The sequence below is a fragment of the Pseudarcicella hirudinis genome, assembly GCF_900115665.1.
Taxonomy (GTDB): Bacteria; Bacteroidota; Bacteroidia; order Cytophagales; family Spirosomataceae; genus Pseudarcicella; species Pseudarcicella hirudinis.
On record NZ_FOXH01000003.1, the window covers coordinates 220,331 to 398,539 of the forward strand.

141 protein-coding genes and 1 riboswitch are annotated in these 178,209 nt (G+C 38.2%); of the genes, 52 read left to right on the forward strand and 89 right to left on the reverse strand.

What is annotated here, in order from left to right; translation table 11 throughout:
• Positions 1-251: 251 nt before the first annotated feature.
• The 7 genes from typA to BM179_RS06845 all read right to left on the reverse strand — a co-directional run bounded on the left by typA (position 252) and on the right by BM179_RS06845 (position 10,502).
• The gene (gene typA / locus BM179_RS06815) at positions 252-2,066 is read right to left on the reverse strand and encodes a translational GTPase TypA (RefSeq protein ID WP_092014222.1); all 1,815 of its coding nucleotides are present in this window, start codon (positions 2,064-2,066) and stop codon (positions 252-254) included.
• Positions 2,067-2,345: 279 nt separating this feature from the next.
• Positions 2,346-4,172, reverse strand: coding sequence for a sensor histidine kinase (locus BM179_RS06820; RefSeq protein ID WP_092014225.1), 1,827 nt, complete (start codon positions 4,170-4,172; stop codon positions 2,346-2,348).
• A gap of 206 nt (positions 4,173-4,378) precedes the next feature.
• Positions 4,379-6,346 (reverse strand): 1-deoxy-D-xylulose-5-phosphate synthase, encoded by a 1,968-nt coding sequence (dxs, locus tag BM179_RS06825; protein ID WP_092014228.1) that lies wholly within the window; start codon positions 6,344-6,346, stop codon positions 4,379-4,381.
• A gap of 320 nt (positions 6,347-6,666) precedes the next feature.
• Complete coding sequence (locus BM179_RS06830; RefSeq protein WP_092014231.1) at positions 6,667-7,566, reverse strand: rhomboid family intramembrane serine protease; 900 nt, start codon at positions 7,564-7,566, stop codon at positions 6,667-6,669.
• Between the two features lie 5 nt (positions 7,567-7,571).
• Complete coding sequence (locus BM179_RS06835; RefSeq protein WP_092014234.1) at positions 7,572-8,312, reverse strand: rhomboid family intramembrane serine protease; 741 nt, start codon at positions 8,310-8,312, stop codon at positions 7,572-7,574.
• Positions 8,313-8,405: 93 nt separating this feature from the next.
• A complete protein-coding gene (cysS, locus tag BM179_RS06840; RefSeq protein ID WP_092014237.1) occupies positions 8,406-9,896 on the reverse strand; it encodes a cysteine--tRNA ligase in 1,491 nt (496 codons plus the stop codon).
• Between the two features lie 225 nt (positions 9,897-10,121).
• Positions 10,122-10,502, reverse strand: a complete 381-nt coding sequence (locus BM179_RS06845) for a HEPN domain-containing protein (RefSeq protein WP_092014240.1) — start codon at positions 10,500-10,502, stop codon at positions 10,122-10,124.
• Between the two features lie 245 nt (positions 10,503-10,747).
• Between BM179_RS06845 and BM179_RS06850 the strand changes: the two genes are divergently transcribed.
• Positions 10,748-11,923, forward strand: coding sequence for a hypothetical protein (locus BM179_RS06850; protein WP_092014243.1), 1,176 nt, complete (start codon positions 10,748-10,750; stop codon positions 11,921-11,923).
• Between the two features lie 2 nt (positions 11,924-11,925).
• Here BM179_RS06850 and BM179_RS06855 read toward each other — a convergent pair whose 3' ends face one another.
• From BM179_RS06855 to BM179_RS06875, 6 genes are all read right to left on the reverse strand, one after another.
• Entirely contained in the window at positions 11,926-13,296 is a 1,371-nt protein-coding gene (locus BM179_RS06855; protein ID WP_092014246.1) for an HlyD family secretion protein, read from the reverse strand.
• A gap of 24 nt (positions 13,297-13,320) precedes the next feature.
• Entirely contained in the window at positions 13,321-15,546 is a 2,226-nt protein-coding gene (locus tag BM179_RS06860; protein ID WP_092014249.1) for a peptidase domain-containing ABC transporter, read from the reverse strand.
• A gap of 139 nt (positions 15,547-15,685) precedes the next feature.
• Positions 15,686-16,732, reverse strand: coding sequence for a DUF6625 family protein (locus BM179_RS06865; protein ID WP_177219317.1), 1,047 nt, complete (start codon positions 16,730-16,732; stop codon positions 15,686-15,688).
• 15 nt (positions 16,733-16,747) lie between these two features.
• Complete coding sequence (locus BM179_RS06870) at positions 16,748-18,292, reverse strand: TlpA family protein disulfide reductase (RefSeq protein ID WP_143095165.1); 1,545 nt, start codon at positions 18,290-18,292, stop codon at positions 16,748-16,750.
• Between the two features lie 74 nt (positions 18,293-18,366).
• On the reverse strand, positions 18,367-18,504 hold the full coding sequence (locus BM179_RS25040) for a bacteriocin (protein ID WP_218159174.1): 138 nt from the start codon (positions 18,502-18,504) through the stop codon (positions 18,367-18,369).
• A gap of 71 nt (positions 18,505-18,575) precedes the next feature.
• On the reverse strand, positions 18,576-20,147 hold the full coding sequence (locus BM179_RS06875; RefSeq protein WP_092014254.1) for a vitamin K epoxide reductase family protein: 1,572 nt from the start codon (positions 20,145-20,147) through the stop codon (positions 18,576-18,578).
• 225 nt (positions 20,148-20,372) lie between these two features.
• Here BM179_RS06875 and BM179_RS06880 point away from each other — a divergent pair, with 225 nt between their 5' ends.
• Together BM179_RS06880 and BM179_RS06885 are read left to right on the forward strand one after the other, a co-directional pair.
• Positions 20,373-20,585, forward strand: coding sequence for a helix-turn-helix transcriptional regulator (locus BM179_RS06880; protein WP_092014257.1), 213 nt, complete (start codon positions 20,373-20,375; stop codon positions 20,583-20,585).
• Between the two features lie 346 nt (positions 20,586-20,931).
• The gene (locus BM179_RS06885; protein ID WP_092014260.1) at positions 20,932-21,846 is read left to right on the forward strand and encodes a PfkB family carbohydrate kinase; all 915 of its coding nucleotides are present in this window, start codon (positions 20,932-20,934) and stop codon (positions 21,844-21,846) included.
• Between the two features lie 75 nt (positions 21,847-21,921).
• Here BM179_RS06885 and BM179_RS06890 read toward each other — a convergent pair whose 3' ends face one another.
• The 12 genes from BM179_RS06890 to BM179_RS06950 all read right to left on the reverse strand — a co-directional run bounded on the left by BM179_RS06890 (position 21,922) and on the right by BM179_RS06950 (position 36,869).
• Complete coding sequence (locus BM179_RS06890) at positions 21,922-22,356, reverse strand: CBS domain-containing protein (protein ID WP_092014263.1); 435 nt, start codon at positions 22,354-22,356, stop codon at positions 21,922-21,924.
• Positions 22,357-22,442: 86 nt separating this feature from the next.
• Positions 22,443-23,729 carry a M16 family metallopeptidase gene (locus tag BM179_RS06895; RefSeq protein ID WP_092014266.1) on the reverse strand — a complete coding sequence of 429 codons (1,287 nt, stop codon included), beginning with the start codon at positions 23,727-23,729 and terminating at the stop codon, positions 22,443-22,445.
• A gap of 94 nt (positions 23,730-23,823) precedes the next feature.
• The gene (gene porV, locus BM179_RS06900) at positions 23,824-25,032 is read right to left on the reverse strand and encodes a type IX secretion system outer membrane channel protein PorV (RefSeq protein ID WP_092014269.1); all 1,209 of its coding nucleotides are present in this window, start codon (positions 25,030-25,032) and stop codon (positions 23,824-23,826) included.
• 104 nt (positions 25,033-25,136) lie between these two features.
• Positions 25,137-28,529, reverse strand: coding sequence for a type IX secretion system sortase PorU (gene porU, locus BM179_RS06905; protein WP_092014272.1), 3,393 nt, complete (start codon positions 28,527-28,529; stop codon positions 25,137-25,139).
• Positions 28,530-28,659: 130 nt separating this feature from the next.
• Positions 28,660-29,265 carry a SprT-like domain-containing protein gene (locus BM179_RS06910; protein WP_092014275.1) on the reverse strand — a complete coding sequence of 202 codons (606 nt, stop codon included), beginning with the start codon at positions 29,263-29,265 and terminating at the stop codon, positions 28,660-28,662.
• Positions 29,266-29,403: 138 nt separating this feature from the next.
• On the reverse strand, positions 29,404-29,595 hold the full coding sequence (locus BM179_RS06915; RefSeq protein ID WP_092014282.1) for a PG1828 family lipoprotein: 192 nt from the start codon (positions 29,593-29,595) through the stop codon (positions 29,404-29,406).
• Between the two features lie 245 nt (positions 29,596-29,840).
• Positions 29,841-30,329, reverse strand: coding sequence for a GtrA family protein (locus BM179_RS06920; protein ID WP_092014285.1), 489 nt, complete (start codon positions 30,327-30,329; stop codon positions 29,841-29,843).
• A 62-nt stretch (positions 30,330-30,391) separates the two neighbouring features.
• Complete coding sequence (locus BM179_RS06925) at positions 30,392-31,792, reverse strand: NADH-quinone oxidoreductase subunit N (RefSeq protein WP_092014288.1); 1,401 nt, start codon at positions 31,790-31,792, stop codon at positions 30,392-30,394.
• A gap of 75 nt (positions 31,793-31,867) precedes the next feature.
• A complete protein-coding gene (locus tag BM179_RS06930) occupies positions 31,868-33,325 on the reverse strand; it encodes a complex I subunit 4 family protein (RefSeq protein ID WP_092014291.1) in 1,458 nt (485 codons plus the stop codon).
• 96 nt (positions 33,326-33,421) lie between these two features.
• The gene (gene nuoL, locus BM179_RS06935) at positions 33,422-35,320 is read right to left on the reverse strand and encodes an NADH-quinone oxidoreductase subunit L (protein WP_092014294.1); all 1,899 of its coding nucleotides are present in this window, start codon (positions 35,318-35,320) and stop codon (positions 33,422-33,424) included.
• Positions 35,321-35,470: 150 nt separating this feature from the next.
• Entirely contained in the window at positions 35,471-35,800 is a 330-nt protein-coding gene (gene nuoK, locus BM179_RS06940; RefSeq protein ID WP_092014987.1) for an NADH-quinone oxidoreductase subunit NuoK, read from the reverse strand.
• 256 nt (positions 35,801-36,056) lie between these two features.
• Positions 36,057-36,869, reverse strand: a complete 813-nt coding sequence (locus BM179_RS06950) for a 3'-5' exonuclease (RefSeq protein WP_092014300.1) — start codon at positions 36,867-36,869, stop codon at positions 36,057-36,059.
• A 238-nt stretch (positions 36,870-37,107) separates the two neighbouring features.
• Between BM179_RS06950 and BM179_RS06955 the strand changes: the two genes are divergently transcribed.
• Entirely contained in the window at positions 37,108-37,803 is a 696-nt protein-coding gene (locus BM179_RS06955) for a YjjG family noncanonical pyrimidine nucleotidase (protein WP_092014303.1), read from the forward strand.
• Here BM179_RS06955 and BM179_RS06960 read toward each other — a convergent pair.
• From BM179_RS06960 to BM179_RS06985, 6 genes are all read right to left on the reverse strand, one after another.
• Positions 37,800-38,417: a hypothetical protein gene (locus BM179_RS06960; RefSeq protein WP_092014306.1), complete on the reverse strand. Its 618-nt coding sequence runs from the start codon at positions 38,415-38,417 to the stop codon at positions 37,800-37,802. The two genes, BM179_RS06955 and BM179_RS06960, sit on opposite strands and share 4 nt — an antisense overlap.
• A 62-nt stretch (positions 38,418-38,479) precedes the next feature.
• Positions 38,480-38,785, reverse strand: a complete 306-nt coding sequence (locus BM179_RS06965; protein ID WP_092014309.1) for a (2Fe-2S) ferredoxin domain-containing protein — start codon at positions 38,783-38,785, stop codon at positions 38,480-38,482.
• 69 nt (positions 38,786-38,854) lie between these two features.
• Positions 38,855-39,616, reverse strand: a complete 762-nt coding sequence (locus BM179_RS06970; RefSeq protein ID WP_092014311.1) for an exodeoxyribonuclease III — start codon at positions 39,614-39,616, stop codon at positions 38,855-38,857.
• Between the two features lie 88 nt (positions 39,617-39,704).
• A complete protein-coding gene (locus BM179_RS06975) occupies positions 39,705-40,058 on the reverse strand; it encodes a hypothetical protein (protein WP_092014314.1) in 354 nt (117 codons plus the stop codon).
• 61 nt (positions 40,059-40,119) lie between these two features.
• Positions 40,120-40,470 carry a carboxymuconolactone decarboxylase family protein gene (locus BM179_RS06980; protein ID WP_092014317.1) on the reverse strand — a complete coding sequence of 117 codons (351 nt, stop codon included), beginning with the start codon at positions 40,468-40,470 and terminating at the stop codon, positions 40,120-40,122.
• Positions 40,471-40,661: 191 nt separating this feature from the next.
• Positions 40,662-41,198: a hypothetical protein gene (locus BM179_RS06985; protein ID WP_143095168.1), complete on the reverse strand. Its 537-nt coding sequence runs from the start codon at positions 41,196-41,198 to the stop codon at positions 40,662-40,664.
• Between the two features lie 709 nt (positions 41,199-41,907).
• Here BM179_RS06985 and BM179_RS06990 point away from each other — a divergent pair.
• Together BM179_RS06990 and BM179_RS06995 are read left to right on the forward strand one after the other, a co-directional pair.
• On the forward strand, positions 41,908-43,131 hold the full coding sequence (locus BM179_RS06990) for a 4-hydroxy-3-methylbut-2-enyl diphosphate reductase (RefSeq protein ID WP_092014990.1): 1,224 nt from the start codon (positions 41,908-41,910) through the stop codon (positions 43,129-43,131).
• Between the two features lie 225 nt (positions 43,132-43,356).
• Positions 43,357-46,470 carry a serine hydrolase domain-containing protein gene (locus BM179_RS06995; RefSeq protein WP_229632914.1) on the forward strand — a complete coding sequence of 1,038 codons (3,114 nt, stop codon included), beginning with the start codon at positions 43,357-43,359 and terminating at the stop codon, positions 46,468-46,470.
• Here the strand turns inward: BM179_RS06995 and BM179_RS07000 are convergent.
• From BM179_RS07000 to BM179_RS07020, 5 genes are all read right to left on the reverse strand, one after another.
• The gene (locus BM179_RS07000; protein ID WP_092014323.1) at positions 46,452-47,219 is read right to left on the reverse strand and encodes a phosphoglycerol geranylgeranyltransferase; all 768 of its coding nucleotides are present in this window, start codon (positions 47,217-47,219) and stop codon (positions 46,452-46,454) included. The genes BM179_RS06995 and BM179_RS07000 overlap by 19 nt on opposite strands.
• Positions 47,197-47,604, reverse strand: coding sequence for a hypothetical protein (locus tag BM179_RS07005; RefSeq protein ID WP_092014326.1), 408 nt, complete (start codon positions 47,602-47,604; stop codon positions 47,197-47,199). The genes BM179_RS07000 and BM179_RS07005 overlap by 23 nt, the downstream gene beginning before the upstream one ends.
• Positions 47,605-47,850: 246 nt before the next feature.
• Positions 47,851-48,204: a phage holin family protein gene (locus BM179_RS07010; RefSeq protein WP_092014329.1), complete on the reverse strand. Its 354-nt coding sequence runs from the start codon at positions 48,202-48,204 to the stop codon at positions 47,851-47,853.
• A 72-nt stretch (positions 48,205-48,276) separates the two neighbouring features.
• Positions 48,277-50,862, reverse strand: coding sequence for a M14 family metallopeptidase (locus BM179_RS07015; protein WP_092014332.1), 2,586 nt, complete (start codon positions 50,860-50,862; stop codon positions 48,277-48,279).
• A 213-nt stretch (positions 50,863-51,075) separates the two neighbouring features.
• Positions 51,076-51,468 carry a TraR/DksA family transcriptional regulator gene (locus tag BM179_RS07020; RefSeq protein ID WP_092014335.1) on the reverse strand — a complete coding sequence of 131 codons (393 nt, stop codon included), beginning with the start codon at positions 51,466-51,468 and terminating at the stop codon, positions 51,076-51,078.
• Positions 51,469-51,955: 487 nt separating this feature from the next.
• Here BM179_RS07020 and BM179_RS07025 point away from each other — a divergent pair, with 487 nt between their 5' ends.
• Entirely contained in the window at positions 51,956-53,233 is a 1,278-nt protein-coding gene (locus BM179_RS07025; RefSeq protein WP_177219318.1) for a Glu/Leu/Phe/Val family dehydrogenase, read from the forward strand.
• A gap of 65 nt (positions 53,234-53,298) precedes the next feature.
• Here BM179_RS07025 and BM179_RS07030 read toward each other — a convergent pair whose 3' ends face one another.
• The 6 genes from BM179_RS07030 to BM179_RS07055 all read right to left on the reverse strand — a co-directional run bounded on the left by BM179_RS07030 (position 53,299) and on the right by BM179_RS07055 (position 57,149).
• Positions 53,299-53,631, reverse strand: a complete 333-nt coding sequence (locus BM179_RS07030) for a DUF6984 family protein (protein WP_092014338.1) — start codon at positions 53,629-53,631, stop codon at positions 53,299-53,301.
• 104 nt (positions 53,632-53,735) lie between these two features.
• Entirely contained in the window at positions 53,736-54,728 is a 993-nt protein-coding gene (locus BM179_RS07035; RefSeq protein WP_092014341.1) for an aspartate-semialdehyde dehydrogenase, read from the reverse strand.
• A gap of 47 nt (positions 54,729-54,775) precedes the next feature.
• On the reverse strand, positions 54,776-55,273 hold the full coding sequence (locus BM179_RS07040) for a hypothetical protein (protein ID WP_092014343.1): 498 nt from the start codon (positions 55,271-55,273) through the stop codon (positions 54,776-54,778).
• A gap of 158 nt (positions 55,274-55,431) precedes the next feature.
• Positions 55,432-56,010: a 5-formyltetrahydrofolate cyclo-ligase gene (locus tag BM179_RS07045; RefSeq protein ID WP_092014346.1), complete on the reverse strand. Its 579-nt coding sequence runs from the start codon at positions 56,008-56,010 to the stop codon at positions 55,432-55,434.
• Between the two features lie 23 nt (positions 56,011-56,033).
• A complete protein-coding gene (gene idi, locus BM179_RS07050) occupies positions 56,034-56,540 on the reverse strand; it encodes an isopentenyl-diphosphate Delta-isomerase (RefSeq protein ID WP_092014349.1) in 507 nt (168 codons plus the stop codon).
• Between the two features lie 195 nt (positions 56,541-56,735).
• Positions 56,736-57,149 carry a hypothetical protein gene (locus tag BM179_RS07055; protein WP_092014352.1) on the reverse strand — a complete coding sequence of 138 codons (414 nt, stop codon included), beginning with the start codon at positions 57,147-57,149 and terminating at the stop codon, positions 56,736-56,738.
• Positions 57,150-57,374: 225 nt separating this feature from the next.
• On the opposite strand from BM179_RS07055, the gene ileS reads away from it, so the two are divergent.
• Positions 57,375-60,791, forward strand: coding sequence for an isoleucine--tRNA ligase (gene ileS, locus BM179_RS07060; protein ID WP_092015004.1), 3,417 nt, complete (start codon positions 57,375-57,377; stop codon positions 60,789-60,791).
• A 60-nt stretch (positions 60,792-60,851) separates the two neighbouring features.
• On the opposite strand, the gene BM179_RS07065 is transcribed toward ileS, so the two are convergent.
• Together BM179_RS07065 and BM179_RS07070 are read right to left on the reverse strand one after the other, a co-directional pair.
• Positions 60,852-61,841, reverse strand: coding sequence for a cytochrome c (locus tag BM179_RS07065; protein WP_092014355.1), 990 nt, complete (start codon positions 61,839-61,841; stop codon positions 60,852-60,854).
• A 111-nt stretch (positions 61,842-61,952) separates the two neighbouring features.
• Positions 61,953-62,720: an enoyl-CoA hydratase/isomerase family protein gene (locus BM179_RS07070; RefSeq protein WP_092014358.1), complete on the reverse strand. Its 768-nt coding sequence runs from the start codon at positions 62,718-62,720 to the stop codon at positions 61,953-61,955.
• A gap of 171 nt (positions 62,721-62,891) precedes the next feature.
• On the opposite strand from BM179_RS07070, the gene BM179_RS07075 reads away from it, so the two are divergent.
• From BM179_RS07075 to BM179_RS07085, 3 genes are all read left to right on the forward strand, one after another.
• On the forward strand, positions 62,892-64,031 hold the full coding sequence (locus tag BM179_RS07075) for an acyl-CoA dehydrogenase family protein (protein ID WP_092014361.1): 1,140 nt from the start codon (positions 62,892-62,894) through the stop codon (positions 64,029-64,031).
• A 63-nt stretch (positions 64,032-64,094) separates the two neighbouring features.
• Positions 64,095-65,705, forward strand: coding sequence for an acyl-CoA carboxylase subunit beta (locus tag BM179_RS07080; protein WP_092014364.1), 1,611 nt, complete (start codon positions 64,095-64,097; stop codon positions 65,703-65,705).
• A 156-nt stretch (positions 65,706-65,861) separates the two neighbouring features.
• Positions 65,862-67,238 carry an L-serine ammonia-lyase gene (locus BM179_RS07085; protein WP_092014367.1) on the forward strand — a complete coding sequence of 459 codons (1,377 nt, stop codon included), beginning with the start codon at positions 65,862-65,864 and terminating at the stop codon, positions 67,236-67,238.
• Positions 67,239-67,645: 407 nt separating this feature from the next.
• On the opposite strand, the gene BM179_RS07090 is transcribed toward BM179_RS07085, so the two are convergent.
• Together BM179_RS07090 and BM179_RS07095 are read right to left on the reverse strand one after the other, a co-directional pair.
• The gene (locus BM179_RS07090; RefSeq protein ID WP_092014370.1) at positions 67,646-68,254 is read right to left on the reverse strand and encodes a porin family protein; all 609 of its coding nucleotides are present in this window, start codon (positions 68,252-68,254) and stop codon (positions 67,646-67,648) included.
• Positions 68,255-68,515: 261 nt separating this feature from the next.
• Entirely contained in the window at positions 68,516-69,712 is a 1,197-nt protein-coding gene (locus BM179_RS07095; RefSeq protein WP_092014373.1) for an acyl-CoA dehydrogenase family protein, read from the reverse strand.
• 221 nt (positions 69,713-69,933) lie between these two features.
• On the opposite strand from BM179_RS07095, the gene BM179_RS07100 reads away from it, so the two are divergent.
• A complete protein-coding gene (locus tag BM179_RS07100; RefSeq protein WP_092014376.1) occupies positions 69,934-70,548 on the forward strand; it encodes a porin family protein in 615 nt (204 codons plus the stop codon).
• Between the two features lie 73 nt (positions 70,549-70,621).
• Here the strand turns inward: BM179_RS07100 and BM179_RS07105 are convergent, their stop codons facing one another.
• Positions 70,622-71,476 carry a hydroxymethylglutaryl-CoA lyase gene (locus tag BM179_RS07105; protein ID WP_092014379.1) on the reverse strand — a complete coding sequence of 285 codons (855 nt, stop codon included), beginning with the start codon at positions 71,474-71,476 and terminating at the stop codon, positions 70,622-70,624.
• Positions 71,477-71,868: 392 nt separating this feature from the next.
• On the opposite strand from BM179_RS07105, the gene fusA reads away from it, so the two are divergent.
• The 3 genes from fusA (at position 71,869) to rpsJ (ending at position 75,299) form a co-directional block, all read left to right on the forward strand.
• Complete coding sequence (gene fusA, locus BM179_RS07110) at positions 71,869-73,962, forward strand: elongation factor G (RefSeq protein WP_092014382.1); 2,094 nt, start codon at positions 71,869-71,871, stop codon at positions 73,960-73,962.
• 94 nt (positions 73,963-74,056) lie between these two features.
• The gene (locus BM179_RS07115) at positions 74,057-74,764 is read left to right on the forward strand and encodes a pseudouridine synthase (RefSeq protein ID WP_092015009.1); all 708 of its coding nucleotides are present in this window, start codon (positions 74,057-74,059) and stop codon (positions 74,762-74,764) included.
• A 229-nt stretch (positions 74,765-74,993) separates the two neighbouring features.
• On the forward strand, positions 74,994-75,299 hold the full coding sequence (gene rpsJ, locus BM179_RS07120) for a 30S ribosomal protein S10 (protein WP_092014386.1): 306 nt from the start codon (positions 74,994-74,996) through the stop codon (positions 75,297-75,299).
• 51 nt (positions 75,300-75,350) lie between these two features.
• Here the strand turns inward: rpsJ and BM179_RS07125 are convergent, their stop codons facing one another.
• The 4 genes from BM179_RS07125 to BM179_RS07140 form a co-directional block, all read right to left on the reverse strand.
• A complete protein-coding gene (locus BM179_RS07125; RefSeq protein ID WP_092014390.1) occupies positions 75,351-76,199 on the reverse strand; it encodes a polysaccharide deacetylase family protein in 849 nt (282 codons plus the stop codon).
• Positions 76,200-76,243: 44 nt separating this feature from the next.
• Complete coding sequence (locus BM179_RS07130) at positions 76,244-77,008, reverse strand: methionyl-tRNA formyltransferase (RefSeq protein ID WP_092014393.1); 765 nt, start codon at positions 77,006-77,008, stop codon at positions 76,244-76,246.
• Positions 77,009-77,074: 66 nt separating this feature from the next.
• Positions 77,075-77,830 (reverse strand): glycosyltransferase family 2 protein, encoded by a 756-nt coding sequence (locus BM179_RS07135; RefSeq protein WP_092015012.1) that lies wholly within the window; start codon positions 77,828-77,830, stop codon positions 77,075-77,077.
• A 120-nt stretch (positions 77,831-77,950) separates the two neighbouring features.
• Positions 77,951-83,527, reverse strand: a complete 5,577-nt coding sequence (locus BM179_RS07140; RefSeq protein WP_092014396.1) for an alpha-2-macroglobulin family protein — start codon at positions 83,525-83,527, stop codon at positions 77,951-77,953.
• Positions 83,528-83,940: 413 nt separating this feature from the next.
• Between BM179_RS07140 and rpmH the strand changes: the two genes are divergently transcribed.
• The 5 genes from rpmH to BM179_RS07165 all read left to right on the forward strand — a co-directional run bounded on the left by rpmH (position 83,941) and on the right by BM179_RS07165 (position 87,648).
• On the forward strand, positions 83,941-84,096 hold the full coding sequence (gene rpmH / locus BM179_RS07145; protein ID WP_092014399.1) for a 50S ribosomal protein L34: 156 nt from the start codon (positions 83,941-83,943) through the stop codon (positions 84,094-84,096).
• An 82-nt stretch (positions 84,097-84,178) separates the two neighbouring features.
• A complete protein-coding gene (rnpA, locus tag BM179_RS07150; protein WP_092014402.1) occupies positions 84,179-84,592 on the forward strand; it encodes a ribonuclease P protein component in 414 nt (137 codons plus the stop codon).
• A 111-nt stretch (positions 84,593-84,703) separates the two neighbouring features.
• Positions 84,704-86,368, forward strand: a complete 1,665-nt coding sequence (locus BM179_RS07155; RefSeq protein WP_092014404.1) for a S41 family peptidase — start codon at positions 84,704-84,706, stop codon at positions 86,366-86,368.
• A 77-nt stretch (positions 86,369-86,445) separates the two neighbouring features.
• Positions 86,446-87,126: a tRNA (adenosine(37)-N6)-threonylcarbamoyltransferase complex dimerization subunit type 1 TsaB gene (tsaB, locus tag BM179_RS07160; RefSeq protein WP_092014407.1), complete on the forward strand. Its 681-nt coding sequence runs from the start codon at positions 86,446-86,448 to the stop codon at positions 87,124-87,126.
• A 3-nt stretch (positions 87,127-87,129) separates the two neighbouring features.
• Positions 87,130-87,648, forward strand: coding sequence for a DUF2480 family protein (locus BM179_RS07165; RefSeq protein ID WP_092014411.1), 519 nt, complete (start codon positions 87,130-87,132; stop codon positions 87,646-87,648).
• Positions 87,649-87,691: 43 nt separating this feature from the next.
• Here the strand turns inward: BM179_RS07165 and BM179_RS07170 are convergent, their stop codons facing one another.
• Entirely contained in the window at positions 87,692-88,408 is a 717-nt protein-coding gene (locus tag BM179_RS07170; RefSeq protein WP_092014414.1) for an RDD family protein, read from the reverse strand.
• Between the two features lie 246 nt (positions 88,409-88,654).
• Between BM179_RS07170 and BM179_RS07175 the strand changes: the two genes are divergently transcribed.
• The 7 genes from BM179_RS07175 to BM179_RS07205 all read left to right on the forward strand — a co-directional run bounded on the left by BM179_RS07175 (position 88,655) and on the right by BM179_RS07205 (position 97,276).
• Positions 88,655-89,611 carry a stage II sporulation protein M gene (locus BM179_RS07175; RefSeq protein WP_092014417.1) on the forward strand — a complete coding sequence of 319 codons (957 nt, stop codon included), beginning with the start codon at positions 88,655-88,657 and terminating at the stop codon, positions 89,609-89,611.
• Complete coding sequence (locus BM179_RS07180) at positions 89,601-90,617, forward strand: hypothetical protein (RefSeq protein WP_092014420.1); 1,017 nt, start codon at positions 89,601-89,603, stop codon at positions 90,615-90,617. The genes BM179_RS07175 and BM179_RS07180 overlap by 11 nt, the downstream gene beginning before the upstream one ends.
• Positions 90,598-91,356, forward strand: coding sequence for a DUF4129 domain-containing protein (locus BM179_RS07185; protein WP_092014423.1), 759 nt, complete (start codon positions 90,598-90,600; stop codon positions 91,354-91,356). Before BM179_RS07180 ends, BM179_RS07185 begins: the two co-directional genes overlap by 20 nt.
• 68 nt (positions 91,357-91,424) lie before the next feature.
• Positions 91,425-91,976: a hypothetical protein gene (locus BM179_RS07190; protein WP_092014426.1), complete on the forward strand. Its 552-nt coding sequence runs from the start codon at positions 91,425-91,427 to the stop codon at positions 91,974-91,976.
• Between the two features lie 47 nt (positions 91,977-92,023).
• The gene (locus BM179_RS07195) at positions 92,024-93,253 is read left to right on the forward strand and encodes a DUF4350 domain-containing protein (protein WP_092014428.1); all 1,230 of its coding nucleotides are present in this window, start codon (positions 92,024-92,026) and stop codon (positions 93,251-93,253) included.
• Positions 93,254-93,280: 27 nt separating this feature from the next.
• Positions 93,281-94,255: an AAA family ATPase gene (locus tag BM179_RS07200; protein ID WP_092014431.1), complete on the forward strand. Its 975-nt coding sequence runs from the start codon at positions 93,281-93,283 to the stop codon at positions 94,253-94,255.
• 388 nt (positions 94,256-94,643) lie between these two features.
• Positions 94,644-94,740, forward strand: a riboswitch (TPP riboswitch).
• 115 nt (positions 94,741-94,855) lie between these two features.
• Positions 94,856-97,276 carry a TonB-dependent receptor gene (locus BM179_RS07205; protein ID WP_092014434.1) on the forward strand — a complete coding sequence of 807 codons (2,421 nt, stop codon included), beginning with the start codon at positions 94,856-94,858 and terminating at the stop codon, positions 97,274-97,276.
• Positions 97,277-97,317: 41 nt separating this feature from the next.
• Here BM179_RS07205 and BM179_RS07210 read toward each other — a convergent pair whose 3' ends face one another.
• Complete coding sequence (locus tag BM179_RS07210) at positions 97,318-98,010, reverse strand: sulfite oxidase-like oxidoreductase (protein WP_092014437.1); 693 nt, start codon at positions 98,008-98,010, stop codon at positions 97,318-97,320.
• A 100-nt stretch (positions 98,011-98,110) separates the two neighbouring features.
• Between BM179_RS07210 and BM179_RS07215 the strand changes: the two genes are divergently transcribed.
• From BM179_RS07215 to BM179_RS07225, 3 genes are read left to right on the forward strand one after another with little or no spacing between them, the layout of a single operon-like run.
• Positions 98,111-99,487 carry an ethanolamine ammonia-lyase subunit EutB gene (locus tag BM179_RS07215; protein ID WP_092014440.1) on the forward strand — a complete coding sequence of 459 codons (1,377 nt, stop codon included), beginning with the start codon at positions 98,111-98,113 and terminating at the stop codon, positions 99,485-99,487.
• A gap of 50 nt (positions 99,488-99,537) precedes the next feature.
• The gene (locus BM179_RS07220) at positions 99,538-100,311 is read left to right on the forward strand and encodes a hypothetical protein (protein ID WP_092014443.1); all 774 of its coding nucleotides are present in this window, start codon (positions 99,538-99,540) and stop codon (positions 100,309-100,311) included.
• Positions 100,308-100,790 (forward strand): PIN domain-containing protein, encoded by a 483-nt coding sequence (locus BM179_RS07225; RefSeq protein ID WP_092014445.1) that lies wholly within the window; start codon positions 100,308-100,310, stop codon positions 100,788-100,790. Before BM179_RS07220 ends, BM179_RS07225 begins: the two co-directional genes overlap by 4 nt.
• An 8-nt stretch (positions 100,791-100,798) precedes the next feature.
• Here BM179_RS07225 and BM179_RS07230 read toward each other — a convergent pair whose 3' ends face one another.
• Together BM179_RS07230 and BM179_RS07235 are read right to left on the reverse strand one after the other, a co-directional pair.
• Complete coding sequence (locus BM179_RS07230) at positions 100,799-102,049, reverse strand: metal-dependent hydrolase family protein (protein WP_092014448.1); 1,251 nt, start codon at positions 102,047-102,049, stop codon at positions 100,799-100,801.
• A gap of 376 nt (positions 102,050-102,425) precedes the next feature.
• On the reverse strand, positions 102,426-102,710 hold the full coding sequence (locus BM179_RS07235) for a putative quinol monooxygenase (RefSeq protein ID WP_092014451.1): 285 nt from the start codon (positions 102,708-102,710) through the stop codon (positions 102,426-102,428).
• A gap of 139 nt (positions 102,711-102,849) precedes the next feature.
• Between BM179_RS07235 and eutC the strand changes: the two genes are divergently transcribed.
• Positions 102,850-103,602, forward strand: coding sequence for an ethanolamine ammonia-lyase subunit EutC (gene eutC, locus BM179_RS07240; RefSeq protein ID WP_092014454.1), 753 nt, complete (start codon positions 102,850-102,852; stop codon positions 103,600-103,602).
• Between the two features lie 49 nt (positions 103,603-103,651).
• Here the strand turns inward: eutC and BM179_RS07245 are convergent, their stop codons facing one another.
• Positions 103,652-104,389, reverse strand: coding sequence for a glycosyltransferase family 2 protein (locus BM179_RS07245; RefSeq protein WP_092014457.1), 738 nt, complete (start codon positions 104,387-104,389; stop codon positions 103,652-103,654).
• 275 nt (positions 104,390-104,664) lie between these two features.
• Here BM179_RS07245 and BM179_RS07250 point away from each other — a divergent pair, with 275 nt between their 5' ends.
• Both BM179_RS07250 and BM179_RS07255 read left to right on the forward strand, forming a co-directional pair.
• The gene (locus BM179_RS07250; RefSeq protein ID WP_092014460.1) at positions 104,665-105,717 is read left to right on the forward strand and encodes a TerC/Alx family metal homeostasis membrane protein; all 1,053 of its coding nucleotides are present in this window, start codon (positions 104,665-104,667) and stop codon (positions 105,715-105,717) included.
• A 153-nt stretch (positions 105,718-105,870) separates the two neighbouring features.
• Complete coding sequence (locus tag BM179_RS07255) at positions 105,871-109,929, forward strand: AAA domain-containing protein (protein ID WP_092014463.1); 4,059 nt, start codon at positions 105,871-105,873, stop codon at positions 109,927-109,929.
• Here the strand turns inward: BM179_RS07255 and BM179_RS07260 are convergent.
• Complete coding sequence (locus BM179_RS07260) at positions 109,871-110,731, reverse strand: AraC family transcriptional regulator (protein ID WP_092014466.1); 861 nt, start codon at positions 110,729-110,731, stop codon at positions 109,871-109,873. The two genes, BM179_RS07255 and BM179_RS07260, sit on opposite strands and share 59 nt — an antisense overlap.
• A 240-nt stretch (positions 110,732-110,971) precedes the next feature.
• On the opposite strand from BM179_RS07260, the gene BM179_RS07265 reads away from it, so the two are divergent.
• Positions 110,972-111,787 carry a phytanoyl-CoA dioxygenase family protein gene (locus BM179_RS07265; protein ID WP_092014469.1) on the forward strand — a complete coding sequence of 272 codons (816 nt, stop codon included), beginning with the start codon at positions 110,972-110,974 and terminating at the stop codon, positions 111,785-111,787.
• A 240-nt stretch (positions 111,788-112,027) separates the two neighbouring features.
• Here BM179_RS07265 and BM179_RS25045 read toward each other — a convergent pair whose 3' ends face one another.
• The 3 genes from BM179_RS25045 to BM179_RS07275 all read right to left on the reverse strand — a co-directional run bounded on the left by BM179_RS25045 (position 112,028) and on the right by BM179_RS07275 (position 115,731).
• Positions 112,028-112,234: a hypothetical protein gene (locus tag BM179_RS25045; RefSeq protein WP_143095169.1), complete on the reverse strand. Its 207-nt coding sequence runs from the start codon at positions 112,232-112,234 to the stop codon at positions 112,028-112,030.
• Between the two features lie 218 nt (positions 112,235-112,452).
• Positions 112,453-113,289 carry a dienelactone hydrolase family protein gene (locus BM179_RS07270; protein ID WP_092014472.1) on the reverse strand — a complete coding sequence of 279 codons (837 nt, stop codon included), beginning with the start codon at positions 113,287-113,289 and terminating at the stop codon, positions 112,453-112,455.
• Between the two features lie 117 nt (positions 113,290-113,406).
• The gene (locus tag BM179_RS07275; protein ID WP_092014475.1) at positions 113,407-115,731 is read right to left on the reverse strand and encodes a glycosyl hydrolase family 95 catalytic domain-containing protein; all 2,325 of its coding nucleotides are present in this window, start codon (positions 115,729-115,731) and stop codon (positions 113,407-113,409) included.
• A 382-nt stretch (positions 115,732-116,113) separates the two neighbouring features.
• Between BM179_RS07275 and BM179_RS25775 the strand changes: the two genes are divergently transcribed.
• The 3 genes from BM179_RS25775 to BM179_RS07285 all read left to right on the forward strand — a co-directional run bounded on the left by BM179_RS25775 (position 116,114) and on the right by BM179_RS07285 (position 121,151).
• Positions 116,114-116,947, forward strand: coding sequence for a ThuA domain-containing protein (locus BM179_RS25775; RefSeq protein WP_310586927.1), 834 nt, complete (start codon positions 116,114-116,116; stop codon positions 116,945-116,947).
• A gap of 32 nt (positions 116,948-116,979) precedes the next feature.
• A complete protein-coding gene (locus BM179_RS07280; protein WP_310586928.1) occupies positions 116,980-119,505 on the forward strand; it encodes a PQQ-dependent sugar dehydrogenase in 2,526 nt (841 codons plus the stop codon).
• A gap of 395 nt (positions 119,506-119,900) precedes the next feature.
• The gene (locus BM179_RS07285) at positions 119,901-121,151 is read left to right on the forward strand and encodes a DEAD/DEAH box helicase (protein WP_092014478.1); all 1,251 of its coding nucleotides are present in this window, start codon (positions 119,901-119,903) and stop codon (positions 121,149-121,151) included.
• A 45-nt stretch (positions 121,152-121,196) separates the two neighbouring features.
• Here the strand turns inward: BM179_RS07285 and BM179_RS07290 are convergent, their stop codons facing one another.
• Complete coding sequence (locus BM179_RS07290; RefSeq protein ID WP_092015015.1) at positions 121,197-123,710, reverse strand: glycosyl hydrolase; 2,514 nt, start codon at positions 123,708-123,710, stop codon at positions 121,197-121,199.
• A gap of 187 nt (positions 123,711-123,897) precedes the next feature.
• Between BM179_RS07290 and BM179_RS07295 the strand changes: the two genes are divergently transcribed.
• Positions 123,898-124,728, forward strand: coding sequence for a LytTR family DNA-binding domain-containing protein (locus BM179_RS07295; protein WP_092014481.1), 831 nt, complete (start codon positions 123,898-123,900; stop codon positions 124,726-124,728).
• A 40-nt stretch (positions 124,729-124,768) separates the two neighbouring features.
• Here the strand turns inward: BM179_RS07295 and BM179_RS07300 are convergent, their stop codons facing one another.
• From BM179_RS07300 to glyA, 3 genes are all read right to left on the reverse strand, one after another.
• Positions 124,769-126,655: an ABC-F family ATP-binding cassette domain-containing protein gene (locus tag BM179_RS07300; RefSeq protein ID WP_092014484.1), complete on the reverse strand. Its 1,887-nt coding sequence runs from the start codon at positions 126,653-126,655 to the stop codon at positions 124,769-124,771.
• A gap of 268 nt (positions 126,656-126,923) precedes the next feature.
• Complete coding sequence (gene tatC / locus BM179_RS07305; protein WP_092014487.1) at positions 126,924-127,772, reverse strand: twin-arginine translocase subunit TatC; 849 nt, start codon at positions 127,770-127,772, stop codon at positions 126,924-126,926.
• A gap of 210 nt (positions 127,773-127,982) precedes the next feature.
• The gene (gene glyA / locus BM179_RS07310) at positions 127,983-129,290 is read right to left on the reverse strand and encodes a serine hydroxymethyltransferase (protein ID WP_092014490.1); all 1,308 of its coding nucleotides are present in this window, start codon (positions 129,288-129,290) and stop codon (positions 127,983-127,985) included.
• Positions 129,291-129,752: 462 nt separating this feature from the next.
• Between glyA and BM179_RS25685 the strand changes: the two genes are divergently transcribed.
• Positions 129,753-130,265: a protein-disulfide reductase DsbD domain-containing protein gene (locus tag BM179_RS25685; RefSeq protein WP_092014493.1), complete on the forward strand. Its 513-nt coding sequence runs from the start codon at positions 129,753-129,755 to the stop codon at positions 130,263-130,265.
• Positions 130,266-130,276: 11 nt separating this feature from the next.
• Entirely contained in the window at positions 130,277-131,815 is a 1,539-nt protein-coding gene (locus BM179_RS07320) for a protein-disulfide reductase DsbD family protein (RefSeq protein WP_229632915.1), read from the forward strand.
• A 58-nt stretch (positions 131,816-131,873) separates the two neighbouring features.
• Here BM179_RS07320 and BM179_RS07325 read toward each other — a convergent pair whose 3' ends face one another.
• Positions 131,874-133,583, reverse strand: a complete 1,710-nt coding sequence (locus BM179_RS07325) for a capsule assembly Wzi family protein (protein WP_092014499.1) — start codon at positions 133,581-133,583, stop codon at positions 131,874-131,876.
• A gap of 189 nt (positions 133,584-133,772) precedes the next feature.
• On the opposite strand from BM179_RS07325, the gene BM179_RS07330 reads away from it, so the two are divergent.
• Positions 133,773-134,216, forward strand: a complete 444-nt coding sequence (locus BM179_RS07330) for a hypothetical protein (RefSeq protein WP_092014502.1) — start codon at positions 133,773-133,775, stop codon at positions 134,214-134,216.
• 39 nt (positions 134,217-134,255) lie between these two features.
• Here the strand turns inward: BM179_RS07330 and BM179_RS07335 are convergent, their stop codons facing one another.
• The 11 genes from BM179_RS07335 to BM179_RS07380 all read right to left on the reverse strand — a co-directional run bounded on the left by BM179_RS07335 (position 134,256) and on the right by BM179_RS07380 (position 145,059).
• Entirely contained in the window at positions 134,256-134,993 is a 738-nt protein-coding gene (locus BM179_RS07335) for a glycosyltransferase family 2 protein (RefSeq protein ID WP_092014505.1), read from the reverse strand.
• Positions 134,994-135,059: 66 nt separating this feature from the next.
• Positions 135,060-136,004 carry a glycosyltransferase gene (locus BM179_RS07340; RefSeq protein WP_092014508.1) on the reverse strand — a complete coding sequence of 315 codons (945 nt, stop codon included), beginning with the start codon at positions 136,002-136,004 and terminating at the stop codon, positions 135,060-135,062.
• A gap of 59 nt (positions 136,005-136,063) precedes the next feature.
• Positions 136,064-136,423: an SxtJ family membrane protein gene (locus tag BM179_RS07345; RefSeq protein WP_092014511.1), complete on the reverse strand. Its 360-nt coding sequence runs from the start codon at positions 136,421-136,423 to the stop codon at positions 136,064-136,066.
• 76 nt (positions 136,424-136,499) lie between these two features.
• Positions 136,500-136,649 carry a DUF5989 family protein gene (locus tag BM179_RS25220; protein WP_177219320.1) on the reverse strand — a complete coding sequence of 50 codons (150 nt, stop codon included), beginning with the start codon at positions 136,647-136,649 and terminating at the stop codon, positions 136,500-136,502.
• 54 nt (positions 136,650-136,703) lie between these two features.
• On the reverse strand, positions 136,704-137,975 hold the full coding sequence (locus BM179_RS07350; RefSeq protein ID WP_143095170.1) for a hypothetical protein: 1,272 nt from the start codon (positions 137,973-137,975) through the stop codon (positions 136,704-136,706).
• Positions 137,935-139,800 carry a carbamoyltransferase family protein gene (locus BM179_RS07355; RefSeq protein ID WP_092014517.1) on the reverse strand — a complete coding sequence of 622 codons (1,866 nt, stop codon included), beginning with the start codon at positions 139,798-139,800 and terminating at the stop codon, positions 137,935-137,937. The genes BM179_RS07350 and BM179_RS07355 overlap by 41 nt, the downstream gene beginning before the upstream one ends.
• 371 nt (positions 139,801-140,171) lie before the next feature.
• Positions 140,172-141,239 (reverse strand): NAD-dependent epimerase/dehydratase family protein, encoded by a 1,068-nt coding sequence (locus BM179_RS07360; protein WP_092014520.1) that lies wholly within the window; start codon positions 141,237-141,239, stop codon positions 140,172-140,174.
• 141 nt (positions 141,240-141,380) lie between these two features.
• A complete protein-coding gene (locus BM179_RS07365; protein WP_092014523.1) occupies positions 141,381-143,273 on the reverse strand; it encodes a hypothetical protein in 1,893 nt (630 codons plus the stop codon).
• A gap of 159 nt (positions 143,274-143,432) precedes the next feature.
• Complete coding sequence (locus BM179_RS07370; RefSeq protein WP_092014527.1) at positions 143,433-143,666, reverse strand: hypothetical protein; 234 nt, start codon at positions 143,664-143,666, stop codon at positions 143,433-143,435.
• A gap of 185 nt (positions 143,667-143,851) precedes the next feature.
• Positions 143,852-144,397, reverse strand: a complete 546-nt coding sequence (locus BM179_RS07375; protein WP_092014530.1) for a DUF2911 domain-containing protein — start codon at positions 144,395-144,397, stop codon at positions 143,852-143,854.
• 98 nt (positions 144,398-144,495) lie between these two features.
• Positions 144,496-145,059 (reverse strand): acyl-CoA thioesterase, encoded by a 564-nt coding sequence (locus BM179_RS07380; RefSeq protein ID WP_092014533.1) that lies wholly within the window; start codon positions 145,057-145,059, stop codon positions 144,496-144,498.
• Positions 145,060-145,280: 221 nt separating this feature from the next.
• Between BM179_RS07380 and nuoL (BM179_RS07385) the strand changes: the two genes are divergently transcribed.
• Positions 145,281-147,197, forward strand: coding sequence for an NADH-quinone oxidoreductase subunit L (gene nuoL / locus BM179_RS07385; RefSeq protein WP_092014537.1), 1,917 nt, complete (start codon positions 145,281-145,283; stop codon positions 147,195-147,197).
• A gap of 117 nt (positions 147,198-147,314) precedes the next feature.
• Positions 147,315-148,976, forward strand: coding sequence for a complex I subunit 4 family protein (locus tag BM179_RS07390; protein WP_092014540.1), 1,662 nt, complete (start codon positions 147,315-147,317; stop codon positions 148,974-148,976).
• A gap of 149 nt (positions 148,977-149,125) precedes the next feature.
• On the opposite strand, the gene BM179_RS07395 is transcribed toward BM179_RS07390, so the two are convergent.
• The 3 genes from BM179_RS07395 to BM179_RS07405 form a co-directional block, all read right to left on the reverse strand.
• A complete protein-coding gene (locus tag BM179_RS07395) occupies positions 149,126-149,584 on the reverse strand; it encodes a DinB family protein (RefSeq protein WP_092014543.1) in 459 nt (152 codons plus the stop codon).
• Between the two features lie 68 nt (positions 149,585-149,652).
• Positions 149,653-150,537: a HEPN domain-containing protein gene (locus tag BM179_RS07400; RefSeq protein ID WP_092014545.1), complete on the reverse strand. Its 885-nt coding sequence runs from the start codon at positions 150,535-150,537 to the stop codon at positions 149,653-149,655.
• A 29-nt stretch (positions 150,538-150,566) separates the two neighbouring features.
• Positions 150,567-151,433, reverse strand: coding sequence for a HEPN domain-containing protein (locus tag BM179_RS07405; protein WP_092014547.1), 867 nt, complete (start codon positions 151,431-151,433; stop codon positions 150,567-150,569).
• 405 nt (positions 151,434-151,838) lie between these two features.
• On the opposite strand from BM179_RS07405, the gene BM179_RS07410 reads away from it, so the two are divergent.
• The 3 genes from BM179_RS07410 (at position 151,839) to BM179_RS07420 (ending at position 153,688) form a co-directional block, all read left to right on the forward strand.
• The gene (locus tag BM179_RS07410; protein ID WP_092014549.1) at positions 151,839-152,120 is read left to right on the forward strand and encodes a DUF2752 domain-containing protein; all 282 of its coding nucleotides are present in this window, start codon (positions 151,839-151,841) and stop codon (positions 152,118-152,120) included.
• A gap of 54 nt (positions 152,121-152,174) precedes the next feature.
• On the forward strand, positions 152,175-152,534 hold the full coding sequence (locus BM179_RS07415; protein WP_092014552.1) for a TM2 domain-containing protein: 360 nt from the start codon (positions 152,175-152,177) through the stop codon (positions 152,532-152,534).
• A gap of 248 nt (positions 152,535-152,782) precedes the next feature.
• A complete protein-coding gene (locus BM179_RS07420) occupies positions 152,783-153,688 on the forward strand; it encodes a hydroxypyruvate isomerase family protein (RefSeq protein WP_092014555.1) in 906 nt (301 codons plus the stop codon).
• A 43-nt stretch (positions 153,689-153,731) separates the two neighbouring features.
• On the opposite strand, the gene BM179_RS07425 is transcribed toward BM179_RS07420, so the two are convergent.
• From BM179_RS07425 to BM179_RS07450, 6 genes are all read right to left on the reverse strand, one after another.
• Positions 153,732-154,742, reverse strand: coding sequence for an SMP-30/gluconolactonase/LRE family protein (locus tag BM179_RS07425; RefSeq protein WP_092014558.1), 1,011 nt, complete (start codon positions 154,740-154,742; stop codon positions 153,732-153,734).
• 79 nt (positions 154,743-154,821) lie between these two features.
• Entirely contained in the window at positions 154,822-156,537 is a 1,716-nt protein-coding gene (locus BM179_RS07430) for a GMC oxidoreductase (protein ID WP_092014561.1), read from the reverse strand.
• A gap of 78 nt (positions 156,538-156,615) precedes the next feature.
• The gene (locus BM179_RS07435) at positions 156,616-157,224 is read right to left on the reverse strand and encodes a gluconate 2-dehydrogenase subunit 3 family protein (protein WP_092014564.1); all 609 of its coding nucleotides are present in this window, start codon (positions 157,222-157,224) and stop codon (positions 156,616-156,618) included.
• A 455-nt stretch (positions 157,225-157,679) separates the two neighbouring features.
• A complete protein-coding gene (locus BM179_RS07440) occupies positions 157,680-159,401 on the reverse strand; it encodes a GMC oxidoreductase (protein WP_092014566.1) in 1,722 nt (573 codons plus the stop codon).
• A gap of 46 nt (positions 159,402-159,447) precedes the next feature.
• Positions 159,448-159,978 (reverse strand): gluconate 2-dehydrogenase subunit 3 family protein, encoded by a 531-nt coding sequence (locus BM179_RS07445; RefSeq protein WP_092014569.1) that lies wholly within the window; start codon positions 159,976-159,978, stop codon positions 159,448-159,450.
• Positions 159,979-160,112: 134 nt separating this feature from the next.
• Complete coding sequence (locus BM179_RS07450; RefSeq protein WP_092014572.1) at positions 160,113-160,316, reverse strand: hypothetical protein; 204 nt, start codon at positions 160,314-160,316, stop codon at positions 160,113-160,115.
• Between BM179_RS07450 and prmC the strand changes: the two genes are divergently transcribed.
• Positions 160,315-161,172 carry a peptide chain release factor N(5)-glutamine methyltransferase gene (gene prmC, locus BM179_RS07455; protein WP_092014575.1) on the forward strand — a complete coding sequence of 286 codons (858 nt, stop codon included), beginning with the start codon at positions 160,315-160,317 and terminating at the stop codon, positions 161,170-161,172. The two genes, BM179_RS07450 and prmC, sit on opposite strands and share 2 nt — an antisense overlap.
• 61 nt (positions 161,173-161,233) lie before the next feature.
• Here the strand turns inward: prmC and BM179_RS07460 are convergent, their stop codons facing one another.
• Positions 161,234-163,156, reverse strand: a complete 1,923-nt coding sequence (locus BM179_RS07460) for an amidophosphoribosyltransferase (RefSeq protein ID WP_092014578.1) — start codon at positions 163,154-163,156, stop codon at positions 161,234-161,236.
• 268 nt (positions 163,157-163,424) lie between these two features.
• The gene (locus BM179_RS07465) at positions 163,425-164,894 is read right to left on the reverse strand and encodes an NADH-quinone oxidoreductase subunit N (RefSeq protein ID WP_092014580.1); all 1,470 of its coding nucleotides are present in this window, start codon (positions 164,892-164,894) and stop codon (positions 163,425-163,427) included.
• 332 nt (positions 164,895-165,226) lie between these two features.
• Here BM179_RS07465 and BM179_RS07470 point away from each other — a divergent pair, with 332 nt between their 5' ends.
• From BM179_RS07470 to BM179_RS07485, 4 genes are all read left to right on the forward strand, one after another.
• On the forward strand, positions 165,227-166,258 hold the full coding sequence (locus BM179_RS07470) for a sensor histidine kinase (protein ID WP_092014583.1): 1,032 nt from the start codon (positions 165,227-165,229) through the stop codon (positions 166,256-166,258).
• Between the two features lie 570 nt (positions 166,259-166,828).
• Positions 166,829-167,227: a T9SS type A sorting domain-containing protein gene (locus BM179_RS07475; RefSeq protein WP_143095171.1), complete on the forward strand. Its 399-nt coding sequence runs from the start codon at positions 166,829-166,831 to the stop codon at positions 167,225-167,227.
• Positions 167,228-167,295: 68 nt separating this feature from the next.
• Positions 167,296-167,700 (forward strand): T9SS type A sorting domain-containing protein, encoded by a 405-nt coding sequence (locus BM179_RS07480; protein ID WP_092014588.1) that lies wholly within the window; start codon positions 167,296-167,298, stop codon positions 167,698-167,700.
• Between the two features lie 191 nt (positions 167,701-167,891).
• The gene (locus BM179_RS07485; RefSeq protein ID WP_092014591.1) at positions 167,892-170,306 is read left to right on the forward strand and encodes a glutaminase domain-containing protein; all 2,415 of its coding nucleotides are present in this window, start codon (positions 167,892-167,894) and stop codon (positions 170,304-170,306) included.
• Between the two features lie 103 nt (positions 170,307-170,409).
• Here the strand turns inward: BM179_RS07485 and BM179_RS07490 are convergent, their stop codons facing one another.
• Both BM179_RS07490 and BM179_RS07495 read right to left on the reverse strand, forming a co-directional pair.
• Positions 170,410-171,852: an amino acid permease gene (locus tag BM179_RS07490; RefSeq protein WP_092015018.1), complete on the reverse strand. Its 1,443-nt coding sequence runs from the start codon at positions 171,850-171,852 to the stop codon at positions 170,410-170,412.
• 221 nt (positions 171,853-172,073) lie between these two features.
• Complete coding sequence (locus BM179_RS07495) at positions 172,074-174,566, reverse strand: TonB-dependent receptor (RefSeq protein ID WP_092014594.1); 2,493 nt, start codon at positions 174,564-174,566, stop codon at positions 172,074-172,076.
• Between the two features lie 282 nt (positions 174,567-174,848).
• On the opposite strand from BM179_RS07495, the gene BM179_RS07500 reads away from it, so the two are divergent.
• Complete coding sequence (locus BM179_RS07500; RefSeq protein ID WP_177219321.1) at positions 174,849-177,968, forward strand: serine hydrolase domain-containing protein; 3,120 nt, start codon at positions 174,849-174,851, stop codon at positions 177,966-177,968.
• The last annotated feature ends 241 nt before the right edge of the window (positions 177,969-178,209 follow it).

The window sequence follows — 178,209 nt, forward strand, 5'->3', positions numbered from 1 at the left end:
AGGGAAGAAATAACCCTATGTTTTCTATGTTCCTATGTGGTTGCATAAAGTGTTCCCTGAGTCACGGAGCACGGAAGGAGAAACAACCCTATGTTCTCTATATCCCTATGTGGTTGTATAAAGTGTTCCGAGAGCCGCGGACCACGAGGAGGGGAAAAAACTATGTTTCCTATATGCCTATGTGGTTGCAAAAAACAAAAAAGTCCTTAGAATTAACTCCTAAGGACTTTTTTATGTATTGAAACAGACAATTAAGCCATTTCCATTTTTTGTTCCATGCGTTTACGTTCACTTGGATCAAGATAAATCTTACGCATTCTCAATGATTTTGGAGTGATTTCCAAATACTCATCTTTTTGGATATATTCCATTGACTCTTCCAGAGAGAAGTTCAATTTAGGAGCAATCTTAGCATTATCATCAGTACCGGATGCACGCATGTTAGTCAGTTTTTTGGCATTTTGAAGGTTAACTTCAATGTCATTCTGACGGTTATGCTCACCAACTACCATTCCGCTGTAAACTTCTTCACTTGGATCGATGAAGAAAACACCACGATCCTGCAATTTGTCCAAAGCATAAGGAGTAACAACACCTGTATTCATTGAGATCAATGAACCGTTGATTCTTCCTGCGATTGGTCCTTTGAATGGCTCATAAGCGCTGAAACGGTGTGCCATGATCGCTTCTCCGAATGTTGAAGTCAATACTTTAGAACGCAAACCGATCAATCCACGTGAAGGGATTCTGAACTCAAGGTGTTGTAAATCACCTTTTGGTTCCATAATCAACAATTCACCTTTACCTTGAGTAGCTAATTCAATTACTTTTCCGGCAGTTTCTTCCGGCACATCAACTACAAGCGTTTCAATTGGCTCTAAACGTTCTCCGTTTTCACCTTCTTTATAAATAACCTGAGGCTGACCAACTTGTAATTCATAACCTTCACGACGCATTGTTTCAATCAAAACAGACAAGTGAAGAATACCACGGCCAAAAACAAGGAATTTATCTTCAGAGTCAGTCGGAAGAACTTTCAATGCAAGGTTTTTCTCAGTTTCTTTAAACAAACGGTCACGCAGGTGACGGGATGTTACAAATTTACCTTCTTTACCAAAGAACGGAGAGTTATTGATGGTAAACAACATGTTCATTGTTGGCTCATCAATAGAAATTCTTGGTAATGCTTCAGGGGTTTCAGCATCGGTTACTGTATCACCAATTTCAAAATCTTCCAAACCTGTAATTGCACAGATTTCACCGGAACTTACTTCAGAAACTTTAGCTTTACCTAGTCCTTCGAAAACGTGCAATTCTTTAATTCTCATTTTCTTGATAGAACCATCAGCTTTACAAAGAGCAACCTGAGTATTTTCTTTCAAAGTACCTCTGTGTACACGTCCGATAGCGATACGACCAACAAATGAAGAGTAATCTAATGAAGTAATCTGCATTTGAGGAAGACCTTCATTTTGCGGAGCAGCAGGAATGTGCTCGATGATAGCATCCAGTAAAGGAACAATATCAGTAGTAGGTTTCTGCCAGTCAGTACTCATCCAGCCTTGTTTTGACGAACCATAAAGGGTAGGGAAGTCTAACTGATCTTCAGTAGCCTCAAGGTTGAACATCAAGTCGAAAACAGCTTCATGAACTTCGTCAGGGCGGCAGTTTTCTTTATCAACTTTATTTACAACAACGATCGGTTTCAAACCTAACTGAATCGCTTTTGACAATACGAAACGAGTTTGAGGCATAGGACCTTCAAAAGCATCTACCAAAAGAATTACTCCGTCAGCCAGTTTCAATACACGTTCTACCTCACCTCCAAAGTCGGCGTGACCCGGAGTGTCAATAATATTAATTTTTACGCCGTTATAACGAACCGAAACGTTTTTTGACACAATGGTAATACCACGTTCACGCTCCAGATCATTATTATCCAAAATCAAATCTCCGAATTCCTGATTGTCACGGAAGAGCTTTGACGCATGAATGATCTTATCTACTAATGTTGTTTTGCCGTGGTCAACGTGGGCGATGATGGCGATGTTTCTAATGCTTTGCATGGGGTTTTTTGTTATCCATTATCCGTTATCTGCTACCAGACAATCAAATTCCCGAGTCGGAATTCAGATAATTGATAACAGACAAATCCTTAAAATTCAGGGTGCAAAGGTACGGAGAATTTCTTAGAAAAGTGCTATTCAATTTAATTTTAAAATAGATATAATATTGAAAAATAATTTGTTACCCCTGATTGGTCATAAATCATAGAGGAAAATTATAAAAAATTGACAGCTAGAAAGTTAAATAAAGTATTTTTACTCAGCCGGCTGAGCTAACTATCATAAAATCAAAGGAATTGAAAAGTTGATTGAGGTTCCGCAATCCGGCTTGCTTGTTACGGTGAGTTTGCCTGTCATTTGCTCTGCTCGTTTTTTCATATTGCCAAGCCCGTTTCCCTGCTTCACTGTTTTCTCATCAAAGCCTTTTCCATCATCACAAATCGTCATAAGAAGATGGTTGTCTTTTACGAAAAATTCTATTTTTACCTCCGAAGCGTCTGCATACTTTACAATGTTATTAATAGCCTCTTTGAAAATAAGATATAAATGGTATTGTTTGGTAGGAGATAATTTGATATCCGGAAGATCGTCTGCCTTGAAATCATAATGAATGTATTTCGGCTCAAATAATTCGGCAATAAATTCCCGCATTTTGACCAGCAATTCTGAGAAATTATCACTTGTATGGCGGGTAGTCCAGACAATATCACTCAGCGAACGCTGCACTTTCTGTGAACTGTCCGTAATTTTTTTCAAAAGATCTTTTACACTTACCGGACTATTTAATACCTGATTTTCAGCAACCTGACTTAAGATACCAATACTACTCAGTGTTGAACCGATATCATCATGCAGGTCTCTTGCAATTCTGTTTCTGATCTGTTCATTTTCCTGAAGCTGCTTGATGACTTCATTTTGGGCATTTTCTGTTTCCTGCCGATAAGCATTGATTCGGTAAGCAAGACCAAAGGACAGCAAAACAACCTCCAGTCCGGAACCAACCTGCAAGGCATTTCTGGTAAAGTAATCACTTGGCAGAGCATTCGAGAGTTGCAGAATGAAAATCATGGCACTGATCAGCATGGTGGACCAGGCAATGAGAAAGAATAAGGCATATAATGAACCTTCCAGCCAGATTAGAATGGCCACAACCAAAATGTAGAAAACAGCGAAAAATGAAGTGAGATTCAGGAATTTGGTACTTTCTGCTCCTAAGCCAATGATGTTGAAAAACAGAAATAAAGCAATTAAAATGATAAAGCCCCTGGTTATTCTGCGTGTTACAGGAATATACCGTGGCGCATTGAGGAAACTTTCCGCAAAAAGCAACCCGAATATCATAGTAAAAGCCAGAAACAGAGGTGAAAACCTGTTAACCCATACGGCCTGTCCCCAGATAAATTCCTGAGAAATCCCTTTATTATGGGCAAAAAAACCGGCAAAGGAAAGGACATACAATACATAATACAGGTATTCCCTGCTGCGGACTGTCCAGAAAATAAAGAAATTGAAAATCGCCATAACGATCATCAGACCAAGGTAAAATCCCTGTAAGAGATCTTTCGGATGATTATCTTCAAAGAATACCGGAAGTGCAGCTACTCTCAGCGGGAAAATAATCGGTTGAGAGTTCTGGAGACGCATGTAATACGTTGCGTATTCATTGGGTTGAAGTTTGAGATCAATCAGATAGAAATTTGTATGCAAATCTCTTTCGTTGGAAGGCAGATAAACCCCTGCTTTGGTAATGGATATTTTATTGGAGGAGTCAATTTTATATATCGTGATGCTATCCATTACGGGTTCCCCGATTTCGAGATAGAGCTTGTCAGAAGTATTATTTACCAGTTTAAATCTGGACCATACTACCGAATTGGTAACACCGAAATTTGGATTAATCTGAATACTTTGAGTAAACCGGGCATCATTGCCAGGTGCTTGTACTCCTTTTAAGTCAAGCAGCGCACTTTTGTCTTCAAAAACTTCTATTTGTCTCCCGATTACAAAAGGGTGATCTGAGCTGTTAATAACAATTTTCCTTTGGGCAAATACAGAACTATTGCCAAGAAGAATCATTAAAAAACACCTGAAAAGTAGTTTTTTCATAAAATACTCAAACTTGAAAGAGAAGAAATACTTATTAAATATCAACCAAGATAATTTTATTTTGTAATCAATCAAAATCAATTCAGAATTTGGCTGGAGGAAAGGCTTAGGATGGAAGATATATTTTAAAAAGAGCAGAGGATAATAAAAAGCCTTCAGACTCTTAGAGCCTGAAGACTGAATTTTAGTACTTATGGAAAGAGTATCTAGTTAAGAATCAGTGGATTTGACTTGTTCCCATCTTTGAACGCTTTCTTTTCTACACCAATCATTTTACGGACAGCTTTGGCAATACCTTCCACATCAAAACCACTTTCACGATGAAGTTCGATCTGTTCTCCATGTTCTACAATTGCATCCGGAATACCCAATCTCTTAACCTGTGCAGAATATCCGTGATCCAACATAAATTCAGCGATGGCCGAACCGAAACCACCTTGCAGACACCCGTCCTCTACAGTTACAATTTTATCGAAATTCCGGAATATTTCATGCAGCATTTCTTCATCAAGCGGCTTCACAAATCTCATATCATAATGTGCAGGATTTAATCCTTCCTCAGATAGATTTTCTGTCGCTTTTACTGCATAATTTCCAATATGTCCTATCGTGAGAATGGCAACATCTTCACCATCTTTTATTTTTCTTCCTTTTCCGATTTCGATTTTTTCCAGAGGAGTTCTCCAGTTTGGCATAACACCTTCTCCGCGGGGATATCGAATGGTAAAAGATTTTTTCAATTCTTTAAACTCGTCAAGAGAAGCCGTGTACATGAGATTCCTTAATTCCTGCTCATTCATAGGAGCCGAAACAATCATATTAGGAATACAACGCATAAATGCCATGTCATAAGCGCCATGATGTGTAGGGCCGTCTGCCCCTGCATATCCGGCACGATCCAGACAAAATACAACCGGCAATTCCTGAATACAAACGTCATGAATTACTTGATCGTATGCTCTTTGCATAAAAGTGGAATAGATATTGCAGAAAACGGTAAGTCCCTGAGTTGCCATTCCAGCTGAAAAAGTTACTGCATGCTGTTCGGCAATACCCACGTCAAATGCACGATCAGGCATCGCTTTCATCATGATATTCATAGAACTGCCTGATGGCATAGCGGGAGTAACTCCCATGATCTTAGGATTCTTTTCCGCTAATTCTACCAACGTATTGCCAAAAACATCCTGATATTTAGGAGGTTGGGGCGTATCAAATACCTTTTTCTTAATTTCTCCGGTAATTTTATCGAATTTGCCGGGAGAATGCCACAAAGTCTGATCTTTTTCAGCTAAAGCATATCCTTTGCCTTTTGTAGTGATGCAATGAAGGATTTTTGGTCCCGGAATGTTTTTTAAGTCATTCAGAACCGTAACCAGATATTCCACATCATGCCCGTCAATCGGTCCGAAATAGCGCAGATTGAGCGATTCGAAAAGATTACTCTGCTTTAATAAAGTGGCTTTCAGTCCATTTTCAATTTTGGAAACAATGTCTTGTGCAGATTTGCCGAATTTTGACATTTTTCCTAAAAGTGTCCAGACTTCGTCTTTAACCTTATTGTAGGTATGAGAAGTGGTAATATCTGTAAGATATTCTTTCAGAGCACCTACATTCGGGTCAATAGCCATGCAATTATCATTCAGAATGATAATCATATTGTTAGGGATATCTCCTGCATGATTCATGGCCTCAAAAGCCATTCCTGCCGTCATCGAACCATCTCCGATTACTGCAATATGCTGGCGAAGATTTTCTCCTTTATAACGGGAAGCAACAGCCATCCCCAACGCTGCAGATATGGAAGTGGAAGAATGCCCTACACCAAACGCATCGTATTCACTTTCCTTTCTTTTTGGAAAGCCTGAAATACCTTTATACAGTCGGTTGGTATGGAAATTATCTCTTCTTCCGGTAAGAATTTTATGACCATATGCCTGATGCCCTACATCCCAGATAACCTGGTCATCCGGAGTATTGAATACATAATGCAAAGCAACAGATAACTCTGTTACCCCTAATGAAGCACCAAAATGCCCGCCATATACAGAAACATTGTCAATGATGTATTGACGTAATTCCTGGCAGATTTGCAGCAACTCCGAGCGGTCGCGCTTACGCAGATCCGCAGGAGAGTTAATTTGGGCTAATATTTTTCCCGGGGTGATTAGCATGGACATCTAATTTTAAAATTAAACTTCACGTAAACTGAGAAACCATTAAAGTTTTGAATTGTTTAATTTATACAAAACTTTAATAGATTGTTTTCAAATCGGGTAAAGTTTCTTCTTTTTGTACAATAAAGAAGGGCACAAAATTAAGCAATAATTTCAGATAATGAAAAAGGTCAGCTTTCATACGAATTCTGACCTTCAAAATATTGTAAAAAAATGACTTTTTTCTTGAAATTAAAATTTGTAATTAAATGATTTTCAGTGATTTGCTTTGCATTTTTTGGGATGCTTCCAAATACTAACTTTCCAATATTAATTTTTTACTGCTTCTGACTTGCTCTGAATAGCTTTTGTTTCTCCTCTTTTGTTAAACTTTCGTATCCGGATTTCGAGATTTTATCCAAAATTTCATCTACTTCATCTTCATCAGGAAAACCTGCGGGAGAAGCATTGCTGTAAGACTTCTGATTTTGGGAACGATAGGTAACTTTGATAGGGGGTCTTTCTTTCTTTTTGAAAAGATTCTGGAAAAAATTAACAATAGCATCAATTGGAGCGCCTAAATCTCTTCCTTTCTGTAATTGTTTAATATAGATAAATCCGAGTAAGGCTCCACCCAAATGAGCAATATTGCCTCCGGCATTAGAGCCTATTGTTTCGATGAAAGAAAGTATGACATAAAATGCTGCAATATATTTTATCCTGACTGGTCCTAAAAGAAAAAGAAAGAAAGTGTATTCCGGCAATAACGTAGCAGCACCAACAACCACAGCATAAACGGCCCCTGAAGCACCATGAACCATGGAACCCAGCTGATTCTGAAAATATGGAATCGTATTGTAAATGATTAAAAATGCCAGCGCACCAGCCAGTCCTCCTAAAATATAGAGATTAATCAACCTCCGGTTTCCAAGATATTCATCAATGAGTTTTCCAAACCAGTAGAAAAACAGCATGTTGAAAAGAATGTGGAAAATATCTCTGTGCGTAAAGAAGTGCGTAATGAGCGTCCAGGGCTTCAGGAGCAATTCATGCAATGAAGACGGTAAACGAAGCTGGTCAAAAATAAGCAAAAATATCCCTGTCTTACCTGAAAGCGTGAGGATAACCTCGGCAAAGATAAGAAGCAGGAATACGATCACATTAATTAAAATGATCTGCACCAGGCCATTATTCCTTTTGGCGAAAGCATCGGTGAAATCATTAAATAAGCCACTCATATTTGTTAGTAAAAATTGTTTCGTTGAGAACCCCAGTAACGAATCAAAATAAAGGCAAAAAGCATGCCGCCAACATGAGCAAAATGTGCTACATTGTCACCATGAGAACGTTGAATACCTGCATATAACTCATAGAGTCCATATAAAGTTACAAAATATTTTGCTTTAATAGGAAACGGGATCAAAAACATGAATAATTCAGTATTAGGGAATAACATACCAAAAGCCATCAATATTCCAAAGATAGCACCTGATGCTCCCTCCAGTACACCTGAGCTCAAAACCTGCGAATAATATTGCTTTACGAGGTCAACAGTCATCGGTCTGCCACCCAGTAAATCCGAGAAACCCTGGTGCGATGCATAACTCGTCAGGTTCAATGGTGTTGGATCCTGAAGGCATACTTCGGTGATTCTGCGGAGTTCAGACAACTCGAAATAATGTATTACTGAATATAACAATCCGGCACCGATTCCACAAACAAAATAGAAAATAATGAAACGTTTTGCACCCCATAATCTTTCCAGTAAGGGCCCAAACATGAAAAGCGCAAACATATTTCCAAAAATATGACCTAAATCTGCATGAATGAACAAATAACTTACCAACTGGTAGATATGAAAATCCGGCGCTTCAAAATAATGTAACATCAGCCAGTCATCATTAAAGCCTTGTCTTTTTAAGATGAACAGGACAACGTTTACAATTAACAAATTACGTACAACAGGAGTGAGATTGTTTAGCATCTTTCAAATTACTTTGCCATTACAACCGGATTATTTAGTATCCGGTAAAAAAATTATACCCTTTCTATTTGAGAATGCTTTTATGAAAGCTATTTACTCTTCATAAGCCCAGTCAATACGCGTTTTCATATCTTTAATAACTAATCCGTTACTTTTGAAGTACGTTCTGATCTGATCAACTTTATCGTATTGTCTGGCTTCTTTATATTCACGGTAAAGCTCAAGCATTCCGGAAGCAAAAGCATCAATATTACTGTTTTTTTCCTCATGTAAGCCTAAAACCTCTTCAATGAGTCCGATGAAAGTATCCTTCAATAGTTTAAAGGTTTCTTCCCCGATCTGAGATGATTTTAGTTGCCCGGTGTATAGCTGATTGATTTTTTTGACCAGATTAAACAAACCGGCAATCGCAACAGCGGTGTTTAAATCGTCATTTAATCCATCATAACACCCCTGAACACCCTTTTGTATTTCGGCGACATGTTTTTCTTCAATGTCAACCCCTTCCTCAGATACATATTCAAGGCCTTTCATGATTCTTAGTCCGTTGATAAGACGAAGATATCCTTTCTGTGCAGCCTTGAGCGCATCATTAGAAAAATCAAGAGTGCTTCTGTATTGCGACTGAAGCATAAAGAAACGAACTGTCATCGGGCTATATGCCTGCTCTAATAACGGGTGGCTGCCTGCAAATAGTTCGGAAGGAAGGAAAGAATTACCTAAAGATTTAGACATTTTCTGACCATTTACTGTAAGCATGTTTGAATGCATCCAATAACGGACAGGGTCTATACCATAGGTTCCTTTTGCCTGTGCTATTTCACATTCATGATGCGGGAATTTCAGATCCATTCCACCGCCATGAAGATCAAAGGTTTCTCCTAAGTATTTGGTACTCATGCAGGTACATTCAAGATGCCATCCCGGGAAACCGTCTCCCCAGGGAGAAGGCCAGCGCATAATATGCTCCGGAGAGGCTTTTTTCCATAAGGCAAAATCCAAAGGATTTCTCTTTTCTCCGACACCATCCAGATCTCTGGTTTCTGTCAGGAGATCTTCAATGATTCTTCCCGAAAGTTTGCCGTATTCACCCCCCTGCTCATTGTATTTTGCTATATCAAAGTAAACAGATCCGTTAGATTCATAGGCCAATCCTTTTTCAATAAGTGTCTGAGTTGTTTGAATCTGTTCAACAATATGACCTGTGGCAGAAGGTTCGATACTTGGAGGAAGCAGGTTAAATTGTTCCAGAACTTTATGGAAATCATTGGTATAACGCTGCACAATTTCCATGGGCTCCAGCTTTTCCAGCTTGGCCATTTTCCCGACTTTATCTTCTCCTTCATCTCCATCACCTACCAGATGCCCGACATCGGTAATGTTTCTGACATAACGAACTTTATACCCGATATAAGTCAGGTAACGATAAAGTGTATCAAAAGTAGTAAAAGTACGTACATTGCCAAGGTGAACATAATTGTAAACAGTTGGTCCGCATACATACATTCCTACATGAGGGGCATTAATTGGTTGAAATAGTTCTTTTTCTCTGCTGAGTGTATTGTAAATTTTTAATGGTTGCATTTTCAGTTTTTCAGTAATCCGGCGTCAGTATTTCAAAGTTTAAAGCATTTCGCCCGATATTCTTTTGTTTTGATACTTTATAACAATTTTCGATGTCCGGACAGAGATTTTTCTGTCTTCGCAGACTTTAAATTTAATGGCAAACCGGATTGTACCGGTCTTTCTGATTAAAGACAACATCGGAAATAGGTCATATTACTCAGTATTTTCATAATTGATGGAAATTTAATTGTCACGGTCGGCTTTGAAAGCCAGTTCTTTTACAAAACTTAGAAATTCTTCCGTTTTCTCAATCACGTAGAGCGTCTCTTCGTACCAGAAATCTCCGGTTATATCAGTTTGTTTGACGTTATATTTTCTTACGATGTCGTAAATGAACTTGGTAAAAGTAAGAGGAAGAAGATCTTTTTTGATGAAATATTCCTCGAAAAATGCCAATGCTCCGTCAAGTATTTTGGTGAAAATGCCTCTTTCTGCCAGCATGCCCCTCATCAACCATATACAGGCATAATAACAATGATTGATGGTACCACGATAGAAGTCGTTTTGAAAAAGATACTTCGCACTTTCAAACTCGTCTTCTGCCCTTAAAATGTACGTTTTCATTGAATTTTTTATAATAATGGTACAACTTATCTTTTCGGATAATCTGATACAAATATAAAGCCTGAACCAGAAATTCAACACAAGTACTAACCTTAATACAAAACTAACAAAAGTATGCCGGAATTAGATAGTTTTCATTTTATTCCATTTCTGTTTCTGATACCTTATGACTCAAAATCAGCTATATTTGAGAAATTTTTGGGTAAAGCCCCCTGTCACCTACAAGAATTAAAGAGACATTTCAAATGACAATTACAGAAGTAAACGACAATAAAAAGTTACAACAGGAATTCCTTCTTCTACCTGTCCGGTTGTATGCAGACAATGCCAATTGGATCAGACCTTTAGACAACGATGTAGAAGATGTTTTTGATAAAAAGAAGAATAAATATTTTGCACACGGTGAGTGTATTCGCTGGATTTTGCAGAATAGTGAGGGTGAAACGATTGGGAGGGTTGCAGCTTTTATCAACTATGAAACTTCTGAGAAAGAAGAACAGCCAACCGGAGGAATGGGTTTTTTCGAATGTATAGAGGATGAAAAAGCTGCTTTCTTACTTTTTGATACCTGCCGGAACTGGTTGAAGAACAAAGGAATGGAAGCGATGGATGGTCCTGTCAATTTCGGAGAGAGAGATAGTTTTTGGGGACTTATGATAAAAGGCTGGGAGTTTGAACCTACCTACAAAATGCCCTGGACGAAAGAATATTATATTCCATTTTTTGAAAACTACGGGTTCAGAGATTATTTCCAGCAATATGTTTATGTCACCCCGATTCGGGCAGCGAATGTTACAAAAGCCGTTGAAGAAAAGGCAGAACGCATTTACAATAACCCTGAATATGAGTTCAGACATATTGAGAAACGTAATCTTGATAAATTCGGAGAAGATTTTCTGACTATTTACAATCTGGGATGGGCTAAATTTCCCGGAGTAAAGGAAATGACCTCAGAACAGGCAAAAAAGCTGGTAAAAACCATGAAGCCTATTATTGATGAGGAATTGACCTGGTTTGCTTATGCCGGAGATAAACCGATCGCTTTTTTCATTGTAATTCCTGATATCAACCAGATTGTGAAACATCTGAATGGCAAATTCGGAATATGGGAAAAAATTAAGTTCATGCTTTTAATGTGGAAAGGAGTTATCACCAGAACCTGCGGGGTTATTTTCGGAGTAATTCCGGAATATCAGGGAAAAGGTGTGGAGTCGGCTATTGCCTTGAGATTCAGACAGGCCGGAAGGGAGAATCCTCATTATCAATACGAAACGATTGACATGAATTGGGTCGGGGATTTCAATCCTAAAATGAATAGGTTTGTTTCACAATTAGGTACCACCAGAGACAAGGAGTATGTAACGTACCGTTTCCTGTTTGATCAGACCAAAGAATTTAAACGCGCACCGAGAGTTGGCTAATCCTATCGCTGATTAATCAATTTTCTGAAACCATAGAAAGCACGTTCCAGAAGTCTTAAGTCTTCAGTAATAATTTCAGCAGAACCCTGCATTTCGGTATTGAAAGGCAGGGTTTTTCCATATGCCGTTTTTAGTCCATGGGGTAACTGAATGAAAATCCGATAGTTTTTGCCGGAAGCGGAGGAGGCTATTTCCTGAATATTTCCATTAATACTTCCATATTCCTGATAGGGATAATTGATTAATTTGATAATTACCTGCTGACCTACATGAACTTTTCCGAAATTTTGTGCAGGAACATTTGCCATGGCTATAATCGGTTGATTTTCGGGTAAAATAGCAAACAATGTATCTCCTGTACGAACCACCTGGTTAATGGCCAGGTTTTTAAGGAAGTTCACCTTTCCGTCTGAAGGAGCCGTTAATAAGTAATTTTGTTTCCAGGCAGTAAGGAGGTTATCTATGTTTTGGACAGATTGCTGAATATTATCTTTAAAAGCTCGTGTTTTTTGCAGGAAATCGAAATCAAGTTCAGCTAATTGTCTTTGTTTTTCTGATAAAGTAAGACTATTCTCTATCAGCGTTTTATTGTAATTTTCATTATCCTTTTTCTTTTGTAAAAAAGTGTTTTCAAGGCTTAGAAACTCCAGTTTTCCATACACTTTTTCATTAAATAATTTCTTGTCGGAATTATACTTGGTTTCGGCATTTTTAAATTCTTCAGCATTAATCGCCACTTGCCTCTCATTGATTTTTACCAGTTTATGATAATCTTCAACCTGGGATATCAGGATTTTTTTCCTTTGGAGATAGATGGCATCATTCATCAAACGGCGGTATTCCTGATAGTTTTTCAGTATAACATTGTATTCTGTCTGTAAATCTCCGAAAGTGAGTGTATTGGATGGAAATGTAACTTCTGTATCCGGTTTTTCCAGAAAATGTTTTAGTCTGAGGCTTAAGGCTTTCAGAATAGAAGAGTTTTCGAGTGCTGTAGTATTCTCAATTTCAGCTAAAAAGGCTCCTTTTTTTACAACCTGATTAGGATTGATTAACAAAGCCTGCAATCTTCCGCTTGCTCTGGGAATGACATTGAGCGGAGGTTGTTGCGTGGTAATAGTAGCATTTCCCTGAATAATATCAGGATATTTGATTGTCCAGCTTATTCCAATGCCAAATATTCCGATAATGGCAATGATAGTCAGTCCCCAGCGAATAATCGGTGCCGGAGTTTTACTTAAAATCTCATGAACCTCTTCTGAACGTAATTCCAGCAGAGGTTTTATTTCGGATAGTACCTCTTCCTCTGCCAACGGTGCTGGTTGGGCAGTATATTGTTTTGAAGAACCATTTAAATGTGTTGTTACGGGCATTTCATGAAAATGTTTAAAACCTGCCTAATTCCCTAATTCCAATTGATTCCTGACCAGATTGAAATACTCGCCTCGTTTTTGTGTCAGCGTTTCATGTGTTCCGGATTCAATAATTCTCCCTTTATCAAGCACAACAATCTGATCTGCATTTTTAACTGTGCTTAAACGATGAGCCACCACAATTACGGTTCTTCCCAGAAAGAACTGCTCTAAATTTTCCAGAATTTTCTTTTCATTGTTGGCATCAAGTGCATTGGTTGCTTCATCAAAAAATAGATATTCCGGATTTTTATAAACGGCTCTGGCAATTAGCAGACGTTGTTTTTGCCCCTGACTTATACCGTTTCCTTCTGCTCCGATTTTGGTATTGAAACCTAAAGGAAGGCTTTCGACAAATTCCAGAATATTGGCTACTTTACAGGCATGGTATAAACGCCCGATATCTGGCACTTCTTCACTTACGGCAATATTTCTGGCGATAGTATCTGAGAAAATAAAACCATCCTGCATAACTACCCCACATTTACTACGCCATAATTTTGAACTGATATTTTTCAGTGAATTAGGACCAACCAGAATGTCTCCTTTGTTGAGGTCATAGAATTTTAGCAGCAATTTCAATAAGGTTGTTTTTCCGCTGCCACTCATTCCGACAATAGCGGTTACTTTCCCTGCCGGAAATGTGAGGTTCAGGTCTTTTAAAACTGCCTCATTTCCGGCTCCCGGGTAGGTATAATTTAATTGATGAAGCTGTAAACTTTTATTACCCGGAAGTGCCTGCATTTTGGGCTGATCTTTTGGCTCCTCATCCTGCATTTCGTGAATTTCATTAAGGCGTTCCAAACTGATTTTAGCACTTTGTGCTGTCTGAACAAATTGAATTAATGACTCAATAGGTGCATTTAGCTGTCCGATTATATATTGAATTGCCAGCATGGTACCAAGGCTTAGCTGGCCATCTATCACAGATTTTGCTGCAAAAAATGTAATGAGGATATTTTTCCCTTCATTGAGAAAAAAAGCACCCGTTTGCTGGTATTGGTTTAAGGCGAGTCCTTTGGTCTGGAATTGGAATTTCTTTGTTTGAATACGTTCCCATTCCCAGCGTTTCAGGTGTTCGGCATTATTTAGTTTTATTTCCTGCATCCCCTGAATTAAAGCAACCAGAGACCCCTGATTTTTAGCAGCAACGTCAAACATTTTGTAGTCAAGCTTTCTTCTCTCATTCAAAAACAGCATAACCCAGAAGGTGTAAAATACAGAGCCAATGAGAAAGATGATGAAGATTGCCGGACTGTAAATGATCAGAACGCCGCCAAAAATCAGCAGGCTGATCATTGAAAATAAGGTATTGAGTGTCTGCCCGGTTAAAAATTGCTCGATCCGGTGATGGTCATCAATTCGCTGCATAATGTCTCCGAACATTTTAGTATCGAAGAAAGACATAGGCAGTTTCATCAGTTTTATCAGAAAATCTGAAAGAATAGACAGGTTGATGCGGATGCTTATATGCAATAAAATCCAGGAACGGATGAATTCTACAACGGTTCTGCTGGCGAATAACATCAGTTGAGCTGCCAGAATTACATAGATAAACTGGAGATTATGAGTCTGAATACCTACGTCAACAATTGACTGGGTAAGAAACGGGAAAGCAAGCTGCAAGCCGCTGCCTAATAATAAACCGACGATGAGCTGAAAAAGCATCTTTTTGTATTGCCAGAGATAGCTGCTCAGATATTTTAAACTGAAGCTTTTGGGTGGCTCATCTTCCGTTTCATAGAAAGCCGGAGTGGGTTCCAGCAATAATGCAATACCTTCAGGAATGCCATCAGTTTGTGTAGTTGCCCAATGTTCACAAAAGGCAGATTTTGAGAGTATTCTTAATCCTTTGGCTGGATCGGCCAGATAAACCATTTCCTCTTTATTGCCCTTCAGAAGCTGTATCAGAGAAGGTTTTTTGATATGATAGATTATAATAAAGTGATTCTGCTGCCAGTGAATAATGCAGGGAAAAGGGGACTCATCCACCAGTTGTGAAAAGGAGAGGCGTACACCGAGGGATTTAAAACCAATACTTTCACAAGCTTCAGCAATGCCTAACATTGAAATACCATCACGACTAAAACCGGAAAGATCTCTTAATTTCTGAAGATTTAAATTTCGCCCGTAGTGTTTCGCAATCATGCGTAAGCATGTTGGTCCGCAATCCATTTGGTCGTGTTGCTGATAAAAAGTAAAATGCTTCAAGAAATGGGCTATTTTAAAGATAAATTATAGACAAACCCAATAATCAGTACTCTTTAAAGGATGTCTTGTGAAATCATAAATGATTAATTACCTGATATTTATGTTGATTTGGCATTTCCTTTTTTGATATAGTTGTTTATCAGGCGTCTGTTAGGGCCTTTTTCTTTTTCCGTATGATTTTTTTGTCATTGCTTACAATCATTACTTCGATTTCCTCAAAGGCTTCATTCTCGTCAAAGTCTTTTTGCGGTATATTTTTCTCAATTTGAGGAAGAGAAGGCCTTTTCATATTTTTCAGAGATAAATAGCCTTTTACAAACAGCTTTTCAATTTTTCCAGGTATTGAACCGGGAGAAAGCTTGGAAAAGTAATTTTCGTTGATGTAATAAGAAGAAGGTACCTCTTTTAAAGAAGCCGGGATATGACTAGGCAATTCTTTGAAAAGAATCAAATGATAGAGCATGATTTCGTATTCGTCATTGTAACTGAGTTGACCCTGATTCCAGAATAAATTACCGGGATTACTCTCTACGACAAACAGATCGAAATGGGCTCTGATAATGCCTTGCTGATCTAACCGTTTCACAACGTGTGTCATGCTCTCAACTTCAGAAGTTAATTCAAAAATTGATTGACCTGCCTGAAGCTGGGAAAATAGGTTGTTACATTCATCAAATGTGAAATTTTTCCCGTTCCGGAAAACAAGTTTGAAATCTTTACTTTGTTCGTAAAGCCTGTTGATAAGCGGAATATTACGAAATAAAGTAAAAAAGCCTGTCACATATTCTTCTCTGACGGCAATAACATCATGGTTATCAAGGATTTCATCGGTGATGAAATTCCTGATGTTTCCGAAAATCACATCAAGATCGCCATGGCCCCAGAAATCATAACCCTTTATGGTATTTTCGAAAATGACACCATAAGCGGGCTTAAAATCACAAAGTTTATAGGGTCTTGGTATATTTACCTGAAAACCAATGTTAATACTTGCTAATTGTTCAACTTCCTGTAAGGTCGTATAATTTACTTTCACATTTTCGGGAAGCTTTTCCCCGATTCTGTTATCTGTGAAAATAATAAAATCTATATCGGGGTTAAACTTGCATGAAGCCACGAAGAATTTGAAATACCAGGGCATTTTCCCGAAATACGGATAAATCAGGCAGATTTTATATTTAGACATTTGGCGGTTGATGTTTTAAGGATTGATTTTATTCAGAATTTGCTTGTAAAAGCGCTTCTTATCGCTGGGATTGCCTTCTAATCTGGTTAATTGCCCATCTTTTGTATAAATGAAATATCTTGGCACGTATTGAAATAAACTGATGACAGAATCCATTAAACCCGGCCCGGCAAAGAGATGGAAACCTTTGAGATTATAATCAGCGATAAGCTTTTTCCACAAGGAGACGCTTACTTCATTATCAATAGATACGTAGAGGGTTTGAACGGCATTTTTTCCTAAAAAATCCTGTAATTCCGGATTATGCTTAAACTCCTGAATGCATGGAGCACAATAAGTTGCCCAACCATCAATGAAGATGTTTTGATTGGCAAATTTTCTGTCCAGAATCTCCTTTAACGATTTCTCCTGAGGGATATTAGTATCATTTGACAGGGATAATCCTGTTACGGAATTATAAATGCTTATTTTCCCGAATATAGAGGTGTTGGTATTATTCTTCTGCGGGGTTGAAATTTCTTCAGGAACAATGTCAAAAAGCTTTTCAGCTAATGGTCCGATATAAACACTGTTCGGATATTTTTCTACAAAGCTTTTAAAAACTGGAGCTAATGATTTTGGTTCAACTGTCATAAATTTCAAGGCAGAGAAAATACCATCAGCAACAAAGATTTCCCGGTAATCATCCGATTCAATGAAGTCAATAACTCCGAAATTACCTATGGTGAGTTTGAAAATATCATCATACTTATTCCAGAACCTTTTAACAGTACGATGAGTATTTCTGGCTTTTTGCTCCATATTCCAGGCAGTCATGTAAATATTATCAGCCAGAAAAATGGACGCATAATTGTCCGGATTGGAAATATTATATTTAGTGTTTTGAATTTCTACCAGTTTTTGTGCTTCTGCCAGATCAAGTGTAATATTTTCCCTTGATCTGAAGTTTTCAATTCTGGCATTTTCTGCAAGATGTCCAAGCCAGTTATCAAGATTCTGATCAATTTCGTTGGTTAACACTTTAAAGCATTTTTCAGAAATGGCCTTTTCATTAAGCATTTCCCTGTATTTTTCAATAAACTCTTTACGCTTAGTCTGTACACTGGTAATCATTTCATTGGCAGAATCGGCATTTCTCAATAAATCATTTACTGAGAAGTCCGGGTCCCATGCGGTAAATATTTTTTTGTTGGCGTAAAGGTTGTTAAAAGCGGCATTTTTCCCGGAGAAAGTAATTTGATTATCAGTGTAAGAAAATCGGATTGTATCGCCTGGCTCGGCAAATAATTTCGCAAAAGGTTTGTAGAACGGCTTCTCGTACACATAAATAAATCCGCTGGTTGATAAAGGGATTGTCCTACTGAATGAATTATTGATAATCTGACAGTTATCTTTCTGATTCATATAAAATGATCTGGGATAATTGCCGATAGGTTTTTCGAAAGCAATAATTTCACCGTCATTTCTTTGAGGCATACGGCCAATAATGGTAACACCGGAAATTTGTGAAAATAAATTCAGGGATAATAGACTAAAGAGGAAGAAGGGAATAAATTTCATTGATTGGGCATTCGTTAATGAAAGTATTTTTAGAAGAAGAGGGCATTTTGTCCCTCTTCTCGGTAAATATAAATCTAGCAAGCATTCCAGCAAGCTGAGACAGAGCTCATTTCTCCAACATAACGGCCATTGCAATAACATGCAAAACCACCAGTAACTTTTCTTAATTCATCTTTGCTTAGGACTTTTCCAATTTTCTTTAAATCTTTCATTTTCATAATTATTTGTTTTGAAACCTATAAATTAAGGACTACAGGCTTATCCTTTTGCTGCAACAAATTCTTTATGTTATTTCAACAGTTTCCGGTTCTTCTAAAGCTGGTGTTTCCTCATATTTCAGGAAATTATATACATCCCCCAAATCGAAGGGTTTGGTCAGGAGTCTGCCATTTATAAAAATGGAAGGAGTATATTCTACATTTGCTGTTTCAGCCCATTGTTCATGTTCCTCCATCAAACGGGAAATAATAGATTCTTCGACGGAAATATTAAAGGAAGAATGCTCTTCTTTAAAGGCATGAAAATCCATTTTTCCGAACCATTCATTCAATAATATTCTCGTTTGTGCAACTCTCTTTTCGATCGGGAAAGAACAGGCAATACTTAAAAGATAATGCGCTGCCTGATATCTTTTATGCTCTTTATACTGAGTATTTACATTCCATCTGATAATAAGGCTGATCTGCTCGCCAAAACGATCAATTAACTGTTCTAATTTATGATGGACTTCGGCACAGGGCTTGCAAAAGGGATTACAGGCCACTATAATTTTTGTATGAGCCAAAGGATTGGCCAGTTCCAGTTCTGAACTCAAGGCCTCCTGAGGAACCTGTGGTCGATTTTCCTGATAGTTTCTAAATAATTCAGTATTGTTTCTGAATCGGTTTAAGCGATAATATTCCGCCTGGAAATGAAAATAATTCTTTATAAGTGGTTTAATAAGTGCCCAGGAAATGTATATAAATGCTGATACTGATATAAAGGATAATATTTGAGGGATTGATATTTGAAAGGTTTCCTGATACCAGACTGCATTTGCCAGCTGAACAGCAAGAATACTTAGAATTCCCAAACATAGCTTACACCATTTTTTTACGATTTTCCATTGATAAAACAATGAATAGGCGATAAAACCGAGACTGAAGAGTGACAAGAGGTTAAATAATGTACGCACTGAGGCATTTTCAGTTGCTGAAAAAGCTATGAAAACTATCTGAACGGAGAAATAAATTAAACCCAGCTCACCCCAGTTTATATCAGTGCTATCTTTTACCGTTTCACAGTCTTCTGTGCAAACTTCCTCCAGCATTTTATTGGAAAGCCCAAGTTCTTTCAGAACTATCAGAACGGAAATAAGTAATCCCGCTAATGCACTGATTGAAAAAATATATAGCCACCGGACTTCGCTGAATAAATTTAATCTTACGAAAAAGAATACGCTTAAAATGGCAATGAGAATGATAAGATATTTGCTTTCTCTTTCGTTTTTTAAATAATTATCAATCTCTGCATTTTTAAAATGTTTTGGTTTATCTGCTGCAATAACGATTCCTGTCCAGTTTTCGGAAAATGCAGATTCTTTAGTAGCATTAAGGTTTTCGATCAGTTCGAACCTTAAACCATCTGAAGATTTCATATTTGCCAGAAAGGGCAGGGGGACTTCGTCAAGGCTTTCGGCTTCGATTTCAACAGCGAGGCAGTCAATGCCCATTTTTTCAATAACATCAGTTATGCTGTAAATCGAAGGATAATCCGGATGTAATTGTAAAGAATGTTTGAGATAGTGCTCTGAAACAGGAATTCCGATCTTAATTAACCATTTGGTAAGTATTCTATAATCGAACGGTTGATGCATCTCAATCTCAGTTACATTGATAATTATTGTATATATTTGTGATAAAATTGTGATTTATTGTGAAGCAAATTTTGTTCTACCTTCCGGATTTTCCTATCAGTTAACTGATAATTTCTATCAGAAAACTGATAATTTTGAAAATATAAGTGATAATCGCAGATTTATTTGTTTTTTTACAATTTGTTGGCGTTATCATAAATTACCATGTTTTAACCTTTTTAATTTATGTTAAGTACTACATCCCTTTCTGAAGCTTTAATAAAAGCTCGTATTTCCAAACGCTTATCACAAACAGAAGTGGCGGAATTTGTTGGTGTGAGTCAAAGCAGTTATAATAACTGGGAATCCGGAAGGCATTGCCCAAGTCTCAGACATTTTTCAAAATTGTGTGAGATATTAGGTTTATCCTCACCGGACTTATTAAGAATCTCCGCCTGAGATTATCAGTCTTTGTGACAAAACCAATTCAACATTGGCTTTGCTTCTTTAATTTTTATTCAATCTATAGTAAGAGCTTTTAACCTGGTTTCGCTGTTATGAGCTCTTACTTTAAATCTACTTCTCCTTTTTTCTCATATTTGATTTTTGGGTAAGCAGTATGCTGTGTCTGAATATCTGCCATTAAGAAATTAATGACATTGGGGTTTTATATTGTATTATTTTACGGGTAGCAGCCAAAAGATATTCCCTTTCGCATCCTGTAAACTCTTATTTGCACACAGAGTCGTGTAAAACAGCTGTTTTTTTGTAAATTGCCATATATTTTCACAATAATTAATTATTAATGAGCTTATTAGCAATTGGATCAATGGCGTTTGATGCATTGGAAACGCCTTATGGAAAAACAGATAAAATTATCGGTGGTTCTTGTACTTATATCAGTCTTTCGGCTTGCTATTTCACACCGAATGTAAATGTAGTAGCTGTTGTCGGAGAGGATTTTCCACAGGAGTACATAGACATGCTTACGGCAAAAGGAGTAAATCTGGATGGCCTTCAGATTAAAGAAGGAGAGAAATCTTTCTTCTGGTCTGGCCGTTACCATAATAATATGAATTCCCGTGATACTTTGGTGACAGAGCTGAATGTGTTAGGGACCTTTGATCCGGTTATCCCTGAACTTTATCAGGATTGCCAATATCTGATGTTAGGTAATCTTACTCCGATGGTTCAGATTCAGGCGATAGAAAGACTTAGAAACCGCCCGAAATTGATTGTAATGGATACGATGAATTTCTGGATGGATGTTGCTTTGGAAGATTTGAAGCGTGTCATTAAAATGGTGGATGTTCTTTGCATTAATGACGAGGAGGCACGTCAGCTTTCAGGGGAATATTCTCTAAGAGTTGCTGCTAAGAAAATAGTTGAAATGGGTCCAAAAACACTCATTATCAAAAAAGGAGAACATGGTGCATTATTATTCCAGGAGGAAAAAATGTTCTATTGCCCGGCATTACCACTGGAAGATGTATTTGATCCGACGGGAGCAGGGGATACTTTCGTAGGAGGTTTTATCGGATATCTTGCCAAAACAGAAGATTTGTCATTTGACAATATGAAAAGAGCAATTGTTTATGGTTCTGCCATGGCATCATTCTGTGTTGAAAAATTCGGGACTGAAAGAATGCTTACTCTTACTGAAGCTGAAGTAACAGGCAGAGTTCAGGAATTTGCTGATCTGGCTCATTTCAAGATTTAGGAACCTGAATCACATAAAATTAAAAGCCGGATTCCTGGAAGAGTCCGGCTTTTAATTTTTATTAGGCTTTTACCATTAAACTGCCCCTGAAATATAATTCTGAAGATTTTCTATAGTATGTTTTTGATCTTCAATGATAAAACGAACAAGGTCACCCATTGAAACCAGGCCCTTTACTTCTTTTTCAGTTACTACCGGCAAATATCTGATGTGTTTATCAGACATAATTTCCATACATTTTTCAATGGTATCATTGAAAGTGACATTCGGAGGATTATTCTGCATAATATCTCCGACCAAAGTTTCCTGAGAATGTTTCCCTTTCAATATTACCTTTCTTGCATAATCCCGTTCTGTCAACAGGCCGATATACTCCCCCTCATGTAATACAATAATGGCACCAATATTATTTTCTACCATTACTTCCAAAGCTTCATATACTGTTTTGGTTGCTTCGATGGTAGTAACCGTACTTCCTTTACCTTGAATTAGATTTGAAACTTTTTTCATAATGATGTCTGGATTTAAAAAGTTTATGTTTGAAAATTTACAAAATAACTTACTTAAATCCAAATGAATATCACCTGAAAGTTTAACTATTTTCCTCCTACAACTACCTCTAACAGAGAACCTTCGGATAGATATTGATTCGCCATTTCCAAAATTTCGGGAGCGGAAACCTGTCTGATATTTGAGATATAATTTTGATAAAAATCCAAAGGTAAATCTTCACCCAAAATCACTTTATATCTGTCTATGATCTCAAACGGAGTATTCAGAGATCCGGCAAAGGCGCCAATCATGTAATTTTTGACAGTTTCCAATTCACTTTCTGAAACTAATTCTGTCTGTAATTTTTTAATTTCTTTGTAGATCTCATCAATAGTTTGCTGAGTAAATTCTTTTTTGACATCCGTTCCGATGATGAAATATCCATCTCTTGCAAAGGGTGCCACATTAGAAGAAATCCCATAAGTGAAGCCTTTTTCTTCCCTGATATTTTTCATGAGACGGGAACCGAAATAACCACCCAGCGTTTCATTCAGCAATAACATTTTGAAATAATCAGGATGACTTCTTTTAAAAAGTTTCCTGCCCATTCTGATAGAGGACTGCACTGCATTTTCTTTTTCTACTAAAATTTTATCCTGACTGTTATAATCTGTTTCAGGAAGAACTTTAGATGAAATATCTGATTTAGCAATCTGATGATTACCGAAGAACGTTTCGATTAATTTAATTTCTGCATCACTGATTTTTCCTGACAGGAAGATTCTGCAAGGTTGGTTTTTCCAGCGATTATTATAAAATTTAATAAGATCATCTCTGTTGATGCTTTGAATGTCTTCCGCTCTTAATGAATTACCATAAGGATGCTGAGCTCCGAAAACATCTTTTCTGAATACCTGGTTGGCTACAAAAGCATTCTTCTCGAGATTTACTTTTAATGTTTGAAGGGAAATATTTTTCAGGTTATCAAGCTCCCGCTGCGGGAATACAGACTCATTGATGATTTCCAAAATCATCGGGAGTAGAGAACTTAAATGTTTGGTAAGTCCGTACACTACTACATTCGCACGGTCTAATCCATGACCGAATTCTGTAAAGGCACCAAAAAGGTCAAAAAATTCACTGATTTTTGAAGATGAATGATTCGCCGTTCCCTCACTGAGCATTTTTGCAGTAAAATGAGAAACTCCATTATTCGGATAATCAAACCATCCGCCTGCCTCAAAACTTACTTCTAGTTTCATAACAGGTTGTTCTCCGACATTTACGATATGTAATGGAATGCCATTGGCTAAAACAATGGTTTGAATTGATGCGATATTAACCTCATCAATGGTTTTAAAATTCGGAGAGATGGTTCTGTCTAAAATCATATAAACAAATGGCTTTTACTGGTTTTCTTAAAAAGCAAATGACACTCCTGCTGGAATGTCATTTGATAAACAATAATTTCTAAAATAAAGTTTATTATTTCGACTCAGATGCCACTGACTTTGGAGCGCCATCAAATGTAGCTGCAAGGGAAATTCTTAAGGTATTAGCTAAAGGACTTCCGCTTCCTCCTGTCGGCAACAAATAAGCAAAGTCGAAGCTATATTTTTTCTCCAACTTGAAGCCTACACCAACGGTAGCATATTTTCTGTTACCTTTCATTTCGCTTTCGTTGAAATAACCAACTCTGGCTGCAAACATGTCATTGTAAACGTATTCACCACCCAGTGAAACCGTAACTTCTTTTAATTCTTCGCTAATTCCATCCGGAGCATCTCCGAATGATCCAAACATACCGCTAAGTGCTGATTTTGTATTTGGATCCGTACCTTTATCGATAACAGTAACTCCGTTTACAGTTTTGTAAGAAGGAGGAGTCGGAACCATCAACTTGTTTAAATCAAGGGTGAATGTGAATCTGTTATGCTGATCGATCGTTCTCGTTGCGGCCATACCAAGTTTGAAGTTGGTAGGAACGAAGTTATCCTGAGTTGATCCGTAATTGATTTTACCACTGATATTAGAAATCATTAAACCGTAGGTATAATTCCAGGGCTTATCTCTTTTTGTATCATAAAATAAACCAATATCCGCGGCTACTGTACTTGGTGACTTCGTGATAGCCTGGCTACCGCCTGTGGCATAATTACCAATCAGATTAGAGTTAAGGAACTTAAGATTTACCCCTAAAGAAAGGTGGGTTGAAAGAACTCTTGAGTAGCTACCTGTAATAGCATATTCTTTAGAGTTAAAATTTCCTTTGATTGTACCCTGGTCATCAGTTGCCTGAAAAAGACCCTGATCGAAGTAATTGACAGCAAGTCCGATAGTTTGACCTTTACCTATTTTTTTATACGCACTTAGATTATAAAGTGCCATATCGTTAATTAAGTTACGTAACCAGGGAGTATATGATAATGAAACACCGAATTCTCTGTCAGCAACAGCCAATTTTGCAGGGTTCCAGTAGATAGCATTTACATCAGATGAGATAGCAACCCCTGCATCACCCATTGCAGCAGAGCGGGCATCAGGAGAAATATTTAAAAATAACATGGCTGGCGTAGGAATTCTGCCTTCGTTAACTTGTCCCAAAACTGGTTTTTGCGCAAAACTTACTAATGAAGAACCTGTTAAGCTTAGCATCAATACCGCTTTGAGGGCGTAGGTAATTTTTCTGGTCATTGTCTTTAAGAGTTAAGAAATAGTTCTCTGGACGAGGTATGATTTCAAAAGTAATGAATAAAATCGTTTTTCAATAAATTTTTTATAAAATCCTTCCTTTAAATTTATCTAACGGAAATCAATCTTCCCGTCCCTGAAGATTGGTATCCACTTGTCAATGATTTTACAAAAATAGTATAAATGTACATTCCCGTAGGAATTTTTTGAGATTCACCGCCTAATGACCATTCTATTTGAGTGATTGGTTGATTTACTCTGTACTGGGTGTCCTGAAACTGTTTAATTAATTTGCCCTGGGAATTGTATAATGCAATACTTACTGTTAAATCATCCCCCTGGCGATTGTGTTCGAGGTTAAAAAACAATGAATTATCCGCGCCTGAAAGTGGATTGGGAAAGCAATATACGTTTTTTAACTGATTAGGTTGATCGGGGATTACCTTGAATCGTAACGTTTGCTGAGTTGAATTATTGTACGTATCCCATATTTTTATAGTAAGCTGATGATCACCTGCAGGAAGACCTTTAAAAGGCATCGTTATTATGCCACTTTGAAAGCTGTCTGCAGCAGGAATAAAGTAGGGTTTCAGCAGGTATTTAGCTGTGTCATTCAATACAGCGGTCATTTCATGTCCCAGGCCATTTGTCGCCAGATTTAAACCATTTTCATCAGAAATTTCCGCATATAGAATAGGATTTGAATCCGTGACAGAATTGTCTTTGAAATTTTTACTGTTTAAATAAGCGAGTAGTTTCGGAGGATTATTGTCCGGGTTAAAAACAGCAGCACCTCCGACTAAAGGTTCAACTTTACCACTTGCATCTAATGTCTGCTCATTGTTTTGGGCATAAAGATAAATTCTGCCGTTTCCTACCTGGTAATTGATGTCTTTGGGAACAACAAAAGAAAAACTGTATTTTCCGTTTGTGATAGTTGAAGTACCTTCAAACAATACATTATTAAAGGCCTGGTAGGCAAATGGAGAGCCTTTTCCTCCAAGCGTTGTGAGGTTGTTTTCTTTGTCAAATACCTTAACCTGAAGCTTACCGTTAAAATTTTTAACCTCGGTTTGAGTGGCTTCATCAAACACCATTCCTTCGAAAGTGACTTTACTTAACGCTTTTAGGGTATCTTTTCCTGTCAGAGGTTTACCATTGATTGTTGTGACCACCAGATTTTCTTTTGGATAAGCCAATTGCATAGACGGATCTCCCAGTAAGGTGAAATTTCGGTTGATTACTCCCGATACGCCGAGATTCTTGGTTTTTTGTATGATTTCGCCCAATCTTAGCATTACTCCGTTTCTGGATTTAAATGCTGTTTCATAGAAAGAAGAATTCAGAATATGATTGGTGCTTTGATAAACAGGTCTGGTGGTGGTAAGTAATCCGATTGCTCCTCCTTTGGCATTTAATATGGCCAGTTCTGCTCCTGAGACCTGATTCGGATCATCATATCTACCAAACTGACATGTTGCTGTTAACATCAGCGGCATGTTGTCGTAGTTAGTCCAGTTAGAAATATCGTTTGTTGTAAGAATCTGCTCTTCAGACCAGCCTGATTCGGCCCCATGCCCATTGTAATTCATAATCAGTACTCCCTGTGAAATGGCATTGTTTATAGCCTGATTTGCCAATGGTGAACGCTGTCCTGCCGGTAAGGAAATTAACGGATAAGCATCCAGGTATAATTTGTCAGTCTGATAGTTTTTATAATTGTTTTTAATGATCTGTGAAAAATAATCAGCATCTTCCTGGTGAATATTGTTATCACCATTATCAGCGACAAATGCGATTTTTGTTCTCCAGTCGCCCAAAACATTTTTGCTGGTTTCATAATGAAGCAATTTATCGACCATAGCCTTTGCCTCATCCGGAAACTTTACGGGTAATCTTCCGATACCGATATTCAATGTATGATCTCCGGAATCGTTCTCCGGCCATTCTCCTTCCAGATCGCTCAAAAAGCCATAATAATCATCAGAAGAATAACTTAGAATCGGATGTAATGACTCCCGGCTTTCATAAACAGGAATGTACATATCTGCAGTGGTTTTAGAAATTACCACAGACCTTTTTTTGTAATCTACCGAGGCATCACCAAAAAGTAAAAGATACTTGAGTTTAGCCGGATTTCTGTCATACAAAGACTTCATGAAATCCCTTATGGCAGAAATGTCCTGCTTTCCTGAAGAGTATTCGTTATAAATCTGTTCAGGACTTACTACCGCGACAGATAGGTTATTTTCTTTTCGTCGGTAATCTGCCAGCCTTTCAGCCTGATCCCGGATTAATTCTGAGCAGAGAATGACCAGGTCCGGGACGTCTATGTTTCTGATGTTCTGATTTGGAACAACTCTTATGGTTAGAGGAACAAGATAGTCGTTTGTTGAAAATATGATAAACTCCCGCTCTTCCTTAGACTGAAGTCCGAAAAGTACTTGCTGGCTATTTTGGTTAAAAAGTTGATTTTTTATCTGGAAAGGATTTGATATATCCCAGATTTTTACAGAAGGATTGGTAGTTTTTACGATGAAATTACCGGAATCATTACATCTGAATAAGGTCTGATTGCCGTACAAGGCAATATCTCGCTGCACTTCAGCCAGTAAATAATTCAGGTAACCTGCTCCGCTGAAACTACTGTTTTTATTAAAACTCACACCCACTTTGAATTCTCCGTTGCCAATATATGGAGTTGACTTGATTAGATAGGTTTTTGTAGAGTCTTGTCCTTTATAATCGTAAGTAGCTGTTCCTACCGGAGCTATACTCTGGCTTCCTACATCAAGTCCATTTAACCGTACTTTGAAAGAACTGTTGCCATTCACGCCGGCCATCATGGAAGCTGTAACACTGATAACGGAGTCCTTCATAAGCCCTGATAATTTCAGATCAAATGTCTTTTCCTGACTATCATAAAAATCTTCACCGTACCATTCACGACCAGACTGAATAAGGTTTATCAGGTCTTTTTCGTAATAAGCATAGTCGTAATAGGAAGTTACATACTTTGTGGCTTCTGCGGTATTCTGGTCTTTAATTCTCAATCCTTTGCTATCGGAAACAGTCAGGAAATAAAATGCTGTATCAGAATAAATATTGGTCTTTACAGAGAATTTCTTTTTGGTATAATCAAAATCTACCTGATGTGGACTTTTTGCTAAAAAGAGTACATAATCCTTATTATCAAATTTTGTATCTGCTTCACCTTCTACATAGATGCTATTTTCGACCAGGTCTGCTAACCTTGGGGCATTGTTTGCCTGAGGGAGCATTCCTTTGAAATCCCCATAAATTTTAATGTTTTGCGGATTAATTTCTGAAATGTTAAAACCAGCCTTCTGAAGATATGCAGCGTCGAGTTTATAGACGCCGGTTTGAGTAATTCCGATCTTTACCCATTTCCCTTTCGAAAGAACTGAGGCATTCTGTCCCTTGCAAAGGTTACAAATAAGTATAAAAACAAGTGAAATATAGATAGTTGAAGATTTCAAATCAGGTATTCTTTCAAGGGTTGTTATAAGTTAAGAATGTAAATCCTGCCGGATTATTTTATTCTCAGGATTTAATTGCATCACTTTCCTGAAAATCAATGCATTTGTCTGCAAAAATAAGGGATGAATGTTATAATTTTTTAACCAGGGCCGTGGCTGAAATAACATATCGTTTAGAGGTTTTGGCATCCGTGCATAAATAGCGGGTTCTCCTCAGCAAACCTTTCACAAAAGTCTGACCACGAATGATAAACTGATCTCCTTCTTTCAGGGAAGTGAGAGGTACCTCATCTGTTTGCAGGTCATATGTCTGAAGTATGCGTACCAACGGAGTATAACCCTGTGTGGAGGCAGAAGGATTTTGTAAATATGCGGTCAATACTTCAAGCAGGTCCGGGGGCAAAACTTCATTGCTGAGAACAGGAAGAAATGTTTTCAGAAAATTTTGCTTCCATTCCTTTCCGTGAGGGTCTTTCTTGTTGCCGTATTGCTTGTAAGTTACCAGGTGAGCCACTTCATGGATATAAGTGATCAGGAAAGAATAGGGATTAAGATTTGAATTGACGGTAATCTGATGTCCTTTATCTTTTCGGTAGCAATAATCTCCAAACTTGGATTGTCTCGGAGGAGTTACCTTAAAAGAGAATTTATGAAGAGCCCATAAATCGTAACAGTAATTTACGGAATTTTCGGGAAGATATTTTTTGAATATATAAAGATGCTTGTCTTGAGTCATATCTAAAGTTTTTCAAAACATCTTACTTATGCAAAAATTGAAGGTTCTTTTTATAAGCAAATATAAAAGAGGAATGGTATAGACATAAAAAAAGTCTTATTACGATAATAAGACTTTTTTATCTCAAGTGAGAGATGATTACTTCTTAGCAGCAGAATCAACTACAGCAGCAGCAGAATCAACAGTAGCAGCAGCAGAATCAACTACAGAAGCAGCAGAATCTACAGTAGCAGCAACTGAATCAGTAGTAGTTTCAGCAGCTTTTTTCTCACCGCAAGCAGCCAATGTTACCATACCAGCTACGAATGCTAAAGCGAACAATTTTTTCATTTCTTTGTGTGATGTTTTAAGGTTTGAGTTACAAAGTTAAATGCAATTTCTATTCCCTGCAAGCCAAGTGTTACTTTTTTTTAAGGAAATTCTAAGAAGTTGGGAAAAATCTTTAAAAAAGCCAAAAAAATAAACTATATGAACAATAAATAGTCCAATAATTAAATTTTTCTAAAGATTCTCTAAGAAATTTAAGGGGAAATACTCAGGACTTAATGCTTGAAATTTCTTGATTTTGTTCTATTTTAACGAATAAGAGCTTTCAGACGGTCGTAAAAACCTGTACTTTTAAAGGTAAAAGTTTTGTGAAGTATGTAATTTGAAATGAAACTGAAGCCCATTCCTATCACCTGAGAACCCAGCTCATTTACATTTACCGGTTTCTGAAGAAAAGGTAAAAGAATAGCGTTTTTACCAAAAGTTGCTTCTACCAATTTGAGAGATGCTAAGGCAAAAAACCACATAACAGCTCCTGAAAAACAGGCTACCATCACGAACTTTACCATTTCTCTTCTTGTCTGATTGGTGCTTCTTGCATCAAAGGCAAACATTTTAGTGAGGAAAAATCCTACGAAAAAGGCAATAATATATGAATATGCAATAGCCGATCCGTAAGATAAACCCAGGTAATTTCTCAATAAGCTGCCAGCAATAAATTGTACCAGAGCACCTGTACCTGCTACTAAGAAATAGGCAATCAGATCTTTTTTGTTGAGTAGTTTAGTATTCGACACTAAATTAAAGTTGATGGGTTGAAATCTCAGAATAGAAACATTTCTATTCTGAGTATATTTTTTTAGAAAATGCTTTTTACTAAATCCGGAGCAATACCAAGTACGATGGTTAAGAGCGTCGTTACAATCAGCGTGATTTTATAAATAGGCTTTAGTTCGATTGCCGGCACATCTCCTTCTTTGAAATAAGCAGAAATAATGGCTTTGAAATAATAATAAATACCTACAGCTGACATTAAAACTGCAACCACCAGCGGCACTACAATTCCTCTCTGGAAAGCATCTGAGAAAATAAAGAACTTACCCCAGAATCCTGCAGTCAGTGGAATTCCTGCTAATGACAACATCGAAACAGTTAATACGAAAGCAAGTAAAGGGTTGTTCTTCGCTAATCCGTTGAAAATATCGAAATTCTCATTTGTTTTCTCTGCATTACTTTCTTTGGTCTCAGCTACAACCATTAATACTGCAAATGCAGAGATCGTTGCAACAGAATAAGCTAATGAGTAAAACAGGATTGATGATTGTGTATGAGCCACTTTAGCAGTTGCTGTCAGCATTAAATATCCTGCATGAGAAATACTTGAATAAGCAAGCATTCTCTTGAAGCTCTGCTGATAAACGGCGGTAATATTTCCGATGATTAAGGTAAGCATCGTCAGGAAGTACAGAATATAGATCCAGGTACCATAAACCCCAGTGAATGCTCCTCCCAATAATCTGAATAATGCAGCAAAACCAGCTGTTTTAACAACTGTTGACATAAAAGCAGTGAAAATGGCAGGTGCTCCTTCATATACATCAGGCGTCCAGAAATGGAAAGGTGCTGCAGAAACTTTGAATAGCAGCCCGATAATTACCATAACAATACCGATATATAATAATGCCGGGGCAGAACCTCCGGCCGCAGTTAATACCAATGCTTCAATGCCGTGAATATTAAATGACCCCGTAGCTCCGTAAATCAGGGCAATCCCGAAAAGAAGAATCCCTGTAGCAAAAGCTCCCATCAGGAAGTACTTAAGCGCAGCTTCATTGGAACGAAGATTACGTTTGTCTGTTCCTGTAAGAATATACATTGAAACAGATAAAATTTCAAGCCCTACGAAAAGCATAATCAGGTTTTCGAAAGTGACCATCATAATCGCTCCGACTACTGAAAATAGCATAATAGCATAATATTCAGCAGGGTGAGTATGTTCCTCATCATCACCGAAACCTCTTGAAACAGCCACTACAAGGAACGTTGCTACTAAAATCACAGAAGCGAAATTAACAGACAGGTTGTTCGTGCGAAGCATGTTATTGAACCACAGATACTCCTGATTCCAGTCGGCGAGATTTAAGCCTAAAGCTACCAGAACAAAAGCCAGCGTGGCAGGTAGTAAGATTTTCCGGTTGTTGAGAAATCCTAAGAAAAGGTTGGCAATCCCGAAAAGTGATAAAGCTATAATTGAGTTCATATTTTTTCGACAGTAGCACAAACAGATGTCTGCGAATATGGTCACATGTCACAGGCAAATACCTGTGAATACTATTTATTTCGTAATAATTGTCAATAATTGAGAAACAGCAGGTTCCGTTATATGCAGGAATGCATTTGGCGCAATACCTAATGCAATTACTAAAAATGCAATGGGAAATAACACCGCTTTTTCACTGAAAGTCAGATCCTGGAACCCTTCAGTAATACGTGAAGTAATACCGAACATCGATTTCTGAACCAGTCTCAACATATAAACCGCACCGAGAATAATAGTAATTCCGGCTACAGCTCCGATCCAGACATTGTATTCGTAAACTCCTTTGAGAAGCAGGAACTCTCCGACAAAACCATTTGTAAGAGGTAACGCTACCGAACCAAGCATAATGATAATGAAATAAACGGTAAGATTAGGCGTCGTTTGAGTAATACCTCCAAGTCTTGCCAATTCTCTCGATTTAGTACGCTGCTGAATAATTTCTACGATAAAGAAAAGGCCGATGACATTGATACCATGCGCAAGCATCTGGATTAATGAACCTTGCAAACCATCAAGTGTTCTTGAAAAAATCCCGGCAGACATTAATCCTACGTGAGCAAATGAAGAATAGGCGATAAGGCGTTTCATGTCTTTTTGCTGGATAGCAATGATAGAGCCGTAAACAATTCCGATCACAGACAAAATGATAGCCGTAAGACCCCATGCCTGAACTCCGGCAGGAACAATTGGCAGTAAAATACGGATTAAACCATAGGTACCCATTTTCAACATAATTCCTGAAAGCAACATCGTAGCCGGAGCAGGAGCTTCAACATAAGTATCGGGTTGCCATGTGTGGAATGGGAATAATGGCATTTTGATAGCAAAAGCAATGAAAAATGCCCAGAAAATATATCCTTGCTGTGACGGGTTCAGATTTTGCCCCACTTCATATAATGCAGTAATATCAGAAGTGTGTATTTCGCCCGGTGTTTTCATGTAGAGGTACACAAGTGCCAGTAACATGAATAGCGAGCCAAACATGGTAAAAATAAAGAATTTTAAAGTGACCTTAATTTTGTTTTCACCACCCCAGATTGCTGCAATAAAATAAACCGGAATGAGAGCTGCTTCGAAAAAGAAATAGAATAAAAAGCCGTCTTTCGCTGTGAAAACCCCGACAAGAGCAGCCTGCATAAACAGAATCAAAGCATATAGATTATTTGCATTCGTATAATTACTGTTAAATGTAGAGACGATAATGAATGGAACCATTAAAGTAGTCAGACAAACTAAAATCAGGCTGATACCGTCTATTCCGATTGAAAATTTCACTCCGGCAGCATGGATCCAATCGTAACTCAGACCAAATTGTGTACTGGCATCCGGAACGAATGAGAAGTAAGTATAAGCTCCCAATGCAAGCTCTATGAAAGCAGCAGCAGAAGCAATTGTTTTGGCATTTTCACCTTTCGAGGCCAGGGTTAATAAACCTGCAATGATAGGGAAAAGTATGAGCGTTAGCGTAAGCATTAGTGTTACGTTTTGTTTTACTGTACTTGATTTTCCTCCGGTTTATCCAATAATCACGAAGGGTATAATGAATTTACTTGTTAATTCTTTAAGTTATCAGAACAAAAAAGCTCTTAAACTCCATGCCAGAATCACAGCGATAGAAATAACCATGGCAAAGATGTAATAACCTGTTGTTCCGTTTTGAAGAAGACGGGCTTCTCCGGAAAGTATTTTAACACCTTTCCCGATTCCTTCAACAATTAAATCAATTACCAGGAACTCTATAACAGAATGGAAAAAATTAGATAAAACCGTAATCGGGGTTACGAAGATTTTATCATATAATTCATCCACATAATATTTGTTGTAAATAACTTTCTTCAAACCGGATTCCTGTCCGTCAGCAGCAGGAACAGATTTTTTAATGATGTAAAGAAAGTAAGCAAAAGCAGCAGCAATTAAGGCCGCAGCTACGGAAATAACCATCAGCATTATTTCTGTTGAAGCATCTGCTTCGTGTGCGGTACTATGAGTATGTGCAAATAATGGCGACATAAATTCTGCCAGACTTGCATGACCATTAAAGATATGAGGCAAATTAAAGAATCCACCGATTGCAGAAAGTACAGCTAATAACATTAATGGTAATGTCATTGTAATCGGTGATTCATGTAAATGATGTTCCTGTTCATGTGTACCTCTGAACTCTCCGAAGAAAGTAAGAAATAATAAACGGAACATATAAAATGATGTCATCACAGAGCCTGCCAATGCCACAACCCACATCAGTTTATTGTGCTCGTAAACATGAGCTAAGATTTCATCTTTTGAGAAAAATCCGGCAAATGGAGGAATTCCGGAGATAGCAATGGTTGCAATAAGGAAAGTAATAAATGTAACAGGCAGTTTCTTTCTCAGTCCACCCATAAAACGGATATCCTGTTCGTCTGACATGGCATGAATTACTGATCCGGCTCCAAGGAAAAGTAATGCCTTGAAGAAAGCATGAGTCATAACATGGAAAAAGGACGAAGAATATGCCATTACGCCAAGCCCCATGAACATGTATCCGAGTTGTGATACAGTAGAATAGGCAAGTACTTTCTTGATATCATTCTGGAATAAACCGATTGAAGCGGCTAAAACAGCAGTTGCTGCACCTACCCAACCTACAATTTCCAGTGTTTCCGGAGATAGAGAATACATGATATTCGCACGGATAATCATGTAAATACCGGCAGTAACCATGGTAGCAGCGTGAATAAGGGCTGAAACCGGAGTAGGACCAGCCATTGCATCTGGTAACCAGGTATATAAAGGAATCTGAGCCGACTTACCCATTGCTCCTACAAAAAGAAGTAATGTGATATAAAGCAGTGTTTTATCACCTGATTCATAATCGCCTTCTGCGATTTTTCCAAAAACATCAGCGAATTCAACAGATCCGAAATGGTTGATTATGAGGAAAATACCTAAGAGAAAGCCTAAGTCACCAATACGGTTCATGATAAACGCTTTCCGGGCGGCATTTCCATAATTTGAGTTTTTATTCCAGAAACCGATAAGAAGGTAAGAACAAAGACCTACGCCTTCCCAACCGATAAACATTACTACGAAGTTTGAGCCTAAAACCAATAGCAGCATGAAGAAAAGGAAAAGATTCAGGAAGGCAAAAAACTTTCCGAAACCTTCATCATGGTGCATATATCCGACAGAGTAAATGTGAATAAGTGACCCTACACCGGTAATAATCAGCAACATTAAAAGAGAAAGCTGATCAATCTGGAATGACATCGAAATATTCAGTTTTCCTACAGTAATCCAGTCAAACAAATGGGTTACTTCAGGCTGACCTGAAAATCCGATGAAGAGACTTAATGCACAGGCAAAAGAAGCTAAAGCTGCTGCCGAACCAATAATACCTACCAATGATTTTGGAACATGACGGAATCCGATTCCGTTAATGAGGAAACCAATTAGTGGAAAAAGAGGAATGAGGGTCACAAGTGACATAATTTGAAAATTTGAAAATGCCTTAATTTATGCTCCGGCACTTTATTCTTTGGATATTATTTTCAACCTAAAACCGATAACAATGGCAAAAATCAGGAATCCGGGTATTTTCAGAATACTAATATTTAACCAAATGTTACTGAAAAGGTATTACCATTTCAACTTATTCAGAATACCAACATCAATGGTTTGGATATTGCGATAAATCATGACAATGATGGCCAGACCAACAGCTACCTCAGCGGCTGCTACTGCCATAATGAAAAAAACAAAAATTTGTCCGGATGGGTCAGCTCGATAAGAAGAGAAAGCTGCGAGCAGAAGATTTACAGCATTCAGCATCAATTCAACAGACATGAAGATGATAATGGCATTTCTGCGGGTAAGGACGCCCACAATACCGATACAAAATAATGCCGAACTGAACAGTACATAAAAGTTCAGGGGAATCAGTTTGATTACGTCAGGTATTTGTTGCATTTGTTGCATGGTTTTCTCAGATTTTCAGGCGCAATGGTTAATATTTCAATGTTTTCGCCCGAAACCTGTAAGTTCTTGTTTCTTTCAAACCCCAAAAATAGGAGCTTGTTTGAAATTTGATGTGGTTTTGAAAAAAAATATGGGCAAAATTAAGGAATTCTTAATAAAAATAGTCAAAAGCCGAGATACAAAAATAGAAAGATAACTTTTTTTAATATCGGTTTAAAATAAGCCTTGTCAAATACTCAGATTGAATTTACTTGTTATTGAAATTTCTTAATTTAATTTCTGTCAGTTTACGTTTGGTATCTAAGGGGAAATCACCCTTCATCATCCAGTCGTAATAAGACGGTTCATCTTTGAGTACCTGTGCCACAGGTTTTCCGGCGTGTTTTCCGAAATTAATGATTTCTACCCCTTCTTTATTATAAGCCAGTCTTTGTGCAAAGTCCACGATTTTTGAAGATGTTATTTCATGAAGAGCTTCCATGTCATTTTTTACAGGCTCGTATTCTTCTCCTTTATCGTTTTTGATAGTAACTCCCTCATAATGCTGTACCTGAGCATTCAGGACTTCCAATGTTGCTAAAGTATCCGCTTCCGCACCATGTGCTCCTTCAAGGACTTTACCACAATAGAATTTGTAAGCAGCCGTCAGATTACGGGGTTCCATCAGGTGAAATATTCTCTGAGCATCAATAAGTCTGCGGTTTTTCATGTCAAATTCCACATCATTTCTCAAAAATTCTTCGACCAGCATAGGGACGTCAAAGCGATTTGAATTGAAACCTGCCAGGTCACAACCTTCGATAAATTGCGCTAAAGATTTTGCGATTTGTTTGAAACTTGGTTCATCTTTTACATCTGCATCATAAATTCCATGGATGAGTGAAGATTCCAATGGGATAGGAATACCCGGATTTACCCTTCGGGTTTTTACAGAAACAGTACCATCAATATTAGCTTTCGCGATACAAATTTCCACAATACGATCTCTCTGAACATTGATACCCGTTGTTTCGAGATCAAAAAAAGCCAGAGGTTTTTTGAGTTTGAGCTGATGTTGCATTGACAAAACTTTGAAAAACCAATTATATCCATCAAGGAAAATTCCTTTTCAGATGAGTGCTACCAGATACAAAGGTAAGTTTTTTCATGTAAGGAAAATTTAGAAAAAATGATTTAACAGGCTTTTTCCGGAAATTTTGGAAAAAATGATGAATTTTATGATACAATTTACCAGTTGGTAGTTTTCTGACAGCACAAATAATGATTCTTACCGGAATAATCTTTTATTAATTTATCAAATGCCCCAATACAAACACATTTTTTTTGACCTTGACCATACCCTTTGGGATCATGATACCAATTGCAGGGAAGCTTTGTCTGAGGTGTATGAAATATTTAAATTAGAGACGATCGGTATAGAATCTCTTGCCGCTTTTCAGGAGAATTTTAATGAAATAAACTACAGATTATGGGGGCAGTATGAGAAAGGAGATATTTCCCAACATGAGCTGAGACATGACAGATTCAGACTGGTTTTCACGTCATTAGGGGTATCTGACCATGAAATTTGTGACGAACTATCAGATGTGTATCTCAGTATCTGCCCTAAAAAGTCAAATTTACTGCCTTTTTCAATAGAAACGCTGAAATACCTTTTCCCTAAGTACCCTTTGCATATTATTACAAACGGATTCAATGAAACCCAGGATACCAAAATGATTTCTTCTGAAATCAGGCATTATTTCAGAAACATTGTAACGTCTCAGGAATCAGGATTTAAGAAACCGGATCCGGAAATGTTCAGATATGCCTGTAAAATTGCTGAAACCAAACCGGAACAATGTCTGATGATAGGGGATAATTTTTATGCAGATGTACTCGGTGCAATGAATGTAGGTATGGACGCTGTGTTTTTTAACCCCAATGCTGTTAACGTAATCGAAAAGCCCACATTTGAGATTCAGAATATGAGGGAGTTAAGATATATACTTTAAAAAATACTCAATTGGTTATTGTCGGTTTTTGTATCAAAAATCTTTTTGTCGCGGATAGATTTCCGGTGACTGTTCAGAAAGTTAACAAATTCATCAATTTCCCTGTAAAGCGGGGCGAAATTATAAGAATCCAGCGAATACTTTTCCTGATAAACCGCATCAAAATCAGTAATGATATACTCCAGCGTTTTAATCCCCCATTTTTGCAGGCCTAAAAGGTAAAGATTCTGGTGATTATTCAGAAAACGATCAGGCTCGTAATAACGGGTACTTTTAAGGTCAAAGGCTTGATTACCTCCTACAATATCCACCATTCCATATAGAAGAACATCTTTATATCTGGCTTCAACATAAAACTGAGTTTTGTATCTGGTAGGGAGCAGCGCCCTGGTTTGTTCAATGATTCCTTCGTCAAAGAATTCTTCATTTTCTCCGGTAGTCACAGCCTTTTCAAAGTTAATACCTTTTTGCTGGGCCTCAGTAACGGGTTTCTTAACCCGGTTGATTCTGTCAAGCATTTCCTGCAAATCCACAATAATTTCACCTTGTGCATCACGGGTTTCATTTTGATACAAGGAGAAAGAGTTGAGTAAAGTAGGATAGACGCGGTACATATCTGTTAATAAGAAATCTGAATTTGGGAATTGTTTCAATCTGCAATCCCCAAATTTAATATTTAGAAATCTAATTTCAATCTTTCCACAACAGTATTGTTGACAAGATGGCTTTCTATAATTTCCTCAACGTCAGAAGGTTGAACATTGCCATAGAAAATGCCCTCAGGATATACCACCATGGCAGGTCCGAACGCACAGACATCAAGGCAGGCTGTTTTCTGAGCTCTTATTTTTACATTCAGGCCTTTTTGTTTCAGGGAATCTCTCATGGTATCAAGCAAGGCTAATCCATTTGCTTCCCCGCAGCATTTCTTCCCGGCATCTTTTTGATTGGCACAAATAAAAACGTGTTTTTCGTATTTCATTGATTTAACTTAAAATAGTAAGTGTTTTAATATGTATCTGAATTTTATATACTGAATTTTTCAGGACTTTTAATCAATTTCCAGTAATACCGGACAATGATCAGAATGTTTGGCTTCTGAAAGAATGGCTGATCTTGTAAGCCGGTCTTTCAATGAATTAGCAGCAAGATGGTAGTCAATACGCCAGCCTAAGTTCTTTTGTCTGGCAGCAGCTCTGAAACTCCACCAGGTATATTGATGAGGTTCTGCATTAAAATGTCTGAAAGTATCAATAAAACCTGTTCCCATAAATCCGTCAATCCACTCTCTTTCTTCGGGCAGGAAACCTGAGCTGTTCGCATTAGATTTAGGATTATGAATATCTATCGGCTTATGGCAGATATTGTAATCTCCTGAGATAATCAGATTCGGAATGTTGGTTTTCAGATCATCAATATAACCTTGAAAATCTCCCAGCCATTTCATTTTAAAATCCTGACGAATATCCCCGCTTGAACCTGAAGGCATATATACTGACATTAATGAAAAATCTTTAAAATCAGTTCTGAGAACTCTCCCTTCATCGTCATATACACCGATTCCACAGCCATATTCAATATGCAAAGGCTGGTGTTTCGTCAGAATTGCTACACCGGAATATCCTTTTTTCTGAGCCGGGTACCAGTAAATATGATAACCCATATCTTCGAAAATAGCAGAGTCAATCTGAGATAGGTCTGCTTTGACCTCCTGAAGACAAATCATATCAGCTTTTGTGGCATCAAGCCATTCTGCAAAACCTTTAGATAGTGCCGAACGAATTCCATTGACGTTGTAGGTTAAAATCTTCATTTTAAAATGATTTCTGAAAGTTGTTGATTAAACAAGGTTTTATGAATGCAATTTTGAACAAATAATTAGCATTTCAAAAATCCGTTTTTCAAATAAATACTTCTTTTTCAAAATATTCGATGACATGAAGTTTGAGAATTCTTTCCTGGTCAGCGGTATTTACGTAAGGTAATTTCTGAAGCATTTTCCAGTGGGGCCAGCCATCCTGATCCAAGCCTTCCAATTCATAAATGCCGCTGTAACTTAAAACTTTACAAATAGCGATATGCATTAAATCCTGTTTCTGTTCTTTTGTGAAAAACTGATGCCCCTTTCCTAACTCCTGTACACCCACAAGGAAAAGTACCGCATTAAGATCAGATGGACGTTTTTCTAATAAAGTTTCAATCTTGTTCAGGAGCTCTTCCCACTTTTCCTTTAATCTTTCCGGTTCTAATTCCATATAAATATAATGCCTTTAATCCTGAAGCTGGCATTTCAGCTGCCGGATCTCAATTCCGGACTTATTCTTTAGTTGTTGTTAATAATTCCTCCCAATATTCGTAAGCTCTGCGCAAATGCGGAACGACGATAGTGCCTCCAATGAGCGTAGCAATAGAAAAAACTTCCTGCATTTCAGCATCACTGACTCCTAATTCGGCACATTTACCTAAGTGATACTTCACGCAATCGTCACAACGGAGTACCATTGAGCAGGCTAAACCAATCATTTCTTTGGTTTTTTCCGGTAAGGCTCCTTCTGCGTATGCATTGGTATCTAAATTGAAAATTCTTTTTATAATTTTATTATCGGCCGACATGATTTTTTCATTCATGCGACTTCTGTAATCGTTAAATTCCTCGACAAGACTCATTTTCTACAGATAGTTTTTAGTTTTGAATGATACAAATTTAGTACATTCTTAACTATGAATTGAGCAGATTAGTTTGATATGCCTAAACAGGATAAATGATATAAAGAATCTGGTTTACCGGGGTACAGCATAAAAAAACGTCCGGTGGGTTACATCGGACGTCTCAACTTTATCGGAAAGGGAAAATTCTTTTAAAATCTGGCTTTAAATTTTGCTGATTCCAGAAGTGCCTGTCTGCCTTCATTGTTGTTGGCAATAATAATAAGCTCTCCTTCAATTTCATCCTGAGTTAATTTCGTAATATTTACTCTTCCAACACCATTCTGAACACCTTCACGATTAGGAAGTGTAGTCTGGAAGAAATTTCTCGGATCTCTGTAATTGTTTAAATTTTCAATCAGGTTTCCGATATTCGGGATTGGATTAGCGCCCGGAATAAAATGTGTTCCTGTACTTGAAGCATTATACAATTTAATGTAAACCGTCTCAGAAGAAGTACTGTTTGTTGCAGTTAAAATAATTACAGGTTTACCTCTGTCATTAATACGTTGAACATGCACATCTCTTGACAAAATTCTATGACCTGTTGAATCGTCAAAGCTTATTTTGCCGGAAAAGACACCTTTATTTTCATTCTTATTATTAGCATTTCTGCTATAGCTCATTATGCTTACTACCAAAACGATAAAAAGCGAAAGAAGAATGAGTGGATTACGAGAGATTTTCATAGGTTTATTCGTGTGATAGCTAAAATGTTAAAGCATATATATATTTGATGTTGTAAGAATTATTTGACATATATACTATTAACAGTGCTTAGGTATTTGCATTTCGCAATTCAGTATTTACTAATTTTATAATATTTATTCTTAGATAGAACGCCTTGATACAAAAATATTAACAATGAATGATTAAATCAATAAATTGTCCTAACTATTTATATCATAGTTATTAAACGGTCTTTTTGAATCAGGTCACTATAAATATAAACAGAAAAACTATTTAATTTCTAATATTTTTGCCTTAAAATGTTCGTTTACAGGTATTTTAATATGTCTTTACCAATACCGGCTGTTCATTCAGATTTTTCATAAACCCGGAGAGTAGTGAACTTGTAAGTTCAAGGAATAGTTCAATTTCTGTTTTTCAGAATCAGAGTAATACCCCGGTAGTTTAAAAAAAGTTAATTATTGGTATTGAAAACCGAAAACAGCCTAATCCGACGGGCAGATTATGCGCCTTCTTACATTTATTCATCAACTGAAAATGACCCCACAGACCTATACTTTGATAAGTTAAATATGATTTCTTAGTATCTTTGAAAACTGTTAACCTAGAAAATTGTTTTTAGAAATGGAGGGTAAGGATAGCTCAACCCAGATTGATAGTCACCGAGTTGATACGGCCACGCCGGAAGCTCGAAAAAAAATGAAGAAAATGAAGTCATTCGAAATACCAGAATTTTACAGAAGCCAGATTATCGGAGGAATCAAAGAAGCAAGGAGGTTAAAAGATAAACTCAAGAGGGATTTCACTCCGACGCTATTGGATTTTGGTCCTGTCAGATTCTTAGTTTCAAGACATTTCGGTTTTTGCTATGGGGTTGAAAATGCTGTTGAAATAGCTTACAGAACCATCAATCAAAATCCGGATAAAAGAATCTTTCTGTTGTCTGAAATGATTCATAACCCTGATGTGAATGCCGATCTTCTTAGCCGGGGTGTGAAATTTATTATGGAGACATCAGGGAAGCAGTTAATCCCCTGGGAAAGTCTTGTTCCGGAAGATATAGTAATCGTTCCTGCATTCGGAACAACACTCGAAGTGCAGCAGCAATTGTCTAAAATCGGTATTAATGCTTACCAATATGATACTACATGCCCTTTTGTGGAAAAGGTGTGGAACAGAGCTGCTTCGATCGGACAAAAAGACTATACAATTGTAGTGCACGGAAAGCCGGCTCATGAAGAAACCCGTGCTACTTTTTCCCATAGTAAACAAAATGCTCCGACTGTTGTGGTAAATGACATGAAGGAAACCATAGAACTGGCGAAGTACCTGACTGGCGAAAAGCCAGCGGCGCAATTTTATGAAGAATTTAAGGGACAGTATTCAGAAGGGTTTGAGGTAAGCCGTGATTTGCAAAGAATAGGTGTGGTAAATCAAACTACTATGCTTGCCTCTGATACTCAGGCAATCGCAGATTATCTGAAGGCAGTAATTATTAAGAAATATAATATTGAAGGAAGTGATGTAACGGCTTATTTCGCAGATACCCGTGATACACTTTGCTATGCAACCAACGACAATCAGACTGCCACTTATGCATTGCTGGAGGAATCAGCAGATTTAGTTGTTGTTGCCGGAGGCTATAATTCTTCCAACACTTCTCATCTGGTTGAACTTTGTGAAGAGAAATTGCCGACATATTTTATTGAATCAGTAGAAAAAATCCTGGATAAAAACCTGATTAGCCATTATGATTTGCATAGAAAAGTCGAGAAAGTAACTTCCGACTTCCTGCCTGAAAAAGAACTGACCACAATAATGCTTACCTGCGGAGCTTCTTGTCCGGATGCCGTAATTGAAGCTATTTTGTTGAGATTACTGTCTTTTTTCCCGAATACAAAAGATATAGATTCAGTAATGGCCACCATTTAATATCAGAGTCTGATTGCCTGGCAGTTCATAGATACTTCTGAAAATAGTTCCCTGAACAAAGCCGTTTAGCGGTTTTTGCTTTAGGGAATTATGTTTTTCAGCAGATAATAAATTTGTCCTGCGATAATTAATTGAAAATAACCCTATAGCACCTGAAAAAGGAGACGGGTTTTATGTTATTTTTGTTCCCCCTAACTTAAAAATGCTTAATTGTTTAAACTGCTGATGCTCAAGAGATTATTGTTAGTTTTGATTGCCCTGATTCTGATTTTTCCCGTTGCAGGTAATTTCAATGGCTTTTTTATGTCTTTGCAAAGGAAAAAAGGACATAAAATCAGTCGGAGTCATACAAGAAAATCCACTTCGAAAAGAGGATCAAAACGCAGTGGTAAAAGCCGGACTAAAACGAAGAAGGGGAAAAAAAGCAGAGTGGTCAGACGGGAGAATGTTACCGTTTATGCACCACCTGTAGTGCTGAATGATTCAACTTTTATCCCTTCGAATCTTCCGGAAAAACAATGGATTGACAGCGTTTTTGCCACAATGAATCTTGATCAGAAAATAGGGCAGTTTTTTATGGTAGCAGCTTATTCTAATCGGGGGGAAGATCATTTTAGAAAAATTGAATCTCTGATTCAAAATAATAATATCGGGGGCATTATCTTTTTCAAAGGTGAGCCGGCCACTCAGGTGAACCTGACCAATAATTTTCAGGCAATGGCTAAAATCCCGCTTCTGATAGGGATTGACGGAGAATGGGGACTGGGAATGAGATTGGATGCAGCTATGTCATTTCCGAAGCAAATGACCTTGGGCGCTGTTCAGAATAATCAGTTGATTTATCGCATGGGTGCCGAGATTGCCCGCCAGTGCAAAAGAGTAGGAATCCATCTTAATTTTGCTCCGGTAGTTGATATTAACAGCAATCCGAATAATCCTGTTATCGGCCACCGTTCTTTTGGCGAATTAAGAGATAATGTGGCTGAAAAGAGTGTAGCTTATATGAGAGGTATGCAGAATAATCAATTGCTTGCCTGTGCTAAACACTTTCCCGGGCACGGAGATACCCATGTAGATTCACATCATACCCTTCCGCAGGTTTCATATAATCTGGAAAGATTGAAAAGTGTTGAACTATACCCTTTTCAAAAATTAATTGAGGATTCTCTGCAAACACTGATTGTCGGCCATTTGCAGGTTCCATATCTCGACTGGAAACCGGCTACCCTTTCTCAGAATATCGTGACAAATCTGTTGAAAAACGAAATGGGATTTAAGGGGCTGGTTATTACAGATGCTTTAAATATGCGGGGAGTCAGTAATGGATTGAGTTCTGCAGAAGTAGATTTACAGGCTTTTCTTGCCGGAAATGATATTTTACTTTACTCTGAAGATATATCGGGAGGAATTCAGAAAATTAAACAGGCAGTAGAGCAGGGAACAATCCCTCAGTCAGAAATAGATGAAAGAGTCAGAAAAATATTAAGAGCAAAATTCTGGACAGGATTAAGCAGACAAAGTACGATCGATACAAGGAATTTATCTCAGGAATTAAATACTGATGAAGCCAGACAGATTAAACAGGAATTGTTTGAAAATGCTGTAACTATTGTTCGGAATGAAGGGAATATTCTGCCGTTAAAAAGCACAAAATCTGCTGATTATTTAGCTGTAAGCATTGATGCCGGAGTAAATAACAGTTTTCATCAGGCGCTGAACAAGTTTGTGAATTGTCAGCAGTTTACAAATATTTCCCGATCAGACGAAGCCTTTTTCAATGAAGTACTTGGTGCGGCTGATTCAACAAAAACAATTATCCTGAGTATTCATGATGCTAAAAACCGACCCGCCGGAAGGTTTGGAATCAGTGCCTCCATTCAGGATTTTGTAAAAAAACTGGAAAAAAAGACTAAAGTAATTTTATGTGTGTTCGGAAGCCCCTATAGCCTGAAATATTTCCCAGAATCCTCTATCGTGGTGTGCGGATATGAAGATGACGTATATGCTCAGGAGGCTGTAGCACAGGTGCTTTTCGGGGCTTTACCAGCTATTGGTAAACTACCGGTTTCTGTAGAAGGTCTTTATAAAGCGGGTGACGGAATCATGACTTCTTCATTAAACAGATTAGGTTTTGCTTTACCCGAAGCAACCGGAATGAGCAGTAAAGGTTTACTGAAAATAGATTTTCTGATTAACAATGCGATTGAAAACAGGGTTTTTCCTGGATGTCAGGTATTAATTGCCAGAAAAGGAAAGGTAATTTACCAAAAGAACTTCGGGCGGCTCAGCTACGATAATTATGACCGGGTACTTGATAATACCGTTTATGACCTGGCTTCTGTAACCAAAGTGACCGCAACACTTCAGGCAGTGATGGCTTTATATGACCAAAAGGCAATTGACCTTAATCAAAAAGCATCGTTTTATCTTCCTGAATTAAAAGGGACAAATAAAGAGGGATTAATTATAAAAGATATCCTTTTTCACCAGGCAGGCCTGGTTGCATATATTCCATTCTGGGAAAAAACGGTAGATCAGAATAATTGGAAAACTGAATATTATAATGCCTCCAAAACCGCTGAATATCCTTTGGAAGTAAGAGCGGGCATGTATGCTAAAGCTTCGATCAGAGATTCGGTCTGGAAATGGGTGATTAAATCTCCTTTAAGCACTAAGAAAGATCGTGATGGTAATTTTTCCTATGTTTACAGTGATTTAGGACTTATTATTCTTCACCATGTGGTAGAAAAATTGCTGGTTATGCCTTTGGATGAATTTGTGCAGAAAAGCTTTTATTCTGAAATCGGGATGAACTCAACGTATTTTAATCCTTTACAAAATGGCATTGCAAAAGTTAGAATTGCCCCGACTGAGAATGATGTTCTTTTCAGAAATGCGCAATTGCAGGGGACGGTGCAGGATCAGACTGCGGCTATGCTTGGGGGAGTTTCCGGGCATGCCGGTTTATTCAGTACAGCGCATGACCTTGCGAAATTAATGTTGATGAATCTGGGAAAAGGATCTTATGGAGCAACACAATTCCTGTCTGAAGAAACCCTGAATTATTTTACTAAAACGACTTCGGCGCGAAGTCACAGAGCTTTAGGCTGGGATAAACTTCCGGCAGATGAGGAAAGTAATTATGTGTCTTCAAAAGTTTCTGCTTCCTCATTCGGGCATTCCGGCTATACCGGAACACTGGTATGGGTTGATCCTCAAAAAGACCTGATTTTTGTATTTCTTGCCAATAGAGTGTATCCTTCCGCTTCTAATAACAGAATCAATCAGTTAAAGATCAGAAGAAGAATAATGGATTTGATTTATGAAGCGATGAAATGACGGGCATTAACAGAATGAACCGTTTGGGCAATTTCTACCAGAAGACCAGGGTTTTTCTCAATGCCATTCCCCACAACAATAATATCTGCACCTGCCAGTAAAGCATTTTTTGCCTTTTGTGCAGAATTAATACCGCCTCCTACTATAATCGGGACATCAACAGATTGTCTTACCGCAGCTATCATTTCCGGAGAAACTGCATTTAAGGCACCGCTTCCGGCATCCATATAAATTAGTTTAAGCCCTAACATTTCTCCCGCCATTGCGGTGCAGGCAGCTACACTTGGCTTGTCATGCGGAATAGGAGTGGTATTAGATATGTAGGAAACCGTAGTTTGACGCCCGCTGTCGATCAGCATATAACCGGTAGGTAATACTTCCAGCCCGCTTTTTTTCAAAACCGGGGCAGAAATTACATGCTGGCCTATTAAAAACTCAGGATTTCGCCCTGAAATCAGGGAAAGGAACAAAATGGCATCAGCAGAAGCCTCAATATGCAGACTATTTCCGGGAAACAGAATAGAAGGTATAGAGGTATGCATTCTGATAAGTGCGATTACTTCACTCATCACATTATTGGTAATCAAACTTCCTCCGACAAAAAAGAAATCTACGCCGTTTTGTACACTGGCACGAAGCAATTCAGGGAAAGTATCAAAATTCACCTTGTCCGGATCAATCAATACTGCGAATGCTTTTTTGTGAGAGGCTTTACGATCTTCAATATTATGTATTAACTTTTTCTGCATTGTCCTCGTTTAAATGAGTAAAAGCTTGCAAAATCTTCTCTTTGGCAATACTCATCAGAAAGGCCAGAATATAACCCTTAATTGAGCTTACGATCCAGGAATCATTTGCAGGTTCTTCCGATACCACAACCGGTAGATTAGAATTTTCATCAATGACAATTTTCTGTTTCTTAGACTTCTTGTCGTCTTTAACGAAAAGATTAAAAAGTAAATAAGCACCAGCAAGAACACCTCCGATAATGAGTGTTGTTTTTCCAACCTGAAAAGTTTCAGTTTTTAACTCATTTACCTGACTGTCTATGGCTTTTTTATATTCCTGAGCCTCTTTGAAAAGTTCAAGCTTACGATCAGAAGCTTTTTTCGGTGGCGTACTTTTAGGAGTCATAGGCTGTGAAATTTACTTTTATACTGGCAAAGAATTCAGGGAAAATTGTCGGAAGAAATGCCGGATTTTAAAGCTTGTGAAAGCTGCCGGGAGGAAATTTTTTCGTTGAAAGCATAAATTCTTCATTTCTTTCACCCAAAAATAGGAAAATTTGTGCTGTATCAGTGATAAAACCAGGGGTAATTTTTAAATAACAATGAGTAATTGGTCTTTTTCTTAGCTTTTTTGATAAATGGTAAGAGAAATTTATTCTTCCTCTGCTTCTAATTCCACAGGAGCAGATTCAACATCAAGTTCTGAATCTTTGGCTTCAGCATTTTTCCACCAAATAAAACTGGCAATACCGCCAACCAGCAGCAGCCCGGTTACTGTGAGAAAACCAAGGTACTGGCTATGGAATTTTTCATTCAGAAATAAAGCAAGTGTAAGCAAAAGGAAAATCGAAAACGCTGCAGCGATCAAAATAATGATAAGGACTACAATAATTTTCTGAATACCTTCTTCAATCCGTTCCTGAACTTCCAGTTTAGTGATTTCAATATTGGTTTGAACATATTTGTAAAGATTGTCCACCAGACCGTTTGTTTCTAGAATTTTCATGTTGAGAATGTTTTGGGAACATCGGATATGCCTTTAATTCAGATGCTAAAAGCATATCCGATATTTAATGAATTAATCTTCTTCACCTCCCCGGATACCACCCAGAATCTGGGAACCGAAGAAAAGAGCATTCAAAAATAGTTTATTTGTTCCATACCAGAAAGCCCTGAAGTTTGGATTGTCTGTCATAACAATAACTTTTCCGGCTCCCAAACTGGTTGCCACCACTGAAGGGCTGTTCTTTAATAATTTCAGATTCTGTGAGGTTATATATCCGCTGACCAAAGGATCACCGGTATAGATCAGTGGAGCATTATAAGGATCTTTGATTTTTTCCAGGAATATTCTGTTATCTCTGAATACACTCAGGGTATTTTCTTTATAGCCATATCCAAGAGGATGAGTTGGGTCAAGTTTTACCTGAAAAATGGCTCCTCCGATTTGCTGAGCGCCTTTGTATCTTTCAGCCAAAGCATAAGGTTTAGGGGATGAAGCTGTATCTCCGGGTAAGGCTTTTATTTTTGCAGGAGAAAGTCCTTTTGTAGTAACCCATTCTACGGCATCAGTCATGGCAATTAATACTCCACCTGCCTGTACCCAACGCCTGATTTTATCCTCATTTAATGCAGCATACTCACCACTTGAAAGAATCAATGTGGTGTATTTGTCAAGATTTATCCGGTTTACCTGTTGAATATCAGCCATTGTTACAGGAAGGTTAACACGGGTATCCAATAAGTGCCATATTTCACCGGCATCATTTGAGTTGACACCTGTTCCTGTCAGCATAAGTGCTTTCGGCATTTTCATAGTGCTGAAATAACTGCTTCCAAGGTCTATTCCATTTGGTGTAAGTCCTGTCTGCACAGCATAAAAGTCAACACCGTCTCTTTCTGCCAGGGTTTGCAGAAGGGTATGTAACTGATCAAAATTTACCTGCTGATTTGCTCCGAAAGCGATTTCTATTGTTCCATAGTCAAAATTATGTAATCCGTTTTCCACAACTCCGGTAAAAGGTTCTGTCGCAACTTTCAACCGATATCCTTTCTTTTGCAGCTCATATGCTGTTCTTGGAGCAAAATAGCTGTCCCATTCAAAAACATAGCCATAACTGCTTTTTCCTCCGATAATTTTACCTTTTGGAAAGTCATTTTTAGTAAGTTTATCTCCGGTAGTAAATGGGGTTTTTACTTCTGCATAGGGAACATTGAAGCAATGAGGCATAGACCAGGCAGAAATATCATAGAATAGAGAATCTTCAAAAACGGTTCTTTTTTCGAAAATACCTCTGATCAGACGATGCTGAGCCTGATTCAGCGGCACGATGAATGACATTCCTTTTTTAAAGCTTTTTCCATCATATGATTCATCCTTTGCCAAATCATATACGCTGATTTCATGCTGGCGGAGAATGTTGACCATCTCCCAGACTTTCACTTTATCATTACTATTTCCGAATACATAGGCTTTTACAGCGTCTGTTGACTTTTCCTGATAAAAATTACGTTGATAATCAAGTAATTCCTGACGCATTGATTTTGACGCTCTGAGGGTAGAAAGAGTGGCAACAAACTGATTCCGGATTGTAAAAGGAAATGTTATATTTCCATTGGCAGATTCCTGTAAATGTCCTCTTGAACTTGCCTGTTCAAACAGAATACCAATGGTTCCCTGAACATCAGGAAAGGTAGAACCTTTTCCGTAATAGAAGTCATCATAGCCTTCTTTTGTAAAATACAGAGAACCGATTTTATCCAGGCCTGCTGCCTGAAATTTGCCAAATTTTTCAGTAAGTTCGAAGTTCTTTTTAGGGGTAAGCGGGTGTGTGCGGGTAGGAATACCTGGTTGAAAGAAGAAAGAAGAACTGCTGCCCATTTCATGATGATCGGTCAGAATATTTGGCTTCCATTCATGATATTTTTTGATTCTTCCTTTACTTTCCGGATGTTGTGTATAAAGCCAGTCGCGGTTTAAGTCAAACCAATAATGGTTCGTTCTGCCACCCGGCCAAGCTTCGTTTAATTCACGGTTATTAGGATCTGAAACCAGATTCATTCCCCGGTTGGCATTTACCCAGCCTGAAAAACGTTCTCCTCCGTCAGGATTAATTCTCGGATCCACCAAAATGACAGTTTCATTTAAAATAGAATCAATTTCTGGTCCCTGAGCTGCGGCCAGGTAATAAACGGCTAATAAAGAAGCATTAGTGCCGCTTGGCTCATTACCATGTACAGAATATCCCATCCAGACTACAGAAGGCATATTTCTGGTATCCAGGCCGGCAGATTTATCAGGTTCGGTAAGTTGGTGATGCTGGGTTTTGATCTGTTCAATATTGGCCAGATTTTTTGGAGAAGAAATGGTTAATAACAGCAACTGGCGATTTTCATAAGTGCGGCCATATTCTTCGATCTTAACTCTATCTGACACTTCAGCCACTTTTTTCAGATAACCCAGAAGTTGTTCATGCTGTATATGCCATTCCCCTACCTGAAAACCAAGGTATTGCTGAGGCGTCGGAATTTTGCTATTGTAACTGATGTTTGATGGAAGATAGTAGCTGTCTGATACCTGGGCAAAAAGATTTGCCGAGAGCATAAAAAGCAAAAAAGCGGTCACCCGCTTTAAGCTATTCAATAAAGTAAAGTCTTTATTCATTGCTGATGAATTTATGATTAAGTGTCTGGTGAATCTAGGGGTGATTAATTTACTTGGCGGATACTTGCCAAGTGTCTGAATATTAGATGGTAAAAAGTAAATATTGTAGTAAAAAAGGTTTGCTTTTTTGATTTTACAGGGGGCAAAAATCCCCTCGTAAGATTAAAAACCTTACTTTATATTATTTTACAAAGAAACATTAGTACAGAAAAACTAACGTTGCTTCATTAATTTAGCCTCAATAGTTTGTTGTGTATGAGGTACCGCACGAAGACGCTCTTTTGGAATCAGCTTTCCGGTATCGATACACACCCCATAAGTTCCGTTTTTAATTCGGATCAGCGCATTTTCCAGTTGCGAAGCAAATTTTTGTAAGCGGGCAGCTAATTGACTTAAGTTTTCTTTTTCAGAAGTGTCAGCTCCGTCTTCCATTAATTTGGTATTACCGGCAGTATAGTCGGTACCCGAATCATTTTTCTTACTCAAGGTTTCTTTAATGTAATTCAATTCTGCACGGGTCTCATCCAGTTTTTTTGTAATAAGCACTTCGAACTCCTTGAGCTCTTCTTCTGAGTAGCGCTTTTTTTCTTCAACAAGTGTATTCATACTTTGTATCAATTAGGGGTTTTTAGTCGGCTGGTCTTAGGTTCATAACGGATTAAAATCCTAAGAACTTAGATAACAAACTCAATGGAAAATAAATATTAAACTTTAAAAATAAATGCTATCCGGTTAAAAATGCACAAATATAGCTTCAAAAAAATCAAATAGTAGTTTTTCAAGAAAAAATAAAATTTTTTTGAAATTTAACAATTTGGTAAAAATCTATTTTTTAAAACCTTATTTGGTGTTTGACCGCTGTAACAATAAAGTTAACAAGTGAACGCAAAAAAAGCTTAAATAATCTCTTTTTTAGTTAAAAATCAGGTATTTCTACTTAAAGCTGAGGAACTTGCTTTTTTCATTTTAGCTTTGCAAGTTTGCCGTCGCAAAGAGATTATGGGAATAAAGAAGCCATGAAGTTATCATTCAATATCATTAAAATATACCCATAATTTATCGCTTCAGGGCTTCGAAAACTTCATCAAAAACTATGACACATTACATAGAACCTGCTCCGATTAAGGACAAGGAGAATCCTTTAGAATCGATGATGCAACGATTTGACAAGGCAGTTGAGCTTTTAGGAATTTCTGAAGAAATGTATTATATCCTGAAAGTACCCGCCCGTCAGGTTACAGTTGGTCTTCCGATTACAATGGATGATGGCAGAATTAAAGTTTACGAAGGATATCGTGTAATTCACTCAAATATTTTAGGGCCTGCAAAAGGTGGTATTCGTTTTGACCCCGCCGTTAACCTGGATGAAGTACGTGCTCTTGCTGCCTGGATGACCTGGAAATGCGCTGTAGTTGATATTCCATATGGTGGAGCAAAAGGTGGAATCTCCTGTGATCCAAGACAAATGTCTGCCGGAGAAATTGAACGTCTGATGCGTGCTTACACAGTAGCAATGCTTGATGTTTTCGGACCAGACAGAGATATTCCTGCTCCGGATATGGGGACAGGTCCAAGAGAAATGGCCTGGCTGATGGATGAATATTCCAAAGCTAAAGGTATGACTATTAATGCTGTCGTAACCGGGAAACCGCTTGTTTTAGGGGGATCTTTGGGAAGAACGGAAGCTACAGGTCGTGGTGTGATGGTTTCAGCCTTGTCCGGAATGGATAAATTGAGACTCAATCCTTATAAAGCAACCGCTGCTGTGCAGGGATTTGGAAATGTGGGTTCTCATGCGGCCAGCCTGTTACATGAACGTGGTGTGACAGTTCAGGCGATTTCTGATATTTCCGGAGCTTATTATAACGACAGAGGGATTGATATTGAGGCTGCGATGCGTTATCGTGATGCAAACAAGGGAACTCTTCAGGGTTTTGACGGAGCTGAAAAAATTTCTAACGATGATTTACTGACTCTTGCAGTAGATGTTTTGGTTCCTGCTGCGAAAGAAGATGTAATCACACATGATAATGCCCATCTGATTCAGGCTAAGATGATTGTGGAAGGAGCAAATGGACCTACTTCCGCTTCCGCAGATGATATTATCAATGATAAAGGAATTCTGGTTGTGCCGGATATCCTGGCAAATGCAGGCGGGGTAACTGTTTCATATTTCGAATGGGTTCAGAACCGTATCGGTTACAAATGGACTTTAGATCGCATCAATCGCCGTTCAGACAGAATCATGAAAGATGCTTTTGATAAAGTATTTGCAACTTCTCAGGAATACAATGTGCCAATGCGTATTGCCGCTTACATGGTAGCGATTAAAAAAGTGTCAGATACTTATAAATTCAGAGGAGGATATTAAGATTTTGTCTTCCTGATATAAATAAAACGGGCTGTTTTCAACAAAAAACAGCCCGTTTTATTTAATTAATCTCTGAATGTAATATTTTCAGGTTTAGGATAAAGCAACAGCTTTGAGAAATCCACTTTCCAGAAATCTAAATCAAGTAATTGATTTTTATCGTCCCGGGTTAAGGTAATCAGGACTTCAGTATTATCGGAGTCTGTGTATTCAACCTGAATCAGATCGGAATGATAGACCGCTCCCGGTTCACCCAGACCAATACTTCCCATGATACCTCCTTCATATTCCTCGACATATTCACTGATCGGATAATCTGCTGCCTTTAAACTGAGGTGGTTCAATAAAAAAAGAATCAGTTCTTTTTCATTTTCCCGGATTGCACGTTTTTCTGTCATGTTTTAAATCGTTTTCCTTTGAGGTTTCGGTATAAAAAAAGCGAAAAGCAACCCGGAAAATTCCGGTGATTACCTTTCGCTAAATTATTTAATGCATTCTGAAATTACAAAAGTCCTTTTTTAGCAAGAAATTCAGCAATCTGAACGGCATTGGTAGCAGCACCTTTACGAAGGTTATCCGCAACAATCCACATATTCAAAGTTTTTGGCTGAGACTCATCACGACGGATACGGCCTACAAAAACTTCATCTTTTCCATGTGCATTAATCGGCATCGGATAAATTAAGTTTTTAGGATCATCCTGAATAATTACGCCTTCTTCCTGAGAAAGAATATCATAAACTTCCTGTAAATCAAATTCATTTTCAAACTCAATGTTTACTGCTTCTGAGTGCCCTCCGATTGTTGGAATACGAACGGTAGTGGCAGTTACAGCAATTGAGTCATCCATCATAATTTTCTTGGTCTCGTTTACCATTTTCATTTCTTCTTTGGTATAACCGTTGTCCAGAAATACATCGATATGAGGTAATACGTTTAAATCAATTTTATGTGGATATACATTTTCTACGTCAGTTCTGCCTTCACGCTCCGCAAACAACTGGTCAACAGCTGCTTTTCCTGTTCCGGTAACAGACTGATATGTTGAAACAACAACACGCTTGATTTTATATTTTTTGTGCAGAGGATTTAACACTACTACCATTTGAATGGTTGAGCAGTTTGGATTAGCAATGATTTTGTCTTCAGTGGTCAATGTATAAGCATTGATTTCAGGAACCACCAGTTTTTTAGTCGGATCCATTCTCCATGCTGAAGAGTTATCAATTACCGTAATTCCTGCTTCTGCGAATACAGGAGCTAATTTTGTTGAAGTACCACCGCCGGCAGAGAAAATAGCTACGTTAGGTTTCAACTTTATAGCATCTTCGAAGCTCACTACGGTGTACTGTTTACCCTTGAACTCAACCTGTTTACCTACTGAACGTTCTGAGGCTACCGGGATAAGTTCTGTTACGGGGAAGTTACGTTCCGCCAACACTTTCAGGATTTCGCCACCGACCAAACCTGTGGCTCCGACTACTGCTACTTTCATTTTAATTGACTGATTAATATATAGTTATGAAAAAAAATAAAAAATACTTAAAATTTATGGACAAATCCTAAACCCAATACTGGCTGATGGTTTGGTAATGTCTCAAAACTCACACCAACCTGATTGCTGACGATCTGATTATAACGCAAAATAGCTTTTCTCAGGTGTGCCGCTGACTTAAAATTCAGATAAGTTGAAACTAAAAAACTTCCACCGACTGTCGACCAGTAAAACCCGTCAGAAACCTTATCTCTGTTAAAAATAGCATATAAGGAAATTGCCGTCGGTAAAATCGTCAGATAAGCTAAAGATTGCTTCTGCGCCTTGTACATCAGAAATTCATAGCTGGCCTTCGGATCTCTTGCCTGCAAAATCGGAATTTGTAAAGCAAGTGGGTTATTAATGAGTTGTCGGTCATAAATAAACCGGGTTCCGAAAACCCTGGGTTGAATCTCAATCGGGTACAATTTATTCTCAACACTTTGTCCAAAAGCAATGTTGCCTGATATTATAATTAGTACAATGAGCAAATATCTGATTTTCACGACTTTGTGACTGTTGAAAAAGTGTGCAAAATTACTCTATAAAATCGGAAGAGAAAAGAGTTTTTTTTAATTCAGTTGTAATGAATGGTACTCTTGTTCAGTATTTTGTTGATTTTCAGTAATTTATTGTATTTTTTGAATACAGAAGAAAAGGAGAATCAGAAGCTGAAAACTTTTTCAGGCGTGATACAATACTCAAGTTTTATGTCAAACTGGTTTGGATCTTCTATTTCCAGGATCGGAGATTCAAGGCAAATCCCTACCTTTTTACAGTCTTTTGTACATCTTGCTAAAAATCTGTCATAGAAACCTTTACCATATCCGACTCTGTTACCCTGCTGATCAAAAATCAGTAAAGGCACTAAAACCATGGAAATTTCATGTTCAGGAATAAAGTGTTCCGGATGAGGGAACGGTTCAGGGATTTTCCAGCTATTTCTGACAAGTTTGTATTCGTCTTCAAACAGATAACTCTCCATTTCTGAAGTTTCTGGAATACTTTTAGGAACGGCTATCCTGATATGCGGAAATTCTGATTTTATCCGGTTGATTATTAAAAAAGTGTTGATTTCGTTTTTCTCAATAATCGGAAGAAAAATATGAATGACTGATATTTTATTAAGATCAAACCTTTCAAAAAAAAGATCGGCAATCTGCCGGCTTTTCTTTGAAAGTTCGGTTTCAGAAATTTGTTTTCTACGGGATAAATATGTTTTTCTTAAATCTGATTTTAGCATGTAAACAGGAGATGGTCAGGTATTTAGATGTATTCTTTAATCTTTGGATAAAGTATTTTAAACCATTCCGTGTAGATTTCAGGTTTATTCCGCATTTCTTCCTCCAGCCTTTCCAGACTAAGCCATTTAAATTCAGCTACTTCATCGGCATTGAATGGGATATCTCCTTCATAATTTCCTACAAAAACATGGTCAATTTCATGCTCGAAAAGACCATTGCCAAAATCTACAAAATATTGAAAGTTGAAGGTAGGTTGAATTTCCGTACAAATGCCCATTTCGAATTTAAGCCTTTGCCTGGCATCTTCAAGGGTATTTTCCGGATTAGTTGGATGTCCGCAGCAGGTATTGGTCCACAAACCACCGGAATGATATTTCTGTGAAGCGCGCTGCTGTAATAAAAGTTCTTTTTTAGAGTTGAAAATTAAAACCGAAAAGGCCCGGTGTAAAGCACCGTCATAATGTGCTTTCATCTTTTCTGCCGTTCCGATTACCTGGTCCTGCTCGTCAACTAATAATACTGATTGCATAAATTGAAATGGGTTTCTTCGTAAACGAATTGTTCGGAGAATTGTTTCCCGAAAACCGTACTTTTGAACAAAAGCAGGATAGTCGTATAGCGAAGCGTATTTTAAAAACCCAATTTACAACTAATTAAAAAGAATGAAAAACCGGTTACTGAATTGAGCAGAGCCTTTTCTCCAAAATTATCAATTGAAAAGAATTTATTTAATCCTTACATATTTAGCCCTGTTGTTGCAGGTTTCTAAAATCAAGGTGTCATTTTCTAATTTGTTAACAGACCAGTCTCCGCAGGAAAAGCAATCAACAGCCGGACAAGAAACCGGATTACTGAGTTTAATTTGCTTATTATTTAGTTGATAATTTCTGAAAGTGCAACAAGCTTCGCTTGGTTTTCCATCATACAAAATCCTTCCGTCTGCTGTAAATTCAATAGGAGGAATAGCCATAAAGGTATTGATTGTGTACCATTCACCCCAGGTTCCATCCTGATTTTTAGACTGAAGCTGATAGGTATGCGACCATTTTGCTACCAGGTCATTAGGCTTAACATCATTTGATTTACTGCAACCATTTAGCAGCAACGTAGTAATAAGCGCAAAAAATAAAGCTTTCATTTTGCATAAAATTTTATGGTTCTGTTCTAAAGAGTTGTTTTCGCCTGAATAGGTTGGAAATCAGAGTCAAATTTTTCTACTTTTTTCCGAAAACCACTCCTTTATTGTACTTTTGCAGGAATTTTATCAGAAGTGATTTGTTTAGGTTGAAACAGAAACTGAACTCCATTCAAAAAGGACTTCTGATATTGTATTTGATAATTGACAACTGATAACTGTTATATTGTGAACTTCAAAGAATATAAAAACCTTGATTATGCCCAGGTTGCAGACGATGTACTGAAATTTTGGCAAGAAAATAAAGTTTTTGAAAAATCGGTAGAAATCCGTGAGGGTAATCCGACTTTTACATTTTATGAAGGCCCTCCTTCAGCTAATGGTACACCTGGTATTCACCATGTGATGGCACGTGCCATTAAAGATATTTTCTGCCGTTACCAGACTCTGAAAGGAAAACAAGTAAAACGTAAAGGTGGTTGGGATACACATGGTCTGCCCGTTGAATTACAGGTTGAAAAGGAACTCGGTATCACAAAAGATGACATCGGTAAGAAAATTTCAGTTGAAGAGTATAATAAGAAATGCCGTGAAACGGTCATGAAATTTACTGATCAATGGAATGACCTTACTGAAAAAATGGGATATTGGGTTGATCTTGATGACCCGTATATCACCTATGAAAATAACTATATTGAGTCTGTATGGCATTTGTTGAAAACTTTGTATGACAAAGGTTTGCTTTACAAAGGTTATACAATTCAGCCATATTCTCCTGCTGCCGGAACCGGACTTTCTTCTCATGAGCTGAATCAGCCGGGAACGTATAAAGACGTAAAGGATACTTCGTTAACCGCTCAGTTTAAAGTAAAACTGACAGGCAAATCAGGCTTTTTGTTTGATGCCGCTGACAGTGATAATATTTACATATTAGCCTGGACAACTACACCCTGGACTTTGCCTGCCAACACAGCGTTGACAGTAGGCAAGAATATAGACTATGTACTGGTTAAAACACTGAATCCTTATACATATTTGCCTGTAAATGTAGTGCTGGCTAAGGACCTTGCTGGTAAATATTTTAATGAAAAAGGAAAAGACGGAGACTTTGCTGCTTACAATGATGGTGATAAAATCATTCCCTGGAAAGTGGTTATGGAATTCAAAGGGAATTTCCTGGAAAGTATTGAATATGAGCAGTTAATGCCATATGTTCAGCCGGAATCTGCAGCATTCAGAGTAATTACAGGGGATTTTGTAACTACTGAAGATGGTACGGGGGTTGTGCATACTTCCCCGACTTTTGGTGCAGATGACTTCAGGGTTGCACAACAAAACGGGATCCCTTCTATTATGGTGAAAGACGAAGCCGGTAAAGATGTGCCGATCGTCGATCGCCGTGGTCGTTTTGTGGCTGAAATTACTGATTTCGCTCATGAATTTGTGAAAGAAGCTTATCTGACAGAGGAGGAAAAAGAAATCGAACGTGAGAAACAGGGCAGAGATAAATATTTATCGGTTGATGAGAGAATAGCTATCAAATTAAAGACAGAGAATAAAGCATTCAACGTTCAGCGATTTGATCACCCTTATCCGCACTGCTGGAGAACTGATAAACCGGTTTTATATTATCCTCTGGATTCATGGTTTATCCGTACAACAGCTGCCAAGGATAAACTGATTGCCTTGAATAATACAATTAACTGGAAACCTGAATCAACCGGAACAGGTCGTTTTGGCAACTGGCTTGAAAACCTGGTTGACTGGAATTTATCCCGTTCACGCTATTGGGGAACTCCGCTTCCGATCTGGCGTTCAGAAGATAACGAGGAAGTTTGTATCGGATCATTGGCTGAATTGGAAAACGCTATTAAACATGCGTTAAAAGATGATGTTTTAACAGAAGAGCAACGTGCCGCCAATGAGAAGTTTTTAGGTTTATTGCTGGCCGGAACAGAAGATTTACACCGTCCGTTTGTAGATGAAGTGTATTTTGTTTCAGCATCCGGAAAAGTAATGACCCGTGAAACGGATCTGATAGATGTGTGGTTTGACTCCGGAGCTATGCCTTATGCACAATGGCATTACCCTTTTGAAAATCATGAGATTTTTGAAAAAGCTTATCCGGCAGATTTCATTTCAGAAGGTGTTGATCAGACGCGTGGATGGTTCTTTACGCTGCACGCCATTTCTTCACTGGTTTCTGATTCGGTAGCCTTTAAAAATGTGGTATCAACAGGTTTGGTTCTGGACAAAAACGGCAATAAAATGTCAAAACGTCTGGGCAATGCCGTGAATCCGTTTGATACCCTGAAGAAATATGGTGCTGACCCGACCCGTTGGTACATGATTACGAATGCTCAGCCCTGGGATAATCTTAAGTTTGACCAGGCAGGAATAACCGAAGTGAGAAATAAGTTTTTCGGAACCTTAACGAATACTTATAATTTCTTCGCACTTTATGCAAATCTGGATGAGTATAAAATAAATGAGTTTGAAAGAGTACCGTATGCAAGTCTTACAGAACTTGACCGCTGGATTCTTTCAAAATTACAGACGCTTGTCAAAGAAGTGGATGAGTCTTATGAGAATTATGAGCCAACCAAAGCCGGACGTGCTATTCAGGATTTTGTCTGCGATCATTTATCAAACTGGTATGTACGTTTGGGAAGAAGGCGTTTCTGGAAAGGTGAAATGACCGAAGATAAAAAAGCGGCATATGAGACCTTACAACAATGTCTGGTAGCTGTGGCTCAGTTGATGTCTCCGATCGCTCCCTTCTATGGCGATTGGCTGTACAGAAATATGACTGAACACATCAGAGAAGAAGCGAAGGAAAAAGGTACACCTTTACAGCATGAGTCGGTGCATTTAACCGACTATCATCCTTACGAGGTGGAATATGTGGATGAAGACCTGGAAACCTCTATGGATCTGGCTCAGCGGATTTGTTCTTTGGTTCACTCATTGCGTAAAACCAATAAAATTAAGGTTCGCCAGCCATTATCTAAGATTTTAATCCCTATTTTAAGTGAAACGACCCGTGAGCAAATTCGCCATGTGGTTGAATTAATTAAAACAGAGGTTAACATCAAAGCTGTAGAATACCTTGATGATGCTTCCGGTGTTTTATCTAAAAAAGTAAAACCAAATTTTAAAGCATTGGGACCTAAGTTCGGGAAAGACATGAAGGCAGTAGCAGCAGTTATCACAGAAATGTCAGCAGAGCAACTAAAAGCTTTGGAAGAAAAAGGAGGGCTGGAAATTAATGGCTACCAATTGTCACTGGAAGATGTAGAAATTCAGACCGAAGATTTGCCGGGTTACCTGACAGCTTCTGATGCCGGTATTACAGTAGCGCTTGACATCAATATTACTCCTGAATTAAAGCAGGAAGGTATTGCACGTGATTTTGTAAACCGTGTACAGAATTTCAGAAAAGATTCAGGATTTGAAGTGACTGACAAAATCAGTATCAGATTGCTTGATTCGGATGAAGAAGTTTCGGCAGGAGTTTTAGCTTTCAAAGACTATATTTCTCAGGAAGTACAGGCACTTTCTTTGGAAATCGTTCCGGAAATAGCAGAAGGACAGGAAGTTGAATTTGAAGAACTGACTTTAACGGTTAAAATTGAGGTGGTATAAAACTTTGATCATAATCAGTAAAAGAGAAAGCCCGAAAAATCATCTTCGGGCTTTCTCTTTTTATTTCATCGCCGTTTCAGACCTGAATTTTTCTACTGTATGATTAACAGGTTTTAAGGTCATCAGATAGGTATAAATAGCTTCGAGGTCTTTTGTCTTCATGCCGGCATACATAGTCCAGGGCATAACCGTCTGAAAATCTCCCTTTTGTACTTTTGGCGCTTTATAAGTGCTGTCTGAGTAAGCTTTAAACCGATTTACAAACGTTTCTTTTGACCAATTCCCTATTCCGGTGTCTTTATCGGGAGTAATATTGGCTGAAGAAACTATTCCATATCCTGGAAGCGGAAATTCAAAACCACCGGCATATTCCATTCCGGCTATCATTTCGCCTTTATCAGCTTTAGAATGGCATACAATGCAACCGGCAGCATTGGTCATGTATTTTCCATAAGCCAGTATATCAGTTTCTGCAGGACGTTTTTCCGGCGAGGCTTTTTGCGGAATGGTATTCAGGATAAAATTCATGGGAAAATCTGCCACAGATTCTTCAGGCTTGTTTTCGATGGGTTCAAGTGTCCTCAGATAAGAAATAATGCTTTTGACATCTTCCTCGTCCAGTTTCCTGTAATTCTGATAGGGCATAACCGGAAAGAAAGCGTGTCCGTCTTTGCTTACACCGCAGGTAATAGCACGGTAAATTTCTCCGTCTGTCCATTTTCCAATTCCATAAGGAGTGATATTTTTTGCAGTAAATCTTCCCGGAAAACCAAATTGCTGATCGAACACTTCTCCACCTTTTCCCTTTGAACCCGGTACTATAGGGCCTGAGAAAAGATTACCGTCCCGTTCACTGTGACAATCTATACAAACTGTCACATGATTAGCTAAATATTCGCCTCTTTGCACCATTTCAGGAGAAGCCAATATTTTCAGATCAGAAGCCTGACCTACATCCGGAAGTGCAAACTTGATGTAAGAAAGTACTCCTGCTATGGCAAGCACCAAAACCAGAAGAATTATGGCTGAATTTCGGAATAGTTTTTTCATAGTGCATTGTGTTAGTGAGTGTTATGAAATAAATCTCAAATTAAGCAATTACAAAATGATAGACTAGACGTATATTTATATAGTTATTTTCTGATAGTCCGAATGAAGTATTTAAGACCTGAACGTATTTAATGCGGTTTTGGTAAATTCACTTAAAATCAATCTCCCGCTGATTTTGGCCCGTTCAGAAAGTAAACTGTCCCAATGTTCAGTATTTTTCCAGAAGATTTGCTTCATTTCGAATAAGGCCTCAGGATTATAAGTTGCCAGTTGGTTTGAAAATACTGTTATTCTTTCGTCCATTTCCTGAGTGGTAGAAAATACTTCTGAAAACAATCCCTTTTGGTTTGCCCATTCTGCAGAATAAAATTCTGTAGGGTTGAGACACATAGCTGAAAATGCGGAAAATCCTATTTTCCGTTCTACAGCCGGAGCTATAACAAAAGGCCCGATACCAATACTTAACTCACTTAATTTGATAGAAGCCTGCTGAGTAGCAAAGCAATAATCAGCTGCCGCAGCAATACCCACACCTCCTCCGACCGCTTTACCCTGAACTCTTCCTATAATTATTTTCGGAGAATTTCTGCAGGCATTGATCACTTTTGCAAAACCAGAGAAGAAAGAATCTCCTCCTGCTTCATCCTTAATTGCCAGTAATTCATTAAAATCTGCCCCCGAACAAAAAGTTCTGTCTCCGCCACTTTGCAAAATAATAATTTTCACTTCGGAAGATTGCCCAATTTTTTCTATAGTATATGCCAATTCTGACAAAAGTACAATTGGCATTGAGTTGGCCGGAGGATTTGAAAAAGTAATCTTAATGATACCTTCATCTGTACTTTCAGTCTTAATAGAAGTGCTATTGTTATTTTGCATAATGAAAATATTTTGAGAAACTTAAGCATTATTCATAGAAATATGTGTTAGATTACTACATATTTGAATAGTTAAAATAGGAAAAAAGGAGGTAGAAAAGCAATTCTTAAATCGTCAATTCTGAAAACAAAACTATAAGAAAACACTTTATCAACAAATTAACTCTTGAAAATGTACAATACTGAAAGTTTAGAATTAGTTCGTCAGTCAGCCCGGGATTTCGCTCAGCGTTACATCCTTCCACATGTTATGGAGTGGGATGAATCTCAAGTATTTCCAATAGATTTAATGCATAAACTTGGAGAACATGGATTTTTAGGTGTTCTGGTCCCTGAAATTTACGGAGGTGCAGGTTTGGGTTATCAGGAATATGTAAGTGTTATTGAAGAGGTTGCAAAGGTATGTGGCTCTATCGGATTATCCGTAGCTGCCCATAATTCTTTGTGTACCAATCACATTCTTCAATTTGGTAATGAAGAACAAAAAATGAAATATCTGCCATTACTCGCAAGTGGTAAATGGATCGGAGCCTGGGCATTGACTGAAGCCAATTCCGGCTCAGATTCAGCAAGAATGAGTTGTGTTGCCAGAAGAGAAGGAGATGAATATGTAATCAACGGGGCAAAGAACTGGATTACGCACGGAAAATCGTCCAATGTGGTAGTAGTAATGACAAGAACAGGAGAATCCGGTACCAGAAATAACAGCACAGCTTTTATTGTAGAAAGAACTAATCCGGGTTTGAAATTTGGCAAAAAAGAGAATAAATTAGGTATGAGAGCTTCTGAAACAGCAGAGGTCATTCTGGAAGATTGTCGGGTTCCGCTTTCAGCACGCCTTGGAGAGGAAGGAGATGGATTTAAGCAGGCAATGAAAATTTTGGATGGAGGAAGGATTTCTATTGCAGCTTTATCACTCGGGATTGCCAAAGGGGCTTTGGCTGCTGCGGCACGTTATGCTCAGGAACGCCAGCAATTCGGACAACCTATTGCCAATTTTCAGGGAATAAGCTTCAAACTGGCAGAAATGGCGACTAAAGTACACGGAGCAGAATTAATGACGAGGCATGCCTCTGCACTTAAAATGGAAGGCACATCTATGACTAAAGAAGCTGCGATGGCTAAATATTATGCTTCGGAAGTGGCTGTTGAAGTGTCAACCGATGCCGTTCAGATTTTTGGAGGGTATGGTTATACCAAAGATTTTCCGGTTGAAAAGTTTTATCGTGACTCAAAACTTTGCACAATTGGCGAAGGGACGTCGGAAATACAGAAAATTGTGATTGCCAGAGAAATACTAAAAGAATACTAAACACCGAAACAAACCCCTGAAGCTGTAAAGCCTCAGGGGTTTTAAATAATAATTTGCAGAATTATGTCAGCAGAAGCAAACAAAGCCGCCCTTGCCGAAATGAGAAAACGCCAGGAAGTAATTAACCTGGGTGGAGGATTAAAAAATATACAGAAACATCGGGATAAAGGCAGACTGACTGCCAGAGAACGGGTTGCTTATCTGATTGATGAAGGAACCGAATTTATGGAAATAGGTTCTTTTGTCGGATATGAAATGTATCAGGAATATGGTGGCTGTCCGGCGGGAGGAACAGTTGGCGGAATCGGATATGTTTCCGGCCGTCAGTGTGTTATTGTGGCAAATGACCCTACTGTAAAAGCTGGGGCTTATTTTCCGATAACGGCTAAAAAGAACCTCCGTTTACAGGAAATAGCGATGCAAAATCATTTGCCGATTATTTATTTGGTGGATAGTGCAGGGGTTTTTCTACCTATGCAGGATGAAATTTTTCCTGATAAAGAGCATTTTGGAAGGGTTTTTTACAACAATTCTCAAATGAGTGCTATGGGAATTACCCAGATTTCTGCTGTTTTGGGAAGTTGTGTGGCAGGCGGAGCTTATTTACCGATTATGTCAGATGAGACTCTGATGGTTGAAGGACAAAGTTCTATTTTTCTGGCCGGCCCTTATCTTGTGAGAGCAGCAGTAGGAGAGGAGATTGATGCTGAAACCCTGGGAGGTGCAGTTACTCATACAGAGATTTCCGGGATTGCTGATTATAAATTCAAAACAGAGCAGGAGTGCCTGGATCAGGTAAAGAGAAATATTTCTAAGCTTGGTAAAAAAGAATCAGCCGGTTTTGACAGAACTGTTTCTAAAATGCCATTAAAGAATCCGGAAGAGATTTATGGAATTTTACCGGAAAGCCGTCAGAAAACGTATGATATGAGGGAGATTATAGAACGCCTGGTTGATGATTCTGAATTTGATGAATATAAACGGGATTATGGCAAAACGATACTTTGTGGTTATGCCAGAATTGATGGCTGGGCCGTTGGAATTGTAGCCAATCAGCGGGTTATAACCAAAACAGCCAAAGGGGAAGTACAGATTGGCGGGGTAATTTATAATGATTCGGCAGATAAGGCTTCGCGTTTTATCATGAACTGTAACCAAAAGCAGATTCCTTTAGTATTTTTACAGGATGTAACAGGTTTCATGGTCGGAAGCCGTTCTGAACATTCCGGAATAACAAAAGATGGTGCTAAAATGGTAAATGCTGTTGCCAATTCAATTGTACCTAAATTTACCATTGTCATTGGAAATTCCTACGGAGCGGGGAATTATGCCATGTGTGGAAAAGCATATGATCCAAGGTTGATCTTTGCATGGCCTTCAGCTAAAATTGCGGTAATGGGAGGAGAGCAGGCTGCGAAAACGCTGCTTCAGACCAATATTGCTTCTATGAAAGCGAAAGGAAAGGAACTTACTAAAGAAGAGGAAGAAAAGCAGCTGAATGAAATAACAGAGAGATATAATAAGCAGACTACTCCTTATTATGCAGCATCAAGGCTTTGGGTAGATGAAATTATTGATCCATTGGAAACCAGACAATTAATTTCGAAAGGAATTGAAGCTGCGAATCAGGCACCGATTGAAAAGGATTTTAAATTAGGTGTTTTGCAGGTGTAACCGCTGTTTTTATAAGGATAGAGCGAGAGAGTCAGAGGGTGGCAGAAAATCAGCAAATACATATTTCTGTCATCTTATAATTTTAATAATTGATATTGTCAGATATAGATTGAAAAGAATCTGTATCGAAAGATTTATACTCACTTCATCATACTAATGTTAAAAAATTCGATTACTACCTCAATTTTCGATTTATTCAAAGTCGGACCTGGCCCCTCCAGCTCTCATACAATCGGACCCATGAAGGCAGCGTATGATTTCCTGCGGGAAATTAATAAACTACCTGAAACAATTATCTCTGATGCCCTTTCAATACATATTCATTTGTACGGATCGCTAAGTGCTACCGGAAAAGGTCATGGAACTGACAGAGCAATTGTTGCGGGTTTATCAGGCTGGCAGCCAGATGCCTGTGATCCGGTGAAATTTACAGCGATTCTTAAAGATTCTTCTGAAAAATATCCGGTAAATGTGCTTGGAAATCAGGTTTTCATTAATGCTGAGAATTTCTTCTTCGAAAAAGGCCGTTATGATTCTCCACATGCCAATACAATGGTCCTCAGATTATTGAATGGTTCGGAAATAATCCTCGAACACGAATATTACTCAATAGGAGGAGGATTTATTTACCGGAAAGGAGAAAAACCGGATGCTGATGAAACCAGACAACCCCGTTATTCCTATGCGAGCATGAAGGAATTAAAAGCGCATCTTGAAAAAGAAAAGATTTCCCTGACTGATTTCATGATTGCCAATGAAATGGCATTAACGGGTGCTTCAAGAAAGGAAATAGAACGGAAAATAGATACGATTCTTGATTTCATGCATAAGGCAGTAAAACGTGGTCTGAAAGATAAGCATGTTTTGCCAGGTACAATTAAACTTCGCAGAAAAGCACCATTATTGTACCAAAAAGCTAAAAATCTGGCGTTGACAAGTGATAGCTTCCTGATTTTTCTGAATGCATATTGTTTAGCGGCTTCTGAGGAGAATGCCGCAGGAAATATTGTAGTTACGGCTCCGACCTCCGGCGCATCAGGTGTAATACCCGGGGTGACTTATCTGATCAAAAATCATTTTCATTATTCACCTCAACTGATGCGGGAGGGAATGCTTGCCGCTGCGGCAATTGGTTTTCTGGTAAAACATAATGCAAGTATTTCCGGAGCTGAGATGGGTTGTATGGGAGAAATTGGCTCTGCCTCAGCTATGGCTGCGGCAATGCTGACTTATTGTGCAACAAAAAATATAAATGCCATGGAAGCATCTGCTGAAATTGCAATAGAACATCATTTAGGTATGACCTGTGATCCGATTGGGGGCTATGTGCAAATTCCTTGTATTGAGCGTAACGCAATGGGTGCAGTAAAGGCGTACAATGCCTTTTTGCTGGCAACAGCAGGAGATAGCTCTTTGCAGAAGATTTCTCTGGATAGTGTGATTAAAGTAATGAAAGCAACCGGAAAAGATATGTCCAAAAAGTATAAAGAAACCTCTGAAGCAGGCCTGGCCTTAAGTGCCACAGAATGTTAAATATCGGAATGCCTGAAAATTTTGACAAACTTAGCGAACATGAAAAAGGATTGAGCGTTAAACCTCAATCCTTTTTGTGAAAATGTAAGTAATTAACAGCATAGTAAATACTTTATCTCCTATGTGCCCTATATTCCTATGTGGTTTCAGTCATAGCGAATACAACCCCAAACTTTATTTCCTATGTGTCCTATGTTCCTATGCGGTTTCAGTGATAGGAATAGAAAACCCCAGCTTTGTATTCTATGTGCCCTATATTCCTATGTGGTTTCAGTGATAGGAATAGAAAACCCCAGCTTTGTATTCTATGTGCCCTATATTCCTATGCGGTTTCAGTCATAGCGAATACAACCCCGAACTTTATATCCTATGTGTCCTATGTTTCTATGTGGTTGCAATGTTACCCTTTAAATACTACCAATAGGAAAACTAACTCCAAGATTAACGCTCAGCCCACGGTTAGTCATCGTTACATTTGGATCTTTGGAAATATCAATGAGTCCGATGCCATAACGAACATCAAAATTAATCCATGATTTACTACCTAAGTTGTAATTAAGCCCTCCTCCTAACGTTGCACCAAAATCTACAGCATTGAATCTGGTGCCATCAGGGTTGATATCATTTCCGGCTTTATTGCTGGAATTAAGAAGAAAATTCAAATGTGGCCCGACAAAAAGTTTCGGTCTGATAGAACCAGCCTCGTTTTTTGTACCAAAATAATAAGTAGCTAAAACAGGAACCTGAATATAATTAAGGTTAATCTGATCTGTATTTTCATTAATATTTGCTCCCATCTGACTATAAAGTATCTGAGCTCCTATTCCGAAGGAAGTTTTAATACTATAGTTGAAAAACCCTCCTGCTACCAGGCCAGGTTTTAAAGAAGTATTTTTTAGTCCGTGCAAATCGGCGAAATTGACACCAACTGTTGGTCCGAAAGAAAGGTTCTGTGCCATAGAAAGTTTACCTGCCAGGACAAGAACCGCTGTCATCATTACAATTTTTTTCAGCATAAGATTAAGATTTTGTGAATGGAAAAAACAGAAATGCAAGCGTTGAAAACAGATGCATTTTGTTTCTAAAACCCTTGAAATTGTGTTTTATTGAATAGAAATGAGTAAGCGGTAAGCTAAAAACAACAATAAATTAAGCTGTTTTGGAAAGAGTATTATTAATCAGGAAGTTATGAAAGCTGATTACGGGATGAAAAAAGTAAGAAAAGGCAGAGAAAACAACCGGGAATTTCTCTGCCTTTCATGAAAATGCCGAAGGTTTCAGACGAAGGCCTGAATACCTGTAATTTCTTTCCCTAAAATAAGTAAGTGAATATCCTGCGTACCTTCATAAGTTACAACCGACTCGAGGTTCATCATATGTCTCATGATCGGATACTCACCGGTAATGCCCATGCCCCCATGAATCTGCCGGGCCTCACGGGCAATGTTTAATGCAATTTCCACATTATTTCTTTTGGCAAGGGATATCTGAGCTGAGGAGGCTTTCCCAGCATTTTTCAACATTCCCAAACGCCAGCAGACCAATTGAGCTTTTGTAATTTCTGTCAGCATTTCTGCCAGTTTCTTTTGTATCAGTTGAAAAGACGCAATGGGTTTGTCAAACTGAATTCTTTCCAGAGCATATCTTCGGGCCGAATCATAGCAATCCATTGCGGCACCTAATGCTCCCCATGCGATACCATAACGGGCATTATCCAGACATTTCAGAGGGCCTTTTAAGCCATCAATATTGGGAAGAATATTCTCTTTGGGAATTTTAACGTTGTCAAAAACCAGTTCTCCTGTACAGCTCGCCCGAAGAGACCATTTTCCATGAATTTCCGGGGTGGAGAATCCTTCCATTCCACGTTCTGCGATAACGCCTTTCACCCTTCCTTGCTCATTTTTTGCCCAAACTACAGCAATATCTGCCTTAGGAGCATTGGAAATCCACATCTTTGAACCATTAAGCAGAAAGTGATCGCCCATATCTTTCAGATTAGTTTTCATTCCGGAAGGATTTGAACCAAAATCCGGTTCTGTTAATCCGAAACAGCCTAAGAAATCTCCGGAAGCTAATTTAGGCAAATATTTATGCCGCTGATCCTCTGAACCAAAAGCATAGATAGGAAACATAACCAATGAACCTTGCACTGATGCTGTAGAACGCATTCCGGAATCTCCCCGCTCAATTTCCTGCATCATAAGACCGTAGGAAATATAATCTAGCCCTCCAGCCCCGTATTCCTGAGGAATTGTAGGCCCGAAAATGCCCATTTCTCCCATTTTTTTAACTAAATGTTCTGGGAAAACGGCTCTTTGACAAGCATCTTCAATGATAGGCGAAATCTCCTTTTTGACAAAATCTCTTACAGATTGACGAATCAGTTTATGCTCATCCGTCAATAAGTCATCAATTTCATAAAAGTCTGGGGATTCAAATATATCGGTGCGGGAAGAATGATGGAAGTTCATAAGCTGAGTTTGTTGTTGAAAATCAATATTATCAAATAGTTTGATTTATTGCAAAAAATTGAGATATGATATTAATTGTCAGGTAAGCACTACCGTTAGATAAGAATCAGGTGTTTTTCTTAAGAAGTAATTTGTGCAGGAATGGAGATTGGATCAAATTTGTGGTTTAAAATCTATATGTAAACTATTAATTAATCTTTATTAAAACAATCAGAAAATTTATGAAAAAGGTATTGTTTATTGTTCTAACAATTATTGGATTCAGTGCAACAAGTTCTGCACAGGTTCGTTACGGGATCAAAGCCGGGGCTAACTTTGCAACCATTACAGCTTCATACGCAGGTTCAAGTTCCAGTTCTGGAACATTGATCGGATATCACGGAGGTATTGTTTTAGACGCACCTTTGTCTGAGAAATGGTCTCTTCAACCAAATTTATTATATTCTCTTAAAGGAGGAAAAAGTGATGCATCTTCTACTTCCAGCGGAGGCACAGGTAAACTTAGCTATATCGAATTGCCGGTTAATGCAGCTTATCATATAACAGATCAGTTCTTAATCGGAGCCGGACCTTATGTTGGTTACTTGTTGAGTGTATCCAATGATCAGGGATCATCGTCAACCGACGGAGTCAATAAGATTGATTATGGTGTAAATGCAATGGTAAGTTATGAAATTACGGAAGGATTGGTTTTGGGTGCAAACTATTCTTATGGTTTGGCAAACACTATAGATATGAACTATATTAATCAGCAATCCGGAGGTTTTGGATCTCTTTTGGGAGATATTTCTGCGAAAAACAGAGTAATTGGTGTTTCATTGACTAAGTTTTTTTAGAATAAAGCCTTTTAAGAAGCAAGGGTGTTTCATTGATTTGAAACACCCTTGCTTTTTTACGGAAGGTTGTTTTTTAGATAAATATATCTGTACTGGTTTTAACACAATCAATCAACCGGTCTTTATCAATCCCGGTATTTTCTCCCTTTTCTCTGAAAAACTGAAAAAGATTGGTCGTGTCAATATTTCCCACCAATTCATCTTCTGCCATCGGGCAACCACCAAATCCACCAATTGCTCCGTCAAATCGTCTGCAACCTGCTTCATAAGCGGCTTCAATTTTTGTGCGCCATCCATCAGGCGTCGCATGAAAATGTCCGCCAAATTCAATGGAAGGATACTTAGGAATTAATTCACTGAAAAGTTCTGAGATCGTTTTGGTTTCTGCTACACCTACCGTATCTGAAAGTGCAATGGTTTTAATACCAAGATTTGCCATTTTTTCTGCCCAGTTTGCCACAATTTCCACATCATAAGGATCTCTGTATGGATTTCCGAAACCCATAGAAAAATAAATAACCAGCTGTTTGTTAGCTTTTTGACATAAATTCTGAACTTTTTCAACCAATGAATAAGCCTCAGCTATAGAGGAATTGGTATTTCTTTGCTGAAAAGTCTCTGAAATAGAAAAGGGAAATCCCAGATACGTTATTTTTTCAAAAGAAAGCGCCGTTTCAGCACCACGGAGATTGGCAATAATAGCTAATAATTTAGTTGGAGTACCATCTAAATCCAGCTTCTCATATACCTGAGCAGTATCTGCCAGCTGAGGAATAGCTTTTGGAGAAACAAAGCTACCAAAGTCGAGGGTATCAAAACCAACTTTTAATAATTGATTGAGATAAGTAATTTTCTTTTCGGTAGGAATCTGGTTTTCCCAACCTTGCATGGCATCCCGGGGGCATTCGATAATTTTTACCTGATTCATAAATATCTGAGATTGTGATGAAGTATAGCAATTTTGAAAGAATTTCCCGAAAACAAAAATCCGGAAGCGGTTATGATTCCTGAAATGAAGAAATCCTATAAAAAGCGTAGTTTTAATATAAACAGAATTTAATCAAATCTTTAAACAAATGTAATTAGGGTATAATGATTTATTCTGAACTTGCTTTTTTGCATTTTGCCAAGTCTATAAAAACAAAACAGTGAAAATTTTTGTATTTCATTAAGATTCAGTAATTTTGCACCCCTAAAAGGAATTTCAAATTTGAAATAAGTGATTAGCCGGAAGGGTCTGCATTGAAGCTGTTGATCCTTAATAAAATAAGTAAAACCGACTAATAACAAAGCATAACTAAATAATCAACATTTTAAACAATGGCACGGGATTTAAAATTCACAAGAAACATTGGTATCGCTGCCCACATTGATGCCGGTAAAACCACCACTACTGAACGTATCCTTTACTACGCGGGTGTAAGCCACAAAATTGGTGAGGTACACGATGGAGCTGCAACCATGGACTGGATGGAGCAAGAGCAGGAAAGAGGGATTACTATTACATCTGCGGCAACTACAGTAGGTTGGAAATACAGAGACCAAGATTACCACATTAACATTATCGATACTCCTGGTCACGTGGACTTTACCGTAGAGGTAAACCGCTCACTTCGTGTATTGGATGGTCTTGTATTCTTGTTTAGTGCTGTTGATGGTGTTGAGCCTCAATCAGAAACTAACTGGCGTTTGGCCAACAACTATAACGTAGCACGTTTAGGTTTCGTTAACAAAATGGACCGTGCTGGTGCAGATTTCCTTAATGTTTGCCGTCAGGTAAAAGAAATGTTGGGAAGCTACGCTGTACCTCTTCAATTGCCTATCGGTGCTGAAGAAACATTTGAAGGTGTGGTTGACCTTGTTAACTTCCGTGGTATCAAATGGAATGAGCATGATAAAGGAATGACTTTCGAAGTTGTACCTATTCCTGAAGATATGATCGATGAAGCTACTGAATACCGTGAGAAATTATTGGAAGCAGTTGCTGAATTTGATGAGTCTTTGATGGAAAAATATTTCGAAGATCCGGAATCTATCACTGAAGACGAAATTTTGACAGCTCTTCGTGCTGCTACAATCAGCATGAAAATCGTTCCGATGCTTTGTGGTTCATCTTTCAAAAACAAAGGTGTTCAAACAATGCTTGACTATGTAATGGCGATTCTACCTTCTCCATTAGATAAAGAAAGTATCAAAGGAACTGACCCGCGTACTGACGCTGAAATCGCTCGTAAACCAAGTACAGAAGAGCCTTTTGCTGCTCTTGCATTCAAAATCGCTACTGACCCTTATGTTGGTCGTCTTTGTTTTGTTCGTGCATACTCAGGTGTTTTGGAAGCAGGTTCTTATATCCTGAACAACCGTTCCGGAAACAAAGAACGTATTTCCCGTATCTTCCAGATGCATGCTAACAAACAAAACTCAATTGAGCGTTTGGAAGCTGGTGATATTGCTGCGGTAGTAGGATTTAAAGATATTAAAACAGGAGATACACTTTCTGACGAAAAGAGCCCGATCGTTCTTGAATCAATGGTATTCCCTGATCCGGTTATCGGATATGCAATTGAACCGAAGAAATCTGCCGATCAGGATAACTTCTCGAAAGCTATCGGTAAATTAATCGAAGAAGACCCTACTTTGAAAGTTGAATCTAACGAGGAAACTGGTCAGACTATTATCAAAGGGATGGGTGAACTTCACCTTGAAATCATCATCGACCGTATGCGTCGTGAATTCAAAGTAGAAGTTAACCAGGGTGCTCCACAGGTTGCTTATAAAGAATCGTTGACCAAAACTACTGAACACCGTGAGGTTTACAAAAAACAATCAGGTGGTAAAGGTAAATTTGCGGATATCGTATTCGAAATGGGACCTCGTGAAGATGGAAAAGATGGTTTGGAATTTATCAACGGTATCGTTGGTGGGGTTATTCCAAAAGAATTTATTCCTTCAATTCAGAAAGGTTTTGATGCTGCAATGAAAAACGGAGCATTAGCTGGTTACCCAATGGATTCTATGCGTGTACGTGTATTCCACGGATCTTTCCACGATGTCGATTCAGATGCATTGTCATTTGAAATGGCTGCACGTTTAGGTTACAAAGAAGCTGCTAAAGCTGCCGGAGCTAAATTGATGGAACCAATCATGTCAGTAGAAGTTGTTACTCCTGAAGAATATACAGGACCAATTACAGGTGATATGAACCGTCGTAGAGGTATGATGAAAGGTATGGATTCTAAACAAGGAGCTCAGGTATTGAAAGCTGATATTCCATTGTCTGAATTGTTCGGTTATATTACTGACCTTCGTACAATGTCTTCAGGACGTGCTACAGCTAACTTGACTTTCTCTCACTATGAATTCGTTCCGCAGGCAATGGCTGACGAAATCGTGAAGAAAGCTAAAGGTTTGTAAGAACACCGGGCTTTAGCCCTTTAAAATATAAATCCCTCATAATTAAGTTTATGGGGGATTTTTTATGATTTTTGATCATTCTCCTGTAATTCTTATGACAAACGTTCCGCTACCCATTCTCTACCAGGATGAGCATTTGGTGGTCATTAATAAACCCCATAATTTACTGGTTCATCGCTCGCCTATTGCTGCCGAAGAAACAGTCTTTGCCTTACAGATATTAAGAGATCAGCTGAATTGCTGGGTAAGTCCTTGCCATCGGATTGACAGGAAGACTTCGGGAGTCCTTGTTTTTGCTTTATCGTCTGAGGTAGATAAGGAAGTCAAGAAACAATTTGAAACCCAGCAGGTAAAGAAGAAATATCTGGCATTAGTGCGGGGATATTTGCCCGAAACCGGAACGGCTGACAGACCTTTGGAAAAGGAAAACGGAGGTTTTCAGGATGCGGTTACGCACTTTCGCTGTTTACAGCAGATTGAATTGGAAATAGAAGTAAGCCGTTATCCGACCTCAAGGTATTCTTTAGCAGAAATTACGCCTGAAACGGGTAGAATGCACCAGATAAGAAGACATTTTGCTCAGATGAGACATTATTTAATCGGAGATAAAAAATATGGAGAATGTAAACATAACAAAATGTTTGAGGAACGTTTTGGCTTGAATACCATGCTTTTACATGCAGGTTCTCTGACATTTGAACATCCGGTTACCGGAAATACACTGGAAGTAGAAGCACCGGTGAGTTCTGAGTTTTTAAGGATACTCGACGCAATCGGGATGGAAACCGGTGGATTGTTCTGATTTCAGAAATAAAAACATTAATGATGCACTGATTTTCAGGACATTGCTTTTTAAATGTTGATGATTTGTGTCTTAGGTTGTAATAAGTGATTTTGAAAAGATTCAGTCTGGAAAAAACTTGAAGGGTATTCTTGCAGAATCCATTGAAAGTCAGTAATTTTGCACTCCCAAACCCGAAGCAAATGGTACTTTCGATTTGGGATAGCTTAACTTTAATGTACCAACTCAGATGAATCAAAAAATCAGAATCAAATTGAAGTCATTTGACCACACATTAGTGGACAAATCGGCTGAGAAAATTGTGAAAGCCGTGAAGGCTACAGGTGCAGTTGTTTCGGGTCCTATTCCGTTGCCAACTAAAATTGAAAAATTCACAGTTTTGCGTTCACCACACGTAAACAAAAAGGCTCGTGAGCAATTCCAATTGTGTACTTACAAGCGTCTGATTGACATCTTCTCTTCTTCAGCTAAAACTGTTGATGCGTTGATGAAATTAGAATTGCCTTCAGGTGTTGATGTTGAAATCAAAGTATAATTTTTGATTTTACGATAAAAAAACCTGCCAACTTCGGTTGACAGGTTTTTTTTATAGCTTTACGATTCTGGCATTCTGCCAGTCTATTTGATTTTCAGCGGCCTGTAAATCGATAAATTTGAAATCCTGTAATAGTCCTTCCAATTTTCCTAATGCTCCTTTTAACCCGTAATAAGATTTGAATTTTCTGACACGGCTCAATTCTTCAATCATAGGCTGGCCCGCATCAAAATCTCTGGGATGAAAGTAAGTCATCACATAATCAGACTGTTTCATTAGTTTTTCCAGTACCAGTGAAGGGAATAAGCGGAAATATCCTCCTCCTGAAAAGATTAAAGGCGTTCCGAAACTGTTAAATGTATTAATCGGAAATTCTTTCAGACGATGCCCGTCTATATCAATCCAGCAAGGTTCTGCTACGCCGAACTCTGCGAATCCGCCATGTGCTCTTTTGGCCGGAAAGACGGAACAATCTATTTCAATTCCATTTTCTACCAATACCTCAAAAGCCCATTTATTTTCCTGTTTGATGGAAAAACCAGGAGCGCGGTATGCTTTTACTTTTTTCCCTGAAACATCTTCAAGGGCTTTGATGGAGGTTTCCAGATCGGCTTTAAAAGCCTCCCGGCTTTGTTCATAAGCCAACTGATGCAAATCTGAATGCGTTGCTACCTCATAGCCTTTATTAACAATGGCTCTGATAATATCCGGATGTTTTCTGGCTACCCAGCCCAGACAGAAAAAAGTTGCTTTCTGATTGTTTTGGGCAAGTAATTCAAAAATCAATTCCATATTCTGATGAATCCGGCCTGGATATTTTGCCCAGTCAGCTTCATTTTTTGTAGAATCATTATCCAGAATATGAAACCACTCCTCAATGTCAAACGTAAGAATATTCATAAAAAACACAGAATCTGATCTGTAAAATCAAAGGATCTGAACGATTAATAAAACTTTTTCCCTGCTTTCAGGAAGGCAGCTACATCTTCTTTGGTTGGGAAGGTAAAGTAGGTCAGCTCTTCGTCAGGATTCGGAATCAATTCATAATTTCCTGAATGGATTTTTTCAACACATTCAATAATACATTCCATTCCGATCTGTTTGGTATGATTGATGAGTGCTTCCTGCGAACGATCTCCGATTTCAACTTTCTTTTGTACCAAAATCGGTCCTGAATCAATTCCCTCATCTACAAAGAAGACGGAAACACCTGTATATTTCTCATTATAACGCAAAACCCAGAAAGAAGGCATCAGCCCTCTGTATTTTGGCAAAAGCGCTGTATGCAGGTTTAAACAGCCTTTTGGCGCTAAATCAAGAAGGGGTCTTTTGAAGATTTGGTTTCCACCGATTGAAACCAGCAAATCCGGCTCATATTCTCTTATTCTGTCTAAATTTTCGGGCTTATTGATATTCCCTTCAATTTCTACCAAAGGAACGTTGTGTTTAGCCAGAATATTTTTAACCGATTTATTAGAATTAAGCTTAGACAAAATGAATTTTGTGCCATAATGCACAAAGAAAGAGGCCCCGAAAATGTCATAAGTCTTTTTCATTTTCTCTGAAAATGTTTCTCTTTTTCCAAAAGGAGAAACCTCGAATAGAACGGTGGCTACAACTTCCGAGTGTTCAGGCAGATTTTTAATTAAAAAATCAATGTTTTCAGCAAGGTAAAAAGGGTCGTCCTGGGTAAGAAGAATAATTCTCATTTGATATATAAATTTTGGCTGTTCTGATTTAGAAATAAATAAGCAGTGAAAGTAAAACCAATAAAATCAGTTTCTGGAATTTTTAAAGAGTTGTCCTATTTTGGAAAGAGGTTTCCACCAGAGTGTGTACCAGCGAGGTTTCAGATTATTGATGTTCCAGGCCCTCCGGTCTTCTTTATTGGCTCTGATCCGGTGTTTGAAAGAGGCATTGCTTGTTCCTCCCGTTCTCATAGTAATGACCAGTTCCGGCAAATAATGGGTAGAAATCTGGTATTTGTATAACATTCTCAGCATCAGTTCATAATCACCTGAGCATTTGAAATCGGTCAGATAATATCCGTTTTTGTCATAAACAGATTTTTTAAGATAAAAGGCTAAATGCGGAATCATCCAGCCATTAAGCCAGTTTTCTTTGTGGTATTCTCCTGTCTGCCAGTATCTTACGATTTTATTCTTGTCATGAAAATCAACATATTGCTTATCTCCATACACAGAGTCAGTACCGAATTCGGCAAATGCTTGCATGATATGGCTTAAAACATGGTTATTAGGGTAAAAGTCATCAGATCCGATGATTCCAATCACTTCACCTGTAGCCAGTTTCAGTCCTTTGTTCATTGCATCATAAATCCCTTTATCCGGCTCTGAAATCCATTTGATCTTGTCTCCGTAAGATTTTAAAATATCAACTGTACCATCTTTTGATGCACCATCTACCACGATATATTCTACGGAAGGATAATCCTGAGAGAGAACACTTTCTATCGTATCCTGAATAGTTTGTGCAGAGTTAAAAGAAACAGTAATAATGGAAATTTTCATCAACAAGGAGATTTTGAGCTTTTTGATTCCGCTGACTCATTAAATAGGGGAATCTGAAAGACAAAGATACGAAGATGAACTTTCCTAAAGCGTATCACTTTAGGAAAGTTTATCAAATGGTTATTCTACCGAAACAATTCCCGCACCATTATATGACCTGTATTCTCCGTTGTACATGGCATCAGCAGATAGCACCCCCCGATTAAATTTACCCTTTGAAACCACTCTGACGAGGTAATAAAAGTTTTGAGCTTTGTTAGATGCTTTCAGACTTGTAAAGAAATTAATCCGGTCATCTCTGATGTCAAAATACTCAGGAGATGCCTGATCCTTTATCCAGATAAAATCTCTGTCGGCAGTTAATCTCGGATTCTCAATCTCAAAGCCGGCCGGAAGCATATCCGTTACCACGATATTTTCGACAGGTAAGGAATTACTGCTTTGAAGAGTGATTTTTACCACAACCAATTGATTTTGCTTAAATGTATTCCCGTTAAGTATTTGTCCGGCGCGATCATAATATTGTCTTCTTACTTTCAGAACGTTATCAATTTCCTGTACTTTTCCATCGGAGCTTAAACCTTCCATTTGGGCAAAATAATAGAGATTACCTTTGTTTTGAACATTAATCAGGGTCTGGTTTCCTACGTTTTTAAGTAATAAGTCTGTTCCTGTGAAGTTGCCAATGGTTTTTCCATTGGCGGATATAATAGCAGTGGTCTGGCTGGCATTAGCTTTTCTGGCAAGTTTGCCCAGTGCAAGAAAGGTAAATGCCTGTTCCTGGGTAGAAAGCCATCTTTCAGTTTTTACTGCCTGAGACAGAAGTCTTGCCAGGGTAGGAATTTGCAGGTTATCTTTATCCACTTCTATTAAAGTATTCAGGCTTAACGCAGCATTTCTGATCGGGGAACTAAAACTACCTCCGGTAGCTTTCTGAGACCGGTCGGAACCCAGATTTTTAGGCAGAATTTCTGAATAACTTTTAACATCTCCGGTAAGATTAAAGGCTGCGGCAAGGAGATATTTTTCATCTTCCGTCAGTAATGGAAGATTTGATTTATAGTAATTCATAATAGAACGATTGGGTTTGCCTGCCAAGGCAAGAGTATAAAGGCTGTAAATGGTTTCCCGTTTAACAATCTGCCGTTTTTGAGCAACACCGCCTGCATCCCAGTAATATTCTTCCTCCATTTCCTGTTTGCTTACCTTGCTGTTGAGATAGTCAATCATTTTACCGACAATTCCGGTGTTAGTCTGGTAATCAGCTCTTTGAGCTTCAATTAAGAAGTGCAGCGCATAGGCAGTACCCCACCATGATTCTGTGCTGTTTCCCTGCCAGTAACTTAAGGCACCATTTGGTAACTGCATACTTTCCAGCTTATTTATAGCTGCTTCAACATTGTATTTTGGATTTAATTCATTTTCTCCGCTTTTCAGATATGGCTTTTTCCCTTTCTGAATTTGCTTGACAAAATCGCTGAAATACAATTGTGGAAATGCTTTGGAAACCGTCTGTTCCACACAGCCGTGTGGATAGCCAAGTAAATCCTCAAATTTATCAATGAATTGAGTCATGGGTGATCTGCTGATAAGAAGCTGAGATTTTATGGTTGAAGGAATAAAATCATTCTGAAGACTTACCGTTGTATTTTGTCCGCCATTTACTGAACCGGAATTAGAAATTTTCAGGAGAGAAGTGCCCGGTCTGATGGTTAACTCTGTTATATCTGAAAAATTTTCTTTTAAGCCATTAACCTTTACAACCACTTTACCATTTCCTGAAACAGCAGCTGCTTTTACCGCGAAATTAACACGTCCCTCTTTTTCAGGAGCGATATTAATTTTTTGGGTATTTCCTCCCACAATTGCTAAACCTCCTGTTGTGGAAATAGTGGCAGTAATAGCGGCAGCCTGTTTGGTTGTATTGGTAATGTTTACAGGTACCACAAGCTCATCATTCGGACTGGCGAAACGAGGCAGGGCAGAACTGATAACCAAAGGGTCTGCAACTTTCATGTTTACATTGGCAGAACCAAGTGCTTCGTCTTTATAAGCAACCGCCATAATTCTCAGATCTCCGGAAAACTGAGGAATATCAAATTCATAATCTACCTCGCCTTTCGAGTTGGTTTTTAAAACACCTGACCAGAATGCTACCAGATTTACTCTTCCATTTGTAAGAGGATTTACTCTTTTTTCAAGATCATATCCATCCCCGCCGATGCTTGAATGACTGCTGATTGATAATTCCGGAAAAAGGAATGGATACAAATCATAGTTATCAACTTCCAATGCCTTTTTCTGATAAAAATAAGCATAAGGATCTGGCGTTTTGAAGTTTTTCAATTGCAGAATCCCTTCATCTACTACGGCAACCGTAATTTCTGTATTTGCTTTTGCTCTTACCGTAATCCTTTGTTTGGTTTTTGACCTTGATTTCTCTACTGCCACAATAGAAACAGGTAATTGGTTTTCAGGATTTTCTACCATTACGGGCGCATAGCCATGTGCTACAGTGAGAGGCAGATTGGAATCATCCATTGGTCTGATCAGGGTAGCAGAAACGTAGACATTAGGAAGATGCTCATTCCCGATTTTAAAGGTTAATTCTGCTGATTTCTTATCAGTCTGGAGATAATGATATTCCATCACATGATTTCGTTCAATCGTCACAAGTAATTTTCCGGCGAAAGGGGTTTTGAAAAGTACCTTAGCTTTATCTCCCACCTCATACTTATCTTTATTGAACTCCATGGTCACCTGGCCTTCATTATTGACTTCGAAAGAAGAATTTTCGGTATTTCCCCATCCATAGGCATAAAACTCCTGAGCAGTCCATGACCTGGCTCCTTCACGATGTATCCTTAGTTCATATTCTCCGGAAACAGGTGGTGCATAACTTATAGACGCTTTTCCATTTACAAAGTCAACCGTTCTGGAATAAACTATCTTTGTTTGCTTTTTCGAAGAATATTTCAGGGAATTGTCTGTGTTTTTCTCTATAACGGTCTGGTAGTCAAATCGTATTATTTCGATTTTTCCTTTGGCGTTGACAGGTTTTCCTATTTGATTAAGTGCAACCAACGGGATTTGAACCGGGACATTGGTTCCTACATAAGTATCAGGCATCCCGATGCCATAGAAAACAGGCTGGGTGAAAATATCCAGGCGTTTTAAACGATTAACGGGCCGTCCGGTTTCATCAAAGACCGTAACATAGGTTTTTGATTCAAGCATTCCCATATCTGAGTAAGTAAGCGGAATCTGGAATTTTTCGGCAGCAATACCCTGGTCGTTTGTTACACCTTGTCTTACCACAGTTTCAAAATTGGTATTATCCTGAATGTCGAATCTGTAATTCCCGAAACCCTTTGGCTGAAAAAGTTTACGGGCCAGTTTGAACTCCATTTCATAATTACGATTTGAAGCAGGCGGCCCAAAGAGATTTAAAGCTGTGGCGGATATTCCAATCTGTTCTCCGTTCCGGTAAGATTCTTTATCTGATTTGAGATCAACCTTAATTCTGTCCGGCATAAATTCCTCAATAGAAATATTTCTTGAAGCCAGAAGAACATCATTTCCGTTTAAAATTTCAAAAACAAAGGTTCCCGTAGGGATAGATGTTTCTGTAGGAATGGAAAGTTCAACAGCTCCCTGTTCATTGGTTTCTTTTAAAAATGTTCTGAATTCCCTGCCATTTGGCATTAAAAGGCGGATTTTTACCGGAATTTTACCAACAGACTCCCAATTTTGAGTACGGACAATCGTATTAAAATGTACGGTTTCTCCCGGTCGGTAAATGTCACGATCGCCATAAATAAATGCCTGAAAACCGGAATTGTTATCTCTCAGACCTTCTACTTCAAATCTTGAGGTTTCAACTGCGGTATCCTCGAGTAATAAATAATTGAAATCTTCATCGATATTCGCTGTAATCATTCCGACTTTAAATCCTCCTGAATTCTTTTTCAGGTCTTTGAAAATAACCAGGCCTTTCGAATCAGTTTTTAAGGTTTGAATGGTCTGGTTATTACTTGAAATCATTTGGATTTCAACTCCGCTCATAGCTTCTGTGGTTTTAATAGAATTGGCAAAAACCACCAGTTCATCAGCAGATTGCTTTACAATCAGCCCAATGTCAGAAATTGAAACCAGTTTGGAAGCATTCAGGTAATATTCATCATTTGAATTAACTGTTACGAGATAAATCCCTTTCAGGTTATTCTGGTCAGGAAGAGAGAGGTTCATGGCACTGATGCCGTGAGTCTTTGGTAAATTTCCGGTTTCAATGGTTTTCTGAACAATAACATCTGAAAGTAATCCGGAATCATCATCGTAATAAGTATAAGTTTTAGCCTGAGTTGTTTCCAGCCCGTCTGAAGAATAGTTATAATCCTGATAGCGGTTATTCCGCATAAATTGCAGGATATTATTGGCATAGATTTTTGAAATTTTGACATTTACCTTCGGAACATTGACAATATTCAATCCTATATTTTTATTGCCTTTGGAAGAAAGGTAAATAGCTTTTTTATTCAGGAAGGAGATGGTAGGGGGCATTTCTCCGAAATAAACATCTTTTACAAAATCACTTTCCAGGCTTACACCCAGAGCGCTTCCTGTTTTTGTACTGAGTGTAAGGATATAATTATCTGTTTCATTGAAATCACCCCAAAAAATCACTCCATTTTCTGTAAACTCTACTTTTGTGCTGATTTGTGAATGATGTTTATCTTCTTTAGGATTGGCAGCAACTTTTACTTGAACCGGATTTCCCAAAGAATCATATTGAATCTGAACATTGTTTTCGTTAGCCTCTTCCTCTTTTTTATCTTTGTTTTCAACCTCAATTTTGAAAAATCCCTGTGGAAGTTCAGGATTCAGCTGCTGATTGGTAATAACCTTGATGAAACCTGTATTATTCTCAAAACCATGCTGAACGTCAAGTATTTCCAGTGTTTTCAGATCCGGAAGAGCGGTCTGGAGTGAAATTTCCTCTTTCGTTTTATAATTGAAATTGGCAATGCTTAATCCTTTGTCAAGTAAAATATTCAGGTTATCACTGGTAAATTTATCCGCACCTTTAATCTCAACGGCAATATTTGAGCTGATACCGGTTTGGGTAACATTAAAGGCTACGGGTGCATCCTTCTGATTAATCTTCAGCAGATTTGCAAGCTCACGACCATTTACAGGATAGTTGAATTTCAGCTTTATTCTGGCAGTAATATTGCCGTCCTGACGGGATTTTATCCAGTAACTTTCAGCTCCTTCCAGTTTCAGATAAGGAGTATGGAACTCAATCTCTTCTGTGGAAATCGAAGCATTTTTATCTTTGGAAATGCTTTGCAGAGCTTTTCTGTTTAGCTCAACCGTATATTCTGTAGCAGGATTAAAACTTGCATTGGGCGAGAAAACCAGCTCATTGGGGGCAACCCATTTGAAACGACCTTTAACCTCCGGCGTAATTTTCAGGAATTCGGTTGATACCCATTCATTTAAATCAGGTACAGAAAAGTCCTTGTTAAAAGTGAAACTCAGGTTCTGGCTAAGCTGAACTTCGTCATCAAAGTTTTTATTTTTTACTGAAATATCGCCGAATTTTGAACAGCCCGAAAAAATGAATACTGAAATAAAAAAGAAGAATAAGGATTTAATAATGAATAGGTTAGGTTTCTTGAGATGATAGAGTTTCATTGGGCAGGTTGTTTAAAATTTTTAATAATGAAGGTTAAAGAATTATTGCTATTTGGGGTAAAAGATGAGAAATGTTTGGGGGATTTTCAATTTTTTTTGAATGAATTTAGCGAAAGGACTTTTTAAACGGGTCTGAATGAAATAAAAGCCGGGTGATGATTCTAAATTGTTTTAAAGTATCAGGTTTTGCGGGAGATAATTCCAAAAAAAATGAAATAACTACCTAATTTATAAGAAGTAAGTTTGCAAATTGTAATTCTTTCATGTACTTTTGCAGTCCCAAATTAGGACAAGATATTTCAGATTTTGATGACATGCTCGTAAATCAAGGGATGTTTGAGCATTGGGAAGTCGAAATCTCTCTGAAAATCAGGGAAATATAGTTAATATAGATATTTCAATATTTTATAGCAATGAAAAGAACATTCCAACCATCGGTAAGAAAAAGAAAAAACAAGCACGGATTCCGTGATAGAATGACAACTGCAAACGGTCGTCGTGTATTGGCTGCTCGCCGTGCAAAAGGAAGACATAAATTGACAGTTTCTGACGAGAAGAGAGGTAAATAATTTGGTGAAAGGTTAGAAGTTAGAAGTTAAAAGTTATGCTTATTTTCAACTTTTCACTTTCGCTTTTAATTTTTAACAGATTGTGAAACAAACTTTTACAAAGTCCGAAAGACTTTCAAGTAAGAAAATAATTGACTCGCTCTTTGAAAAGGGTAGTGAAAAAACTAAAATGGTTTTTCACTACCCTTTTCGTGTTGTTTATCAGATAGCGAAAGAGCCTGAGTCAACCCCGGAACATACGGAAGAACCTTCCGGAAATTCTCCTTTGCCCCAAATACTGATTTCAGTTTCAAAACGTTATTTCAAAAAGGCGGTTGACAGAAACCTTATTAAGCGTCGTTTTAGAGAAGCTTACCGGAAAAATAAAGAAATTTTATTGGAAAAACCGCAACCTCTTCGTCCAGCCAATGTTGCTTTTGTTTACATTGCAAAAGAAATAGAGCCTTTTGAGGTTATTGAAAAGAAATTGAAAATTGTTTTGTCGAAAATCGGTTAATCTGCTTAGTTGTTAACAGGGAAATCTCACGACTGATGTCTGATTTTAGCCCATGGATTTACCCGGATTTTTAGAAAAAGATTGACAAAACTTCAAACATCACCTGTACTTATGAAACGAAGTGTATCTTTAAAATCATTGGTGGTTACCGGAATAGCAGTATTCAGTATCTCGCTTTTCTCGTTTACTGACCCGGGAGAGAGGTTTTTTGAGATTGCAAAAAACCTTGATATATATGCTACCTTGTTCAAAGAGCTTAACCGTTATTATGTGGATGAAATCAATCCTAATAAAACGATTAAGACTTCTATTGATGCCATGCTGAAATCATTTGATCCTTATACGGTTTATTATGCCGAGGATGATATTGAAGATTACATGACCATGACTACCGGAAAGTATAATGGAATCGGTGTAATAATCGGTAGCCTGAAAGGAAAAAATACGATTATGCTCATCGATGAAGGAACACCTGCTGAAAAATCAGGATTGAAAATCGGAGATGAAATCCTGAAAATTGACGGAGTCGATATTAAAAGCAGAAAAGGAATTGACCCGGGAAAACTGATAAAAGGTCAGACCGGAACAACTGTTAAGCTGACGATTAAAAGATACGGTTCAGATAAAGTTGAAGACATTATCGTAAGCAGGGACGTTGTTAAAATGAAAAACGTTACTTATTACGGCATGATTAACGATGAAGTAGGCTATATTGATTTAAAGGATTTCAATAGTACTGCCTCGAAAGAAGTTCGTACCGCTTTTCAGGAATTGAAAGCTAAGGGGATGAAGAAACTGGTACTTGATTTGAGAGAAAATCCGGGAGGTTTGCTGAACATGGCAGTTGATATTTGTAACGTGTTCCTGCAGAAAGATTCTGAAATTGTAAGTACAAAAGGAAAAGTACAGGATTGGAATAAAACTTATACCGCATTGAATCCTCCGATTGATACAGAGATTCCAATCTCTGTTCTGACTAATTCAAGAAGTGCTTCTGCCGCTGAAATTGTTGCCGGAGTAATTCAGGATTATGACAGAGGGGTTTTGATTGGTCAGAGGAGTTTCGGAAAAGGATTGGTTCAGATTACCAGAGATTTATCTTACAATACAAAATTAAAGGTTACTACTGCCAAGTATTATATTCCAAGCGGCCGTTGTATTCAGGCAATTGATTACAGCCATCGTAACCCCGACGGAAGTGCCGGAAAATTACCGGATTCTCTGAAAAAGGCTTTCAAAACAAAGAGCGGAAGAATAGTGTATGATGGCGGAGGAGTTTCACCGGATATTGAAGTAGAAAAACAGCCCGCACCAATGGTAGCGGTAGCTTTATCTAACAAAAATGTCTTGTTTGAATATGCCAATAAGTACCATTTCGAACATCCTACGATCAAACCGGCTAAGGAGTTTACTTTATCTGATGCTGATTATCAGGATTTCACGAAATGGGCTGTTTCTCAGGAGTATGATTATACAACTCAGGTAGAAAGAGATTTGGCGAGTTTAGAAGCTTCTGCCCGTAAGGAGAAATATTTTGATAATGTCTCAGAACAGTTGAATGCCCTGAAAACCAAAATTTCTCATACAAAAGAATCAGATTTGCTGAAATTCAAGGAAGAAATCAAAACATTACTTGAACAGGAGATTGTTGTACATTATTACCTGCAAAAAGGAACACGTGAACAGTCTTTTGCCAAAGATCCTGAAATTCAGGAAGCTTTGAAATTGTTCAGAGATATGAATCGTTATAAAACGATTTTGAAAGGAAATAAATAATTATTTTTGAAGGAGGATTGAGTGAAGGTTGCGGTAAAACGCCCTGAATTCTATCCTCTTTATTTTATTTTTAGAAAATGTCATTAATTATCAGTATCGATACGTCAACAAAGGTATGTTCTGTTGCTTTGCATCAGGAAGGGAAATTATTAGCACTCAATGAGCTTTTTGCAGAGAAATCTCACTCCGGAATGCTGACTACCCTGGTTGAAAACGTAGTAAAACATGCAGGCTTTTCTCTAAACGATTTAGATGCGATTGCGGTAGCAAAAGGCCCGGGCTCTTACACAGGTTTGAGAATAGGGGTATCAACTGCCAAAGGACTGTGTTTCGCCCTGGATAAACCATTGATCGGAATCAATACGCTTGAAGCGATGGCTTTGCAACTGAAAGATTTTTTCTCTGAAAAACACCTTTTTTGCCCTATGATTGATGCCCGGAGGATGGAGGTTTTTTGTGCAGTTTATGACAATCACCTGAATGTGATTCAGAAAACCGAAGCAAAAGTGATAGATGAAAATGCATATGCGGAACTTTTAACAGAGAATCCTGTTGTATTTCTGGGAGACGGAGCTGCTAAATGTAAAGAAAAATTAACCCATCCGAATTGTATTTTTCCTGAAACCGCTGTGTACCCTTCAGCAAAAACAATCGGCGTTTTAGCGAATAAGGCATTTAGGATGGGACAATTTGAAGATTTGGTAACTTTTGAGCCTTTTTATTTGAAAGACTTTGTGGGGACAGTCCCGAAAAAATAAGAGATGGAAGCAACTGAAGACATTATCATTAATAAAGTTGCCAATAGTGGTTTGGTGACACTGGATCTGGAGGAACTTTACGCAAAAGGTGAAAGGGTAATTTATGATCTTAAGGATAATCTTTTTATGGGAATGATTCTTAAAGAAAAGGATTTCCGGGAATTTCTTAAGACCCACGACTGGGAACAATACCGTAATAAGAATATTGCTATAATCTGCTCTGAAGATGCAATTGTACCTACCTGGGCATATATGCTTCTTACTCTTAAATTGCAGCCAGTGGCCAATACTATTGTTTTCGGAGATTTGAAAGAGCTGGAAAATAAGTTATTCTATGAAGCTATTGCGAAAATAAATCCTGAAGAATACCGGAATGCAAGAGTTGTAATAAAAGGCTGTTCTAAAGTACCTGTACCGACTTCTGCTTATGTAGAAATTACAAGAATTTTACAACCGGTTGCTCAAAGCCTGATGTTTGGAGAGCCTTGCAGCACGGTGCCATTGTACAAAAAGCCAAAATGAAATAATTGACTAACCTGACATTTATTTAGTTATGTCAGGTTAATTATTCTGCTGTCATAAGATGAGTATGATCCTGCAGGATTTTATTTAAAAAAGTAAGATCATCTAATTCAGTTGAAATATTGGTAACCGATTTTACCTTTAAAGCGGCCTGTTCAAGCAGATCCTCATTTCCTTCCCGCTCATATTTCCTGACTACAGCTCTTAAGGTTACAATATCTTTGTCGCTCAAAAGAGAGGCTTCCGGGAAAGTTAATACATAATTTATATCTGTTTTCTCTGTAACTAAGTCTTCGAGCGAAACAGGATTGCGTAGCTTTACCACCGTAGTTCCCGCCGCAATATCTCCGAGCCTTTGGCCTTTGTTATTAACCGCGATTGTTATCAAAGCAATAAGCCCCCTGTCAAATACTCTGAAAATCCATCTCATCAGATAAGCCCCGATTGTTGGATGAGAGCCATCCAGTTTCAGTACTTTTATCTTCATGGCTATTTTACCCACACTTTGTCCGTTCATGAAAATTTCGCAAAGCAGATCGTAAAATAATATCGGCAGAATCATGAAAAGAGTTATTGAAACCGGGCCAATGGTAGTATTAAAAAGATCTTTACCCAGTACGCCAAGCGTAAGAAGGAAAATCAGAAACCAGGCAAAGAAAATCAGGTAATCAATGATATGTGCTAATATACGATCACCTACACTCGCTGCGGTAAATTCAAGTGTTACGTTCTGTGAAGTCTGAATTTTAAGTTCACTCATGGGTTGGAGAGCATGTTAATATTTCAAAAAGTATAGAGACCTGAAAATACTGAATTATACAAATTAATTGCCCGGATAAAGTTCGGAGTTTCCGGATTTACGTGTTAACAGATTTTAACATAAATCGGATTATTCAAGTCCTGCTCTTTCCTTAAATTCTTTGCGAATTAGCTAAGTTTCAAATATATTGCTTAAAATTAAGGTTCTTATAGCAAACCTACAAACGTCAAACCCTGAAACCTTTAGATGCGGGAAGCTTTATTTAAAAAACAGAATCTTGAAAAGTGGAAGGAAATAGAAGAGGACAGCCGGACAGATAACCCGGATTTGTTGTCTCAAAGGTATATTGAATTAACGGATGACCTGGCCTATTCAAAAACATTCTATCCCGAATCTCCTACGACATCTTATCTGAACGGACTAACCAGCACTTTTTTCAACAGAATTTATGCTAATAAAAAGGAAAAAAGAAATCGGTTTGTTCTATTCTGGAAAGAAGAACTGCCTTATCTTTTCTATAATTCTCAGAAAGAATTAGCCTATTCTTTTATCATTTTTTTTGTCTCCTGTGTCATTGGAATCATCTCAACGCTGAATGACGATACTTTTGTAAGATTAATTTTAGGAGATGATTATGTTGATATGACCATGGAAAACATTGCGAAAGGAAATCCTACAGGGGTTTATAACAGCCAATCTGAGATTTCGATGTTTTTTGCCATTACTATCAATAATATTAAAGTAGCTTTTACTGAATTTGTGGGAGGAGTTACAGGATCTTTACTGACGATCTTTGCTTTATTCAGAAACGGAGTCATGTTAGGGACTTTTCAAACAATGTTCTTTCAGAAAAATGTAGGATTACCTTCGGTTCTGGCAATCTGGATTCATGGGACACTGGAAATTTCGGCTATTGTAATTGCCGGCTGCGCTGGTTTGGTAATGGGAAACAGCCTGCTTTTTCCTAAAACATTCTCCCGTTTGGAATCCTTTAAAAGAGGAGCCAGGCAAGGATTAAAAATAGCGATAGGCCTGGTCCCTGTTTTTATTGCGGCAGGTTTTCTGGAAAGTTTTATCACTAGAAAAACATTGCCCCCGGTGATGAGCTGCCTGATTATCGGAGGCTCAGCAATTTTTATGATTTGGTATTTTGTCCTTTATCCTATTCAATTACACAGGAAGTATTCAGAAAATGAGCAATAATAGTGAAATAGTTTTTGAGAAAGAGCGTGATTTTAGTGATAAAATCAATATAACCTTTGCGTTTGTAATTCAGAACTTTAAGTCTTTTTTCTGGGCATTGCTTTGTTTTACAGGCCCTTTGGTGCTGCTTTCGGGAATTTTTGCCGGAATTTATCAGACAAAGGTGTTTTCTAAAATTTCCACATCCAAAAATGAATCGGTTTCTGTAGAGACCTCTCAGAATGCCTGGGACCGTATTTTTAAAACCATTGGAAGGCAGGGTGCTGATTTCTTTTCTATTGAATATTTCCTGACGATTGTATTTTCAATAATAGCCGGCGCATTAATGATTGTAACCGTTCAATCTTATCTGTATGCGTACAAAACTCAAAACCGTCAGCCAGAAATAGGAGAAGTTTGGGAGGTAATTAAAGGCAGGTTCTGGCCAATATGCAGAGCTTTACTGATTGTTTCAGTCATTTATATAATCATGGTTACTTTATCAGGGGTAATCATCTGGGGATTTACCTTGATATTTGATAATAAGTTTCTGACTGGAATACTTAGTGGAGTAGTAGTGTTATTGATGGGGATATTCATGATGTATTGTTTAATTACGACTTCCTTAATTCCTTCTATCATGACGTTTGAGAATATCAGAGCCAGAGCTTCAATAAGAAGAGCTTTTGTGCTGATTAAGAATAAATGGTGGTCAACTTTCGGACTGATCTTTATCATGTCAGTTATAAGAATGATTACATCTTTAATTTTTGGTATTCCTGCGGTAATTATTCCCGTGATTCGTAGTTTGAAACTGATGGGAAGCGGAAAATCAGGAGATTTAATAATGATATTTTCTACGGTAGTTTCTGTTTTGGGGAGTACCTTACTTATAGCCCCGATTTACGTATCATTGGTTTTTCAGTATTTTAATCTGCTCGAACGGAAAGAGGGAAAAGGTTTATTGAAACAGGTGAGTGAAATCGGATTAAATAAGATTGATCGAAATGAAGAGGAAGAATATTAGTAAATTTATGGTCAAAACAGAAAATATTAAGTTACCTGTTAAATTTGTCTTATTTTCCGGACTAATGTTTAATGGTCTTGTTACTCCTGTTGAGGCCAAAGATTTAGCGATTGACACGTCTAAGGTATTGATAAGACAACCTTCAGAAGCGCGCCTGGAGGCATTCAGGAAACTAAAGGATTATAAGTATGGTACCGAAACAATTCAGTCCGAAACCTGGATTGATCGTCTTTTACTGAGGTTTTTCAAATGGCTTTCTCAATTTTTCGGAGAAGGATCCGGATCTGGTTTTGACTTTAGAATACTTGCCTACATTTTTATAGCTGCTGTGTTTGTTTTTGTAGTTTTAAAATTACTTGGCGTAGGTATAGAAGGATTCTGGCGGAAAAAGAATGCCTCTGCCGAAATTCCTTATGAAGCACTCGGTGAAGATATACATTTGATTGATTTTCAGGAAAATATTGAAAAAACAATAGCTCAGAAAAATTATCGCCTGGCAGTTCGGTTGTATTACCTGAAATCTTTAAAAGAATTGTCGGATTTGCAGATGATTGACTGGCGAATCAATAAAACAAACAGGAATTACGTTTATGAACTAAAGTCGCCGGTAATAAGGGCAGATTTTGAAGAGATTACCTCACAATTTGAATACGCCTGGTACGGTGATTTTCCTATTGATGAATTACTTTTCGGAGGAATCAGAGAGAGATTTATAACTTTTAGCAAACAACTGAAATAATTGCCGGAGTATATAGTTATCATAAAAGATTAACTGTAAATAATAGAAACTCCGAGATTTTAAACCCCATGAAATTAACACAATTAACAACATTTTGCCTTTTTGCCATTCTTACTATTCTGGGATATTGCGCATTTATTCCGGCAAAACATACTGCTGCTCCGGAGGAGTCTTTATACGATACACTTCAATTTAACACAGTTTCTGTTTCCGGTGTAAAATTAGGGTCAGATTATGGCAAAGTCCTTGAGAAATTCGGTTCACCGGATTCTGTCAGAAAACAGGAGAATGCTATTGAAGATCAGTCCGATTTTTATGAGGAATATGTGTATGATAAGGATATACTTTTCGTAGTAAATGAAACATTCAGCGGTTTTGAACTGAAAACAGCCAGATTTATGCTTGATAAACTTGATCTGAAAGTTGGAGACAATGCCAGTAAAGTGAAAAAACTTTTCCCGAAATCATTTAAAAACAGAGATATCGACGAATTTAATCCGGACTGGGTTACGGTAAGTGTTCAGTTTGGACAAAGTGACTCTTTTTTGGATATTTACATGGAAGAGGGTAAAATCAAATCTATGATTACCACTACCGAAGATGGAACGGAAGAAGACTAGACTTTTCCGTTTCTAAAACATCTTTCCAACTCTAAAGCGAATTACTATTGAAATCAACCAAAACTTACCTTATTATTCTGGTAGTGACTATTGTTGGTTTTGTTTTGGTAGAAATGTACAGACCTGAGCCTACCGACTGGTCACAGACATTTTCTGACAAGGACAAGATCCCATATGGTAGTGAATTGCTTTATAAGTTGCTGACTGATGTATTTCCGAATCAAAAAATAACGGATTCAAAAGTCCCGTTTTATAGCCGGGGAGTGGAGAAGCCTTACCCCGGAAAGAGTAATTATTTATATGTTTACCAGGTTTTCAGAACAGATTCAATAGGGTTGAACCGCCTTATGAATTATGTCAGTTCCGGAAATCAGGCTTTTATTGCGGCTGAAGGTTTTGAAAAACTGGGAGATAGTCTGCATATAGAGACAGATTACGCTATTATGAAAAAACTGACAGATTCGCTGAGTCTGTCGTTTTCAAATCCTCAATTGGGTAAAACTGCTTATCCAATGACATTACAGAGCGCCGCTGTTTCGTTCAGCCTGAAAGATTCCTCAAAAGTTACAGTTTTAGGTAGAAACAGTGCCGGAAATATCAACTTTATCAGAATCCCGTTTGGAAAAGGTTTTTTCTATCTGCATTCGGTACCTGCTGCATTTACCAATTATTATCTTGTGAAAGGGAAAAATGCCGAATACGCATTCAGAGCACTTTCTTACCTGCCCGTACAGGAAACTCATTGGGATGAGTTTGTGAATATCATACATCTGAATATGAAAATGCGGCAGATCGGAAAATCCAGGAGTTATGTTTCTTCTCCCGACTATGATGATTCTCCATTGCGTTTTATTGTAAGTCAGCCAGCATTAAGATGGGCTTATTATCTGAGTATTTTCGGTTTATTTTTGTATGTTGTTTTCGAAGCTAAACGACGTCAGCGTATCATTCCATTAATTGAAGCCCCTGCAAATGCCTCCCTGGAATTTGTGGAAACTATTGGACAGTTGTATTTTAAAAGCAATAATCATAAAAATATTGCCGGGAAGAAAATTTCACACTTTCTGGCATTTATAAGGACTAAGTTTTTTATCAGAACCATTGAACTGGATCAGGATTTCAGAAATGAGCTCTCTATTAAATCAGGAGTAGGTATTACAGAGATTGACGAAATATTTGATCAGATTGATAAGGTTTCAGTCAGTGAAAAACTTACTGAGAAAGAACTTTTGACGTTAAATGAAAGAATTGAAGGCTTTTATAAAAACAGCAAATAAAGCTAAGCCACTAAACACCCCCGACTAATGGAATTTGAATCAAGAATTGACCTGAGTGAGTTGCACGAAGCCGTTACTAATATCCGTGCTGAAGTTGCCAAAGTAATTGTAGGCCAGCAGCAACTGATTGATTTGCTTTTAACAGCCATTTTTGCTGACGGCCATGTTTTGATAGAAGGTGTTCCGGGAGTTGCTAAAACGCTTACAGCCAAATTACTTGCTAAAACGATTGAAGTAAATTTCAGCAGGATCCAGTTTACACCGGATTTAATGCCTGCAGATGTATTGGGAACTTCCGTTTTTAATCCTAAAACTTCCGAATTTGAATTTAGAAAAGGCCCGGTTTTCTCCAATCTGGTTCTGATTGATGAAATCAACCGTTCTCCTGCAAAAACACAATCAGCGTTGTTTGAGGTTATGGAAGAACGACAGATCACCAATGCGGGGATTTCTTATCAGATGTCTTTCCCGTTTATGATTCTTGCGACACAAAACCCTATCGAGCAGGAAGGAACATATCGTTTGCCGGAAGCCCAGCTAGATCGTTTTCTTTTTAAAATAGTGATTGCGTATCCTTCTTTTGAAGAAGAAATCAGTATTTTGAACGGAAGTCATGCAAGAGCAGCATTGAATGAAAATCCTTTGGATCGAATCAATAAAGTATTGAATGCCCAACAAATTGCCGGTTTAAGAGAAAAGGTTCGTCAGGTGAAAATTGAGCCGAAAATACTTGAATATATTGCTAAAATCATTCAGGAAACTCGCAATTCGAAGTTCTTATACCTGGGTGCCTCACCAAGAGCATCTGTAGCGCTGTTAAATGCCTCCAAAGCATTGGCTGCTATTCGCGGAAGAGATTTTGTTACCCCGGAAGATGTACAGGAATTAACACCTTCAGTACTTCGTCACAGAATCATCCTGACTCCTGAAAAAGAAATGGAAGGATCCAATGCAGATGATGTAATTTCGCAGATTTTACAAAAAATAGAAGTACCCAGGTAGTTGCTGCAACCGCATAGACATGTAGGGCACATAGAAGCATGGGACACATAGAAAATATTACATATGCATGACAAAAAACAGATGATAGCAAGCAAGATTAACTAGAGTGTGATATTTTGGATGAATAAAAATATTGATTCTATGCACCTGCGCTCATGCCAATGTGATGTGTGACATATGCTTCTATGTGTTACGTATCTTATATTCCCCTATGTGCCCTATATGTCTATGTGGTTACAAACATTTCTACCTATCTTATGTTCTGCCCTATGAGAACATGTGGTTACAAATATTTCTGCATGTCTTATATTCTTCTATGTGCCCTATGAGTCTATGTGGTTACAAGGTTTCTTGCATCGAATCTCTTTAGAACGTACCTTTGTCAAACAATCACAAAAAGGGGTGCCTAAAATTACAGGCTGAGATTATACCCATTGAACCTGATGCGGGTAATGCCGTCGAAGGGATTTTTGAATTTGAAGAATCCAATCCGGAATAAAAAACTTCAAATTAGAGAATTAATCAATGTATTAGGGATTATAAAAATTGTTAAATCGGACGGGATTTGACTCCTTTACCTGTCGTTGAAGCTTTCATCTCATGGAAAATTTTACGACCAATTTCTTATCATTACGGAATCCAATATTTGGAATTCGTACGTTTTTTTGCCTGATTTCGCTCTTCTTTCTTTCCTTCTCGGGATATTCCCAATTTCAAATTACCGGAAAAATCACAGATGCCGAAGATGGAAAACCACTTCCGGGAGCTACTGTTGTGCTGGAAAATTCCCTGAGAGGAACTGTTGGTAATACGCATGGTGAGTTCGTTTTGAAAGGCCTCAAAAAAGGTAATTATTCAATAAAAATCACCTTTTTAGGGTTTGAAAAATTCCAGAAAAATATAGACCTTAATCAGGATGTAAGGCTTGAAGTCGTTCTGAAAAGATCCACATTTGTAGCGGATGAGGTAGTCGTAAATGCTACGAGAGCCAATGAAAAATCAGGAATGGCTTATTCAAATGTTAGCAGGGAAGACCTCCAAAAACAAAATGTAGGACAGGATATTCCTCAATTGCTCAATTTCGCAACCTCATTGGTTACCACTTCAGATGCAGGAGCAGGAGTTGGCTATACTGGAATCAGAATACGTGGAACCGATGCTACCCGTATCAATGTAACAGTCAACGGTATTCCCATGAACGACTCAGAATCTCAGGGTTTATATTGGGTAAATATGCCGGATATTGCCAGTTCTACGAGTTCTGTGCAAATCCAAAGAGGTGTTGGAACGTCAACAAATGGTGCCGGAGCGTTCGGAGGGTCTGTCAATCTGCAAACCAACGACCTGAAAAAAGAGGCTTATGCGCAAATTAATTCTTCAATAGGATCATTTAAAACTATAAAAAATACCGTTTCAGTTGGTTCAGGTTTAATTAATGACAAATTTACATTTGATGCCCGTCTCTCAAAAATCACTTCGGATGGCTATGTAGATCGTGCTTCTTCTGACTTAAAATCATTTTACCTTTCAGGTGCGTATTTTGGTAAGAAATCATTTGTGAGACTGAATGTTTTCTCCGGAACAGAAAAAACATATCAATCATGGAATGGTGTGCCTGAATACCTGCTTGCTACTGACCGGACCTATAACTCTTTTACTTACAGTAACCAGACTGATAATTATCAACAGGATCATTATCAATTACTTACTTCACATACTCTTTCTCCTAATCTGACTTTCAATGTCAATTTACATTATACCAAAGGAAAAGGTTATTATGAAGAATATAAGGAAAATCAGAAATTCTCAGGTTACGGACTACCAGATATTCAAATTAAGGATTCAACGATAAAATCAACAGACCTGATTCGTAGAAAATGGCTGGATAATGATTTTTACGGAACAACTTTCTCGCTTGATTATCAGAGTTTCAGGAAGCTTTCTGCCACAATTGGAGGAGGCTGGAATAAATATAATGGAAATCATTACGGAGAGATTATCTGGGCGAAATATGCTTCTGCCAGTAATATCGGTTATCGCTGGTATGAGAGCAATTCTAAGAAAACGGACTTCAATATTTATGCAAAAATAAACTACCAGCTTGCGGAAGTATTGAATGCTTTTGTGGATTTGCAAGGTCGTTTTATCGCTTATGACATGAAGGGTACGGCAAAAGATCGACAGGATATAACACAAAGTTCAGAGTATCAGTTTTTTAATCCAAAATTTGGTCTGACATTAGATCTGGATGCTTTTAGCCATGTTTATGCTTCGTACAGCATTGGAAATAAGGAACCAAGTCGTCAGGATTTCATTGATAATACGCCAAAACGCCCTTTGGCTGAAAAGCTTGGGGATGTGGAATTAGGATATAAGCTGCAAAGAGGTAAATTCGCTTTCGGACTGAATGGTTATTACATGGATTATACCAATCAATTAGTATTAACCGGAAAAGTGAATGACGTAGGAGAGGCTATCAGATTGAATGTACCGGAAAGTTATCGTTTGGGTATTGAAGTTGAGGCTGGTGCTCAGCTGACCAGTACTTTGAAAATTAATGCCAATGCTACTTTCTCTAAAAATAAGATTAAAAACTTTACCGAAACGTTGCCGAATTATGATGATGGTGGTGTGGAAAAGGAGAATAAATATGCGGAAACAGATATCTCTTTTTCGCCAAATGTAATTTTGGGGTCACAGATTTTATATACTCCGTTAAAAGGGCTTGAGTTTGGATTACTTTCTAAATACGTTGGAAAACAATATCTTGATAATACGACCAATGAATCAAGAAAACTGAATTCATATTTTACCAATGACATTCGTGCGATTTATAGCCTGAAAGGAAAAGCGCTTAAAAACGTAACGCTGACGGCATTGGTAAATAATGTATTTAATACTCTATATGAGTCGAATGGTTACTCATACAGCTATATTTATGAAGGGAAAGTTGCTACAGAAAACTTCTATTTCCCTCAGGCCGGAACAAATGTACTATTTGGAATTAGCTTGAAGTTTTAAAATCTGACTGACAAACAGGCCATAAATTCATGGCCTGTTTGTCAGCTATATCTGTCATTTCTCCAGGGATAGGCTGTGTTGGAGTAACCTCTTTCTTCCCAGAAACCCAGTTTGTTTTGCGGGAGAAATTCAATTCTTTTAATCCATTTTGACCCCTTCCAGGCATATAACTGCGGCGTAATCATTCTTACAGGACCACCATGTTCTTTAGCCAGAGGTTTCCCGTCAAACGTATGAACTAATAGAACATCCGGTTTCAAAGCTTCTTCCATAGAAACATTGGTTGTATAGGTGTCATAACCGTAACACATGATATGCGAAGCAGTTTCTTTAGGTTGCACTAAGGCCGCAAGATCTAATAATCTTACACCCTTCCATTCCATATTCAGTTTTGACCAGGTGGTGACGCAATGAAAATCGGAAGTATCATCGGTTTGCGGCAAAGCCATAAATTCATCCCAGGTAAGTCTGACAGGATTTTCAACCTCTCCGTCTATAATCAAACGCCAGCGATCCAGTGATACATCCGGCTGATATCCTAAGTCCAGAACCGGCCATTTTTGAGTGATTGTCTGACCCGTCGGAGTATTTGGCATTCCATGTCTGTTTGTTTTACCAACGCCCATTGGTCTGTCATCAGAAACAGAAGGGGTCAGTTTGATCTTTTCCTCAAAGCGGGCTTTCAGCTTCATCCGTGCCTCAATAATCCTTTCTAATTTTTCTGATTCTTCCATAAGTCTGAAATTATTACATCCAAAGAACACCAAAATAGGCTAAAAGTTCATAAATTTTGTAAGGATTAAGAGCCGGATAAGATTAATTTAAGGACAATTTATGACTTTTCAACATACGGTACACAACAGAGTATATCATTTTCCCGACTTAAAAACGCTGATGGCTAAAGCAAGTCCGAAACGTTCGGGGGATGAATTGGCCGGAGTGGCAGCAGGCAGTGCTCAGGAAAGGGTGGCAGCCCAAATGGCTTTGTCTGATATTCCACTGAAGACTTTTCTGAATATAGCCCTGATACCCTATGAAAAAGATGAAGTTACCCGTTTGATATTTGATACGCATGACGAAAAGGCTTTCAGTGGGATCAGCCATCTTACAGTGGGAGACTTCAGAAATTTTTTGTTGCTCGAAACAACTGATTCCGCTAAAATTGCTTCTATCCGGAACGGATTAACTCCCGAAATGGTAGCCGCAGTCAGCAAAATTATGAGAAATCAGGATTTGATAACAGTCGGGTCTAAATGCGAAGTAATTACCAGATTCAGAAACACCATTGGAAAGAAAGGACATTTTTCCACACGACTTCAACCCAATCATCCCACAGATGATTTCCGGGGAATCGGAGCCAGTATTATTGATGGATTATTTTATGGAAACGGGGATGCCGTAATCGGAATAAATCCTGCAACAGATAATATACCGACTGTAATTAAGCTGCTGGAAATGATGGATTCTATCAGGGAAAAGTTTGATATTCCCACGCAGTCCTGCGTGCTTAGTCATATTACGACAACCATTCAGGCAATAGAGCAGAAAGCTCCGGTTGATCTGGTTTTTCAGTCAATAGGAGGAACTGAAGCTACAAATACCTCTTTTGGCGTAAATCTTGGAATTTTGAAAGAAGGATATGAGGCGGGTCTTTCGTTAAATCGTGGTAAAATAGGAAATAACCTTATGTATTTTGAGACAGGGCAAGGCTCCGCTTTGTCAGCAAATGCTCATCATGGACTCGACCAGCAAACCTGTGAGACCCGGGCTTACGCTATTGCAAGACAATTTAATCCTTTGTTAGTGAATACAGTAGTAGGGTTTATTGGTCCTGAATATCTTTATGACGGAAAGCAAATCATACGGGCAGGATTGGAAGACCACTTTTGTGGGAAACTGCTTGGTTTGCCCATGGGAGTAGATGTGTGTTATACCAATCATGCTGAAGCAGATCAGGATGATATGGATTCTTTATTGACATTACTCGCTGCTGCCGGGTGTACCTTTATCATGGGTGTACCCGGGGCTGATGATGTGATGTTGCATTATCAAAGTACTTCTTTTCATGATGCCTTGTATATTCGTCATCTGTTAGGACTAAGACCTTCACCTGAATTTGAAGAATGGCTGATGAGAATGAATATTTTTGATGAAAGTATGAAACTAAAACCTGTAAGCGTCAAACATTTATTGCTTGAGGGAATGTTATAGTGAAAGAATGATTTGTGATAGGCAAGGAAATTGTACTAATTTGCAACTGGATGGAAAATACTGGTTACATAGAAATAAGAGTTTTAGGTTCAAAAGGAAATATTGAACTTCATCCTGATATTTATGATATCAGAGATATTATTGCCGTTTTACAGAATGTTGAAAGTTTATTATTTCCGGAAAAGAAGGGTCGTCCGCTAATGAGCTATGAAATAAAACCAGGCTCAGTAAAACATATAATTAAAACTTCCACACAGGCTATTCTTGGATTTAATGCTTTATTGTTTCAGGTGAATATTACTAAGTCGATAGATTTTCTTGAAGCTCCTACAGCGAAAGCATTTGAATATTTTCAGGAAAGTGCATTAAAACAGAATATTTCTTTTGAAATATCGACTTCAGTAGCCGATTCCAGCAAACTTTATATCAGTAAAGATACCAGTTTCCAGAGAACACAGGATGTTTGGGTAGATGCTGAGTTATATTTTTATGGAATTATTATTGATCTTGGAGGAAAAAGAGATGTCAATGTCCATATAGATACCAAAGAATATGGTACCTTGAAAATTGAAGCAACAAAAGAGATGTTGTCAGATTATCAGTCTAATCCTTTGTACAAAAGCTTTGGAATAAGGGCAATTGGAAAACAGAATATAAAGTCAGGAGAAATTGATAAACAAAACCTGAAACTGCTTGAGATAATAGATTATAATCCTTCATTCAGGGAAGACTACATCAACAAACTAATCAAAAAAGCTACAAAAAGCTGGTCTGGGGTAAATGATGCAGATGCATGGTTAAATCAAATCAGGGGAGAGATATGAAGATAAATACAGTACTATTAGATACAAGCTTTTTTATCAGATTATTGAATGAGGACGATCTCCTGCATGAAAACGCATTGGATTATTACAGATACTTTCTGTCAAATAATTACATATTAAAGTGCTCTACAATCAGTATTGCAGAATATTGCATAAAAGGGACTATTGATGAATTACCACTGAATAATCTGCAGATTTTGCCTTTTAATATTAACCATGCCGAAAAAGCAGGATTGTTTGGCAGTTTGGCTTTTGAAGAGAAAAAGAGTGGTAATATCAATATTACTGACAGGCGGATTATTCCAAATGATATTAAACTATTTGCACAGGCCGATATTGATGAAACAATCTCATATTTTGTAACATCTGATTCAGCATGCGAAAATATGTATAAAGCGATCAGAAAAAACACCTCTGTGAATTTTGAAATTATGAATATCAGGAGACCTTATAATGAACAATTTGGTGTTTTATTTTAATAGTTAAATTACTTCTTAAAAATAATCCCGTCCTTCATCACAAATTTTACCTTTCTGAGGTCAGAAATATTAAGAACAGGGTTTCCTTCCACAGCAATTATATCTGCTAAATAACCGGACTTAATTTTTCCCAGGTTTTTTAGCCTGAAAAAATCAGCATTTACAGAGGTAGCTGATCGCAGCACTTCCTGAGGTTTCATGCCATACTCCGCCATCAATTCCATTTCCCGGACATTTTCTCCATGAGGAAATACGCCAACATCTCCACCCATACAAATCTGCACTCCTTCATCAAGAGCCATTTTAAAGCTTTTCCTTTTTTGCTGAATTCTTTCCGGCTCCGGTTCTGTTCCTTTTTTCCAGCCTTTATACTGAGAAGTGGCGTCACCTGCGGCAATAGTAGGACAATAACATACGTTTTTCTCTTTCATCAAACGAAATACTTCTGAAGTAGCCCCATCACCATGTTCAATGGTTTTGACGCCTGCCATAATGGCTCTTTTCATTCCTTCTGGCGTAGAGGAATGGGCAACCACGTCTCTTCCGCTGCTTTTCGCAATATCAACTACTAATTTGATTTCTGACTCAAGAAAAGTTGGTTGCGCTTCTTTCATTAATCCCCAGCGATAATCGGCATAAATTTTTATCACATCTGCCCCTTTTCCAATCTGGGTCCTGACAGCTTTACTGAGATTATCGATCCCGTCGGCTTCCTCCGCACCTTGTGGTACTGAGATTTCAGCATGAAATCCTTTAGGCCCGTAACTTCCGGTTGCTACCAGTGCTCTTCCGGCCACAATCATTCTCGGACCGGGAATGATTCCTTTTTCAATAGATTGTTTCAAGCCGACATCGTCATAACCGGAACCTTCTGTTCCCAGATCTCTGACTGTAGTAAATCCTGCCAATAACGTTTTTTGAGCATGTAAAGCTGCTCTGATAATCCGTTCAGCATGAGATTCTTTCAATACCTGGTCGTCCCAGCTAACCTCATTGTAAGGATGCAAAAGTAAATGAGAATGGCCTTCAATCAGACCCGGTAATAAAGTCGTATTGGGTAAACTGATAATTTCAGTATTTGCGGGGATATTAAGCTTTTCCCCGACAGCTTCTATTTTCTTATTGCGGACAAAAACCTGCCAGTTTTCATGCAGAATTTCCCCATCAAAAACTCTGGCAGGTTTAAGAAGCGTAAGTGTATCCTGAGCCGATAATTGAAAAGAGAAAACAATAATCAAAACGACGATAGAAATTCTCATAAGTTGATGAATAAATAACGGATAACATTTTCTCTATGTGCCCAATGTTCCTATGTGGTTGCAAATCCAGATATAACATTTCGTCTATGTGTCCAATGTTCCTATTGTGGTTACAAATCCAGATATAACATTTCGTCTATGTGCCCAATGTTCCTATGTGGTTACAAATCCAGATATAACATTTCGTCTATGTGCCCAATGTTCCTATGTGGTTACAAATCCAGATATAACATTTCGTCTATGTGTCCAATGTTTCTATTGTGGTTACAAATCCAGATATAACATTTCGTCTATGTGTCCAATGTTTCTATTGTGGTTACAAATCCAGATATAACATTTCCTCTATGTGTCCTATGTTCCTATGTGGTTGCAAAAATTAAACTTTTAACATCGGATATAATTCTGCCGGACCTTCCAGTAATTCTCCTGCTTTTTCTCCGAATGCAGTAATATGAGCACTTACAGAGTGTTTGGCTAAATGCTCTTTACTTTCCCAGTTTTCATAGAAGAAAAACAATTTAGGATCTTCTGCTGATTGGTGAAGCGTATATTCAATACAGCCTTCTTCTGCTAAAGTCGGAGCAACGATTTTTATTAATTCGGCTTTGGCTTCTTCTTCTTTTCCTGCTTTAGCTGTGATTTTTGCAATGAGTGTTAACATTTTTTCAAGGAGTTTATAAATGATATGCTGAAAATTTTAAAGGTAAATAAAAAGATGGAAATTATTAGCTAATTTAAGAAAGCAAAGCCAATCTAAGTGTCACTTTGGCAATTTTAGAAAGATAAATAGGAATTTCAGTATGCAGAACGACGAGTGGAGTTTTCTTCAGAACTATACCTCGGCCCGTATAGCCCGCGGACGAGCAGGACATAGTTTGCCAACAAATGAATTACTGAAATTTCAGGCAGATCATGCCCGTGCCCGTGACGCTGTATATTCCGAATTGGATACAGATTTATTAAAGAATACCCTCGAAACCCAATTGTTACTGGAAACCATCCTCCTGGAAAGTAAGGTACAAAATCGTCAGGAGTTTTTACAGAGACCAGACCGGGGAAGATTTCTAAATGAGGATTCGGGATCGTTTTTAAAAAACAGAGAAGCCGGCAAATCAGATATTTGTTTTGTGATTGCAGACGGACTTTCGGCTAAAGCGGTTAATACTCATGCCCTGCCTGTTTTGGAAAAGCTCATACCTCATCTGCAAAAATTAACATGGAAAATTGCTCCTGTTTGTCTGGTAAAACAGGGAAGAGTAGCCATTGGAGATGAAATCGCCTTTTTACTGAAAGCAGAAATAGTAGTTATTTTTATCGGAGAGCGGCCAGGGCTAAGTTCTCCTGATAGCATGGGAGCCTATTTAACCTTTAAGCCTCAGGCTGGCCTGACAGATGAAAGCAGAAATTGCATATCAAATATTCGGCCTGAGGGTCTTAATTATGATTTCGCAATGCAGAAACTTCTTTATTTACTTACCGAGATGAAAAGCAGGAAACTCAGCGGTGTTAATTTAAAAGATGGGATGGAAGAAGGACAGTATATAGAGGACTAACTGCACAAAATCATAATTTCATGCAGTTAATCTGATATTTGTATTTGGATTAAGAAAGCAGGTTCCAGCCGATACCTAATTTTGCTAAACGGTAACGAACGGAAACTCTTAGTACTCCCAAACCATATTTAGAACTGCGCGTAAAATTGATAGAAGAAGCTTCGTCAAAGTATTTAGTCGGGCAGGTAATTTCCGCAATTTCAAAACCTTTCCAGAAGATCTGAGCAATCATCTCATTATCAAAAACAAAATCATCGTCACATTTATGAAAAGGAGTTTTTTCCAGTACTTCTTTAGAAAATGCCCTGTAACCGGTATGGTATTCTGAAAGTTTCTGACCTAGCAATACATTCTGGAAAAAAGTAAGAAACCTGTTTGCAATGTATTTGTACATAGGCATTCCTCCTTTTAAGGCGCCTTTTCCTAAAATTCTGGAACCAAAAACTACCGGATACAGGCCGTTCCCGATAATAGAAATCATTGCTGTCAGCAGCAAAGGCGTATACTGGTAGTCGGGATGAAGCATAATCACAATATCTCCGCCAAGTTCAAGGGCTTTTGTATAACATGTTTTCTGGTTGCCTCCATACCCTTTATTTACATCATGTCTGATAACATGTTTGATACCAAGTGATTTTGCTACTTCAACCGTGTTGTCCGGGCTGTGATCATCCACCAGAATTACTTCATCAACTAAATCAAATGGAATTTCTTTATAGGTCTTTTCAAGGGTTAAAGCTGCTTTGTAAGCGGGCATTACAACAATTACTTTCTTATTATTATACATAAAGCTGTTTAAGGGAAATATTGATTCGGTATCGGCTTATTCTGATTTACTAAAATCTAATAAAATGTTATAATTTGAAAAGACTTTCCGTAATTTGTGTTAGCGGGGAGAAAAATATCCGGAATAAAATCTTCGAAAAGATTTGAACTATTTATTCCTCAAAAGTACAAAAAAAAATGAGTTTGTCCGGTAATTGAATAGCTGAGAACTGAAAATACATAGTTTCCGGCTTAATATTCCATAAAAAGTAAATAAAAAATTAGAAAAATTTAATTATGTTTTCAAACGAAACAATCTTTTTTGCAGGGTTTGCCTTATTTGTAATGCTGGTAATGTTGCTTGATTTAGGTGCTTTTTCCAGAAAAAAAAGCCACGAAGTCTCATTCAAAGAAGCTGGAATATGGAGTGGAATATGGGTTTTACTTTCAATCGCTTTTTACTTTTTTATCAGTAAATATGGTTATCTGGTACATGGAATAGAAACAACTGAACGCCTTACTGAAGTTAAAAACCTCTATGCCAGACATCTCAAACTAAATGGTGCATCGTTTGCAGAGAATTTGCAGATTTTTCAAAATAATATGTCGTTGGAATACATTACAGGTTATCTGGTTGAATATTCTCTTTCAGCAGATAATATTTTTGTATTTATTCTGATACTTAACTCCTTCGGTGTTCACCGGAAATTCTATAAAAAAATCCTTGTATGGGGGATTTTAGGAGCAATTATCCTTCGTTTTGTCTTTATTTTCGTAGGTTCTGCCTTACTTCAAAGGTTTGAATGGATTGTTTTCATATTCGGCGCATTTCTGGTTTATACAGGAATTAAACTCTTTTTCGGAGATGATGAAGATGAAAAAATTGAACCGGCCAGGCATCCGGTTGTAAAATTTGTATCAAAATACATGAATGTCTATAAAAGAAATGTCATTGACCATTTCTTTGTTAAAAATAAGGCCGGTAAATTATTTATTACCCCTTTATTTGTCGTGGTAATCGTAATTGCCTTTACAGACCTTGTTTTCGCAGTGGATTCTATTCCTGCTATTTTTTCTATTACCAAAGACCCTTACATCGTCTTCTTTTCCAATGTTTTCGCAGTAATGGGGTTACGTTCGATGTTTTTCTTCCTGAGCAGTATTATGGGGATGTTCCGCTTTTTAAAGATTGGCTTAGCAGTATTATTGACGTTTATCGGAATCAAAATGCTGGCTCACCATTATCTTGAAGCATTTGGATTTACAACTATTCATTCTTTATATGTCATTATCGGTATTTTAGGCGTTAGTATTGGGGCAAGTTTGTTGTTTCCCAAGAAAGAACTTTAGAAGCAGGACCTGAGAAGTTTCAGGCAAAAGAGCAAAGATTTTAAGAATAAAGACAAAAGGCTATTGGAATGAATAATGTCTTAATCCCTGCTTCTCAGATCTTGTTTTTCATTTCTTTCCTCTTTTGTCTGAAATTCTTTCATCCAGGATATTATGCTCAAAAAGATATTAAAATCATATCAGAAAAGACTAACCAATCTCAGTTCAAGGAATAAATCGCTATTGCTTTTGACATTGAGTTCAGAGCAGTTTTTAGATGTGCATGAACTTGATTTTTTGCAAAATACTCCTTCCTTTGAGCTCGTAGAACAATTACTTGCTCAGAAAAATACCATTCAGCTTTGCGACGTACTTGACCCTCGTTTTGAGAAAGTAAACGAGGTAAGCAAGCGACTGAGAAAGATTTCCAGAACCGAAAAATTTATTGAAGAAGAACGAGGTTCTGAGGATTTATATATAGGTTACCCATTCATTAAAGGCAAATTGCTTGATGGTACGCTGGTGCGCTGCCCATTGCTTTTCTTTCCTGTTACGCTGGCACAAAAGAGCCAGAAAACGAATCAGTGGATTCTGCAAAGACGTGATGAGCCGGTTTCTTTAAACAGAAGTTTTTTGCTGGCTTATTCACATTTCAATCAGGTCAAAATTTCTGATGCTTTTCTGGAACAGAGTTTTGAGGATTTTCCTAAAAATTCCCTCGAATTCAGAACTGCATTATACGAATTTCTTAAAGCTTCCCCGCTGGAAATTAATTTTAACCAGGAGCTTTTTACCAATCAGTTAACACATTTTGAGAAGTCTACCAGAGCCGATTTAGAGCTTTCGGAGAAAAACGGAGCGTTGAAGCTCTTTCCGCAGGCAGTTCTTGGTATTTTCCCCCAGGCAGGCTCATTTTTAGTGGATGATTATGAATTGCTGATTGAAAATCTTGATAATGCTCCTGATATTTCTGAAGAAGATTTATTTTCGAAATTCGGCATAGAAAAGGAAGAACTGAATCTTAGAGAAGAATCTTTAATCACTCCGTTTCAAATTGACGCTTCTCAGGAAAATGCACTGAAAAATGTAAAACAAGGCAACTCTCTTGTTATCCAGGGACCTCCGGGAACAGGGAAATCCCAATTGATCTGTAACCTTGTGGCTGATTTTACAGCCCGGGGAAAAAAAGTGCTGGTTGTATCCCAGAAAAGGGCTGCATTGGATGTTGTGTACGACAGGCTGGCTAAAACCGGTATGCAGGATTTTGTGGCAAATATTCATGATTTTAAAAATGACCGGAAAGCACTTTATGATAAGCTTTTCAATCAGATTGAAAAAATAGACGAATTTCAGCGACAGAACCAAAGCCTGGATGCTATCTTACTGGAACGCAATTTTACGCAGGAATCCAGGACAATCGACAGAGTTTCAACAGAACTTCAGGCTTTTAAGGAAGCTTTGTTTGATGAAAAAATTGCCGGAATTTCTGCAAAGGAGTTGTACCTTACGTCTTCTCCTGAAGAACCATCCCTGAATCTGAAGGAGCATTTCAAGTATTTTAAAATCAATGAAATACATGATTTTTTAAATCAATGTTCTTCCTATCTCGACTATCATAAAAAAATGAAATGTGAGGATGAAAAGACAGAGCATTTCTGGCAAAGCCGTTTGGATTTCAGACATTTTCAATTTCCGGATTTACAGCAGATTGAAAAAGCAATATCAGGAATGAGCCATTTTTCTGTGAAAATTGCTCAGAAGACCCGGGAGCTGCTGGGGGAATCCCTGAATTTTGAAGAATTGTTGGGGATATTTTATGAGAGAGTTGAACTGAATTCTATTGTACAAACACTTGAAAATGAACATATTTACAGGTTTTTTCAGAAAGGCCTGAATCAAAATTTCCAACCTGTATCTATTGATAAAATCAGTGCATTAAAAACAGAGGTATTTTGTTTTTTTGAAGGACAGGGAATAGAAGTAACTGCTTCTTCACAGGAGTTGAACATTATTTCCCAAAAACTCAGCGAGGCTGTTTCTTCTAAAGCTAACCCTTTGTCAGGATTAATCTGGCAGGTATTTTCGAAGGAAAAAGACGTTGTTCAGGCTTTGGCTGGCGCAAATGGTCTGGGAACCTCAAGGGAAGACCTGAACAAACTTTCTCAGCGGATTAATAACCGGATTAATCTGGAAAAATGGTGGAATCAATGGGGGGATCTGTTTGGAAACCAGCCAGATGAAAAGTCTGAACCTGTCTGGCTTAGAAAAGGATTGAGGTGGTTTGAAAGACATTTTTATAACCTGGAACAAGCAACTAAGGCCCATAAAATAGCTGATGATCTGGTTTTCTTTCCGGTTAAGAATGCAACTGGAAATGATTTACAGAATTTTCAAAAAATCATAACAGAACTCATTCAGCTTTCAACAGAAGGATTTGAAAATCAGCAGACCTGGTTGAAATACCTGACTGAGATACAGCTGGAACAGATTGACAGACAGGAAATTCTGATAGATTCAGTAGTGGCTGAACTGAAGAAGAAATTTGAACTGTTTTGTGAAGCCGATCAGCTGAAAGCGACTTTCAGCAGATTGGAATGGGATGTTATCATTCTGATTCTGGAAGAAAATCCTAAAGGCAAAACTGAAGTTGAAGAAGACATAAAATTGCTGTTAAATTCTTTGAAACTGTCATGGATTGAGCATCTGGAAGAGCTTTATCCAATTCTTCGGGCTGTTTCTTCTCTGAAGATTTCACAGCTGGAAAATCAGCTTCAAACTTCTGTTCAGGCCAAGCAACAGCTTAGCCAGGAAATATTGCTGCTGAAATTGCGTGAACAGACTTTTAGAGAACTTGAACTGAACCGCCTGCAAAATGTAGTTACTTACCGGGAATTAAAACATCAGGTTTCCAAGAAAAGAAATGTCTGGGCGATCCGGAAGCTGATTGCAGAATTTTCTGAAGAAATTTTTAAACTGATTCCATGCTGGCTGGCTTCTCCCGAAACAGTTTCGGCAGTATTTCCGCTACAGACTATTTCCGGAGAACAGATGAATAATGATTTCCTGTTTGATCTTGTGATTTTTGACGAAGCTTCACAATGTTTTGCCGAGCAGGGAATTCCTGCTTTATTCAGAGGCAGGCAGGTTGTTATTGCCGGAGATTCCAAACAGTTAAAACCTAATGATCTGTATGCTGTCCGTTTTGAGGAGGACTCTGAAGACCTGCCGGAATTGGAAGTAGATTCCTTGCTGGATCTGGCGGCTCAGTATTTGTCTCAGAACCAGCTGAAATCGCATTACAGAAGTAAATCCCTTGATCTGATTGATTTCTCAAATCAGTATTTTTACAAACGGACTTTACAGCTTCTGCCTGATTTCAAAGAAATAAATAAGAATGAACCTGCCATAAAATACCTGAAAGTTGACGGAATATGGGAAAATAATGCCAATGTGATAGAAGGGCAATCTGTCGTTGAACTGGTTCGTAATTTGAAGGAAACATCTCCCGAAAAATCTATAGGAATTGTTACTTTCAATACCCGTCAGCAGGCTTTGATACAGGATTTACTGGAGGAAATCCCGAATATCAGAACAAAAGAACATGAACCGCTTTTTATAAAGAATATCGAAAATGTTCAGGGGGATGAAAGAGACATCATTATTTTTTCTATCGGATATGCTTCAGATGTCCGGGGTAAATTTAGCATGCAATTCGGCTCTTTAAATGCAATGGGAGGAGAGAATCGCCTTAATGTTGCAGTTACCAGGGCAAGAGAGAAAATATTTATTGTAAGCAGTATTCTCCCGAATCAGTTAACGGTAGAAGATTTACAAAATGAAGGTCCGAAATTATTGAAAAAATACCTTGAATATGCCTGGCAGGTTTCTATCGGTCAATATCAGCCAAAACCATTTGAGGCCAGAAACTATAAAGCAGATTGGTTTTTAAAGGAACAATTACGCAGAACAAATGCCCGGTTTGTGAAGGAACTTCCTTTTGCGGACCTGACTGTAAAAAATACCTCCAATTATGAAAGCCTGATTCTGACGGACGATGATTTATACTTCGAAAGTATTTCTTCCAAAGAAGTACATGCCTATCATCCTTTATCTTTAAAACGAAAAGGCTGGGATTTCAGAAGAGTATATAGCCGGGAGTTTTGGTTAAATAATCTTACAGACTTGCAAAAATCTTCCGATAATTCAAAGGACTCATATTCATCAGCCCTTTAAATTGCTTGTTAAAGTGTGAAATATTCCCGAAACCACTTTCAAAACATATTTCGGAAACAGGTTTTTCTGTTGAAGTCAGGAGGTTGCAGGCGTGTTTTACCCTGAACTCTGTCACAAGGTCAAGAAAAGTCTTTTTAGTTACTTTTTTGAAATATCTGCAAAAAGCCGTTTCTGTCATATTGGCAAGATGTGCTGCTTCGTCAAGATGTACTTCCTGCGTATAGTGAGAAATGACATAGGCATAAACTTTATTGATACGCTTCAGGTCAATTTGTGACAAATTATATACACCTTGCTGTTTGTCAATCAGTTGGATATCATTGGAATTGGCAATGGTATTCAGCAGATCCAATAGCCCCAAAAGCCTTTGAAAAGGGCTGGCATGGAGGAGAAACTGGATTTCTTTGGCAATGCGATCACGGGTTTTTCCGGTAATCTGGATTCCGCATTTTGCATTTTGGAGCAAATCACGGATTGGTTTGGCTTCAGGTGACTGAAAGAATTTTTCTCCGATAAAATCTTCTTTGAACTGAATGACAATTGACTGTGCAGCCTCTTCGTCATTACTGAAATGATTATTCTGCCAGCAATGAGGCAAATCTGAACCTAAAAGTACCAGATCTCCTGCCTGAAAATCATTTACCTGATTTCCTACAAAACGTTTTCCATCGCTTTTTACAATTAAAGTCAGCTCAAATTCCGGATGAAAATGATAAGGTGCATCGAAATAAGGTTTTCGGAATTCTTTAAATAAAAAAGAAGTATCGTGGGCGTTGTCAATATGTTCTAATGAGGCTTTCATTTATCTAACTCGACTTTTACGGATTAATTGATAGTGTTTATTAAGCATTAACAACTAGAATCATAAGCTGGAGGGTTAGTCTTAACAAGAATCAACGCAAATTTACCAATTCAAGACTTTTTTTCAATTCTAAGCTAAATATGCACAAATTTCTGATAAAAACGATAAAGTTGCCCTTGAAAAATTACTATTCCTTTGCATAAAAAAATATAGTGTTTTTGAATTAAAAGCTAAACAATTATGGATAGTATCTTGAATTTACCTGAGCTTTCATCAGGTTATGCAGTTGGGCAGGACCAGCATGAAGAATTTCAAAAAAACGGACACATACTTTTGAGAGAAATTCTGAATAAGGATGAAATAAAAACTTATCGTGATGTAATTGTAAATGCTGCTGAAAAGTACAATACTGAAAATCGCAAAATGGAGGAAAGAGATACCTATGGTAAGGCCTTCCTTCAGATTATGAATTTGTGGGAGGTTGATGAGCAGGTAAGAAAATTTACTTTAGCAAAAAGATTTGCTAAAATTGCCGCCAGTCTGATGGGCGTTGAGAAAGTAAGAATTTATCATGATCAGGCTCTTTTTAAGGAAGCAGGCGGCGGTTTAACTCCCTGGCATCAGGATCAGTATTACTGGCCTTTAGATACCGATAATACAATTACGATGTGGATGCCGCTTGTTGATATTTCTGTTGAAATGGGAATGCTCACTTTTGCTACCGGTTCTCAGGAAGTAGGGTTTCTGGGAAATCTGGCTATTTCTGATGAATCTGAAGGGATGATCGGGCAATTGGTAGAGGAAAAAGGTTATCCTATTACCAGAGCTTCAACGATGAATGCAGGAGATGCAACCTGGCACGCAGGATGGACATTACATGCTGCCCCGGGAAATTCTTCAGACAAAATGCGTGAAGTTATGACGATTATTTATGTTGCTGATGGTGCAAAAATAACCGAACCTAAAAATCAGCATCAGGAAAATGACCGTAAAAGATGGCTTGCAGGAATGGAACCGGGGCAGTTTGTTGACTCAGTATTGAATCCCGTTGTTTAGGAGCAGGGTTTTGAAAATTCAGGCAGTCGGCTATCGGCTTTCGGCCGTCAGCTTTAATTTCACCTTTGTTTTATAGGGATTGTTTTTCGACATAATTGACTGATTTTCATTGTTTACCTTTCTTAATTTTTCAAGGAAAAACTAAGATTCTAATAAGAGATCCAAACAAAAAAAAGTTTGGTATAACTGCGTGAAAATCAAATAATTGTATATAACTGAAAAGCTAATGCCGACGGCTTATTAATGTTTAGGACAGCCACAATCTTTTTTCTTGAATAATCCCCAAAGGAACCCTTTTTTGCGGCGACGGCGCATGCTGGTATTGGAAGTAGAAGTTGCAGCAGAAACAGAAGTTTTATGATTGCTATTGTAGCTCAATAAGTCTGAAGCTTCACTTTCAGGTTGAAAGCAAATTAAAGTAATTATTAAGAGAATTAGCTTTTTCATATTTGGTATGTATATTTTGATTTCCTGAAACCTGATAAAAAATAAGTTTCCTGAAGGGATGATCGGGCTCAAATCTTTATATCAGGTCTCTGGAAACTAAATTAATACAATTTTCAAAAATTACTGTACTTGAAAAGTAAGGATTACTCTTTATACAACGAAACAGCCTTCCCGAAAAGTATCCGGAAAGGCTGTTTTTCAATTACTAAGGTCTCATGTTATTTAGAAAATTTCTTTTTCAAATATTCAGTAGATAGCTTCCAGGCATCTTCTGTAGCTGCTTTATCATAATCAGGATTTGAAGGATTGGCAAACGCATGTTCTGCCTCATAGCTTTTAACCGTGATTTTTTTACCGGCCAGTTTCATGCTTTCCTGAAACTCTGCTACAACTTTTGGCGAAATCCATTGCTCTTTTCCTGCGAAAAGTCCAAGCACATCCGTATGCAAAGCTTTCAGTTTTTCTACCTCTTTTACAGGCATACCGTAATACATTACACAGCCGACAGCCTGTTTCCCTTCCAAAAGTGCTGATTTTAACGACAATCCTCCTCCGAAGCACCAGCCTATTGAGGCAATTTTAGCTTTCGGACCTGCATAAGCAATGGCTCCTTTGATAATGGTTTCCAGTCTTTCAGGGTTAGCGCCACTCATAAATTTTCCGGCATCTTCTCTGGTTACAGCTACTTTACCGTCATACATATCGATAGCCAGTACGTTAACATTTCCCAGTTCTTCATAAAGATGTTCTGCCTCTCTTTTAATATGATCGTTCAGACCCCACCATTCCTGATAAACAAATAAGTAATTACTGGTAGGTTTAGCGGCTTTTATGAAAAATGCATTAGCTTTCTGGCCATCGGCTGTATTGAAAGTAATCATTTCGCCGCCTACCTTACTCACATGTGTATATGGAAGTGGTAAAGCATGAGCTTTCTGAAATTCTTTGGTAGAAGCCCATAATTGCATATCATCTTTCTTCAGTTCACAGCAACTCTGTGAAAATCCGAGATAACTTATCATTGCGAAAGTCAGAGTTAAGAATAGTTTTTTCATTTGGATAAAAGTAAAATGACGTTAGTTAAAATTAATGCCAGTGTATTTTTTATAACTCAATATCCTTTCAAAAAGTTACCTTCCCATATAAAATTTGCAATAAATATTCGTGTTTTGCTATTTCGATTTTAAAACAATCAATTCTCCGGGCTGGCACTCTTTTTCGAAAATTCTGCCTTTTTCAATCTTGCCATTTACCAGATATTCTTCTCCTAAGTTGTGTGCTAATTTCAAATGACCGCCGGCAAGACTTTTGATTTTTATCCCGGAAACCTTTCCGTTTTTAACTTTGGCACTCACCTGAAAAGCACCTTCTGCACCAATATTTTCAAAAGAAAAATCTTTCCAGTCGCGGTGAATAGCCGGAAGAACATAGATTACATCTTCCCTGTTTTGTACCAATAATTCATAAACAGCAGTAAGTGCGCCGAAGCCGGCATCCATTTGAATCACTTCTTTATTGGCTGCTTCTTTAGGAGCCTTAAACCAACCCTGGTCTGCTATCAGACTTACACCCTGATAAGCAGCATTATGAAGAGTTCCCCGGCCTTCATTGGTATAATTTTCTTTCCAGTAATGTAACCAATTGACAGCTGCTTCCGGGAGGTCATTTCTTGACCAGATGGCAGAAGCCCAGGGAACGCACCAGCCAGACCAGTTTCCTGCACCTTTAAATGTCCAGTTTCTCAGGCTGTTTGTAACAATCTGCTGATGTTCAGGAGATTTTGGATTTATCGTGCAAAATGGAAAAATGCTTCCCAGATGAGAATGATGTCTGTGTGAACCTACGAGATCCTGACCTTCCCACATGGCAATTCTGGTACCTTTTGCACTATTTTCTTCCATCCAGATATCGTCAACAGTGGTGTAAGGCGGTAGCTTCCGGCTCACTTCATCCCAGCGGGGATCCTGAGGTTTCCCCAGTATTTTAGCTGCCTGAGGCAAAATTTTTGCGATCCGATGTAAGGCTGCCAGTTGGAAAGAGGCATCTCTTCCCCAGGCATTCATTCTGTCTCCCCGGTATTCAGGACTTACAGAAACCGGGAGGGAAAATCTGGTTCCCCCTTTGCCGTCTGCAACCTCTTCCAACATGGCCCAATAACCTTCAAAAGCACCTTCCAATAAAGTCCAGGCTGTTTTTTCAAGGATTTTCTGATCCATGCTGTAACGATAATGCTGCCATGCCAGGTAGGCCATCCAGGCAGTACAGGCATGGTCAATGGTACCTGTCCAGAAAGTACCAACCACATGACAGCGGTCATCAACAGCATGTGGAAGCATCAAAGCACCTTTTCTGCCAAAAAACTTTTCTCCGTTTTCCTGTAAAGTAGGCGTCCAGTTTGCCATCATATTCCAAAGAGGCATCAGATTGTTTGCCCGGTTGGAAGCCAGTACAGGAGTATAAATCATTTGTACATTGATGTTGAAATGATAGTCATTGCTCCAGGGAGGCAATTGATACTCCTCGTTAAAAGAACCCTGAAGTCCTGCTGCCAAACCTTGCGGAGGAGTCATGCAGGCTTGTTTGTATAAACCATAATCTACAATTTCCTGTAAAGCCTGATCCGGAAGGTTGATTTTCGGCACATTTGTCCAATAATCCTTCCAAAAAGCATTTTTCTGCGTCAGCTGTGTTTTTAAATCAAAAGAAGATACCTTTCCGATTATCAAAGAATTATTGTCATCTTTTCCAAGATGAGTAGCGATGACAATCTGATTGGGTCTTTCACTGATTACCAGAGAAAGAGGATCATCCTCAGGCAGCGTTTGTACAAAACCCTTGTAAGGAAATGTTGTTTTTCCTTTTAATAACTGTGGTTCGCTGACTCCTGCTTTAGAAAGCAAATCTTTTACATAATTCCAGCTGGGGATAATTTCCGAACTCACCTTACAGTTTTGCGGTAAATCTACCCAGGCAAGCTCATCGGCACTTGCCTGTTTGATAAAAGCATATTCTTCCTTTCCTGAAGGATTTCGAAGCGTTATTTTAAGTTCTGCATTTTCCAGATTCAGATCAGCTTTTATTAGTTTCCAGCCTTTTGGAAAAGTAAGGTCCAATCTTCCCCCGCCAATCTGATGCGGCCGGCCAAGGTTAGGAGCACCTTCTTTTTTAGGAACAGCAAAAAGTTCACGTAATCCTTTTTCGTCTTTTGCTTCAAGAAGCCTTCGCACTTCCTGAAAGGTAGCTTTAGAAGCGAAGGGATTACCTCCCCGATGGTCCCAGAATCCGGCCCTGCCAACTGTAATTTTTAATACATTTTCTTCCCCCCAGATCATTAATCCCTGAGTTCCGTTGCCAATTAATGCTCCGGTATGAGTTCTTGGAAGGGGGAAATTCCAGGTCAGGCTTTTTTGTGAAAAAAGCGGAAAATGAATTGCCAGAATCAGCAGAAAAATTCCGGAACGAACATTTATTCCGGAGTATTTGGATAAGGTTTTCATAGCATAATAATGCTTTGGATTATTCCAAAGCGAAAGAGATAAGAAATACAATAAAATGAGCTTTATAAAACGCAGTATTTTTCTGATAAATTGATTAAAATCAAAAAATACAGACTGTATCTCTTGCAAAAGCAAAAAGAGGGAACAGAATACTCCGAATGGGATAAATATTTTTATAAGTATTTGTATATGAGATAGATATGTACGGATTGAAAAAGTATTTTTATTAGAATATTTTAAATTAATAACCCTACACAAAAGGACAGATAGTAAAATTCTTGCAAAAAATTAGCTTTTATTATGAGAAGGAATACTACCTTTACTGTTCTAATCAGGTTTAACTGTTTACGTCATTCAAATACCGTGTAAAAACATGAAAATTATGTCAAAAACTATCAAATCGTTTTACCATTATTTCTCACTAGCGATAGTGTTTATGATGGTTTGTACTACCTTGAGTTTTGCTCAAACATCAAACCCTCTGAAAGGGAAAAAAATCCTAGTTTTCTCTAAAACCAAAGGCTTTCGTCATGGTTCAATCCCATCTGGTATTGCAGCTTTCAAAGAACTTGGTAAAGAAAATGGTTTTGTCGTTGATACTACTGAAAATTCAGACCGTTTCAATGAAGAGAACCTGAAAAAGTATCGCCTTGTTGTTTTTCTAAGCACAACCGGAGACGTATTGGATGACCATCAGCAGGCCGCTTTTGAACGTTTTATTCAAGCAGGCGGAGGTTTTGTAGGAATCCATGCCGCAGCTGATACCGAATATGACTGGCCCTGGTATGGTAAATTAGTAGGTGGATATTTTGCTTCTCACCCGGGAAACCCGAATGTGCAGGTAGGGAAAATGCATGTTCACGATAAAAACCATCCTTCTACTTCATTTATGGAAGAAAGCTTTGACAGAAAGGATGAATTTTATGATTTCAAATCATTCAGTCCTGATGTAAAAGTATTGGTAACAGTTGATGAAAAGACCTATAAAGATGGTAAAATGGGAGATTTTCACCCGATGAGCTGGTATCAGGAATATGATGGCGGACGCGTTTTTTATACCAACTGGGGACATACAAATGAGACATTTTCAGAACCATTGGTTTTGAAACACCTTATTGAAGGTATGAAATGGGCAGCAAGTGGCAGTGATGTTGATTATCAAAAAAAAAAATCCGGACACAAATCCCACCAGAAGAAAACCGGTTCACAAGAGTAATTTTTGATCAGAAATTAGATGAGCCTACAGAATTGGCTGTAACCGATGAAGGAAAGATTTTCTTTACCGAAAGAAAAGGTAAACTGAAAATGTATGATCCTAAAAAAGGTAAAACCAAAATTGTGGCTGATCTGGATATATATACCAAGTTTGAATATGGTTTGATGGGACTTAATATTGATCCTAAGTACAATCAGAACCATTGGATATATTTATTTTATTCTCCCAAAGGCGGACAATCTGATACGGCTCAGCATTTATCACGTTTTACGTATGATAATGTGAGGGATACTTTGCTTATCAACTCAGAAAAGGTTTTGTTGAGAGTTCCTGTAAAACGTACAGATTGTTGCCATACCGGGGGCTCTATTGCCTGGGATAAAGCCGGAAATCTTTATCTTTCTACAGGAGATGACACCAATCCGTTTAAGTCTGATGGCTACGGACCTATCGACGAACGCCCGGGACGCAGCGGCTGGGATGCCCGCTATACTTCTTCAAATACCAATGATTTACGGGGTAAGATTTTAAGAATCAAACCAAAAGATGACGGAACCTATTCAATTCCGGAAGGGAATCTTTTTCCGGTAGGAACAGAAAAAGCCCGTCCTGAGATTTATGTTATGGGAAACAGAAACCCATATCGTATTGCAATTGACCAGCATAACGGATTCTTATATTGGGGTGAAGTAGGGCCGGATGCCGGAGGAAACTCTGAAAAATACGGTCCAAGAGGACATGATGAGGTAAATCAGGCAAGAAAAGCAGGATATTTTGGCTGGCCTTTATTTGTAGCTGATAATAAAGCCTATAATCAGAGGAATTTCGAAAAAGATAGTACCTGGGCTAAGTTTGATCCGATGAAACCGATCAATGATTCTCCCCATAATACCGGCCTGAGAGAATTACCTCCTGCCAATAAAGCTTTCATTTATTATCCTTACGACGAATCACCTGAGTTTGGCGCCGTTGTCGGCAAAGGTGGACGGAATGCTATGGCAGGACCAGTTTACTATTCGGAAGATTTTGATACTGATTCTAAGGTCAAATTTCCATCTTTCTATAACGGGAAATTCTTTGCTTATGACTGGATCCGTGATTTTATCAATGTCGTAACCATGAAGCCTAACGGAGATTTTGCCTCAATGGAACGATTTATGCCTAACATGAAATTCTCTCATCCGATTGATATGCAATTTGGTAAAGACGGAGCTTTGTATATTCTTGAATATGGACCTAACTGGTTTGCACAGAATGATGATGCACGTTTGTCGAAAATTGAATTTAATGCAGGAAATCGTAAACCTGTAGCAGTGGCAAGTTCAAATAAGAAAGCAGGAGGAGTTCCATTGAAGGTGGAGTTTTCATCTGAAGGTTCTTTAGATTATGATGGAGATGCCTTAAAATATGAATGGACATTTGCCAAAGGTGCTCCTAAAGGAAATACTGCAAAAGCCAGCTATACATTTACTAAACCAGGTGTTTATCAGGTTATTTTAAAAGTGACAGATTCTTATGGAAATTCGAATAAAGAGATCATTGAGATCAAAGCCGGAAACGAAATTCCAAAAGTTGAAATGGCCATTAAAGGCAATAAATCCTTCTATTGGAATGATGAAAAAGTTAATTACGAAGTAAAAGTTGCTGATAAAGAAGACGGCTCTCTGATTAATAAGAAAATCAATCCGGAAGATGTTCTGGTATCAATAGATTACCTCGAAGGATTTGATAAAACGCTGATTGCACAGGGACATCAGGCAAATACGAGTTTTTCTAACGGAAAACGTCTGATTGAACTATCTGACTGTAAATCCTGCCACTCGGTTGATAAAAAATCTATCGGGCCTGCTTATAAGGAAGTCGCCAAAAAATACAAAGGAGTAGCTATTTCGACAAAACTTGTGGATAAGGTAATCAAAGGTGGAGGCGGTGTATGGGGAGAACAGGCAATGGCTGCGCACCCTCAGCTATCTGCGGATGACGTGAAAGAAATGGTGAAATACATTCTTTCTTTGGCTGATGATAAGCAACAAAGCAAGCCGATCAAAGGTGATTTCGTTACGAAAGACAATGGTAAAGCCGGAACTTATATTTTCTCTGCCAGCTATACTGATAAAGGGTCAAACAGCATTCCTCCTCAAACAGGTCAGGAAACGTTTACGCTGAGAAATGCTACGATCAAAGCCTCTGATTTCGACAATCAGAATGAAACCATGAAATTCAAAGTAGAAGGACTGGGAGAAGTAGTAGTGGCAATGACCGATAAGAGTTTTACTGCATACAACAATATTGATTTCACAGGATTGGGCTCTGTTACTATTTTAGCGACAGCCTCTGACCAGAGAACTGCCGGAGGAAAACTGGAAGCCAGACTTGATTCCCCGACCGGACAACTAATCGGTTCAGGAGAAATTTCTGCTGGATCAACGAACCCGACTAAGATTCAGTTAAGTGGTATTTCAGGTTTCCACCGTTTATATCTGGTTTATCTGAATGCAGAGTCCAAAGGAAAACCTTTGTTTGCCGTAGTGAATCTTAAATTTGAAAAAGCAAAATAAGCGATTTTAGGGTTAGAATTTTCACATAAAAAAATCCCTCAATAAAACATTGAGGGATTTTTTATTGAGGATAAGGAAGACCGAATTGTGACGGAGAAATTGATTGAAATAAACAGAGGGGGCAATAGTGAAAAATTTGTTTGATAGCTATCAATAAATAAGAAAGCTTCATGTCTTTAAACAAAGTATATATCTCCTTTTTTGAGTAAATAAAACCCTTTTAAAGGAATTGTTAAGTGTTTTCGGAAGATAAACGACTATCGATAAGGCCTTATCGGAAAATTATGATGAACTTTGCCTGATTCTTCGTTTTGAAGAAATAAAGTCTGATTTTTCAGATTAACGTTCAAGCTGATAGCGTACTGCTTATTGCTGACAGCTATTTAAAGAAAAATATGTCATTTGAATCATTAAATTTAATTGAGCCTATCCAGAAGGCTTTACAAGCCGAAGGTTATACTCAGCCCACTCCAATCCAGGCCCAGGCGATTCCAATTATTTTACAAGGTACTGATTTACTGGGCTGTGCTCAGACCGGAACCGGAAAAACTGCGGCATTCGCTATCCCGATTATACAGCTGCTGGCTCAGAAAGAAGAAGATAGGAGAGGAAGGAGAAAAGTAAGAGCGCTTATTCTGACCCCAACCCGAGAACTGGCGATACAAATCGGAGAGAGTTTTGAGGCTTACGGAAAATATACTGACTTAAGGTCAACTGTTATTTTCGGTGGAGTAAAACAAGGAAAACAAAGTGATGCATTACACAATGGAGTTGATATTCTGATTGCCACACCGGGCCGTTTACTGGATCTGATGGCACAGAAGATTGTCACACTGGCATATATCGAAATGTTTGTACTTGATGAGGCCGATCGCATGCTTGACATGGGTTTTGTCCACGATGTAAACAGAGTGCTGAGTGCTCTGCCTAAGAAACGACAATCTTTGTTCTTTTCCGCAACGATGCCTCCGGAAATTCTGAAGCTGGCAGGTATGATTTTGCATAATCCTTCTAAGGTTGAAGTAACGCCTGTTTCTTCGACTGCCGATACGATTAATCAATTTGTATATTTTGTTGATAAAAAAGACAAAAGTGCATTACTGCTCGAAATTCTGACCAATAAAGCGATTGAAACGGTTTTGGTATTTACCCGGACAAAACATGGTGCTGATAAAGTGGTGAAGATTCTGAATAAAAAGGGGATTAAGGCGGAAGCTATTCACGGAGATAAGGCGCAGAATGCCAGACAGAGAGCTTTGTCAAATTTCAAATCGAAAGAAACAAGGGTTTTGGTTGCAACTGATATCGCTGCCCGGGGAATAGATGTGGATGATCTGGCTTATGTGATTAACTATGAAATTCCGAATATTTCCGAAACATATGTCCATAGAATCGGCAGAACAGGCAGGGCAGGAGCTAATGGAACAGCTTATTCATTCTGTGATGCGGAAGAAAGGGTTTTGTTGAAAGATATTCAGAAATTAATCGGAAAGACCATTCCCGTTATAGAAGATCATCCTTTCCCGCTTTCTGAAGAAGCTATTGCCCAGGCCGGAAATATTCCGAAATCGAAAATAAATGCTGGTCCTCAGAAACCGGCAAATTCTTCCAAAAATCAGAAAAGGAAGTGGTTTAAGAAGAAATAATATAAAAGGCTTAAGTTTTGTCATGAAACCTAAGCCTTTTTGTTTTTATTTAATCGTTACCGGCCCGAGTAAACCGGAAGGCATAGGCTGCCATTTTGAAGCATCAAAGGGCTTGTATTTTATGTCGACAATATTAATGTCATAAAACTTCTTCCATTGAGGAGCAACTTTATCAACCAGACGCATATGGTTTGCTGATAAATTGCTTACCTCGACCTCCAAAAGATTATTGGACGGTTTAAGCAGATTTAGGGGAATTTCTAATTGAAATGGCAGACACCACGCTGTTCCGATAACTTTTCCATTGATTTTCACCAGCGCCGACTCCTTCACATTACCTAAATCAAGGGTTAATTTTGATACTTTTTGAAGTTTTTCCGGCAAATTGAATGTTTTAGCATATCTGACAGTTCCCCAGAAATAATCAGTGGAATCAGCAAAGCCGACCCATGAGCTTAAATCGTGGATATTTTTTGAATATTTTATGGAAGGCATCCCTTCCAGGAATGTAACATTCCAGTCATTCGATAAGTCAAGAGCTGTGGTTCCGGCAATTATTGTTTCAGGAGGCCTTTTGTGTGAGGAACTTCTGATAAAGCAAGACTCTCCGGGTAATAATTTCAAATAAATCCGGGTCTTTCCATTGCTTTTTTGCGAGGGCAGTCCTTCGCTTTTTTGGGTTAACGGAGAATATTTTTCAGGATTTTCCGGAGAAAATGATAAATCTATCCAACCTTCATTAAATTCATTTGAAAGATTAGTAATAAAATAAACGGTTTGTGTTCCCTTCTTTTTACGGATAAATTTCAGACCTTTTTCCACCCACACTTCCTGAGAAAGACCCCAGGATGAAAGTATTTCCAAGGGATTATTGCTTACGGTAACATTTGAGGCTAACTGTGTTATTTCTTCTGCAAAAAGATTTTTACGACTTTCAAAGGAGTCGAATCCGGTGAATTTTTCCGGTAAAGCTCCTTCAAATACAATTTTAGCGCCTTCTTTGGAGAGCTTCAAAAGACTTTCCAGGGTTTTTTGGGGAAGAAAAGTACATTTTGGAATTAAAATGGCTTTATACATTTGTCCTTTTGTTTCCAGTGTTCCTTTTTTACCTAATCTGAGATGCTCGATTTGCAGATCAGAAATATAATCCAGAGAGAATCCTTTCCGCAAAAGGCTTCCGCAGGTTTTTCCAAAATTTTGTTGTAAAATCCAGCCATTAATGCTGTGAATATCAAGTTGATAAACACTTCCCAAAGGCTTTGTTGAGGTAGCCCATAAATCATTAATCGGGAAATAAACCAGTAAGTCATTATCAGTCTTACTGCTTTGGAGAATTTCCTGGCAATTTTTGATGTATCTGGTCAGCTCCGGCATCTGTTTCCAGAAATGAGAATAAGGCCCGAAATTGGTTGAAGCATAAAACAACCATCCCGGGAAAGTTTCTTCAGGGGCTGTGTAGGTAATTCCATGAAAAAAAACATGATTGATTCCGGCAGTAAAAAGCTCATCTATCTGTGGTTTCACCTGAGAAAGAGAAACTTTAAAATGATTCGCCAGCCAGGTGCAGGTTTCAGAGCTTACCAGATTCTTTCCCGATAAATTGGCCGCAGAAGAGGCAAATTTCATAGCCAGTGGATTCGGGATACCAAAACGTTCGATTTCATAATCTTCGTCGATTCTCAGAAAAGGTATTTTAAACCGGCTGGAACCGAATGATTCCGTTTCCGGAACATCGGCTACACTGTATAAATCAAGCAGGTTTCCCGGGGAACCATGAGCCTGATATCTTGTAATAAAATGATTTTTTTTGCTCCAGTTTACCCATTTTTCAGCAAAGTTTTCCAGAACTAAATCAGCTATCGTCTGATGATAATCCATTTTAATCAATCTGCTTCGTTCATTTTGGGTAGAATCAGTAAATTCTTTCAGAAAATCTGTCAGATCATATCCCCGTCTTTTCTTAAATTCTGCCGGAAATTCATCAGTCCAGTTTGCACCATATACTTCATATGAGTCGGAGTACATCGCTCTGGGGCGGGCTGTTGTGGTAGAGAAAGCTGTATCAAACCTCCCGACATATTTTGGGATAGCTTTTGAGCTAAAAGGATCCAGAGATAAACCTTCTCCGCCTGGTGCGGCTCTTTTAACAGCTTGTCCGGTTAAAACGGTTTCCATTTTATTTCCGGTTAATTTCCATTTTTTGGCGGCGATGTCTCCTGAAACATTGGCACCGCCAAAAGGCCAGCCTGTTCCGGTTGTCATATCAACGCCCAGTCCGAGTCGTCTGGCTTCTTTTGTAGTATGTTCGAAATAATGAATCCATTGTTTTCCCAGGAAAGGTGTAAATTGCTTTTCATAACCTTTTACTCCGTAAATCGGAATAATGTGTACACCGCCAATTCCTGCTTTGGCAAATTGTTCCAGTTGTCTGGTGATTCCCTTTTCTGAAACAGCACTACCCATCCACCACCAGTACGTCCACGGTTTTGCTATATTAAATTGCTGCGATCTTGCCTGAACCGAAAAGAAAAGCAGGCTTAAAAAAAGTAAATTCCGCATAGAAAATGAAGTCAACAATAGAAAAATTAAATTCAAAGTAAAATTAGTCCAAAAACTGTCTTGTTCCGTCATGGCTTTGGATAGCTTAACCGAAAAGTTTTCAGACCAGTGGCATGTATTTTCTTTTTAAGCATCTCCTGATTTATTAATTTTGGAGAGGTATCTGCTTCGGATAACCCCACAATTTATGTTTTCAATTTTACGGCAGCCTTATCCACATAGTGAATCTCCCCGAAAGAGACTGATTTTATCGGTGGCAGCAGGTATTTTCATTGCAGGTTTTCTTGATATTTTTCAGCCTTTTGGTTCTTCCGGGTGGAACAATCCTTATAAGTTGATTCTTCTGGCAAATTTTGGACTGGTGACAACCGCAATTATGCTGGGGAATTTCTTTATGCTTACCTGGCTTTTTCCCAGGTTCTTTAAGGAAGAAAACTGGACTGTAGGGCGGGAGATTTTCTTTACAGTTTTCAATGTGCTGAGTATAGCGCTTGGCAATATTTTATACGGACATTATATTGGGCTGTTTATTATTGCAGGAGTAGGAATGTTATCAATGGTTAGTTATACTTTTTTGATAGGCGTTTTTCCCTCGACAGGCATTGCGTTCATTAATTATATTTATCATCTCAAACAATACAACCACCCGCCTCAGCCTTCTGTGGAAAGAGTTGAGAAGGAAGATGTTTTGATAAAATTGATTGCCGAGAATGAGAAAGACAGTATTTCGCTTTTATCTTCTGAATTACTGTTCATTGAATCCAGTGATAATTATGCCACATTGGTTTATGAGAAAGACGGGCAGGTTTATAAAGAATTGATCAGGAGTAGCCTGAGCAGGCTGGAAGGGCAGATCGATAATCCGGAAATTGTTCGTTGTCACCGTTCGTTCATTGTAAATCTATCAAAAGTTGCTTCGGTTTCCGGAAATGCTCAGGGGTATAAATTAAAGCTGAAAGGCTATGAAATGTTGGTACCGGTTGCCAGAAAGAATTCAGACATTGTAAAAAGACTTTAGGAAAAAGGGTGTAAAGACGTTCTTTACACCCGGTGTTATTTTAAATCAGTTCTTCCAACTCGAGCCAGCGTAATTCCTTTTCGTCCAGGTTTTCATTGATTTGTTCAATTTCTTTTGCCCAGGCTTCGAGTTCCTCATAATTGCCTTCTCCTTTATTCAGCAAATCTGTCAGGTCTTTTTTGCGGTTTTCCAGTTTTTGAATGTCTGTGCCGAGGGTTTCATGCTCTTTTTGCTCTTTGAAAGAAAGCTTTCTTTTGGCCGCCGCCGGGGGCTGTTGAATTTTGCTGGTCTGGTCAAGATTTACTACTTCCTGTGTTTTTCCGGAAGATTTTTGATTCTGACCCGATTCATTTTCTTTAAGCCATTCTCTGTAATCAGTATAATTTCCATTGAAATTCCTGATATTTCCTTCACCTTCAAAAAGGAAAAGGTTTTCAACCAGTGTATCCATAAAATAACGGTCGTGGGAAACCAACAGAAGACAACCTCCAAAATTCAGCAGAAAATCTTCCAGAACATTCAGGGTAGTGATATCAAGATCGTTGGTAGGCTCATCCAGAATCAGGAAATTAGGGTTCCTGATAAGAACTTTCATAAGCTGAAGACGGCGTTTCTCTCCTCCTGAAAGTTTGGATACCAGGGTATATTGTTTCTTAGGATCAAAAAGGAAATGATTCAGAAACTGACTGGCTGAAATGGTTTCACCCGTTCCTACAGTTACTACTTCTGCGATTTCCTTGATGATGTCAATTACCCGCTGATCTTCTCTGAATTCAAGATCTGACTGCGTGTAATAACCAAAAACAATAGTTTCACCTTTTTCAACAATTCCTGAATCCGGTTTGATAACCTGCGTTAAAAGATTAAGAAAAGTAGATTTTCCCACTCCGTTTTTCCCGATGATACCAATTCTGTCTTTTTTCTTGAAAACATAACTGAAGTCTTTCACCAGCGTTTTTTCTCCATACGATTTATTCAGGCCTTCGATTTCTATGATTTTACTTCCCTGGCGGGACATTTTAACATTCAGTTCTAACGAAGATTTCTCTACAGCTGAATGGGCCTTTTTGTCAATTTCCTGAAAAGCATCAATTCTGTATTGGGCTTTTGTGCCGCGGGCCTTCGGCTGACGACGCATCCATTCCAGCTCTTTACGGTAAGTATTTTTTGCTTTGTCAATTTCTGAAGCTTCTATGGCTTCTCTTTCGGCTTTTTTCTCCAGGAAATAGGCATAATTGCCTTTGTAGGAAAATGCTTTTCCACGATCTAATTCAACAATTACATTACAAACTCTGTCCAGAAAATATCTGTCGTGAGAAACCAGCAATAAAGTGATATTTTGTGAAGAAAGTGTACCTTCCAGCCATTCAATTGTATCAAGGTCAAGGTGGTTGGTAGGCTCATCAAAAATAAGCAGATCAGGTTCTTCAATAAGGATTCTGGCCATAGCAACCCTTTTTCGCTGACCTCCTGAAAGTTGTGAGACAACTTTGTCAAGATCAACGATTCCTAATTTCCCTAGAATTTGCTGTACTTTGCTTTCATAATCCCAGGCTTGCAAGGCATCCATTTGTGTAATAGCATCTGTCTGGCGATCAACATCATGTGAAAGCATTGCTTCCTCATATTCCTTGAAAGCTTTCACCATTGGCAGGTCTCCGCTGAAAAGAGTGTCCAGTACAGTAAGCGTTTCATCAAACTCCGGATTTTGTGCCAGATATCCTACAGTGATACCTTTTCTGATACTTACAGATCCTGAATCTGCAGGAAATTTTCCTGCCAGAATATTTAGCAAAGAAGTCTTGCCTGAGCCATTCTGGCCAACCAGTGCAATTTTTTCACCTCTGGAAATCCCGAAATTCAGATCCTGAAACAGCCAGCGTTCTCCAAAGTTTTTAGATATATTTTCTGCTGATAAATAATTCATTTGCAAGTAATTATAAAGTTTTGAATATTGATCAAAGGATGAGACATCCTTCAGAAAGCAGGGTAAATGATTTTCAGTTTTTAGTCCCTGTTTTTAATTAGAGCTTCCGGAATTATGTTGTTAAAAGCGGAATGTCCGGAACAAAAATCCCACAGGAAATAACTTCCTGTGGGCTGAATGGTAGGGAGTTAACGGGAATAATTCATGGCATTTTTAACAATAAAATGTTTTAGAATGATTCAGTGTTTCTTATTAATCCCTTAAAATCTTATAACAATTCTTTTTCTTTTCTTCTGTTTACCGAAGCGGATACCCAGATGCTGATTTCATACAAGCCAAAAAGCGGAGTTGCTACCAGAAGCTGGGAAATAACATCCGGAGAAGGTGTAATGATAGCTGCTACAATCAAAATAACAATCAGCGCATGTTTTCTGTATTCTCTCATAAATCCGGGGGTTAAAATTCCCACCTGCGAGAGAACGAAGGAAATCATTGGCAACTGGAACGTCAGACCGCAAGCCAGCGTAAGCATTGAAAGCAGAGAAATATAGTCGTTAATGTCAAACTGATTCTGAATACTTTCATCAAGTTTGAAATTAGCAAGGAAATTAATTGCCATTGGTGCCACGACGAAGTATCCGAAGAAAACCCCCATGAAAAACAGGAGAGAAACCCAGAAAACGGCACCTCTTGCTGCTTTTTTCTCAGTAGTCTTCAAACCCGGTCTGATGAATCTCCATATTTCCCAGAAAAAGTAAGGAAATGCGAAGAGCAATCCGACAATGACAGACTGAGTCATTGCCATCATAAACTGTCCTGAAACTTCCCGGCTTTGTAAAATGAAGTTCGCCTGTGTAAAGCAAAGCCCGTCGATATGGGTCAGGTCTGCTACTTTACATAGAACCCGGTTAGTCCAGAAAGTGGATTTTGAGGGCCCCAGAACGATATCTCCGAAAATAAAATCCCTGTAAATCCATGCAGCGATGGTAAACACCAAAATTGCGGCCAGGGAACGAATAATATGCCACCGTAACTCTTCAAGATGATCAATGAAGGTCATTTCTTTACCTTCAGTTTCGCCTAATTCTTCTTCGTCAAATTCTTGGTCTAATGCCATAATCTTTTAAAATGTCGTCAAATACACAAACGCCTGTTTGTGTTACAGATCCAGTGAGTACAAAAGTACATCAAAAACGCAAAAAACCCTGACAGCATTTATACTTGTCAGGGCATTTTTTCAAAAGGTATAATCTAAAATCAAAAAAACAGAGAATACAGATGGATAAATTCACTGTATTTACACATGATTCTGATTTATTAATAGATTTTAAACGTAAAGAGGAAATTGCTCCATCCATTTGTTAACCTCAGTTCTTACTGAAGAAATAAATGTTTCATTATCGTTGTTCATCAACACGCTGTCAATAAGTTCAACGATATGCAGCATTTCGGATTCTTTCATTCCTCTGGTTGTCATTGCAGCAGTACCTACACGCATACCTGAAGTTACAAAAGGAGATTTCTCATCAAAAGGAACCATGTTTTTGTTGATTGTAATATCAGCTTTAACCAAAGTGTTTTCAGCTAATTTACCGGTCAGACCTTTAGGACGTAAATCAATCAGCATAAGGTGATTGTCTGTTCCGCCTGAAATGATGTTGTAACCTTTATCAACGAAAGCCTGAGCCATTACAGAAGCATTTTTCTTAACCTGTTCTGCATAAGCCTGGAAATCATCAGTAAGCGCCTCACCGAAAGCAATTGCTTTTGCGGCAATTACATGTTCAAGCGGACCTCCCTGTGTACCCGGGAATACTGCACCGTCAAGACAGGCTGACATTAACTTCAGATCTCCTTTCAGCGTAGTAAAGCCAAACGGATTTTCAAAGTCCTGACCCATCAGAATCAAACCACCGCGGGGGCCGCGAAGTGTTTTGTGAGTAGTAGTTGTTACGATATGGCAGTGTTGCATCGGGTTATTAAGCAAACCTTTCGCAATTAAAGCGGCAGGGTGCGAAATATCAGCTAATAAAATAGCACCAACCTGATCTGCAATCGCACGAAGACGGGCATAATCCCAGTCACGTGAATAAGCAGAAGCACCACAAATAATAAGTCTTGGTTTCTCACGAAGAGCAGTTTCTTCAACTTTATCCCAGTTGATTAAACCTGTTTCCTGTTCAACACCATAAAAGAAAGCCTGGAAATACTTTCCTGAGAAGTTCACCGGAGAACCATGAGAAAGGTGACCACCGTGAGCTAAATTAAACCCTAAAATTTTATCACCCGGATTTAAGAAAGATAAGAACACTGCAGCATTTGCCTGTGCACCGGAATGAGGCTGAACATTTGCCCAGGTTGCCCCGAATAATGCTTTTGCACGATCAATTGCCAGTTGCTCAATCTGATCTACCACCTCACATCCGCCATAATAACGTTTGCCCGGAAGACCTTCAGCATATTTGTTGGTAAGAACAGAACCCTGTGCTTCCATTACTTGCTTGGAAGTAAAGTTTTCAGAAGCAATTAATTCAATGCCGTATTCCTGACGGTGTGCCTCCTGATTGATGAGATCGAAAATTTGAGTGTCTCTTTCGAGGGTGAAAGCGGTATGTCGCCCAGTTGCTGTTGCCATTTTAAATTTCGGATTAACTTCAATAAATCTTTGATTCGTAGCTATCTGAAGATAAATCTTTACAAAAAATCCTCAAATCTTTATAAAACCAGAAAATAGTAGGGGAATTTTCAGTAAAAATAATCTATTAAAATGGATTGTAAAAACCTTTTTTCAATTGTCAGGTAAATTGCATTTCAGGATGTATAATATTCTGACATTTGTAATGTCTGGTGTATCTTTATGCAGGAACATTAAACAGAATCAAAACTTTAGCATGATTTTTACTGAAAACTATCTGAAACATAATCAGACTAAGCAGAAGTTGCAGGACATATTTTTTTTAAATCACAAGTAAAGTTAAATTTGCGAAGCTTTTTTCCGTTGACAGAATTATATCTCAGCCAATAGAAACTCAAACGCAGGAAAGTGCGTTACTAAACAATACCAGACTAATCAACTTACAAACTAATTACCGTTATAATGAAGAAAATCATTTTTAGCTTTTTTACAATACTGACCCTTTTGGTGTCAGTGGCTGTGAATGCTCAAAAATTAACTCCCGCAAAATGGTCATGGGCTTTATCTAAACCCAATCCTGCTGTCGGAGAGACTGTTGACATTGTTTTCACAGTAAAGATTGACAAAGACTGGTATCTATACTCTTCCGATTTTGATCCGGATTTAGGACCGATTGTAACGACTATCAAATTCAAAGCAAACGATTCTTACGCAACTGTCGGAGGGTTAAAAGCTATAAATCCTCATAAAAAATTCGACAAAGAGATTTGGAATGGTGAATATACTTATTTCAAGGAAAAAGGAGAATTCCGCCAGTCTGTAAAGATTCTGAAAACAGATATCGTTATAGAAGGTGTTTATGACAGTCAGACCTGTACCGATAAAACCGGGCAATGTGTGCCGATAAAAGGGCCTTTCAAACTGGAAGCAAAAGCTGGTGCGGATAACGTATCGGCAAAAAAAAAAGTGAAGTAGAAACTACTGCCTTGCCTTCAAAAGATTCTTCTGTTGAAGCAGCAAGTCCGGCCGTGGCTTCATCTGCTGCGGTGGCTACTGTTACCGCTTCAACAGAGAAGGAAGAGGTAAAAAATGAATCCCTCTGGACTTTCTTCTGGATTGCATTAGCCAGCGGATTCGTGGCTCTTCTTACACCATGTGTATATCCGCTTATCCCCATGACTGTAAGTTTTTTCACCAAGCAAAAAGGGGGAAAAAAACTGGCATTTCTCTATGGGTTCTCAATAATTGGAATTTATGTCCTCTTTGGTACGCTTATAGCTTCCCTGGCCGGAGCAAGTTTCGCTAACTTCCTTAGCACTCACTGGATACCTAACCTGCTTTTCTTTGTTATTTTCATCATTTTCGGAATCTCCTTTCTGGGATGGTTTGAAATTGTATTGCCATCCAGTCTGGTTAATAAAATGGATGCGCAGTCAGACAGAGGAGGTTTAATAGGAATCTTTTTTATGGCCTTTACCCTGGTGCTGGTTTCTTTCTCCTGTACAGGGCCGGTTGCAGGTTCAATTCTTATAGCTTCTGCTCAGGGCGAAGTAATTAAGCCGGTGATTGGGATGTTAGGGTTTTCACTGGCCTTTGCTATTCCTTTTACCTTATTTGCGATATTTCCACAATGGCTTCAGAATTTACCGAAATCAGGCGGATGGATGAATACCGTGAAAGTCGTTTTAGGTTTTCTGGAACTGGCTCTTGCTCTGAAATTCCTCAGTACAGCAGATCAGGTGTATCACTGGCATATCCTTGACAGAGAAATTTATCTGGCGCTTTGGATTGTAATTTTCTCATTAATAGGGTTTTATCTTTTAGGGAAAATCCAATTGCCTCATGATAGTAAAGTAGAAAAGGTAAATGTTCCGAGAATGCTGCTTTCTATTCTGGTATTTGCTTTTGTGGTGTATATGATTCCGGGAATGTTTGGTGCTCCGTTAAAAGGCTTATCTGGCTGGTTACCTCCATTGACATCACAGGATTTTATTGCGAACTCCGGAGGATCAGAAAAATCAGATTTTGCCGGTGATGCTGATTTTCCTAAAAATCCTAAATATTCCAATCTTTTTAAAGCTTCTAAAGAAATTCAGAAATTCTTTGATTACAAGGAGGCCGTTGAGTATGCAAAGAAGGTGAATAAACCCGTTTTCATAAACTTTACAGGCCATGGCTGTGTAAATTGCAGGAAAATGGAGGAAAATGTCTGGACTGATCCTGAGGTATTGAAACGCCTGCGAAAAGATTACATTGTAGTGGACTTGTATGTGGATGATAAGACTGAATTACCAAAAAATGAATGGTACGTTTCAAAAGATGACGGGCAGGAGAAAACCAGTATCGGTGATCAGAATCTTGATTTTGAGATTACCAAATTTAATGGTAACGCACAACCGTATTACTGTCTTATTGATCCTAAAAATGATCATAAAACCTTATTACCTCCCAAAGCATTTGACCTGAATGTAGCGAATTTTGTTAAATTTCTGGAAGATGGAAAAACAAAATTTGAAGGGAAATAAGGGACATAGTAATTACGAAAAAGGAGAATAGTTTTGGCTATTCTCCTTTTTTTATGATTTAAAAATTCATCTGCCGGTAAGCGACGTTCCATCGTAAACCAATTGATGTAATTGTATTTTTACTGTCCAGTTTATCATCACCGCTGTTATAATCCCGATTCAGGTAATGAAGGTCAACAAAAACATTGTGTCTTACCTGATATGAAGCTCTTAAATCTATCGTAGTAGTAACAGTACTTCTTCCTGCTCCGACAAAATAGTTATAGTCTCCCGCAGGTCTGAAAGTGTAATTTTTCAGAATATTACCTCCCCAGTTTTCTGAGCTATTGCGATCTTCTCCAAATTTTGCCCAGATATATTTTGCAGTAAGCTGTAATTTTGAACTCGGTTGAAATCTGAGAATATGACTCCATTCAAGAAAGTTTGCACCAAGCGGATGGGCAAGCGCCTGACTGTAATGTGAGTAAGTAGATGGATCATTATGACTGTATGTGAACGGTCTGGCAGTATTAAATTCACTCTGTAAGTCAAGATTATTAATACCGAATGCGTCGATATATTTTAGCCCGGCCTGAACACTGTATTTATTCAGCCATGAGCCTTTTCCTGCCAGAAACTCCTTCGCTACAAATTCATCAATCATCCATTGACCGTATAAAGAGAAGTGTTTTTTGAAATTATATTTAAAATCAAATCCTACAAAAGCATTATCAGAACTTCCCTGAAAACCCTCAAGATAGCGATAGAAAATAACCGGATTAAGGTAATTCAGGTCAAACCCTTTTTCTCCCTTGTCAAAAACTACTGCTTCAAATATTCCTAAGTTGAATCTCCTGGAAAGGTTCATACTCAGGTGGTGCATGGCAATGTATTTTTTAGGAAGGGCTTCCGCAACTGCTGCCAATGATGGATTTATAAGTTCCGCAAAGAGATTCTGATATTGGAAACGTCCCACCTGCGTAGTTATTTTCAGGAAAAGATATGGTGGTGCATTGTCTGAAAGAATCATTGAGCGGAAGCCATTTCCGATAAAATTACGGTCATGTCCGAATTGAATACCAATATTTTTGGTGGCCTGAAAAGTAATATAAGCACGGGCAGAAAAGAAATCTACACCATAAGGATCAGTTTTGAACTCCTTGGTGTATCCTTCGCCCGGCATGCCTGGCAACCTCTCTAATCTTACGGAATTCTGATTATAGAAATCCACATAATTTTTAACATAATCAGGAATTAACCCGACATTATCGGTCATAAAAGTATAAAACCCGATTTTTTTATTAATCATCCCCCTGATCTCAACACCTCTGGAATTGAGTGATACTGTTTTCTGAAGACCGCCGTCAGCAGCTCCGATTTCCAGATTAAGTACGGGATTTACATGGATATCAAAATCATTTGTATTGCTTGAATATGCATCAGCTTTTTTACGGTAAAAAATATCCCACAAATTGGTATCACTGTCTCCTGATTGATCAGAAGTCCACTCCCAGCTATCATTTCTTAAATATTCAAGGTTAAAGAAGTCCTGAGAAGAGAGCCTGCAACTTTTGTCGGCCAATACGCTGTCAGCCAGCTGAACAATCCCTTTCCGGGTATAAGGTTTTACAGTAGTATGGAAACCTTCTGCAAATTTTCCCCGTTTAATTTCATAGCGGTCAATCAAGTGATAATAATCCTGATTTAACGGGGCAAAAACACTCTGTGCTACCGAAGTAAATCCAATAAAAGAGATGGCAGATAGGGATAAGAGTAATTTTTTAAACATATTTTTGTAATGGGGTCATAAGTTATCCTCAGAGAAGAGATAACTTTGCAAGTTAGCATTTTTCTTTTATTTGAGGTTTTAATACCTCGTGAACGGAATAACAACCTCTTTAATAGCAGATATCACATTCAAAATTTTAAAAGTTCAGAGCAGGATTGTATCCTGTTCTGAAAAGCCTAAACACTTATCATGCCATTTGGAAAATATTTTGCAGTAATGGTGGCAACCGCTTTAAAGTTTATCGGTGGGCCACTGACAGGTGTAAGTCTGGGAATCAGTTTGATTGAAACAATCATAAGTACAATTGCAGGAATGATGGTTACCGTAACTATTGTTGCCTTTCTTGGAAAAAAAGTACGTGAAATTATAAATAAGTACAGAAAAGTTAAGCCAAAGTTATTTAATAAGCGAAGCAGAAGGGCTGTTAAAATCTGGGATAGATTTGGTTTAATCGGTATAGCCTGTCTTACTCCTCTGTTTTTTACGCCTATCGGCGGAACTTTACTGGCTGTTTCTTTTGGAGTTCCAATCCCCAAAATCTTATTCTGGATGTTAATCTTTGCTACCTTCTGGGGAATTGTTTTAACAACCCTGATTTATGAAATAGCCGATTTAAGGGCCTTTTTTATGTAATAAAATAGGGTTGATGAGACTACACCAACCCTATTTTAATCAGGCTTTCTTCCGATAATCTCCCCGGGAAAACGATTTCTCGATCATGCAATACAGCAGGATAAAGAAATAACGGCTGCCCATCTCTTTTATTTTTAGTTTCGACTCCCCATACTTTCTGTTGGTCCAGCTATTTGGAACTACCGCGAAGGAATATCCCCGGACATAAGCTTTTAATGGTAATTCTACCGTAAGGTTGAAGTGAGAAGACAAAAATGGTTTTACTCCTTCTATCGTTTCCCTTTTATAAAGTTTAAAAGCGTTTGTGGTATCATTGTATTTAATCCCTGTCATGAATCTGATGATGAGATTAGCCACTCTGTTGATATATAACTTCAGTTTCGGGTAATCCACTACTTTTCCACCTTTGCTGAAACGGCTCCCGAAAACAGCATCAACATTCTGTTCCTGCATAGTTCTGTAATATTTTACCAAATCTTCCGGATCATCTGAAAGATCGGCCATCATTACTGCCACACAATCACCTGAGAAGCGTTCAAGGCCATATCTTACGGCAAAGCCAAAGCCGTTAGGGCCTTTGTTCGTAAAATATACAAGCGTGGGGATTTCTTTCTGTAATTCCTGTAACACCTGCTCGGTTTTGTCTTTGGAATTATCGTTTGTTACACAAATTTCGTGGTCAATTTCATGCTTTACTAAAGTCTGATAAAGCGCTCTCAGTGTTTCGGGGATAGACTCTTCTTCGTTATAAGCAGGAATGACAACGCTTAATTTCATTGAATGATTTCTTTTGTTTGGAATTTGAGCCGAAGAATAAGGTTTCGACTGAAAATGAATGTTTTATTAAAAAGTTCTGTCCACTTTTTCTATAAAGTCTTTATAATCGATAGCCGGAATAAAATGTTTTTGAGTCCGGTAATTTAAAACTGTAAATAAAAGAAAGAGAGAGCTTAAAAAGGCCTGCAAGATAATGATTGTAGCTCCGGTAACCAAAGTAGTGGCCCAACCCGGAGAAGCCCAGTTAGTTGTAAGTCTGATTACTGTTACTACGATTGCCACTCCAATTGAAGCAACCATCAGAATCAACGATCCGATAAGCATTCTGGCGGCGGTAGTATCAAGATGTACAGAAATAGCACTTAATCCATGAAGAACCAATGAAATGAAATTCATTTTAGAGTTTCCGGCAAGTCGGGTACCTCTTTCTATTGGAATGGATGTATAGGGCAATTTGGAACGAATGATTCCTCCGGGGAAATGATTCCATATTTCGGAGACATAAGTTAATTTTCCTGCCAGGCGATTTGGAATAATGCTGAAATTACCAAATTCAATTACTTTGCCAGTCAGCAGCACAAAGATTGATTTATAAATGACATAAAAGAAACGGAAGGCGATACTTTCACTTCTTTTGGATCTTTTGGCAAAAATAATCTTGTCAGGGGTTTGTAAAGAAGCCTCATATAATCTTTGAATATCCTCGGGTTTATCTTCTCCGTCCGAATCCATTACAACTACTTTTGAGAATTCTGTTTCTTTGGTAATATAGGAAAGACCTAGTGCTATAGCTTTCTGATGGCTCACATTTCGGTGTAATCTGATGATTTCCAGCTTATAAGAACCAAAACGATTAACGTCACATTCGATAGATGAACAGTCGTCAACAATTACGAAATTTAGATGGGCAAATAATTCAGAAGTGACACTATGCTTTATTTTTGTTAATAACAGCTCCAGCGCATCCCAGTCATTATAAAGAGGTATTAGTATTTTGATGTTTTCTGTCATTTATTTAGCAATTTGGAGAAGCTTTAACCGCAGCACAGGAAAAAACTATACCCATCTTTCTACCACACATTCTCCAGATCTTCAGCTTTATAAAGGTGATTCCTTTCTTCGTAAACAGTTCCTTTCTGATTTTTAAGTTTTAAATTATCTTTTTTCGTTAATTTAAAAATAAATGCGATAGGCGTAAGGAAAATGAAAAATATAACTGACAAAAGAATATGGGCATTGATATTACCAAGAAAAGTAGCAAATTTCGTCCAGACCCATGTGATTTTATCACTCAGGAAATCGGAAAAAACGCCAACCAATCCTACTACCACAGAAGCTATCAGCAAGCCTTTAGTTTTAAAAACCAGGTGTAATACCAGAAGTCCCACTGTAATTACCAGCATGGTTTCCAGGTTCTTTTCTCTTTTCATATTTCAATAATAAAAATGTCTGATAAAATGAACAGACCTGAATCTGTTCATTTTATCGCAAAATAAATGTCAAAAATTAGAATAATGTATAGATAAATGGAGCAATAGCAGAACCTCCGCCAATTACAATTAGAACCCCGATTAACAGAAGAACAAAAATTACAGGCATTAGCCACCACTTTTTACGTTCTTTCAAAAAATTTAAAAGGTCAGATAAAAAATCCATTTTGGATAAAATTTAAGTTTGTGAAATGTTTTTGGAAATCAATATTTTGCCATTTTACTTTGACATAAAACCCGGCTTTACAATATCTTTTAATAACTGCTTAATCAGAATCTGATTTGCCAGGGCTGTAGGATGTTCATCATACGGAATAGCATATTTTGAATCAAGCGGGTTAAATAACTTCGAATAATCAATTACTTTAACACCTCTTTCTTTCAGAAGTCTGATAATCAGGCTGCTGTCATTTGTAGTCGGGTAAATGATAACATAAAAATTATCATTCCCGAATTGTTTTTTATACTCTCTGGCAGATTCGGCCATTACATCAGCTGTAAGGGCATAATCCTGTTCTCCGATTCTGAATGGGTATCCGATTTTGAATAGTTTAAGAATATTACTCTTAAGCATGATATTGAAAATCGTACTTCTCAGTCTTCTTCCTGAAAGAAATGTTCCGTCATGTTTCAGTTCATTCCCGACTTTATGGTAATATGGCGCATTTCCTCCGTTATAGCTATAATTGGTGAGTGTACCTATTACACGATTAACATGATCTCCGATATAGATATAAAAACCAATGCCACCTTTTTCCTTAACGATTCCTGGAACGGAATTAGACTGCAATCTTGCAAGCATTTGATGTGGACCATAACCGCTGTAAGCAAAATTGTAGGGTTTATAAGTGCTGTCAAATTTCGCAAAATAATAAGGCAGGGTTTCATTACTCTGAACACCTTCACCAAAAGTCATTGAACAGCCGAAAAACTGGGCATACCTGTTTCTGATTTTACTACTGTCTACAGGAGTAATTCTCAGACTGTTTGCATCTGTCTGATACGTAATTTTATAGATAATTTGTCCGTCTTTTGTCCTGACTCCCGTATGAGACTCATTAGGAGTAGGTTTATAGCCAAGAACATCATCCATAACCATAGAATGGGTGGGGCCTTCAATTTTTGGTGAATTTGCCGCCATTCTTTTTAATACAAAACCAGCAATCAGTTCCAATAGAAGAATGGTAATGAAAACCATAAAAACTGAAACCGACAGGTTTTGAATGAACTTCAGTTTAGATTTGAAACCTAAAACAAAAGCATAAACCAACAAAGCAAAAACCTGAAATTTAAAGCATGCAGAGACTACATCATAGCCGCCTACTATGCCATTGGCATCTCCTCTGAAAACATCCAGAAGAATTAAGCCAACAGATATAAGTACAGATCCTACAAGTAGAATAAAGAAAAATCTATGGATTTTTATGTCTTTTAATTGCATAGCTTTAGTATTAGTCCAGCTTGAATTCGTCTTTCCAGGTATCTTTTTCAAGCCATTCCGGCTGAGTTTTCTTGTCAAAAATAAAATTACCAACTACCAGATAGTCCATTTCTGTTCTCATTAAACACTTATAGGCGTCTTCAGGAGTACAAACAATAGGCTCTCCGCGAACATTGAAACTGGTATTTACCACAACACCATATCCTGTCTGTTTCTTAAACTCATTAATCAAAGTCCAGTAACGGGGATTGGTTTCTTTATGCACAGTCTGAATACGTGCTGAAAAGTCGATATGGGTAATTGATGGCAGGTCTGAACGTAAATAATACAGTTTCTCCATCAATGGCAAAGAACGATAGTTTTCCGGAAGAGCTTTTCTTCTTTTCTCCGTTACACCATGTACTAACAACATGTATGGAGAATTGCCTTCAAGTTCAAAATAATCTGCCGCATCTTCAGCCAGTACTGAGGGAGCAAAAGGGCGGAAACCTTCACGGTATTTAATTTTAAGATTAAGTTTCTTCTGCATTTCAGAGTTACGGGCATCTCCCAGAATACTTCTTCCTCCCAAAGCACGTGGTCCGAATTCCATTCTTCCCTGAAACCAGCCTACCACATTGCCTTCCGCAAGAATTGTGGCAGTCTTTTCAGCAAGCTGATCGAAATTATCAAAATATTCGTAAGCAGCATTATACTTTCTTGACATTAATCTCGTATCTACATCAGAAAACTCAGGGCCGAGATATGATCCTTTCATTTCATCCAATGCATTCGGTGTAACCTTACGCTCCTGGCTGAAATAGATATAATTTGCAGCTAATGCAGCACCTAACGCACCACCGGCATCACCTGCGGCAGGTTGTATGTATACATTCTCAAAAATATTGGCTTTTTGTAATTTACCATTTGCTACGCAGTTCAGCGCAACACCGCCGGCCATGCAGATATTTTTAGAACCTGTTAATCGTTTGGCCTCCTGTGCCATTTTGATTACGATCTCTTCAGTTACAATCTGAATTGCCAGTGCAAAATCACAATGATATGGCTCTAACTGAGATTCCGATTCACGGCGTGGAAAACCAAAGATTTTTTCCCATTCCTTGTCTTTAACCATTCTCAGACCGGTAGCATAATCAAAATATTCCTGATTGAGCCATATAGAGCCGTCAGACTGAATATCAATTAGTTTAGTTCTGATCAGATCTGCATATCTGTGAGTCGCTTCCGAATTGGGATCACCATACGGAGCAAGCCCCATTAGTTTATATTCTCCGGAGTTTACTTTAAATCCGGCATAATAAGTTACTGCAGAATATAAGAGCCCGAGGGAATGCGGAAATTTTAATTCTTTCAGGATTGAAAGATCCTTTCCTTTTCCATGACATATAGAAGCAGTTGCCCATTCACCAACCCCGTCAATTGTTAAGATCGCAGCATCTTCGAAGGGAGAAGGATAAAAAGCACTCGCTGCATGAGAAAGGTGATGTTCAGGAAACAGAAGTTTAACCTTCTTCTTATCAAAAGAATCAATTTTGAAAAGTTCCTGATAAAGCATACGTTTCAGAAACATTTTCTCCTTCAGCCAAACCGGAATGGCTGTCAGAAACGAACGCAGACCTCTTGGCGAAAAGGCATAATAAGTTTCCAGTAAACGCTCAAATTTCAATAAAGGCTTGTCATAAAAGACAATAGCGTCTAATTTGTCCAGACTTAATCCGGATTCTTTTAAACAATATTCAACTGCTTTGGTGGGGAAAGCAGGATCGTGTTTGATACGTGTAAATCTTTCTTCCTGGGCAGCAGCAATAATTTCACCATTTTGAGTGATCGCAGCAGCTGAGTCGTGATAGAATGCGGAAATTCCTAAAATATTCATTTACAGGGTTTTTAATTTCGGGTCTAGGGGTGTGTAGCCTTGGAAATATAAATGTTAAATTTACGATTTAGGCCTGATATAGCAAAATACCCAAATTCAAACATAATAATTATTTAGTAAATGGTGACCATTTTAACCGATCCTATTTATTAAATGGACTGAATTTCAAAAAAATAACAATTTTCCTTCAGATTTGACATTAGCAATCATTGAACTTCAGGCAGATGTTACCAAGAAATGTAAGAATTCAGAAGTCTTTACTTAACTAAACGAAAGCAGAAAAATCCTTTGGGTTTTTCTGCTTTAGAAGGGAGTTAAAAGCAATAGAACAGACAAATAATACTTCCGGTCGGTTAAAGATGCCGGAAATACTAATGACTTAAACGCTCAGCAATCCCATCATGAATTTGCTGTAATGTTTCAGTCAGACCAAATGTCCAGTTCCAGGTAGGATAGTGGCTTTTGAATTTGTTCAGATCTGAAATATACCAGATATGATCACCGATTCTGTTGGTTTCAGAATAGCTGTAATTCATTTTATTTCCGGTGATTTCCTCACATATTTGTATTCCTTCCAGCATTGAACAGTTAGAGAAACGTCCTCCTCCGGCATTGTAAACTTCACCGGCTCTTGGGTTTTGATAGAAATGCCAGAACATATTTACCAGATCATAAGAGTGGATATTGTCACGAACCTGTTTTCCTTTATAACCGAAAATAGTATAGTGATTTCCTGTAATTGCACATTTCATCAGGTAAGCCAGGAAGCCATGCAATTGTGTTCCCGAGTGATTCGGTCCTGTAAGACATCCTCCGCGGAATACACCTGTTTTCATACCGAAATAACGGCCATATTCCTGAACAAGGATATCTGCTGCTACTTTTGAGGCACCGAATAATGAATGTTTTGTATGGTCAATGCTATGATTTTCATCTATACCGTGTTCAAAATAAGGATGATTTGCATCAATTTCCCAACGGGTTTCTGTTTCAATCAATGGCAGATAATTTGGATTATCACCATACACCTTATTGGTAGAAGTGAAAATGAATACGGCTTCCGGACAATGCAGACGTGTCATTTCCAGCATATTCAATGTTCCGTTGGCATTTACTGTAAAATCAGTAAAAGGTTCTTTTGCTGCCCAGTCATGAGACGGCTGCGCTGCTGTATGAAGAATTAGTTTGATGTCAGAACCATATTCTTTGAAGATTACTTCCAACTGAGGCACTTCACGAATATCTGCGGTATAATGCTTATAATTCTGGAATTTTTCTTCCAAACGATTGCGGTTCCAGGCTGTGGAGGCTTCTTCTCCGAAGAAATATTGACGAAGGTTATTATCAACACCTATTACCAGATCAAATTTATCGGCAAAAAATGAAACGGCTTCCGAGCCAATTAAGCCCGCCGACCCAGTTACTAAAGCTATGTTCATTGTTAAAATGTATAAATGTTTAATGAATTTCTCCCCAAATACAGGAAGTTATCGATAAGTTAGAAGATTTATGGGTTTTTGATCTTCAAAAACGCTTTTGCGTTGTAAAGTTAGAACTAAGAGTTGACCTGTACTAATTTTTCATTGCTGAAACGTAATTTCTTGTAGCGTCAGTTTTATGTTTTGGTCGAAACCTAAACGATTTCCGATGAATTTTATTTCTGAGACGGACTTGTTCCCCTGGCCTTTCGTTCTGAAAAAAGTGCCTGCATCTGCATTTGTACGCACTCCTTTGAGAATTACTCCGGATTCTAATTCCGGAAGGATGGCTTTTATTTTCCGGTGACTCCCGTCTTCAAAAATTAATTCTGCTTCCAATACAGGTGGTTGAAAGAAAATACGTCTTAACTTTCCCCAAAAAGAGTACTCAATTTTTGCCTTCATCAATATCAGTTTACCTTTTTGAGAAAAATGGATAAACTCGTTCATTTTCACTTCCGATGAATCCGTTTCTGCAAGAATGAGTTTTCGGGGACGGAGACTCTTTTTCAGAATCTGTAAGGTATCATTACAAACTGAGGTAAACCGGATGTCATATTCCTGCAATAAAGCAAGATGCGTTTTGGAATCCGACCATAAATTATATCGGTTCTTGTCTGTAGAGAGCCCGATATTGTATAAAACATACTCAGGAGCAGTTTTTGAAGTATATTTCTGGTAATTCAGACTGGTCAGATAATCATTATAGGCCTGATAAGATTGTATAACCGGACGTGGGCAATAGTTCAGGTTGTTATAAAAAATATAGGCAACATCATAAGGAACAATGTCAACCGTTTGTCTGCTGATTTCCTTCAGAACCGATTCCGGAAGTTTATATTGATTTTGTAGTTTTTCGAAATCTTTGGTTCGGCTAAAGCTACTTTCGAAAATGAGGTTCTGATAAGGGAGAGTTATTTTATTAAACGAAAATCCTAAACCAGTGCTGACAAAAAATGAGAGAAACAGGCTGATTCCTAACAATAACCCCAGTTTTTTTCTGATCGGAATACTTTCAACAAACAGATAGGCTGATCCGATAAAAAAGGCTCCGTAAAAAAAGAAGTAAGGCATTCCGAAAAAATCAAATCTTGTAAAACCCTGCTTAAAGCCCAGATATAATGCCAGCAGCATTACTAAAATAATAAAGGCGTCAGACACATTCTTTTTAAGCTGGTTAAATGTACTTAGCACTGAATAAATGAGGAATGAAAGGAGTATAGCTGCCAGGATGAGATTGTAATAAGCGTATCTGGGTTGCTCCTTCATGTAGTCTGTTGAAAACATGGCATCATTATATCCGTCAATTATGCTTAATCCACCCAAAAGATATCCCGGCAAATCTACATGCAGAAAATAAGCGGTGATGATAATTGTAATGACATGCGTCAAAAGGAAAATACTTGAAGAAATGAGGTTTTTGCTATCTGTAATAGCATTGAAAAGCAGATAAAAATAGAAAATTACGACTGAGACAAGCCCCAGGTTGAATTTGATATAAAAAGTGAGCAGAGAAATAATTCCTGCTAAAACCAATGACAGAAGGCGTTTTTCTCTGAGATGATGAAAAATCAGAAATAAAAAGAGGGTGAAAAGAATGAAATTCGTTTCACGATGATGAGATAACATCACCAGAAAATAAGGAACAAAGAGGAATTTTAAAGGGTCTTTAAGGCGGTCAAAGGTATAATCGAGAATATAGATGAGAACACCTGCAGAAAAAAGATCCAGAAGAATAAGCGGGATTATTCCGGTATATAATGCCAGCCGGGTACTGAGAAAACCGAGCGGACCAAAAGTGAATATCCAGTCTTTACCGAAAGTAAGGCCCTGATGAACAGCCATGCTCAGACTTAGCTGCCAGGAGGGATCTAACCCTCCGCCAGTGACTTCAAACAGGTTTTTCGGGAGAAAAAGTAGAACTGACGCAATAATTATAATGCGCTTTGCTGAGAATAAATGCGTTGTATATGCTGTAGATTTAAGAGAAGTCATATAAAAAAAGCGCTACAATCTTTATTTGTAACGCTTTCAGACTGAAAGTATGATTTCGGGAAAGAATTTCCTGAATAACTTATCAGCATTTATCTTTTAAAAGTCTGAATTTCAAAAGAATGAATATTATAAGATCTTTGCTATATCCGGAACAGAGGATTAGTTGCTTTGCGAAACTAATTTTTCACGGATTTTGATTGTGCGTTGTTCCAATTCAGGTTTCGCAGTGTATTTAAGTTTAGTCTGACGGGCAGCACTGTCAGGATGAACACCGTAAACATAAGGGTCGTTTGAACGGAAGTCTTTTTGTTTGATAGTGTTGTTTTTCTGATAGTCGCAAGCGGTTGCTAACAAGGCTACTGCCACTACTGCTAAGATATTTTTGCGATTCATGATGTTTATTGTATCTGATATTTAAATAACTTCTTTAACGAAGTGCTATCGGATTTAACCGGGTGATGTACAAACATCACGATAGCGCTGATATTTAGGCTACAAAAATAGTAGCTGATTTTCAATTAAAAAAAGTTTATGGTAAAGTTCCACTCATTTTCTCCATAACTTTTTGATTTTTATGCTCAGGGCTGAACAGTTATCGGTACGACTACTTCTGTTGAATCCCAATGCATAATCAGATTTGCCCCGTCAGGTCTTTCTGTAAAATCTATCAGAAACATTTCCTGGACGTCATTTTTGAGAAAAGAAGGTACCTGTGTTTTTAAAACGTCTTTTGCAGGATCGTATGATAAACCCCACTGACCTACTTCATTGTTAATTATGATAGTCCAGTCGTTTGCCGTAGGAATGGTAAACAAGGTATAAGTTCCGGCTTTTAGGGGTTTGTCACCTATTATTACATTTTTATTAAATTTAATAACAGTTGCCTCATTTGCCCCGGTTCTCCACCATTTTCCGTAAGGAACAAGTGCTTTTTGTTGTTCAGTGCCGAATATTAATCTTCCTTTTTTGGAAGGCTGACAGTAATCTACAGCTACATCAAGACCGTTTTTACTGAAACTTGCAGTAGAAGACGGACTAAATGATTTGGTATAATAGAACCTGAAATAAATAAAAGCGGATGCTAATAGTGCAAGAGCAATAAAAACAAAGCGAAGGATTTTCATAATGAGTTAGATTGTTGAAATGATCTCTCTGTAAAACTACACAAGAAAACTCAGGCTACAAAGTATGAAGTCTTTATAGCTTTTATCCGGTAAGCAAACTAAGACCTTTTAAGAATGCAACGTTCTTTATCAAGCAGATGAATACTTTCTTCAATTTCCATGCGATTTTTTGCGTGGGTCAGTAATTCTTTATAAGAGTTTTTAAGCTCTTTTCTGTCAATGGATTCCAGAAACCGTCTTATATCTTCATCATTTTCAAGTATTAACAGTGGCACTTCTGTCGGGCGGTTGTCATCATCTTTGGCTACCATTGTGAAATAAGAGGTGTTGGTATGCTTCACGATGCCGTCTTTAATATTTTCCGCTACTACCTTAATTCCGATAACCAGAGAAGTCTTTCCTACGTAGTTAACAGAAGCATGCAGAGAGACTAATTCTCCTACTTCAACCGGCTGTCTGAATTCAACATTATCCACAGAAACCGTTACACAATAGGTTCCGGCATGTTTTGCAGCACAGGCATAGGCAACTTTATCCATTAATGACAACAAGATTCCTCCATGTATTTTTCCGCCGAAGTTGGCATAAGATGGAATCATCAGTTCTGTAATGGTAGTTCGGGAATGACTAACTGTTTTAGCCTGTAATTGATCCTGATTCATGAGCTTTAATAATGGTTATCATTTTTTGTTAGAACAAAAGTATATTAACCTGATAGATTTTGATGAAAATCTTTTGAGCTTAATTGAAATTTGCCCCGTATATTTGCACAAAAATTGAAATTTTCCAAGAAATAGAACTTAAGAAGAATCAAAAAGAGATATTTGCCTTAGTTTAAGCGCTTTTTTATCCTTTTATTTCTGATTTTTTGATTCCAGATTTTATGAACCTTGCGACACTTATTTGGCTGATTTTACTTACTCCGCTCTCAGGATTTATTCTGTCTGTTGTTTTGGGTAGGAATTATAACCAGTTAGTCGCAAACCTTACGACATTTCTCAGCTTACTGAATTTACTTTTTTCCTTCTGGCTTTGGAAAGAATCTCCTTCCGGCAGTACTTCTCTGATATTTAATTGGTTCAGCATTCAGCAACAGGCTGTGCAATTTGGATTTCTTATCAATCCTCTGACACAAATGATGTTGCTGCTCGTTAATTTCATTGCATTGCTTGTACAGCTTTTTTCAATGGAATATATGGCAGAGGAGCCTGCGAAATATCGTTATTTCGGTTTTCTAAGCCTTTTTGTGTTTTCCATGCTCGGTATTGTACTTACCAACAATCTGTTTGTAATGTATTGTTTCTGGGAACTGGTGGGCTTGAGTTCGTATTTACTGATCGGTTTCTGGTACCGGAAACCCGAAGCAGTGGAGGCTTCAAAAAAAGCTTTTCTGGTAAACAGAGTAGGAGATATCGGTTTCCTTTTGGGAATTTTTCTGTTTTTTTATCAGTTTGGAACTACTGATTTCACGATACTTAAAGATGCAGATAATGGCGTTTCAGCTCCGATGCTTACCCTGACAGGCTTATTGCTTTTTTGTGGTTGTATCGGAAAATCTGCACAATTTCCCCTGCATACATGGTTGCCGGATGCGATGGAAGGGCCTACTCCGGTTTCCGCTTTGATTCACGCTGCTACGATGGTGGCAGCCGGGATTTTTCTTTTAGCCAGAGTACAACCGATTTTTACCGCTGATGTTAATCTCACCATTGCTGTAATAGGAACCATAACGATGTTGCTGGGCGCTATTTATGCCATTTTTCAGACCGATATTAAAAAAGTTCTGGCATATTCTACCATTTCTCAGTTAGGACTGATGTTATTGGGATTGGGGACTGAGGCTTCCGTATTTCATTTATTAACACATGCTTTTTTTAAAGCAGGTTTATTCTTGTCGGCCGGATCAATTATTCATGCCTTACATCATGCCGGTCATGGTTTTGATGCCCAGGATATGAGATTGATGGGAGGACTGAGAAAACACCTTCCTTTTACATTTGTATGCTATCTGATTTGTTCGATGGCATTGGCAGGATTGCCGTTATTTTCAGGATTTCTTTCTAAAGATGCGATTCTGATGCATCTTTTGGAAAAAGCAGGAGAGAGCCGGATTTATTTTATCTTTCTTGGACTGGCATTTCTGGGAGTTGGTTTAACAGCATTTTACATGACCAGACAGATTTGGATGATTTTTGGCGGAACATTGAGAAATGACCATATTGCTTCAGAAAATATTCATGAATCTTCTCTTAAAGTAAAACTGCCTTTAGGGATTTTGTCAGTACTTTCAATTGGATTTGTCTTTTCTGTAAATCCTTTGAGTGCAGGGGATTCATGGTTCTGGCATTTTATCAGCCCGGAAACGGGATTGATGAAACATGAAGAAAATCATTGGATTGCTATTGGTTCGGTAACCTTAGCGACCATTGGAATTGCAGCAGGATATCTTTCCGGAAAAAGAGTGTTTTCTTATCAGATTCCGACATTTGATCCGATTTATAACCGGGTTCTGGTAATTCCTACTTTAGGTCTTTCTGTTTTACTGCAAAAATTTGACAAGGAAGTGTTTGACAAAGTCATCGATGTTTTTGTCAAGGGACATGTTGTGGCAGCTCATATGATTGCCTGGTTCGACCGCTTTTTTGTAGATGGACTGGCTAACCTTTCTGCGTTCATTGCCGGAAGAATCGGAAGTATAACCCGTTCTTTTCAGGGAGGTAAGCTTCAGATGTATGTAGTGTGGGCATTAGTAGGGCTGATGAGCCTAATATTTTTTGTGATTTCTCAAATTGAAGTATAGAATAGACAAATTACCATGAGATTCAGCGTGGTTTCCTGTGTTGATTTGTGACAAGATAATTGGAACTTAACCAAACTTTGTGTCATTGAGCTTTAGCCATTGGCGCTTATATAAAATATGCCGATACTTTCATTCCTCATATTTTTGCCTGTTCTGGCCTCGATACTTGTAGCAGTATTGCCTGATAGTTATAAAAGTCAGTTTCGCTGGATCGCATTAATTGTGACCGGCTTACAATTAGCCGGCTGTATCTGGGTGTTTACGAATTTTGACAGACAGTCAAGTGATATACAATTTCTGGAGCAACAGGATTGGATAACGCTTTCATTGGGAAGCCTGGGTACAGTTTCTATTGATTATCTGATAGGTTTGGATGGAGTGAGTATGCCTATGGCTTTACTTACCGGATTGGTGATGTTTATCGGATCAATCTCTTCTTTTGAAATCAAGCAGAAAGAAAAAGCTTATTTTTCCCTTTATCTGCTTTTGAGCGGATCGGTAATGGGATGTTTTCTGGCGCTGGATTTCTTCCTGTTTTACCTCTTTTTTGAGTTTATGCTGCTGCCGATGTATTTCCTTATCGGACTTTGGGGCGGCCCACGCAGAGAATATGCTTCATTAAAGTTTTTTATCTATACATTATTCGGATCGATTTTCATTCTGATTGTAATGATAGGACTTTATTTTTCTGTCATAGATCCTTATGAAACAGCAATTCATGCAGGTTTCATTGATGTAAAAAGCCAGATGACACCTGAAATTTTCGGACAGATTCAGGAGCTTATCAAAGAATTAAAGATTGCTCCGGAACATATGGTACATACATTTGATATGAGACTGATGACAGATTCCGGAAATTTCCTGCCACAATCTTTATTAAGCTATGTTTCAGGATCAACACTCTTTTCGGTACCGGCACGTTATCTTGCATTTATCTTTCTGATGATAGGTTTTGCTATCAAACTTCCCGCTGTACCTGTACATACCTGGTTACCGGATGCTCACGTAGAAGCACCAACTCCGGTTTCAGTAGTATTAGCAGGAATTTTGCTGAAAATAGGAGGTTATGGCTTTATCAGAATAGCCTATTCTATTTTCCCTGACGGAGCAGAAAATTTTGCGGTATGGATTGCAGCATTCGGGGTTCTTTCAATTATTTACGGAGCATATAATGCCCTGGCAATGAATGATTTGAAGAAGATGATTGCTTATTCTTCTGTTTCACACATGGGTTTTGTTATGCTGGGAATCGCTTCTCTGACCTCTGAGGGAATCAATGCGGCACTTTATCAGATGTTTTCTCACGGAATATTGTCATCTATGTTATTCCTTTTGGTGGGTGTTTTATATGATCGGGTGCATGACCGTCGTATTGACAGTTATCGGGGATTGGCTGTAAAAATGCCCGTTTTTACGGCTTTTGTGGCAATTGCCTTTTTTGCTTCTTTAGGTTTGCCGGCATTTTCTGGTTTTATAGGTGAATTCTTCTCTTTAATGGGAGCATTTAACAGTTCGTTCCTGCCAAAGATCTTTGCGGTGTTAGGAGCTTTTGGAATTGTACTGGGAGCAGGGTATTTTCTCTGGGCTTTACAAAAAATGTTCTTCGGGAAATTTTGGGTGCGTGAGCACGAAGAATTATTGACAGATTTGAATTTCAGAGAGAAAATCATGCTGACTCCTCTGGCAATTCTGGCCTTTGTTTTCGGGATTTTGCCCCACCTTCTTTTTGATATTACCTCTCCAACCATTTCAGAATTTATGAAATTGTGGATTAAATAAATGAGTCGTAATTATTTGATTTTCATTTATATAAAACAAAAATCCTGAGAATGCTCAATTCAAAATATTCTCAGGATTTTTGTTTTTACTTTTCGTCATACCTTAAAAAAAGGTCGGATTTTCCGATATGAGCCTCAGACGCTTTAACGTTATACAAATTTTCTTATACTCATCATAACACCCAAATGCATTCCTTCATGATAGTTATTGAAATCTAGGGCATCGTTTAATGTACTTAGCAGAAAGCCGGTTCCGGTCAGGCGTTCATTAAATGTAACGAATTTGCCTGCCTTATAATCCTCTTTTGTTTTTTCGATGAGGGAGATTAATAATGATTTTAATTCATCAGCTTCAACCTGACCCACAAATTGTGTTGGTTTTGAACCGGATTTATAGAGATTGAATAAATCTTCGGAGATATTCATTTCTAAATTAGAAAGTCGGTATATAAGCGATTGTTGTGCAACAACTATATGGCCGATATTCCATACTAAATTGTTATTAAATCCAGCCGGTATTTTGTTGAGTTGTTCCAATGAATATTTATCGAAATATTCGGCATATAATTTCCTGCTTGTTTCCCAAGTTTTTAATAAGGAGTCTGTCATCAATTTTTATATTAAATAGTGAATGTTAGTAATGTTTTCAACATTTTAGCACAAAACTATCGACCGCATTATGCGGGTAGTGTTTGATCGCCTTGACTTAATTGGTCAATCTTCTCTCTGCAAACAGATTCAGTAAGTTCCTTTAATATGGCTACTCTTCCCGACAAATATTCCAGATCTTCTTTTGTTACCGAATACCCCATTTTATATCTCGAATCTATATATGCCCGTTTCAGCAGTATGAACAATCTTAGTTCTTCAGGTGTCTTCCGGGGAAACACGATTTTGAATCTTACATCGGCCATTTCTGCACTTTTTCCTAACAGATCAATCTCGTGGAGCTTGGGTTTGTAATCATTGAAAACCAGCAGGATGGTCATGTAATAGCTTTCGGTGGCTTGGTGGAGCTGAAATATTGCCCGATTGAGAAGGTTATTGTTTACACAAAGATCAAATACTTTAAAAAACTCATTTGCGATATTAGCCCAGTTATTGAAATACATTTGTGCTTTTTTCGCCCGTTCTTTCGGTGACAACAGTTTCGCTTTGCTTAACTGAAATTGTCCGTCGTCGTAAAGCATGGTGCCTTCCTTTACAATATCAGCGAAAAAGTAGTTGCCTTCCTCCAATTCCTTGTTCAGGAAATCAATGCCATGAAAGATCAACCCGAGGGGAGTAAACCCATCTGCCCGTCTACCAATTTTATGTTTAATTCCTTTTGTCAGACTTGGCGGAATGCGTTTTTCTTCTTTAAGTACAATAAGAATGTCAAAGTCGCTTTTGTATTCGTATGTAATTCCATTTTCAACATAGCGATCTTCAACCCAGTCGCCCCGTGAATAGCTGCCGAAAAGAATCACCATAACAGGTTTGGCAACCTGCAAAATTGCGTCCAGCACAGCTGAAAGTTCCTGCTGTTTGTCGGTTGGAAGATGGGCAAAAGAAGTTTTCATTTATGGTATTATTTAGGTGAGAGTATCAATCATTCTGATGTTAGCTGGGCAATTCTTTCCTGACAAATTAATTGGGTAAGTTCCTTTAATTTGATTACTCTTTCCGACAAGTATTCCAGATCTTCTTTTGTTACCGAATATCCCATTTTATATCTCGAATCTATATATGCCCGTTTTAGGAGGGAAAACAACCTGGATTCTTCCAATGTTTTGCGTGGAAACACAACTTTAAATCTTACATCTGCCATTTCTGCACTTTTTCCTAACAGATCAATTTCATGTAATTTGGGTTTATAATCATTAAAGACCAGCAGAATAGCCATGTAATAGCTTTCAGTGGCTTGGTGAAGAAGGAAGATTGCCTGATTTGGCAAGTCGTCATTCAAACACAAGTTAAAGGCTCGAAGAAACTTATTAGCGCTATCAAACCATTTATCAAAATACATTTGTGCTTTTTTCGCCCGCTCTTTCGGTGACAGCAGTTTCGCTTTGCTTAACTGAAATTGTCCGTCGTCGTAAAGCATGGTGCCTTCCTTTACAATATCGGCGAAAAAGTAGTTGCCTTCCTCCAATTCCATGTTCAGGAAATCAATGCCATGAAAGATCAACCCGAGGGGAGTAAACCCATCTGCCCGTCTACCAATCTTATGTTTAATTCCTTTTGTCAGACTTGGCGGAATGCGTTTTTCTTCTTTAAGTACAATAAGAATATCGAAATCACTTTTGTATTCGTATGTAATTCCATTCTCAACATAGCGATCATCAACCCAATCGCCCCGTGAATAGCTGCCGAAAAGAATCACCATAACAGGTTTGGCAACCTGCAAAATTGCGTCCAGCACAGCTGAAAGTTCCTGCTGTTTGTCGGTTGGAAGATGGGCAAAAGAAGTTTTCATTTAAGATATTATTTAGGTGAGAATATTAAGTGACATATTTCAAGGATTCATGGTTCAATGAGACTACATTGCTTCTTTGATGATTATTTTCGAAGAAGAACATACCTTTAGATTCTATCATAATAACAAATATAGTGAATGCTGAAATATTTGGAAAAATGAGTTTCAAACAATTGTGAGTTTTCGTTTGCAAAGTGTTTGACTGAGCTGCCTGTATTAGGGTCACCTGTTTTTGTTAATTCCTTTTATCAAAAAATAAATTAAGTAATTGTGAGGAAATAATACAGGTCATTTACCTTGTGTCTGATCTCTTATTGGGCTTTTTTTACTGCTTATACTGATAAATAATCCGCTTATGTATAAAGAAGCGAGCCTTTCGGGAGAAGCATCTATCTTTGATTCACAATGATAAAGAAACTAAATATAGAGCTTCTTTTCTGGGTTACCGGACTTGCTTATTTAGCACTGATTAACCCTGCATCCGATGCTCATTTTAGTCTCTGTCCCATCAAAAACCTTGGTTTTTCATTTTGCCCGGGTTGTGGATTGGGACATTCGATCAGCTACATTTTTCATGGAGAGCTTAAAAAGTCATTTGAAAGTCATCCGCTCGGAATATTTGGTCTGATCGTAATTATTTCCAGAATTTATACCCTGGCAAAGAGGACAATAAAGACAAGTTTTTAAAGAAATCAGAGCCTTTATTTACATAATTTAAACAAAACTAGACCTTTTACGACCATGAACTCGAACATTTTAATGATGATTTCCAACCTTGAGACTGAAGAATCAATGTTTGTTCAAAACATGATAAAAGAGATGGATGAGGAGCAGCAAAAGACTTTTATCATGATGTACCAAAACAAACGAAGAGATTCTACGCTGATTTTGATTTGTACAATAATCGGCTTCTTCGGTTTTGCCGGAGTACAGAGATTTCTGACAAACCAGATTGGAATGGGATTATTGTACTTTTTTACCGGAGGCTTATGCATGATCGGTACAATTGTAGACCTCGTTAATCACAGAAGTATCGCCCTGGAGTATAACCAGAAAATGGCTCTTGAGACATTTCAGTTAATGAAAACCTGGGGTAAATAGATTATAACTCAAGAATAGATCATTCATCCTCTGAACCTGATACCTCCAGGTTTCAGATTTATAAAATTAATCCTGAAAAAATTATCTTTCAGAAGATAAAAGTCTTAACCTCAGAACCTTCTCTTTCCGCTGCAAATCCTTTTTATGGGGATTTGCAGCTTTTTTTTAAAATGTGTATAAATTACGCAAATCGATATTCGTTTTACGGAAATTTGTTGTAAATTTCCGTAAATTTCAATATTTAAACTATGGATAATTCACTTTCTCGTCGCTCTGTTTTGCAAAAAACGCTGGGAGTGGCGGCAGCAACTATGGTAACATCATCTCTCTCTAATCGTTTAGAAGCTGCCGATACACAGATGGGAGTTTCACTCAAAGGACGGGTTAACCACTCTGCTTGTCGTTGGTGCTATCAATCAATTCCTTTCGAGGATTTGTGTAAATCGGCTAAGGAAATAGGTATGCAAAGTCTTGAACTTACAGGCCCTTCTGAATGGGAGACCCTTAAGAAATACGGACTTACTGCTGCAATCGGATGGCCTGAGGCCAATCAATGGGGTGGAGGAATGGGCCTTACAAGCTGCTTTAATAACCTCAAAAACCATGATGCTTTAGTGGCATTGTATGAAGATCTGATTCCTAAGGCAGCGAAAGCCGGTGTTAAAAACCTGATTACTTTCTCCGGAAACAGAAACGGATTAAGTGATGAAGAAGGTTTGATTAACTGCAAGAAAGGACTTCAACGTATAATGAAGACAGCGGAAAAACATGATGTGACCATCACCATGGAATTGCTGAATTCTAAAGTGAATCATAAAGACTATCAATGTGATCATACCGAATGGGGAGCAGTACTTTGTGAAATGGTTGGTTCTGATAAATTTAAACTGCTTTACGATATTTACCATATGCAGATTATGGAAGGAGACGTAATTGCAACCATTAAGAAATATCACCAGTATATTTCTCATTATCATACAGGAGGAGTTCCGGGCCGTAATGAAATCGATGAAACCCAGGAGTTAAACTATCCCGCCATTATGAAAGCAATTGTGGACACTGGTTATAAAGGATTTGTAGGTCAGGAATTTATTCCGGCAAGACCAGACAAAATAGCTTCCTTAAAACAAGGGGTTACAATTTGTGATGTATAAAAACATTAAAAAGGCCTTCGATTAAGATTGAAGGCCTTTCTTCTTACCAACCGTTTCCTTTGGTTTTCGTTTTTATTCTGCATAAAAACATATTGGCAGTAATATAGAGCGTGCTGCCATCGTCTCCCCAGTTACAATTTGATGTGGGTTCCCCGGTATCAATTCTTCCTAACAGTCTCCCTTGGGGTGATAAAATCAGAATTCCACCGGGGCCTGTCGTGAAAATATTGCCGTTTTTGTCAATTTTAAGCCCGTCCGGAAGGCCTTTCAAGCCTTGTTTTACCATTGGGGTAGCATCAAAAAACACCTTTCCTTTTCCGATTTTCCCATTATCCAGAACAGGATAAGCCATAATTACAGCACTGTCAAAATCAGATTGGGCAACATACAGCGTTTTTTCATCAACAGAAAAAGCTAAACCGTTTGGTCTTACCAGGTTGTCTATCTCCAGTGAAACTACTCCGTCAGTACCGATTCTGTACACACCGAATACCGGAGTTTCACGTGTCGGATCTTTTTCGTGTTGTGGTAAACCATAAGGAGGATCTGTAAAATAATAAGCTCCGCCTGAATGCTGAACAATATCGTTGGGGCTATTGAAGCGTTTTCCCTGAAAATTATCCGCCAGTGTTTTCTTTCCTCCAACATTTAATGGCATGGCTGAAATTCTTCTGTCGCCGTGTTCACAGGCTACCAGTTCGCCTTTTTTGTTAATGATCAGTCCATTACTTCCCGGTTCGTTACTATAAGGCAAAATTCCGGTATATCCTGATGGATTCAGGAATGGAACAGCTTTGATATCACCTTCTTTCCACTTGAAAATTGTGTTTGCCGGGACATCTGAAAATAATAAATAGTTTCCGCCTTTTACCCAGACAGGTCCTTCAGACCAGTTGAAACCGGAGGCAAGAACTTCAATTTTTACATCTGATGCCAAAAGATTGTCGAGTGCAGCATCTGATTTGATTACCTGGCCAATTGTAGCGTAATTCGTTTGTGCCATACCGGAAAAACTCATGAGTAGAGCGGATATCAGTTTAAGGGTTCTTTTCATAGGGGTTCAGATAATTTTATAAAAAAAGTGCAAGTAAACTATTATATCTACCTGCACTTTTTCTAAAGGTAATTTAAAACTAAAGATTTCTCTTCTTCAATTCACTTACAGCAAAATCAGCTGCACGGGCAGTAAGCGCCATATAAGTAAGAGACGGGTTAACACATGAAGCCGAAGCCATTGCTGCGCCATCTGTAACAAATACGTTTTTCACGTTATGAATCTGATTGTGTTTGTTCAGAACAGAAGTCTTAGGATCACGTCCCATGCGGGCAGTTCCCATTTCATGGATACCTAAACCAATATGCGTTTTATCGCTGTTATATTGATTGATATTTTTGAAACCGGCAGCTTCTAACATTTCAGCGGCGTCATTCATCATATCAATACGCATTTTTTTCTCGTTGTCACTAAACTCAGCTTCAAAAGATAAAACAGGTAAACCCCATTTATCTTTTTGGTCGCTCAATGTGAAACGGTTATTTGGATTAGGAAGAATTTCACCAAAACCACCGAAACCAACAGACCATGCACCCGGGTGAGTAAGTTCTTCTTTGAAACTGGCTCCGAATCCATCCATTCCTACGCCTCTGCCCCAGCCGGCACGACTTGCACCGCCCTGGTATCCGAAACCGCGGGTATAATCTCTTTTATCTTTACCCCAGTTACGGAAACGTGGAATATAAAGACCGTTTGGACGGTTACCGAACATATAATCATCTTCAAAACCTTCTACAGAAGCACTTGCACCTACTCCAAGGTGGTGATCCATAATGTTACGGCCAAGCTGATCGCTGTCATTTCCTAAACCATTTTGGAAACGGTTAGATTTTGAGTTCATCAGAATAGAAGTAGATCCGATGGCTCCTGCATTTACAAAGATAATTTTTGCATAGTATTCTTTAACCGCAAGCGTATTCTGATCGATTACGCGAACCCCTTTTGCTTTTTGTGATTTTTCATCATAAATGATTTCCGCAACAATTGCGTTATGAATCATTGTAAGACGTTTTGTTCTTGCAGCAGCAGGTAATGTAGCAGATAATGAGCTAAAATAAGCACCGTATGGACAACCGCGCATACATTTATTACGAGACTGACACATTCCACGGCCAAGAGCTGTTTGAATAGCAGTCGGCTGAGTAAGGTGAGCGACACGTCCGATTGTAACAGGACGTCCTAATTTACTTGCAACTGCATTTTTGAAATGTCTTTCAGGAGCAGTCATTTCCATTGCAGGAAGGAATGTACTATCCGGTAAAACATCAAGGCCTTCTCTTTGTCCTGAGATTCCGGCAAATTTCTCAACATATGAGTACCATGGTGCCAGGTCTTCATAACGGATTGGCCAGTCAGTTCCTACACCTTCTTTTAAATTGGCTTCGAAATCTTCTTTATTCCAACGGTATGACTGACGTCCCCAAAGCAATGATTTACCTCCGGTATGATAAGCACGAATCCAGTCAAAACCACCTCTTTTTTCTAAATAAGGGTTTTGCTTGTCATTTTCGAACAGGTAACGATGTTCTTCATTGGCTGTGTATCCTGTACGCATACCTGCCCAATATTCCTCAGCGGCCATATTGGTAGGTCTGCCCCGGTGAGCAAATTCCCATGGATCTTTGTTTGCAGTTTCGTAACCTTCAACATGTTTGATTTCACGGCCACGTTCTAACACTGCTACATTTAATCCTTTTTCTGTTAATTCTTTGGCAGCCCAGCCTCCCGAAATACCTGAACCTACGACAATAGCGTCGAAAGTCTGGCCTTTAATTGCATCTATATTTAAATTCATGATTCTGATTTGAAAATATTTTCTTGATAAAAAGACGATATTCGCCCGGGTTAACGGACTAATCCGAGGTCTTGGAAATTAGTACTGATAAGCCTTTTGTCCTGGCTTCATTTTTATGGCTTTGAATTTACCGGGAACAGGCTCATAAATGAAAGAAGCTTTGATTCCTTCTTCAGAAGTATAATATCCTAAAAGTGTTAATTCTTTCATCAGGCGCCAGAAAGGCACGCCTTGTTTTTTGCCTTCAATGCTTTCTTTGTCTACGTTGTCACCAACCTTAACTTGTTTTACATTATAAGACTTCATTAATTCATTGGTATCTGCTTCTAATTTTTTCAGCGTAGCGATTTGCTCCTCTTTACTTTGAGATAAGAAGTTTTTCTTTTCTAAGCTGCTAACACCTTCCAGAAAGCTATTGTGTTCAGGTGCTTTATAGCAGTCATTCAACATCATTTCAATAAAGGCAGGAACTCCTGCATCTTTTGCTCCGGCTGTTGTTGTTTTCGGAATAATGTGCTCTGCTACTTCTGCTACTATTTTACGTTGAGTGTCGTTTAAACTAAAACCGGCAATCAGATTCATTTCGGTTTTAGTTTCACCTACTCTGCTCATTGCCATTAAGGTCGGTGCTGTTAGTGTCCCTCCGATTAATAAGGCAACTTTTGAGAGTGCGTCTCTTCTGTTCATTTTAGATAGGGATTTTTTAAGGGTATTAGAATAATTAAAATGGATAATTGCAATTCAGTCTTTATCGTGTTTTCCAAGGAAAAATGTGTCAAAAAAACACTCTTGGAATTTCACCCTCAAAACCAGTTTTTTGATTCAAAGCCAGATTCAGATAAAAAATATTGTATCATTTTGATAAAATAAGAATTGCTTACCTGATTTTCAACGTGAAAGTCAAAAATTTATTTGAAAAGTTTTATTTTCGGGCTTATAAAATTACATAATAATCCGTAATATTTTACATGGTTTTATGTAGTAAATCGGCAATATAAGGCATGAAATTCCTTATTTATAATCATTCAAAATATCGGTTTGCCGGAATACAGAGGGTTTTGTGTTATACAATTTGATTCTATATAACATAATAAAGCCCCTTTCATTTTCTGAAAGAGGCTTTAAGGTAAACAGGGTATTTTCTACAGATTTTGTTTCTTCAGTTCATTCACTGCAAAATCAGCAGCTCTTGCTGTCAGCGCCATATAAGTTAAAGAAGGGTTTACACAGGAAGCGGATGTCATACAGGCTCCGTCGGTCATAAACACGTTCTTACAGGCATGTACCTGGTTATGAGCATTCAGCACAGAAGTTTTAGGATCACGACCCATCCGGGCAGTTCCCATTTCATGAATTGCCATTCCAAGATATGAACCACGATCATAAGTAGTAACGTTTTTAACACCTGAAGATTCCAGCATTTCTTTGGCATCATTCAACATGTCGATACGCATTTTCTTCTCGTTTTCCTTCAATTCTGCATCAAAGACCACAACAGGCATTCCCCATTTATCTTTGGTGTTTTTATCAAGATACATCTTGTTTTCATAATATGGCAATGTTTCACCAAAACCACCGAAACCGATACTCCATGGACCAATTTCAGTAGCATGTTTTTTGAAGTCAGCACCGAAGCTCAATTCTGAAACATTGGCTGCCCAGCCTCCGCGGCCGCGACCGCCGCCACCCTGATAACCAAAACCTCTTACATAATCACGTTTATCAGAACCAATGTTACGATAACGTGGAATATAAAGACCATTGGCACGGCGACCATAGAAATATTTATCTTCGTCACCTTCCCAGGTACCAGAAGCACCAATGCGGAAATGGTGATCCATTAGGTTATGACCCAATTGCTCAGAATCATTACCGAAACCATTAGGGAAACGGTTTGAAGTAGAATGAAGCATGAGAGCCGTTGAACCGAGAGCCGAAGCGCAGACAAAAATAATTTTCGCAAAGTATTCAGTTGTTTGCATCGTTACCGAATCGATCACTCTTACCCCTGTTGCTCTTTTCTTGTTTTCGTCATAAATAACCTCACTTGCAATTGAGTCAGGACGTAAAGTAAGACGGCCTGTTTTCATACAAGCAGGAAGTGTTGCAGATTGCGTACTGAAATAGGCACCATAAGGGCAACCTAATGAGCATTTGTTTCTGAACTGGCAGCCAGATCTTCCCACACCTAATTGTGCTGCACCGGCTTTTGAAAGGTTCGCTACACGACCGATTGTCAGATTACGGCCGGGATAGTTTTTCTCAAGACGTTTACGCACTTCTTTCTCTACGCAGAACATGTCCATAGGAGGTAAAAATTCACCGTCAGGTAATTGAGCAAGCCCAAGTTTCTCTCCTGAAATTCCGGCAAATTTCTCAACATATGAATACCATGGAGCAATGTCTTTGTAACGGATCGGCCAATCTACACCATGACCGTCTTTGCTGTTTGCTTCAAAGTCAATATCACTAAGGCGATAAGACTGACGTCCCCACATGATTGATTTTCCTCCGACAATATTCGGTCTGTACCAGTCAAAACGTTTTTCTTCCTTGTAAAGAGAATCAGAGTCATTGAACCAATATTTCTCCGTCATCTCATTGTAAGGATAATCACGGGCTAATTTCGGGTGTGTTTCTTTTTGCTCTATGGTTAAGCGGCCATTGTATTTAGATTCCCAGGGATCTTTCATGGCATTTTCATAACCGGTTACGTGTTCAAGATTTTTACCACGCTCAAGCATCAGCACTTTTAAGCCTTTTTCAGTTAATTCTTTTGCAGCCCATCCTCCGCTGATTCCGGAGCCGATTACGATTGCATCGTATGTATTGCCTTTGATGGCATCTATATTTAAAAATGACATTATTTCAGAATTAAATTAAGTTGATAAGGAAATTTTGGATAAACAATTAAATAGCCCAGGCTTTTTGTCCGGGTTTCAACGGAACACAGCCTTCGAATCTGCCCGGAATTGGAAGATATTCAAGTGCTTTGGTAGCACCGATTTCCGAAGTAAAATACCCTGTAACTGTCAATTCTTTCATTCTCAAAAAGAATTCCTTATTGTCAACCGTTGTTTGCTTCAGCATTTCATTTTTCTGAGCAGTATCCAAACCGACGAAAGATTTGCCAAATTTAGCCTTACTGTCAGCGTCAAGTTTTGCCAGACCTGCATAAAACTTCTCCTGATCTTCTTTCTTGTAGCAATCGCGCATTACTCTCACGATAAATTTCTCTGTTCCTGCAGCTTTGGCACCCGGGGTGTCTGTTGTAGGAATAATAATGTCGGCCACTTCAGCAAGAAAAGCTTCCTGCTCAGCAGTAACATTTAAGCTAGGTCCTAAATTGGTTTTTTCACCCATTATTCCAGCCATTGCGGGGGCTGAAATTAATCCTCCCATCAGGATGGAAACTCGTTGAATGGCTTCTCTACGATTCATTTTATTTTATGAAATAAATTTTAGGAAAAAATAGTGAATGCTTGGACAAAACGTACTATATGTCAAGGAGGCAAAATAAAATAAAATTCCACAGGAATTGTCTTAAAAGACAAAATTTTATTGAATAAGTTTTATTAATTGCCAAATGTGAAACGAATGTACATCGCTTTTTTCTGCTTATTGGCAGGGTTTGGATGGTAGCATAAAACAGGAACATTATCCCTGATGGCATACCTTTCTCCTGAAGAAGAAATACGCCGTTTAAAAATCCTTTCGGTTTTGTTAAATTTGTAAATAATTCCAACAAAATAACAGGCGGAAGGCCTGGTTCTTCTCATGATATTATACTCTTCCAGGGATATTTTTGACCGGCTGGTTTCTGAAATAAGTACCGTTTATGATGATAATGAGGCTAAAAGTATTTCTTACTGGCTTCTTTCACATTTTCAGAACCTTTCAAAAACTGATATTTTCCTGGATAAAAAAACAGATAAACTGTTTGATTTTGAAGAGATTATTATTCGGTTAAAAAAGAATGAGCCTGTTCAGTATATTATCGGGGAAACAGAATTTTATGGCAGAAACTTTAAGGTGACAAAGGCAACATTGATTCCCCGTCCGGAAACGGAAGAACTGATTCAGCTTGTCTCTGACAGGTATAAAAATTTTACAGGCGAATCTCTGAAAATACTGGATATCGGAACCGGCTCGGGTTGTATAGCTGTTTCTCTGGCAAAGGAATTACCTGTACCTGAGGTTATGGCATTTGATATTTCGGAGGAGGCTTTAAAGGTTGCTGAGGAGAATGCCCGTATGAATGATGCAAAGGTTTCTTTCCTGAAAACGGATGTTTTGAACATCGATGTTGCTCAAATGTCTGAAAAGTTTGACATAATTGTGTCTAATCCTCCTTATGTAACCAACCGGGAAGCAGAAGATATGCAGAAGAATGTGTTAGATTTCGAACCCCATCTGGCTCTTTTTGTAGAAGATCATGATCCTTTAATCTTTTACAGGAGAATTGCAGAACTGGCCGGAAAATGTCTGAACAGAAATGGATTTTGTGCAGTTGAAATTAACCAGGCTTTTGGAAAAGAAACGGCAGAGGTATTCAAGGAAACCGGGTTTTCGAAAGTAGAAGTAATAAAGGATTTATCCGGAAGAGATCGATTTGTAAGTGCCGGATATATTTAAGAGAAAAGCCCCGGCCGGAAATTTCCGGCCGGGGCTTTTCTCTTAAATACATTTCAAAAACCTAGTAAGCTCTGATTTCTATTCCTTTCATGAAATTAACAAAAGCTTTGTTAACCACTTTATTTCCACCCGGAGTCGGATAATTTCCGGTAAAATACCAGTCACCCGGATTTTCAGGACAAGCTTTGTTCAGATTTTCTACGGTCTGATAAACAACAGACAATTCTGCTTTCAGATCTTTTGGACGAACAATTTCGGCAATTTTACCAGAGATTTCCTCATAAGTAAACGGCTCATAAATAGCTTTTACAAAGTTTTCTTCAGTTGCTGTTCCTTCTTCCAAAGCAGCAAGGCAACGTTCGTTCACTTCATCCAGCAAATCTTCCATATTCCGCTCTCTCAATAATTCAAGCACCGCTCGGAATGCCACAAAATCTTTCATTCTTGACATGTCAATTCCATAACAGTCGGGATAACGGATTTGCGGAGCAGAGGAAACAATTACAATTTTCTTGGGCTCTAATTTATCCAGAAGTTTAAGGATACTTTTCTCCAAAGTAGTGCCTCTCACAATGGAATCATCTATCAATACTACGTTATCAACATTCTTATTGATTACTTCATACGTAGTATCATAAACATGGGATACCATGTCATCACGCTGCGAGTCACTGGTAATAAATGTTCTTACTTTTACGTCCTTGGAGATTAGTTTTTCAACCCTTGGCCTGAAAGTAAGTAATTCTTCAAGATGTTCTTCAAACAGAACGCCTTCCATGATCGCTTTTTTACGTTCATGGGCAAGGTGGTCTTCCAAACCATCAATCATTCCTAAGAATGCCGTTTCTGCTGTATTGGGGATGTATGAAAAAACGGTGTTTTTAAGGTCATTGTCAACCTCTTTCAGAATCTGAGGAATCACAAGTGCTCCTAACTTTTTACGTTCTGCATAAATATCCGGATCTGATCCGCGTGAGAAGTAAATTCTTTCGAAGCTGCATGAAGATTTTTTCATCGGGGCGATAAACTGCTCCTGTGTGTAATCTCCATTTTTGGCGATAATGAGGGCATGGCCAGGGTTTACTTCCTGAATATCTTCGTATTTGCAGTTGAAACTGGTTTTGATCGCCTGTTTTTCTGAAGCAACTACTACAACTTCGTCATCGGCATACCAGTAAGCTGGGCGAATTCCTGAGGGGTCTCTGGCTACAAAAGCGGCTCCGTAACCTGTCATTCCTACCATTGCATAACCTCCATCAAAATCACGGCAGGAACGTTCTAATACTCTTCTTAAATCAATATTGTCGGCAATAATGTCGGAAAGTTCTGGATTATCATGGCTTCCTTTATGATACTCAAACTGGCGTTGATTTTCCTCATCCAGAAAATGTCCGATTTTTTCCATTACTGTCACAGTATCCACTTTTTCTTTAGGATGCTGTCCCAGTGAAATCAGTTTGTCAAATAGCTCATCAACATTTGTCATGTTGAAGTTACCTGCTACCACCAGGTTTCGGCTTCTCCAGTTACTCTGTCGTAACATCGGATGGCAGTTTTCAATCTCATTCTGCCCATGTGTACCGTAGCGTAAATGTCCGAGAAGAACTTCTCCCGTGAATGCTACATTTTCCTGCCACCATTCGGCATCGAGTACCCTGAGGTCTTCGTTTTCCTTTTCCTTGCGGCTTTTCTTTAACTCTTTGTATCCTTTCTGGAATTTTTTATTGATTTTCCCGAAAATATCAGCTACGGCCTGTTGTTCGACGGATCGGTAGCGGCTGATATATCTGCTTCCGGGCGGAACATTTATCTTGATATTGGCAACTCCGGCTCCATCTTGCCCGCGATTTACCTGCTTTTCCATTAACAAATAGAGTTTGTTAATGCCGTAAAGCGGATTTTTGTACTTATCAAGGTAATATTGATAAGGTTTTCGGAGACGAATGAGGGCAATACCGCACTCATGTTTAATAGCGTCTGACATGGAAATGTGTTATGTTTTGTGTCTTACTTCTCAGTTATTTAATTCAAAAAAATAAATAACTATTTGAAAACCAGTATTTTAATCTTCAGTGGTTTAGTTTATGTTGCGATAACGTTAAATGGATTTTCTGTTAAGGAGGTAGGCATTACAATTATTTAACAAAATTAGTGACTTAAAAGTGTGATTAGCAAGAAGAATTTTTAAAAATAGTACTTTTTCATTACCAACGTCCGAATATTATTGCTGAATGAAGAACGTTAGTGACTGACTATAAAAGCGCTATGAGATTCATTAGCAAATCAGCTTTGAAGAACAGCAACAGAATCGGGAGTACCAGAATGATGGCCAGAAATTGCTGTTCAAATGTTATTTTAAATGGATTATTTTCAGAAACCTCTCCTTTTTTGAAAAATAGTACAAATGGTATCTTCAGGTAAAAGAATAAAGAAACCACTGTATTGAATAGCCCGAATATAAACAGCCAGAGTAAAATCTGGTTTTGCGAGGTCTGGTAACTTTCCCAGAGGGCCGAGAAAATATTCAGCTTGGCAAAGAAACCTGCTGTTGGTGGCAGGCCTGTCAATGAAATCATTACAATTACGAGAAGAATTCCATAGAACGGATTTTTTAAGCCTAAGCCCCGGAATATTTTCAGGTTTCCGTTATTGCCGGTTGAGGCATCAGCAATGTCCAGCAGGAGAAATGCCGCGAAATTGGCAAATAGGTACGTTACCATATAGAAAACAATACTTTTTATGCCCAATTCTGAAAGGGTTACGAGCCCGATCAGCATAAAACCGGAGTGTGCAATTGTAGAATAAGCGAGCATTCTTTTAGCATTTTGCTGCCAAAGCGCTGAGAAATTTCCTATTGTGATGGTTGCCAGTGCAATTACGGCCATCAGTAGTTGAAATTTAGCAGGAAGTGCTTCCAGAAAGCGCATAGCTATTAAAAAAGAAGCTGCTTTCGGAGCAATTGAAAAGAATGCCACAATTGGCGTCGGAGCAGATTCATAGACATCCGGCGTCCAGATATGAAATGGTGTTGCCGAAAGTTTAAAAAGAAAACCACTCAGGGTAAGCGTTGCCGCAACCAGAAATGTTATATTGTCAACCTGAGCTAAGTTTCTTGAAAAATCGGGAGAAACAATGGAAAGCGTTCCTGTAATTCCATAAAGCAATGACATGCCATAGAGCATTATCGCGGAGGAAGCTGCTCCGAAAATAATGTATTTTAACCCGCCCTCAGAACCTGTTTTATCCCGGTTGATTGCCGTAAAAATATAAGAACCGATAGAAACAATTTCGATGGATAAGTAAATCATGATCAGGTTCACCGACATAGTCATGAGATAAAGCCCTATCAGGATTCCGGTTAATATGGGGAAAAATTCTCCCGGGAATGACTTTTTCAGAACCCAGCTGTGTGCCAGTAAAATAATGGCGGCCATTGAAACCAGGCATTTAAAGAAAATGGCTTTGGCATCAAGAAAAAGCATTTCATGGAATAAAAAGCCATCACTGGTATTATAAAACTGTTCCGTTACCTGATGAAAAGATAACGCAAGAATAGCCAGTGTAAGTCCGTATAACCAGAACTGTGAGATGTTTTTGGAGTGAAATTTGTATAAGATTAATTCAGCAATAATCAGTAAGATGAAGGCTGCAGATAAGAAGATCTCCGGAGTGAAACCTTCCAGGCTTTTGATAATTCCGAATAATTGTTCTTTTAACTCCAAAGTTTTAAAATTATTATTTATAAAGATATTGCAAAGTTAGTGTCAAATTCATTAAACTTAGAAAAATAATTAGGTCAAACTATCGGAAATGAGGTTAAAATATCTGAGAAATATCCGGGAATTGCCAAAGAATAACGGATGAATTAAGGCAATACGATATTATATTGATTTACAGAAGTCTGAAAACGAGGAACTACTGAGGAGAATAAGTACCGGATTTTTGATTCTGAAATAATATAAACATTAAACAGGTATAATCTAATAAGACTCCTGTAAATTTGAGGCCTTAAAAATTACAAACTTATCTGATTGCTGAAAACTAAATCTCAAGAATGAAATTTAAAAGTACTTATTGGCTGATGCAGCTCATTTCCTGGTTGTTTATTGCCACAATTGCTTTGAAATATAATGAATTGGAAAAAGATACATTCTGGCTGCACTGCCTGTATTTCTTTTCAGTGTTTCTTTGTGGAATAGGTACAACGCATATCTATAAGTTAATTCTTGATAAATACCAACCTCAAACCTCTTCAAAATCAGCTTTTATCCTTTCCCCACTGATCGGAAGCATTGTGGTTGGTTTTTTATTTTTTCTGCTTGATTCTCTTTTTACAACTCCTGAAAGAGTGATGACCAAATATGAGTCTTTTGGGAATTATTTCGGATTGTTTGTAGATGATATGTGGGTAATTATGCCCTGGTTTCTGTTTTTTCATGTAGTTCGTTATTCGACCTATAAACAGGAAATGCAGGATCGGCTTTACGCCATGGAAAATATGCTGAAAATCGCAGAACTTGATAACCTGAAAAAACAGCTTAATCCGCATTTTCTGTTCAATGCCCTGAATAGTATTAAGGCTTTGACAATTATAGACAGCAAGCAGGCCCGGGAAGCGATTAATCAGCTTTCCGAATTGCTGAGATTATCCCTTAATCTTGGCGAACAGCAAATGGCTTCATTGCAGCAGGAGATCAAACTGGCAAAGGATTACCTTTCCATAGAGAAAATCCGGTATGAGAACCGCCTGAATTATTGTTTTGAAGTAGATGAAGAGTTATCAGAAGAAGAAGTCATACCGATGTCTCTTAATACTTTGATTGAAAATGCGGTGAAACATGGCATAGAGAAGATAAAAGCCGGAGGAGATATTCTGATTAAAATTTATGCTGATCAGGATTTTATCATATTGAGGGTAGAAAATACCGGAAAATATGACCCCAAACCTAAAAACAGCGAAGGAGGTATAGGGTTATCCAATTTACGCAAAAGATTAAATTATCATTACGGAAACAAGGCTAAGCTGGAAATCCGTGAGGAATCCGGAAAAGTTGTGTCCATATTATTCTTTCCTAAGAACAAATAATTTCCCCGTTTGTCCGGTTCAAGGTAAAATTCTGAAAATCATTTCAGAATTTTTTTTTGATTTTTTTTCAGAGCACTTGCAACATTCTTCTACATTCTTACATCTTATGTTCGAGTGTTTTGAGAATGGATAAAAGAATTAAGGTTCGGTTTTCCACCAAAATACACTCAATTGCTTTCCTTGAACCAAACTCCAAAATGATCATCCTGTATAATTACCATTCACCCGATTAATGAACCTATTATGGTATATTGTATTGCAAGGTACTGGTTTTAACACTTAACTTTGAATCAAGAAATAAGGGAAAGAGGTAGAGAAAACAGAAAGATGGTCTGAAAAGCAGATTTGGCAGAATTGATAAAAGCATCTGAAAGGTTCTGTAAAAGAGATAAAAAACAAAAAGTTGTTCGGTCGCGGACGCAAATTGTATCAGAACCGAACAGTTAACAGCTTCTTAATTTTGTATTAATTGATTGATTATCAGTATTTTATAATTTTGGCATAGAAATTAAACCTATAGTTAGTATCGTAAATAAATCTAAAAACAATCTTTTCTAAATAGTTATAACAATGAAAACGTCCATCAAATCCCTCGCTTTAATTTTAGTAGCATGCGTGTTATCTGTAGTAAGTGTTAAGGCTCAAAGTATGGAGGATCAGACTTCTAAATCTTTTTCGGTTGGATTATATCAAACGGCTAACACATCAAAATTGAATCTTCTTATTGAGAAGACTGAAAAGAAGAGCCTTGAGATTATTCTGAGAAATAAAAAAGGAGAAATCGTTTCTCAGGAATATGTTGATCAGAAACCAAACACATACAGAGTCATTTTCGACTTGTCAGCTTTAGAAGACGGCCAGTATGTTTTTGAAATAAAAAACAAAAAAGAAAAAATAGTAAAAGAATTTAACCTCTCAACCAAAAAACAGGAACCTGTTGAATTTGACAGAGTTATTTCAATGAATTAGTACCGATTAACAATTAACTAAACTTATCATTTTAAAGGAAACACAAAAATTCTAAACAATCGTAAATCATGAAATCTATCATCAGAACTTCCGCTTTAGCTTTTGCATTTGGTTTAGCTACTATATTGACTATCAATGCTAACGACTTAAATAATCCGAATACGGCTCAGACTATCAAAGTTGGAATGTACCAGACGATGAACACATCAACACTTAATTTGATGATCGTTAAAAATAATCTTAAATGTGCTAATGTTGTACTGAAAGATGCAAGAGGTAACGTGCTGACTCACGAGTTTGTCAGCAAAAAATTTGAAAACTACCGTATCAACTATGATTTGAGTGCTTTGGAAGACGGTAAGTATTTTATCGAAATTAAAGGAGAAAATGAGAAAATCGTTAAAGAAGTGAATCTTACAAGCAAATCTCAGGATAATGTTAATGCACAGTCAAGAGTGATCACTTTAGAATAAACCTCTTACCCGGATAAATAGAAGAAACCTCTAAATCTCAGCTTCAGCCCCGATCGGAATAACGATCGGGGCTGTTTTTTTTGGCCCTTAAAATTAAAACCTATAAAACGTGGTAAAAAATACCTAAAATCTTGTCAGATTTACACAATCTTCTTTCTTTATACTTTAACTAAAATCTAAAACTTAACTCTATGAAAAAGAGGCTCCTCACTCTTATACTTTTATTTTCATGCGCCGGCTCGGTAGTAATGAGTCAATCACTGCGTCCTCCGGCTTATCCTTTACTTACCAGCGATCCTTATTTTAGTGTCTGGTCATTCAGTGATAAAGTGAATGAATCCGTTACCCGTCATTGGACAGGTAAAAACAACTCTTTGGAAGGGGTAATTTCAGTAGACGGTAAATCTTATCAGTTTTTAGGTTTGCCGCAGGTTACTTATAAAACATTAGCTCCTGCGGCTTCGGAGAGAATTTATCCGGTAAAATACACTTTTGGTACTCCGGCAAAAGGCTGGGAAAAAGAACAATTTGATGATGCTTCCTGGCAGACCGGGAATGCCCCATTCGGAAACGGAGCCGGTAGTAATCCGGTGAAACCCGGCACTATGTGGACAACCAATGATGTCTGGTACCGCAGGGAAATAACGCTTACAGATTTTTCAGCAGAACACCTGAGATTATCAGTAAGCAATGATGAAGATATTGAAATCTATATCAATGGCGTTTTAGCATATCATTGCGAAACATGCTATATAGGCGGGTACGAATATTATCCGATTCAGCCGCAGGCATTAAAAGCCGTTAAAAAAGGAAAAAATATTATTGCGGTTCATTGTAAAAATACAGTAGGCGGAGCATTTGCTGATGCCGGAATCTCTGAAGAAATTCCTCCGAGGCAATTGATCCGGAAGGCAGAACAGATTTCTGTGAAAGTTTCAGCCACTAATACTACATATCAGTTTAAAGCAGGAAATGTACTTTTGGAAACAGTCTTTACCAGCCCTCTTTTACTGGATGAACTTGAAACCCTCACCCGCCCGGCTTCATATGTTACTTTCTCCGTGAAATCTTCTGATAATAAAACACATAAGGTGAAAGTTGAATTTAATGTTTCAGCAGATTTATCGGTCAATATGCCTGCGCAGGAAGTTACTATGAAACTGTCGCCTGAAAAAACAAATGGTTTGAATATAGCCTCTGCCGGAAGTGTTGAGCAGAATATTTTAGGAAAAAAAGGCGATGATATCAGAATTGACTGGGGGCATGTCCTGCTTGCTTCTAAAGACGGAAAAATAAGTGTTTCCGAACCATCTGAGAGAATGTTGAAAAGTTCCTTCGATTTCGGGCAGGTAAACAGTAATAAAATACAGAAACATTTGATTGTAGGATATGATGACATCTATTCAGTTGAATATTTCGGAAAAAAACTGAGAGGCTGGTGGAGAAGAGATCCGGGAATGACCGCTGAAAAGATGTTGAATCAGGCAGAAAATGATTATACAAGAGTATTCAAAAAATGTACAGCTTTTGATAAGAAACTTTATGCCGATGCACTGGCGTCCGGAGGAAAAGAATATGCTGATTTGTGTGAACTTGCTTACAGACAAGCGATTGCTGCTCATAAAGCTGTTGACAGAGGTGATGGAACCTTGTTGTTTTTCTCAAAAGAGAATTTCTCAAATGGTTCTATCGGAACAGTGGATGTAACTTATCCTTCTGCTCCGATGTTCCTGCTTTACAACAATACCCTGATGAAAGGATTACTTGAATTTATTTTTGAGTATTCAGAATCAGGAAGATGGAATAAGCCTTTTGCAGCGCATGATGTAGGTACTTATCCTTTGGCAAATGGCCAGACATACGGTGAAGATATGCCGGTGGAAGAGTGCGGGAATATGGTAATTCTGGCAACGGCCGTTTGTATCAGGGATGGTAATGCTTCTTATGCCAGAAAACATTGGGCAACGCTTTCAACCTGGGTTCAGTACCTTGAAAAAGAAGGCTTTGATCCGGCTAATCAGTTATGTACGGATGACTTTGCAGGACACCTGGCAAGAAATATTAACCTTTCTGCCAAAGCAATCGTGGGAATAGCCGGGTACGGAAAAATGGCTGAGATGCTGGGTGATACAAAAACAGCTGAAAAATATACAAAATTAGCCAGAGAGCTTGCTCTGAAGTGGCAGGAAATGGCGAAGGATTCTGAACATTATGCCCTTACTTTTGACAAAAAAGGAACCTGGTCGCAGAAGTATAATATCGTTTGGGATAAATTATTAGGCTTGAATATCTTCCCCAAAGATATCACACAGAAAGAAATCAGGTATTATCTGACCAAACAAAATACCTACGGTCTGCCTTTGGATTCAAGGAAAAGTTATACTAAATCGGATTGGATTATATGGACTGCTACGATGGCAGACAATAAATCTGATTTTGAAAAACTTGTCAAACCAATCTGGAAGTTTGCCAATGAATCACCGACAAGAGTTCCACTGACAGACTGGCATGAAACTACCAATGGAAAGCAGGTGGGTTTTCAGGCACGTTCTGTGGTTGGAGGCTATTTTATCAAGATGCTTGAAGGGAAACTCAGGAAGAAATAACGAGATATGATAAACTAACAGAAAGACTTTAAGAAGAAAGAACCGGGATAAATTAATTTTGTCTCAGCTTTTTTCTTAAAGTCTTTTTCTTTCTGTTAACATTTTATTTCTCATTTCTGAGATGGCTGTTTTTTTTGCCATACCTGAAATAAATCACCATACCGATTGCCATCCAGACAAAGAGACGAATCCAGGTGTCTAATGGTAAAAAAGCCATCATCCCAAAACAAGTGAGTATTCCCATAACCGGAACAAAAGGAACCCAGGGCGTTTTAAAGGATCTTGGTGCATCCGGATTGGTTTTTCTCATAATCAGAATTCCTGCACATACAATTACAAAGGCCAGGAGTGTACCAATGCTGGTCATTTCTCCCACAACATTGATTGGAACAAAGGCCGCAAAAATGGCAATGAAAATGCAGAATAAGATATTGGATTTCCAGGGCGTAAGAAAACGGGGATGCACTTCTGAGAAAATTTTCGGAAGAAGCCCGTCTTTTGACATGCTGAAAAACACTCTTGACTGACCTAACAGATCTACCAGAATTACAGAGGTGTATCCTATCAGAATGGCGATAATAACCAGTTGAGACAACCAATTGTAAGGTGTATTCTGAATGGCTATTGCTACAGGAGCAGCATTGTTTTTAAAAGCGCTATAATGAGCCAATCCTGTGAGAACATGGGCAAAAAGTACGAATAGAATAGTACAAACCACCAATGAGCCGATTATTCCGACCGGCATATTTTTCTGTGGATTTTTGGTTTCCTGTGCCGCAGTAGCAATAATATCGAAACCCAGAAAAACAAAGAAAACAACTCCGGCCCCTCTCAGGATGCCGGACCAGCCGAATTCCCCGAATGTTCCAGTATTTTCCGGAATGTATGGATGGTAGTTGGCCGGTTGAATATATTTCCAACCCAGAGCAATGAAAACCAGTACTACCGCAACTTTCAAAGAAACAACAACGGAGCTCCATAAAGCTGAACCTTTGGTTCCCCGGATTAATATCAGAGACATCAGGATGACTACCAATGCAGCAGGAAGGTTGAAATAGGTCTGAACCACCTCACCGCTGGCAAGTGTTACGGTTTCGAAAGGTGAATGAAGAATTTGCGGAGGAAGATAAATATCATAATAACTCAGCAATTTGGTCAGATAGTTCGACCAGCTGATGGCTACCGTCGCAGCGCCTACCGAAAATTCCAGTACCAGATCCCATCCGATAATCCAGGCTATCATTTCTCCAAGTGTAGCATAGGCATAAGTATAAGCACTGCCCGCTACCGGAATCATGGCTGAAAATTCTGCATAGCATAATCCCGCAAAACCGCAGCCTACGGCTGCAACAAGAAAAGAAAGTGTAACGGCCGGTCCGGCGTTATTGGCTGCCGCAAGACCTGTTAAGGAAAAGAGACCTGCTCCAATGATTACTCCAAGCCCGAGCATAATAAGCTGGAAACCATTTAAAGACCTTTTCAGGGTCTTTTCTCCTGACTCTTCAGATTCTTCGATGAGTCGGCTGATTGATTTAATGTATTTCAAATGCTGTTTATTTTGTGATGAAGTCCGCAAAAATAAAGCATAAATTCTAAAAGAAGAAATTTGTATAGTTAATTTATAGACTTAGTTTGTTTTTAATGGTTTTTCCGCAATTTTCAGAGAGCATTTTTCAGAAAAAATCTAAAAATCAGGTTATTTTAAAACGGTTCGACAGGCATTATGCTATGCGGAATGGTTCGGAATAACCTGATTTTCAGGAGAAATCAGAAAGTATAACCAATCCCGATCAGGAAATTACGAGGGGTTCCCGGATATAGGCGGTTATAATCAAATCCTCCTACCCAATGTGTCTGGTCAAATACATTATTTAAGTTCAGAGAAAGACGGAATTTATCTACGGTATAAAATAAAGCAGCATCGGCCAGAACATAACCCGGAAGTTTGAGGTTGTTTTTGGTGTCCTGTGTATTTCTTTCAGTAACAAAATTGCTGCCTAATCCAACGCCTAACCCGTTCAGCGCACCTGTAAATTTATATTTTGTCCAAAAGCCACCCTGAGCCCGGGGAGCATTCGGGAAAATGGTTCCGATCTCTGCCTCATTGTTACTTTTGGTTATTTCTGCTTTGTTGAAAGAGAGGTTTGCTGTCAGGCTAAAGTTTGGTGTAATTTGTCCGTAAGCATCAATTTCTACTCCGGTGGCCTGTTGCTGACCAATTTGTCTTAATAAATCAGGATTTCCGGCATCATTGGCGTTAACCAAAACATTATTTTGCTGAATCCGATAGATGGCCAGGTTAACGGCTAAGCGTTTTTTGAAGAATTCCATTTTTGCACCCCCTTCAACCATATTGCTGATAAGCGGATCAAAAGGTCCTCCATAAATAAGGGGAGAGCCAATCGTTGAGGCAGTCTGAGGTTGATAACCCTGTGTATATGTCCCATAAAAACTAACAGGTTCCAGTGGCGTATAAACGATCCCCAATCTCGGAATAAAAGCCGTCTGGGTTACTGTCTGCTCATTCTTTTTAGTATAATTCAGCATATCATTATACTGCTCAAAACGAAAACCTGCCAATATATTCACTTTATTCCAGGTAAGCTGCTCCTGCAAATAAAACCCGTTTACATAATATTTGGCAGGGGCAAGATTAGCACTGACATTAAAATATCTGGCATTGTCAGTAATAGAATAATCAGGATTTTCGAGATTGAAGAAAGGAACATTCGGAACAGGCATGTTATCCTTAATCATATATAATGCTTTGTTCTTAGAATCATATGCAGCCGGAGATCCGCTTTTCGTCAATACCACACCCGTTCCGGCGGCATTCAAAAAACCCGAGGCATTGTAAGTTGAATTGCCTTCAGGCGTTTGAAATAAAATATTATCATATCCTACCAGCAGTTTATGTTTTAAATCACCTGTTTTGAAGTTTGAAACAAAGTAGGCGGTAAGGTTGCTGGTGTAATTTCGCTGCATTCTTCTGATGGTCTGCATTTCCATTAAAGTCGGGATCGCCTTTCCATCCGCATCTGTTCCGTATCGGTTAGCGGTACGGTGTTCCATCAGGTCTTCGTCATACATAAATTTCATGTAAGAAACATTAAAACTGATGTTGTCGGAGATTTTCCTTTGTAGTGAAAGGGTTGAGAAAAGGTTGATTTCATTGATAAAATCACTTTTTCTGCCAATTGCAAAAGAAATAGGAGTAGAGTTTAACAAGGTCCCGGCCGTTGCTCCGAAAATAGGCTGCCCTCTGTCAAGTCGTCCGTGAGTCGTGGAAAATACAAAATCGAAGTTTACCTGAGTTTTATCATCAGGAATAAAAGAGAAAGAAGGTGCTACAACTACATCCTGGCCTCCCTGTAAAACCCTGAAAGATTCAGCATTCTGATAGGCAAGATTTAAACGGTAAAGAAGAGTTTTTGATTCATTCATCGGACCTGTGAAATCCGAAGTAATTCTGTAGGTATTATAACTGCCGGATGCAAATTGAATGGATTTCCGATTTTCGTCCAATGGCTTTTTGGTAACAGTATTAATTGTTCCACCGGGGTCAGTATTCGCAAAAAGTGCAGAGGCCGGCCCTTTGATTACCTCAACTCTTTCTACATATGGCAAAAGTGATTGATTCCAGCCACTGCTGCTTACTCTTAGTCCATTAATAAGGGTGTTACTGGCTCTGAAACCACGTAATACAAAATCATTATTATTGTAAGAATATTGATTAACTCCACTGATATTTTTTACAACATCGCTATTTTTAAAAGCCATCCGGTCCTGAATCACTTCCTTCGTAACATAGCTGATCGCTTGCGGAACGTACTTTAAAGGCGTTTCTGTTTTCGTGCCCGAAAAAGCATTGGAGTTTTTATATGTTTGCTCCTTTCTTCCAACTACTTCTACGGCCTGCAATTGCGTAGAAGAAGCCTTAAGCATAAAATCAAGCGTGGTAACTTCGTTTTCTCTGATAAAAACAGCCTGTTGTTCCTGGCTATAACCAATTCCTTTTGCAACAACAGAATAATGACCTTCCTTAAGGTTTTCCAGGGAGTATTTACCAGACTCATCCGTGAGCCCTCCCTTTTTTAATTCCTTTAAAAATATGCTGACAAATGGTACAGGCTGGCCATCCGATGACTTGATTTGCCCCTGTAATTTTCCTGATTGTGCCTGAAGCAAGACATTGGATGAAAAGAGGAAAATCAAGATGTAAGTGAAAAGCTTGAAAGCCCGGGGGGATAAATTATGCATATTATATTTATTTAGACTAATTATAAATTAATGTCAAAATAAACACCTGTACTTAAAGTATCCAAGGGTTTTTCATGAAAAAGAAATTATGCCTTTATTTATTGAAATTTTTTACAGGAATAGTGCAGTGTGTAAAATTGCATAGACATTAATGAGGGTAAATATTATGATAAGCCAGAGGAATTAATTCGCAGAATCATTCTTTTAAACATCGGGAAATTCGTGATAAAGACTTTAATGAATTTATGTAAATTGCAAAAGCATTTAACATGGATTCCAATAATGAAAAAACTTCAGTCACTCTTTTCTTTAGTCTTACTCTTATTGTCAGTTAACCTTTACGGGCAAGATCTTTTTCCGAATTATAATAAACGCTGGGTAGATTCTGTATTTAATACATTGTCGGTTGACCAAAAAATCGGACAATTGATGATGCCCCGGGGTAACTATAATGCGACGTATGATACTGCCAGATTCTACCAGATCGTAAGGGATTATCATGTAGGAGGGTTTGTCTTATTTTCCGGACAGCCAACGAAACAGGCTGTGCTTGTCAATAAGTTACAGGCGATGTCAAAAGTTCCTTTATTTATCGGAATGGATTTGGAGTGGGGACTGGCGATGCGTCTGGATAGTACAACCAGATTTCCTTATCAGATGACATTGGGAGCGATGCAGGGGAAAAGTGAACTGATTGAAGAAATGGGATTTCAGATTGCGCAGCAATGCAGAAGAATCGGGGTAAATATCAATTATGCACCGGTAGTAGATATCAATAATAATCCGAATAACCCCGTTATTAATTTCCGCTCTTTTGGAGAAAACAGAGAAAAAGTAGCTGAAAAGGCAATTGCTTACATGAAAGGTTTGCAAAGAGGGGGCGTGATTACTTCTGCCAAACATTTTCCGGGTCATGGTGATACAGGCGCTGATTCACATTATGACCTTCCTTTAATTTTGCATGATAAAAAACGTCTTGACAGCCTTGAATTATACCCGTTCAGAGAACTGATTAAAAATGGACTTCAGGGTGTAATGGTTGCACATTTGAGTATCCCATCCTTAGATACCACAAAAAACCTTGCTTCCACTCTTTCGAAGAAAATCGTTACGGATTTATTGAGAAAAGACCTGAATTTTAAAGGGCTGGTCTTTACTGATGCCATGGATATGCAGGGTGCTGTTAAGTTTTTTCCGGAAGGAACAGCCAATGTAAAAGCAATTATGGCCGGAAATGATATTCTGGAAACTTTTGTGGATGTACCTGCTGCTTTTAATGCCATTAAAAAAGCACTTTTATCCGGAGAAATTACTCAGACAGAAATAGATGAGAGAGTAAAACGAATCCTCGCGGCAAAAGCCTGGGTTGGCCTGGATAAATATGCTCCGGTGGAAATAAAGAACCTTGTTCAGGATCTGAATCCACGTAGTTCAGAAGTGTTAATCAGGAAGTTTGCTGAGGAAACGATTACTGTGCTGATGAATAATCAGAATATTCTTCCGCTTCGTGAGCTGGATACTTTAAAAATAGCTTCACTTGTGATTGGGACACCTGCTTTTGGTTCTAAAAAGCCCACAGATTTCCAGAAAATGGTTTCAAATTATACAAATGCAGACCACTTTAACCTGGATGAAAATTCTGCCGATTCTACCATTCAAAGGGTAAGAGAGTCACTCAGAAATTATAATTTAGTATTGATGTCTGTTAACGGGCAGAATATTCGTCCTGCCAAAAACTACAGTATTCTTCCTAAAATTCAGGAATTAGTTAAGGAGTTTGCCAATTCACCCAAAACCATTGTTTCACTGTTTTCAAATCCTTATACTTTAGGGAAATTTGAAGGACTTGATAAGGCAAAAGCATTGATTACCAGTTATCAGGAAACGCCGCAGACGCAGGAGACGGCTGCACAATTGATTTTCGGGGCCATTGGGGCAAACGGGCGACTTCCTGTTTCTGTGAATCTGACTTTCCGTTATAATGACGGGATTACCACCAAACCTTTACAACGCTTTCAGTATTCGCTTCCGGAGTCTGTCGGGATAGATTCCAGATTTCTGGATTATAAAGTAGATTCAATTGTTAATAAAGCTATTGCAGAAAAAGCAACTCCGGGAGCAGTGGTTTTAGTAGCAAAAAACGGGAAAGTAATTTTTCATAAAGCCTACGGAAAACATACTTATGAAGGTGCTCAGAAAGTGCAATTGACTGATTTGTATGATTTGGCCTCAGTGACCAAAATAAGCACTTCTGTCCCGGCTATGATGAAGATGCAGGATGATGGGAAATTTAATCTCAATATGACAATGGGAGATTTGATGCCTGACTGGAAAATTTCAAATAAAGCAGGTTTGGTTTATAAGGATATTCTTACCCATCAGGCTCGTCTGAGAGCCTGGATTCCCTTCTGGCAGGATTGTATTGATTCAAGCAAAATGGTATTGGCCAGTAAGGTTTATAAAGAGAAATATGCCGAAAAATATGCTATTTCTTTCTGGGAAAAACTCTTTAAAAGAAAGAAAGCAATGGCCAGAATTTGCAAGGCGATCCAAACCGATAAACAATTATGGAAAGATTGTGTAAATCTTACCAAAGATGCTACTATCTGGAAGCCAAAAACTTTTTCTGAAAAACCTTCTGCTGATTATGTAATACAGGTTGCAGATCAGTTGTGGATTCATAATGATTATCATAATACAATTTTTAAACAGATTGAGGATTCTCCTCTTCGTGAGAAAAAGGAATATGTATACTCAGATTTGTCATATTACCTCTATCCGCAGATTATTCCAAGACTGACCGGAAAAGACTGGGAAGTATTTTTGAAGGAAACTTTTTATAAACCATTAGGAGCAAACTCGCTGACTTATAATGCCCGAAAGTATTTCCCTTTATCGAAAATTGTTCCGACGGAATATGATTCCCTGTTTAGAAAAAACCTGATTCACGGACGTGTTCATGATGAAGGTGCGGCTATGCTTGATGGTATATCCGGTCATGCGGGGCTTTTTGGAAACGCTAATGATCTGGCTAAATTGATGCAGATGTATTTGCAGAAAGGATATTACGGAGGCAAACGTTATATCAATGAATCAACTTTAAATGAATGGACAAGCTATCCTTTTTCTGTTGAGGAAAATAGCAGAAGGGGAGTAGGTTTTGACAAAGTTGACCGCAAAAGACCAAATATCAGTGCCGCAGCTCATGCAAGTGCCTCAAGTTTCGGACATTCCGGTTTTACAGGTACATACACCTGGGTTGACCCTGAACATCAACTGGTTTATGTCTTTCTGGCAAACAGAGTTTATCCAACCAGAAATAATTCAAAACTCAGTGATTTGAATGTAAGAACAAATATCAATGAGGTAATTTATGAAGCCATTAAGAAAGGATTGAAATAGAAAACTAATAATATTTCACCAAAAATGCCTGAAGCCCCGAACCTTCAGGCATTTTTTATATGCAGACAGCTTTTTATGCTCCCCGAGCCACAAAGTAGAGTTATGACATTTCTATGTGCCCTATGCTCCTATGTTGTTACAATCACTTATCATTAGTGAAAAAGCTACGGACAGAGGAGGGAGTTAAATTTTTGGGTAGACTATGTGCGCTATGTTCCTATGTGGTTACAATCACTTATCA

What these genes read in the sequence shown, in the direction of transcription:
- BM179_RS07445 (WP_092014569.1), bottom strand. Translation starts at nt 159,978, where the DNA reads ATGAATCGTAGAGAAGCCATTCAACGAGTTTCCATCCTGATGGGAGGA.
- BM179_RS06990 (WP_092014990.1), top strand. Translation starts at nt 41,908, where the DNA reads ATGAAGTCATTCGAAATACCAGAATTTTACAGAAGCCAGATTATCGGA.
- BM179_RS07235 (WP_092014451.1), bottom strand. Translation starts at nt 102,710, where the DNA reads ATGTTAACACTCATTGCAAAAATCACAGCTAAAGCAGGAAAAGAAGAA.
- BM179_RS07475 (WP_143095171.1), top strand. Translation starts at nt 166,829, where the DNA reads ATGAAAACGTCCATCAAATCCCTCGCTTTAATTTTAGTAGCATGCGTG.
- idi (WP_092014349.1), bottom strand. Translation starts at nt 56,540, where the DNA reads ATGCAATCAGTATTATTAGTTGACGAGCAGGACCAGGTAATCGGAACG.
- BM179_RS07205 (WP_092014434.1), top strand. Translation starts at nt 94,856, where the DNA reads ATGGAAAATTTTACGACCAATTTCTTATCATTACGGAATCCAATATTT.
- BM179_RS07275 (WP_092014475.1), bottom strand. Translation starts at nt 115,731, where the DNA reads ATGAAAACCTTATCCAAATACTCCGGAATAAATGTTCGTTCCGGAATT.
- BM179_RS07085 (WP_092014367.1), top strand. Translation starts at nt 65,862, where the DNA reads ATGTTAAAAAATTCGATTACTACCTCAATTTTCGATTTATTCAAAGTC.
- BM179_RS07345 (WP_092014511.1), bottom strand. Translation starts at nt 136,423, where the DNA reads ATGAAAAGAGAAAAGAACCTGGAAACCATGCTGGTAATTACAGTGGGA.
- BM179_RS25775 (WP_310586927.1), top strand. Translation starts at nt 116,114, where the DNA reads ATGTCAAAAACTATCAAATCGTTTTACCATTATTTCTCACTAGCGATA.
- BM179_RS07190 (WP_092014426.1), top strand. Translation starts at nt 91,425, where the DNA reads ATGAAATTAACACAATTAACAACATTTTGCCTTTTTGCCATTCTTACT.
- BM179_RS06865 (WP_177219317.1), bottom strand. Translation starts at nt 16,732, where the DNA reads ATGTCTAAATATAAAATCTGCCTGATTTATCCGTATTTCGGGAAAATG.
- BM179_RS07390 (WP_092014540.1), top strand. Translation starts at nt 147,315, where the DNA reads ATGCCGATACTTTCATTCCTCATATTTTTGCCTGTTCTGGCCTCGATA.
- BM179_RS06870 (WP_143095165.1), bottom strand. Translation starts at nt 18,292, where the DNA reads ATGAAATTTATTCCCTTCTTCCTCTTTAGTCTATTATCCCTGAATTTA.
- BM179_RS25040 (WP_218159174.1), bottom strand. Translation starts at nt 18,504, where the DNA reads ATGAAAGATTTAAAGAAAATTGGAAAAGTCCTAAGCAAAGATGAATTA.
- BM179_RS07180 (WP_092014420.1), top strand. Translation starts at nt 89,601, where the DNA reads ATGAGCAATAATAGTGAAATAGTTTTTGAGAAAGAGCGTGATTTTAGT.
- BM179_RS06880 (WP_092014257.1), top strand. Translation starts at nt 20,373, where the DNA reads ATGTTAAGTACTACATCCCTTTCTGAAGCTTTAATAAAAGCTCGTATT.
- BM179_RS06910 (WP_092014275.1), bottom strand. Translation starts at nt 29,265, where the DNA reads ATGACTCAAGACAAGCATCTTTATATATTCAAAAAATATCTTCCCGAA.
- BM179_RS06830 (WP_092014231.1), bottom strand. Translation starts at nt 7,566, where the DNA reads ATGAGTGGCTTATTTAATGATTTCACCGATGCTTTCGCCAAAAGGAAT.
- BM179_RS06835 (WP_092014234.1), bottom strand. Translation starts at nt 8,312, where the DNA reads ATGCTAAACAATCTCACTCCTGTTGTACGTAATTTGTTAATTGTAAAC.
- BM179_RS07325 (WP_092014499.1), bottom strand. Translation starts at nt 133,583, where the DNA reads ATGTTTAAAAAATTACTCTTATCCCTATCTGCCATCTCTTTTATTGGA.
- BM179_RS06845 (WP_092014240.1), bottom strand. Translation starts at nt 10,502, where the DNA reads ATGAAAACGTACATTTTAAGGGCAGAAGACGAGTTTGAAAGTGCGAAG.
- BM179_RS07130 (WP_092014393.1), bottom strand. Translation starts at nt 77,008, where the DNA reads ATGAGAATTATTCTTCTTACCCAGGACGACCCTTTTTACCTTGCTGAA.
- nuoL (WP_092014294.1), bottom strand. Translation starts at nt 35,320, where the DNA reads ATGTCACTTGTGACCCTCATTCCTCTTTTTCCACTAATTGGTTTCCTC.
- BM179_RS07010 (WP_092014329.1), bottom strand. Translation starts at nt 48,204, where the DNA reads ATGAAAATTCTAGAAACAAACGGTCTGGTGGACAATCTTTACAAATAT.
- BM179_RS07125 (WP_092014390.1), bottom strand. Translation starts at nt 76,199, where the DNA reads ATGAATATTCTTACGTTTGACATTGAGGAGTGGTTTCATATTCTGGAT.
- typA (WP_092014222.1), bottom strand. Translation starts at nt 2,066, where the DNA reads ATGCAAAGCATTAGAAACATCGCCATCATCGCCCACGTTGACCACGGC.
- BM179_RS07485 (WP_092014591.1), top strand. Translation starts at nt 167,892, where the DNA reads ATGAAAAAGAGGCTCCTCACTCTTATACTTTTATTTTCATGCGCCGGC.
- nuoK (WP_092014987.1), bottom strand. Translation starts at nt 35,800, where the DNA reads ATGCAACAAATACCTGACGTAATCAAACTGATTCCCCTGAACTTTTAT.
- BM179_RS06985 (WP_143095168.1), bottom strand. Translation starts at nt 41,198, where the DNA reads ATGAAAATCTCTCGTAATCCACTCATTCTTCTTTCGCTTTTTATCGTT.
- BM179_RS07255 (WP_092014463.1), top strand. Translation starts at nt 105,871, where the DNA reads ATGCTCAAAAAGATATTAAAATCATATCAGAAAAGACTAACCAATCTC.
- rpsJ (WP_092014386.1), top strand. Translation starts at nt 74,994, where the DNA reads ATGAATCAAAAAATCAGAATCAAATTGAAGTCATTTGACCACACATTA.
- BM179_RS07025 (WP_177219318.1), top strand. Translation starts at nt 51,956, where the DNA reads ATGACACATTACATAGAACCTGCTCCGATTAAGGACAAGGAGAATCCT.
- BM179_RS07470 (WP_092014583.1), top strand. Translation starts at nt 165,227, where the DNA reads ATGAAATTTAAAAGTACTTATTGGCTGATGCAGCTCATTTCCTGGTTG.
- BM179_RS07030 (WP_092014338.1), bottom strand. Translation starts at nt 53,631, where the DNA reads ATGACAGAAAAACGTGCAATCCGGGAAAATGAAAAAGAACTGATTCTT.
- BM179_RS07335 (WP_092014505.1), bottom strand. Translation starts at nt 134,993, where the DNA reads ATGAAATTAAGCGTTGTCATTCCTGCTTATAACGAAGAAGAGTCTATC.
- BM179_RS07155 (WP_092014404.1), top strand. Translation starts at nt 84,704, where the DNA reads ATGAAACGAAGTGTATCTTTAAAATCATTGGTGGTTACCGGAATAGCA.
- BM179_RS06950 (WP_092014300.1), bottom strand. Translation starts at nt 36,869, where the DNA reads ATGCAACATCAGCTCAAACTCAAAAAACCTCTGGCTTTTTTTGATCTC.
- eutC (WP_092014454.1), top strand. Translation starts at nt 102,850, where the DNA reads ATGCAGAACGACGAGTGGAGTTTTCTTCAGAACTATACCTCGGCCCGT.
- BM179_RS07360 (WP_092014520.1), bottom strand. Translation starts at nt 141,239, where the DNA reads ATGAACATAGCTTTAGTAACTGGGTCGGCGGGCTTAATTGGCTCGGAA.
- BM179_RS07295 (WP_092014481.1), top strand. Translation starts at nt 123,898, where the DNA reads ATGTTTTCAATTTTACGGCAGCCTTATCCACATAGTGAATCTCCCCGA.
- BM179_RS06930 (WP_092014291.1), bottom strand. Translation starts at nt 33,325, where the DNA reads ATGCTTACGCTAACGCTCATACTTTTCCCTATCATTGCAGGTTTATTA.
- porV (WP_092014269.1), bottom strand. Translation starts at nt 25,032, where the DNA reads ATGACCAGAAAAATTACCTACGCCCTCAAAGCGGTATTGATGCTAAGC.
- BM179_RS07380 (WP_092014533.1), bottom strand. Translation starts at nt 145,059, where the DNA reads ATGAATCAGGATCAATTACAGGCTAAAACAGTTAGTCATTCCCGAACT.
- BM179_RS06980 (WP_092014317.1), bottom strand. Translation starts at nt 40,470, where the DNA reads ATGAGTCTTGTCGAGGAATTTAACGATTACAGAAGTCGCATGAATGAA.
- BM179_RS07075 (WP_092014361.1), top strand. Translation starts at nt 62,892, where the DNA reads ATGTACAATACTGAAAGTTTAGAATTAGTTCGTCAGTCAGCCCGGGAT.
- BM179_RS06995 (WP_229632914.1), top strand. Translation starts at nt 43,357, where the DNA reads ATGCTCAAGAGATTATTGTTAGTTTTGATTGCCCTGATTCTGATTTTT.
- BM179_RS07225 (WP_092014445.1), top strand. Translation starts at nt 100,308, where the DNA reads ATGAAGATAAATACAGTACTATTAGATACAAGCTTTTTTATCAGATTA.
- BM179_RS07015 (WP_092014332.1), bottom strand. Translation starts at nt 50,862, where the DNA reads ATGAATAAAGACTTTACTTTATTGAATAGCTTAAAGCGGGTGACCGCT.
- BM179_RS07365 (WP_092014523.1), bottom strand. Translation starts at nt 143,273, where the DNA reads ATGACTTCTCTTAAATCTACAGCATATACAACGCATTTATTCTCAGCA.
- BM179_RS07230 (WP_092014448.1), bottom strand. Translation starts at nt 102,049, where the DNA reads ATGAGAATTTCTATCGTCGTTTTGATTATTGTTTTCTCTTTTCAATTA.
- BM179_RS07185 (WP_092014423.1), top strand. Translation starts at nt 90,598, where the DNA reads ATGAAGAGGAAGAATATTAGTAAATTTATGGTCAAAACAGAAAATATT.
- BM179_RS07035 (WP_092014341.1), bottom strand. Translation starts at nt 54,728, where the DNA reads ATGAAAGTAGCAGTAGTCGGAGCCACAGGTTTGGTCGGTGGCGAAATC.
- BM179_RS25220 (WP_177219320.1), bottom strand. Translation starts at nt 136,649, where the DNA reads ATGGATTTTTTATCTGACCTTTTAAATTTTTTGAAAGAACGTAAAAAG.
- BM179_RS07175 (WP_092014417.1), top strand. Translation starts at nt 88,655, where the DNA reads ATGCGGGAAGCTTTATTTAAAAAACAGAATCTTGAAAAGTGGAAGGAA.
- BM179_RS07095 (WP_092014373.1), bottom strand. Translation starts at nt 69,712, where the DNA reads ATGAACTTCCATCATTCTTCCCGCACCGATATATTTGAATCCCCAGAC.
- BM179_RS07410 (WP_092014549.1), top strand. Translation starts at nt 151,839, where the DNA reads ATGATAAAGAAACTAAATATAGAGCTTCTTTTCTGGGTTACCGGACTT.
- BM179_RS07495 (WP_092014594.1), bottom strand. Translation starts at nt 174,566, where the DNA reads ATGCATAATTTATCCCCCCGGGCTTTCAAGCTTTTCACTTACATCTTG.
- BM179_RS25685 (WP_092014493.1), top strand. Translation starts at nt 129,753, where the DNA reads ATGAAGAAAATCATTTTTAGCTTTTTTACAATACTGACCCTTTTGGTG.
- BM179_RS07210 (WP_092014437.1), bottom strand. Translation starts at nt 98,010, where the DNA reads ATGGAAGAATCAGAAAAATTAGAAAGGATTATTGAGGCACGGATGAAG.
- BM179_RS07270 (WP_092014472.1), bottom strand. Translation starts at nt 113,289, where the DNA reads ATGAAAAAACTATTCTTAACTCTGACTTTCGCAATGATAAGTTATCTC.
- BM179_RS07285 (WP_092014478.1), top strand. Translation starts at nt 119,901, where the DNA reads ATGTCATTTGAATCATTAAATTTAATTGAGCCTATCCAGAAGGCTTTA.
- BM179_RS06820 (WP_092014225.1), bottom strand. Translation starts at nt 4,172, where the DNA reads ATGAAAAAACTACTTTTCAGGTGTTTTTTAATGATTCTTCTTGGCAAT.
- BM179_RS07135 (WP_092015012.1), bottom strand. Translation starts at nt 77,830, where the DNA reads ATGAAAATTTCCATTATTACTGTTTCTTTTAACTCTGCACAAACTATT.
- BM179_RS07115 (WP_092015009.1), top strand. Translation starts at nt 74,057, where the DNA reads ATGACAAACGTTCCGCTACCCATTCTCTACCAGGATGAGCATTTGGTG.
- BM179_RS07065 (WP_092014355.1), bottom strand. Translation starts at nt 61,841, where the DNA reads ATGAAAAAACTATTCCGAAATTCAGCCATAATTCTTCTGGTTTTGGTG.
- BM179_RS06890 (WP_092014263.1), bottom strand. Translation starts at nt 22,356, where the DNA reads ATGAAAAAAGTTTCAAATCTAATTCAAGGTAAAGGAAGTACGGTTACT.
- BM179_RS07480 (WP_092014588.1), top strand. Translation starts at nt 167,296, where the DNA reads ATGAAATCTATCATCAGAACTTCCGCTTTAGCTTTTGCATTTGGTTTA.
- BM179_RS07000 (WP_092014323.1), bottom strand. Translation starts at nt 47,219, where the DNA reads ATGCAGAAAAAGTTAATACATAATATTGAAGATCGTAAAGCCTCTCAC.
- BM179_RS06855 (WP_092014246.1), bottom strand. Translation starts at nt 13,296, where the DNA reads ATGCCCGTAACAACACATTTAAATGGTTCTTCAAAACAATATACTGCC.
- BM179_RS07435 (WP_092014564.1), bottom strand. Translation starts at nt 157,224, where the DNA reads ATGAACAGAAGAGACGCACTCTCAAAAGTTGCCTTATTAATCGGAGGG.
- BM179_RS25045 (WP_143095169.1), bottom strand. Translation starts at nt 112,234, where the DNA reads ATGAAAAAGCTAATTCTCTTAATAATTACTTTAATTTGCTTTCAACCT.
- BM179_RS07265 (WP_092014469.1), top strand. Translation starts at nt 110,972, where the DNA reads ATGGATAGTATCTTGAATTTACCTGAGCTTTCATCAGGTTATGCAGTT.
- BM179_RS06915 (WP_092014282.1), bottom strand. Translation starts at nt 29,595, where the DNA reads ATGAAAAAATTGTTCGCTTTAGCATTCGTAGCTGGTATGGTAACATTG.
- fusA (WP_092014382.1), top strand. Translation starts at nt 71,869, where the DNA reads ATGGCACGGGATTTAAAATTCACAAGAAACATTGGTATCGCTGCCCAC.
- rpmH (WP_092014399.1), top strand. Translation starts at nt 83,941, where the DNA reads ATGAAAAGAACATTCCAACCATCGGTAAGAAAAAGAAAAAACAAGCAC.
- BM179_RS07415 (WP_092014552.1), top strand. Translation starts at nt 152,175, where the DNA reads ATGAACTCGAACATTTTAATGATGATTTCCAACCTTGAGACTGAAGAA.
- BM179_RS06925 (WP_092014288.1), bottom strand. Translation starts at nt 31,792, where the DNA reads ATGAACTCAATTATAGCTTTATCACTTTTCGGGATTGCCAACCTTTTC.
- prmC (WP_092014575.1), top strand. Translation starts at nt 160,315, where the DNA reads ATGATATTATACTCTTCCAGGGATATTTTTGACCGGCTGGTTTCTGAA.
- BM179_RS07290 (WP_092015015.1), bottom strand. Translation starts at nt 123,710, where the DNA reads ATGCGGAATTTACTTTTTTTAAGCCTGCTTTTCTTTTCGGTTCAGGCA.
- dxs (WP_092014228.1), bottom strand. Translation starts at nt 6,346, where the DNA reads ATGCTAATCACCCCGGGAAAAATATTAGCCCAAATTAACTCTCCTGCG.
- BM179_RS07355 (WP_092014517.1), bottom strand. Translation starts at nt 139,800, where the DNA reads ATGAATATTTTAGGAATTTCCGCATTCTATCACGACTCAGCTGCTGCG.
- BM179_RS07375 (WP_092014530.1), bottom strand. Translation starts at nt 144,397, where the DNA reads ATGAAAATCCTTCGCTTTGTTTTTATTGCTCTTGCACTATTAGCATCC.
- BM179_RS07300 (WP_092014484.1), bottom strand. Translation starts at nt 126,655, where the DNA reads ATGAATTATTTATCAGCAGAAAATATATCTAAAAACTTTGGAGAACGC.
- BM179_RS06885 (WP_092014260.1), top strand. Translation starts at nt 20,932, where the DNA reads ATGAGCTTATTAGCAATTGGATCAATGGCGTTTGATGCATTGGAAACG.
- BM179_RS07405 (WP_092014547.1), bottom strand. Translation starts at nt 151,433, where the DNA reads ATGAAAACTTCTTTTGCCCATCTTCCAACCGACAAACAGCAGGAACTT.
- BM179_RS07260 (WP_092014466.1), bottom strand. Translation starts at nt 110,731, where the DNA reads ATGAAAGCCTCATTAGAACATATTGACAACGCCCACGATACTTCTTTT.
- BM179_RS07200 (WP_092014431.1), top strand. Translation starts at nt 93,281, where the DNA reads ATGGAATTTGAATCAAGAATTGACCTGAGTGAGTTGCACGAAGCCGTT.
- BM179_RS07440 (WP_092014566.1), bottom strand. Translation starts at nt 159,401, where the DNA reads ATGTCATTTTTAAATATAGATGCCATCAAAGGCAATACATACGATGCA.
- BM179_RS07245 (WP_092014457.1), bottom strand. Translation starts at nt 104,389, where the DNA reads ATGTATAATAATAAGAAAGTAATTGTTGTAATGCCCGCTTACAAAGCA.
- tatC (WP_092014487.1), bottom strand. Translation starts at nt 127,772, where the DNA reads ATGGCATTAGACCAAGAATTTGACGAAGAAGAATTAGGCGAAACTGAA.
- BM179_RS07425 (WP_092014558.1), bottom strand. Translation starts at nt 154,742, where the DNA reads ATGAAAAGAACCCTTAAACTGATATCCGCTCTACTCATGAGTTTTTCC.
- tsaB (WP_092014407.1), top strand. Translation starts at nt 86,446, where the DNA reads ATGTCATTAATTATCAGTATCGATACGTCAACAAAGGTATGTTCTGTT.
- BM179_RS07370 (WP_092014527.1), bottom strand. Translation starts at nt 143,666, where the DNA reads ATGAATCGCAAAAATATCTTAGCAGTAGTGGCAGTAGCCTTGTTAGCA.
- glyA (WP_092014490.1), bottom strand. Translation starts at nt 129,290, where the DNA reads ATGGCAACAGCAACTGGGCGACATACCGCTTTCACCCTCGAAAGAGAC.
- BM179_RS07045 (WP_092014346.1), bottom strand. Translation starts at nt 56,010, where the DNA reads ATGCTAAAATCAGATTTAAGAAAAACATATTTATCCCGTAGAAAACAA.
- BM179_RS07165 (WP_092014411.1), top strand. Translation starts at nt 87,130, where the DNA reads ATGGAAGCAACTGAAGACATTATCATTAATAAAGTTGCCAATAGTGGT.
- BM179_RS07395 (WP_092014543.1), bottom strand. Translation starts at nt 149,584, where the DNA reads ATGACAGACTCCTTATTAAAAACTTGGGAAACAAGCAGGAAATTATAT.
- BM179_RS07020 (WP_092014335.1), bottom strand. Translation starts at nt 51,468, where the DNA reads ATGAATACACTTGTTGAAGAAAAAAAGCGCTACTCAGAAGAAGAGCTC.
- BM179_RS07430 (WP_092014561.1), bottom strand. Translation starts at nt 156,537, where the DNA reads ATGAATTTAAATATAGATGCAATTAAAGGCCAGACTTTCGACGCTATT.
- BM179_RS07420 (WP_092014555.1), top strand. Translation starts at nt 152,783, where the DNA reads ATGGATAATTCACTTTCTCGTCGCTCTGTTTTGCAAAAAACGCTGGGA.
- BM179_RS07140 (WP_092014396.1), bottom strand. Translation starts at nt 83,527, where the DNA reads ATGAAACTCTATCATCTCAAGAAACCTAACCTATTCATTATTAAATCC.
- BM179_RS07220 (WP_092014443.1), top strand. Translation starts at nt 99,538, where the DNA reads ATGGAAAATACTGGTTACATAGAAATAAGAGTTTTAGGTTCAAAAGGA.
- BM179_RS07080 (WP_092014364.1), top strand. Translation starts at nt 64,095, where the DNA reads ATGTCAGCAGAAGCAAACAAAGCCGCCCTTGCCGAAATGAGAAAACGC.
- BM179_RS07170 (WP_092014414.1), bottom strand. Translation starts at nt 88,408, where the DNA reads ATGAGTGAACTTAAAATTCAGACTTCACAGAACGTAACACTTGAATTT.
- BM179_RS07330 (WP_092014502.1), top strand. Translation starts at nt 133,773, where the DNA reads ATGCCATTTGGAAAATATTTTGCAGTAATGGTGGCAACCGCTTTAAAG.
- BM179_RS07340 (WP_092014508.1), bottom strand. Translation starts at nt 136,004, where the DNA reads ATGACAGAAAACATCAAAATACTAATACCTCTTTATAATGACTGGGAT.
- nuoL (WP_092014537.1), top strand. Translation starts at nt 145,281, where the DNA reads ATGAACCTTGCGACACTTATTTGGCTGATTTTACTTACTCCGCTCTCA.
- BM179_RS06975 (WP_092014314.1), bottom strand. Translation starts at nt 40,058, where the DNA reads ATGGAATTAGAACCGGAAAGATTAAAGGAAAAGTGGGAAGAGCTCCTG.
- BM179_RS07500 (WP_177219321.1), top strand. Translation starts at nt 174,849, where the DNA reads ATGAAAAAACTTCAGTCACTCTTTTCTTTAGTCTTACTCTTATTGTCA.
- BM179_RS07250 (WP_092014460.1), top strand. Translation starts at nt 104,665, where the DNA reads ATGTTTTCAAACGAAACAATCTTTTTTGCAGGGTTTGCCTTATTTGTA.
- BM179_RS07055 (WP_092014352.1), bottom strand. Translation starts at nt 57,149, where the DNA reads ATGAAAGCTTTATTTTTTGCGCTTATTACTACGTTGCTGCTAAATGGT.
- BM179_RS07215 (WP_092014440.1), top strand. Translation starts at nt 98,111, where the DNA reads ATGACTTTTCAACATACGGTACACAACAGAGTATATCATTTTCCCGAC.
- BM179_RS06895 (WP_092014266.1), bottom strand. Translation starts at nt 23,729, where the DNA reads ATGATTTTAGACAGAACCATCTCTCCGAATTTTAAAACCATTGATGAG.
- BM179_RS06850 (WP_092014243.1), top strand. Translation starts at nt 10,748, where the DNA reads ATGACAATTACAGAAGTAAACGACAATAAAAAGTTACAACAGGAATTC.
- BM179_RS06970 (WP_092014311.1), bottom strand. Translation starts at nt 39,616, where the DNA reads ATGAAGATTTTAACCTACAACGTCAATGGAATTCGTTCGGCACTATCT.
- BM179_RS07460 (WP_092014578.1), bottom strand. Translation starts at nt 163,156, where the DNA reads ATGTCAGACGCTATTAAACATGAGTGCGGTATTGCCCTCATTCGTCTC.
- BM179_RS07105 (WP_092014379.1), bottom strand. Translation starts at nt 71,476, where the DNA reads ATGAATCAGGTAAAAATTATCGAATGCCCCCGGGATGCCATGCAAGGT.
- BM179_RS06965 (WP_092014309.1), bottom strand. Translation starts at nt 38,785, where the DNA reads ATGAAATACGAAAAACACGTTTTTATTTGTGCCAATCAAAAAGATGCC.
- BM179_RS06955 (WP_092014303.1), top strand. Translation starts at nt 37,108, where the DNA reads ATGCCCCAATACAAACACATTTTTTTTGACCTTGACCATACCCTTTGG.
- cysS (WP_092014237.1), bottom strand. Translation starts at nt 9,896, where the DNA reads ATGCAACCATTAAAAATTTACAATACACTCAGCAGAGAAAAAGAACTA.
- BM179_RS06960 (WP_092014306.1), bottom strand. Translation starts at nt 38,417, where the DNA reads ATGTACCGCGTCTATCCTACTTTACTCAACTCTTTCTCCTTGTATCAA.
- BM179_RS07450 (WP_092014572.1), bottom strand. Translation starts at nt 160,316, where the DNA reads ATGAGAAGAACCAGGCCTTCCGCCTGTTATTTTGTTGGAATTATTTAC.
- BM179_RS07070 (WP_092014358.1), bottom strand. Translation starts at nt 62,720, where the DNA reads ATGCAAAATAACAATAGCACTTCTATTAAGACTGAAAGTACAGATGAA.
- BM179_RS06875 (WP_092014254.1), bottom strand. Translation starts at nt 20,147, where the DNA reads ATGCATCAACCGTTCGATTATAGAATACTTACCAAATGGTTAATTAAG.
- BM179_RS07400 (WP_092014545.1), bottom strand. Translation starts at nt 150,537, where the DNA reads ATGAAAACTTCTTTTGCCCATCTTCCAACCGACAAACAGCAGGAACTT.
- BM179_RS07090 (WP_092014370.1), bottom strand. Translation starts at nt 68,254, where the DNA reads ATGCTGAAAAAAATTGTAATGATGACAGCGGTTCTTGTCCTGGCAGGT.
- BM179_RS07005 (WP_092014326.1), bottom strand. Translation starts at nt 47,604, where the DNA reads ATGACTCCTAAAAGTACGCCACCGAAAAAAGCTTCTGATCGTAAGCTT.
- BM179_RS07100 (WP_092014376.1), top strand. Translation starts at nt 69,934, where the DNA reads ATGAAAAAGGTATTGTTTATTGTTCTAACAATTATTGGATTCAGTGCA.